Genomic DNA, 230,686 nt, shown 5'->3' on the forward strand with positions numbered 1-230,686 from the left:
GGCAGAAAAAGAATCACAGTCGATTCCCTCGCTTCAAGTCTAAATACTTGAAAAAGCGCCAAAAGATCTGTGCTGAAGTTAGCCCGCAAGGGGAGAGGGCGCAGTCATGAGCACCGCTTGGCCTTTGCACGACCTCGGGCCTGCTCGCAGCACCCTCGTCCACCGCTTATCGGTGCAAAGCTGCCGTCTCTTCCCGCAGGTTGACATCATCCCTGGTCCGCCGATGATGTCCGCCAACAACAAACATCCGGGGAAGACACGCCATGACGCAGCCTGATCTCGTGATCCGCGGCGGAACGATTGCCGATGGCTCGGGCGGCGAGCTGTACGAGGCCGACGTGGCGATCGCGGATGGCCGCATCGTCGCCGTCGGCAAGGTCGCGGCGTCCGGCCGCGAGGAGATCGACGCCAGGGGCAGACTGGTCACGCCCGGCTTCGTCGACGTCCACACCCACTATGACGGCCAGGTGACCTGGAGCCACGACATCTCGCCGTCCTCGCAGAACGGCGTCACCACGGCGATCATGGGCAATTGCGGCGTCGGCTTCGCGCCGTGCCGGCCGGCCGATCATCAGCGGCTGATCCAGTTGATGGAAGGCGTCGAGGATATTCCCGAGCCGGTGCTCGAAGCCGGCATTCCCTGGGAATGGGAAAGCTTTCCCGACTACATGGAGTGGCTGGCCAAGCGTCAGTTCGATCTCGACATCGGCGCCCAGCTGCCGCACGCGGCGCTGCGCGTCTATGTGATGGGCGAGCGTGGTGCGCGCCGCGATCCCGCCACCGCGGACGACAACCGCGCCATGGCCGCGCTGGCGCGCGATGCGGTCAAGGCCGGCGCGCTCGGCTTCTCGACCTCGCGCACGCTCAACCACCGCACCTCGACCGGCGACTACACGCCGACGCTCAAGGCCGGCGAGGACGAGCTGACGACCATCGCGAGCGCCATGCACGGCGCCGGCCGCAGCGTGCTGCAATTCGTGCTCGACATTTCCACCATCCACGAAGATCTGCCGATGATGCTGCGCATCGCCGAGCAGACCAGCTGCCCGATCTCGTTCTCGGTGACGCAGAACGACCGGGCGCCGCAGCGCTGGCGGCAGACGCTGGCCGAGATCAATGCGGCGGCGGCGCGTGGCCTGTCGGTCACGGCGCAGATCGCAGCACGGCCGGTCGGGCTGCTGCTCGGGCTGGAATTGTCGCGTAACCCGCTGCAGACGCATCCGAGCTATCAGGCGATCGCGCATCTGCCGCTCGCCGAGCGCGTCGCGCGGATGCGCGACCCGCAGCTGCGCGCGGCGATCCTGAGCGAGCAGGCCAGCGCGACCGACGATCCGCTGTTCTTCAAGCCGAACTACGACAAGATGTATCTGCTCGGCGATCCGCCCGATTACGAGCAGCCGCCGGAGCAGTCGCTCGGCGCGCAGGCGCGCGCGCGAGGTTGCCGGCCCGAAGAGCTGGCCTATGACGCGATGCTGACGGACGGCGGGCGCGGCATGCTCTACGTCCCGTTCCTCAATTATTCCGACGGCAATCTCGACGCCACCTACGAGATGCTGCGCGATCCGCGCAGCGTGCCCGGCCTCAGCGACGGCGGCGCGCATTGCGGCATCATCTGCGACGCCAGCTTCCCGACCTATCTGCTGACGCACTGGACGCGCGACCGCAAGCGCGGGGACAAGCTCTCCATTCCGTTCGTCGTCGCCGCGCAGTCGCGCAAGACCGCGCTCTCCGTCGGCCTCGACGATCGCGGCCTGATTGCGCCGGGCTACAAGGCGGACGTGAACGTGATCGACTACGATCGCCTCCATCTGCATCCGCCCAAGGTGCATTACGATCTTCCGGTCGGCGGTCGCCGCCTGATGCAGGAGGTCGACGGCTACGAGGCGACGATCGTGTCGGGTGTGGTGACGCGCCGGCACGGCGAGGCCACCGGCGCGCGGCCGGGGCGGCTGGTCAGGGGGGCGCGCGTCGTCTGAGCTGAGCGATCAGCCGGCCACAGCAGCGGCCGTGTCGACAATTCGCGTAAGCTCGGCTTGCGCAGCCGAATACTCGTTGAACCATGGCGGCAGCGAGCGCAGGGCAATCTCGAGCGCCCTGCGGCCTTCGTCCTTGCGGCCGTTCAGCAGGTGCCATTCCCCGACATAGAAATAGGCTTCGGCCTGTTCGGGAGCCGTCGTGGTCGCATGCAGGACCTCCTGCTCCGTCGAACGCGCCATCAGCAAACCGAACACCGGTCCGGTCCACCCCGCCGCCGTCCCGCGCGACGCGAGCGCGGCGAGATCTGGCTTGGCGCGACCGGGCAGCCGGGCGATCGACAGGTAAAGAAACAAGGCCGCATAGGGGTCGAACTGGAGCGCGAGCGACCTTTCCATGTCTGCTGCCGCGGCTTCGAACCTACCGCGACAGAATTGAATATAGCCACGGCCCCGATGCATGACGGGGTCCTTCGGCGCGAGGTCGATCGCTGTCGTGCTTTGGACGATCGCGCGATCCAGATCGCCTTTGATATGATGAAGGAACGCAAGCTCGCCATGAGCCGCGGCGAGCCTGGGATCGAGAGCAAGAGCTCGCGTCTGGTCGTCGACGGCACCGTCAAAGTCGCCAAGGAATTTCCGCGACACGCCGCGGGCGCCGAATGTCTGCGCGTTGGGCTTCAGCTTGAGGACCAGGCCGAAATCATCGATCGAACTTGCGTAGCTTCCCATGCCCTGAAGCGCAACGCCGCGATTGTGGTAAGCGTAATAGTTGCGCGGGTTGAGCTGGATCACCTTGCTGAAGTGGAGGATGGCGCCTGGGAAATCGTCGATCTTCAGGCATCGCGCGCCGCGCCAGAACTGCAGCATATGGGAGAACAGGCGAATCATGCGGGACCTCACGACGAATGCACGCGAGGCCGCCTCCTGATGACCCCGTGCCGCGGTTGTATCACGCAAATTCGGGCGCGACAGCCTGGTGCACCTGCAGGCGGGCGCGTTCGCTGTTCGGCCAGAGTAGCGCCAGACCCAACAGACCGGAGATCCCCATGATCACGGCGTTGATGGTGAACCCGGACATGTAGCCGTCGAGCAGACTGCCCGAGGCCTGGATCATCTTGCCCATCACGACGGGCGCAACGATGCCGGCGAGCGTATACAGCGCACCGTAGATCGCCATGGCCGCGCCGCGCTGGGCGACCGGCGTGAATTCGCCGATCATCGGCGGGCAGACGACGTAGATCGAGCCGCACAATCCCGATCCGACCACGAGCAGCGCGATCTTAGCCGAAGCGCTGTCGACATGCGCCATGCACGCCATCAGGACGCCGCCGATCACCAGCGGCGTTGCGCCGAGCACGCCGCGCGCCATGCGGGTGGACACCCCGCGCGCCATCAGCATTTGCGAGGCAAAGCCGGTGGTCAGCACGACGCACGCGCCGAACACCCAGGGCAGGATCGAGATGAATCCGGCCTGCGCTTGCGAGAAGCCGAGGCCCTTCACCAGGAACGGCGTGAACCAGGTCAGCCCGAGCGACAGCGCCCAATAGGCGCCGAAGGTGGCGGCCACGCAGCCGACGAAGGTGCGGGACGTCAGCAATTGCAGATAGGGCACCCGCTGCTCGCGCAAGTCGGCCGCCTCGAGTTCGGCGAGCGGACCTTCCCGGCCCAGCCACAGCCACGCCGCGCTCCACATCAGACCGACGACGCCGAGCGCGCCGAACGCATAGTGCCAGCCGTGATTCACGATGATCCAGTTCAGTGCCGGCACGGCGAGGATCACACCGAAGGCGGAGCCCTGGGACAGGATCGCCGTCGGCAGCGCCCGCTTCTCGTCGGGGAACCATTTGTAGACGGCGTGAATGGCGACGGACGCGGCCGGCCCTTCGCCCGCACCGAGAATGATGCGGCAGATCAGCAAGGTGGTGAAGCCGACGGTGCCGACCATCGGGAATTGCGCCACCGCCCAGATCAGCGCCAGCACCAGCAGCACCCAGCGCGTCGGCACCTTGTTGACGACGAAGCCGACCACGATCGCCGCGATCGAGAACAGGAAGAAGAAGGAGGAGCCGAGCAGACCGAACTGCTCGGCGCTCAGATTGAGCTCGGTCATGATCGGCACGCCGGCGAGCCCGACCACGATCTTGTCGGCGAAGTTCACCAGCATAAACAGGAACAGCAGGAAGGTGATCTTCCAGGCGCCCTTCGGCGTGGGTGTCGAGCTTGCGCGGGATGTGCCCGTGAGCGTCGTTGGCGCGGCCATCTTCCTTCCCCTCTTTGTTATGATCCGCCCCTGTCGTCCGGGCGTTTCGACGATGCTACCCACGAAGCGGCTCCGCAGGCAACCAGATCGCGAGCTAAGTTGTTGCTGCAACGCGGGAATTCGCCCTTCGAGGCTGCGCAAGGGCGGATCCGCAACCTGCTGACGAGCACGCGGCCGATCACATCACGGCCGCGACGGCGAACGAGCACGTGATGTTCGCGTTGGCCCTTGTTATGTTGTGATGCAACAACCTCGATCATGCTCGTGCTCAACGTCCGTCATCTCACCAAGTCCTATCGATCCGGCGGCGAGCCGATCAACGTCCTGCGTGGCGTGGACCTCGCTGTCGCCTCCGGCGAGCGTGTCGCGCTGACCGGTGAATCCGGCTCGGGCAAGAGCACGCTGCTGCATCTCATCGCCGGGCTCGATGCGGCCGACGGCGGCGAGATCGTGCTCGAGGGAGCATCGGTCGGCGCGCTCGACGATGCCGGCCGCGCGGCAATCCGGCGCGAGCGGCTCGGCCTGGTGTTTCAGCAGTTCAACCTGGTGCCGAGCCTGTCGGTGGCCGACAATCTCAGCTTTCAGGCGCGGCTGGCCGGACGGCATGACCCGGCGTGGCACACCGAGCTGGTCGAGCGACTCGGACTGAAGACATTGCTCAAGCGCTATCCGGAGCAGCTGTCGGGCGGCCAGCAGCAACGCGTCGCGATCGGCCGCGCGCTGGCGATCAAGCCGGCCCTGCTGCTCGCGGACGAGCCGACCGGAAATCTCGACGAGGACACCGCCGACGAGGTGATGGCGCTGACGCGCGACCTCGTCACGCGCACCGGCTGCGGCTTCCTGATGGTAACGCACAGCGCGCGGCTCGCGGCGATGCTCGACCGCCACGTCCATCTGCATGCCGGGCGCGTCGCATGACGCGTGCGCTGTGGATTCTCGCCGTGCTGCTCAGTCACTGGCGGCGGCATCCGATGCAGTTCGCGACCTTGCTGATCGGACTGATCTCGGCCACCGCATTGTGGAGCGGCGTGCAGGCGCTGAACCAGCAGGCGCGCAGCTCCTATGATCGCGCCGCCGCGATCTTCGGCGGCGCGCGCACGCCGATGCTGGTCGCGACCGACGGCAAGATGCTGGCGCAAGGCGTGTTCGCCGAACTGCGCCGCGCCGGCTGGCCGGTGTCGCCGGTGCTGGAAGGCCGCGCACAGATCGATGGCCGCTCGATCCGGCTGCTCGGCATCGAGCCGTTCAGCATCCCCCGCGAGGTCGGCGACGCGCCGATGGTCGGGCGCAGCGAGCTCGAGGCGTTCCTGACGCCGCCGCATCGGACGCTGATCTCGCCGGAGACGCTGGCCGATCTCGGCCTGAAAGAGGGCGCAGCGCCGCGGCTGAGCAACGACGCGCTGTTGCCGCCGCTGATGGCGCAGCAGCAGCTCGCGCCTGGCGTGCTGGTGGTCGACATCGGCGACGCGCAGAGGCTGCTCGGCAGGCCCGGCCAGATCTCGCGCCTGCTGGTCGGCAAGGCGGCGGGGAGACGAGCGCCGTTGCACGAGATCGCAGGCGGCCGGCTGCAACTGGTGCAGCCCGAGGCCGAGACGGATCTGGAGCGGCTGACCGACAGCTTCCATCTCAACCTCACCGCGTTCGGCCTGCTGTCCTTCGTCGTCGGCCTGTTCATCGTCAACTCCGCCATCGGGCTTGCCTTCGAGCAGCGCCTGCCGGTGTTGCGCACCCTGCGCGCCTGCGGCGTGTCGGCGCGCCAGCTCAATGCCGTGCTGATCGGCGAGCTCATCGCCTTCGCCTTGGTGGCAGGCCTCGTCGGGCTGGTGTGCGGCTATGTCATCGCGGCCGCGCTGCTGCCGAACGTGGCCGCGTCGCTGCGCGGCCTGTATGGCGCGCAGGTGCCGGGCGAATTGAGCCTGCAGCCGGAATGGTGGCTCGCCGGCCTCGTGATCAGCATCGCGGGCGCCCTCGCCGCGGCGACGACGAGCCTGATCAAGTCGATGCGGCTGCCGATCCTCGCCACGGCGCAGCCCTACGCCTGGCAGGAGGCGCAGCGGCGCTGGCTGCGGCTGCAGAGCGCCGTCGCGCTTGCCTTCTTCGTTGCGGCGGGACTGCTGCTGTGGCTCGGGCAATCGCTGCTCGCCGGTTTCGGCGTCCTCGCAGCGATGATGCTGGGCGCCGCGCTGCTGCTGCCGGCCATCCTGGAGCTGGTGCTGCGGCTGGGCGAGCGCGGCGCGCGCGCGGCGCTGGCGCAATGGTTCTGGGCGGACAGCCGGCAGCAGATCTCGGGATTGTCGCTGGCGCTCATGGCGCTGCTGCTGGCGCTCGCCGTCAATGTCGGCGTCGCGACCATGGTGGAGACCTTCAACCGCACCTTCCTGGTCTGGCTCGACGGACGGCTCGCTGCCGACATCTACATCAGCGCGGCCGACGAGGCGCAGACACGCGACATCCAGGCCTGGCTGCGGACGCGGCCCGACGCGCAGGCGGTGCTGCCCGGCGGCCGCGCCGAGGCGCAGCTGGCCGGCGCGCCGATCGACGTGCTCGGCCTTCCCGATCACGAGACCTATCGCGACCACTGGCCGCTGCTGCAGGCCGGCGGCGCCGCGTGGACGCAGCTGGTGCGCGGCGATGCCGGCTTCGTCAGCGAGCAGCTGGCGCGGCGGCTCGATCTCGCGGTCGGCGATAGCCTGGATATTGCCGCGCCCACCGGCGACTGGCGCATCACCGTCGCCGGCATCTATGCCGACTACGGCAATCCCAAGGGACAGGTCACCGTCAACGTGGCAGCGCTGACGCGCCGCTTCCCGGCCACGCCCATCACCCGGATGGCGGTGCGCGCGGCGCCCGCCGACGTGGCGGGGCTGATCGCGGCGCTCAACGACAAGTTCGGGCTCGATGGCCGCAACGTCGTTGACCAGGCGACGGTGAAGCAGGAGTCGAAGCAGATCTTCAACCGCACCTTCGCGGTGACCGGGGCGCTCAACACCTTCACGCTCGGTGTCGCCGCGATCGCGCTGCTGACGAGCCTGCTGACGCTGGCCAATTCACGGCTGCCGCAGCTCGCGCCGCTCTGGGCGATCGGACTGACGCGGCGGCGGCTGGCGCAAGTGGAGCTGTTGAAGACGCTGTCGCTGGCCGGGCTCACCGCGCTGCTGGCGCTGCCGCTCGGGCTCGTCGTGGCGTGGTGTCTGATCGCGATCGTCAACGTGAAGGCGTTCGGCTGGCGGCTGCCGTTCGACGTGTTTCCGCTGCAGCTCATCCGGCTGCTCGTCGTCACGCTCGTCGCGGCCCTGATCGCCTCGCTGCTGCCGGTGCTGCGGCTGGCGCGGATGCAGCCGGCACAATTGGTGAGGACCTTCACCATTGAGCGCTAGAACGAGCATGACGCGCCGCGGCCTGATCGGCGGCCTTGGCCTGCTGGCGCTGCCGCGGCTTGCCTATGCGCAGGGTTTTGCGGGCCTCAGCGACAGCGCCGACGGCTTTGCGCCGGTGACCCCGGGCCGGGCGTTTTCCTTCCCGGCCGATCACGGGCCGCATGACGATTTCCGCATCGAATGGTGGTACGTGACCGCCAATCTCAGCGACGCCAGCGGCAAGGCTTACGGCCTGCAATGGACGCTGTTCCGCTCGGCGGCGCGGCCGGGGCCGCAAGGCGAGGGCTTCGACAATCAGCAGCTATGGATGGCGCATGCCGCGGTCACCCGCGCCGACAGCCATCGTTCGACGGAAAAATTTGCGCGCGGCGGCGTCGGGCAGGCCGGCGTCGAGGCCAAGCCATTCCAGGCCTGGATCGACGACTGGCAGCTGCGCGGCACTGACAAGACCGATGGTCAGTCGCTGGCACCGCTCGAGATGACCGCGAGCGCGGCCGACTTTTCCTATGCGCTGCATCTGGAGGCGGACCGTCCGGTGGTGCTGCAGGGCATCGGCGGCTACAGCCGCAAATCGGAGCGCGGCCAGGCGTCCTACTATTACAGCCAGCCGTTCTACCGCGTCCGCGGCCGCATCAGCTTCGACGACAGGCCGCTCGAGGTCACAGGCCAGGCCTGGCTCGACCGCGAATGGAGCAGCCAGCCGCTGGCCTCCGACCAGAGCGGCTGGGACTGGTTCGCGCTGCATTTTTCCGGCGGCGAGAAGCTGATGCTGTACCGGATGCGGCAGGGCAACGGCGACTACACGTCCGGCACCTGGATCACGGCGGACGGCGCTTCGCGCCCGCTTGGGCCCGGCGACATCGCGATGAGACCCACGGACATTGTCGGCATCGGCGAGCGCAAGCTGCCGGTCGGCTGGCGCGTGGAGATCGCCTCGCTCGGCATCGCGATCGACAGCACGCCGCTCAATCCCAACGCCTGGATGGGCACGCGCGTGCCCTATTGGGAGGGACCGATCAGCTTCAAGGGCAGCCACACGGGGGTGGGCTATCTCGAGCTGACGGGATATTGAGAAGCCGTCATCAGGGGGAATTGCGCATGTATCACTTCACCGCACTGGTCACCGTTCTCGCGCTCATGCTGTATTTCTACATCGCGGTCCGCGTCGCGCAGGCGCGCGCCAGGTACGGCGTCAAGGCGCCGGCCGTCACCGGCAACCTCGATTTCGAGCGCACCTATCGGGTGCAGGTGAACACGCTGGAATGGCTGCCGATCTTCCTGCCGGCGCTGTGGCTGTTCGCGGTCTATGTCAGCGACGCGATTGCCGCGCTGATCGGGCTGGTCTGGATCGCCGGCCGCGCGATGTACATGGTGTCCTATGCCAAGGCCGCGGAGAAGCGCGGCCCCGGCTTCGGCGTGCAGGCGCTCGCCGCGTCCACCCTGCTGGTGGGCGCACTGATCGCGATCCTGTGGCGACTCTTGCACGGCTGACCGCTCCGCGCTCCGCCGTCGTCCCGGCCGCCGAGCCGGGACCCATAGCCACCGGCAGGTGTTGGGTGCACAATTGACGCTACGCAGCGTGCCACAAGATGGATCACGCGGTATGGGTCCCGGCGCGAGGCCGGGACGACACCTGTTGTATGGCGCCGTATCGCGCGATCACTTCGTCAGCGGACAGCCGCTCTCCTTGGGCGTGAAGAACGCCTTGTCGCCCGGCACCGTAGCGAGCTGCTTGTAGTAGTCCCACGGCTTCTTCGATTCCGAGGGCTTCTTGACCTCGAACAGATACATGTCGTGGACCATGCGGCCGTTGGCGAGCACCTTGCCTTGCGCGAAAGCGTCGTCGACCGGCAGCTCCTTTAGCTTGGCAGCGACAGCGTCGGAGTCCTTGGTGCCGGCGGCCTTCACCGCCTTCAGATAGGACAGCGTCGCCGAATAGGTGCCGGCGTGGATCATGCTGGGCATGCGCCCGGTGCGCTTCATGAAGCGCTCGCTGAAGGCGCGGGTCTTGTCGTCGTGATCCCAGTAGAACCCCTCGGTCAGCACCAGGCCCTGGGCCGCCTCGAGCCCGAGGCCGTGCACCTCAGACAGGGTCATGAGAAGACCGGCGAGCTTCTGTCCGCCCTTGACGATGCCGAACTCCGCCGCCTGCTTGATCGAGTTGGTGGTGTCGAGGCCGGCATTGGCGAGCCCGATGATCTTGGCCTTCGAGCTCTGCGCCTGCAGCAGGAAGGAGGAGAAATCGGACGAGTTGAGCGGAATGCGCACCGAGCCCAGCACCTTGCCGCCCTTCGATGTCACGATGTCGCTGGTGTCCTTTTCCAGCGCGTAGCCGAAGGCGTAATCGGCGGTCATGAAGAACCAGGTGTCGCCGCCGGATTCCACCAGCGCGCCGCCGGTGCCGACCGCCAGCGCGCGGGTGTCGTAGGCCCAGTGGAAGCCATAGGGCGTGCAGGCATCGCCGGTGATGCGCGAGGTCGCCGCGCCGACGACGATGTCGATCTTCTTCTTTTCCTTCGACAGCTCCTGGATCGCGAGCGCGACCGACGAGGTCGTCAGCTCCGTGATCATGTCGACACCCTCGGTGTCGTACCAGCGCCGCGCGATCGTGGAGGCGAGGTCCGGCTTGTTCTGGTGGTCGGCCGTGACCAGCTCGACCTTCTGTCCCAGCACCTCGCCGCCGAAATCCTCCACCGCCATCTTGGCGGCCTCGACCGAATATTTGCCGCCATAATCGGCATAGACGCCGGACTGGTCGTTGAGGATGCCGATCTTGACCTGTGCCGACGCCGGCGCCGCCGTGAGCAGCGCACCAGCAGCAGCAACAGCCAGCAAGCCCGATTTCATGTGGTCTCTCCCAGAGTTTCTTCGTTGTGACGCGTCATTCGGTTGGAATGCCGGGGTCATGTTATGCCAGAACCCCGGCCGCGCCCATCCCTTCCCGCCTCGGCCAATGGGCTGAGAGGCGTGTTGAGAGCACCGGGTTCCTCCGCTACATTCGCGGTCAAGCAACAAAGAGCCGTCCCGCGGGGACGGCGTGCGTGGCAGGAAGCAGCCTGAGGGCGTGACGCGGCAGCATCCGCGGCGCGTCGTCGTGTCGAGGCGCCATCGTCGGCGCCGCTCCGCCATCGCGCGCCCTGCGGCCGGCGCTCGACGGGGAGGACACATGTACACCGGCAAGCACGCAAGGCTGCGCCCATTGCAGCCCGCCTTCATCATGGCCTCCACCGGCGAGGCCGTGACCTATCGCGAGTTGGAGGCGCGCTCGAACCGGCTGGCGCATCTGTTCCGCCGGCACGGCCTGAAGCGGCTCGACCACTATTCGATCTTCATGGAGAACAACAGCCGCTATCTCGAAGCCTGCGGCGCCGGCGAGCGCTCCGGGCTCTATTTCACCTGCGTGAACTCCTATCTGACGCCGGGCGAGCTCGCCTATATCCTCAACAACAGCCAATCCCGGCTGCTGATCACCTCGGTCGCCAAGCTCGACGTCGCGCGCGAGGCGCTGAAGCAGGCGCCCGGCATCGAGCTCTGCATCGTCGCCGATGGTCCGGGCGAGAACGATCATATCGTCGGCCTCGCCGAGCTGACGGCGGGTCTGCCAGTGACCCCGATCGCCGACGAGAGCGTCGGCACGGCGATGCTGTACTCCTCCGGCACCACGGGCCGGCCGAAGGGCATCCTGCGGCCACTGCCCGAGCAGCCGCCGGTGCAGCAACTGCCGATCTTCGACTTCCTCGAGAAGCTGTGGCGCTATCGCGAGGGCATGATCTATCTGTCGCCGGCGCCGCTCTATCACTCGGCACCGCAGGCCGCCGTCAACCTCACCATCCGGACAGGCGGCACGGCGATCATCATGGAGACGTTCGATCCCGAGCGCTATCTCCAGCTCGTCGAGCAATGGGGTATCACTCACACCCAGCTGGTGCCGACGATGTTCTCGCGCATGCTGAAGCTGCCGGAGGACGTTCGCTCCCGCTACGACCTCTCCTCGCTGGAGGTCGCGATCCATGCCGCCGCGCCTTGCCCGGCACAGGTCAAGGAGGACATGATCAAATGGTGGGGGCCGATCATCCACGAATATTACGGCGCCACCGAAGGGCTCGGCTTCACCGCCTGCGACAGTGAGCAGTGGCTCGCGCATCGCGGCACCGTCGGCAAGGTGCTGTTCGGCGACCTGCACATCCTCGATGAGACCATGCAGCCTTGTCCGACCGGCACCGCCGGCACGGTGTGGTTCAAGACCGGTTCGCCATTCGAGTACTTCAACGATCCCGAGCGCACCAGGGAGGCGCGCTCCGCCGACGGCAGCATGAGCACTGTCGGCGACGTCGGCTACGTCGATGCCGACGGCTATCTCTACCTCACCGACCGCGCCACCTTCATGATCATCTCCGGCGGCGTGAACATCTACCCGCAGGAATGCGAGAACCTGCTGATCACCCATCCCAAGGTCGCCGATGCCGCCGTGTTCGGCGTGCCCAATCCGGATCTCGGCGAGGAGGTGAAGGCCGTGATCCAGCCGATGTCGGGCATCATGCCGGGCCCCGAGCTGGAGGAGGAGCTGATCGCATTCTGCCGCCAGTCGTTGTCACGGCAGAAGGTGCCGCGCTCGATCGACTTCGAGAAGGAGCTGCCGCGGCTGCCGACCGGCAAGCTCTACAAGCGGCTGCTGCGCGATCGCTACTGGGGCAACAAGACCTCGCGCATCGTGTAGGCGCCGGGCGCAGGCGCAAAGCGTTGATCCTGGTCAAGCCCGGGGCGAGCGGCAGAGCTATCCTCTGTCGATTGCGACCGCAGCGATTTCGCGAGACCACGCCATGCGCGCTCATCAAATCATGACACGATCGGTGATCACCGTGACGCCCGGAACTCCAGTGGCCGAGGCGGCGCGGATCATGCTGCGCAACCACATCGGCGGGCTGCCGGTGGTCGACGCCTCCGGTCGGCTCGTCGGCATGGTCACCGACGGCGATTTCCTGCGCCGGGCCGAGCTCGGCACCGAGCGCCGGCAAGGCCGCTGGCTCGACCTCCTGGTGGGCCGCGGCCGCATCGCCGCCGACTTCGTCCATTCCCACGGCCGGACTGTCGGCGACATCATGAGCCGGCCACCAATAACTGTTGGCGCCGATGCCAGCCTGACCGAGATCGCCGGGATCATGGAGAAGCACAACATCAAGCGCCTGCCGGTCGTGAGCGGCGATCGGCTGGCCGGCATGGTGACGCACACGGATTTCGTTCAGACGGTGGCCGATCTGGCGACCGCCGTGCCCGGCCCCACCCCCGACGATGACGGGCTGCGTAGCGCCATCCTCGATTCGCTCGATCAGGCTGCCTGCAAGCATTGCCGCTTCAACGTCGTCGTCCGCAACGGTATCGCGCACCTGACCGGCGCGGTGCGCAACGAGAAGGAGCGGGCCACGGCGATCCTGGCCGCCAAGAGCGTGCAGGGCGTCAGGGACGTCCGCGACCACATGTGGGTCTACCCGCCGCCTGAGGAGGAGTTCGGCGGCGGCGACATCGTCTCGCTGCAGGACCAGCCGTCGACCGACGACGACCAGCCGCTGTGAGGAGTGCAGCATTTGCGCCGTGCCATCGCATTTTCGATGTTGCTGCCGCTGCTGATCGCCGCGCCGGCGGCGGCGGAGGATCTCGCCCACGGGCGCCGGCTCGCTGAGCGCTGGTGCGCCGCCTGCCACATAGTGGCCGCCGAGCCGAGCAAGTTCCGCCGCGCCCGTCCGTTCGTTGCCATTGCAGCCAGGGAGAGCGTGACGAAGGACATGCTGGTCCAGTTCCTCCAGCTTCCCCACGCGACGATGGCGAACAACCCGCTGAGCGCAACCGATGCGGCGGACATTGCTTCCTATATCCTCAGCCTGAGGAAGTAGGTGCGCGGAGCATCGAGCGTCGGATCGGGCCGGGACCTCACCGCCAATTCAGCCGGATCCGTTGGAACAAAACTGTCAGGTTCGCGTTGTGTGTACTCGCCGCCGTGGGCTGGAGCACGTCGCGTGACCACGCATGGTCCGCTGATGGCAGGGCCCCCTGTCCTCGTTGCCGGAAAAACCAACAACAAGCAGCGATCGAGATAGCCCTTGCATTCGTACACAAACAAGTTGGTAATCGGGTGCGCGGCGTCTTCTCTGCCGCCCCGTTAGCAAGGAGCCTGCGACGTGCACGGAATGCCCGGCGCCTCCCCCGCCCTACGCCCGGCCGATGACGACACGGCCTATCTGGCCGCGATCGTCGCGTCCGCGGCCGACGCGATCCTGAGCACGACCCCCGACGGCGTGATCCGCAGCTGGAATGCGGCCTGCGAGCGGATGCTGGGTTTCACCGCAGCCGAAATGATCGGCCGGACGGTCTACGACATCATTCCCCCCGAGCTGGCGGAGGATGAACGCGCCATTCGCGCCCGAGTCAGCCAGGGAGAATCGCTCGAAAGCTTCGAAACGGTCCGGCTGACCAAGCAGGGCCGGCCGATCGAGGTCTCCATCACCTTCTCGCCGATTCGCGGTGCCCAGGATGCGATCATCGGAATCTCGGCCATTATCCGCGACGTCACCGTCACCAAGCAGGCCGAGCGTGGCGCCGCAATGCTCGCCGCCATCGTCGCCTCCTCGTCCGACGGCGTCGTCAGCAAGACGCTGGACGGCACGATCACCAGCTGGAACAAGAGCGCCCAGCGCATCTTCGGCTTTTCTGAAGACGAGATGATCAACCGGTCGATCCGCACCATCATTCCGCCGGAGCGTCAGGTCGAGGAGGACCGGATCCTCGCGACCGTGGTCTCCGGCGAGATCATCGACAATTTCGAGACCGTTCGCCTGCGCAAGGATGGCGCGCTGATCGACGTGTCGGTGACGGTCTCGCCGGTCCGCGATTCCACCGGCCGCATCATCGGCGCCTCCAAGATCGTGCGTGACATCACCGACAAGCGCCAGACGAGGGAGCAGCTGCGCACCCTGCTGGCCGAGGTGAACCACCGCAGCAAGAACCTGCTGTCGCTGGTGCAGGCGATCGCGCGGCAGATGACCAGGCATGGCCGGCAGCTCGACCTCGGCCGCTTCCTGGAGCGCCTGCAGGCGATCGCGAGCAATCAGGATCTGCTGATCCAGAACGACTGGCGCTTCATTCCGCTCGATGGCCTCGTCCGCTCGCAGCTCGGCGCGTTCAGCGACCTGATCGGCGACCGCATCAGGGTCGATGGTCCAGCGATCGAGCTGACGCCCGAGGCGGCGCAGTCCATCGGCATGGCGGTGCACGAGCTCGCCACCAACGCTGCCAAATATGGCGCGCTGTCGAACGACGACGGACGGATCGCCATCCGCTGGACACGCATCGACGACAGCTTCGACATGACCTGGAGCGAACGCGGCGGACCGGAGGTCTCGCCCCCCGAGCACATCGGATTCGGCAGCCGCGTCATCTCCGACATGGTGCGTGCCGGCCTGGATGGAACGGTCGAGATCCAGTTCCTGCCGACCGGACTTTGCTGGCACCTGAGGTGCCCCCTGCAACGTCTCAGCCGCGATCGTACCCATGCACGGCGGTGAACAGACTCACGTCCTGATCGTCGAGGACGATCCGATGATCGGCTTCGATCTCGCGGTCGAGCTGGAGGCCGCAGGCTTCGTCGTCATCGGTGTGGCGCCGACGGTCGACAAGGCGCTGTATCTGTTGGAACGGCACCATTGCGACCTGGCCGTGCTGGACGTCAATCTCGGCCAGGAGACCTCGGCGCCGATCGCCCGCGCCCTCATCGCCGCCGACGTGCCCTTCGTCGCCGTCACCGGCTATTCCGTCGATCAGTGCCCGGAAGAATTCGCCGCCGCACCGCTGCTGTCGAAGCCGTTTCAGACCTCGCGGCTGGTGGCGGCGTTGAAGCGGCAATTGCCGCGGTGAGACACGGGATGATATCGCCGGAGCCGTATCGCACTGCTTCTCGGCAAAAGTTGCCAAACTGATATTGGTAGGAAGCACGCACCTCATCGGCACAGACGCTGCGCTCCCTCTCCCCGTTCTTCACGGGGGAGAGGGTCGGGGTGAGGGGCAGCCGCACGTGAAGTGTATGCGGTAAGACCTGTACCCCCTCACCCGGATTGCATCTGGCGATGCAATCCGACCTCTCCCCGCAAGCGGGGCGAGGTGCACCGAGCGTGCCGCAAGATGTGGGTTTCGCAGTTGTCGCGAAACGGCTGTATCAATTTCGCCGCAGATTCTCCTGCAGCGCTCAGCCCAGCACTGCCCCCGCGATTTCCACCACGATCCGTCCCGTTGTCACCTGGTCGCCCTCGGCGACCTCGATCGCGGCGACCGTCCCGGCAATCCCGGACGTATGAACGTGCTCCATCTTCATCGCTTCGAGCGTCAGCACCGGCTGTCCCGCCGCGACCTCATCGCCCGGCTTGACCAGTACCGCGACCACGCGACCGTTCAACGCCGCGCGGACCTTGCCGTCGCCTCCGGCCGCCGCCGTGGACTGCGGCCGGGCCAGCGTCAGGTCATGGATTTGCAGCGTCTGGCCGCGGTGCTGCACGAACAGCCGATCGCCGTCGCGAGCGAAGCGCGCGCTCTCCAGGATGCCGGCCAGACGAACGCGAACGGTGTCCGCCGCGAGCGAAACAATCTCGCAGCGATGCTCCGCGCCGTCCTGCATCACGCGAAAGGTTCCGTCGCGCTCACGCAGGAGCTCGCACTCCCGGACCTCGCCGCCGATCTCGAAACGGAGCGGCGTTGCAAAGGCTGCCGCCAGCGAGCGGCCGCTGCGGACCGGGTGAGCGAGCGGATGGCTCACGGAAAGCAGCAGAGCGGCGAGCGCCACGGTCGACGATTCGACGCCCGACGCGCGCAACTCGTCGCGATGCGCGGCGATGAAGGCGGTGGTCGCCTTGCCGGCAGCGAAGGCCGGATGGCGCAGACAGGACGTGAGGAAAGACCGGTTGGTCGTCACACCCAGCGCGATGGCCTGCTCCAGTCCGGCGATCAGCCTTGCGCGGGACTCCTCGCGGGTCCTGCCATGGCTGATCAGCTTGGCGATCATCGAATCGTAGTCAGGCGGAATCTCTGCGCCGGATTCCAGCGCATGCTCGACACGGAGCGCTTCCGGCATCTGCCACAGCGCCATTCGTCCCGATTGCGGCATGAAATCGTGGTCGGCATCCTCGGAGCACAGTCGGACTTCGATGGCATGCCCGACGAAGCAGATCTCCTCCTGGCGCAGCGGCAGCGGCTCGCCGGCAGCGACGCGCAATTGCCACTCGACGAGGTCGAGACCGGTGAGCGCCTCGGTCACGGGATGCTCGACCTGCAGCCTGGTGTTCATCTCCATGAAGTAGAACTGGCCGTCGCCGTCGAGCAGGAACTCCAGCGTGCCGGCACCTTCGTAGCCGAGCGCCTTGATCGCCTGAACCGCCACCGCGCCCATGCGCGCGCGCAGCTCCGGACCAACCGCCGGTGACGGCGCCTCCTCGATCAGCTTTTGATGTCGCCGCTGCACCGAGCAGTCGCGCTCGCCGAGATGAACGGCGTTGCCATGGCTGTCGCCGAACACCTGAATCTCGATGTGACGCGGGTTGGCGATCGCCTTCTCCAGGATGACGGTGCCGTCGCCGAACGCCGCAGCGGCCTCCGAGCGCGCACTGCGCAGCAGATCCGGAAACGCCTCCGCATCGCGCACGAGCCGCATGCCGCGGCCACCGCCGCCGGCGACCGCCTTGATCATCACGGGAAAGCCGATGCGCCGGGCCTCGCACAGCATCGCCTCGTCACCCTGGTCCTCGCCCTGATAGCCGGGCACGCAGGGCACGCCGGCGCATTGCATGATCGTCTTGGCGCCGGCCTTGTTGCCCATCGCCTGGATCGCCTCGGGCGATGGTCCGACGAAGACGAGACCGGCCTCCTTGCAGGCCTGCGCGAAATCCTCGTTCTCGGCGAGAAAGCCGTAACCGGGATGCACGGCATCCGCGCCCGTGGCCTTGGCTGCGGCAATGATTGCCGGGATGTTCAGATAGGACTGGGCTGGCGGCGGCGCGCCGATGCGGACGGCCTGATCGGCGAGTCGGACATGCGGCGCGTCAGCGTCGGCGTCGGAATAGACCGCCACCACGCCATGACCCAGCCGGCGCGCCGTGCGCATGACGCGCAACGCGATCTCGCCGCGGTTGGCGATCAGCACCTTGTGGAACGGCCTGCGCGACATCGTCTGCTCCCCGCTCATGGCCGGGCCACCGAGAATTGCATGCGCTGCGGCTCGCGCGCTTCCGCCTCGCGGCAGATCGCCAGCACCTCCGAGAGCACGGCCCGGGTGTCGCGCGGATCGATCACGCCGTCGTCGAGCACGCGCGCCGACGTCGCGAACACGTCCATCTGGCTGTCGAACACGCCGATGATCTGCGCCTTCATGGCCTCCAGCTTCTCCCGCTCCACCGGCTTGCCGCGGCGCGCGGCGGCAGCTTCCGTCACGATCGCCATCGTCTCGGCCGCCTGCTCGCCGCCCATCACGGCCGTCTTGGCATTGGGCCATGAGAAGCAGAAGCGCGGATGGAAGCCGCGGCCGCACATGCCGTAATTGCCGGCGCCGAACGATGCTCCGCAGTAGATCGTGATCTGCGGCACGGTCGCCGAGGTCACGGCCTGGATCATCTTGGAGCCGTGCTTGATCATGCCGGCCTCTTCGTAAGCGCGGCCGACCATGTAGCCGGTGGTGTTGTTGAGATACAGGATCGGCGTGCGGCTCTGGCAGCAGGCCTGGATGAAGTGCGTCGCCTTGTTGGCCCCGGCCGGATCGAGCGGGCCGTTGTTGGTGACGATGCCGATCGCCTGGCCTTCGATGCGGGCATGGCCGCACACCGTCGCGGGGCCGTAGTTCGGCGACATCTCGACGAAGTCGCTGTCGTCGACGATGCGGGCGATGATCTGGCGCATGTCGACGGGGCGCTTGTGGTCGAGCGGCATGATGCCGAGCAGCTCCTCCTGGCCGTAGCGCGGCGGCTTTGCCGTTGACGCGTCGTGCGACGGCCGGTTCCAATTCAGCTTGCCCATGATCTCGCGCGCAATGCGCAAGCCATCGCGATCGTCCTCGGCGAGGTAGTCGCCAAGTCCGGAGATCGAAGTGTGCATCTCGGCGCCGCCGAGCTCCTCCTCGGTCGCGATCTCGCCGGTCGCGGCCTTGAGCAGCGGCGGTCCGGCCAGGAACGCGCGGGTCCGGCCGCGCACCATGACGATGTAGTCGGACAGGCCGGTCTGATAGGCGCCGCCTGCGGTCGAGGAGCCGTGCGTCACGGTGACGACCGGGAGGCCCGCCGCGGACAACCGCGCCAGATTGCGGAAGATGTTGCCGCCGCGGACGAAATCCTCGACGCGATAGCGCAGGAGATTGGCACCGGCGCTCTCGACCAGCTGTACGTAAGGCAGCCTGTTCTCCAACGCCAGTTCCTGCACGCGCAGGGTCTTGTCCAGGCCATAGGGCTGCAGCGCGCCGGCATCGATGGCCGCATCGTTCGCCGAGACCATGCAGCGCACGCCCGCGACGAAGCCGATGCCGGCGATGACGCCGCCGCCCGGCACGCTCTTGGCCGCATCGGGCGTGTCGAACATGTAGCCTGCGAGGGTCGACAGCTCCAGGAACGGCGCGCCGGGATCGAGCACCAGCGCTACGCGCTCGCGCGGCAGCAGCTGGCCGCGCTGGTGGAAGCGATCCTTGGCGGCCGCCGAGGCATTGCGCGTCCGCGCCTCGAGATCGCGCATCCGCGCGATCAGACCCAGCATGCCGTCACGGTTGGCCTGGAAGGCGGCGCCGGTGGGAGAGATGGTGTTGTCGATGATGGCCACGACCGGATTCTCTTTTTGGGCGTCATTCCGGGGCGCGACGCAGTCGCGAGCCCGGAATCCATAACCACGATCGGGAGTATGGATTCCGGGCTCGCGCTCCGCGCGCCCCGGAATGACGGAAAAGGTGATGGAGATGGATCACGCGCTCGTCGCCGCGAAGTGCTCGCCATAGGCCTGGCGCAGCTCGACCTTGCGCAGCTTGCCGGTGGCGGTCATCGGCATCTCCTCGAGCACCCGCACCAGCTTCGGCACCTGGAAGCCGCCGAGCGATTTCCGACAATGCTCCAACAGCTCGCTCTCGCTCGCGTCAGCGCCAGGCTTGAGCTTGACGAACGCCGACACCGCCTCGCCCCATTGCGGGTGCGGCAGGCCGACGACGGCGGCGTTCTGCACCGCCGGATGTGCCAGCAGGGTCTCCTCGATCTTGACCGAGGCGACGTTCTCGCCGCCGGACTTGATCATGTCCTTCTTGCGGTCGAGGAACAGCACCTCGCCCTTGTCGATGACGGCGAGGTCGCCGGTGTGGTGCCAGCCGAACTTGCGCGCATCCTCGGTCGATTTCGGGTCCTTGTAGTAGCCCATCATCACGTTGGGCCCGCGATGCACCAGCTCGCCGATCTCGCCCGGCGGCAGCAGGTTGCCGGAATCGTCCATGATGGCGGTCTCGTTGACGAACAGCGACTCGCCCCAGTAATTGCCGAACCGGTTGAGCTGCACCTCCGGCCGCGACATCGTCGTCGCCGGATACATCTCGGTCTGGCCGCTGGTCAGCACGAAATTCGGGCACAGCTCCCTGATGGCGCGCTCCAGCAGCGGCCGGCTCATCGGCGCCATCGTGTAGAGGCAGGTGCGCAAGTGGGAGAGATCGAACTCCTTGCGCCGGGGATGATCGAGGATCGCCTGGTACATCAGCGGCAGGCCGACGAACACGGTGAGACGATCGCGCACGATCGCCTCCATGCAGGCGACGGGATCGAAGCCCCGCATCAGCGCCATGCGGCCGCCGACCGAGAGATAGCTCAACAGCAGCACATGCCCGGCGCAGTGAAACAGCGGGAACTGCCCGGTGATGCCGTCCTCGCGCGACAACTGCATCTCGATGCAGTTGCTCATCACGGCCATGACCACGGCGAGATGGCAATGCATCGCGCCTTTCGGCCGCGACGTCGTGCCGGAGGTGTAGATGATCATCGCGAGATCGCGATCGTTGATCTCGATCTCCGGTTCGATGTCTGACTGATTCTGGATCAGATCGTTGAAGCTCGCGAGCCCGGCAGCTTTCGCGTTACCGGTGAGATCGACCGCGATCAGCTCGACGCCACGCTGCTCCAGCGCCGCGCGCCGCTCCGGCTGGGCGTGGAGATTATCATCGATGAGCGCGAAGCGGACCTCGGCATGACCGAGGATGTAGTCCATATCGGCCGGGCCGAGCATGGTATTGATCGGCACCCAGACGAGGCCGGCGCGGTGGATGCCGAACAGCGCTTTGACGAACTCGATCGAGTTGTTGCAGACCGTGGAGATTGTCTCGCCGGGCTTGAGCCCCTTGGCGACGAGATAATTCGCGAACCGGTTGGCATCGCGCTCCAGCTCGGTGAAGGTCACCTGCCGGCCGCCATCGGTGATCGCGACGCGATCCGGAAAGCGCCGCGCCGCGCGCTTCAAGAGATCGCCGATCGCGACCCGGCCGATCCGTCCTGGCCCGGCTACGCCGCCGGTGGCGTTGAGGTTGGTCATCTTCATCCTCTTGCTCGTCATTCCGGGGCGCGACGCAGTCGCGAACCCGGAATCCAGAGATTGTCTCGCGAGATTCCGGGTTCGCGCGGACGCGCGCCCCGGAATGACGAAGGCTGAACGTTCAGTTCACTGTCCCAAACATCTGCCGCGCCTCGGCCGGGCTCGCGATCTCGCGGCCCGCACGTCTTGCGCACGCTGCGATGGCTTCGATCAACTGGCCGTTCGAGGTCACCTTGGCGCCGTCGCCGAGATAGAACGTGTCCTCGAGACCCGTGCGCAGATGACCGCCGAGCTCGGCGCAGCGCTGGTGCAGCGGCCAGATCTCGGCGCGGCCGATTCCCGTGACCTGCCAATGCGCCTCGGGCAGCTTCAGCTTCAGCAGGATCGGCAGCAGCTCGGGATCGGCCGGCATGCCGGATGCCACGCCCATTACGAAATTGTATTCGAGCGGACCGGAATACATCCCGGTCTGCCGGTACATGCCGACGCAGCGCACGATGCCGACGTCGAAGCACTCGAACTCCGGGATCGTGCTCACGTCCTTCATGACGGCGAGATAATCCCCGATCTTCTCGACCGAGTTGTCGAACATCATCGGCGGCCAGGCCCAGCTGTTGTCGGCCTTGACTTTCAGGTAGTTCAGCGAGCCGGCATTGCAGGCGGCGATCTCCGGTCGCGTCTCCCGGATGCAATCCAGCGCCCCCTGATAGTTCGGCCCTGAGACGCCCGACGTATGATTGATGATCACACCAGGACACGCCTCGCGGATCGCCTGCTGGATCTCGCGCGAGACGTTCACGTCCCAGGACGGCAGGTGCCCCTTGCCCGGCGCCTGCTGGCGCAGATGGATGTGCATGATCGCAGCGCCGGCGTCGTAGGCGCGGCGCGCCTCGCGCGCCATCTCCTCCGGCGTGACCGGCACGTGGTGCTGCCTGGGATCGGTGAGCACGCCGTTCAGCGCGCAGGTGATGACGGCTTTGTCGCTCATGGCACTCGTTCGGTAGGGCTCGCGCGCAGGCGGCGCTGTGCAGATCTGCGTCACTATGATGACGTCACGGCACAATCTGCTTGCGTTGACTCGCTGGTCGAACCGGCGCACTTCCCTTATTGCTTTGCGTCAAGCCCGCCATCGGCGATCGACGCTAAGCGGTTCCTGTCCGCCCTCCTCACCGAGCGTGCAATGCCAATCGACACACAACCGGCGCCGTTCATTGCAGACGGGCTGAACGCAGCAGAAGCGGCCCGGCGTCTCCAGGCCGAGGGTTTCAACGAGCTGCCACAGACCGGCACACGGTCGATCCTGCGACTGATCGCCGACGTGCTGAAGGAGCCGATGCTGCTTCTGCTGCTGACCGGCGCGGGCATCTATCTCGCGCTCGGCGACACGGCCGAGGCGGTTCTGCTCGGGGTCTTCGCTTCCGCCTCGGTGCTCATCACCATCGTGCAGGAGGCGCGCACCGAGCGCGTGCTGGAATCGCTGCGCGATCTGTCCAGCCCGCGCGCGCTCGTGATCCGCGACGGCGAGCGCGTCCGCATCGCCGGCCGCGAGGTGGTGCGCGGCGACCTGATCGTGCTGGCCGAGGGCGACCGCGTCGCCGCCGACGCAATGCTGCGGCAATGCGACGATCTGCTGACGGATGAATCCTTGCTGACGGGAGAATCCGTGCCTGTGCGCAAGCGGCCGGCCGCGAGCGAGGCCATGGACGCGACGGCCGCGGCCGGCGGCGACGACCTGCCCTTCGTGTTCTCCGGCAGCCTGGTGGTGCGCGGCGGCGGCGTCGCCGAGGTGATGGCGACGGGGCCGCGCACGGCCATCGGCAGGATCGGCCAGTCGGTGAGCACGCTGGAGACGGAGACGCCCCGCCTCCGACAGCAGACGCGACGTCTCGTCATGGCGTCTGCGATCGGCGGCGCCATCGTGGTGGCGATCACGGTCGTGCTCTACGCGCTGTATCGCGGCGGCTGGCTGGAAGGGTTGCTGGCCGGCATTGCGCTGGGCATGTCGATGCTCCCCGAGGAATTCCCGGTCGTGCTGACAGTGTTTCTCGCGATGGGCGCCTGGCGCATCTCGCAGGCGCGCGTGCTGACGCGGCGGGCGGCCGCGATCGAATCGCTCGGCGCCGCCACCGTGCTGTGTACCGACAAGACCGGCACCCTGACGCAGAACCGCATGATGGTGGCGCGGCTGGTGCATCCCGATGGCGCGGTGCTGCGACCTGGGACGGACTCGTCCGATGCGGTGACGGCCGAGTTCCGCGATCTCGTCGCGACCGCCGTGCGGGCCTGCGACCCGCAGTCGCACGACCCGATGGAGAAGGCGCTGCAAGCCCTCGACACGGACGCGACCGCCGGCGCCGCCTTGCAGCGGCGCTACGGGCTGCGGCCCGATCTGCTCGCGATGACCAATGTCTGGTCGCGCGACGGCGTCCCCATGGTCGCGGCCAAGGGCGCGCCGGAAGCGATTGCGGCGCTGTGCGGCCTCGGCGGCACCGAGCTGATCGAGCTGCAGGCGCGTATCGAAACGCTCGCCGCCGAGGGCCTGCGCGTGCTCGGCGTCGCCGAGGCGCGCTGGAGCGGCGGCGCGCTTCCTGAGACGCAGCAGGGCTTCGCCTTCACCTTCTGCGGTCTCGTCGGCTTCGCCGATCCGCTCCGCGCGGAGGTGCCGAGTGCCGTTGCGGAATGCCGCTCGGCCGGCATCCGCGTGCTCATGATCACCGGCGACTATCCGGCGACGGCGGCTGCGATCGCACGGCAGGCGGGGCTTGATCCCGAGCAAATCATCACCGGCGCCGAGCTGTCTCATCTCGACGACGACGCGCTGGCGCGGGCGGCCCGCACGCCGACGGCGTTCGCCCGCATCATGCCGGAGCAGAAGCTCCGCATCGTCTCGGCGCTGAAGGCCGATGGCGAGATCGTCGCGATGACCGGCGACGGCGTCAACGATGCGCCGTCGCTGAAGGCGGCGCATATCGGCATCGCGATGGGCGGCCGCGGCACCGACGTCGCGCGCGAGGCGGCCGCAATCGTGCTGCTCGACGATGATTTCGGCTCGATCGTGAAGGCGATCCGGCTGGGCCGGCGCATCTACGACAATCTGCGCAAGGCGATGAGCTTCATCCTCGCGGTCCACTTCCCGATCGCCGGCCTCGCTTTGCTGCCGCTCGTCACCGGCCTGCCGCTGCTGCTGGGCCCGGTGCACATCGCCTTCCTGGAGATGATCATCGATCCCGTCTGCTCGCTGGTGTTCGAGGCGGAGACCGAGGAGGACGACGTGATGCGGCGGCGACCGCGCGATCCCTTGGAGCCGCTGCTGCCGCGCCCGCTGGTACTGTGGGGCGCGCTGCAGGGCCTTCTCGCGATCATCACCACCGGCGGCGTGCTGCTGCTGGCGCATGGCAACGGCATGCCCGATGACGAATTGCGCGCGCTGGTGTTCTTCACCCTGGTGTCGGTGATCGTCAGCCTGATCTTCGTCAACCGCTCGTTCTCGAGCTCGCTGCGCGACGCGCTGCTGCGGCCGAACCGCGTGCTGCTATCGGTGATCGCGATCGTCGTCGCGGTGCTCGCGACCAGCCTGACCGTGCCGCCGGTCGCGGCGCTGTTCAAGTTCGGGCCGCTGCACGCCGACGATCTCGCGCTGACCGCAGGTGCTGCGATCAGCACGCTGATCGTGCTGGAGCTGTCCAAATTCCCGCTGCGCGCCGCGCTGACACGGCGCCCAGCCGGAGGGACTCAGGTCAACGCCGCCTCGCCGGCGCGATAGATCGCCAGATCGCGCGAACCGGAAAAGATCGCGCGCGGCTTCAGGCCGTAGAAGCGGCGGATCGAATGGCTGAAATGCGTGGAATCGGGATAGCCGATGTCCTGCGCGAGATGCGCCAGGTTGAGATCCTGGTTGGCGTAGTTCAGCAGGTGCCGCGCGCGCTTCCAGGCGCGGAACGAACGGAAGGAGATGTCGGTCTCCTCCTTGAACAGATGCAGGAAGCGCGAGGTCGACAGCCCGACGGCAGCGGCGCAGCTCTCGGCGGTGGCGGGCTCGCCGGAGAAGCGGCTGATCAGGCCGATCGCCTTGACCACCCGCGGATCGAGCGTCCGCTGCGGCAGCACTTCGCCGAAGCAGAGCCGGTCGAACACGGCGCTGGTGACGTCGCCGCTGAGCGGCCGCTGCACCAGCTCCTCATAGGCGGCGCGAATGCGGCAGGCGAAGGCCTCGGCCTCGCGCGTGACCTTGGCCGCGAAGCGATCCAGCGTGCCGATCGGCACGCTCTCCGGCTCCATGGTGACGACGATGACGGTGCGGTAGTCGCTCTCGATCGTGTGCTGCTTGTTCGGCGGCACCACCAGCAGCTCGCCGCACCGCGCCTCGCCGCCCTCGGGCAGCAGCCGCAGGCTCCCGGTCAGCGCGACGTAAATGTGCAGCGCGCCCGAGCAGCGCCGGCGCGGTCGGCCGAGCAGCCCGGCGTAGAACACACGCTCGGGCGTGATCAGCATGAGATGGCCGGAATCCCGGCGGGAAACATCCATGGTCTTCCTCCTGAGGCGCGACTCTGCCGGCCGCTTCTTTGGAGGAGAACCATAGCGCAATTCCCGCCGCTGTCATCGGCGACGACTGCCGATTTTTGTCGCGGTTAATCACGACAGCATAAATGAGTTGTCATTCCGGGATGGTCCGAAGGACCAGACCCGGAATCTCGAGATTCCGGGTTCGATGCTGCGCATCGCCCCGGAATGACGTGCGCAACTCACGGCCTGACGCGCGGCTTGATGCCCTGCTCTTCACCAGCACGCTGCTCGGCCGCGCGTGCCCGCTTGTAGCCGTCGCGCTGCTGCAGACGCGCCCAATAGGCCGCCACATTGGGCCCAAAATCCTTGGCGAGGTGGAGCGTGTCCGCCAGGCGCAACGCGTAGCCGATCACGATGTCCGCCGCGGTGAAACGGCCGCACAGAAACTCGGCATTCCCAGTCGCTGCCTCCACGGCGCGCAGCCGGCCCAGAAACCATTTGGCATAGTCCGTCGCGACCTGGGGTGAGCGCCGTTCCTCAGGCTCGAGCTGCGTGTATCGCAATACCAGCGTCTGCGGGAACGTCAGCGTGGCATCGGAGAAATACATCCAGTTCAGGAACGCGCCGTAATCTTTCTCCTCGGGTCCGACCATCAGCGGCGTCGGGCCGTGCTTGATGCCGAGATAGTGACAGATGCCGGAGGACTCCGTCATCTTGGTCTCGCCATCCACCATGAACGGGATCGTCCCGAGCGGATTGATCGCCAGATATTCCTTCGCCAGCACGCGCGGCGGGAACGGCAGCATCTTCAACTCGTAGTCAGCCCCGAGCTCCTCCAACATCCACAGCGGGCGGAACGAGCGGGCGCCGTCGCAATGATACAGCGTGATCATCAGGCGTTCCCCGCCTTGGTCATGCCCGGCAAGGTGCCCATCATCTTGCACAGGATGGTCAGCATCACCTCGTCGGCGCCGCCGCCGATCGAGCTCAGCCGCGAGTCACGATAGGCGCGGCTGACCGGCGTCTCGTTCATGAAGCCCATGCCGCCCCAATATTGCAGGCAGGCATCGGTGAGCTCGCGCCCCAACCGTCCGGTCTTCAATTTCACCATGGTCGCGAGCCGCGTCACGTCCTCGCCGGCGACCAGCGCCTCGGCGGCCTGATAGGTCAGCGCGCGCAGCAGCTCGACCTCGGTCTGCAGCTCGGCGAGGCGGAAGTGGACGACCTGGTTGTCGAGGATCGAGCGGCCGAACGCCTTGCGATTTCGCGTGTACTCGATGGTGGCGTTGATGATCGCCTCGTGCGCCTTCAGGCAGGCGGCGCCGGCCCACAGTCGCTCCTCCTGGAACTGCATCATCTGATAGGTGAAGCCCATCCCCTCCTCGCCGACGCGGTTGCGCTTGGGCACCCGGACATTGTCGAAGAAGATCTGCGCGGTATCCGACGAGCGCATGCCCATCTTGTCGAGCTTGCGCGCGACCTGCACGCCCTTGCTCTTCATCGGCACGCAGATCAGCGACTTGTTGCGATGAACCGGGCCGTCGCTGGTGTTGGCGAGCAGGCAGATGAAATCCGCCTGCGTGCCGTTGGTGATCCACATCTTGCCGCCATTGATGACGTAGTCGTCGCCATCGGAGCGCGCCTGGGTCTTGATCGAGGCGACGTCGGAGCCAGCGCCGGGCTCGGAGACGCCGATGCAGGCGACGTAGTCGCCGGCAATCGCCGGCGCCAGAAATTCCTTACGCACCTCGTCGGAGCCGAAGCGCGCCAGCGCCGGCGTCGCCATGTCGGTCTGCACGCCGATTGCCATCGGAATGGCGCCGCAATTGATGGCGCCGAGCTCCTCCGCCATCATCAGCGCATAGGAATAGTCCAGCCCCTGGCCGCCGAACTCGACCGGCTTGTTGAGGCCGAGAAAGCCGAGGTCGCCGAGCTTCTTGAACAGCTCATGCGCCGGAAAGATGCCGGCCTCCTCCCACTCGTCGACATGGGGATTGATCTCGGCGGCGATGAACTTCTGCAGGATGCGGCGCGGTTCGTCATGGTCGGCGGTGAAGAGCATGTTTCATTCCCTGTCATTCCGGAGCGGTCGCTTGAGCATCCGACCCGGACGTTCGCTGATGCTTGTTGATTGCGGCACGATCGTCATTCCGGGGCAAGGCCGCAGGCCTTGAACCCGGAATCCCGAGCTTGTCTGGCGCTCGTATCCCACAACCTCGAGATTCCGGGTTCAGCCCTGCGGGCTGCCCCGGAATGACGTGCGCTTGAGAGCGCCCATCACAATCCCATCTGCCGGCTGGCCAGATCCTTCATGATCTCCTCGGTGCCGCCGCCGATGGCATTGACCTTGACCTCGCGATAGATGCGTTCCACGCGCACGCCGCGCATGAAGCCTGCACCGCCAAAGATCTGCACCGCCTCGGAGGCACAATACGCCATGGTCTGCGTCGCCTGGTTCTTCATCATGCAGATCTCGGCCACGGGATTATCGCCCTGTTCGAGCCGCCACGCCAGCATCTCCAGCATCGCCTGGGAGGCCGCGACGCGCTGCGCCATATCGACCAGCTTGTGCCGGATGACCTGGTGCTGCGCCAAGGGCTTGCCGAAGGTCTGGCGCTCCCTGGCATAGGCGATGGCATCGTCGAGGCAGACGCGCGCGAACGCCGTGCAGCTCGCCGCCATGCCCATGCGCTCGCTGTTGAAGTTATGCATGATCAGCTTGAAGCCCTGCCCCTCCTCGCCGATCAGGTTCTCGACCGGCACACGGCAGTTGTCGAAATGCAGGGTCGCAGTATCCGATGCCCACCAGCCCATCTTGTTGAGCTTGGTGCGCGTCAGCCCCGGCGTGTCGCCGGGAATGAGTAGCAGGCTGACACCCGCCGGCCCTGGTCCGCCGGTCCGCACGGCGACGGTGATGTAATCCGCGCGCACGCCCGAGGTGATGAAGGTCTTCTCGCCGCTGATGACGTAATGATCGCCGTCGCGGACGGCCTTGGTGCGGAGATTGGCGACATCGGAGCCGCCGCTCGGCTCGGTGATCGCGAGCGCCGAGATCTTTCGCCCGGAGAGAATCTCGGGCAGCACTCGCGCCTTCACCTCCGGCCGTGCCGCACGGGCGATCGGCGGCGCGCCGATGCTGTGGCTCATCAGGCTGGCGCTGACGCCGCCGGCACCGGCCCGCGCCAGCTCCTGCGACGATACGATCTTCATGAACTGATCGGCCGCCACACCACCGAACTCTTCGGGAAAACCCAGCCCGAGCAGGCCGATGTCGGCCGCCTTCGCATACAGCGCGCGGGGAAACTCGCCGGCCTCGTCCCACGCGCTCGCAAACGGCGCGATCTCCTTGTCGACGAAGCGCCTCACGACGTCGCGGAAGGCCTCGTGCTCGGCCGTGTAGAACGGGCTTTTCGTCATGGCGTACCGCGAGAATCCTGCTTCCTGCGCCGACGAAGATGCGCCCGAAACGACGGTATCAACTTGCGTCGAGTGGCTGGCCGGCGAAATCACATGCAGGCGCCGCGGACGGCGTCCGTTGCTTCCCGGACCAGCGTCTGGACGCAAGACAGTGCATTGCACACATCTGCCCACTCGCACCCAATGCGCGGTCATCCAAGTCCGCCGCTGTCACAGCGCCGAGCAAACGGTCGGGGACAGTTCAAGACAAAACGGCAATCACAAGAATCAAACCAGAGGAAGCCCAGGGAATGTTGCCGATGACGACCAGGACTCTGCTGTCTTTCGCGGCCGCCGCCGCATTCTCCGTTTTGGCGAGCCAGAGCGCGCTTGCCCAAAAGAAATACGACACGGGCGCCAGCGATACCGAGATTCGAATCGGCAATGTCGAGGCCTATAGCGGCCCCGCCTCGGCCTACGGCATCATCGGCAAGACCGAGGAGGCCTATTTCAAGATGATCAACGACCAGGGCGGCGTGAACGGCCGCAAGATCAACTTCATCTCCTATGACGACGGCTACAGCCCGCCCAAGACGGTCGAGCAGGTGCGCAAGCTGATCGAGAGCGACGAGGTGTTCCTGGTGTTCAACGCGCTGGGCACGCCGACCCAGACCGCCGTGCAGAAGTACCACAACGCCAAGAAGGTGCCGCAGCTGTTCCTCGCCACCGGCGCCAGCAAGTGGAACGACCCGAAGGAATTCCCGTGGACGATGGGCTTCCAGCCCAGCTACCGCGTCGAGGCGCGGATCTTCGCCAAGTACATTCTGAAGGAGAAGCCGAACGCCAAGATCGCGATCTTCTATGCCAATGACGATTTCGGCAAGGACTACGTCATCGGCATCAAGGACGTGCTTGGCGACAAGGCCAAGACCATGATTGTCGCCGAGGAGAGCTACGAGACCACCGAGCCGTCGATCGACTCGCATATCGTCAAGCTCAAGGGCACCGGCGCCGACGTGTTCGTCAACATTTCGACGCCGAAATTCGCGGCCCAGGCGATCAAGAAGATCGCCGAGCTGGAATGGAAGCCGATGCATCTGATGACGGACGTCTCGATCTCGATCGGCGCGGTGATGAAGCCGGCCGGGCTCGAGGCGTCCGAGGGCGTGCTGTCCGCCGGCTATCTCAAGGATCCGTCGGACCCGCAGTGGAAGGACGACGAGGGCATGAAGAAGTTCATGGCCTTCATCGACAAGTACATGCCGGGCGCCAACATCTCCGACGCCAACCTCGCCTATGGCTATGCCGCGGCGCAGACCATGGTGCAGACCCTGAAGCAGTGCGGCGACACTCTCACCCGCGAAAACGTCATGAAGCAGGCCGCCAGCCTAAAGGATTTCGCGCCGGATACCCTGATCCCCGGCATCAAGGTCAACACCGGCCCGAACGACTTCGCCCCGATCGAGCAGCTCAAGATGATGCAGTTCAAGGGCGGCAAGTGGGATCTGTTCGGGGACATCATCAGCGCGGATGTCGGGGGGTAGGCGGGAGGCGGCGCAGCGCCGCCTCTCCCGCATCAAGAGGTGGCCTCGCCAGATCATTCCGCGGCGAGGTCATAAGCTCCAGAGACGGTACGCTCCCTCTCCCCGTTCTTCACGGGGAGAGGGTCGGGGTGAGGGGCAGCCGCACGGAAAGTGCTTTCGTCGTTCCTTTGACCTTTCGCCACCAGTTGCCTCCGTCGAACGAATGCCTTGAGAGAGCAAACACACTCGAAGGGCTTTTCCTTTTCGCCGACGGAACCGCCCGTGCGGCTGCCCCTCACCCCAGCCCTCTCCCCGTGAAGAACGGGGAGAGGGAGCAGACCGCCGGCGCGGCGCAGGCTCGGGCGACACCAGCGATTCTGAAAAACAAAATTTTCTATTGCTATTTTCCAGAATTCATGATCATCTCCCCCGCATCCCGCCTCACCGCAGAGGGGCGTTGCGCGCGATCGTCACGACACGCGAGGTGGGGAGGCGATGGCCGCGGTCTGCCGCAGCGTGTCTTCGGACGCGCCGACGAACGGCAGCCTGCGGACGTGAAGTCGCAGCGTCCTGACACCCCGATGCTGGTGTCACCCGCGCAATGCGCAAGCATTGTCGCGGCATGGTGGCCAACAAGCCCGGCGCACCAGGGAGACTGCGTATAAGCGTGAAGACCGTCGCGCAGGGAATGCCGGAATGTCGGCTGCACCTGTGGTACCTGCCGCCTGCATTTTTTTTACGCAGGCGGGCCATGGGTGAGGCCCTCACCCGGCATTCCCTGCGCCCTCTGCACTTGAAGAGGGACGGACTGATTGAAAACCTCGGGCGAGTTTCGCCGCGAGAATGCGATGACATGTCCTTCATCGATAGTCGGCTGATCGATCCGATCTGCTGTTGAGACGTTCGGCTGTTTGAACGTCGTGCTGTTTGATCCCGTGAATCCGCCCCACCCACCGCCGTCGTCCCGGACAAGCCGCGACGCGCGAAGCGCGGCACGACGCCGGTCCGGGACCACGCTGCGGCGGTGACGTGGCGCGAAAAAGCCAATGACCAGCCGGACTCAAACTGCTCCCTGGGGGTATGGGTCCCGGCGTTCGCCGGGACGACACTGCATGTGTAGAAGCACGGCGCCAGCTGCAAACTCCGTCATTGCGAGGGAAGCGAAGCAATCCAGGAGCCGCGTGCGCGACTCTGGATTGCTTCGTCGCGGAGCCTGCCATCGGGCCGCGCTTCGCGCGGACCCGTTGGCTCCTCGCAATGACGGTGGCTATCGCCAAGAATTCAAGGCACGCCCTGCACGAACAGCGCGAACGGCTCCTCCACCGTCTTGCGCAGATGCTCGCGATAAAGCGCATAGTTCGCATCATCCGCCCCGAGCCGGCCAAAGCTCGGCTCCACCACGTTCCGCAACGGCAGCAACGCGATCGGCGCAGCGATGGGCGTCAGCAGCGAGCCGCGGCCCGCCAGCAAGGTCGTGATGATGCCGTACATCTCGCCGGTGATGGTCGGGCGCGACACCGTGATCAGGCGGTGCTGGCCGTGCCGGTTGGTGACGAGGTAGACGAAGCCGGACTGGTTGGGCACGGCGACCTCGCCGAATTGCGAGAAGGCCGCGTCGAGCCGCGCGCCCTCGCGAAACACCAGCGACGAGGCCGCATCGTCCCAGACGATGTCGGTGCGATAGGCGTAGATCGCCTCGCGATCGCCGAACGACGGCCTCAGGGTGACGTAGGTGCCCTCGATCCACTCCACCGCGCGCCGCGAATAGGAGCCGAGGCTGTCCGGCGCGATGCCGCCGCTCGTAGCCGGAGCAGCGGCCGGCGTACTCGGCGCCTTGCGCAGGGAGATGCCGAGCGCCTGCTCGAGCCGGACGATCGTCGCGAGCGTGAACGGGCGGCGGCCGCCGAGCGCCTTCTCCAACGTCGACAGGCTCAGCTTGGCCTGCTCCGCCAGCGTCTGCCGCGACATCCGCCGCCGTGCGATCTCCTCGCGGATGGTCTCGGCCACTTGCCGGCTCTGCTCGTCGGAAAGCTCGTTGTCCGGGTTCGACATCCTGGCCCCATGCTGCGTGCGGATGCTCCTTGTAGCAGACGGACAAATCCGCACAAACCCGGACAGATCAGCCGCCGCCTCGCGCACCACCGGACAAAGCCCGGCGGGCGACGGCCGAACAAGACCGACCATTCCGCTCGCGATGGCAGCGCCGCCCGCTCAATCTCGGCCTGCCCCATTCTGTTCGTTGCGGAGCCTCTGATGAGCGACACGATCGACTATGATATCCGCAGCAGCGCCCATCCGATCCGATCCTGGATCGTGACCATGCTGCTGTTCCTGTTGCTGCAAGCCGGCGCCGTGGCGCTGGTCGCCTTCACCGCATTATTTCTCAGCGTGACGCCCGGTTGGTCGGCCGAGGGTCCGCTGGCGCCGCTGACCAGGCCCGGCGATGCCCGCTCCGGCGCGCTGCTGTTCAAGGCGGATGGCGGCTACGCCGAGGCGCCGCGGCTCGGCATCGACGTCGACATCGTCGTGTCGGGCCCGACCGCGCGGGCGCGCGTGACGCAGCTGTTCAAGAACACCAGTTCGCAGTGGATGGAGGCCGTCTACGTCTATCCGCTGCCGCCGGACAGCGCGGTCGACAGCTTGAAGATGATCGTCGGCGATCGCGTCGTGGTCGGCGACATCAAGCCGCGCCAGGAAGCCAAGGTGATCTATGAGCAGGCCAAGCGCGAGGGCAAGACCGCGGCCCTGACCGAGCAGGAGCGGCCGAACATCTTCACCAACTCGCTCGCCAATATCGGTCCGGGCGAGACCGTGCTGGTGCAGATCGAATATCAGCAGCCGGTGGCGCAGGCGGCCGGCGAATTCTCGCTGCGGGTGCCGCTGGTGGTCGCGCCGCGCTACAATCCCAAGCCGATCGCGCAGAGCGTCGAGCTTCGCCCGGACAGCAATGGTTGGGGCGCGGCGGCCAACGACCCGGTGCCGGACCGCGATCGCATCTCGCCCGAGGTGCTCGATCCTGCGAAGGATGCTCCGGTCAATCCGACCCGGATCACCGTGCGGCTGCAGGCGGGTTTCGCGCTCGGCGAGGTCAAGAGCCACCATCACCCCGTGACGGTCGAGAGCCCCGATGCGAAGACGCGCATCGTCACATTGGCCGAGGGCGTGGTGCCCGCCGATCGCGACTTCGAGCTGACCTGGAAGCCTGCCTCCGCGGCGGTGCCGTCGGTCGGGCTGTTTCACGAGCAGGTCGGCGATGCCGACTACCTGCTCGCCTTCGTGACGCCTCCCGCGGTGGCCGCGACCACGCAACGCCCGCAGCCGCGCGACGTCATCTTCGTGATCGACAATTCCGGCTCGATGGGCGGCACCTCGATCCGCCAGGCCAAGGCCAGCCTGCTCTATGCGCTCGGACGGCTGCAACCCAATGACCGCTTCAACGTCATCCGCTTCGACGACACGATGACGGTGCTGTTTCCGTCCTCGGTGCCGGCCGATGCCGAGCATGTCGGCAGCGCCACCAGCTTCGTGAGCGCGCTGGAGGCGCGCGGCGGCACCGAGATGGTGCCGGCGATGCGCGCGGCGTTGACCGACGACGGCAGCGATAGCGACCGCGTGCGCCAGGTGGTGTTCTTGACCGACGGCGCCATCGGCAACGAGCAGCAGCTGTTCGAGACCATCACCGCGATGCGCGGCCGCTCGCGCATCTTCATGGTCGGCATCGGCTCGGCACCGAACACCTACCTGATGAGCCGCGCCGCCGAGCTCGGCCGCGGCGCCTTCACCCATATCGGCTCGGTCGAGCAGGTCGAGGAGCGCATGCGCGATCTGTTCGCCAAGCTGGAGAATCCGGTGGTGACGGGATTGAGTGCCAGCTTCTCGGAGGCCTCCGCCGATCTCACCCCCGCCGTGCTGCCGGACGTCTACCGCAACGAGCCGCTGGTGCTCGCCGCCAGGATCGATCGCCTCGCCGGATCGCTGCAGCTCAAGGGCCGCATCGGCGACCAGCCCTGGACCATCACGCTGCCGCTCTCCGGCGCCGCCGAAGGCAAGGGCCTTTCGAAGCTCTGGGCGCGGCGCAAGATCGGCGACGCCGAGGTCGCGAAGACGATGCGGCAGATGACGCCGGAGGAAGCCGACGGCGCCATCCTGAAGCTGGCGCTGGAGCATCAGCTGGTGACCCGCCTGACCAGCCTGGTCGCCGTCGACAAGACCCCGCGCCGCCCTGACGGCGAGCCGCTGCGACTTGCCGAGCTGCCGATCAACCTGCCGGCCGGCTGGGATTTCGAAAAGGTGTTCGGCGAGCGTGGACGTCTGCCTGCGATGCAGAAGGACCCCCGTGCCGAGGGCGATGGTGAGGTGCAACTCGCTGCCCTGAAGCGGCCCGTGGTGCCGGCTGGCCCCGCGACGGTCACGCTGCCGAAGACGGCGACTGATGCGGAGCTGAGCATGCTGCTCGGGCTTGGGCTGCTGATGCTGGAATTGATCTGGCTCGTCGCCATCAGGCGGCGAGCTGCCAACTAATGGACTTGTTCATGCGACGACGAGAAAGTCGACGAACCGTTGCTTGCTATGCTCCCCCAGCTCGTCCGGTGCTCACCTCGCCCCGCTTGCGGGGAGAGGTCGGATTGCATCGAAGATGCAATCCGGGTGAGGGGGCTCTCAGCGCAGTCGGTGGTCGTGGCTGCCCCTCACCCCAACCCTCTCCCCGTGAAGGACGGGGAGAGGGAGCGCACCGTCGTCTCGGCTAGTACTTCGTTCCTTAACGCAATGACGAGAGGAGAGAGAATGCCCCGCTTCGTCATCCCGCTCGCCGTCGCGCTTGTCGGTCTCGCCCTGTTCGCTCACGGCGCCTTCATTCACGCCAAGGCGATCGTTGCCCAGGTGCTGCTCGACCGTGCCTTCAGCCAGACCATTGCGACCGGCCAGCCGGTCAAGCCGTGGTCCTGGGCCGACACAGTCCCGGTCGCGCGCATCGAGGTGAAGCGGCTCGGCGTCTCCACCATCGCGCTCGCCGGCTCCAGCGGCCAGGCGCTGGCGTTCGGCGCCGGCCATGTCGAGGGCACCGCCGAGCCGGGCCAGCCCGGCATCGCGGTCTACTCCGCGCATCGCGACACGCATTTCCGCTTCCTGCGCGACGTCAGGGTCGGCGACGAGATCGACGTCGTCAGGCGCGATGGACGAAGCTTTCGCTACCGGGCCGATGCGGCCCGCGTCGTTCGCTTCGACGAGTCCGGCATCGATCCGCAGGCCGACGATGCCGAGCTGGTGCTCTCGACCTGCTGGCCGTTCGACGGGCTGACGCAGGGGCCCGAGCGCTACGTGCTGCATGCCACGCTGATCGGCGATCGATGAGTGGAGCAAGCGTGGCCGACCTTGGGAACCAAGCGCCGAATGCCCATTTGTCACGGTGCCGCCCTGATGGGATGATCCCGCCCGGACGACACGGCTCAACTGCGCAGCGCTTCCGACATGCATTCCCAAGTCCAATATCTGCCAATCACGCCTGCCTTCTTCGCCCTCCTGGTGCTGGCGTTCGGCGTCCTGATCATCCTGATCCAGCTCGGCATCCTGCGCTACGCCTACATGAAGCTCGGCGTCAGCTCGGGCACGGCGATGCTGCTGCTGTTCGGCTCGCTGGTCGGCAGCTATTTCAACATCCCGATCACGATGCTGCCGGGACAGGTCGCCCGCTCCGGCGAGATCATCGACTTCTTCGGCATGCAATATGTCGTGCCGCTGGTGCATCAATGGCCGGGCACGCTGCTGGCGGTAAATGTCGGCGGCGCTGTGATTCCGACGATCATGTCGACCTATCTCGTGCTGCGCTACCAGCTGTGGCTGCGCGCCACGATTGCGGTGCTGGTGATCGCGGTCATCATCCACGCCATGGCAACGCCGGTGCAGGGTGTCGGCATCGCCGTGCCGGTGTTCGCACCGGTGGTCGTCACCGCGATCCTCGCCTTCCTGCTGTCGCGCGAATACGCCGCGCCGCTGGCCTATATCGGCGGCTCGATGGGGACCTTGGTCGGCGCCGACCTGATGAACCTCGACAAGATCGGCAGCCTCGGCGCCCCCGTCGCCTCGATCGGCGGCGCGGGCACTTTCGATGGCGTGTTTCTCACCGGTATCCTGGCGGTGCTGCTGGCCGGCCTTGCCGCCCCCTCCCGCCCAGGCCTCGCGCGCTGAGCTTTCAACCGGCGGCATTAGCGGCTAAAATCGAGCAGAGGCAGCCACGGACCCGGAATGCGCGCGATCAACCTCATTGTCGGAACCCTGACGATCGCGGCCGTGGCGGCCGGGATCAGCGGCGTCCTGATCAAGCAGAAGCGCCGCATCGCCGAGCAGCGCAGCACCATGCGCGTGGTGTTCGACGGCGGTTCGGCGGCGGGCCTGCGCAAGGGCGGCCCGGTGAATTTCGACGGCGTGCAGGCCGGGCAGATCCTGTCGATCAAACTCGAGAGCCCGCGCAAGATCGTCGCCATGATCACGCTCGACAAGTCAGCGCCCATCCGTAAGGACACCACCGCCGGAATCGAGTTCCAGGGCCTGACCGGGATCGCCGCGATCTCGCTGGTCGGCGGCGCGCCGACGGCCCCGCCGGTGCCGCTGGATCACGACGGCGTGCCGGTGCTGACGGCCGATCTCAAGGACCAGGAGACGATGGTCGAGACGGTGCACAACATCGACAAGTACATCGTCAGCAATGCGCCTGCTATCCAGGACGCGCTGCAGACCTTCGAGACCGAGACCGCCTCGCTCCAGGCCAAGACCGCGGCATTCGACTCTGCCGTCGACAAAGCCGAGGACGTCTTCAAGGGCTTCGATACGCTCGTCACCAAGATCGACGGCGCCATTCCCGGCTTTGCGGACGGCAATCCCGGGCAGTTGTTCGATCAGATCAAATCGATGCGCGAGCTCGTCGACGGCTTCAAGCGCAAGTCCGCCAAGGTGATCGACGAGAGCCGCAAGACGCTGGTCGACATCAGCGACAGTGCCAACGCGATGACCGTCAAATTCGGCGGCCAGCCGGGTCCGGGACCGCGCCGCGTGCCTGCGTCACGCTGAGGGGCGGGCGCGCCGCCCCTCGCGTTGGTTCAGTGGCTGATCATCCAGGGGCGCGCGGTCGGAAAGCCCTTGGCGCCGCTCTTGGTCTTGGTCATCAGCCGCGGCGACTTCTTCGGCGAGCAGCAGCCGCAGCCCGGCCCATGCTTCGCCTTGTACTCCGCGAGCGTCTGCGGCGCGTGGCGGCTGCGCTCGTTGGTGGCATGCGCCGTGCGCCGCTCCGCCGGCATGCAGGCGAAGGCGGGCGCGGTGAGGATCACGCGCGGCGCCATGTCCCGGCATTGCGGACAGACCTGCGGATCATCACATTCCGCCATCGGGCGCATGTCCGTGAACGGCCCGCATTCATCACAGAGATATTCATAGACCGGCATTGTCTCGTCTCCTGCGCAACATCGTCTCCAAGGTCCGCGCGGCGGGTGCGGGGCGGCGAAAGACGCTGCCGTCCCGCACCCCGTCGCACAGGGAGGAGAATTACTTGTCCGGCGAGATCGGCATCTGGATGTCGCCCTTGATGTGCTTGATCGGTCCTGCCGCCGACGGCATCACGTCGAAGTCGAAGATCTCGGTCGGAAGCCACAGGGTGGCGCAGGCATTGGGCACGTCGACGACGCCGGAGATGTGGCCCTGCACCGGCGCGGTGCCGAGGATCGAATAGGCCTGGGCGCCGGAGTAGCCGAACTTCTTCAGATACTCGATGGCGTTGAGGCAGGCCTGGCGATAGGCGATGTGGACGTCGAGATAGTGCTGCTTGCCGGCCTCGTCGACCGAGATGCCCTCGAAGATCAGGTAGTCGCGATAGTTCGGCGTGATCGGCGACGGCTTGAAGATCGGGTTCTTGATGCCGTACTTCGCGACGCCGTCCTTGATGACGTCGACCTTGATGTGCAGCCAGCCCGCCATTTCGATGGCGCCGCAGAAGGTGATCTCGCCGTCGCCCTGGCTGAAGTGCAGGTCGCCCATCGAGAGGCCGCCGCCGGGCACGTAGACCGGGAAGTAGATCTTCGAGCCGCGCGACAGGTCCTTGATGTCGCAATTGCCGCCATGCTCGCGCGGCGGCACGGTGCGGGCGCCCTCGGCGCCGATCTTGGCCTTGACGTCGCCCTTGGCCTGGCCGGCATGGGCGGTCGGCGCGAACGGCGGATTGGCCAAGCCCGGCACGCGGGTCGGGTTGGTCGCGATCAGCGCCGTCTCGCGCTCGTTCCAGGTCGCGAGCAGCTTCGGATCGGGCAGACAGCCGATCAGGCCGGGATGGATCAGGCCGGCGAAGTTCACACCCGGGACGTGACGAGACGAGGTGTAGAGGCCCTTGATGTCCCAGATCGACTTCTGCGCCAGCGGGAAGTGGTCGGTCAGGAAGCCGCCGCCATTCTGCTTGGAGAAGAAGCCGTTGAAGCCCCACAGGCTCTCCTTCAGCGGACCGACGTCGAGCAGGTCGACGACCAGGAGGTCGCCGGGCTCCGCACCCTTGACGCCGATCGGGCCGGACAGGAAGTGCACGATCGACAGGTCGATGTCGCGCACGTCGTCGGCGGAGTCGTTGTTCTTGATGAAGCCACCGGTCCAGTCGTAGGTCTCGATGATGAAGTCGTCACCGGGATTGACCCACTCCACCATCGGAATGTCGGGGTGCCAGCGGTTGTGCACCTTGTCGTTTTCGTAGGCCGACTTGGTCAGATCGACCTTGATCAGTGTGTCAGGCATCAAAAGCTCCCCTTTACGTTTGCTTGGACGGAGTGGTTAGACGGACAGATATTTCGAGACCTGCGCGGCATCGACGGACTCGCGCGGATCGTCGCGGACGATCTCGCCGTTCTCGATCACCAGGACGCGGTCGGCGATGTCGAGCGCGAAGCTGAGCACCTGCTCGGAGACGACGATCGACAGCCCCTTCTCGTCGCGGATCCGCTTCAGGGTGCGCGCCATCTCCTTGATGATCGACGGCTGGATGCCTTCGGTCGGTTCGTCGAGCAGCAGCACCTTGGGCTTGGTGGCGAGCGCGCGCGCGATCGCCAGCTGCTGCTGCTGGCCGCCCGAGAGATTGCCGCCGCGACGGCCCTTCATCTCCAGCAGCACCGGAAACAGCTCGTAGATGTCGCCGGGCACCTCGGATTCGCCGGAGACGACGAGGCCGGTCTCGATGTTCTCCTTGACCGTCATGGTCGAGAAGATCATGCGGCCCTGCGGCACGTAAGCGAGACCCTTGGCGACGCGCTCGTAGCTCTTCATGCCGGAGAGTTCAGAGCCGTCCATCGCGATCGAGCCGCTCTTGGCGGGCAGGATGCCCATCAGCGACTTCATCAGCGTGGTCTTGCCCATGCCGTTGCGCCCCATGATCGCGACGATCTCGTTGGGCGCGACCTTGACGTTCAGGCCATGCAGCACCTCGCTCTGGCCATAGGCGACATGGAGATCGGAGATTGCGAGCATCACGCCTGCTCCTTGTTAGTGAGTTCGACGAGCTGTCTGTTCTCCCCTCCCCCTTGCGGGGAGGGGTTGGGGGTGGGGGTCTCAGCAAAGACTGCCCGTGTGGACCCCCACCCCCGACCCCTCCCCGCAAGGGGGAGGGGGGCGCAGCAATTGCGTGGATCGAGCGAGTTTCCAAACATCGGCTCAGTGTCCCAGATAGACTTCGACGACCTTGGGATCGTTCTTGACCTTGTCCATCGTACCTTCGGACAGGATCTGCCCCTGGTGCAGCACGGTGACCTTGTGCGCGATGTCCTCGACGAACTTCATGTCGTGCTCGATCACCAGCACCGAGCGATCCTTGATGATGCGGTTGAGCAGCTCGGCGGTCTTGGCACGCTCGCTGACGCTCATGCCGGCGACGGGCTCGTCGAGCATCAAGAGGTCCGGGTTCTGGATCAGCAGCATTCCAATCTCGAGCCACTGCTTCTGGCCATGGCTGAGCTCGGCCGCCGACGTCGTGAGACGATCCTTCAGAAAGATCATCTCGGCGACCTCCTCGACGCGGTCCTTCACGACCGCATCGCGCTTGAAGGCCAGCGAGCCGAACACCGTGCGACCGCGCGGGAACGAGATCTCGAGGTTCTCGAACACGCTGAGATCCTCGAACACCGACGGCGTCTGGAATTTGCGCCCCACACCCGCCTTGACGATCTCGTTCTCGCGCAGCTTGGTCAGCTCCTTGCCGCGGAACTGGATCGAGCCGGAGGTCGCTTTGGTCTTGCCGCAGATCAGGTCGAGCACCGTGGTCTTGCCGGCGCCGTTCGGGCCGATGATGACGCGGATCTCGTTCTCCTCGACATAGAAGGAGAGATCGTTGACCGCCTTGAAGCCGTCGAAGGAGACGGTGAGCGCTTCGACCGCGAGCAGGAATTCCTTGGGCTGATGACCGATGAGCATCGCTGTCTCCTCACTCTGCAGGGGCGCCGTCGGCGACCAGGCCGCCATTGCCGGATTTCTTGGTGCGGGAGACCAGCAGTCGGTCGATGCGCGGCTGCACGTAGTCGCCCCAGATGCCGGCAAGACCATTCGGGAAGGCGAGGACGACGGCGATGAACAGCGCACCCAGGCCGAACAGCCAGAGCTGCGGGAAAGTCTCCGACAGGCTGGTCTTGGCGAAGTTCACGAGGAGCGAGCCATAGACCGCGCCGAAGATCGACAGCCGTCCACCGACCGCGGTGTAGATCACCATCTCGATCGACGGCACGATGCCGACGAAGGACGGCGACATGAAGCCGACCTCGAGCGTGAACAGCGCGCCACCGACCGCTGCGAAGACAGCAGCCGCGCAGAAGGCAAAGATCTTGAAGTTGGCGACGCTGTAGCCGGAGAAGCGGACGCGGTCCTCCTGCTCGCGCATCGCCACCAGGATGCGGCCGAGCTTGGTCAGGCGGATGAACTGCGCGACCAGGATCGCGGCGAACAGGAAGAACACCTCGACGAAATAGAGGATGTACTTGGCATGATCGGTGCGGATGTCCCAGCCGTGCAGGGTGCGCAGGTCGGTGATGCCGTTGATGCCGCCGGTGTAGCCCTGCTGACCCACGATCAGGATGGTCATGATCGCCGCGATGGCCTGGGTGATGATCGCGAAGTAGACGCCGCCGACACGGCGCTTGAACATCGCGGCGCCGATGATGAAGGCAAAGATCGCGGGCACCAGGATGATCGCGGCGAGCGCGAATGGGAAGCTCTGGAACGGCTTCCAGAAGAACGGCAGCGCGGTCAGCTGATTCCAGTCCATGAAGTCCGGAATGCCCGGGGTCGACTGGATCTTGGTATTGGCGACGCTGGAGGCCTCCAACTTGAGGAACATCGCCATGCAGTAGCCGCCGAGGCCGAAGAACACGCCCTGCCCCAGGCTGAGAATGCCGCCATAGCCCCAGCACAACACCAGGCCGATCGCGACGAAGGAGTACGTCAGATATTTCGCGACCAGGTTGAGGCGGAAGATGTCGAGTGCCAGCGGCAGGATGACGACGAGCAAGAGCAGCAGCGAGACGAAGCCGATGAGCTCCGAGCGATTGAAAAAGCGCGAGTTGATCATGGCCGTGCTTTCTTGTTGGACTGACGAAGCTGGCTCATTTGCGGACCTTGAGGGCGAACAGCCCCTGCGGCCGCAGCATCAGGATGGCGACGATCGCGAGCAGCGTGAGCACCTTGGCCATCGAGCCGGACATGAAGAACTCCATCGTCGACTGCGCCTGGGAGATGGTAAAGGCCGAGGCGATGGTGCCGATCAGGCTGGCGGCGCCGCCGAACACGACGACCAGGAAGGTGTCGACGATGTAGAGCTGGCCGGCGGTCGGACCGGTCGAACCGATCATCGTGAAGGCCGAGCCGGCGACGCCGGCGATGCCGCAGCCGAGGCCGAACGTGTAGCGGTCGACCTTCTCGGTGTTGATGCCGACGGCGCCGGCCATCACGCGGTTCTGCACGACGGCACGAACCTGCTTGCCCCAGCGCGACAGGAACAGCACGTAGGCGACGATGATCGTGATCAGGATGGTCAGGCACATCACGAACATGCCGTTGATGGGGATCTGGATCGCGTCAGTCGCCTGCCACGAGCCCATCATCCACTCCGGCAATTCGACACCGACCTCACGCGCACCGAACACCGACCGATACGCCTGCTGCAGGATCAAGCTAAGGCCCCAGGTCGCCAGCAGCGTATCGAGCGGGCGCTTGTAGAGCCGACTGATCATCGCCCATTCGACCAGCATGCCTAGCGAGCCGGACGCAATGAAGGCGAGCGCCATCGCGACGAAGAAGTAGCCGGGAAACAGCGCCGGCAGGAAACTCTGGAAGGCGTTCGACGTCATCCAGGTGACGTAGGCGCCAAGGATCATGAACTCGCCATGGGCCATGTTGATGACGCCCATCTGGCCGAAGATGATGGCAAGCCCCAGGGCCATCAGCACGTAGACCGAAAACAGGATGAGGCCCGCAAACCCCTGCATCGCAAAGATGGCCCCGAGGTCGCCGATTGAATAGTCGCCGAACATGATCCGTCCTCTTGTGATGCCCTGCTGGAAAATGGATCAGCTCGCGGGCAACGAGCGCCCGCGGCCAAGATCGTCCGCCCGGTTCGGCGGTAGCGGTCGTGAGGACTCAACCCTGCTGGAGTATGCGGACCCCCACCCCCAACCCCTCCCCGCAAGGGGGAGGGGAGTCGCATCGCGATCGCGGCCGCAGCCTCGGCTTAGACGCTGCGATCCGGCCGCTTACTGATAGCCCTTCGGGAACGGATCGGGCTCGACCAGGTCGGCGGTCTCGTAGATCAGCTCGTACTGGCCGTCCGCCTTGGCGCGGCCGACGCGGGTCTTGGACCAGAGATGGTGGTTCTCGTGGATCCGCACATAGCCCTCCGGCGCACCCTTGAACTCGATGCCGGGCGAGGCGGCCGCGACCTTGTCGATGTCGAAGCTGCCGGCCTTCTCGACCGTCAACTTCCATAGCCACGGGCCGAGATAGGCGGCCTGGGTGACGTCACCGATCACGGTCTTCTCGCCCCACATCTTCTTGAAGGCGGAGACGAAGGCCTTGTTGTTGGCATTGTCGAGCGACTGGAAGTACTTCATGCAGGCATAGGCGCCCGCGATGTTCTCACCACCGATGCCGTCGATCTCGTCCTCGGTCACCGAGATGGTCAGCAAGGTCTGCTTCGACATGTCGATGCCGGCCGCCTTGAGCTGCTTGTAGAAGGCGACGTTGGAGCCGCCGACGATGATCGCATAGATCACGTCCGGCTTGGTCAGCTTGATCTTGTTGATGACCGAGTTGAACTGGGTGTGGCCGAGCGGGAAGTATTCCTCGCCGACGACCTTGCAGCCCTGCAGATGGCCTTCGATGTGCTTGCGGGCGATCTTGTTCGAGGTGCGCGGCCAGATGTAGTCGGAGCCGAGCAGGTAGAACGTCTTCGCGCCCTTGGTCTTGTTGACCCAGTCGAGGCCGGCAATGATCTGCTGCGTGGCCTCCTGGCCGGTATAGATGACGTTCTTCGACTGCTCGAGGCCTTCGTAGAAGGTCGGATAATACAGCATGCCGTTGTATTGCTCGAACACCGGCAGCACCGCCTTGCGCGAGGCCGAGGTCCAGCAGCCCATCACGGCGGCGCATTTGTCGTTGACCAGCAGCTTCTTGGCCTTCTCGGCGAAAGTCGGCCAATCCGAGGCACCGTCCTCCTGGATGTACTTGATCTTGCGGCCGAGCACGCCGCCGGCGGCGTTGATCTGCTCGATCGCGAGCTTCTCGGCCTGCACCGAGCCGGTCTCGGAGATCGCCATCGTACCGGTGACCGAGTGCAGGATGCCGACGGTCACTTCGCTATCGGTGACTGCAAGGCCGGTGGTATTGACAGCGGAGGTTGCGGGACCGGCGCCGAAGGACGGCCGCGGCATCATGGCGAGTGCCGGGATGGCGGCCATTCCCATCAGCAATTGGCGCCGAAGTGGCGACTTCAGGCCTTTTTCAGTTTCGTCTGACATGAGCACCCCATTCATTGGTTCGAGGACACGCGTTGGGTCAGGCGAAGGATGGCGCGCTTTGTGCAACGCACGGATACGCAAGATTGCGTATACTGCACCGCAAAAGCGCGACGTAGGCTCTACGCAGGTCTTGCGAGGGGCAGGGCGAGGCGTGCGGACGAACCGCTGCGCGTAAGGAGTTGAAGAGTGGCAGGGCGGCAGCGGATCGACCGCGTCAGGCGCCAGTACAACCAGTGGGTCGCCAACCAGACGTTGGAGGACTATGCGCTCCGCTTCACGGCCAAGAGCGCCCGGCGCTGGTCCGCCGCCCGTGTCGCCAACACCGCGCTGGGCGCGATCTCGTTCCTGGCGCTGGAGGCGATCGGCGGCACCATCACGCTGAACTATGGCGTCACCAACGCCACCGCAGCGATCCTGGTCGCCAGTGTCATCATCTTCTGCTGCGGCCTGCCGATTGCCTATCACGCCGCCAAATGCGGCATCGACATCGACTTGCTGACGCGCGGCGCGGGCTTCGGCTATATCGGCTCGACCGTCACCTCGCTGATCTACGCTTCGTTCACCTTCATCTTCTTCGCGATCGAGGCCGTCATCCTGGCATCCGCGCTGGAGATGTGCTTCGGCATTCCGCGACCGATCGGCTATCTGATCAGCGCCGTCGTCATCATTCCGCTCGTCACCTATGGCATCACGCTGATCAGCCGGTTCCAATTGTGGACGCAACCGCTGTGGGTGGTGCTGCACATCCTGCCCTTCGCAGCGATCGCCTATGCGAGCCCGCATTCCTTCGCGGACTGGCAGCAGTTTCCGGGCGAGCACGGCGATCCCCTGGGGCATCTCGACCTGGCATTGTTCGGCACGGCCGCAGCGGTGGTGTTCTCGCTGGTGGCCCAGATCGGCGAGCAGGTCGACTTCCTGCGCTTCCTGCCGCGCGACCGCCGGACGTCGAAGCTCTCCTGGTGGATCGCGCTGTTGTCCGCGGGGCCCGGCTGGATCGTGCTCGGCGCGCTCAAGCTGCTGGCGGGATCATTCCTCGCCTTCTTCGCCCTGAGCCATGGTGTCTCGGCCGACCACGCGGCCGAGCCCGCGCACATGTATCTGGAGGCGTTCCGCTATGTGTTGGCACGGCCTGACCTGGCGCTTGCGTTGACCGGCACCTTCGTGATCGTCTCTCAGATCAAGATCAACGTCACCAATGCCTATGCCGGGTCGATCGCCTGGTCGAACTTCTTCTCCCGTTTGACGCACAGCCATCCGGGACGGGTCGTATGGCTGGTGTTCAACGTCGTGGTCGCGCTGCTCTTGATGGAGATCGGGGTCTATAAGGCGCTGGAGCAGACGCTGGCGCTGTACTCGAACATCGCGATCTCATGGGTCGGCGCACTGGTCGCGGACCTCGTAATCAACCGCCCACTCGGTCTGCGGCCGCAGCAGATGGAGTTCAAGCGCGCCCATCTCTACGACATCAATCCGGTCGGCGTCGGCGCGATGACGATCGCGACGATCGTCTCGATCAGCGCGTTCTACGGCCTGTTCGGCCCGACAGGCAAGGCGCTGTCGACCTTCGTCGCACTCGGCGTTGCGCTCGTTACCGCGCCGGCCATCGCCTATCTCACCGATGGAAAATACTATCTGGCACGCAAACCCAAGCGGAGCTGGCAGAACATCGAGCAGATCCAATGCTGCATCTGTGAGCATCATTTCGAGCCGGAAGACACCGCCTCCTGCCCGGCCTATGCGGGCCCGATCTGCTCGCTGTGCTGCTCGCTCGACGCACGCTGTCACGATCTGTGCAAGCCGCATGCGCGGGCGCAGGCCCAGGTCTCGGCGGCCCTCAGCGGCATGCTGCCGCAATCCGTGCTGGCGAAGATCAACTCGCAGCTCGGGCATTATGTCGGCGTGTTCCTGACTTCAGCCGGATTGGTCGCGCTGACGCTCGGCATGATCTATCTGGAAACGTCGGCGGCCCTGCCGGGCTTCAAGGGCATCATCTCGGACGTGCTGTGGAAGGTGTTCTTCGCCCTGTCCATCATCATCGGCGTGGTGACCTGGCTGTTCGTTCTCGCGCAGCAGAGCCGCCGCGCCGCCGAGGCCGAGACGCGGCGGCAGACCCAATTGCTGATCCAGGAGATCGAGGCGCACAAGCGCACGGATGCCGAGCTGCAGCGCGCCAAGGAGGTGGCGGAGTCGGCCAATCTCGCCAAGAGCCGCTACGTGGTCGGCCTCAGCCACGAGCTGCGCTCGCCGCTGAACGCGATCTCCGGCTATGCCCAGTTGCTCGAGCAGGATACCAGCCTGACACCCAAGCCGCGTGATCAGGTGCGCGTCGTCCGCCGCAGCGCCGATCATCTGTCCGGTTTGATCGACGGCATTCTCGACATCTCCAAGATCGAGGCGGGACGGCTGTATCTGTCGCGCGACGAGGTGCGGCTGAGCGAATTCCTCGATCAACTCGTCGGAATGTTCCGGTTGCAGGCGGCAGCGAAGGGCGTCGACTTCGTGTTCAAGCGGCCGGCTGTGCTGCCGCTGGTCGTCTATGCCGACGAGAAGCGGCTGCGCCAGATCCTGATCAACCTGCTCTCGAACGCGATCAAGTTCACCCAGGTCGGCAGCGTGCAGTTCGTCGTGCACTACCGCAGCCCGGTGGCGGAGTTCGAGGTCATCGACACCGGTCCGGGAATTCAGCCCGACGATCTCGAGCGGATTTTTGCCCCGTTCGAGCGCGGCGCACTCGGCGTCGCGCAGCCGCAGACCGGCACGGGGCTCGGCCTCACGATCAGCCGTCTGCTCGCCGGCGTCATGGGCGGCGACATCAAGGTCGTGAGCAAGGTCGGCGCGGGCAGCACGTTCAAGGTCAAGATCCTGCTGTCGGAGGTCACCAACCCGACGCGGCATCCACCGGTGAAGGCGCCGGTCGCGGGCTATCTCGGCCCGCGCAAGACGATCCTGGTCACCGATGACGATCCGGTGCACCGCGACCTGCTGCGCGAGGTGCTGACGCCGCTCGGTTTCATCCTGTTGAGCGCGCCGGATGGGCCGGCCTGCCTCGGCCTGGCGCAGCACTGCCAGCCGGATCTCTTCGTTCTGGACATCTCGATGCCGGGCATGGACGGCTGGACCGTCGCCGAGACCCTGCGCAGCACCGGCCATCATCAGGCGCGCATCCTGATGACGTCGGCAAGCGCGCTCGAAGCGCATGGACGGCCACTGGCCCAGCCCTTCCACGACAGCTATCTGATGAAGCCGATCGACATTCCGCGGCTGCTGGAGGCGATCCGCCAATTGCTGAAGCTCGAATGGAGCTACCAGACCGACATGCCCGTGGCTCAGCCGCACTGGCGGCCGGATACCGGATCGCGGCCGCCGCTCAAATATGTCGAGGAGCTGATGGGCCTCGGCCAGATCGGCTATATCCGGGCTATCCAGCTCAAGCTCGACGAAATCGGCAGCGCGCATCCCGAGCATGCCGAGTTCGTCGCCCAGATGCGCGCGCTGATCGACCGCTTCGATCTCGATCAGTACATGGCCACTCTGAAGACCCTGCACGCCTATGAGCATTGACAGCAAGAAGCGCGATGTCGCGCTGGTCGTGGACGACTCTCCCGAGACACTTCGGCTGCTCACCGACGCGCTGGATGGCGCCGGGATGACCGTGATGGTCGCGCTCGACGGCGCAGCTGCGATACGCATCGTCGACCAGATCACGCCGGATATCATCCTGCTCGACGCGGTCATGCCAGGCATGGACGGCTTCGAGACCTGCCGCAAGCTGAAGCGCGAGGCTGGTCTTTCCAACGTGCCGGTGATCTTCATGACCGGTCTGGCCGACACCGAGCACATCGTGCAGGGGCTGGAGGCCGGCGGCGTCGACTACGTCACCAAGCCCATCGCCGTCTCGGAGATGCTGGCGCGCATCCGCGTGCATCTCGCCAATGCCAGGATGACGCAGAGCGCGCGCGCCGCGCTCGACGTCTCCGGACGCTTCCTGCTCGCCGTCAACCGCGAGGGCCGGCTGATGTGGGCGACGCCGCAGGCGCAGAGACTCTTGTCCGACAGTTTCGGCAACGCCGAGGAGCTCGTGCTACCGGACGCGCTGCGACAATGGCTGGATCAGGCGCAGAAGGGCAAGGCTGCGGCCAAATCCGCAGCTTCGATTCCGGATCATCCCGAGCTACGCCTGTATTACCTGGGCGGCGCGGGACCGAATGAGGTGCTGCTGCGGCTGGCCAAGGAGACGTCGGGCGAACTGCCCAAGCAGTTCTCCAGCGAGTTCGGCCTCACCACGCGCGAGGGCGAGGTGCTGTCCTGGCTCTCCAAAGGCAAGACCAACCGCGACATCGCGCAGATCCTTGGCCTGAGCCCGCGCACCGTCGACAAGCACCTGGAGCAGATCTACGCCAAGCTCGGCGTCGAGAACCGGACGGCAGCCGCGGCGATTGCCACCGGCGTGACGCGGAGAGAGAGTTGAGGCGGGCCAACGCGCGCGCCCGGACCGAGCTGTCGTCCCGGGCAAGCCCACTGACGCAAAGCGGCAGTGGGCGCCGACCCGGGACCCATACCGCGTGATCCCTCTCGAGGCGGGCCGCACGTTGAGCCTTGTGCCCAACACGTCCGCCTGTGGTTATGGATCCCCGCCTTCGCGGGGATGACACCGTCTTTGGAGCAGCGGCTCGGCCGGCCGCCGTCAGCACTCACCCATAAACAAACGCCGGATCATCGAGATCGATCGCAGGAATCTCGTCCTTCTCGCTCCAGTAATCCTGGCTGTGTTGCCATTCCGGCTTGTCGCCGCGCTTCGGCAGGAGATGCATGTTGCGCATCATGTAGCCGGGATTGAAATTCTCCGGATCGATCCAGGGCAGCAACGGCATGTTGTGATCTTCCGGACGCAGCGCCGGCATCACCTTCTGCACGCCCTTCGCCTTCATGTGCGCGAGCAGCCGGCAGACGAACTCCGCGACCAGATCCGTGCGCAATGTCCAGCTGGCGCGGAAATAGCCGAACACCCAGGCGAGATTCGGCACGCCCGAGAACATCATGCCCCGATAGGTCACGGTCTCGGCGAAGTCGAGCGGCTTGCCGTCGATCGAGAATGCGATGTCGCCGAGCACGCAGAGGTCGAATCCGGTGGCGGTGATGATGATGTCGGCCTTGAGCTCATCGCCCGACTTCAGCTTGATGCCCGCTTCCGTGAAGCGCTCGATCTCGTCGGTGACGACGGAGGCCTTGCCGCTCTTGATGCCCTCGAACAGATCGGCATCAGGCACGAAGGCAATGCGCTGCCGCCACGGGCGATAGCTCGGGGTGAAATGCCTGGCCGCCTGTTCGGGGCCGATGATGGCGCTGATCTGACCGATCAACTCCTTCTTGACCTGCTCCGGCTCCGTCAAGCAACGCTTGGTGAACCAGTCCTGCTCGAACAGGATCTTGCGCCGGACGATCTCGTGAATCCATTCTTCCTTGACCTGCAGCCGGCGCAGCTCCTCGGCGAGTTCGATGGCGTTGCGGCCGATCCGGAAGTAGGTCGGCGAGCGCTGCAGCATCGTGACATGCGCGCATTTGCCGGCGATCGACGGCAGGATCGTGGCCGCGGTCGCACCGGAGCCGATGACGACGACCTGCTTGCCAGTGAGATCGAGATCCTCGGGCCACACTTGCGGGTGCACGATACGGCCCTTGAAGGTCGCCATGTCCCGCCACTCGGGCGTGTAGCCTTTCGAGTGGCGATAGTAGCCCTGGCACATCCAGAGAAAGTTCGCCGTGATCGTCACCGGCTCCTCCGCCCTGCCCTTGACGGCATGAACGGTCCAGAGATTGGTCACGCTCGACCAGCTCGCAGAGAGGATGCGATGGCCATAACGGATGTGACGGCCGAGATCGTTCTCCTCGATCACGTCGCCCATGTATTTGAGAATCTCGTCGGCGGTCGCGATCGGCGGCCCGACCCACGGCTTGAAGCTGTAGCCGAAGGTATGCAGGTCGCTGTCCGAGCGGATGCCGGGGTAGCGATGCGTGCGCCATGTGCCGCCGAAGCTCTCCTGGCTCTCCAGGATGACGAAGCGCGTGTCCGGCAACTGCTTCGTCAACTGATAGGCGCTGCCGATGCCGGAGATGCCGGCACCGACGATGAGCACGTCGAAATGTTCGGTCGCGTGAGAGGACGCGGCCTCCCGGATGGGCGCGATGACGTTCATGGGAGTCCTTGGGCTTTTGATTTGTCGTTTCCTCGCCCGACAGGCTGAACCCGAACACGAGGATGGTCAACCCGCGACGCGCGGCCACAACCCGGCCCTGAACGATCTCAATTTCCGCCGAGCGGCATGCCCCATTGCCGTGCGGTCTGCACGACCCAGCCGCGGTACAGGGTGAGCGGCGTGACTCCGGTCATTCCGCCGCAGCCGTCCGCCAGATTGGGCCCGGTCGACCATGAGATGACACCGATCAACACCTGCACTTGGGCTTGCGCTTGCGGCTGCGTCTCGAAGGCGGGCCCGCCGGAATCGCCGGTGCAGCCGCCGAGTCCCGGCTTGGCACCTTGCGTCATGGGATCGACCAGCCGGATCTGCAAAGTTCCTGGCTTGCCCGTCGCGACCAGCGACGCGGCGCGCACCACGCCGCCGCTCTTGCCGTCACCCGGCAGCGCGACACCGATGCCGGCGACGGTGAAGGCGTTGCCGGCCGCCAATGGCGGCTGTGGCACACCGAGCGGAGTAGGAACGCGCTCCGTCGCAGGCGCCTCCAACTCCAACAGCGCGACATCGGCCGTGGCGCGATGGGCCTGGATCGATTGGGCGCTGAAACCCGGATGCACGGCCACGCGCCGGACCGTCTTCAGCACGGGCTTTCGTTCGCGATCGTATTCCACGATGCGGTAATCGACGCCCGGCTGCACGCAGTGTCCGGCGGTCAGCACCAGCCTCGGGGCGATCAACGCACCGCTGCAGAAATTGCCGCGCGAGCCGACGATGGTGACCACCGAGCGCCCGATGCCGTCATTCAGCGCGGGCGCGTTGCCGACGATCGCAAGGGCCGGCGACGAAAGCAGCAACAGGGCGGCGGTGATCGCGGGAAGCTTCATTGCCGCAGCAATAGCGGTTGCCGGCGATATCGCCAAGTGCGGCGTCCCGTGTTAGCGATCATCGAGGGTATCGAACGAAGGACGGGGCAGTGATGGTCGAGGCGGTGATCTTTGACTTCGGGGGCGTGATGACCACTTCGCCGTTCGAGGCGTTCGCGCGGTTCGAGCGGGAGCGCGGCTACCCCGTCGACATCATCCGCAACACCAATGCCGCCAACCATCTCGAGAACGCCTGGGCGAAGTTCGAGCGCGCCGAGATCGACCTCGATACGTTCGACCGTCTGTTCGCGCAGGAGTCGCTGGCGCTCGCCGGCGCCGCGGTCAGCGGCCGCGAAGTGCTGCCGCTGCTCGCCGGCGATCTCCGCCCCGACATGGTGGAGGCGCTCCGCCGCATCAAGTCGGAGTGCAAGACCGGCTGCATTACCAACAACCTGCCGGCCAACGCGATCGGCAGCCAGGGCGGACGCTCGTTCTACGTCGCGGAGGTGATGGCCCTGTTCGATCACGTGATCGAATCGGCCAAGATCGGCCTGCGCAAGCCCGATCCGCGGATCTATCGGATGATGACGGACGCGCTCGGCGTCAGCCCCGCGGACTGCGTCTATCTCGACGATCTCGGCGTCAACCTGAAGCCCGCTCGCGGGCTGGGCATGACCACGATCAAGGTGGTCAGCGCATCGCAGGCGATTGCCGAGTTGGAAGCAGCGACCGGGCTTGCCTTGCGCTGACTGTCGTGACGCGGGCTTCGCGATAACGGCTATTAGTTGGTCTGTTTCGCCCGCTCGGGAAACGCGGCCAACAATGCCGCACCATCGGCCTGTAGCACGCCGCGTTCGGTAATCAGTCCGCTCACCAGCCGCGCCGGCGTGACGTCGAATCCATAGTTCGCCACGGGCGATCCCGGCGGCACGACGCGCACGGTCTCGATGCGGCCATCAGCGGTGCGGCCCGTCATCTCCGTGACCTCCTGCGCGCTGCGCTGCTCGATCGGAATCTGCCGCCCGTCGGCGACGGCGAAGTCGATGGTCGGCGACGGCAGCGCGACGTAGAACGGCACGCCGTTGTCGTGCGCCGCCAGCGCCTTCAGATAGGTGCCGATCTTGTTGCAGACGTCGCCATTGGCGGCGACGCGATCCGTGCCGACGATGGCGAGATCGACCATGCCGTGCTGCATCAGATGACCGCCGGTGTTGTCCGGAATGACGGTGTGCGACACGCCGTGATGCCCGAGTTCCCAGGCGGTGAGCGAGGCACCCTGGTTGCGCGGCCGAGTCTCGTCGACCCAGACATGGATCGGAATGCCGCGATCATGCGCCAGATAAATCGGCGCCGTCGCGGTCCCCCAGTCGACGGTCGCAAGCCAGCCCGCGTTGCAATGCGTGAGCACGTTGACCGCCTCGCCCGGCTTCTTATGCGCCGCCGCCGCTTCGATCAACGCGAGGCCATGCGCGGCAATGCCCTGATTGATGGTGACGTCCTCGCCGGCGATGTCCACGGCGCGCGCATAGGCCGCATCGCGCCGCTCCGACGGCGCCAGACGACGCAGCATCGCGCTCATCGTATCGAGCGCCCATTTCAGGTTGATCGCGGTCGGCCGCGTCGCGATCAGCATCTCGTAGGCGCGGTCGATGCCGGGATCGGAGCGGTCGTCGCGCATCGCCAGCGCCATGCCGAACGCAGCCGTGGCGCCGATGAGGGGCGCGCCGCGGACCAGCATGTTGCGGATCGCATCCGCTGCCTCCTCGCAGGTGGTGATCTTCGCCAGGACGAACTCGTGCGGGAGCCGCCGCTGATCGATCGCACAGACCGACCAGCCGTCCGCATCGAGCCAGATGCTGCGATAGTGCTTACCGTCGACCTTCATGTCCGCCCCTCCCTCAGCCGCGCAGGATGCGTCCGGCGACCGCGTCGAGCTTTTTCAGGAGCTCGGGATCGCGCGCCTCCGGCGTGGTGATCAAGGCGGTATCGAGCGCTCGGTCGGAGCCGATCGGACACGGCTCGTGCTCGCGCGGAAATTCACGGGCGAGACGCGCCACCAGCGCCTTCGCCTTGTCGGCATTGGTGGTGAGCACGCGAATGATGTCCTGCACCGTGACCGCGTCATGGTCCGGATGCCAGCAATCGAAGTCGGTCACCATGGCGACGGTCGCGTAGCAGATCTCGGCCTCGCGGGCGAGCTTGGCCTCGGGCATGTTGGTCATGCCGATCACCGAATAGCCTGCGCTCTTGTAGGTCATGCTCTCCGCGTAGGTGGAGAATTGCGGTCCCTCCATGCAGACATAGGTGCCGCCGCGGGCGATCGCGATGTCCTCTGCCTCGGCCGCCGCAGCCAGATGGATGCGCAGCCGCGGCGATACCGGATGGGCCATCGACACATGCGCGACGCATCCCTTGCCGAAGAACGAGCTCTCGCGCTTGTAGGTGCGATCGACGAACTGGTCCACAAGCACGAACGTGCCCGGCGGCAGCTCCTCCTTGAACGAGCCGCAGGCCGACAGCGACACCAGATCGGTGACCCCGGCGCGCTTCAGCACATCGATGTTGGCGCGGTAGTTGATGTCCGACGGCGACAGCCGGTGTCCCTTGTCGTGGCGCGGCAGGAACACGATCGGCAGGCCGGCAATGGTTCCGCGGCGCAGCGGCGCCGACGGCTCACCCCAGGGGCTCGCGATCGCCTCTTCGCGGGCATCTTCCAATCCCGGCAAATCATAGATGCCCGAACCGCCGATAATGCCAAGCACAGCCTTCGTCATGACGTCCCCATCTCCAAGGGAGTCGAGAATGCCAGCTTTGCGCCGGATTGAAAACAGCCGGCCGAAAGACTGCCCCGCGTTGCCTTCGGATCAGGCCGCCTTGGCCGCCGCCAGATGACCGCTCACCAGACGCACCAGCGTCGCGACCGACTGGAAATTTTCCGGCGTGATCAGCTCCTGCGGAATGGTGAAGTCGAACTCCGCTTCGATCCCCAGCATCAGGTTGACCATGTCCATCGAGGTCAACCCGACATCCACCAGCTTCGCATCGGCCGCCACGTCGGCGGATATCGCATTCTGCGCGAGGATGTCGCGCACCAGCGTGACGATCCGGCTGCTCACATCGGCTTCGAAGCTTGGCATGCTCACTCTCTGTTTTTTACAACGCGCGAGGACCTGCGACCTCGCCGCAGATCGTCGGCCTGACATAACGCACGTCTGCCCCCGAAAGCGTTACGTCCAGACCCTGCTGCCAGAATGAATCTGCTTTAACGCTAACGCGGTGGTGAGGATTCTCGCACTCAAAAAAACCAGGAATTAACCCCCACCCGTCGATTGCACAGCGTTTACCCTGAATTTCGTCGACGTATTTGAATCAAATCCATACCCTGCGTTGTAGCCCAGGGAAGGCGCAGGGCATCGGTGCAACGTGACGGGATGCGCGTTGCCGATCTCTCAACAAGGCAAAATCCGGAGCATTGATCGGTCATGACTCTCCAGGGAACCGCGCTTCGCAACCCGACCGCTGACGACAGCGATAGCCTCCTGCTCGATCGCAGCTCGCTCTTTGCCCAGCGCACCAGCGCCGTTGCCGCGCTGGCTGCCGCGGAGGCAGAGGAGGTCGACCGGGACGGCCGCTTCCCCAAGGCGGCGATCGATGCGGCCCGCGAGCACAAGCTGCTCGGCATGCAGATTCCGGTCGAGTTCGGCGGCTTCGGCGCGTCGATACACGACATTGCCGATGTCTGCTACGCGCTCGGCAGCGCCTGCGCTTCCAGCGCCATGATCTTTGCCATGCATCAGACCAAGGTCGCCTGCCTCGTGCGCCACGGACGCGGAAGCCCCTACATGGAATCCCTGATGCGCCGGATCGCGTCCGAGCAGCTGCTGATGGCCTCGTCCACCACCGAGGGCCAGAACGGCGGCAACATCCGCGCCAGCGCTGCGGCGGTCGGCCAAGACGGCAACGGCATCACGCTGCTGCGCGACGCCACCGTGATCTCCTACGGCGCCGAAGCCGATGGTCTCGTCACGATCGCGCGGCGCGCCGACGGCGCAGCGGCGTCGGATCAAGTGCTGCTGGCGCTGACGAAGCACGACTACACGATCAAGCGCACCCAGGGCTGGGAAACGCTCGGCATGCGCGGCACCTGCTCGACGGGCTTCGAGCTCAAGGTCGCTTGTCCGTCGGACCGGATGTTCGCCGAGTCGTATGACCGCATTCACGGCCAGACCATGACGCCGTTCGCCCATCTCTGCTGGTCGTCAGCCTGGGCCGGGATCGCCGCCGCGGCGGTGCAACGGGCGCAGCGCTTCCTGCGCAAGGCGGCACGCGGCGCCGGCGGACAGATGCCGCCGGCTGCTGCCCACTACACCGCGGCGAAGATGGCGCTGGCCCGGCTGCGCGCGATGATCGTCACGAACATGGACGCCTTCGCCGCCCACGAGTTCGACGAGCGCGCGCTGTCATCGCTCGACTTCCAGTCTTCGATCACGCTGCTGAAGGTGCAGGCGTCCGAGCTCGCGGTCGAGACCGTGATGCATGCGATGCGCGCCTGCGGCCTGTCGGGCTACCGCAATGACGGCGACTTCTCGATCGGCCGTCACCTCCGCGACGTGCTGTCGGCGCCCATCATGATCAACAATGATCGCATTCTCACCAACATCGCCACGGCGAACCTCATGAGCGCGGTGCCCTCTTCGCTCTACGAATGATCGTATCTCAGCCATTGCCTCCACCCAGGATTTTGCAGAATGACGATTCCCGTTCTCCCGCAGTCGCCCGAAATTGCCCCGCAGGCGGTCGACGCTCTGGATCATCTCACCGACGCCCTGTTCCATCGCATGGGCGCCGATGGCGTCTATGCCCGCACCGCGCTGTATGAAGGCGTGGTCGATCGGCTGGCTGCGCTGATCAGCCGGCATCGCGAGCCGGGCACCGAGGTGATGCGCTTCCCGCCGGTGATGAGCCGTGCACAGCTGGAGAAATCCGGCTACCTCAAGAGCTTTCCCAACCTGCTCGGCTGCGTCTGCGGCCTGCATGGCACCGAGCGCGACATTCACGACGCTGTTGCGCGCTTCGATAGAGGCGGCGACTGGACCACGTCGCTGTCGCCCGCCGATCTCGTGCTGTCGCCGGCAGCCTGCTATCCGGTCTATCCGATCGCGGCGAGCCGCGGCGCCCTGCCCGTCGGCGGCCTGCGCTTCGACGTCGCGGCCGACTGCTTCCGCCGTGAGCCGTCGCGTCATCTCGACCGGCTGCAGTCCTTCCGGATGCGGGAATATGTCTGCATCGGCACGCCCGACGACGTCTCGGAATTCCGCGACCGCTGGATGGTGAAGGCGCAGGCGATCGCGCGGGATCTCGGCCTGTCATTCCGCGTCGATCACGCCAGCGATCCGTTCTTTGGCCGCGTCGGCCAGATCAAGGCCGTCAGCCAGAAGCAGCAGTCGCTGAAGTTCGAGCTGCTGGTGCCGCTGCGCTCGGAGGAGCAGCCGACCGCCTGCATGAGCTTCAACTATCACCGCGAGCATTTCGGCACCACCTGGGGCATTTCCGATGCCGGCGGCGCACCGGCCCACACCGGTTGCGTGGCCTTCGGCATGGACCGCCTCGCCGTCGCCCTGTTCCACACCCACGGCATCGACCTCGGGCGCTGGCCGTCGCGCGTGCGCGAGGCGCTGCAGCTGGAGCGTCAGCCGGACGTCGTCGGCTGACACCGCGCCCGCCTCGACGGGAGATCGGCAAACAATCCCATGGCCGCGCTCAAGCCGCTGATCCGATGCCGCGAGATCGGGGACTCCGATATCGAGGCGGTCACCGATCTGTTGACGCGCGGCTTCCCACGGCGATCGCGCGACTACTGGGCGCGCGGCCTGCAGCGCCAGGCGGCGCGGACGGTCCCTGAAGGTTACCCCCGCTACGGCTACCTGCTCGAGCATGACGGCGCGGCGGTCGGCGTGCTGCTCCTGGTCTATCACGATCGCGGCACGGCCTCGCAGCCTCGGATCTGGTGCAACCTGTCGAGCTGGTATGTCGAGCCGCCGTTTCGCAACTATGCGACGATGCTGACCAGGATCGCCCAGCGGCGCTCCGAGGTCACCTACGTCAACATCAGCGCCGCGCGCCAGACCTGGCCGATCATCGAGGCACAGGGCTTCCGCTCCTATTGCCGCGGCCTGTACTTTTCGGTTCCGGTGCTTTCGATGGCCGGCCAAGGCACGCGAGTCGATCTGGTCGCGGCGGACGCGCACACCGTGGAGGGCATTTCATCCGACGAAGCGGACCTGCTGATCCGCCACGCGAACTATGGCTGCCTCAGCGTCGTCGTGAGATCGAAGCAGGTCGATATTCCCCTGGTCTTTCAGCAGGTGCGCGCCCGACAGGGGCGTTTCGCATTGCCGGCGATGCAGCTGGTATACTGCCGCGAGATCTCCGACTACGTTGCCTGCGCCGGAGCGATCGGCCGCTTCCTGATGCGGCGCGGGCGGGTGTCGGTGATGATCGATGCCAATGGACCGGTCGCTGGGTTGGTCGGGGTCTACACGGAACGCCGCGGCCGCAAGTATATCAAGGGACCGCAGCCGGCGCGGCTCGGTGATCTCAGCGACACCGAGCTTGCCATTTTTGGCGCCTGACCTAGGCCGCCGCTCTGACCGCATGGGCATAGTCCCAGTACAACCGTCGCGCCCGGCTGAAGACGGGGCCGATCGGCAATGTCCGGTCTTCGATACGAATGACCGGCGCGACCTTGGCGAAATTGCCGGATGAGAAGATCTCGTCGGCAGACAGGAAGTCCTCGTAGCGCAGCGTCGTCTCGACGACGCTGACGCCGTCGCTCCGCAGCAGCTCGATGACGCGCTGGCGGGTGATGCCGTTGAGGAAGGTGCCGTTCGGCACCGGGGTGAAGACGACGCCATCCCTGACCATGAACACGTTGGCATTGCCGAACTCGGCAACGTTGCCCAGCAGATCCAGCATCAGGCAGTTGTTGAAGCCGCGCGAGGCCGCCTCGATCAGCGCACGCGAATTGTTCGGATAGAGACAGGCAGCCTTGGCGTCGACCGGTGCGCATTCTGCGGTCGGTCTGCGGAAGGGCGACAGCGTGATGGCGTTGCCAGTCGGCTGCGGCATCGGTGCCTCGTAGATGCACAGGCACCAATTGGTGGTTTCGGGATCGAACAAGACCCCGCCGCCGGCGCCGTGCTGCGCCCAGTACATCGGGCGGATGTAGAGCTCGGCCCTCGCGCCGAACCGGGCGATACCCTCCCGCGCCAGCCCCAACCAGGTCTCCACGTCGATCACCGGCTTGAGCCGGAAGTTGCTCGCCGACCGGTTGACGCGCTCGCAGTGACGGTCGAGATCGGGCGTCACGCCTTCGAAGGCGCGCGCACCGTCGAACACGGTCGATGCGAGCCACGTCGCGTGCGTGCGCACGCCCATGATCGGCGCATTGCCCTCCCGCCATTCACCCTCGAAGAAGGTCCAGGTCTGCGAGTAGCTGACAGGCTTGACGATGTGGGTCATGGCGACACTCCCGTTCGGCATCGATGATGTCTGCACTTCTGGCGTGAATATTTTAAGGATTTCCCCATGGCGTCCTGCCGCTCATGATCGATTCATGCCTGTCGGGCACAATGGCGGACGCTTGGTTAACTGGAACCCGTCATGCCGCTCGACCCACGCGCCCAGCGTCTGCTTTCGATGGTCGCCGCGGTCGCGCCGAGCCGAGCACGCCCCGGTGCCGAGCAGCGCCGGCAATCGCTCGCGAAGCTGATGCAGTTTTCGCGCAACGATCTCGGGGCGGTCATCACGCAGGACGGTCACCTTCCAGGCGCCGCGGGCCCGGTGCGCTACCGCTCGTACGCACCCGCGTCGGACACCAGCGCCTCGCCCCTCCGCCTCCCCGGCTTCATCTACTTCCATGGCGGCGGCCTCGCGGCCGGCAGCATCGATACGCACGACAAGGTCGCCGCGGCGCTGGCTGCGGCCAGCGGATGCCGGCTGCTCTCGGTCGACTATCGCCTCGCGCCGGAGAATAAATTCCCGGCAGCGGTCGAGGACGCCATCGCGGCAACTGATTTCATCACCCGCCACGCTGCGGCCCTCGGCATCGATGCGAGCCAGATCGTTGTCGGCGGCGATTCCGCCGGCGCGACGCTGGCCGCCGCCGTCTGCCAACAGGCCAAGAGCACGACGGCTCCCGCGATCGCGCTTCAGTGCCTGATCTGTCCTGTGCTCGATTTCTCCCGGCCGTGGCCATCGCGCGAGCAATTCGGAGCCGGATTTCTGATCGACAGGACGACGTGGGAGGCCGATCTCGCCGACTACGTGCCCGAAGGAATCGATGTCAGGACCCCACTCATTTCGCCGTTGTGCAGCCCCGATCTCGCGGGATTGCCACCCGCCGTCATCCACACGGCGGAGTTCGATCCGATGCGCGATGAAGGCAATGCCTATGCCGCACGGCTCGCGGACGCCAGCGTCACGGTCAGCCATGTCTGTCACGACGGCATGGTTCATAATTTCCATGCGCTCGGCGCGCTCCTGCCGCAGGCCAAGTCCGCTCTCGAAATGATCGGACAGCAAATTCGATCGCTCCTCGCGGCTGCGGCTCCAGGTTAATTCGAGGTTTATCCAGCATACATCGTTAGGGTTATTTCGTCGTTCTTGTCGCGAATTATGGACCGCTTTACGCCTGCGCTCCTACAAAGGCACCACTCGCGGAATACGTGCAGCCTGCATCGTCCAACGATACAGGCGTGGAGATCGCCGATGCGCAACGAGACGATTGCAATCCACGCCGGCTACGAGCCGGAGGCGACCACCAAGGCCGTTGCAGTTCCGATCTACCAGACCGCCGCCTATGCATTCGACAGCGCCGATCACGGCGCCGCGCTCTTCAATCTCGAGGCCGAGGGCTACCGCTACAGCCGCATCTCGAACCCGACGACGGCCGTGCTCGAGAAGCGCGTCGCCGAGCTCGAAGGTGGGGTCGGCGGACTTGCGGTCGGCACCGGCCAGGCGGCGCTGCATTTCGCATTCGTCAATCTGGCCGATGGCGGCGGCAACATCGTCTCGGTGCCGCAGCTCTACGGCACCACGCACACGCTGCTCGGCCACATCCTGCCGCGCCAGGGCATCACCGGCCGCTTCGCCGAGAGCGACCGGCCCGATGCGATAGAGCGTCTCATCGACGAGAACACCAAGGCCGTGTTCGCCGAGACCATCGGCAATCCGGCCGGCAATGTCTGCGACATCGAGGCACTGGCAAAGGTCGCGCATCGCAACGGCGTGCCGCTGATCGTCGACAACACCGTCGCAACGCCGATCCTGTTGCGGCCGTTCGACTACGGCGCCGACATCGCCGTCCATTCGCTGACCAAATTCCTCGGCGGCCACGGCACCACGCTCGGCGGCATGCTGGTCGACAGCGGCAACTTCCCCTGGAAGGATCACGCCGACCGCTTCCCCGCCTTCACCCAGCCCGACGCATCCTATCACGGGATGATCTACACCGAGCATTTCGGCCGCAGCGCCTACATCCAGCGCGCCCGCAGCGTCTACCAGCGCACGATGGGCGCCGTGCTGTCGCCGTTCAATGCATTCCTGCTGCTGCAGGGCATCGAGACGGTGGCGCTGCGCATGGAGCGTCACGTCGAGAATGCACGCAAGGTCGCCGAATTCCTCCGTAACGATCCGCGCGTCGCGTGGGTCAACTACGCCGGCTTCGCCGACAGCCCCTATTATCCGCTCGTTCAGAAATATCTCGACGGCCGTGCCTCGTCGCTGTTCACGTTCGGCATCAACGGCGGCATGGAGGCCGGCAAGGCGTTCTACGATGCCCTGAAGCTCGTCACGCGGCTGGTCAATATCGGCGACGCCAAGTCGCTGGCCTGCCACCCGGCCTCGACGACGCATCGGCAGATGCCGCCCGACGACCAGCGCAAGGCCGGCGTGCTGCCGGAGACGATCCGCCTGTCGATCGGCATCGAGCACATCAGCGACATCATCGCGGATCTCGATCAGGCGCTCGCGCAGGCCTGCCCTCAGCCCCGCCGGCTGGACGCAGCGGAGTAGCGACGTCCGCCCATGACCCTGCTGTTCGACAGACATCGCAGGATCACGAGTCCTGCACTGGCGCCGGCCGATTTCGACGGTCGCGCGCGGCGTCCGATCGAGCTCACGATCGGGCTCGTCAACAACATGCCGGACAGCGCGCTGAAGGCGACGGATGTCCAGATCGCCCGCCTGCTGCAGCAATCGGCGCCACGGCACGTTCGCCTCCGCCTGCACTGCTTCTCGCTGCCATCGATCCCGCGCTCCCACGCGGCCAGGAGCCACCTCGCCCAGGCCTACACCGACATCGACCGCATCGATGGACTTGGCATTGATGGACTGATCGTCACAGGCGCGGAGCCGATCGCGGCGCGACTGCGCGAGGAGCCATACTGGTCGGATCTCAGCTCCATCGTCGACTGGGCCAGGACGAACACACGCAGCACGATCTGGTCCTGCCTCGCCGCCCACGCCGCGGTGCTGCATCTCGACGACATCGAGCGCCAGCGCCTCGCCGGCAAATGTTCGGGCGTCTACGAGTGCATCAAGGTGCGGGACGACTGGCTCACCGACGGCATCGAGACGCCGCTCAAGGTGCCGCACTCCCGGCTCAACGCCGTCAACGAGCCGCTGCTGGCGGCGCGCGGCTACGACATCCTGACCCGGTCCGACGAGATCGGCGTCGACATCTTCGCGCGCTCGATGCCGAGCCGCTTCGTGTTCTTCCAGGGGCATCCGGAGTATGACGCGCTGTCCCTGCAACGCGAATACATGCGCGACATTGCACGCTTCCTCGCCGGTCAGCGCGACGATTATCCGCGGCTGCCGAAATCCTATTTCAGCCTCGAGACCGAAGCGGTCCTGAACGCGTTCGAGGCGCGCGCCAAAGTCAGGCGTGACCCGACGCTGGCGGCCGAGCTGCCCGGCCTGACGCTCCGCACCGATCTCGCCTCCGGCAGCGCAGCGCAGGCGCTGTTCCGGAACTGGATCGGCTATCTCGGTCAGGCCGAATAAGATCACGACCGCCATTCTCCCCCGGATGGTTCGCGCATCGGCCCGCCATCTGCTAGATTGGCGCGAGATATCTTTCGCTTCAGGTTCCGATGGCCCGACGCACCGGCAGCGCCGATCTTCCGCTCCATTCCGGGCGCGTCCCAGCCTGGCTCGGCATACGCATGGCCTCGCTCGGCGCCATCATCACCCAGGCGATCGTGCATCATTACGGCCGCGACGAATTCCTCGCGCGCATGTCGCATCCGTTCTGGTTCCAGTCGTTCGGCGCCGTGATGGGGATGGACTGGCACTCGTCGGGGATCACCACCAGCGTGATCGGAGCGCTGAAGCGCGGGCTGAAGCCGCTGTCGGGCGAGCTCGGAATCTACGTCTGCGGCGGCCGCGGCGAGCATTCGCGCAAGACGCCCGACGAGCTGCGCCTGCTCAGCGACCGGCTTGGTCTCGACGGCGAGGATCTGGTACGCACCAGCAAGCTGGTGGCCAAGGTCGACAGCGCCGCCGTGCAGGATGGCTTCGACCTCTATCTGCACGGCTTCTTCGTCACCGCCGATGGCAAATGGACCGTCGTGCAGCAGGGCATGAACGGCGAGGCGCGGCAGGCGCGGCGCTACCACTGGCACTCGCGGGATCTCGCCAGCTTCGTCGACGCCCCGCACAGCGCGATCGATGGTCCGACTCAGGGCGAGATCGTCAACCTCACCGACCGGCGGGCCGCGCCGTCGCGCAACGCCCAGCTCGAGCTCTTGACCGAGCTCGGCCCCGACCGCGTCGTCACCGAGTTCGAGCGGCTGAGCACGCCGGAGCCGGCGCAGGGTCTGCTGCCGCATCTGGTCATGCCGGATCATCACGACGTCCGCCCGAAGGACGTGTTCGCGCGCCGGCTGCACGGCACCCTGGCGGCTGCGGCCGAGCGCGGCCCGGTCGACTTCCCCGAGCTGCTGCTGACGCCGGGCGTCGGCGCCCGCACCGTGCGCTCGCTGGCAATGGTCGCCGAGGTCGTCCACGGCGCGCCGTTTCGCTTCACGGATCCGGCGCGGTTCTCGCTGGCGCATGGCGGCAAGGATCGTCATCCCTATCCGGTGCCGATCAAGGTCTATGACGAGACCATCCGCGTGCTCAAATCGGCCGTCGGCAATGCGAAGCTCGGTCGTGACGAGGCGCTGTCGGCGCTGAAGCGGCTCGACGATCAGGCGCGGCGGCTGGAGCGCAGCGCGACCGGTCCGTCGCTCGACGCCTTCATCGCCACCGAGCGCGCCGCCTCGCCCGAGCTCGACGGCCGGTCGGTGTTCGGCTGGGAGCGCGATCTCATCCAGCGCACCGGCGAGGCGTAGCGGCATGCCGGCGCGCAGCGCGGGCGTGCTCGCCTTTCGCCGCACCGCGCGTGGACTCGAGGTGCTCCTGGTGCATCCGGGCGGGCCGTTCTGGCGCAACAGGGATCTCGGCGCCTGGTCGATTCCGAAGGGCGAGTTCGGTCCAGGCGAGCAGGCCGAGGCGGTGGCGCGGCGCGAATTCGCCGAGGAACTCGGCACCGCGCTGACCGTGCCGCTGCGATCACTCGGCGAGATCAGGCAGCGCGGCGGCAAGATCGTCGAAGCCTTCGCCGCCGAGACCGAGCTCGACGCCGATGCCATCGCCAGCAACGAATTCGAGCTCGAATGGCCGCCGCGCAGCGGCCGCATGCAGCGCTTTCCGGAAGTGGACCGCGCCGCGTGGTTCGAGCTTGCCGAGGCGCGCACGCGGATCAATTCCGCACAGGTCCCGCTGCTCGACCGGCTCGCGGAGATCGGCGGAGGGTGAGCCACCACCATCCGCCCGATGGCCTCACGCCGCGCGGACGTTGCCGAGGAAGCGTCCGGTCTGGGTCTTGAGCTGATCCGACTGGCTGCCGAGCTGAGACGCCGCGCTCAGCACCTGCGCCGCCGCGGCCCCGACCTGCCCCGAGGCTTCGCGGACGCCGACGATGTGCTGCATGACGCCCTGGGTGCCCTGCGCCGCCTGCTGGACGCTGCGCGCGATTTCCTTGGTCGCGGCGCCCTGCTCCTCGACCGCGGCTGCGATCGCATCGGTGATCTCGTTCATCTGGCCGATGGTCGCCCCGATCTCGCGGATCGCATTGACCGTCGAGCCGGTGGCGTCGCGGATGGCTTCGATCTGGCTGGTGATCTCCTCGGTCGCCTTGGCGGTCTGGGCTGACAGCGCCTTGACCTCGTTGGCGACGACCGCAAAGCCCTTGCCGGCCTCGCCGGCTCGCGCCGACTCGATCGTGGCGTTCAACGCCAGCAGATTGGTCTGGCCCGCGATGGTCTGGATCAGCGCCATGACCTCGCCGATCTTCTGCGACGCGTGGACCAGCCTGTCGACCATCGCCTCCGTCCGCGTCGCCTGCCCGACCGCGTTCTGCGCGATCGAGGACGACTGCGTCACCTGCTTGGCGATCTCCTGGATCGACGACGACAGCTGCTCGGCCGAGGCCGACACCGTCTGCACGTTCTTGGCGGTCTGCTCCGCGGCCGCGGCCACCTTCGCGCTCTGGTCGCTGGTGCCGGAGACGATGCTCGACATCGACTGCGCCGAGGTCTGCAACTCGCCGGCCGCGCTCGCAGTGGTCTGGATGACGCCGCCGATCGAGCGCTCGAACTCATCGGCGATCCGCGCCAGCACCGTGCGCCGCTCGTCGGCCGCCTGCTGCTTGGAGTCCTCCTGCTCGGCTCTGATGCGCTCGCTCTCCGCGAGATGGTCCTTGAAGATCTGCAGGCTGCGCGCCATGCGGCCGATCTCGTTGCGGCGGTCGGTGAACGGCACCTCGAAGTCCAGATTGCCCTTGGTCAGCTCGTCCATCACTGCACAGGTCTGGTCCAGCGGAACCACGACGCTGCGTCCGAGCAAGAAGGCGGCGATCGCGGCCACGAGCAGCCCTGCGAGGGCGCCGACGCCGGCCCACAGCGCGCGCTGATAGACGACTGCATCGATGTCGTCGACATAGGCGCCAGCCTGGATCGCCAGCATCTTGTCGCCGCTGCCATAGGCGCCGACATAGGACATCTTCGGCAGCTCGGTGCTTCCGCCGGCCCGCGGCACCTTATATTCGACGAAGCCGCCGCCGGCGCGCGCGGCACGGACGATATCCTGGATCAGCAGCTTGCCGCTGGAATCCTTGAAGTCCCAGCGGTTGACGTTGATGTATTTCGGGTTGGCGTGGACATAGGTGACGCCTGCATCCGAGGATCCGGTTCCGTACACGCCGAGATAGTCGTTGTAGGGCCCCCAGCGCATTGCGCCGATCGCGGCGAAGGCCTGCTGACGCGCCTGATCCGCCGGGAGCTTTCCAGCGGCCGCGGCGGCGTCATAGGAGCTGAGCACCTTGACGGCTGCTTCCACGAGGTTGCGGACCATGGTCTGCCGCTCCTCGATGACGGTTCCACGCAGCATCAGGATCTGCATGGCGGAGACGGCGAACAGTGCGATCGACATCACGGCGATGATCGCCGCCAGACGCTGATAGACAGTCAGGTGTCGCATTTTCTGGATTCTCTTGCATGGACTGTATGCACGATACCAAGCGCACATTAATTGTTTGCTATCCCTGCTCGCAGCCGCGCCGCGAACTAATTAGTCTTTGGAATGAGCACCGGGCCTTTTGCGCGAGCTTTGGCCAGACAACAACCAGCGCGACTCCTCGACGGTCCTGCAAATTAACATGTGACATTTCCGCGACGGTCGGATCCCGGCGATCCGCAGGTTGGGATCAGCACGGCGGCCGCGCCTCCACGTCATCGCGACGCGCCAGCGCCCGAGCTTTGTGCAGCAATGTCCCTCATCGGATCGAGGGCGCAGGGAAGACCAGGCATCGGCTGATTCCTGCGGCCCCCGTGCGAAAGAAATGCACGGGGCAGGAACCACAGGTTCAGCCGAGATGACCCGGCCTTCCCTGCGCAACGGTGTTACGGCTTATACGCGCTCTCCTCGGTGCACCGGGCTTGTTGGCCACCGTGTCGCGACAATGCGCTTGCGCCCATCGCGCTCGATACCAGCGTCGGGGTATCAGGACCACGCGACTTCGCCGTCCATGCCGGTGCCACTCGTCAGTCGGCATCAGCACGTCCATCGCATCCCGCCACAACGCTCCTGACGATGCGCAGCGCCCCTCGTCGATGAGACGGGACAGCGAGAGAGAACCATGACTTCCGATAAAACGAAAGCCCAAAATTTATGCAGCGGGGCGTGACCGCGCCGATGGGCTTGAACTCGCGAATGAACTTCGTTGCTTGGCGCATGGCCGATACAGCCTGTTGCGGCCTCCCGACGCCGCGCGGCGCGTAGGTCCTGCTCCCGCGGAGCCCGACGGGCGGCTGCTATGAGGACGCCGTCGCGCCGGACGGCCGGCGCTGCCGCAGCAGCAACAGCATGGCCACGGCAGCACAGGAGCACACCAGGCTCAGCGCGAGCGGCGCGTTGCTGCCGTAGCGGGTCAGGAGCTCGACCAGGATCGGGGCCGAGACGGCCGACAGCACGTTCATCGGCAGACCGATCTGCGCCGAGGCGCGGGCGAATGCCGCCTTGTCGTAGAACACCAGCGGCATGGTCGCGCGCGCCACGGCGAGTGCGCCGGTGCCGAGACCATAGATCAGCATGAACATGGCGATCGCGGCGTGCGAGCCGTGGCTCAGCATCAGCAGCAGCATGGCCACCGGCAGCGCCAGCCCGGCGACGATGGCGGTGGTGATGCCGTCCCAGCGGCCGCCGCCCATGAAGTCGATCGCGCGGGCGCTGATCTGGATCACGCCCAGCAGCGAGCCGAAGCCGATCGCCTCCGCCGCCGACAGGCCCTCGGATTTGAGCAGCTCGATCAGCACGGCGCCCATGCCGAAGGCGACGAAGGCGTTGAGGCCGGAGGCGCCGACCAGCAGATAGAACGTGCTGCGCGCGGGCTTTGCCGCCGGCGGCGAAGCCGTCACGTCAGATGCGGGCGGCAGATGATCATGGACGCGCCGCGGCAGCAGGAACACGAACAGCGGCAGCGACACCAGCAGCAGCAGGCCGGCATAGACGAGACACGTGCTGCGCCAGCCGATCAGCCCCGACAGCGCCGAGGTCACCGGCCAGAAGATGCTGCTCGACAGCCCCGTCACCAGCATCAGCGCCCCGATGGCGCTGCGCGCGCGCAGGCCCGCGACCTCGTTGAGAACGATGTAGGAGGCGGTCGACAGCGTCGCGCTGCCGGCGATGCCGAGCAGCAGCCACGCCGCGTAATAAGACAGCGGCCCTTGCGCGGCCGACAGCAGCGCATAACCAGGCGCCGCCAGCAGGGTGCCGGCGATCATGACGCGGCGGCCGCCCTGCTTGACGAACGGCCGCGCCAGCAGCGGCGAGCACAGCCCCATCGACATGTACAGCACGGTGGTGCTGGCGAAGATCGCCGTCAGGTCCATCTCCAGATCCGCCGCCATCGCCCGCCCGATCACCGCCGGCAGGCTGAGCGTGCCCCAGGCGATCAGCTGGGTGACGGCGAGCACGATCAGGACGCGCAGAATGGAGGGGTCGGCGATGACGGGGGGCATCTTCGGAGGAGCGAGGGACTTCCAGGGAGGGCGGCACCAGGACGCATCCGCGCGGCACAACGATGCTTGTAAAGCATTCCGGTCCAGGCAGCCCCGCTGTTTCGGAATGCCGCCCCGACGTGAAGGAGGTGCTGCGGAACGCCGAAGCCTTCGCCGCCCTCAACGACAGCTGCTGCGGAATGACCGCGCGCCAGGCACGAGCGGCTCGGTCCGCGGCTGCACTGCCGGAGCATGGCGACCGCCCGCGGCCCTCGCATCACCAGAATTTCGGATCCGAGACCTACAGCCGTATGGATTTCTGGATGTGATGGGCACGCGTCAGCCCACCGCCACGTCGCGCGCAGGCTCCGCCAGCCAGCTCACCTCCGGCAGCGCCATCAGCGCGGGCCTGGCGAAGTAATAGCCTTGGAACAGGTTGATGCCGGCGGAGCGCAGCACCGCGAACTCCGCCTCGTTCTCCACGCCCTCGGCGAGCACCGCAATGTCAAGCTGCCGCGCGATCGCGGCGACGCCCGACACGATCACCTGCTTGGCGGGGTGGCGATGGATGTCGCGCAGCAGCTCCATGTCGATCTTGATCAGGTTCGGCTGCAACCGCGCCAAGAGATTGAGACCGGCATAGCCGGCGCCGAAATCGTCCAGTGCGGTCCAGAAGCCGAGCTCCTTGTAGCTCTTGACGATGCGCTCGACATGATCGGGGCTCGCCATGCGCTCGTTCTCGGTGAACTCGAACATCAGGTTCTGCGCCGGGAAGCTGGCCCGCTTCGCCGCGGCCAGCGACTTCTGGATGCAGGCGCGCGGCTCGTAGACCGCGTTGGGCATGAAGTTGATCGACAGCCGGGCGCAAGGGTCGGTGAACAGCCGCCCGGCGGTCTCGATCGCCAGCACCCGCGCCGACTGATCGAAGCGATAGAGCTGCGCCTCGGTGAGTTGCGACAGCACGCTGTGCGCGCCCTCGCCATTGGGCCCGCGCACCAGCGCCTCGTAGCCCCAGACCCGGTGCGCCCCGACATCGACGATCGGCTGAAACGCCATCTTGAAGGCAAAGGGCGGCTCGATCCCGTCCGCGCAGCCTGCGCAAGCTCCGGCCATGATTCCCTCCCCGGTTGTCTCCGGGAGAGTACGGGTGCGGCCTTAACAAAGGCGGAAGCATTGTGGCCATACCGACATCGGAAGGTATGGACTGGCCGGCGGAGAGAGCGCCCGCAGAGCCAAGCCAGATTCACGTCCAATTATAGATGGTTAGTCTTTCCAGACGCTTGTGCTCCCAGGGCGTCACCCCTGCCCTTTTGGCGGATTGGAGCAAACCGCTCCGGACAATTGCGCCGAACGACCGTCGCGGGCAGCCCTTCGGTCGCGTGACATTGCAGGGGTGACCGAGCGATCGGGCCCCAGCGCTTCCGGCGGCAGTCGGCTACCGGGCGGGTGAAGAGGACGGATCATCCGCCTGAGCTTTTTGCTGGAGAGGGCCGGCCTGCTCGTCAGGCTGCCGGACGGCTCATGGGAGCTCGGCCCCGAAACGCCACGTCTCGGATCGACCCATCAGCAATCGCGCGATCTCGAGCAGCACGTAGTGCCGATACTCGAACATCTTGCCGAAGCGACCGAAGAAGGCGCGCCCCTCTATGTTCGCCGCGGCAACGGACGGCTTTGCCCTTAAAGCGCCGACAGTCCGCATCGTCTCGGACTTCATGTCGTTGCCGGTGAGACAAGGCCCACGGACAAGGGCACGATCGCCGGGTTGCTCCGCAATTGTCAGACGTGGCCGCCACGCCCCGGCTCGGAACCGACCGACCGGCCGGTCTGCACTGCGGGCGCAACGGATCCGCATGTCGGCGCATGATGATGCGGATGCTCGGCGCGGATTCCAGGACGATTGCGGCTGTTCTCCCCACCCGATTCAGGCTCGAAGCGCATTCCTGATCAGCTCCACCACTGATCCATCGTGGGAGAAACCCAGCGCCAATTCGGCTCTGACGTCCAACATCGGATAACGACCGAACATGGCCTCGATACCTTCGTCGGGCTCGAATGTCACGAGCCCGGACCGCTCTGCACCGTAGAGCCGCGCCAAGCCGGCGACGACTTCGGCGATCGAAAGACGAAGCGCCGGAAGCTGCAACGTCCCGCAGCAATCGATCCGACCGGCCAGCATCAGATTGTCGACGGCGGCCTGCGCCGACAGCCACCACGCGGTTGCGGCCGGCGAGACCGGACAGACATAGCGCTCGCCCGACGCGAGCGCGTGCAGCAGCTCGCTCATGAAGGCGGAGCCGAAGCCGCTCACGGGTCGCGGTCGCGCAACGATCCCGGGCAGCCGCAGCGCGATTCCCGACAGGTCTCCGCGCCGCGTGTGATCGGCAAGTGCGATCTCCACCATCCGCTTGTGCGCGCCATAGGTGATCGCGGGCCGCGCCTCCGTCTGCGCACCGACTGGCGCCTCGGAGAGCGCACCGTAGACGGCGACGCTGCTGGCGTAGACCACGCGCGGCCGATTTCGGCTCTGCGCCAGCAACTGGAACAGATCGAGCGATGCATCGAGATTGACGCGCCGGCCGAGCGCAGGCTCGGCCTCGGCGCGGCCGCCGGGAACGCTGGCGAGATGAAACACGAGGTCGAACGCCGCGGCGCCGAGCTGCTCGAGCACCGCCCGGTCGTCGAGGCCGCCTCTGATCCAGGACAGGCGACGACCGGACACCGCGGGCGGCGCATCGCCGAGATCGAGCCCGGTGACGTCGCCACTGTCCACATCACTCAGCAACCGACACAGCAGGGCGCTGCCGATAAAGCCTGCGGCACCCGTCACCAGAATACGCATCGTTCAATCCGGGCGGCCGGGGTGAGGCGCGCGAACCACGCGCTGGACGATGCGTCCAAACGGACCCGGCCGGCCGTCGGCGAAGCTGGCCTGCATCGCCACCTCGTCACCGAAGCGCAGGAACGGCGTCCGTGGCGCGCCGTGTGCGATCATCTCGATCGCCCTGACCTCGGCCAGGCAGCTCGATCCGGCGGCGCGATCGGCATTCGAGACCGTGCCCGAGCCGATGATCGTGCCGGCCGTCAACCGGCGCGTCCGCGCGGCATGGGCGATCAGTTGCGGAAACGAGAATGCCATCTCTCGGCCCGAGGCTGCGCCGATCCGTTCGCCATTGCGCTGGATGTGCAGGGCCATATCGAAACGGCCGTCGCGCCAGGCGTCTCCAAGCTCGTCGGGCGTCACCGCGATCGGCGCGAAGCTCGTCGACGGCTTTGCCTGCAGGAAGCCGAAGCCGGTGCGAACCTCGCGCGCGCCGACCGCGCGCAGGCTCCAGTCGTTGATCTGCACCAGCAGCCGGATATGCCGTGCGGCGTTCTCGGCGGAGACGGTCATCGGCACGTCGTCGACGATCACGCCGAACTCGCCCTCGAAGTCGATGCCATCCGCCTCCGTCACGAACGGGACGTCGGCGTGCGGCCCGAGGAAGTCATCGCTGGCACCCTGGTACATCACCGGGATGGTGTCGAAATCGGGGATCGGCGGCTTGTTGAAGGCAACGTCCATCAGCCGTCCGTGATTGAGGAAGGCCGAGCCGTCCAACCATTGCGGCGCGCGCGGCAGCGGTGCGAGGCATCGCGCCGGATCGAACGCGACGGCGCCGGCGGCGGATCCGTCGTCGAGGCTCTCGGCGAGCCGTCGCAGCGCCGGCTCGGCCTGCGGCCAGTTCCGCAGTGCCGTCAGAAGATCAGGCGCGACGGTGCTCGCGTCGACCGCACGCGCCTGATCCCGGGAGACGATGACGAGGCCGCCATCGGGGCTGCCGTTCTGATAGGTTGCGAGCTTCATCAGCTGTCCCTGGTCGGATTGGCTTCGGGACCGAACTTGCCGTCGATCAGGATGAACAACATCCGGCACGGTCTGTCGCTGCGATTGGCCCAGGCGTGATTGGTGCCGCGCTGGATCACGACATCGCCGGCCTTGAGATCCGCGGTGCCCTTGTCGAGCACCAGCGTGACCTCGCCGGAGATCACGATGCCGTAGTCGATCGTCTCGGTGCGGTGCATCAGCGGATGCGGCGATTCCGTCGTCACCGTCGAGGCGTGCGGGTCGCCGATCTCGCTGAACGCGGCCTTCATTCGCGTCGCGCCGTTGCGGAGAAAATCCTCGGTGTCCGGCGGGATGTCGACGAACCGGATACGGCTGCCATTCGGCGGTGGCGGCAGCCGCAGCGGTCCGATCGTCGGATCTGGACCATTGTCGATGAGCGCCGGCGTCGCCTGAGTGCTCCAGATCTCATGAAAGAAGGTGCCGGGGATGGCCGCCAGCTCGGAGACGGTCGGCAAGGGCCCGTCGGACGAGATGATGGCGGCGCCCTGCTGATCATGTCCGGTGACGACGCGGCGGATCTGCGGAAGGGTCATACGGGAGGTCTCCTGGATCAGGCGATTTCGAGCGAAGCGGCCGGCGCCGCCCTGCGCGCGACGAACACGCGCGAGAACAACAGGACGGCGATAGAGGAGATGATGACGGCACCGAGCCCGAGCGCGGGATAGCCGAACAGCTGCACCAAGGTGCCGCCGAGAATGGGGCCGATCGCGGCGCCGATCATCAGCATCGCCGGCGTGCCGGCAAGCGCCCGCGCGGTGGGGTCGAGGCGCGACAGCAGACCGAACGCAAAGGTGTGGGTGAAGATCATCACCGCGGCAAAGACCGCAGTCGGAGCGGCATAGGCGACGAAGCCGGAGCCGAAGGTGATCGTCACGGCGATCAGCGCCTGGCAGATCGGGCCCGCCAGCAGCACGTGGCGCGCCGGCAGCCGCTGCTCCAGAAAGGCGGCGAGCGGCGCCGGCAGCAGGTTGACGAAGCCGAGCGCGATCAGCACGCCCGTGACCGCCTCCGCGCCGAAGCCGCGGTCAGCGCCGATGCGCTCGATGAAGCTGAACAGCATCGCCTGGGTCAGCGCCATGCAGCTGATGCCGGCGATGCCGAACCAGACGGCGCGCGGCAGATGGCTGACCTCGGCAATGAGGTCCTCGTCACTGCGTACCACGCCGCTCGGAAACGACAGCGCCGCCACCAGCGCCGCGACTGCCATCACGCCGGCGAACACGACGAACAGGGCATGGCCGCCGAATCCTGCCACGAGATTGGGCGTCAGGCCGAGAAAGAGGATGGCAAACACCCCGAGCGCCATTCCGACGATCGCGAACAGCCGATGCGGGTTGGCGCTCCGGGCAATGGTGCCGTGAGTAAAGCTCAGCCCGCAGGCCGCCGTGGCGCCGCCCAGCGCGTGCAGCATCGCGAGCAGCGAGAATTCCGACGTCCGGCTCGCGGCCAGGAACACCAGCGCGGCCGCGGCGTAGCCCACAGCCGCCGCCAGCCGGGCGTTCATCCGGTTGAAGCGCGGTGCAAAGAACAGGCTGCTGAGCACTGCGCCCAGCAGGAACAACGTGGCCAGCAGCCCCGCCTGCTGCGGGCTGAATTTGTAGCGCTCGATCAGCGCGCCCACCCAGACCGGCAGCGCGACGAGATCGACCATCCCGGCGCAATGCGCGACCATCAGCGCGATGCGTCCGCGCCACGTCTCCGTCGTCACCGTCATTGCTTCCTCCCCGTTGATGATGTTGTTCGTTGACGTCGTCGGCTCAGATCGGCTGCGTCAGCCCGACGATCGACTCGCGCATGATCCTGGCGTGCTCGGCCTTGTCGCCGTTCTCCATCTCGATGCGGCAGAGCTGGGCGGAGTTCTCGATCACCATGCGGCAGCGCTCCCAGCGGCGCGCATGAAAGCGGTCGAACGCCTCCTGCAGGGTCGCCGCCCGTTCCAGCTCCTCGGCCAGCACGATGCCGCTCTCGATGCCGATGCCCGCCCCGGAAGCGAGATGCGGCGTCGTCGCGGCCACGGTGTCGCCGATCAGGATGACGCGGCCGCGGTTCCAGGGCGCCGGTACCAGCAAGTTGGCGAGCGGCCGATAGTCGATCGCGGCGTTCGGGGCGTGCAGATGCGGCCGCAGCGCCACGAGGACGGGATCGCTGAATGGTGCCAGCATGTCCGCGACCAGTTGCGGCCATGACGCGCGCGCGGCCTGCAGCTTCTCCGGCCGTGCCTCGGTCACGAACATGTACATGTGGCTCGGCGACACCGGGTTGACGCCGGCCTTGACCGCACCGCCCAGCCACATCCGCGGGCGCACGATGTCGGCTGGCCGCGGCAGCACGGCGCGCCAGACCACTTGGCCGATATATTGCGGCGGCTTGACCTCGGGAAACAGCAACGCTCGCGTCTTCGAGTACACGCCATCGGCGACCACCACGAGATCATAGCGGCCGGTCGTGCCATCGGTGAAGGCGACCTCGACATCGCCGTCCTGCTGCGTGATCTGCGTGTAGGTGCAGCCGACACGCACGCCGACGCCCGAGGCGCGCGTCGCCTCGGCGAGGATGCGGCCGAGTTCGGGCCGCATGATGCCGCCGCCACCGGGCACATCCGATCCTGCAGCCTTCGGTGTCGGGATCTCGCCGATCCGATGCCCCGATGGGGTGAACAGATCGACACCGTCAGCGGTATAGCCGCGCTCCGTGAACGCCGCGAACACGCCGATCGTTTCGAGCGCGCGCAAGGTCGGCCCGCTCACCGTGATGCCGGCGCCCTCCGGCCGCCAGTTCGGATCGACCTCGACGAGATCGACCGCGATGCCCGCCTTGCGCATCTGGATCGACGCCGCCATGCCGGAAAACCCGCCGCCGATCGTCAGCACCCTGCTCACCACAGCCATGGTGCCCTCCTCCTTGTTTCGAACCGCCCTTGCCGGCGTGTTATTTATTCGCGAACAGCTCGCCGTCGGCGTCGACGACGAGCTCGATATCGATCAGCCGCTCGCCGCGGCACGGCCCCTGTACGCACAGCCCGGTGTCGGGCATGAACTCGGCGCCGTGCGCGTGACAGACGATACGCGTGCGCTCGGCGTTGAGATACGCATCCCTGCGCCAGGCCATCGGCGCGCCGCCGATATGCGGACAGGCGTTGCGCCAGCCATGCAGCCGTCCCTGCCATCGCACGACGAACAGGCTGTCCTGCCCCTCATCGTCGGGATCGAAGCCGCGCGACTGCGCCTCGCCGATCTCGTCGGCGCGGCACAGCCGGAGCCATCGCGGCGACCGGGCCTCACGCGTAGTCGCCATTCTCGGGGATTCCAGGGCCGGGGTACCATTTCCTACGCATCTTCATCAGGAAGGTCTGCGAATTATCGGCGGAGGCCGTCGCTTCGCGCGGCTGCCAGCTTGCATCGTGCTGGTCCATGTCGGCATCCATCTCGATGTGGCAGCCGAACGGGCTGTTGAAGTACCAGAACCAATTCGAGCCCAGGATGTGACGGCCGGGTCCCCAGAACGCCTGATAGCCCTTCTCGACGAAGCGATAGCCGTTGGTGATCATTTCGGAAGGACCACCGAAATGGAACGTGAAGTGCTCCACGCCGTGCATGTGCGGCGGCGCGCCGATCAGGAAATGGGTGTGATGGTCGAGCGAGCCGCCCGGCTGCAGGAACGGCCCCGTCCCGGTGAAGCGGTCGGTGCAGCGGAAGCCGAGGCGATTGACGTAGAACGCCTCGGCCTTCGCCACGTCGGGCACGAAATAGACCACATGCGACAGTGATCGCGGACGGATGACGCTGCCCGGCGGCGGCACGCCGAGACTGTTGATCGGCCTGAACACCACGCCGCCCGGCGCATTCGAGATCTCGCCCGGCAGCACGAAAGGCCGGCGTGCCGTCAGCTGAAAGCCGATCACGAATCCGGAATCATCGATCGATTCGATCGAGCCGTCGGGTAGCCGCCGTACCTCGCGGTCGCGCCGCAGCTCGGCGGCGATCGCCCCCAGCGTCGCCTCGTCGGCGACGCCCATCACCGTCTTGCGCAGACGGCAGCCGGGTACGGGCCCCGGCGGCAGCGCCGGATCGTCCTGTCGCGCGATCACCACGGCGGTGCCGTCGATCGCCTCGAAGCGGCCGCTGCGATCGGAGACGTCGACGGGCGTCAACCCGTAATCGACGAGGAAGCGCGCGGCGCCTCTGACGTCGTCGACACCGAATATCAGGCTCTCCAGACCGACAATTTTCATGGCTCTCCTCTCCACCTGCTGCTTCAGGCGACGTGTCCGTTCAACGTCTCTGCGACCCAGTCCGCGATGTAGTGGCCGGCATTGATGCTGTTGTCGAAGCTCGCATGCTGGGCACCGCCTTCACGCGCGGTGAAGATCTTCAGCTCGCGCTTCGGTGAATTGACCAGTTGTTCATAGGTGCGCTCCGCCCAATGCAGCGGGATCTGCGAGTCCTTCTCGCCATGGGTCACCAGGAACGGCACCTTGATGCGATCGAGGATGCCGTCGAGATGAACCCGCTCGGCGATGCGCATGAAGTCGTCCTGGTCGCGCGCGCCCCACACCCAGCGCACATGCGCCCAATAATGCGGGACCGGGAAATCGCCCTCCTTCTGCAGCCGCTTCTTCTGCACGTCGCGCCAGTCGTGATTGGCGCCCCAGGCGACGCCGCAGGCGAAGCGCGGCTCGAAGGCCACGGCGCGCGGGCAGTAGTAGCCACCGAGCGAGACGCCTTCGAGACCGATACGCTTCGGATCGACGTCGCTGCGGGTCTCCAGCCAGTCGACCACACGGGAGGCCCAGTGCTCACTGTCATATCGTGCCGTGAGACCCTGCAGGCGCAGCGCCTCGCCCGATCCCGGTTGGTCGATCACCAGCGACGACACGCCTCGCCTGGCGAGCCACGCGGGCAGGCCGACGCGGTATTTCATCTCCTTGGTCGAATCCAGGCCGTTGACCTGCACCAGCAGCGGCGCCGGCCCGTCACGTCCTTCGGCGCGGACCAGGAGGCCTGCGATGTGAGTGCCTTCATAGGGAATCTCGACGCGCTCGCAGTTCTCCCGCGCCAGCGCGATTCCCTTGGCGAACACGTCGAGGCATTTGCGATACAGCGCCAGCCGTCCCGGCGCCTCGTGCGCCTGCAGGCGTTCGCAGGTGATCAGATAGCTCGCTGCGCGGCCATATTTGTCGCCCGCCGATAGCCGCCGTCCGCTCGCCTCGTCCTCGGCAGCGAGGTCACAGAGCTTGTCCGCCATCCGCGCCCAGGTCTCGCGAAAAGCCTGGGTGCCGCTTGCATCGGGTTGCCGCGCCGCCTCCTGCAGCGGCGCGCACATCTCCTCGATCTCACCGATCCGCGCTCCCATCTCGATCGCGAGATCGACCGAGAGATTCCAGACATAGTTGCTCGGAAAGTACTTGAACATGATTGCACTCGCGACGCGCGGCCCCCGCCACGCGTCTTCCTCGACGTTTCTTCCCTGGGTCTGGCATAGCCCCGTTTGACCATTTCGAAAAATTGATTATCAAGATCAATCGCATTGATCTCCTGAATACCTCGAGCGAGGCCGCCGATGCGCTTCAACAACAAGTTCGACCTCAATCTGCTGGTCGCGCTCGACCATCTGCTGCATCTGCGCAGCGTCAGCGGCGCGGCGGCGCGCATGAACATGACGCAGTCGGCGATGAGCAACGCCTTGCTGCGGCTGCGAACGTATTTCGATGACGAGCTGCTGGTGAAGATCGGCCGCAAGATGGAGCTGACGCCGCGCGCGGAGACGCTGAAGGACTCGATCAGGGACCTGCTGGTGCGGGTCGACTGGACCATCGCCTCGTCTGCCGAGTTCGATCCGGCGCAGTCCGATCGCTGCTTCAAGATCCTGGTATCGGACTACACGCTGGTGACGCTGATCCCGCGGCTGCTGGCGCGCAGCGAGGCCCTTGCGCCCGGGATCCGCTTCGACTTCCTGCAGCAGGTGCAGCGGCCGGAGCGCGCGCTGGAGCGCGGCGACGTCGACCTGTTGATCATCCCGGAGGAATTCAGCTCCAAGCTGCACCCCTCCGAGGTGATCTTCGAGGACGATTTCTGCGTCATCGCGTGGAGCAAGGGAAAGTATGGCAAGGGCAAGCTGTCACGGCAGGACTTCGCGAAGGCGTCCCACGTGGTGATGCGACCGGCGATCGCAGCGCAATCGCTCGAAACCTATTATCTGGAGCAGCGTAACACCAGCCGCAGGGAGGATGTGTCGGTGTACGCGTTCACCGCCATTCCCCATCTCGTCGCCGGAACGAACCGGCTTGCGACCGTGCACCGGCGTCTCGCCATCGCCGCCCAGCGCAGCCTCCCCATCCGCATCATCGAGCTGCCTGTCGCGCTGCCGGTGCTGCGGCAGCGCGTACAATGGCATCGCTATCGCTCGACCGATGCGGGTCTGCTGTGGCTACGCAATCTGATGCGCGAGGTCGTTGCCGAGGTCCCCTGACCGCCGTCGACCAGCACAAGTTGATGGCGAGGGGCCGGCGCGAGCGCCGGCCCCTTTTTGCGCGTGTCAGCGCTTGATCTGTCCGGCTCCGGGCGGCGGTGCGGGCACCCAGAGAGGGAACGCCAGGTTGGCCCACACCGTATCGCCGCGGCTGCCGTTCTCGACGTAGAATGTATGCTGGTAGTTCACGTTGATCTGGAAGCGTCCCGCGTTATAAGTCAGCGACGGGCCTGCATTGATCGAGCGCAACCGGTTGCCGTCCTGCACCCCGGCGAAATTGAAGGCCTTGACGCCGTTGATCTTGTCGTCCTGATACTGATGCGTATAGCCGCCGACGACGCCGAGCTTCCAGTCGCCGATATTGTAGCCCGCGTTGAAGTCGACCACCAGCGCATCGCCACTGCGGTACTGCTGTGTCAGCTGCGTGAAGGCATTGACCGAGTCGGCATTGGCGTTGTTGAGCAGCAGACGCGGCGACACGGCGAATTCAAAGCCCTTTGGATCGGCATAACGATAGGCGAGAACGGGCGAGATCGTCGTGTAGTTCGTGCCGACATTGAGCGGCTGCCGCGCCGAATAGGTGCCGGTGTTCGGCATGATGTCGAGACCGACCGTGAAGGTCTGCACGGGCGACAGCGCCCAGCTCAGGATGATCGGCGAGAAGGTGATGTTGGCAAGACCGTTGGCCTGGAACGATCCGCCGGGATTGGTGCTTTCGAGGTGAACGAAGGGCACCACGAGTTGCGAATAGACGTGAGCTCCGAAGAAGTCGCCCGGATAGCTCGCGAGAAACCGCATCGTCTCCGACACGGCGGAGAGCTTGAAGTTGATCGGCAGCTTGTTGCCCCGCCCGTCATACAGGCCGTTGGCGCTGGTGTAGCTGGTCTGGCTGATCGCGAACAGGCCGGGGATCGGCGGAAACGACGCGATGAACACGCCGGGCGAGCCCGCCGGATAATTTGTCGCTCCGTTCTCGGCAGCCCACGCGCCCTGGATCATCCCGGCTAGAATCAACGCTACGGAAGCGGACCGCTTCAGTCCTCTTGTCATAAATCCCCCCTTGGCGGCGCGTTTTCTTCGAAACGAGCTTGCCCCCCGACCGACCTTCATGGCGACGCGCCCGCGCCCGGCCGATCACGTCATTGATGGGCGATCCCCGAGTATTCGTAAAATTGATCGTTTTGATCTCAGATATTTACAGGGTCGATATATCTGTCTGTCAGGACGTTTGACGGCGCGCTTTTTCATCCACTCAAAGAGCCCGCTGGATCGTGCGGGTGAAGGGGATCATCAACTCGACCGATCCCGACGAATGCGATCTCTGCGGATGTCGGCTCCTCCTGCTGCGCATGCGTTCAAGCTCGCCGATGGCGAGTTTCGTCGCAACGCCGCAGACGACATATGCGGGCCGGCGTTGGCCCAGCGCATCGAACTGCTAACACTCGAGATCTGCCCTGCGAGCAGTCTTCTCGGGAGCCCGTCACGTACTAGAATGTGCCGCCAAGCGAGCGAGCGGGGCGTTCAGGCGCGAATCGACGTGATCTTTATTGCCGAGCGGCCTGTCACGCTTGCCACCCGATGCAGCCGCGAGGCCGTTTCCGGCTTCTTCGACCCTCAACGGCTCGATGATTTTCATGACCAGCGCGGTGTCGATGCCGTGAACCGAGAGCGAATCGATCACCGGGTCGGCAGACGTCTTGAGCATCGCGCTCCATTGCGCCGCGTGCTTGGCGTTGCGCCAGCCGGCGCTGTGAGCCGCGATACTGCTTGGTGCCCCCCTTGAAGGTCAGGGGAGACTCGCGCGCGCGCCCGAGGAGCATCAAACGCTAAAATCGCGGCGGCTTTTTCAAGGGGGCGGCGGACGGCAGCGAACGCTGGGCTGGCGGAGAGAGTGGGATTCGAACCCACGGTACGGTTTCCCGCACACACGCTTTCCAAGCGTGCGCCTTAAGCCACTCGGCCATCTCTCCGGAGGCCCTCTCTTGGCGGGGTCGGCGGCGTTTTGCAAGCCGGGAGGGACCTTTCGGGCCAAATTTCCCCCAAATCACTGATGAAAATCACCAATCTGCTGCGGCGGGGGACCGATTCGGGCGCGTTTGGGTTGCCGGCGGGGGCCGGTGAACCGACCCGCGCGATGCCACGACCACTGATTTGCCGCCCGCAGCGCTGCACCGCCAAAATGGATCCGCCGCCATGCCGTCATCCTCCCCTGCCCGCCTCGCCGTCCTGCTGACCGCGGTGCTCAGTGTTGCCGCAGCCGCGCCCGCGCGCGCGGACCAATGCACCAAGCAGGGTGTCGACGTGACCTGCGACGACGGCCGCAAGGGGATCTGGCAGGGCGACGCGATCCTGTGGCCGGACGGGACCAAGTCCAGCCTGAAGCCGCATCCGTCGGTGATCGTGGGCAACAAGGCCTCGGTGGTGGTCGGACCGGGCGTGTTCGTCGGCCAGGGCAGCGGCATGGTGCCGATGGACAATCCGAGCTCGCCGAACAAGCTGCGCTGCGCCGTGCTGGAGGGCGTCTCGTATTGCCATTGACCGCATGGGGCGCACGAGGCGCCCGCATTGCTGCGACCCGCGTCAGTGGTAACGGGCGCTCGATGAGGCGAGGCGGCTGGTGAGAAAGCCCGCCGGCGCCGCCGGCAGAGGTCCGATCTCGACCGATTCCGCGGCCTCGCTGTCCTGCAAGGAGTCGAGAAAGTCCGCGAACCATTGCTGAATCGAATGGCGGCGCAGCTTGGTCATCAGGATCTCGTAGCGCATCCGGCGCTCATTGAGCGGCATCGCGAGCGCCATCGCAATGGTGCGGGCCATGCCGTCGATGTCGTGCGGATTGACCAGCAGCGCGGCATCGAGCTCGTTGGCAGCGCCGGCGAACTTCGACAGCACGAGCACGCCGGGATCGACCGGACTCTGGGCGGCGACATATTCCTTGGCGACGAGATTCATGCCGTCATGCAGCGGTGTGACGACACCGACCTGCGCGCTGCGGTAGAGGCCGGCCAGCACGCCCTGGCCATAACCCTTGTTGAGATAGCGGATCGGCGTCCAGTCGACCTCGCCATGGCGGCCATTGACCTCGCTGACGAGGCGCGCGACCTCGCTCTGCAGATGGCCATAGGCCTCGATCGATTCGCGCGACGGCGTCGCGATCTGCAGCAGCGACGCGGCGCGCAGCAGGGTCGGATGCATCGTCCACATCCGATCGAACGCGTTGATGCGGTTGACGAGCCCCTTCGAATAATCGAGCCGGTCGACGCCGATCGCGAGCTTCTCGCCATGCAGGCTGCGGCGCAGCCGCGACACGTCGGGATGCGACGCCGCCTTGGCGGCGGATGCAGCGAACTTGTCGGCATCGATCCCGATCGGGAACACCGCCAGCCGCGTATGGCCGTGCCGCGACCTGACCACCCCATCGCGCACTTGCACGCCGAGATCGGCGCGGAGGCAGGCGGTGAAATTGTCGCGATCGTCCTCGGTCTGAAAACCGATGAGGTCATAGGCGAGCATCGCGGTGACGAGCTCGCGGTGATTCGGCACGCTGTCGATGACGCTGCGTGCCGGCCAAGGCGTGTGCAGGAAGAAGCCGATCCGGCTCTTCACCCCGAGCGCGCGCAGCTCCGCACCGAGCGACAGGAAGTGATAGTCCTGAATCCAGAACAACGTGTCGGGCTTCTGGAACCGCAGCAGCGCCCGCGCGACGAACGCATTGACCTCACGATAGGAATGGTAGTCCTCCTGCGAGACGCGGATCAGATCGGTGCGGGAGTGGAGCGCCGGCCATAGCGCCGAATTGGCGAAACCTTCGTAATAGCCGGCATAATGCGCCGCCGGCAGATCCAGCAGCGCCAGCGCGCCTTGGCCGAGCTGCTCGACCTGCGCAATGGGTTCCATCTGCGCACCATCGCGCACACGACCCGAGGAACCGACCCACACTGCCCCAGAATTTTCAACAACGGGCAGCAGAGCTGCCGCAAGTCCGCCGGTCATTGGCTCGTTGGCTTTGCCACGGGCCACCCGATTCGAAACCACGACGAGGTTCACAGCTCCCCTCCTGTTGGTCATGTCGGTTAACAACCGTTCATCAATATGGTTCCGGGCCACCCTTTCAACCAATTGAAACCAAATTCGGGCAAGCCCGCGGTGTAATCACAGCGGGGAGCAAGTCAGAACATTTCTAATCAATGACGATGCATGGAGACGCGAACGCCATGCATGTGGAACTACTCGAGGAACTAACAACGCGACTGACAGTCATCGCGAAGCGAGCGAATTAGTTCCACTCCCTGCGAGCTGGGCGAGGAAGGCGCGCACGTCGTCCGGTGCATCGAAATGTCCGTCGACGCCGAGCGCGCGGCGGCCGACCGAGAACGACAGGCCGGCGAAATCGGGCATGATTGCAAACACGGTTTCATCGGTGACATCGTCACCGATGAAGAACGGCTTGCGGCCCGCGAAGGGCGCGTGCCGCATCAATTCGCGCACGCCGCTCGCCTTGGTGAAGCCGGCGTGCTTGATCTCGCAGACGCATTTGCCGGGCAACACCTCGATCGGCGCACCGGGCAGCTCGGCACGAATGCGCGACACCTCCTCGTAGATCGCCTTCTCCGCCTGCGGCGCGAGACGATAATGCAGCGCCAGCGAATAGCCCTTGTCCTCGAGCAGAATGCCGGGGCTGAGCCGTGCAATTGCTGCCAGCCGGCGCTTGAGCTCCTTGTCGAGCGGCGGCGCCCTGACGGCATCGGCCTCGCTGCCGCCGGCGAGCCGCATCTCCGCGCCATGACCGCCGACGGCGGGATAGACCTCGGGCGCAAAGATCAGGTCGATGTCGTTGAGCGAGCGGCCGGACACCAGCGCCAGTGCCCCGGAGGTTCGCTGCAGCAGGAGGTTCAAGGTCTCGGCCAGCCCCGGCGGCACCCACACCTCGCGCGGCGTCGGCGCGAGATCGAGCAGGGTGCCGTCGATGTCGAGCAGGATCGCGACCTCGCGCAGATGCGGCACCAGGCTCGCGGGCGCCGGAACGATCTCCGGGGGCTCGGACGTGACAGGCACGGTGAGGTCGGAATTCTCGGACATCATCAACTACTCCATCACGGCGAGCGGGCGCGCGACCTGCTCGAGCGATTTGCGCTCCGCTGCGACCGCATATCGCCAGGCGACCAGCGCCGCCACCCCCATCAGCACTGCGCCGAACAGATAGCCGGCAAACACGGCGCCGCGCGCGCCCGAATCAAGCAGCGCGCCGAACAAGGCGGGGCCGGCGACGCCGCCGATCCCGGTGCCGATCGCGTAGAACAGCGCAATCGCGAGCGCCCGCACCTCGAGGGGAAAATTCTCCGACACCGTGAGATAGGCGGCGCTTGCCGCGGGCGATGCGAAGAAGAAGATCACCATCCAGGCGGCGGTCTGCGTCTGCGCGCTCAACACGCCGATCGAGAACAGATAGCCGGTGAGCGCCAGCAGCAGGCCGGAGATGCCATAGGTGAAGGTGATCATGGCACGCCGGCCAAGCGTGTCGAACAGACGGCCGAGCAGCAGCGGGCCGAGCACGTTGCCAGCCGCAAAGGGGAGGATATACCAGCCGACGTGATCGGACTTGATGCCGTAGAAGTCGGTCAGCACCAGCGCGAAGGTGAAGAAGATCGCATTGTAGAAGAACGCCTGGGCGATCATCAGCGTCAGCCCGACGAGCGAGCGCTGGCGGTAGACCGAGAACAGCGTATGCGCGACCTCGCGCAGCGGCGTGTGATCACGCATTCGCAAACGGATCTTCGGCAGGGACTTGGCGCGCTCCTCGCGGTCGTGGCCCGTGACGTCGCGCTCGATCGCGGCGACGATGTCATGCGCCTGCTCGGGATGGCCATGGATCATCAGCCAGCGCGGGCTTTCCGGGATCCACATCCGCATGATCAGCACGAGCAGGCCGAGGCAGGCGCCGATGCCGTAGGCCAGCCGCCAGCCGACATCAGGGCCGGCGAACGCCGGATCGAGCAGCACGATGGCGCCGACCGCGCCGAGCGCGGCACCCAGCCAGAAGCTGCCGTTGATCATGAGGTCGGTCCAGCCGCGGTAGCGGGCCGGCACCAGTTCCTGGATCGTCGAGTTGATCGCGGTGTACTCGCCGCCGATGCCGGCGCCGGTCAGGAAGCGAAACAGCGCGTAGGTCGCGACATTCCACGACAAGGCAGTCGCAGCAGTGGCCGACAGATAGAGCGCCAGCGTGATGAAGAACAGTTTGCGGCGACCGATGCGATCGGTCAGCCAGCCGAAGCCGAGCGCGCCGATGACGGCGCCGGCGAGATAGGCGCTGTTGGCGAGACCGATGTCGAGATTGGAGAAGTGCAGCGCCGGGCTCTGCTTGAGCGCCCCCGACAGCGCGCCGGCGAGCGTGACCTCGAGCCCGTCGAGCACCCAGGTGATGCCGAGCGCCAGCACGACCCGGGTGTGGAACGGGCTCCAGCGCAGGTCGTCGAGCCGCGAGGGAATATTGGTCTCGATGATTCGATCGCGGACCGGCGCTGCGCCGCCGGATTGCGGCGCCGGGGTGACGAGGCGGAGATCGGCTGCGGAGGCCTGTCGGGGTGCCATGGAATCCCACTGCGACGGCGCGGGTCGCACCGCATGCTAGACCGGAGAGGGTGGAGCAAATGCGGCAGCGATCTCCTGCCGCTGCGACCCAACGTCTCGGTGAGCGGGGGGTTCCCGACCGCAGGCGAGGGAACTCGGCCAAGGCGGCGATCGGTCTAAGGTGGGCGCGCGATGTCAGCTGTCGTCCCGGGCAAGCGAGCGCGACCGGGGATCCATACCGCGTGATGTGAGATTGTGCCGCGCGACTAATACCACCCGCCCCACGCCCGGCACGGCGCATGGATCCCGGCGTTCGCCGGGATGACAGCGGAGGGTTTGGCCGCGAGCCCGCAAACGCATGTGCCAGCCGCGTGGAGGACAGCGGCCGAGCCGAGGCGCGGCCTCAAGCCGCCCGGATGTTGGCCATGAAGCGGTTGAGCTCCTCGCGCAGGCGGGCGCTTTCCGAGGACAGCGACTGGGCCGAGCGCAGCACCTCCTCCGAGGCCTCGCCGGTCTGGGTCGCGCCGCGATTGACCTGAGTGATGTCGGTGGCTGCGGCCTGCGTGCCGGCCGCGACGCTCTGCACGTTCCTGGCAATCTCCTGGGTCGCTCCGCCCTGCTGCTCGACGGCGGTGGCGATCGAGGAGGCGATGGTGGAGATCTGGCGGATGGTGCCGCCGATCTGCTTGATCGCGGCAACCGATTCCTGGGTCGCAGCCTGCATGCCGGAGATGTGGTTGGAGATGTCGTCGGTCGCCTTGGCGGTCTGCTCGGCCAGCGACTTCACCTCGGAGGCCACGACGGCGAAGCCACGGCCGGCGTCGCCGGCGCGCGCCGCCTCAATGGTGGCATTGAGCGCAAGCAGGTTGGTCTGCTCGGCGATCGCGGTAATCAGCTTGACGACGTCGCCAATCTCCTGGGCCGCGCGCGACAGCTTGCCGATGCGGCCGTCGGTCTCCTCGGCCTGCATCACCGCGGATTCGGCAATGCGGCTGGACTCGCGCACCTGCCGGCCGATCTCGTTGACCGAGGCGGACAGCTCGTCGGTGGCGCTGGCCACCGAGTGAATCCGGCCGGTCGCCTGATCGGAGGTGCCGCTGACGCGGCTCGCCAGCGACTGAGTCGTTTCGGCAGTGCGGGTCAGGGTCGAGGCGGCGTGCTCCAGCTGTTCGGCCGAGGTCGAGACGTTGGAGACGATCGAGCCGACCGCCGTCTCGAACTCGTTGGCGAAGCGGATCAGCTCCGCCCGGCGGGCCGCACCGGCGGCCTTGTTCTGGGCGTCCTGCGTTGCCGCGTCGCGCTCGGCCTTGGCCACGGCCTGAAGCTTGAACTCCTCGACCGCGGACGCCATCTCGCCGATCTCGTCGGCACGCCCGAGGCCGGGCAGCCTGACGTCGAAATTGCCGGAGGCGAGCTCGCGCATCGCCTTGCACATCGTGATCATCGGCTTGGAGATGCCGTTGCCGAGCATCAGGGCCAGCGCCGCACCGAGCGCCAGACCGCCGATCGCCAGGATCGCGATCAGCCGTTCGATCTCCGTGATGGTGGTATTGGTTGACGCCTCGATGCGCTGCTGGTCGGCCGCCAGTCCGGACCTCAGCCCGCTGGAGAGTGCAAGGATCTCGGTGGCCGCGCCGCCCATGTCCTGCACCAGCTTCGCCAGTGCCTTGGAATTGTCCGAGAACTTGATGAAGGCGGCGCGGTATTGCTTGATGAGTTCGCCGAGCTCGGTGACGCGCTGCGTGATCTTCTCGTCATTGGCATAGATCGTGACCAGCGACGTTTCCAGGAAGCGCGTCCTGGCAATGGCGCCATCAGCGGTCTTCTGATCCGGCTTGGCCAGGAAGCTGCCGACCAGGGCGGAGGCGGTCAGATATTGCCCGGTCAGGTCCTTGGCCGTGGTCTGCACGGAAGGCAGGCCCGCCAGCGCGGCCGTATCGGCGAGATCATCGAATTTGAAGCGGATCTTGTTGCCGACGATTCCGATCTGATCGGTCGCCAGCTTGGCGTTGTCGCGGGTCAGGCCGACGATGTCGGAGAAGATCTTGGCGAAGGTCTGAAACTGCGTCTGCAGCTTGCCGAGCTGCGCCCTGCGCTCCGCCGTGCTGGTCGCTGCCATCGACTTGTCGATCGCAGCCTGCAAGGATTGTTGGGCGGCCGTGGCCGCGGCCTCGTCCTCCGGCTTGCCGGTCAGCGCAAAATAGCGCGCCAGCGCCTGATAGGAGATGAGCTCGCGGTCGATCGTCCTGGCCACATCGGCTTCGGCGACGCTTGCCCGATAGGAGGCGACGGCCGCCGCGACCTGCTCGAACCCGACATAGGCGAAGCCGATGCTGGCGGCGGAGATCGCCAGCACGACCGCAAAGCCGAGAAAGATCTTGGCGCGAAAGCGCAGGGTCAGAAAATTGCCACGCCGCGACCGCGGCGCCAGATGCGCAGACATTCCCACCCCCGAGAGTCCATTCTTAATATGGCCGGAGCCATCCCGCGTGGATGCAGAGCACCCCAGCGTGATCAAAACTACGTCACAATGGCTAAGGGTCAGTAAATGAGCAGCATCGGCATACTGCGCTGGCATCCAGCCTGCCGGGCAGCCGCCACACAGATGCGACCGAATCGCCGAAGCGACGCGCAAGACGTCGCAATGACAGCGCCGACGAAAATTCGAGTTGCAAAGTCCTGAGGGCGCTGTTTCTAATCAGAATAAGAACAATTCATCGGGAGGTTACTCGTGTCGACAGTCAAATTGACGGTGAACGGCAAGGCGGTCTCGGTCGAGGCCGAGGATCGCACCCTGCTGGTGCACCTGTTGCGGGATCATCTGAATCTCACCGGCACCCATGTCGGCTGCGACACCAGCCAATGCGGCGCCTGCGTCGTGCATATCGACGGCCGGGCCGTGAAGTCCTGCACCGTGCTGGCCGGCCAGGCCGCCGGCGCCAACGTCACCACCATCGAAGGCATCGCCAAGGGCGACGAGCTGCATCCGATGCAGGCCGCCTTCCGCGACAATCATGGCCTACAATGCGGCTATTGCACGCCGGGCATGATCATGTCGGCGATCGATATTGTGCACCGCCACGGAGGCCTTCTCGACGAGGCCACGGTGCGCGAGGAGCTGGAAGGCAACATCTGCCGCTGCACCGGCTATCACAACATCGTCAAGGCCGTGCTCGACGCCGCCGGCCGGATGAAGGTCGCCCAGGCCGCCGAATAACAAAGGCAGCCGTCGGCTTCGACGTCTTTCAATCAATACCGAGACCACGACCGCTGCGCGCGTTGGCCGCGGCGGGACAACAAACTCCGGTAGGGGAGAGATTCGCATGGGTATGGAAGGCATTGGCGCAAGCGTCGTCCGCAAGGAGGACAAGCGTTTCATCACCGGCAAGGGCCGGTATGTCGACGACATCAAGCTTCTGGGCATGACCTATGCCCATTTCATCCGCAGCCCGCATGCCCACGCCAAGGTCAAGAGCATCGACTCCTCGGCTGCCGAGGCGATGCCGGGCGTGGTCGCGGTGCTGACCGGCAAGCAGATCGTCGACGACAAGGTCGGCAACCTGATCTGCGGCTGGGCCATCACCTCCAAGGACGGCTCGCCGATGAAGATGGGTGCATGGCCGGCGATGGCGCCGGAGACCGTGCGCTTCGTCGGCCAGGCCGTGGCGGTCGTGATCGCCGACAGCAAGAATCTCGCGCGCGACGCGGCCGAGGCCGTGGTCGTCGAATACGAGGAACTGCCGGCCGTCGCCGACATGCCCTCCGCGCTGAAGCCCGGCGCGCCGCAATTGCACCCCGAGGCGCCCGGCAACGTCGTCTATGACTGGCATATCGGCGACGAGGCCGCCGTTGGCGCCGCGTTCTCCAAGGCCGCTCACGTCGTCAGCCTGGAGCTGACCAACAACCGGCTGGCGCCGAACGCGATGGAACCGCGCGCGGCGATCGCCGACTACGATGCCGCCGAGGAGCACTTCACGCTCTACACCACGTCGCAGAACCCGCACGTCGCCCGCCTCGTGCTGTCGGCGTTCTACAACATCGCCCCGGAGCACAAGCTGCGCGTGATCGCGCCCGACGTCGGCGGCGGCTTCGGCTCCAAGATCTTCATCTATCCGGAAGAGATGGTGGCGCTGTGGGCCTCCAAGAAGGTCGGCCGTCCGGTGAAGTGGACCGGCGATCGCACCGAGGCGTTCCTCACCGACGCGCACGGCCGCGACCACATCTCCAAGGCCGAGATGGCGTTCGACGCCGACCACAAGATGCTCGGCTTGCGGGTCAAGACCCACGCCAATTTCGGCGCCTACATGTCGCTGTTCTCGTCGTCCGTGCCGACCTATCTGTACGCGACCCTGCTGTCGGGCCAGTACAACATCCCGGCGATCTATGCCGAAGTGATGGGCGTCTACACCAACACGACGCCGGTCGATGCCTACAGAGGCGCCGGACGTCCCGAGGCGAGCTATCTGCTGGAGCGGCTGGTCGAGACTGCGGCGCGGCAGTTCAAGATGGACCCGGCCGAGCTGCGGCGGAAGAACTTCATCACCCAGTTCCCGCACCAGACCCCGGTGATCATGGCCTACGACACCGGTGACTTCAACGCCTCGCTCGATGCGGCGATGAAGGCGATCGACTATGCCGGCTTCCCCGCCCGCAAGGCCGCCGCCAAGGCGCAGGGCAAGCTGCGCGGCATCGGCCTGTCCTGCTACATCGAGGCCTGCGGCATCGCACCGTCGAAGGCGGTCGGCAGCCTCGGCGCCGGCGTCGGCCTGTGGGAATCGGCCGAGATCCGCGTCAACCCGGTCGGGACCATCGAGGTCCTCACCGGCTCGCACAGCCACGGCCAGGGCCACGAGACCACCTTCTGCCAGCTGATCGCCGATCGCCTGGGCGTGCCGATCAGCCAGGTCTCGATCGTCCATGGCGACACCGACAAGGTGCAGTTCGGCATGGGCACCTACGGCTCGCGCTCGGCGGCCGTCGGCCTCACCGCGATCCTCAAGGCGATGGAGAAGGTCGAGGCGAAGGCCAAGAAGATCGCGGCGCATGCGCTCGAAGCGTCGGAAGGTGACATCGTCATCGAGAACGGCGAGTTCAAGGTGACCGGCACCGACAAGTCGATCGCGCTGCCGATGGTCGCGCTCGCCGCCTACACCGCGCACAATCTGCCTGACGGGATGGAGCCCGGATTGAAGGAGAGCGCCTTCTACGATCCGACCAACTTCACCTTCCCGGCCGGCACCTATATCTGCGAGCTCGAGGTCGACCAGGCCACCGGTAAGACGTCGTTCGTCAACTTCGTCGCCGCCGACGATTTCGGCCGGCTGATCAACCCGATGATCGTCGAAGGCCAGGTCCATGGCGGTCTCGTCCAGGGCATCGGCCAGGCGCTGCTGGAGCATGCCGTCTATGACGGCAACGGCCAGCCGGTCACCGCGTCCTTCATGGACTACGCGATGCCGCGCGCCGACGACGTGCCGTCGTTCAAACTGAGCCACACCACGACTCTCTGTCCGGGCAACCCGCTCGGCGTGAAGGGCTGCGGCGAGGCCGGCGCGATCGGCGCCTCGGCGGCCGTGATCAACGCGATCACGGATGCGATCGGCAACAACAAGCTGGAAATGCCGGCGACCCCGGACCGCGTCTGGCACGCGATCCACGGCAACGCCTGATCGAACCGGAGGAGCAACCATGTACGAGACGACCTATCATCGCGCCTCCTCGGTCGACGAGGCCGCGGCGCTGTTCTCCAAGGGCAGCGAGGCCAAGTTCCTCGCCGGCGGTCACACCCTGATCCCGGTCATGAAGCAGCGCCTCGCCTCGCCGTCCGATGTCATCGACATCGGCAAGATCAAGGACCTGATCGGCGTGCAGCTCTCGGGCGACACGCTCGTGATCAAGGCGGCGACGACCTACTACGACATCATGACCAATGCCGATGTGAAGAAGGCGATCCCCGCGATCGCCCATCTCACCTCGGTGCTCGGCGATCCCGCGGTGCGCGCCCGCGGCACGATCGGCGGCTCGATCGCCAACAACGATCCGGCAGCCGATTTCCCCGCAGCGCTCGTCTCGCTCGGCGCCACCGTGAAGACCAACAAGCGGTCGATCTCGGCCGATGATTTCTTCAAGGGCCTGTTCACGACGGCGCTGGAAGACGGCGAGATCATCACCGAGGTGTCGTTCCCGGTGCCGGAGAAGGCGGGCTACGCCAAGATGCGCCACCCGGCGTCGCGCTTCGCGCTGACCGGCGTGTTCGTCACCAAGACCAAGGGCGGCGATGTCCGCGTGGCCGCCACCGGCGCCTCGCAGAGCGGCGTGATGCGGGTCTCCGCGATCGAGGCGGCGCTGAAGTCCAACTGGTCGGCCTCCGCGCTCGACGGCGTGAGCGTCTCCGCGAGCGGCCTGCTCAGCGACATCCACGGCTCGGCCGACTACCGCGCCAATCTGGTGAAGGTGATGGCGCAGCGCGCGGTGCAAGCCGCGGGCTAGCGGCCGCGACGCGGATCATTCCGCATCACGGCACGACAAATTCCACACGGCGCGCAGCGATGCGCGCCGTTTTGCTTTGCGGCATACGGCGCGCTTGCGTTGGTGAGAGGCACGCGGGACAATTGCGGATCAGGAAACGCAAGCGACAAGACGCGCGAAGCCAAGGACACAACGACGTGCTCGACAAGACCGCCCCTCACAACCAGACCCGCGCCACCGGCCCGCTCGCAGGATTCCGCATCGTCGAATTCGCCGGCATCGGACCTGGACCGTTCGCTTGCATGCTGCTGGCCGACATGGGCGCGGAGGTGGTGACGCTGGATCGCGTCGGCGCGCGCAAGAATATGAAGTCGGTTGCCGGCCGCGGCCGCAAGGTGATCGAGCTCGATCTCAAGGACAAGGCGGTCATTGCCGACGTGCTCGACCTGCTCGCCGGCGCTGACGCGCTCATCGAAGGTTTCCGCCCCGGCGTGATGGAGCGGCTCGGCCTCGGCCCCGATGTCGTGCTCGCGCGCAATCCGAAGCTGGTCTACGGCCGCATGACCGGCTGGGGCCAGGAGGGCCCGCTCGCGCAGGCCGCCGGCCACGACATCAACTACATCTCGATCACCGGCGCGCTCGCCGCGATCGGACCCAGGGAGCGCCCGGTGCCGCCGCTCAATCTGGTCGGCGATTTCGGCGGCGGTGCGCTCTACCTCGTCGTCGGAGTGCTTGCTGCGCTGTTAGAGGCCTCGAAGTCCGGCAAGGGCCAGGTGGTGGATACCGCGATGTGCGACGGCGCCGCGTCGCTGCTCGCGATGTTCTTCGACCTCACCGCGATGGGCCGCTGGATGGAGGGGCGCGAGCGCAACTTCCTCGATGGCGGCGCGCATTTCTACGGCGTCTACGAATGCGCCTGCGGCAACTTCATCTCGATCGGCTCGATCGAGCCGCAATTCTACGCGCTGCTGCGCCAGCACGCCGACCTCAGCGATCCCGCGTTCGAGGCCCAGATGGATCCGCGCGCCTGGCCGGCGCTGAAGGAGAAGCTGGTCAGCGTGTTCAAGAGCAAGACGCGCGAGGAGTGGTGCGCGATCATGGAAGGCACCGACATCTGCTTCGCCCCGGTGCTGACGATGTCGGAGGCGCCCAAGCACGCCCACATGGCCGCGCGCGGCGTGTTCGTCGAGCGGCACGGCGTCACCCAGCCAGCGCCCGCGCCGCGCTTTTCGCGGACGCCGTCGAATATTCGCGAGCCGGAGGTGGCGGAGATCGGGGCGCTCGTGAGCGCGTGGAAAGCGGGACGGTGAGCTGATAATCGCAGGCGGGCCGACGACGCCCGCCGCGTCAATCGGCATGAGTTGACGACACCCGCGCCTCACCATCAGTGTCATCCCGGCGCACGCCGGGATCCATAACCACCGGCGGTGGTGAGGCGAAGATCGTCTGCCATCGCGGCCTAATGAGACATCACGCGGTATGGGTCCCGGCTCAAGGCCGGGACGACGCTGTTTGTGGCGCGGCAGTGTGCCTCTTGCACCCACCGTCATTGCAAGCGAAGCGACGCAATCCAGGACCAGGGCAGGACTCTGGATTGCTTCGTCGCTTTGCTCCTCGCAATGACGGGCAAACCGACTCGGCCTACTCCGCCGCCTCGACCTTCAGGACGCCGCGGCGGATCTGGTCTTCCTCGATCGATTCGAACAGCGCCTTGAAGTTGCCTTCGCCGAAACCGTCGTCACCCTTGCGCTGGATGAACTCGAAGAAGATCGGGCCGATTGCGTTGGCGGAGAAGATCTGAAGCAGCACCTTGGTGTGGCCGCCCGCAACGACGCCCTCGCCGTCGATCAGGATGCCGTTGCGCTTGAGCCGCGCGACATCCTCGCCGTGCTTGGGCAGGCGCGCCTCGATGCGCTCGAAATAGGTCTCCGGCGGCGACGGCATGAACGGCAGACCTGACGCGCGCAGGCCCTCGACGGTGGCGTAGATGTCGCGAGCGCCGCAGGCGATGTGCTGGATGCCCTCGCCGCGGTAGGTCTTGAGATATTCCTCGATCTGCCCGGAATCGCCGGCATCCTCGTTGATCGGAATCCGGATCTTGCCGTCCGGGCTGGTCAGCGCGCGCGAGAACAGGCCGGAGGCGCGGCCCTCGATATCGAAGAAGCGGATCTGGCGGAAGTTGAACAGTTTTTCGTAGAAGCCCGCCCACACGTTCATGCGGCCGCGGTGCACGTTGTGGGTCAGGTGGTCGATATAGTAGAGGCCCGAGCCCGCAGGGCGCGGATCGCGCGCACCTATCCAGTCGAATTCCAAATCATAGGCCGAGCCCTTGGCGCCGTAGCGATCGACCAGATACAGCAGGCTGCCGCCGATGCCCTTGAGCGCGGGGATGTCGAGCGTCTTCCGGGCCGACGGCAGATCGACGGGCTCCGCGCCGAGGGCGATTGCCCGGGCATAGGCCTTCTTCGCATCGACCACACGGAACGCCATCGACGGCGCGCACGGGCCATGCGCGGCGACGAAGTCGTGGCCGTGGCTGCCGGGCTCTTCATTCACAAGGTAGTTAATGTCGCCCTGGCGATACAGCGTGATCGCCTTGGTCTTGTGCCGTGCGACCGCGGCAAACCCCATCAGCTTGAACAGCGCATGCAGCTCGCCCGCGTCGGGATGGGCATATTCGACGAACTCGAAGCCATCCGTGCCCATCGGGTTGTCGGTGGAGATGGTGGCAGGCGGTGCATCGTGCGGAAACGGACCCATGGGCGGCAGCTCCTTCAGCTTGATCCGGAGATCATCGCCCGGATTCCGCGCATGGAGCGTGCAAACCATTGTCATTTTCGCCTGGATATGCACGATCCGTGCATAGTCAGAGGATATGGCGCATGATTTCGATCGACAGCTTCGATATCAAGATCCTGGCCGCGCTGCAGGACGATGGCCGGCTGACAAACCAGGAGCTCGCCGATCTCGCCGGGCTGTCCGCCTCGCAATGCTCACGGCGGCGGATGCGGCTGGAGGAAGACGGCGTCATCGCCGGCTATCGCGCCCAGCTCGCCAGCCAGGCGCTGGGTTTCGAGCTGATCGCCTTCATCCAGATCACCTTGGCGACGCATTCGCCTGACAACGCCGAGAGGTTTCGCGCGCTGGTCAACCGCGTCGACGACATCCAGGAGGCCTATGCGCTGACCGGCGATTCCGACTATCTGCTGAAGGTGGTGCTGCGCGACCTCAAAAGTCTGTCCGACATCGTCAACAACGTGCTGATGCCGCACCAGAGCGTCGCCCATGTGCGCTCCTCTATCGTGCTCGACCGGCTGAAGGAGAGCGCGAAGCTGCCGCTGGGATCGCTGTCGTCAGGCTGACAGCATGGCGCAAATCGAGGGAACTTCAGCATTCACCTCCGTCACGGCTTTTGCGACAGTCGCAATATTCCCGGCATTGCGAGACGATCATGGCGCTACAGCTTCGTCCTAACTGCGAGTATTGCGACAAGGACCTCCCGCCCTCCGCGACGGACGCGCGGATCTGCTCGTACGAGTGCACCTTCTGCGCCGATTGTGCGGAAACGAAACTGTTCAACGTCTGCCCCAACTGCGGCGGCGGCTTTGCGCCGCGGCCGATCCGGCCGACGCGGGAATGGCGCCCTGGCGTCTGCACGGTGAAACAGGTGCCGTCGGACAAGCGCGTGCATCTGAAGTACGCGACCGAAGACGTCGCAGCATTTGTGGCCGGTGTGAAGGACGTCGTACCTGAGAACCGCTGACCTCTCTCCTCGTCATTCCGGGGCGGCCCGCAGGGCCGAGCCCGGAATCCATAATCACGACCCGACGTATGGATCGAAAGCATAGCCACGAGCAGCTCGCACGACAGGTCCGCCTGTGAGTATGGATTCCGGGCTCGCGCTGCGCGCGCCCCGGAATGACGGCGGTGGGTGGGGTGGCTATTCGGCCGCGACAATCGTGCCTTCAACTTCGCCGAAGCCGACACGATAGCCCTGGCCCTGACACCAGCCGCGCATGATGAGCGAGTCGCCGTCTTCCAAAAACGTGCGCTTCACGCCGCCGGCGAGCTCGACCGGCTCGGTGCCGTTCCAGCTGATCTCGAGCAGGCTGCCGCGCTGGTGCTTGTCGGGGCCGGAAATGGTGCCGCTGCCGAGGAGATCGCCGACGCTCATGGCGCAGCCGCTCGAGGCGTGGTGCATCAGCTGCTGGACGCTCGACCAGTACATGTATTTGAAGTTGGTCTGCGAGATATTTTGAGCGGCATTGCCACCTGACGCACGCAAGGCGACGTCGAGCGCGAGATCGTAGTTCTGCGCGCCCTTCTGCTGCAGGTACGGCAGCGGTGTCGGATCCTGGACCGGCCCGGCGACGCGGAACGGCTCCAGCGCCTCCCGCGTGACGACCCACGGGCTGATCGAGGTCGCGAACGCCTTGGCCTGGAACGGGCCGAGCGGGACGTATTCCCATTGCTGGATGTCGCGCGCGCTCCAATCGTTGAGCAGCACGAAGCCGAAGATCATCGCCTCCGCCTGCGCCTCGCTCAGCATCTCGCCGAGCGGCGAGGACTGGCCGATGACGACGCCCATCTCGAGCTCGAAGTCGAGCCGCTTGCACGGGCCGAAGCTGGGGACCTCGGCGCTCGGCGGCTTGAGCTGGCCACGGGGACGACGCACCCTGGTGCCGGAGACGACCACGGTCGAGGCGCGGCCGTTGTAGCCGATCGGCATGTGCAGCCAGTTCGGCTGCAAGGCGTTGTCCTTCCCGCGGAACATCACGCCGACATTGGTCGCGTGCTCCTTCGACGAATAGAAATCGGTGTAGCCGGCGACGTGGAACGGCAGGTGCAGCGTGACGTCCCGGCGCGGCAGCAGCGCCCGGCTGCGCAGCGGCTTGTCGTCGCGCAAGCGCGGATTGTCATCGCGCAGCAGCGCGCTGATCGCGGCGCGGGTCTTCGACCACACGGCAGGGCCAAGCGCCATGAAGGCGTTGAGCGAGGGCTGCGCGAACACCTCGTAGGCCGGCGAGAGATCGAGCAGGCCTTCGTCCTCGAGCACGGCGAGGTCGAGCACGAACTCGCCGATCGCGACGCCGACGCGGGGCTTCGGTGAGTCGGCGGCGGAGAATACGCCGTACGGCAAGTTCTGGATCGGGAAGTCGGACGACGGATCGACCGGGATGAAGGAGCGGAGCGAGGGGTCGTTGGGGTGTTTCACGTTGTGTTCCTGAATTCGTGCCACGCCTCCCGCTGTCATTCCGGGGCGGCCCGCAGGGCCGAGCCCGGAATCCATAGCCACAGGACGATGTGTGAGGCGAGTTGGTTGTGGCTCAGCTTTCCATCTACACGACCGATCGTGGTTATGGATTCCGGGCTCGCCGCTGTGCGGCGCCCCGGAATGACGGCGAGAGTTGCATCTACGGACGGTTCGGATCGAAGCGCTTCTCCAATCCATTCCAGCAATCGGCATAGTCCGGCTGCAATGTCCCGGACTCCGCGGCATGCTTCGTGATCCGTTGCGGGAAGCGGGTCTCGAACATGAAGGCCATCGTGCCCGTGAGCTTGACCGGCTTCAATTCGCCATTGCTGGCGTGGTCGAAGGCTTCCCGATCCGGGCCATGCGGCAGCATGCAGTTGTGCAGCGACATACCGCCCGGCACGAAGCCTTGCGGCTTGGCGTCGTAGACGCCGTAGATCAGGCCCATGAACTCCGACATGATGTTCATGTGATACCATGGCGGGCGGAAGGTGTTGTCGGCGACCATCCAACGCTCCGGGAAGATCACGAAGTCGATGTTGGCGGTGCCGGCGGTTTCCGACGGCGAGGTCAGCACGGTGAAGATCGACGGGTCGGGATGATCGAAGCCGATGGCGCCGACCGGCGAGAAGGTGCGCAAATCGTATTTGTACGGCGCGTAGTTGCCGTGCCAGGCGACGACATCGATCGGCGAGTGCTTCAGCTCGGTCTTGAACAGCGCGCCGCCCCACTTCACATAGAGCTCGGTCGGGGTGTCCTTGTCCTCGTAGGACGCCACCGGCGTCAGGAAGTCGCGGGCGTTGGCGAGGCAATTGGCGCCGATCGGACCGCGCTCAGGCAAGGTGAAGGCGCCGCCATAATTCTCGCAGAGATAGCCGCGCGCCGGCCCCGCCGGGATCTCGACCCGGAATTTCACGCCGCGCGGGATCACGACGATCTCGCCGGGCTCGGCGTCGATGCGGCCGAACTCGGTGACGAACAGCAGGCGACCCTGCTGCAGCACGAACATCAGCTCGCCGTCGGCATCGTAGAAGTGCTGGTCGACCATCGACTTGGTGATGACGTAGACATGCGTCGCCATGCCGGCCTGCGTCGCGGCATCGCCCGCCGTGGTCATGGTCTGCACGCCCTGCAGGAACGTGACCTCACCCGAGGGCATCGGGGTCGGATCCCAGCGCAGTTGCTGCACCGTGATCTCCTGCTCATGGCAGGGCGCCGTGCGCCACAGCCCCGCATCGACCTTCGCGAAACGCCCCGAGTGTTTCACCGAGGGGCGGATGCGATACAGCCAGGAGCGCTCGTTGGAGCCGCGCGGCGCGGTGAACGGCGAGCCGGACAATTGCTCGGCGTAGAGCCCGTAAGCGCAGCGCTGCGGCGAGTTGCGCCCGATCGGCAGCGCGCCGGGCAGCGCCTCCGTCTCGAACGAATTGCCGAAGCCGGACATGTAGCCCGGCGTGACCTGGCCCGAGGCGCGGTGAAGCTGGTCAGGCGATGTGTTGACGTTCATCATCCCTCTCCTTGCAGGCGAGCCCACATCTCGCGGTCGCGCTCGGCGGTCCAGATCACGGGATCGTCGATGCCGCTGGCTTCGTCATAGGCGCGCGACACGTTGAACGGCAGGCAGTGCTCGTAGATGGCGAAGCTCGAGAATTTCGGGTCCATGACCTCGCGCGTTGCCGCCATCGATTCCTTGAGGCTGCGCCCCTTGGCGACCGACATCTCAGCGGCGCCATACAGCGAGCTGACGAAGTCGCGGGTCATCGCGATCGCCTCGCGTACGGTCGCCTCGCCCTTCAGCGCGTCGCCACGGCCGGGCGCGATCGCCTTCGGATTGAAGTCGCGGATCTCGTTCAGCGTCGACGGCCATTCGCGCAAGTAAGCGTCGCCGCAATAGCAGGCGGAGTGGTACTCGATGAGATCGCCGGAGAACATCACCTCGGCGTCCGGCACCCAGGCGACGATGTCGCCCGAGGTGTGGCCGGCACCGAGCTGGATCAGCTGCACCTCGCGCTTGCCGAGATGAATCGTCATCTCGCCCTCGAAGGTGAGCGTCGGCCAGGTCAGGCCGGGAATGCTCTGCGCGTCCTGGAACAGCCGCGGGAAGCGGCCATATTCCGAATCCCAGTCCTGCTGGCCGCGCTCGACGATCAGCCGGTGCGTCTCCTGGGAGGCGACGATGCCCTGGGCGTGATAGGCCGAGGCGCCGAGCACACGCACGGCGTGGTAGTGCGACAGCACGACATATTTGATCGGCTTGTCGGTGACCGTCTTGACGCGCTCGATCACCTTGCCCGCCATCGCCGGCGTCGCCTGCGCGTCGAACACGATGCAGCCGTCGTCGCCGACGATCACGGCCGAGTTCGGATCGCCCTCCGCCGTGAACGCATAGAGATCGGGGCCGATCTCCGAGAAGGTGACCTTCTTCTCGGCCATATCGGTGGTGGATGCGAAACCTTTCGCCATCAGTTCATTCCCTCGTGTCGGCAGCTATTGCTGCTGTTGTTGCTGTTGCTGGCTGGTGTCGATCATGCGCCGCTTGGCGAGCGTGATCGCCTCGCGCAACACGGTGATGTCGCCGATATGATTGGCGAGAATCAGCACCAGCGCAGCATCGAGATCGGCGCTCTCCTTGTCCGAGAGGCCCCGATGTGCCTCGACGACCGCGCGAAAGGCGTCGTCCGGCCTGACGAAGTTGGAAGCGGTCGAGAGTGCCATGATCAGCTCCTCAGCCCAGGCCGGAGGCACGCGCGACGGCGAGCTCGATCGCGGCACGCGTCGGATGCTGAAACCGCGCCGCGACATAACCGTCGGGACGCAACAGATAGGATGTGCCCGGCTCCGCCCCATAGCGCTTGCCGGCAAGCCCTTCGCAATCAACCAACCCGTCGGCATCGCCGATCCTGATGACGCCGAGATCATCCGGGACGTCGGCTGCTTCGCCATTGGCGAACGACAGCAAGGTGAAGCGGCGGCCCTGTGCATTGAACGCGTCAGTCAGATAAAGGTGCCGACCGTCCGCGGCTCGAAGCGGCGCGTCGAGCATCGAGGTCCCCGGACGTGGCCCGGCCGACCAGGGTTCTGCATCGGCCGTCGACAGTGGGGTCTCATAGATGGACGGCACCGACAGCCGGCCGCCATTGACCATGCGCTTGCCGAACTCGGTCTCCTTGGCGAGCGACAACACCGCCTTGCGCAGCCGCGCCTCCTGCGCGCTGACCGGCGCCATGAAATCGGTGGAGCGCGTCGACTCCCGGATGTTCTCGTCGGCCGCGGCGCTGCGCTCGATGTGATAGGTCTCGAGCAGGTCGGACGGCGAGGTCCCGCGCAGCACGCGGTCAAGCTTCCAGGACAGATTTTCCGCGTCCTCGAGCCCGGAGTTGGCGCCGCGCGCGCCGAACGGCGACACCTGATGCGCGGAATCGCCAGCGAAGATCACGCGGCCATGGATGAAGCGCTCCATGCGCCGGCACTGGAACTTGTACAACGAGATCCATTCGAACTCGAACTTGTCATGACCGAGCATGCGCGCGATCCGCGGGCGCACGTTCTCCGGCTTCTTCTCGACCTGCGGATCGCAATCCGGCGTCAGCTGCAGGTCGATGCGCCAGACGTCGTCGGGCTGGCGATGCAGCAGCGCCGAGCGTCCGGCATGGAATGGCGGATCGAACCAGAACCAGCGCTCGGTCGGAAACTCCGCCGTCATCTTGACGTCGGCGATCAGGAACTGATCCTCGAACACCTTGCCGGAAAAGCCGGCGCCGACCATCTGCCGCAGCGACGAGCGCGCGCCGTCGCAGGCAATCACATATTGCGCCGACAGGAGATAGGGACCATCAGGCGTCTCAATGGTCAGAACAGCCCGGTCATTGCGCTGTTCAAGCGCAATCACCTTGTTGCGCCAGCGCAGCGATATGTCCGGCAATTGGGTGACGCGATCGACGAGATAGGCCTCCGCGTAGAACTGCTGCAGGTTGATGAAGGCCGGTCGCTTGTGCCCCGGCTCGGGCAGCAGATTGAACTGATACAGCTCGGAAGGCCCGTGAAAGATGCGGCCGACATTCCACACCACGCCCTTGTCGACCATGCGGTCGCCGACGCCGAGCCTGTCCCAATAATCCAGCGAGCGCTTGGAGAAGCAGATTGCCCGCGAGCCCTCGCCGATCCGGTCGGCGTCATCGAGCACCACGACCGCATGGCCGCGCTGCGCGAGATCGATGGCAAATGACAGGCCCACGGGACCGGCGCCCACGACGACGACCGGATGCTCGGCCGGCGCGACCTGGTTCTGGTCGCCGTGCCGATGATAGCCGAACTGAACCTTCGCCTGGCTCGCGCCCTGCCCCGGATTGGCCTGCACCATGGCTTGCTCGCCTTGTGGTTTTCTTGAATTGTCGAAGCGACCGACATTTCCTCGGGTCAGACCTCCAGCCGACTTGCCAGATAGTCTCACCTGCAACTATTCTAAAGCTGACGGCCTCGGCCGCGTCAACTCAAAAATCGGAGCGCGATCGTGGCCGATCCATCAGCAGCGACGTCCCGGCGACAGGCAAAGACCGTCGATGGCCGGAATGCCGCAGCGCGACATGACGACGAGCGGCTCGACCTGTTCAAGTTTGCGCCGTTCCGGCTGAATCGCCTCGCCGCCGAGGTCAGCGCGGCGCTCGCCAGCGAATACCGCGAGCGTTACGGGCTCGACATTCCGGAATGGCGCGTGCTGGCGACGCTGGGCTTCCGCCGCGAGGCGTGCAGCGCGCAATATGTCGCAGCGTGCACACGCACGCACAAATCGACGATCAGCCGCGCCGTGACGTCGCTGCTGGAGCGGCGACTGATCGAGCGGGTCGAGAACGCCGACGACCGCCGCGAATTCCGGCTGCGCCTCACGCGAAAGGGCAAGACGCTCTACGAGGAGCTGATCCCCCGCCTGCAGCAGCGCGAGCGCGAGATCATGGCCTGTTTGTCCGCCGACGAGCGCAAGACCTTCGACCGGCTGATCGGCAAGATCGAGGCGAGCCTCGACCTGATCCAGACCAGCGAGGAAGCCGACGCCAAACAGGCCTATTAGTTGCGAAGGTGCAGGGCGGGCAAAGCGCCGCCATAGGCGGGCGCGTGCCCGCCGTCGTGTCAACAAAGGACATAGTGCAGTCGCCCTTGCCTATCCTACGGATCAGGTCGCAGACGAACGCCGCCGCTCTTCCGGGACGTCGAGCCCTTCACTGCCCTCGCCGCGCCAGCGCAGGATCTCCATCGCCAGTACCGGATGGTTGAAGCCCTTGAGATGCAGATCGTCGATCGGCCGGGCATCGACCGACGCCTCGACCACGCCATACACCCGGCGTGAGACGATCACCTGCCCCGCCTTGGCCTCGTCGCACAGCCGCGAGGCGAGATTGGTGACGCTGCCGATCGCGGCGTATTCCAGCCGGTGCTCGAAGCCGACCTGGCCGAGCGTGGCATAGCCGAGCGCGATGCCGACGCCGAATCCCAGGCTGTGGCCGCGATTCTTCCAGCGCTCCGTCAAATGGCCGATCTCGTCACGCATCTCCAGCGCCATCTTCACCGCGCGCGTGGTGTGATCGTCGAACGGGATCGGCGCATTGAACAGGATCATCACGCCGTCGCCGGCGTAGCGGTCGAGCGTGCCCTCATATTTGAAGATCAGCTTGCCCAGCGCGGCGTGATATTCGCGCAGCACGTTCATCGCCTCTTCGGGCTCGGTCGTCTCGGTGAACGACGTGAAGCCGCGCAGATCGCAGAACACGACGGTGACCTCGCGGCGGTGGCTCTCCAGCAGCGCGTCGTGCCCGTCCGACGACGCGATGATCTGCGCCACTTGCGGAGCAAGGAAGCGCTCGAGCCGGCGGATGCGCTCGATCTCCCCGAGCTGCTTCTCGACGCGATCCTCCAGCGATCTGTTCCATTCGCGCAGCTGCTCGGTCTGCTCGGTGAGCTTGGCCGCCTGCTGCTGGACGGTGTCATGCGCCAGCGCCAGCTCGCGGCCCTTCTGATCGACCTCGGTAAACAGTCGCGCATTGCGCATCGCCAGCACCGCCTGGTGGGCAAAGGTGCGCATCAGACCGATCAGGCTCGCCGGAAACGCGCCCGCCGCGCGTCGAAGCACCACGAGCGCGCCGAGCACGCCCTGCTGATCGACCAGCGGCGTGAACAGCACGGCGTGGAAGCCGGCCGCGACGGCGACGTCGCGCAGCGGGTGATCCGGCGCGGCTGCGAGTTCGGCGATCGCGATCGGCTCGCCGCTGCGAACGGAATCGGCCAGCAGGCTCGTTTCCTCGTCGAGCATGTTGTATGCGGCGTCCGGCGCGCGCTCCACACCCTTGGCTTCGACGAGCCTGAAGCGGCGGGTCGGAGCCTCGTAGGAATAGATCAGGACAGCGTCCGCATGGGTGATCTCGAGCGCCCGCGCCGCCACCGTCGGCAGCACGGCATTGAGATCGAGCGAGGACGAGACCGCACGCCCAACCTCCTCCAGCACCTTCAGCTCGTTGATCGACTGCGCGAGATCGCGCGTACGCTCCTCGACCTTGGCTTCGAGCACCGCATAGGATTGCGCGAGCTGGCCGGCCATGCTGTTGAACTGATCGGCCAGTTCCTCAAGCTCGTCGTGCGTCTTGACGTCGATACGCTGGGCGAAGTCACCGGCGCCAAGCTTGCGCGCGCCGGCGCGCAACGCGGTTATCGGAACGAGCATGCGGCGCGCCAGCAGCGAGCCGGCGAGAATCGCAACCGCAAGGCCGAGCGCGATCAGGAGCGCGCCGCGCAACAGCTGATCGCGGATCGGCGCCAGCGCATGCGCGGTCGACTGCTCGAAGAAGACGACCCAGCCGAGCTTGGGCAGCGTCGCGACCGCCGACAGCACGGCATGCCCCTCGCTGTCGGTCCCGGCGGCCAGCGCCTGGCCGTCGGGCGCGAGCATCGCCGCCACCTGCGGCAGCTTGGCGAGGTCCTGGCCGACGGCAGGTCCCTTCGCCGAGCTCGCCAGCACCTGGCCCTTGGGGTCGACGACATAGGCGATCCCGACCTTGCCGACCTGCGCCTCGGTCATGAAGTCGTCGAGAAAGTCGAGATCGATGTCGGCCACGGTCACGCCGGCATTGAAGCCGGAATGCGCGACCGAGATCGACATCGTCGGCTGCGCGCCCTTGAAGGTCACGGCCGAGAAATGGCTGCCATGGGTGACGGTGTCGGTGAAACGCAGGTCGCGCGACAGATCATTGCCCGAGGAGAACGAGATCGAGGTGCGCGAGACCCGGAGCTGCTCGCGGCCCTGGCCGTCGAGCTGATAGAGCTGCCGCACCGCCGGCGCCTGGCTCAGCAGCTGCACGTAGTCGGCGCGGCGCAGCTCCAGCGTATTGGCGCTCGCCCGCGTCACCCAGCTGATCTGGCGCTGCAGATCCGAAACCGCCTGGTCGATGCGCCGGGCGCTCACATCGGCCTTCTCGGCCATCGCGGCGGTCAGGCTCGCCTTGGTCGACTGATAGCTGATCCAGGTTTCGGTCGCGCCGTTCACCGCCAGCACGAACACGACGAGCCCGACCAGCGACACGACATATTTGGCGAACAGGCCCTGCCGCAGCGACCAGCCTCTGTTCTCGACCCCGTTCATCCGGACCCCTCACGCGCGGCATGGCCGAGGTTGAAACCCCGGATCGGCGCGTCCGCTGCCATCCTCGCGACAGCGACACATCACAGACGGGACCGCCCGTGGGCCGAGCCGGTCCGTCACCGGGATGCGTTTAGCACAGAATGAGAGGCAGGACGGCTTCCGATGCAGCCCCTATGGTATCGATGATCGTCGCCGTCGCATCCTCCATGCAGAGGAGCGGACCGCTCGTCGCGGGACGGTTCAGTATTACCTATTGAAGATGCGCTTCAAGACGTCGTTCATCGGCTGGCTGTCCTGCATGCCATCCGGTGTATCGGACGAGCTTCCGGCAGCCGCGGCACCCGAGCCGGAGTCGGTCGGCGGCGGGCTGACTGGCGCCTGCAGCAGCGGCGCCGCGCCTTCGGTCGGATTGAGCGTCCGGCCGCGGCTTCTGACGGGCGGCTGAGTGCCCTGCTGCAATCCCTGCTGGATCAGATTGCCGATGGCGGCGCCGAGCTCGCCTCCGAGCAGACCGGACTGCCCATTTGCCGGCGCCTGCGCATTCGGGGCCGATGGCGCCGCATTGGGGACCGTGCCGCTGCCGGACGTGGAGTTGCCGATCAGGCCGCCGATGCCGCTGATCAGATTGTCGAGCCCGGCGCCGTCCTTGCCGAACAGCCCCTGCCCCATCTGCTTCAGCTTGGCATAGGCGGCGTCGGGATTGTCGAGGATGCCGGCCATGTCGGGATAGAAGCGCGGCTGGCTCCAGGGGCCGTCGATCACCACGGGAATGCCGAGGCCGACCGGATCCGAGGCGCGGCCCTGCCCTTCCGTCGTCATCACGAGCTTGGGCTCGACGCGCATCGCCAGCGCGCGATTGCCGAGATCGATCGTGCCTGCGCCGGTGACCTTCACCAGCGGTCCGACCAGGTTGAGATCGCTCGTCGCCGCCTGGCCGCGTTCGATCTGGAACGAGGCCGAAAGCTGCGTGAGATCGGTGGTGAGCTCCTTGGCATCCTGCCAGCCCGACAGCGGATTGGTCGTCAGCGAGCGGATCATCTGCGCGACGTTGATGCCGCGGATCGCGCCGTCCTGGAACAGCAGGAACGCCGAGCCGCTCAGATTGCTCATGATTGCCTGCTGGCTGGCGCCGTTCGAGCGCAGCGCCAGCTTGCCCTGCATCCGCGCGTCCAGCTTGTCGAAATCAGCGACGTTTTGCAGCAGCGGGAGGGCCCGGACGCCGACGAGATCGCAATGCATCGCGTAGGCCGGATTGCCCGTTGACGCGTCGATCACGACCTCGCCGCTGGTCTGGCCGGTGTAGAGGCCGAGATTGGTGACGGTTGCCTTCAGCACCCCGCCGGCCAGCGACGCTTCCGCGTCCAACGGGCCGAGCCGCGCGCCGGCGATGCCGATGTCCGTCGCGGACAGCTTCACGCGGGCATCGACGTAGTTCAGCCCCCGCAGGTCGATCGCTGCGGTGCTCCACCCAGCCGTGCCGCGAGATGCTGCCGGGCCCGCGATGTCGAGACGGCGCACGTCGAGGTCGACCTTCACCAGCGGCTTGCTCGCGAGGTCGACCGAGGCCCAGCCGTTGAAATCGCCGTCGCCAAGCGCGCCGCTGAGGCCGTTGATCATGACCAATGAACCATTCAGGCGGACATCGGCGCGGCCGGCGAGAACACCGCGGAACGCGCTCTCCATTCCGATCTTGAAGTCGACCGGCAGGGTCTGCCGATCGATCGGCATGGAAGGCGCCGCCGACGTGACCTCGAACGTCACCGGACGGTCGCCGGCCCGCGCCGCTCCCGCAATCCTGATCTTGTCGTCATCGCTCAGCGAGGCGGTGGCACCAATGCCCTCGATACGGTTCTCGACGCGATCCCGGGCGTTGGAGAGGATGACGGCACCGTCCCTGACCGTAACGCGCTCGACCCGGACCGAAGCTGCGGCGTCCGGCTTCGCCGCCGTACGGTTCCGCGGCGCGTTGTCGCGCAACCGTTCGCGCAGCAACGGCAGGTACAGCGTGGGTTTGTCGATGACGACCTCGCCGATATCGGCCCGGCCGGACCACAGGCTCGACAGCGCCATGTCGGCCTGCAGCTTGCCGATCGTCAGCCGATTGTTGCCGTCCCGCTCCTTCGGATCCTGCAGGGTGATGTCGGTCAGCGTGGCATGCAACGACGGCCACAGGCTGACGCGGGCGGAGCCGGCAATGCTCAAGCGGTAGCCGGTGTCGCGTTCGACGCGGTCCTGGATGGCGACCGTGAGGAAGCTCGCCGGAAGTCCAAAGGCAAGCGCCAGGGCGAGCACGACGATGACGACGCCAACCAAACCGCCTGCGATCTTGAATGCTTTCATGTCGATGTCCCAAGCGCGACGCGCGAGCGGTCTCCACCGGTTAGCATGCGGCAACGCCGACCGGGTTCAATTCGAATTTTTCTCAGAACGAGAACCGCCCCGTGAGCGACCAAACTAGGCGCAAGCCCCTGCGCCCTTATGTGACTTATGACACACTTCCGCCCGGGCGGATTCTGTAACTGAGGCGATAAACCCAATGCCGAAGGTATAGTGATGAGCAAGCAGGCCGAATTTGCGGTCATTCTCAAGATGAATCCGATGTTCGCGGACCTTGGTGCCGACGAGCTGCAGCGGATCTCGAACCTCTGCCATACCCAGCATCTCTCCTCCGGCGAGGTCTTGTTCCAGAAGGGCGATCCCGGCAATGCCCTGTTCGGGGTGCGGCGCGGCCAGATCCGAATCGAGACCGGCGCCACCGACGGCAGCCGGCTGACCCTCAACTTCATGGGGGCCGGCGATCTGTTCGGCGAGGTCGCGGTGCTCGACGGACAGGAGCGCACGGCCGACGCCACGGCCGGTGAAGCGACCGAATTGTTCGTGCTCCGGCGCGAGGATTTCCTCAGCTTCCTGGAGCGCGAGCCCAAGGTGGCGATCAGGATCATTCAACTGCTGTGCCAGCGCATCCGCTGGCAGAGCGAGCGCATGGAGGAGTCCGTCCTGCAGCCGCTGCCGGTGCGGCTGGCGCGCCGGCTGTGCGCCCTGGCGGAGGATTTCGGTTCGGAGGTGCACATCTCCCAGGAGCAGCTCGGCGTCTTTGTCGGCGCGGCGCGCGAGAGCGTCAACCGTCAGCTGCAGGCCTGGCGCAAGGACAGCATCCTGGACCTGCAACGCGGCCGCATCCTGCTGCACGACCTGACCAAGCTCAACACGATCGCCCGCAACGAATGAGGATGGAGCCCATCGCGCTCCATCTACAAGGGCGATGGTGATAGCGACGTGACGATCTGCCGGGTCATGATCGGCTGATCCTCGTCGCACCCGCGACGCGCAGCGGACGTCGGGGGCACGCGCCAATTCTGTCCGTTCCAGGCCGAGGCGATGGCGGGAACCGTCCACCGTGCATCGTTTCGTATCGGCCCCGGCCAAACATGATCGCAATTGGGCCATCGCACCTCACAATTTGCGACATGAACCCTTTTTAACAATTCTAACAAGGGGTCGATCCGCCGGCGGCGAGCTCCGTTGGGCTGCGCGCATCGGCGTGTCGGCGAGCGTTGTCGCGTCGGACCAGGTGAGTTGGAAGTGCGGTCATGAGTCTTGCGTTGCCGGCGATTGCGGTCGAGGCGAACGGTTCGGTTGCCCGCTGGCGCAGAGCGCTCAATGTCTGGATCGACGCCGTCGAGGACGGCTGGGCGGTGCCCGCGCTGATCGTGGGGTTCGTCGCGGCCTGGATGGTCTATTTCTCGATCGCCTATGTCGGCGGCGATCTCCACCAGGACGTGATCGAGACCTGGTCGCTCGGGCGCAGCTTCGCGTGGGGCTCGACCAAGCATCCGCCGCTGATGGGCTGGGCCGCGCGGGCCTGGACGCTTGTGTTTCCGCTGACGAACTGGTCCTTCAACCTGCTGGCGCTGACGAACGCGGCGGTCGGATTGTGGGCCGTCGATCTGATTACCCGGCGCTTCGCGCGTGGCGACAAGCGCCTCGTCGTGCTGCTGCTGCTGATGCTGCTGCCGATCTATCAATTCCATGCGCAGCGCTTCAACGCCAATGCCGTGCTGCTGTCGAGCTGGCCGCTGGCGACCTGGTGCTTCCTGCGCTCGTTCGAGACGCGCAAGGCAGGCTGGGCCATCGCGGCCGGGCTGGCCGCCGCGCTCGCCATGCTCGGCAAATACTACTCGATCTTCCTGATCGCCGGCTTTGCCGTGGCCGCGCTGTGCCACCACGACCGGCGCGCCTATTTCACCTCGGCGGCACCCTGGATCGCCGCGCTCTCCGGCCTCGCCGCGCTGGCGCCGCATCTGGTCTGGCTTGCCGCCACCGGTGCGCAGCCGTTCTCGCATGCGATCGCGCATCACGTCGGCAAGACCGGCGCCGCCGCGCTGCTCGAGGGCAGCGGCTTCCTGCTGGCCATGGCCGGCATCGCCGGCATCCCCGGACTGATCTGGCTCGCGATGACACGGCCGCGCTTGGGCCGGGTGCTGAACGATGCGCTCAGCCTCGGCACCGGGCTCCGGCTGCTGGCGATGATCGGTCTCGGCAGCGTGGCCTTCCCTGCCCTGATCTCGGTGATCTTCCGCACCGACATGCCGCCGCTGTGGGGCTTGCAAGGCGTCTTCCTGCTCGTGATCGTCATCGTCTGCGGCGCCAGCTATCAGGCTCCCCGCGATCTGACGGCCAACCTCGCCGCAATCGCCATCGGCATCACCGCCATCGCCGCCACCGTCGTTGCGCCGCTGCACGCGCTGTATCGGAACTACGCTCCGCTGAGCGAGGGCCGCAATTTCTATGTGCCCGCGGTCGCCGAGCTCGATCGCCTCTGGCGGACCGCGGCGAGCACCGGGCTGCCCGCGGTGGGTGGCGATGACGGGCTGGCCTTCGCCGCGGCCTTCTACGGCACCGATCATCCACGCTACGAGTTGAGCCTCGTGCATCCGCGTGAGCTGCAGCTCCCGAGCGAAGCGCTGACCGCACAGGGCTGGGCCGCGCTGTGCTACGACACCGACATCTCCTGCATCTCCGGAATGAGCGCCGTGGCGGCGCGAGCCAAGCATTCGGTGCAGGCGGGCTTCACGCTCCGCACCAACCTGTTCGGCTGGCAGGGCGCCAGCCAGGGCTTCGTCGCACTGGTCGTACCGCCGGAGACGCCGCCGTCGTCGGCGCCTTCGCAAGGTCCCTACGATCTCAGCGCACGCCGGCGTCTGCCGAGGACGACGAACTGACGCCGGCTCCCTTAACTCATTCCGCCGCCGGAGTAACCGCCGGCGGCGGCTTGTGCTGATGCCCGACGTTCGGCGCGTGTTCGGACGGCGCCTCCTCAGTGCCGTCCGACACGATGAGCTTGCGGCCGAGACGCGCGAACAATGCGCCGACGTCGTCCATCACCAGGAACATCGCCGGCACGAACAGCAGCGATAGCACGGTCGAGAACACCAGACCGCCGATCACCGCGAGCGCCATCGGCGAGCGGAATTCGCCGCCCGCGCCGACCGCGAGCGCGCTCGGCATCATGCCGGCGACCATCGCGATCGTGGTCATCACAATCGGGCGCGCCCGCTTCATGCCGGCATCGATGATCGCTTCGTCACGCCTGGTGCCGGCATGGATCGCCTCGACGGCGAACTCGACCAGCATGATCGCGTTCTTGGTGACGATGCCCATCAGCATCATCATGCCGATATAGACGGGGATCGTGAGCTGCTTGCCGGTCAGCATCAGCGCGCCGATGGCGCCGCCGATCGACAGCGGCAGCGAGAACAGGATGGTGATCGGCTGCAGGAAGGTGCCGAACAAGAGCACCAGCACCGCATAGACGATCATCAGGCCCGCCGTGATCGCCGTGATGAAACCGGAGGCAAGCTCGTTCAGGCTCTCGGCATCGTCAGACGGAATCAGCTTAACGCTCGCCGGCATCGTCTTTCTGACCGGCAGCTCGTCGATCAGCTTGGTCGCATCGCCGAGCGCCGCCAGTCCGACGAGATCGGCCGAGACCGTCGCCTGCCGGCCGCGGTCGTAGCGGCTGATGCTGGTCGGGCCCTGGTCGAGCTTGATGTCGGCGACGACCGCCAGCGGCACGCCGCCCTTCTCGCCATATTGGCCGAGCGGCACGCGGAGCTGCTCGAGGATCTTCACGTCGCTGCGCGCCGCATCCTCCAGCTGCACCCGGATCGGAACGAGGCGGCCGCCCACGTCATATTTCGCCAGCGCGGGCCCGACGTCGCCGATGGTGGCGACGCGGATCGTCTGCGACAGGCTTTCGGTCGACACGCCGAGGCGCGCGGCGAGATCGGCGCGCGGCTGCACGCGCAATTCCGGTCGGTCGAGCGAGGTGTCGGACACCACGTTCGAAATGATCGAGATCCGCTTCATCTGCGAGGCGAGCTCGCTCGCGACATTGTCGACCAGCTTGGGATCGGAGCCGGTCAGCACCAGCTTGATCGGGCGCAGGCCGTTCTCGTCGGTGAACCAGAAGCGAATGTCGGGGATGGTCTCGAGATCCTTGGTGATCTCGAGCTCGAGCTCCTTCTGGGTGATCTTGCGCTCGGTCTTCGGCGTATAGTTGACGATCATGCCGGCGCGTCGCACCTCCATCGCACCCTGCAGCCGGCCGCCGTCGACGAACACGCTGCGCACCTCCGGCCGCTTGCGCAGCCGCGCCACGATCTCCTCGGTGACCTTCTCGGTGTAGGCGAGCTGCGCGCCGGGCGGCAGCTCGATGGCGAGCAGCGATCGCGCCGCGTCCTGCGCCGGCAGGAAGCCCTTCGACAGCAGGGTGGTGCTCCAGATCGAGGCCGCGAAGATCCCGACGCCGAGCAGGATCGTGACGTAGTAGTGCTTCACCGACCAGGTCACGATGCGCTGATAGGCGCGCAGGATGAAGCCTGGCGGCGGATCGTCATGGTCGTGGTGCTTGAGGAAATAAGCCGCCAGCATCGGCGTCACGAAGCGCGCGGCCAGCAGCGAGAAGAACACCTGCACCGAGACGGTGATGCCGAACTGCTTGAAGAACTGGCCGGCGATGCCGGACATGAAGCTGGCGGGCGCGAAGATCGCGATGATGGTGAGGCTGATCGCGATCACCGCGAGCCCGATCTCGTCGGCGGCGTCGAGCGCCGCGCGATAGGGCGACTTGCCCATCCGCATGTGGCGCACGATGTTCTCGATCTCGACGATGGCGTCGTCGACGAGGATGCCGGTCGACAGCGTGATCGCCAGGAACGAGACCATGTTCAGCGAGAAGCCGAGGATGTCCATCGCCCAGAACGCCGGGAAGATCGACAGCGGCAGCGAGATCGCGGCAATGATCGTGGCCCTGAGATCGCGCAGGAACAGCAGCACGATGATGACCGCGAGGATCGCGCCCTCGAACAGGGTCGAGATCGCGGCCTCGTAGTTGCCCTTGGTGAACTCGACCGACGTGTCGATCAGCTTCAGCTCGACATCGGGATGCGCGGCCCTGACCTGGTCGATGCGCTTCTGCACGGCCTCGGCGACGACGACGTCGCTGGCGCCCTTGGCGCGCTTGATGCCGAGCGCCACCACCGGCTCGCCGTTGAAGCGCGCGAAAGTGCGGCGGTCGGCGATGGTGTCGGTGACCGTGCCGAGATCGGCAAGCCGGACCTCGCCGCCGCCGAACAGCGGGATCATGGTGTTGGACAGCTCGTTCAGCGTCTTGGCGCCGGCGAGCGTGCGGATCGCCTGGTCGTTCTTGCCGATCTCGGCGCGGCCGCCGGCGACGTCGACATTGGTGCCGCGCAGGCTCTGGCTGACATTGACGGCCGTCAGGCCCATGGCCTGCAGCCGATCGGGATCAAGCGACACCAGGATCTCGCGCTCGACACCGCCGATGCGCTCGACCTGGCTGACGCCGCGGACGCCCTGCAGCTCGCGCTTGACGACGTCGTCGACGAAGAAGGACAGCTGCTCCGGCGTCTTGCCCGGCGAGATCGCGGCGTAGGTGACGATCGGCAGGCCGATCTTGTCTACGCGCGAGATCAGCGGCTCGGTGACGTTCTGCGGGAGATCCGACCGCACCCGCGTCACGGCGTCCTTGACATCGTTGATGGCGCGGTCGGTGTTGGTCTCGAGCGCGAACGTAATCGTCGTCACCGACAGGCCGTCGGTGATCAGCGACTGGATGTGGCGGGCACCCTCGACGCCGGAAACACCGTCCTCGATGATCTTGGTGACCTGGGATTCGAGCTCCGACGGCGCCGCGCCGAACTGCGCCACCGCCACCGAGATCACCGGGATGTCGGCGTTCGGCAGCCGGGTGACCGCGAGCTTGGTGAAGCTCATCCATCCGAGCACCAGCAGGATGATGGAGAAGAGGATCGAGGGCAGCGGGTTCCGGATCGACCATGCCGAGATATTCAGTGCCATCAGCGTACCCGCGTGCGATCGATGTCTTCGGCGAACATGGTCTTGATCTGGTCGCCGTCATGCAGCGAGCTGCCGGCATCGGCCACCACGATCTCTCCCTCGGCCAGACCTTCGAGAATTTCGGTCGAGGTGTCGGATACGAGGCCGACCCGGACCCTCCGGGTCTCGATCGTATCGCCCTTCACGACCTGGATGGTGAGATGATCGATCGCCGTATTGGGAACGGCGACACCGCAGCTCCGCCGCGCGTCGATGTTGGCGCGCGCGAACATGCCGGGCTTGAGCGAGGGATTGCTGGTCAGCGCAATGCGGACATGGCCGAGCTGGGTGGTCCGGTCGACCTGCGGCGCCACCACGCGCAGGCGACCGATGATGTCAGGAAGATTGTCGCGGGTGATGCGCACCGGCGCGCCGGCGCTGAGCTTCAGGAGATGAATGCTCGGCACTTCCGCGTCGAGCTCCAGCTCGTTGTTAACGGCGATGCGGAACATCGGGCCGGCCTGGGGCGAAGCCGGCGCCCCGGCAATCGTGCGCACCTCGGTGACGAGCCCCGCGGCCGGCGCGCGCAGCGACACGGGCCGGCCGGCCGCAGCGGCCGGCGCCCCCGGTTGCGGCGGAGGCGGCGTGAGGCGCGCGAGCTCCTGGTTCTCAGTAACCGTGTCGCCTTCCTTCACCAGAACGTCCGTGACACGCGATCCCTCCTGGTCGGCGCCGACCACCGCCTCGCGGCGTGGCACGACGAAGCCGGTGACGCGCACGAGATCGGAGAAGCAGGCCTTGCCGGCCTTGGTGACGAGCACCTGGGCCTGCATCCGCGGCTCCTCGGCGGCGGGATGCGGACGATGCTCGTACCAATAATAGCCCGCGACCAGGGCCACGAAGACGACCACGCTGGCCGCGGTCTTGAGGGATTTGGGCAGCTTCATCGCAGAGCAGATCCGGTCGGCACGAGATGCGGTTTCACGGTGGGGCGGCTGTTCCGGCTGGGTTGGAGCAGGCCGGCCCGACGAGACGATGCGCCCCGCAACGCTGCGAGACGCATCCGGTCACCTCGATGTGCTGCCACGCGGCCCCCGACGGCGTTATGCAGACGCGCTACTTGGCCGCCGTCTTGCTCTGCATGTTGACGACCTGGACGCGGCGGTTCACTTCGGCCAGCGGCCGGCTCGGATCCTTCAGCTTGCTCTTGCCGTAGCCGACGGTGACGAGGTCGGCGCCGGCGATGCCGAACTTCTCGACCAGATAGCGCTTGATCGCATCGGCGCGACGCTCCGACAGATCCTGATTGTAGCCGTCGGCGCCGGCGGCGTCGGTGTGACCGGCGACCACGAAAGTCGATCCCTTCAGGTCGGGGCTGGTCAGCGCCCGGCCGAGCGCCTGCACCGAGGGCATCGACTTCTGGCTGATGTTGGCGGAATTGTAGTCGAAGGTGATCTCGAGATCGATGTTCGGCTTGGTCTTGGCGACGGCCGCGATCTCCTCGCGCTCGGCGATCGACAGCGAGCGGGTCGAGCGGCCGCGGATGCTCTGCAGGAACTTGTCCTGCTCCGGCGCGACGGCCGGCGCGGCCTCCGACGGCGGCGACATCGACAGCCCGCGGGTCAACGGCTTCTTCGGTCCGGCCAGCGCGCGGACGATCTGATCTTCCGTCACGTCCTCGGCGGCGAAGGCCGGCGTGACGCTCAACGCGGCAGCCGCGCTCACCATCGTGGCGACCAGAAGACCGGCCAGGCTGGCGGCTTTGCTCAGGTTCGTTTTCGGTGCGGTCATTGCCAATCCCTCCTCGCGCGCGACTCACGCGAACTCATGTCCCACCTCATCGCGAACGCCCCGCTCACGATGTCGGCTGTTCGCTCGATATGTCGGTCCGGCGCGCCGCATGGTTCGAGACGGCCGGACGGCGCGCGCAAAAAATCAGCGCACGCCGTAGCCTTCGAACTCGCGGGCGATGTTGGGGTCCATCGCCTTGGCGTTGGCGATGTCGAGCGCGCCCTCCTGCGCGGCGCCGTTGCGCTGCTTGGCCAGACCCCGTCCGTACAAGGACGAGGTCAGCCGCGGATTGATCTTCAGCGCCGCATCGAAATCGGCGATCGCGTTCTTGGCCGCGCCGCTCTTGAGATTGACGAGGCCGCGGCTGTCGAGCGCGTCGACAAAATTCGGCCGCAGCCGCAGCGCCTCGTTGCAGTCGCGCAGCGCGGCCTGCAGCTCGCCGACGACGGTGCGGGCCCAGCAGCGGTTGTTGAGCGCCTCGACGTCCTTCGGATTGATCCGGATCGTATCGTCGAAATCGCGGATCGCCTGCGCATAGGCGCCCTTGCTGGCATAGACCTGACCGCGACGGTACAGCGCGCTGGCGTCCTCGGGATTGGCGGCGATCTTGGCGGTCAGGCTCTTGATGGTCGGGTCCTCGGCGAACGGATCTTGCGCCGGAGCAGCCGGGGCTGCGGGTGCGACCGGAGCTGCGGGTGCGACGTTCGCGACCGGCGGCAGGGGCGCCGGCGTCGGCGCGGGCGGAACCGGCGCGACCGGGGCCGGCGGCGGCGTATCCACCTTCTGAACCGGTGCAGGCTGCGGCGCAGGCGGAGCCGGCGGCAGCGGGGCCGGCACCGGCGGCGCCACGACCACCTGCGTCGGCGTCGGCGCGGGCGTCGGAACCGGCGCGGGCGCCGCGGTGCTCTCGACCGGCGGGGCCGGGCGGGCGCCGCCCGCGCCCGGCACGAACGAGAAGTCCTCCGCCAGCGACGACGAGATCCACGGCACCTGCTCGCTGCGCGAGGCCCGCGTCACGCCGACGCGGGTCCGGTTCAGCGTCTCCTCGGCGGTGAGGTCGGGAACGCGGATCTCCTTCAGCAGCTCCTGCACGAACAGGCTGCGGTCGCGGCCGGTATCCGACACCACGGACGACAGCGCGGCCGAGTACATCACCAAGGTACCGCTCGGCGCGATCACCGGCGCGAGGCCGGCCGACGCCGTGCGGAACCGGCGCTCATAGGGATTGCGCCGGGAGGCGTCGAGCAGCGCGATCTTCACGCCGGCGCCGCGGCTGTTGATCTCCTGCAGCACCTGCTCGAGGCTGATGCCGTCGCGCCGCACATCGGCCTCCTGCCAGATCTGCGCGTCGATCGGGATCATGTAGCTGGTGCGGCTCGACTGGATGCCGAAGCCGGAGAAGAACACCAGCGCCACCGAGCCCGGCTTGATCTTGCCATAGAGCCGCTCGAGCCCGCGGCGCATCGCATCGCCCGTGGCGTTCTCGAGCGTCTCGACGGCGAAGCCGTCGCGCTTCAGCTCGTCGGTGAGATCGCGCGCATCGTTGAGCGGTTCCTTCAACGGCGCTTCGGCATCCGGATATTTCGCGTTGCCGATCACGAGAGCGAAGCGGTCGCCGGCCGCATCAGCGGGGCCGGACCACATGATCGAGAACATCAAACCGAGCAGCAACAGCAGGCGAAGCGTCATCACGATGGCGGTCCAGCAAACAGGCGCCGTCCAGCTTGCGCCGCGGCGACCTTATCCCACGCGTCAGGCATTATCAAATCGCCGTGACGACACGTCAACCGCTTGCAGCGATTGAGGAATCGTCGAGTGCGACAGCCGCCGATGCAAGGGCTCTTGCGAGCCTGCGCTTCCACGACACCGCCCGACCATGCCGCGATACCGGCGTCATGCAATGTGAGATGCCTCACGCTTTGTCTCGGCCGACCGCGGTCCGGTTCGACGTCCACGGCAATTGACCTTCAGCGCCGGCGGTGGCTCGATGCCGGCAGGCGCGATCACCGACGCGCCCAACAACGAGAACGAGAAGGCCCGATGGGGAACGCCACCGAGATCTACGCGCTGCGCTATGCGACGATGTCGCCGCGCACCTTGCACATGAACTTCCTGCAGCCCGATCCGCACGACACCACGGCGCAGGACCTCGACTATTTCGTCTGGCTGATTCGCACCGGCGGCCGCGACATCCTGGTCGACACCGGCTTCAACGCCGCGGAGGCCGAGGTCCGCCACCGCACCCTGACCCGCGACCCGGTCGATGCGCTCGCTTCCTTCGGCGTCGATGCCGCCGGCATCCGCGACATCATCGTCACGCATCTGCATTACGACCACGCCGGCAATCTCGACCGCTTTCCCAATGCGCGCTTCCATCTGCAGGAGCGCGAGATGGCCTATGCCACGGGCCGCTGCATGTGCCTGGGCATGCTGCGCTACCCGTTCACGGTCGAGCACGTCACCACCATGGTGCGGCACGTCTATGGCGAGCGCGTCACCTTCCACAATGGCGACGGCGAGGTCGCGCCCGGCGTGACCGTGCACCGCGTCGGCGGCCATTCCGACGGGCTGCAGGTGGTGCGCGTCGACACCGCGCGCGGCCCCGTCGTGCTCGCCTCCGACGCCGCGCATTACTACGCCAATCTGCAGCGCCGCAGCCCGTTTCCGATCGTCTACAATGTCGGCGACATGGCGCAGGGCTGGGAGACCGTCGAGCGGCTCGCCGGCCATCCGGATCGCTTCATCCCCGGGCATGACCCGCTGGTGACCGAGCTGTATCCGCGTGTCAACGAAGCGGCCGACGCCTATGCGCTGCACGTGGCGCCGTCGCGGTCGTTCGCGACATAGGGGCGAAGAACCTGTTCGTCTGATGTGATTGTCAAACAGCCCACGCGGCTGCAGGTCCGCGCTCTCGCGGCGCGTTTCGCGTCCGAGCTGTGATCGTCGTGAGACCCTCTTCAAGGCAGAGGGCGCAGGGAAGGCCAGGCCTCGGCTGAGGCCTGCGGTCCGCGTGCAGCAAACAAGCACGCGGCAGAACCACAGGTCAGCCGGATGACCCGGCCCTCCCTGCACGACGGCTTTACGATTTATACGCAGTCTCCCCGGTGACCGGCTGGTTTGCCACCGTAGCGACAACGCGCGCATCACGCGCATTGCGCGGACCTCAGCGTCGGGAGGCCAGGACCCTGCGACTTCACCGTCCACGGCATGGCGTACGTCGGCATGCTCTGAGCACGCTGCGCCACGCCGTGGCCATCGCATCCCACCCCAACGCGTCGTGACGTTCGCGAGGCGCCCCTCTTCAATGAGGCGGGACGGGCGGAAATCTCTGCCTGATTTGCCCGACGACACAAGAGATTTCTTTTTTGCCGAAGATCTGGACAAGCCAAATCAGCTTGAATTCACTAGACAAATTCGCCGGACGCGACCAAGGATTGCGGATGCTTTTCTGACGAGTTCATTGAGCCGCGATGGGGGCGTCCAGCAATTTCGACGTTCTCGCCGGCCAGGACGAGCGCCCGGCGCGGCTGGGCCCGCTCGCCGAGCGGCTGGAAGCGGCGATCCTGACCAAGTTCAAGGGCGGGCCGGTGCGCCTTTGCCCACCCTACAAACCGAATGCGCAGCAAGCGGGCCGCCAAATGCAGCGCCCTCGCCCCTTGCGGGGGAAGGCATCTCCGGCCGGTCCGCGCACGCGGTTGGGTGAGGGGTATCTCTCCGCGAACGACACTTGTGGAGAGACCCCCCTCACCCAAGCGAGTTTGTCGGTCCTACGTGCATGCCCTCTCCCGCAAGGGGCGAGGGCACAGTCACGAGCACTGCGCTGTATGCGGCACTGTTAGTAGTTCACCCACCGCCGGCGTCCCGGACAGGCCACGATGTGCGACAGCGCGGCGTGGCGCCGACCGGGGCCATACTCCGCGGCGGGTGTGGTGAGCGGGCTCTAACGACGTACCTGCCTCAAACTCCTCCCTGGGGTTATGGGTCCCGGCTCGAGGCCGGGACGACGGCGGAGGTTGGCGAAGCGGCTTGGCTCCATTGAAGCGGTTCGGCTTCATTGAAGACCGGTGGACATCGCAGCAACATTCGCTGCGCTCACCGCAGCTCCACCGACACCTTCTTCGCGAGGTGCTCACCGAGGAAGCGTACGTCCCAGTTGGTCAGGCGGACGCAGCCGTGGGATTCCGACTTGCCGACCTTGGAGGGCTCGGCGGTGCCATGGATGCCGTAGCCGTTGCCGACCGAGAGGCCGATCCAATAGGCGCCGACCGGACTGTTCGGGCCGGGCTTGATGGTGAACGGCTTGCGCGCCTTGACGCCCTCGAACGCGTAGTCGGGATTGTAGCGGTAGTTGGGATCGGCATCGCGCGAGGTGACCTTGAAGGTGCCCTCCGGCGTCGGCTTCTCCTCGCTGCCGACGGTGGCGGGAAACACTGCGACCAGCTTGCCGTCCTTGGCGAAGGCCTGCACGTGACCGGCATCCTTGTCGATGTCGAGCCTGGTGATCTCCGGCAGCTTCTCGTCCGGCCTGATCACGTTGGCGACGGCGATCTCGCTGCCTTCCTTGTCGAAGGTGCCCTTTGGATTCAACGCCGCGAGCAGCGTCTCGCTCATGTGAAACTTCTCGGCCAGGGCCTCGCGCGGCGAGGTGTAGCCGATCGCCGGCAGATCCTTCATGTCCTCCATCTTCTGCGGCAGCTTTTTCAGGAACGGCCCTTTCACATCGTCGCGGGTGATGGTGTAGCTGACGATGGCGGGCGCCGGGTCGCTGCGCAGCAGCGCATCCCACAGCTCGGGCGTCAGCTTCGCATCGCCGGCGCGGCCCTTGTCGCCCGCAACACCCTTATCGCCGGCGAGCCCCTTGGCCTTGGCGAACGCCGCCAGCGCCTTGCGCGCATTGTCGCCGAACCGGCCGTCGATCTCGCCCGGCGACACATGGGCACGGTCGAGCAGCACCTGGGCGCGGATCGCCACCGGGTCCATCTTCTCCTCGGCCGGCGGCCGCTTGCGCAGCTCGGCGCCGTTGACGGCGTCGGCGGTGAGCTCGGCGGAGATCGCGGGCGTGACGAGGGCGGCGCAGAGCAGAAGCGGTATCCAGAGCCGAAGCATGATCGTGATCCCAGGTGACGGACGGCTGACGTTCGGCAGCGTCAACGTGGCGATGACCGGGAAGTTCGGCGCGATCGGGGCACCGGCTGAACGTCGCAGCCTCCTGGCGCGACTATTGGGGACGCGGGTCGGCTGGCCCGGCGGCGGCGCGTCTGCTATCCCCGGCGACAGCCGTTCGATGATGTGGGTTCGCGAGGATCGGTTTCGCATGGGACATGCCGCAATTGCCGCCACGATGCGCCGGACGCCGCTGCTCGCAGCTCTCGGCCTGCTGGCCCTGATTCAGGCGGCTGCGGCGGCCGAGGATGGCGCGCCGAAGGGCGCCGCGATCAGCGTGCTCAAGGCCACCAAGGCCTGCTTCGACAACACGGTCGAAGTGTCGGGCATGGTGCTGGCCCGCGACGAGACCGCGGTGAGACCCGATCGTCCGGGGCTGAAGGTGGCCGAGGTGATGGTCGATGCCGGCAACACCGTCACCGCCGGGCAGGCCCTGGCGCGACTGACGCCGCCCGAGGGCGGCACGATCACGATCCAGGCGCCGGTTGCCGGCACCGTCCTGTCGTCCAGCGCCACCATCGGCGCCTTCGCCTCGGGCCGCGGCGAGGCGCTGTTCTCGATCCTGGCGCGCAACGAATATGATCTGGTCGGCCTGGTGCCATCGGCACAGCTCGCCAAGCTCGCGGTCAACCAGACGGCCAGGATCCGCATCGTCGGCGCCGGCGAGGTCGACGGCAAGATCCGCCGCGTCGCGCCGACCGTCGAGCCGAACAGCCAGCTCGGCCAGGCCTTCATCGGCATCACCGGCAATGCGAAGCTGCTGGTGAACGCGTTCGGCCGCGCGGTGATCAAGATCGGCCAGAGCTGCGGCGTCGCGGTGCCGCTGACGGCGATCCTCTACGATTCCGACGGCACCGTCGTGCAGGTGGTCCGCGCCCAGCGCATCGAGACCAAGCGGGTCGAGATCGGCCTGATGGCCGGCGGCCAGGTCGAGATCAAGGACGGCCTCGCCGAGGGCGAAATCGTCGTCACCCGCGCCGGCGCCCTGCTGCGCGAAGGCGACCCGGTGCGGCCGGTGATGGCGAGCAATTGAGGGACGAAACAGCCGCGCGGCAAACGCGCTGTTCACCCTCCCCTGGAGGGCAGGGCAGTCGCATATGGAGACACTGGTCTCTCGCGACGACCAATCCCGGCAGTTGGTCAATCCGTCATGCCCGGGCTTGTCCCGGCCATGACGACGTGGAGAGAGACGAACGCATCATTGCGATGTTCGAATGCGATAGCCCTGCCCCTGCAGGGGAGGGTGAAGACCCGATATGGCGAAGCATCTCGGAGGGAGCGGCCTCAGCTGCCGGCGTTGGCGACGTCCGTGCTGAGGCGGATGTCCTCGACCAGCGAGGACGACACCGACGGCACCTGCTCGCCGTCGGAGCTGCGCGCGATGGCGTTGCGGGTCTTGTTGAAGACGGCCTCGGCGCTCGGGCTCTTGCCGAGCTGGTTGAGCAGCTCCGACACCAGCACGCTGTTGGCCTGATCCTTGGGATCGTCCAGCACCTGGCCCGGCGTCGCCGACGACAGGATCAGCGCGTTGGCGGGCGCCGTGATCGGCGCGAGGCCGTGCGAATAGGAACGGAAGCGGCGCTCGTAGGGATTGCGGCGCGAGGCGTCGATCACGACCAGCTTGGCGCGCGCGCCCTGCTCGCGCACGGCATCGAGCACGCGCTCGACGCTGGTGCCCTCGCGGCGCACGTCGGATTCCCGCCAGATCTTGGCGTCGACCGGGATCATGTAGCTCTCGCGGCCCGACTGGATGGCAAAGCCGCCGAAGAACAGCATCACCACCGAATCCGGCTTGATCCTGGACTTGAGGCGCTCGATCGCGCGGCTGATGTCGTCCTTGCGCGCATCCTCGACGATGTCGACGTCGAAACCGTCGCGGCGCAGCGCGCCGGTGAGCGCGCGGGCGTCGTTGATCGGCTGGGCGAGCGGGGCGTTGGCGTCGGGGTAGTGACCATTGCCGATGACCAGCGCGAGGCGCGCGCCGGTTCCGGCCGACATGGCGCCCTGCTCGACGGCGTCCGCCTTGCCGCCGTCGATCGACCGCTTGTTCAGGGCAGCATGCGCGCCGAGCGCGAGCGACACCGTGCACAGCAGCGCCGCGGCGATCACGGCCGACCGGCGAGAGAGAGAAGGCTGCCTTGCGGTCATCACGTCAATCCTGGTCCGAGCCGATCCAGTCGTTCCAAAGGGTCGCACCCTTTGGTCGCGCTGGCGCCTCTGAGGTTTGAGGGGTTGCGAGACGATGTGTCGTCACTTTGCGCGCAAATTGCGGCACCGCAACGAAGAAAGGCTTAACCCGAACCCGCCGATCAGGCAACATCGGAACACCATTGACTTTTCAAGCACTTGGAAATTAAGGCGAATTTAACCATGACGCCGATCTCCAAACGGCCGCGGCCGGACCGCCGGAGGGCCACATTACGGTCAAATCCACAGCCGCCGCAGTGACCCCGCTCACGTTGTCTTTGACCGTCCAGCGTGTCAGTTTGAACCATGTATGCGCGTGACGAGCCGTTGGCCGGGCGCCGTTGCCGTGCATGCCGACCGTCCCGCCCCCGACAACCCGCGAGTCCCGCCGTTGAGTTTGCAATATTTCGCCGGAGCCGCCTGTCGCGCGCTCACGGCCCGGAAGGATGGCCCCTCGCTGTACGAGGTCTGCGATCCCATCCTGCGCCAGCCCGGCAGCGGCGACCCGCATCTGTCGAAATTCTACCGGACCGCGCTCGGCAATCCCGCGCTGCGCACGCTGCTGCGCCGCGCCGGCCTGCCCGAGCTGAACGATTCCGCGCGGCTCAATGCGCTGCGCCAGGCGCTGGTTCTCGCCCGCGACAATCCGACGCCGGACTGGGCGATCGTGGGCGGCCCGATCGCCGAGCTGGTCGACGGCATCAGCTTGCAGCACCCGGCCCCGCCGCGCCGCACCGGAACCGCGGCGATGCCGCCTGCCGCCGAGATCGACCGCGTGATCCGCGCCTGTGGCGCCGATCTGCTCGGCTCCTACGGCCGTAACGGCTTCATCCCGACCTACGCCGCCTTCAACCTGATCGGCGATCCCGACATCAGGGGGCGCGAGGTCCTGATGGCGCTGCAGGGCCTCGACGCCCGCGGCTACAAGAACTCGACCTTGATGTTCAACCTCGCCCGCGTGTTCATCGCCCGCTCGCCCGCGGCGGCCGTGATCAATCCGCCGTGGCGCGGCATCGCCGAGCCGATGTGGGAGCCGGTGCAGATCCGCCACCGCTCGGCCTATTACGACGCGTTCTTCACCGAGGCGCTGCTGAGCTATCTGGAGACAGGCCTTGCCTCGTCCGATCAGACCGGCGCGGCGCGCGCCGCCATCGCCGCCATGGTCGAGTTCTGCCTCGAGACCAGCCGGGAGGAGGTGCGCGGCGCCGACGGCAAGAGCTATCATGTCGTCACCGCGCTGGCGCCGCCGCCGCATCCGCGGTTCTCGCGCTTCTTCACCCAGATCAAGCAGGACCTCGGCTTCGGCGTCTACGTGCCGGATTGCGACACCACGGCATGCTCGTTCTCGGCGGCGACCCAGGCCGGCTCCAACGATCCGATCCTCCACCAGCCGCTGGTCGATTTCTATGCCGGCTATCAGGTGCGCGCCGGCGGCAACGAGCCGCGGGTGACGGTGCCGATCAACGACAACATCGACTATGAGGGCGGCGTCGCCACCTGGATCGACAGCATGGCCGGCGAGCGGCCCTACGGCAACGACCTCGATCCGACCTTGAATCTCGACGTGCTCGAAGTGTCGTTCCGGAATCTGACGCGCTGGCAGATCCTGGAGACCGAGGCGCGACTCGCCTTCATCAGGCGGATCGTGGGCTTCCAGCAGCGGCTGGTCCTGAGCGGCGCCTTCGCCGATCCACGCGCGCACATTTATTATCTGCCGGAGCTGTACTGCGCCTATTTCGGCCGCTGCTATCACGCCTTCATGGCGCTGCCGCCGGCGGCGCGGCAGGCGATCGATCCCGACGGCGCGTTCGAGCTGATCCGGCTGCGTGTTCTCGCCTATGTCGAGGACGAGCTGGTCGGCCGCGAGATGAACCCGTTCGACGCCGCGCTGGCGCTGATCGCGCTCGGCCATCTCGGCGGCAATGCAGCAAGCTTCGCGCCGGCGGTGCATTGCATCGTGACGTCATTCGGCGAAGGCGGCCGGCGGCACCCGTACCGCGCCTATGAGTGGAACAAGATGAAGACCCCGACGCGGATTCTCGTCGGCGGACCGGAGGTGACCTCGGCCTTCGTGCTGATGGGGCTGGCGCTGGCGCGGCGAGTGACGATGCGGTGAGCCGAGCCATCAGCGGCAACGGCGGTCGGCTCCCCTCCCCCTTGCGGGGAGGGGGCGCACCGCCGTCGTGGTTAACGGGCTCGCTTTCTCAACTTATCAGCCCTCACCATCGCGCGAAGTTGAGCAAATCAGGCAATCACCGCGCTGGAACGGCCGGGCGATCCGCCGCACAATCGTGGACATTGCCCATCTCAAGGACGACCCGCGCCCGTTCATGCCGATGAAACCCGCTTTGCTCGCGCTGCTCCTGCTGCTGCCCACCGTCGCATCCGCCGCCGACATCACCGGCACGGCCAAGGTCCGCGAGGCCGACAGCGTGATGGTCGGCAGCACCCGCATCCGGCTCGGCGGCATCGACGCGCCGTCGGTCGACCAATTGTGCCTCAACAAGGACGGCGAGCGCTGGACCTGTGGCGTGGCGGCGCGCGACGAGCTGATCAAGCATGCCGACGGCAGGAGCTGGACTTGTCATCCGCGTTCGATCGACCGCCGCGGCCGCCAGGTGGCGCGCTGCAACGTCGACGGCGAGGACATCCAGAAATGGCTGGTTCGCAGCGGCTGGGCGCTGGCCTATCGCACCCTGTCGCGCGACTACGAGCCCGACGAAGCCGAGGCGCGTGCCGCCAAGGCCGGCATGTGGCAGGGCGCGTTCATCGCCCCGTGGGACTGGCGGGTGCGCAACAAGAAGACCACCATTCTCGGCGCCACCAAGCCGCCCGAGGGTGCGCGCGCCATCCTGCTCGCCTCGGCCTCGGGCCCGGTGGCGCCGTCCCCGGACTGCACCATCAAGGGCAATGTGAACGGCGCCGGCGAGTGCATCTATCACACGCCGCAGAGCCGCTGGTACGCCCAGATCAAGATGCGAGTCGCCAAGGGCACACGCTGGTTCTGCTCGGTCGAGGACGCCGAGGCCGCCGGCTGCCGCGAGACCCGGCGCTAGGACGGAACACGCCGGCCGGGGCATGCCAGCCCCCCGGCTTCTCCGGCTTTTCTTATGCGGCAGCGCCGCGTAAAAAGGCCCCGGCCCGATCGCGTGCGAGGGCCCCGCCATCACCCCAACGCCAATCGCAAGACCACATCGCCAAGGACAATTGCAATGACCGTTCGCGCGGGCCGGGAGTTTCTGGCCATCCCGGGACCCACCACGATGCCCGACGAGGTGCTGCAGGCGATGCACCGCCCGGCGCTCGACATCTACTCGAAGCAGATGGTGGAGCTGACCGACGGCATCATGGCCGATCTCGGCCGCCTGTTCGCCACCAAGGGCAAGACCTACATCTACATCGCCAACGGCCACGGCGCCTGGGAGGCCGTGCTGTCGAACGTGCTGGCGCGCGGCGACAAGGTGCTGGTGCTGGAGAGCGGCCGCTTCGCGATCGGCTGGGGCCATGCGGCGCGCGCGATGGGCGCAGAGGTCGAGGTGCTCAAGGGCGACTGGCGCCGCGCGGTGCGGCCGGCCGAGGTCGAGGCCCGGCTGCGCGCCGACAAGGAGCACACGATCAAGGCGATCGTGGTGGCGCAGATCGATACGGCGTCGGGCGTGGTCAACGACATCGAGGCGATCGGCCGCGCGATCAAGGCGTCGGGCCATCCGGCGCTCTACATGGTCGACACGGTCGCTTCGCTCGGCTGCATGCCGTTCGAAATGGACGCCTGGGGCATCGACGTCGCGATGTCCGGCTCGCAGAAGGGCCTGATGACGCCGCCCGGCCTCGGCTTCGTCGCGGCGAACGCGCGCGCGCTCGAGGCGCACCAGCGCGCCGACATGCGCACGCCGTATTGGGACTGGAGCGAGCGCGAGGGCACCGAGCACTATCGCAAATATGGCGGCACCGCGCCGGTGCATCTGCTGTTCGCGCTGCGCCAGGCGATGGACATGCTGTTCGCAGAAGGCCTGCCGCACGCGTTCCGCCGCCACCAGCTGCTCGGCGAGGCGGTGCGCCGCGCGGTGACGAAATGGAGCGAGGGCCAGGTGATCGGCCTCAACATCGAAGAGCCCGCCGAGCGCTCCAACACGGTGACCACCGTGCTGATCGGCGGCGGCTATGATCCGGCCGTGCTGCAGAATTACTGCAAGGAGCAGTGCGGCGTCGTGCTCGGCACCGGGATCGGCGATCTCAGCGGCAAGGCGTTCCGCATCGCCCATATGGGCCATGTCAACGCCCCGATGGTGCTGGGCACGCTCGGCGTGATCGAAATGGCGCTGGTGGCGTTGAAGATTCCGCACGGCCGCGGCGGCCTCGATGCCGCGATCCAATGGCTCGGCGAGAGCGTGACCCCGTAAAGGACGACATGACCGACTTGAGCACCAAGGCGCCGGCGGCGCCGCGCCGACCCTATACCTTCACCCGTCACGGCATCACCGTGCAGGACGACTATGCCTGGCTGAAGGATGAGCGCTGGCAGGAGGTGCTGCACGATCCGTCGCTGCTGGATGCGGATATCCGCGCCTATCTGGAGGCGGAGAACGGCTATGCCGAGAACGTGCTCGGCCATACCGCGCCGCTGCAGAAAAAGATCGTCGCGGAGATGCGCGGCCGCATCAAGGAGGATGATTCCTCGGTGCCGTCGCCGGACGGCCCCTATGCCTACTTCCGCAAATACCGCGAGGGTGGCCAGCACGAGCTGTTCTGCCGGACGCCGCGCCACGGCGGCGCCGAGACGATCGGGCTCGACGGCGATGCGCTGGCGCGCGGCCACGACTACTTCAAGTTCGGCGGCAGCCGGCATTCGCACGACCACAAGCTCGTGGCGTGGAGCGCCGACACCAAGGGCTCGGAATATTTCACCATCCGCGTCCGCGACTGGGATGGCGGCGATGACCTCGCCGACCTCGTCGAGGAGACCGACGGCGGCGTGGTTTGGTCGCGCGACTGCAAGAGCTTCTTCTACGTCAAGCTCGACGACAATCACCGCCCGATGCAGGTGTGGCGCCACAGGCTCGGCACCAAGCAGGCCGATGACGTGCTGGTGTATGAGGAAAAGGACACCGGCTGGTTCACGCATGTGCACGAATCGACCTCCGGCCGGTTCTGCGTCATCGCCGGCGGCGATCACGAGACCTCCGAGCAGCGGCTGATCGATCTCGATGCGCCCGAGGCACCGCCGCGCCTGGTCGCGGCGCGCGAGACCGGCGTGCAATATTCGATCGCCGATCGCGGCGACGAGCTCTACATCCTCACCAATGCCGATGGCGCCATCGACTTCAAGATCGTCACGGCACCCCTCGCCTCGCCCGAGCGCGCCAACTGGCGCGATCTCATCCCGCATCGCGCCGGCATCTATGTGCTCGACCACGACCTCTATGCCGGCCATCTGGTGCGGCTGGAGCGCGCCAACGCACTGCCGTCGATCGTGATCCGCGATCTCACATCGGGCGAGGAGCATGCGATTGCCTTCGACGAAGGCGCCTATTCGCTCGATGCGATGGGGTCGTATGAATTCGACACGACCAATCTGCGCTTTGCCTATTCGTCGATGACGACGCCGTCCGAAGTCTATGACTACGACATGGTGACGCGCGCGAAAACCTTGCGCAAGCGCCAGGAGATTCCGTCGGGTCACAATCCGGCCGACTACGTCACCACGCGCATCATGGCCAAAGCGGATGACGGCGCCGAGGTCCCGGTGTCGCTGCTGCACCGGCGCGACTTCAAGGCCGACGGCTGCGCGCCGCTGCTGCTCTATGGCTACGGCTCCTACGGCCATGCGATGCCGGCATCGTTTAGCGCCAACCGGCTGTCGCTGGTCGATCGCGGCTTCGTCTATGCCATCGCGCATATCCGCGGCGGCACCGACAAGGGCTGGGGCTGGTACCTCCAAGGCAAGCGCGAGAAGAAGACCAACAGCTTCGACGATTTCGCAGCCTGTGCGCGCGCGCTGATCGCGGCGAACTACACCAGTGCCAAACGCATCGTCGGCCATGGCGGCAGCGCCGGGGGCATGCTGATGGGCGCGGTCGCCAACCGCTCGGGCGAGCTGTTTGCCGGCATCGTCGCCGAGGTGCCGTTCGTCGACGTGCTCAACACGATGCTCGACGATACGCTGCCGCTGACGCCGCCGGAATGGCCCGAATGGGGCAACCCGATCGAGAGCGAGACAGACTTCCGCACCATCCTGTCCTACTCGCCCTACGACAACGTCGCCGCCAAGCCCTATCCCGCGATCCTCGCGATGGCCGGCCTCACCGACCCGCGCGTCACCTATTGGGAGCCGGCGAAATGGATCGCGCGGCTGCGCGCGACGATGACGTCGGGCGGTCCGGTGATGCTGCGCACCAACATGGGCGCGGGTCACGGCGGCGCCTCCGGGCGCTTCAACCGGCTCGACGAAGTCGCGATCGTCTACGCCTTTGCGCTGTGGGCGGTGGGCCTGGCCGGCGAGGCGAGAGGCTGAGGCGCGGCTCCGCGCTACTTCAGTCCGGCGGCCTGCAGCGCGCGGTCGATCACGGCGGCGACGTCGATGACCCGCCGACGCTTCGGCTGGGGTGGCGGGACGACAGCGTCCGGCTTCGGATCGGACGGAGGCCGAGCATCCGCCGGCGTCATGTCGACGGCCTTCCCCACGACCGGCTTCGCCGCGAATGGCTTCACCTCGACCGACGCGTCCGCCGGCGTCGCGGCCTTGACCACCGGGACCATCGGCGCCGCGGCCTGCGGCTCGGATTTCGGCCTTGCAGCTCCGGCGACAGCTGGCCGCGTCCGCTTGGCTCGCACCGGGGCGCGAGACGGCGATGCCTTGGCCGCTGGGGCCTTGGCCTCGGCCGGCTCGACGACGGCTGGCGACACCTCCGGACGGCGCAGCATCTTCGTCAAGGTCGGCAGCGCCGAGATCGGCGACACCTCCGGAATGAGCTTCGTGCTCGGCGAGGTCACCGCCGGCTTCGGCTGACGAATCCAGTCGGTGACGCCGAAGAACTTTGCGATCAGATAGGACGAGGAGATGCCGGCCTCGAGCAGGAACGGCCCCGCTTTGCCATAGCGCTTGTCGTTGGCGGCGACGCCGATCGGTGTGCCATGCGCCATGTTGGTGATGGTGAAGGATTCGACGACGGTCTCGCCGTCGGCATTCCACCATTGCTCATGCGGATAGCCGTTGACCTCTCCCGCAGCCATCGGCGCCAGCGGCAGATGATGCAGGTCGAGCCATTGCTTGACGATCTCGCCGGCATTGTCCGGATGCACGGTGTAGTCGGCGGTGCCGTGCCACACCGAGAGCTTCGGCCATCTGCCGCGATGCTGAGAGGCACGGCGGACGAGATCGCCGAGCTCGCCGGCGGGCCGCGCCGGCGGCATCCGCATCTGCAGGATCGCATCGCGCATGTTGCGCGCGGTGCCGAACGGCAGCCCGGCGATGACGGCGCCGGCGGCGAACAGCTCAGGATGCGCCGACAGCATCGCCATCGTCATCGCGCCGCCCGCCGACAGGCCCGTGACGAAGATGCGCCGCTCGTCGATGGCGCAATCGGCGACCATGCGCGCGATCATCTCGCGGATCGAGGCGACCTCGCCTTGGCCACGCGCGATATCCTCGGATTGAAACCAGTTGAAGCAGCGCTGCGGATTGTTGATGCGCTGCTGCTCCGGAAACAACAGCGCAAAGCCGAAATGCTTGGCAAGCGTCGACCAGCCGGCACCGAGATCATACTCGGCCGCCCCCTGCCCGCAGCCATGCAGCACGACGACGAGCGGCAACAGCGGCTGCCGCTGCGCCGGCACATAAGCGAACATCTTCAGCTTGCCGGGATTGCTGCCGAAGCTCTCGACCTCGACCAGCGGGCATTCCGGGGCGGGCCGCAGCTGGCGGTGAAAATCGCCGAATCCGGTGATGCCATTCAGCTCGCGCAGCCGTCGCAAATACTCAACATTTTCAGCGAGGGACAACGGCAGCTCCTTGGCAGTCACATCTTCACGTCGGCGCGGATCAAACCCACCATCACCCAGATGGTTGCTGCAGCGCAAAAGAAAAAGCCCGCGCGAACGCGGACGTCAGCAATTTGATTGCGAATTTCGGTCTTGCTGCGATCAAAATGCCACGCCGCCGCGGCGCTTCACGCTGCAATCACCGAAACGCGAACCAGGCACGGCCGAAATCGCGGACAGGATGAACGCGGACGATCCCGCAACTGCTTTCAAGCGGTGGCCACAAGTAAGCGCCATCACTTGTCGGTCTGTCGCGAATCGCGATCTCGCGTCGGAGTGTGCGGAGAGATCGCCGATCAGTAAACAACAAATGGCAGGCATGCACGGCTCTCGTATGAGCAGCAAGATGATTGCCTGCCAACGACGCGCCGACTAGCCTGCCCCATAAGCAACAACGACATTCCATTCGGGAGAAAAACACATGGCGCGGCTCAAATTCGGCGCGTTCCTCGCTCCGCATCATCCGATCGGCGAGCATCCGATGCTGCAATTCCGCCGCGACCTCGATCTCGTGTCGCAGCTCGACGAGCTCGGCTATGACGAGTTCTGGTGCGGCGAGCATCATTCGAGCGGGTGGGAGACGATCGCCTCGCCCGAGATGTTTCTGGCCGCCGCCGGCGAGCGCACCAAGCGCATCCGGCTCGGCACCGGCGTGATCTCGCTGCCCTATCATCATCCCTACAACGTCGCGCAGCGGATGGTGCAGCTCGATCACATGACCGGCGGCCGCGCCATCTTCGGCTCGGGCCCTGGCGCGCTCGCCTCCGATGCCCACACGCTCGGCATCGATCCGATGACACAGCGTGACCGTCAGGACGAGGCGATCGCCATCATCCGCCGGCTGTTCAATGGCGAGCGTGTGACCGCGAAGAGCGACTGGTTCACGATGAACGACGCGGCCCTGCAGATCCTGCCGTTGCAGGAGGAGATGCCGTTCGTCGTGGCGTCGCAGATCTCGCCGTCGGGCATGACGCTCGCCGGCAAATACGGCATCGGCATCATCTCGCTCGGCTCGATGTCGACGCAGGGCCTGATGGCGCTGCCGCAGCAATGGGAGTTCGCCGAGGACGCGGCGAAGAAGTACGGCACCACGGTGAGCCGCGCCAATTGGCGCGTGCTGCTGTCCTGGCACATCGCCGAGACGCGCGAGCAGGCGCGCCGCGAGGCCGGCCCCGGGCTGATGCGCTGGCACAACGAGTACACCGTGGGCACGCTGATGCGGCCCGGACTGAAGCCGTTCGCGTCGCCCGATGAGGCCGTCGACAAGACCGCCTTCGTCGAGGGCGCAGCATCGACGATCGGCACGCCCGACGATCTCGTCAAGACGATCAAGAACCTGATGCAGGTGTCCGGCGGCGTCGGCCACATCATCGGCTTCGTGCACGACTGGGCCAATCCGGAGAACACGCGGCGCAGCTGGGACATGGTCGCGCGCTACGTCGTGCCGGAGATCAACGGCTACATCGACGGCCTGCGCCGCTCGCAGACATTCGTTATCGAGAATCGCGCCATCTTCGAGCGCGCAGGGCAAGCCGTGATGGCCAAGATCATGGACAACGACAAGGCGGCCGCCGCCCTGTCGCAGACGGGCCCGGGCCGCGTGGCGATTCCGGCGGTCAACGCGCCGGACCTGCAGCAGGCGGCAACGAAGCAGCGGGGGTGAATCAACATCGGTGCGCAGGGCGGATTAGTACTACTGCGTCGGAAACACTGCCCGCTATCCGTCGTCATTCCGGGGCGCCCGAAGGGCGAGCCCGGAATCCATAGCCACAGACAGATGGTTGGCGGCAAAGTGCCTACAACCAGCCTGCCTTACACTATTGCCTGTGGGTATGGGTTCCGGGCTCGCCCTTCGGGCGCCCCGGAACGACACGCGGAGAGAGCAAAGCCCTTTTCTGACGCAGTAGTACTAGCGCAGCGTAATCCGCCGACCCTCACGAGAGACTTCATCAGGTCGTCGTCGGTATCACGATCGAGCATGGTATATGCTAAGCGGGCAGGTCACTACGCCGTACCCTGACGGCGGCTTACGCTGCGCTACTCCGCCCTACGACCGCCTCACCTCACCGCGGCGACCAGCCTCTCGCAGTCAGCGAGTGTCGCGATCTGCTTCAGCGTCTCACGCAGCGCCGGCAGGTCGACGGGCTTCTGGAATTGCGGATAGACGACCAGCCCGAGCACGGTGGCGAGCCGGACGTGCTCCTCGCGGGTGCCGTCCTCGGCGCCGCTGATGAAGATCACCGGCGTGCGCGATTTCAGCTCGTTGAGCAGCAGCAGGACGTCCGCGCCGCAGCGGTCGCCGAGCGACAGGTCCAGCGTGATGCAGTCGAACGTCCTCTCGCGCAACACCTCGGCGGCGGCCTCGACCGAGCTCACGCAGGTCGCCTCATAGCCGCACTGCGCGGCGATCTTGCGCAGAATCGACAGATGCACCTCGGCATCCTCGATCACCAGCAACTGATTGCTCATGCCATTGCCCTCGCTGCCTGCTGGCCAGACGTCCCGGTCCGGGCGTTCCTAGGCGCCGCCAATGGCCGCGAGGTAAAGATTTGGGTCCGTAGATCTACGGCCGTAACAAGCAAACCTCGCTCGAATCCAGGCTTCGGCCGGGCTGGATGCGGACATGGAGGCGGTTGGAACCGGCTCCCGCGATATCGCAGTGTCGTCTCGGCAACAGCATGAACTTTTTGGCCCGCCCCAGAGCGATGCAATTGCCGCGCTCAATGCAACCGGCAATGGTACCGATTGTGTCGAATCGGTGTCACGCGCTGGGCAGAGCATGGCAAAATCAATGATCAAGCGAATCGGGTCTGCGCTGGCGGGCGTCCTGCTTGCGGGCTCGGCGCTGGCGGCCGACCTCCCCGTCAAGGCGCCCGCACCGGTGGCCGCACCGACCTGGACCGGACTCTATGCCGGCGTGTCGGTCGGCGCCCGCTGGGCCGATCATGATTGGCGAACCAGCGACGTCTCCCCGAACTTCGGTCCCGGCGTGTTCGTGCCAACGGCAGGCACAAGCGGGGCCATGGACAGCGCGGCGGCTCGGATCGGCGGCTACCTCGGCGTCAACTGGCAGTTCGCTCCGTCATGGGTCGCAGGCATCGAAGGCGACTTCGGTTGGGCCGACAACAAGAAGTCGGCCAGTCCTCTGCCGGGAACGGCCGGACTGTTCTTCGGCGGCCCCATGGTCGGCCTTCCCGCCGGCTCGGTGAAGGACACATGGGATGGCAGCGTGCGCGCCCGGCTCGGCTATCTGGTCACGCCATCGACGCTGCTCTATGGCAGCGGCGGCGTCGCGTGGCAGCGCGTTGAGCTCAACGCCAGCTGCGCCGTCGTTCCCGGCAATAGCTTCTGCTTCGGCAATCCGCACAACGAGACCTTCGCCTCGACCCGGGTCGGCTGGACCGTCGGCGGCGGCGTCGAGCACATGATCGGCGGCCATTGGCTGCTGCGCGCCGACTACCGCTATGCTGATTTCGGCACCTGGACCCAGCCGTTCTTCGTCGCCGGCGGCGTGGGCGTCGGCTTCGACGATCGCTTCACTGCGCATGTCACGACGCGAACGCACACGGCAACGGTCGGCCTCGCCTACAAGTTCTGAGACGCAGCTGGTCCTGAGGCGAGTTGTCATAGGCACGGCGGCTGGCGGCCGCGCGGCAGGCATCGACGTTCGGGCATCTCCCCGATTTTTCTTAACTCTGGGCTGCTAGGCTGACCTCAGATCGAGCAAGCCTGCAAGGGACGCTCGCTGTGTGGTGCGTCAAGCAGCCCGCCGTCTCGACCCGGCGGGCTTTTCCGTGGAAAGGTCGCCAATGTCACTCTCCTCCGCCAAGAACTACGCGCTGCGCGCCGAGCGGTCGCAGGATCCCAAGGAGGCCGCCGACCTCCTGGCCAAAGCGATCCTGGAGCTCGCGGCCTCGATCGAAGCCACCGACGCCAAGGTGAAGAAGATCAACAAGTCGGCCGGCTGACGGTCCTGATGTCCGCGTCGGAAGGCATGGCGCCGTCGGGCGCCGCGATTGGCAGGACTGCACGGCGCAATTTCGCGTTTTTGCAAGGGCGCCCTCTGCGTGGAGGAGGGCGGAATATTCCATCCCTCGGACGCAGGACCGCGTCGTGAGATTGCCGACGCGTGCGATGCAGCACAACTACACCGAGACGAAATAACGCAGCGTATTGCATGACGGCCGCAACCGCCCTTGAATGATGCGCCGGCGCGTCGCCGCGCCCCGCTGCCGATCAGCTTCCGGAGCCCCCTCATGTCGATGCAAAGTGTGGCCACGCCCTCGTTCCGCCTGACATCGCCGCGGCGAAACTCGCTGACGCATATACCGGGCGACGAAGGCTGGCCGATCATCGGCAAGACGTTCGAGACCCTCGCCGACCCCAAGGGTCACGTCGAGCGCAACGCCAGGAAGTATGGCCCCGTCTACCGCACCCACATGTTCGGCCACGTCAACGTCGTGCTGCTCGGCCCCGAAGCCAATGAGCTGGTGCTGTTCGACCAGGCCAAGCTGTTCTCATCAGCGCATGGCTGGGGCCACATCCTCAACCTGCTGTTCCCGCGCGGCCTGATGCTGCTCGATTTCGACGAGCACCGCATGCACCGCAAGGCGCTGTCGGTGGCCTTCAAGGCCGGGCCGATGAAGTCCTATCTCGCCGGCCTCGACCGCGGCATCGCCGCGCGCATCGCGCAGTGGAAGCAGTCCCCCGGCGAGATGCTGTTCTATCCCGCGATCAAGCAGCTCACGCTCGACCTCGCCGCGACGTCCTTCCTGGGCACGGAGATCGGACCGGAGGTCGATGCCATCAACCGCGCCTTCGTCGACATGGTCGCCGCCTCCGTCGCGCCGATCCGAAAGCCGCTGCCCGGCACGCAGATGGCGCGCGGCGTCAAGGGCCGCCGGCGTATCGTCGCGTATTTCTCGGAGCAGATCCCGCTGCGCCGCGCTCGGAGCGACGGCGACGATCTGTTCTCGCATCTGTGCCGCGCGACCGACGACCAGGGCGCGCTGCTGTCGACGCAGGACATCGTCGATCACATGAGCTTCCTGATGATGGCGGCACACGACACGCTGACCTCGTCGCTGACCTCCTTCATCGCCCAGCTCGCCGCACATCCGCAGTGGCAGCAGCAGCTGCGCGAAGAGGTCGCGAGCCTCGGCCTTGCCCATGGCGATCCGATGAGCTCGGAGCATCTGGACAAGATGAAGCTGACCGAGATGGCGTTTCAGGAGACGTTGCGGCTGATGCCGCCGGTGCCGTCGCTGCCGCGCCGTCCGGTCCGCGACTTCACCTTCAAGGGATTTGCCATCCCCGCCGGCACCGGCGTCGGCATCAACCCGATGTACACCCACCACATGCCCGAGATCTGGCCGGAGCCGGAGCGGTTCGACCCGATGCGCTTCACCGACGAGGCGCAGCGCGGCCGTCACCGCTTTGCCTGGGTGCCGTTCGGCGGCGGCGCCCACATGTGCCTCGGCCTGCACTTCGCCTACATGCAGGTGAAGTGCTTCGCGCGGCATTTCCTGTCGAACATCGAGGTCTCGTTTGCGCCGGGCTATCAGCCGAACTGGCAGGTCTGGCCGATCCCGAAGCCGCGCGACGGGCTGAAGGTGGTGTTGAAGGCGGTGTAACCCGGAAGTCGCGCGGTCGGCGAGGCCACATGAGGCGGCTGACAGATCATCGCCACGCCGACGACCGTCAATTAGTTACTCGTCATGCCCGGGCTTGGCCCGGGCATCCACGTCTTTCTCAGGATGCCGAACGACGTGGATGGCCGGGACAGGCCCGGCCATGACGGTGTGGAGAGAGCGACGTTACAGTCAACAAGCAGACGATGCTCGAAGCGGCAGCGCCCTACTCCACCGCATCTCCCAGCAGCTTGCGCATCGCTGCATAGCCTTGCTGCTGCTGGCTCCAGTTTCGGCCGCCGGTGATGGCGCCGTCGATGACGAGGTCGTGGCCGTTGATGAAGCTGGACTCGTCGCTGGCGAGAAACACCGCGGCATGAGCAATGTCGTCGGGCAGGCCGGCGCGCGGGATCGGCTGGGCGGTCGCATAGGCGTTGCGGATCGTCTCGGGCGTCTTCTCGGCGGCCTCGGTCGACAGGCCCAGCGCCTTGCCGAAGATCCCGGTGGCGATCAGGCCCGGCGAGATCGAGTTGACGCGCACCCCGGATTCGCCGAGCTCCATCGCCACGCATTTGGTGAGATGGATCACCGCGGCCTTCGCCGTGCTGTAGACCAGCGAGGTGGAGAAGCCGGCGAGCCGGCCGGCGATCGAGCCGTTGTTGATGATGCTGCCGGCGCCCTGCTTCTTCATGTGAGGCGCGGCGTATTTCATGCCCAACATCACGCTGCGCACCAGCACCGCCATGGCCTGGTCGAAGCGTTCCGCATCGAGGCCTTCGATGCCGCCGGTCTGCGCCGGACCACCGGCATTGTTGAACAGGCAGTCGAGCCGGCCGAAGCGCTCGACGGCGACATCGATCAGCGCGCGCATCTGCGCGTCGACGGCGACATCCGTCTGGCGGAAAATGCAGTTGGCACCAAGCCGGCTTGCCAGCGCCTCACCCTCGGCGCTGCGACGTCCCGCGGCGATCACCTTCGCGCCTTCGGCGACGAAGATCTCCGCGGTGCGCAAGCCGATGCCACTGGTCGCGCCAGTGATCACCGCCACCTTGCCATCCAGTCGTCCCATCCCGTGATCCTCTTGTTGATTGCTTGCAGATGTTGATTGCTTGCGGATCCATCCCGCAACCGGGAACAGCCCGTTCCCGTCACGGAACCATCATCTTGTCTCCGGAATTACAACACAAGCAAAGCTCCCTCCATCGCCTGGACAAATTACCGCCACGTCGGCCTTAATTTGGTTGCGCGTTTGAGGCTCATGAAAGTCCATGACGCGACTCATCGACGACATCAAGCGGGTCTGGCGGGGCGAGCAGCAGCCGTCGCTGACATGGAGCTGCCTGTTTGCAGCGGTGTGCCTGATCGCGGCCACCGCGGTCCGCTATGGCATGGCGCATTTGCGGCCGGACGTGTTCTTCACGCCCTACATGCCCGCGGTGTTCTTTGCGACCGCCATGGGCGGATCGGGCGTCGGCCTCGCCACCGCGATCATCGGCGCGGCGCTTGGCCTCATGCTCGACTTTGGCGGCGGCCCGGCCGATGGGGCACGGCTGGCCCTGATGGCGATGTACCTGACCGTTGCCGCTCTGGTGATCTGGGGCGTCAACCACTATCGCAGCCTCGCCGCCAAGCAGCGCGAGATTGCACGGCGCCTGACCGAGGAGGAGCAGTATCGCAAGCTGCTGGTCGACGAGCTGCATCACCGGCTCAAGAACAAGACCTCGACCATTCACGCCGTGCTGCATCAGGTGCTGCACGACCAGCCGCAGGTCTGGGGCCGGATCGACCAGCGCATCCGCGCGCTGGCGACCGCCGACGACCTGATCGCGCGGGCGGATGCTCAGGGCTGCGACCTGAAGGACCTCTTGATGTCGGAGCTCGGGCCGTATGGCCATGTCCGCTTCGAGCTCAACGGCGATCCGTTGTTCTTGCCCGCCAAGCTCGCGGTCAGCCTTGCGCTGATCTTTCACGAGCTCGCCACCAATGCCGGCAAATACGGCGCCTTCGCCTCGCCGCGCGGCTTCCTGCAGGTGTCGTGGACGATGCAGGACGACCGGCTCAAGCTGACCTGGGACGAGGCCGAGGGCCCGCCGATCAACCAGGTCGGCAAGCCCGGCTTCGGCACCAAGCTGCTCAAGGCCGCCCTGTCGTCGTTCGACGGCAAGACCGAGACCACCTTCCTGGCAACGGGTATTCACTGCACCATGCAGTGTCGCGTTCCGCCCAGCTAAGGGGCCCGCGGGCGGCCAATCCTGCCTACGACTTTCGCAGCATGCGCGCAGCCGGTCCTCGGGGCGAAATTGAGGATCCATTAATGACGCTGCGGCACAAAGCGCCGATCTTTCCAGGACTTGGCTCAGGCGTTCCGTGTTTCTACGTAGCGCTTAACTAAAATGAAGCGGGAACTTCGCACAATCGGCGCATGTATAGCAGCGACCGTTTCAACTTTTCCCCCGATGCACCCAACGGGCAGGACGCGACCGAGGCCGAGCTGCGCTTCCTGCGCAGCATCCTCAGCCAGCTGCCGTCGGGCGTCACGGTTCAGGACGAGCACGGCCGCTTTCTCCTCGTTAACGATACCGCCGCCGTCCAGCTCGGCGCCGCCGCCAACAGCGCCGACGGCGTCTCGGCGCCGCATCTCAACGGCAGGCGTTCGGCCTGCCGCGAGATCATCGGCCGGGGTCGCACCGTGATCGCCGAGGAAAAGATCGCCGGCGAGCGCGGCGCGCAGACGCTGCTCACGGCGCATCGGCCGCTCCGCATCGGCGACCAGAACGTGCTGATCTCGAGCTCGGCCGACATCACCGAGCAGAAGGAGTTCGAGGATCAGCTGTTTCGCGCCGCTTATTATGATGAGCTGACCGGCCTGCCGATGCGGCGCGTGGTCGAGCACCGCGCCGACCATCTGGTCCGCCGCGGCCGCGTCGACGGACGCTTCGCGCTCGCCTTTCTCGACCTCGACAATTTCAAATACATCAACGACTATTACGGTCACGCCACCGGCGACGCGCTGCTGGTCGAATTCGCCAAGCGCATCAGCCGCGATCTGCGCGAGTCGGACCTGCTGTCGCGCATCAGCGGCGACGAGTTCCTGCTGCTGCTCAATCCGATCGAGCGCGCCGAGGAGGTCGCCGAATTCCTCCAGGCTCTGCTGGACCGCCTGAGCGCGCCGTTCTTCATCGACGGTGCGGAGGTGTTCGCCTCCGCGTCGGTCGGCGTCAGCCTGTTTCCCGAGCACGGCGCCAGCTACGACGTGCTGCGTCAGAACGCCGACCTGGCGATGTATCGCGTCAAGAACAGCGACAAGGGCACGCTGGCCTTCTTCTCGAGCGCGATGGAGCACGAGGCGCTGGCGCGCATGAAGGTCGAGCAGTCGCTGCGGCTCGCCATCCTCGAGAAGCGCTTCTGCTGCGCCTTCCAGGCCAAGGTCGACATCCGCACCGAGGAGATCAAGGGCATCGAGGCGCTGGTGCGCCTGCGGGACAATGAAGGCGTGATCCAGGCCCCCGGCTCCTTCATCAACCTCGCCGTCGAGCTCGGCCTCATCGACGAGCTCGCCCATCTCGTGCTGGACGAGATCGTCAAGTCGATCGACCTGATCAACGACACGTTCGGACCCGAGGCGACGATCAGCATCAACGTCGCGGCCAAGCAGGCATCGAACCCGGACTTCATGCAGCCCTTCGCGCGAGCCATCGCGGCGACCGGCTTTCCCAAGCGGTTCATGATCGAGGTCACCGAGGATGCGTTCGTGACCCGCAGCCATTTTCAGGACGAGATCGTGCCGCTGCTGCGCGAGATCGGCGTCGGCATCTCCATCGACGATTTCGGCATCGGCTATTCGTCGCTGTCGGCGCTCGCCGACATCACCGCCGACGAGATCAAGATCGACCGCTCCTTCATCACCGACATCCATAAGCGGCCGCGCAGCCAGGGCATTCTGCGCGCGATCGAATCCCTGAGCGAAGCCCTCGGCATGACCGTGATCGCTGAAGGCATCGAGTCGTTCGAGGAGCTCGCTTATCTGCAGGCTGCGACCAAGATCCGCTATGCGCAGGGCTACTACTTCTCGCGTCCGATCTTTCTCGAGGAATTGAAGCCTGCCACCCCCCTTGCAAGCGAAGCGCGCATGAGCCTCGCCAGTCGCCCTGTGCAGGAAAATCGCCAGGCTTACGCGCGCAGCAGCCGCTATCGGCGCTGATTGCTGACAGAGCAAGGAGAGGCACCTGGATCAGCACAAAGTATGAGCGATTCCGCGCTGCCTTCGAAAGCGCCTTGACCCAGGCTCAGGCTGCACACTATCAGTTGCAGACAACAGCCGCCGTAGCTGGGAGGAAGGCTCGTGAGAACGTCACATATTTGCAAAGCCATTGTTTCATCACTGACTGCAGCCCTGCTGGCCACCGCCGCCCAGGCCGACGATCTGAAAATCGCTCTCATCTATGGCAAGACCGGCCCGCTCGAGGCCTATGCCAAGCAGACCGAAGCCGGCCTGCGCCTCGGCTTCGAATATGCCACCAAGGGCACCAACATGATCGACGGTCGCAAGATCGTCATCATCACCAAGGACGACCAGGGCAAGCCCGACCTGTCGAAGGCCGCGCTGTCGGAGGCGTATCAGGATGACGGCGCCGACATTGCGATCGGCACCACGTCCTCGGCCGCGGCACTCGCCGACCTGCCGGTCGCCGAGGAGAACAAGAAGATTCTGATCGTCGAGCCGGCGGTGGCCGACCAGATCACCGGCGAGAAGTGGAATCGCTACATCTTCCGCACCGGCCGCAATTCCTCGCAGGACGCGATCTCCAACGCGGTCGCGATCGGCAAGCCCGGCGTCACGGTCGCCACGCTGGCGCAGGACTACGCCTTCGGCCGCGACGGCGTCGCCGCGTTCAAGGAAGCACTGGCCAAGACCGGCGCCACGCTCGGCGCCGAGGAATATGTGCCCACCAACACCACCGACTTCACCGCCGTCGGTCAGCGCCTGTTCGACGCGCTGAAGGACAAGCCGGGCAAGAAGATCATCTGGGTGATCTGGGCCGGCGCCGGCGATCCGCTCACCAAGCTGCAGGACATGGATCCGAAGCGCTACGGCATCGAGCTGTCGACCGGCGGCAACATCCTGCCGGCGCTGGCCGCCTACAAGCGGTTGCCGGGCATGGAAGGCGCCACCTACTACTATTACGACATTCCCAAGAACCCCGTGAACGACTGGCTGGTGGCCGAGCACCAGAAGCGCTTCAACGCGCCGCCGGACTTCTTCACCGCCGGCGGCTTCTCGGCCGCGATGGCCGTCGTCACCGCCGTCACCAAGGCGAAGTCGACCGACACCGAGAAGCTGATCGCGGCGATGGAGGGCATGGAGTTCGATACGCCGAAGGGCAAGATGATCTTCCGGAAAGAGGATCACCAGGCGCTGCAAAGCATGTATCACTTCCGCGTCAAGGTCGATCCGAACCTCGCCTGGGCCGTCAACGAGCCGGTGCGCGAGATCAAGATCGACGAGATGAGCGTCCCGATCCGCAACAAGCGCTGACGATGAAATCCGTGCCCGGCCTTCGCGCCGGGCACGTCCACTTTGGAAGCCACGCTGGCGACAATGACCCTCACTCTCGAAACCCGCGACCTCACCATCCGCTTCGGCGGCCATGTCGCAGTCAACAGCGTCAGCTGCAGCTTCCGCCCCGGTGAGCTGACCGCAATCGTCGGCCCCAACGGCGCCGGCAAGACCACCTACTTCAACCTGATCTCCGGCCAGCTCTCCGCCTCCTCCGGCACCATTTGGTTCGATGGCCGTGACATCACCAACCTCTCGGCGCCGCTGCGCACGCGCGCAGGATTGGGCCGCGCGTTCCAGCTCACCAACCTGTTTCCCAACCTGAGCGTCGAGGAGAATGTACGCCTCGCTGTCCAGGCGCGTAGCGGCGTACATTACGATCTGCTCCGCCCGTGGATGGCGCGACGCGATCTGATCGCGCGCGCGGATGCGATCCTCGATCAGGTTGCGCTCGGCAGTCGCCGCGAGATCAGCGCGACGACGCTGTCCCATGGCGACCAGCGCAAGCTCGAGGTCGCGCTGATGATGGCGCTCGAGCCGAAGGTGTTCATGTTCGATGAGCCGACTGCCGGCATGAGCATCGACGAGGTGCCGGTCGTGCTCGACCTGATCGGTCGGCTCAAGCAGGACAAGACCAAGATCATCCTGCTGGTCGAGCACAAGATGGACGTGGTCCGCTCGCTCGCCGACCGCATCATCGTCCTGCACAACGGGCAACTCGTCGCGGACGGCAAGCCTGCCGAGGTGATCGCCTCGCCGATCGTGCAGGAAGCCTATCTCGGCGTCACGCCGCGGAGCGCGGCATGAGCGCATTGCTGAAGCTCACGGGCGTCGAAACCTATATCGGGCGCTATCACATCCTGCAGGGCGTCGACTTCGAGGTTCCGGAAGGCCAGACCACGATGCTGCTCGGGCGCAACGGCGCCGGCAAGACCACGACCTTGCGCACCATCATGGGGCTGTGGCAGGCGAAGAACGGCAGCATCACGCTCGCCGGCGAGCCGATCGAGAAGCTCGCGACGCCCGACATCGCCCAGCGCGGCGTCGGCTACGTACCCGAAAGCATGGCGGTGTTCTCCGACCTCACGGTCAAGGAGAATCTGGTGCTGGCGGCACGCAACGGCCCGCTGGACGATGCCCAGCTCGCCTGGATCTTCGGCTTCTTCCCGGCGCTGAAGAAGTTCTGGCTGTCGCGAGCCGGCAGCCTGTCCGGCGGGCAGAAGCAGATGCTGTCGATCGCCCGCGCCATCGTCGAGCCGCGCAAGCTGCTCCTGATCGACGAGCCGACCAAGGGGCTTGCGCCGGCGATCGTGATGTCGCTGATCGAGTGCCTGAAGGAGATCAAGCGCCGTGGCGCCACGATCCTGCTGGTCGAGCAGAACTTCCACGCCGCGCGCGAGCTCGGCGACCACGTGCTGGTGATGGACAACGGCACCATCGTCCATCGCGGCGAGATGGCCGCACTCGCGGCCGACGTGCCGCTGCAGGAGCGCCTGCTCGGCCTCAGCCTGGAGGCGCATCAATGAGCGAGATCGCGGCAACCGACGCGCTGCCGAAGCCGAAGCGCGACATCGCGCCGCTGCTGCTGCCGGTCGTGCTGGCCATCGTGATGATCCCGCTGGTGGGATCGGCGAGCTCATGGGTGACGCTGACGGTGGCGAGCCTTGCGATGGGCATGATGATCTTCATCATGGCGTCCGGCCTGACCTTGGTATTCGGCCTGATGGACGTGCTCAATTTCGGCCACGGCGCCTTCATCGCGGTGGGCGCCTACGTCGCAACCCTGGTGCTGCTGCCGCTCGCGAGCTGGGCCCAGGCCGATTCGCTGCTGGCCAATCTCGCGGTGCTCGTCCCGGCGGCGCTGCTGTCGATGGGCGTGACCGGGGCGCTCGGCCTCGTCGTCGAGCGCGTGCTGGTGCTGCCGGTCTATGGCCAGCACCTCAAGCAGATCCTCATGACCACCGGCGGCCTGATCGTCGCCGAGCAGACGCTGTATGCGCTGTTCGGACCACAGATCATTCCGATGCCGCTGCCGACGGCGTTGCGCGGCTCATTCATCCTCGGCGACGTCGTGATCTCGAAATACCGGCTGCTGGCGATGCTGCTCGGCTTCGCGATCTTCGTCGCCATCGAGCTGGTGCTGAACCGGACCAAGATCGGGCTGCTGATCCGGGCCGGCGTCGAAAATCGCGAGATGGTGGAGGCGCTCGGCTATCGCATCCGCCGCTTGTTCCTCGGCGTGTTCATGACCGGATCGGCGCTGGCCGGCCTCGGCGGCGTGATGTGGGGTCTCTATCGCGAGCAGGTGCATGCCTCGATCGGCGACGAGCTTACGGTTCTGGTCTTCATCGTCGTCATCATCGGCGGCCTCGGCTCGATCACCGGCTGCTTCATCGGCGCCATCCTGGTCGCGATGGTCGCCAATTACGGCGGCTTCCTGGTGCCGAAGCTCGCCCTCGTCTCCAACATCCTGCTGATGGTCGCCGTGCTGATGTGGCGGCCGCGCGGCCTCTATGCGGTGACCAGCCGATGATGATCCTGTCCGGCGATCCGCCCCGCAGCCGCGCGCTGTCGATCCTGCTCGTCGTCATCATGCTGGCGCTGCTGGCGACGCCCTTCGTCTTCCCAGGCGCCAAGGCGCTCAACGTCGCCGCCAAGATCTGCATCTTCGCGGCGCTGGTCGCGTCCTACGATCTGCTGCTCGGCTACACCGGCTCGGTGTCGTTCGCGCACACGATGTTCTACGGCATCGGCTCCTACGCGATCGCGATCGCGCTCTATGGCCTTGGCCCGAATTGGACCTCAGTGGCCGTCGCCGTCGCCGCGGGACTGCCGCTCGCGCTGCTGCTCGCGCTCGCCATCGGCCTGTTCTCGCTGCGCGTCGAGGCCATCTTCTTTGCCATGATCACGCTCGCGGTCGCCTCCGCCTTCCTGGTGCTGGCCTCGCAATTGTCGTGGCTCACCGGCGGCGAGGACGGCCGCAGCTTCCAGCTGCCCGAACTCTTGCGCCCCGGCACGGTCTTTGTCGGCAAGGAATGGTTCGGCTTCCCGATCAACGGCCGCATCCTGACCTACTATTTGGTCCTGACGGCCTGCGCGGCGATGATCCTGGCGCTGCTGCGCGTCGTCAACTCGCCGTTCGGCCGCGTGCTGCAGGCGATCCGCGAGAACCGCTTCCGCGCGGAGGCGCTCGGCTACCGCACCGTCTTTCATCTCACTTACGCCAACTGCATCGCAGCTGCCGTCGCGGCCTGCGCGGGCATGCTGAATGCGCTATGGCTGCGCTACGCCGGACCCGACACGTCGCTTGCATTCTCGATCATGCTCGACATCCTGCTGATGGTCGTGATCGGCGGCATGGGCACGATCTATGGCGCGATCATCGGCGCTGCGATCTTCATCCTGGCGCAGAACTATCTGCAGGCCCTGATGGGCATCGCCTCGACGGCTGCGACCGACGCCGGCCTGCCGCTATTGCCGGGCCTCCTGCACCCCGACCGCTGGCTGCTGTGGCTGGGCCTGCTGTTCATCGCCAGCGTCTATTTCTTCCCGACCGGCGTGGTCGGCCGGCTCCGCAACAAGCCTCCCGCCGCTCGTTGAGCTGCGGATACGCTTAAATTTCTACGCAGCTGCGCCGCGAGAGCTGCGGCGGCGCGGTACCCCCATGCTGAAATGATTGTTTTCCACGAAGTTTCGCCGTTGGCTTAAGCCGCGGATAACCGCGTTTCCTAACCGCTCCGGTACCAGTGCCTTGCTATCAATCCTGATTGCAACACGTCGTTTCCTCCCGGGTCGATCAGGGCATGCAAGGCGCAGCAGACACGTCAGAGGCCGGCCGCACCGGGCCGGAGCGGATCGGCACGTCCCGTTGGCGCGGTCCGGTGCCGTGGCTGATCGCATGCGGCGCGCTGCTGATCGCCGCCATCGTCGTCGGCACGATCGTCATGGCCAGCGACTTCCGGTCCCGCACGATCGACAACAACGAGCGTGAGCTCGAGAATACCGTGCTGCTGCTGAGCCGGCATTTCGCGCAGCAATTCGAGGACGCCGAGACTGCGGTCTCGCACGCCATCCGCCGCATGTCGCTGGGATCGATCTCTTCGCCGGACGACTTTCGGGCGCGGATGTCGCAGCCCGATATCCGCGAGATGCTGCAGTCGCAGGTCAGCGGCCTGTCCTACATGGGCGACCTCACGGTCGTTGGAGCCGACGGCAGCTTCGTCAACTGGTCCTCGAACGACCCGCTGCCGGCGATCAACGTCGCCGACCGCGCCTACTTCAAGGATCTTCGATCGGCATCGCAGCCGAATGCCTTTGTCATCACGCCGGTCGTCAGCCGCGTGACCAGCGGATGGGCGACGATCGTCGCCCATCGCCTGAGCGCAGCGAATGGTGAATTCCTCGGCCTGCTGACCCGCCGGGTCGATCCGCACACCTATGAGAAATTCCTGGAGTCGATGGCGCTCGGCAAGGGCTCGTCGATCACGCTGTTCCATACCGACGGCGCCATGCTGGCGCGCTACCCTCATGTCGAAGCCCTGATGGGCGCCAGGCTCGGCAATGCCGACTTGCTGAAGGAGATCCCCGGCGATGGCGTGGGGACGAGCCGGATCACCAGCCCCGTCGACGATTCGGAGAAGATCGCGGCCGGCGCCAGGGTGGGACGCTTTCCGCTGATCATCGCGGCGAACAGGACGGTCGATGATGCGCTGGCCGATTGGCGATCGCAGATGGTGCTGCTGGTCGCCGCCGCCACGCTCGCCGTCCTCGTCATTGCGGTCACGTTCAGCCTGATGATCCGGCAGATCGTGCGGCAGAACCGGATTGCGAGGCACCAGCTCGAGGACGAGAAGCAGCGCGTCGAGACGGCGCTCGACAACATGACTCAAGGCCTGATCTCGTTCGACGCGGACGCCTGCGTCGTGATGTTCAATCACCGTTTCATCGATCTGCTCGGCCTGTCCCCCGACGTGATCAAGCCTGGCGTGCACCTCACCGACGTCGTCGCGCATTGCAAGGCGCGAGGCGCCTTCAGCGGCGACGTGGCGGAGTTCTGCGCCGACGTCATCGACAGGGCCGCGCTGGGCGGCACGTCGCAGATGGTCGCCGAGGGAGGCTCTGGCCGCTTCTTCAACGTCATCGACAAGCCGCTGGCGTCCGGCGGGTGGGTAACCACGATCGAGGACATCAGCGCGCAGCGCAGGCTGGAGCAGGAGCGCGACCGGAACCATGCGTTCCTGCGCGAGATCATCGATCACATCCCCTCACACATCATGGTCAAGGACGTCCGCGACCGCCGCTACGTGCTGGTCAACCGGTCCACCGAGCAGGGCTTCGGGCTGCCGCGCGAGAGCATCGTCGGAAAGACGGCGTTCGACCTGCTGCCGAGATCCACGGCCGAAAAGGTCACCGCCGACGACGACCGCGCCCTGGAGCACGCCGACGGACTTTTCCTCGGCGAGCATCCCTGGCAGACACCGGCGCTCGGCCTGCGCTACATCACCTCGCGCCGCATCACCGTCGAGGACGAATCGCATCGGCCGCGCTACCTGATCAACGTGATCGAGGACATCACCGAGCGGCGGCTGGCCGACGAGAAGATCGCTCATCTCGCCCATTTCGACGCGCTGACCGAGCTGCCGAACCGCGTGCTGTTCCGCGAGCGCATCGACGAGGAGCTGGAGCGCGCGCGTCACGGCACGTTCTTCGCCCTGCTCTACATCGACGTCGACGAATTCAAGGGCATCAACGATTCCCTCGGCCACCATGTCGGCGACGAGCTGCTGAAAACCATCGCGCGCCGGATCGAAAGCTGTCTCGGGCCCGAGGACATGGTCGCCCGCCTCGGCGGCGACGAGTTCGCGGTGCTGCTGACCACCGTCGCGGACAGAGACGAGGTGATCGTCGCGGCGCGTGAGATCCTCGAGACCATCCGCAAGCCCTATCGGTGCCTCGGCCACCAGCTGTCGACCGATGCCAGCATCGGCATCGCGCTGGCGCCGCAGGACGGCATCGAGCGCGATCTGCTGACCAAGAATGCAGACCTTGCGATGTACGCCGCCAAGGCCAGCGGGCGCCGCACCTTCCGCTTCTTCGAGCCGTCGATGGACGAGACTGCGCGCGCGAGGCTGCAATTGCAGCAGGATCTGCGTCGCGCGGTCACCGAGGGACAGTTCGAGCTGCACTATCAGCCGCTGCTCGGCTTCACCGAGAACGTCATGACCGGATGCGAGGCGCTGCTGCGCTGGCGCCATCCGGAGCGCGGCATGGTGCCGCCGCTCGACTTCATTCCGCTCGCCGAGGACACCGGCCTGATCAACGAGATCGGCGACTGGGTGATGCGCACCGCCTGCCTCGAGGCCGCGAGCTGGCCGGCCGACATCCGCATCGCCGTGAACGTGTCACCGGTGCAGCTGAAATCCGCGACCCTGGCGCTGCGGATCGCCAACGCGCTGTCGGCGTCGGGCCTCGCCCCCGAGCGGCTGGAGATCGAGATCACCGAGGCGGTGCTGATCAGCGACGACGACGTCGCGCTCGGCATCCTGCATCAGCTGCACGACATGGGCGTGCGCATCGCGCTCGACGATTTCGGCACCGGCTATTCCTCGCTCAGCTATCTGAAGCGGTTCCCGTTCGACAAGATCAAGATCGACCGCTGCTTCGTCAACGACCTCGGCGCGAGCGGCTCGTCGGCAATCATCCAGGCGGTGGTGAGCATCGCGGCGGCCAGCAACATGACGACCACGGCCGAGGGCGTCGAGACCGGAGCGCAGCAATCGGCGCTGCGCCAGCTCGGTTGCACCGAGATGCAGGGCTATCTGTTCAGCGCCCCGAAGCCGGCCGCCGAGCTGCGCAAGCTGTTCGCGTCGGAGGCCGCCACCGCGCAGGACCTGCAGGCCGCCGGCTGACGTCGGTCGGCCGCCGCTGGATGCGTGACCATCGGCCGCGCGGTGCGGCCTGCGCGAAGCGGGCGGTAGCGGCCGTGCGCCGCTCGCGACCACGACGATCTCACCGGCGACCTTGCAGCAATCGTCCCCCCGGCAACGTCCTGCGACGTTGTGGTGCGCCGCCTTTGGCCCCGGCCGATGACCACCTATATGAGCGTCGTCGGAACCAGGAAGGTGGCCCATGCAACCCGTCTCTTTGCTCCTCAACGTTCTCTGGATCGTGCTCGGCGGCGCCTATATGGCGTTCGGCTGGCTGGTGGCGGCTGTCGTCATGGCGATCACCATCGTCGGCCTGCCCTGGGCCCGCGCCGCGTTCAACATCGCCGCCTATACGCTGCTGCCGTTCGGCTCGCGCGCCGTCCGCCGCGACGAGGTGACGGGCATGGAGGACATCGGCACCGGCCCGCTCGGCCTGCTCGGCAACATCATCTGGTTCGTGCTGGCCGGCTGGTGGCTCGCGCTCGGTCACCTCGTCACCGCGATCGCCCTGGCCGTGACCATCATCGGCCTGCCCTTCGCCTGGGCCCACCTCAAGCTCGCCGGCCTGGCGCTGTGGCCGATCGGCAAGACCATCGTGCCCGCGTAAGGGCCGCCCGGCCGGCCCCCCCCCGAGCAGCCCGACCCGCGTCGGCAACCGGTCAAGGCCGTTGCCGACCACGAGCCAATCGGTTAAACGGTTGGCCGTACGCACCCGTAGCTCAGCTGGATAGAGCGTTGCCCTCCGAAGGCAAAGGTCACACGTTCGAATCGTGTCGGGTGCGCCAGGACTAAGTCCTTCACAGGACGTCAGTTTCGGTCCGGCGCTCTCAGCTTCTGACATCTCCCGAAGCCTCGTCCGTCACAGTTGGACGGAACATCATGCCTTCAATCCAAGGGAGGCGCCACTTGGCAAGTCCAAGTGCGTCGCGCGGCTATTCCGCGTCGGCCAAGTCGTTCTCGACGCCAGGGCAGGTGTCGATAGCCAACGTTGCGATCGATGCCGCGCGACGAATCGATAATCGCCGCCAAATCACAACGTAAAAGGGACTTCATTCCTTTTACCGTTCGTCGACATGGTCCATGCTATTGCTCGCACGATGGCCATTCACAGACTTTACGGCGAGCTTGCCGCCTCGCTCGTGCGCGCCACCACGGAGCGCTGTGAGCCGGAAGAGCCGCGCACCCGCGTTGGCGCCAAGCTCGACGGTGCGGGCGGCCTGTCTGCCTACGAAGGCGCGTTGCTCATCCTCCACAAGCTGGGGCTGGCGACTCCTGACCACAAACTGGCGATCGACGGTGACCGGGTCGCACAATTCATCACGAAGCGATCGCGGGACGGACAGGTGAAATTGCCGCCGATCGACGACGTCCTTGAACCGTGGCTCTCGGTTGCGGACCAGCAGGGTCATCTGTCGCTCAAGCGCCTGCCCTTTGTCCCGCATGACGAGATCAGGCCCGTGATGGATGCACTTGTGGCCCTGGACTACGCCGGGCCGGCCGGCAATGCCTTCATATGGACGGACAAGATCGGCCGCGCGATGCAGATGGCCGGCGACTGGGACGAGAACAATTTGTCGCGTCAGGAGCTCGAGGAGCGGAACGTCGATCTGGAGATGCGCAAGGCGCTGGCTTGCATTCCCGAGGACGTCAGGCTTGTGGCGCTCAGGGGTAGCAGAATAGACGTGGTCAAGGCGCTGGCCGCGCGTTGGGTCGACGGTGTGTGGCTGCCCGATACGGCCGACGAGGCCCCATGGTGGCGTCTCACCGCCGTCGGTGCTGAAGCGGCGCGATTGGTCGAGCTGGTCCAGGGACCTGGCCACCTACTGACGCGCGAGGTCAACTAGCGATGGCCGCACCAAGCGCTCAACCGGATGACATGCTCGTGCGGCGCCTCAAGCCGGGCTCACTGCTGAGCTGGATTGTCATAGCTCGCTTGAACCGCTTTACCTTTCACAACCCGCCTACGCATTTCAAGATCGAGAATCGCTGGCGCTGGCTGTTCAATCCGATTCGTGATGCAAGGGGGCGCGGACTTCTGAAATACTACCGGTATTGGCAGAGCTTCAAAGTCAATGACCGGTTCTACACCGCCGTCGGAGCCGGATTTTGTACCTTCATGTTCAACCGGCGTGACGCCACTGCGGAGGAAAGAGCGCAGTTGGACGAGAGCGTGGAGGCCGCGCGCGCACATTACGAAGCCGATCCCGCGTTCCAGGCCGCGGTGGACAGATTGAACGGCATCGACATTCCCCGCGAATTTGCCTCGCAGCAAGAAGATCAGGGCGCCTACGTAGCGTTGCTGCTGCAAGGCTCTGTGGCCAGTCTGGCGTGGTTGGAGGCGCTGGCCGCAGACGATGCTGGCTATCGCTCCGCGGCCGAACGTGCGGCAGCTGCTGAGCGCTTCCGGATCTTTCTTTTGCGAAATCATCTTTGCAACTCCAAAGATTATCGCGAACGCTATGCCGACGTCGGTGGCTCGCCCTATGACGATCCCACGAATTGGCCGAGGCAGACCTAACTGATCAGGCATGACCGAGATGACGGAATGAACGATCAGCCATCAGGAGGACCGCCGATCATCAGGCTCTGCGGAAGATCACATTCCGTCGCTGGCTCTGCGGCCGGAGGACTTGCTCAGTCGCGCCGTGCTCGGCTTTGCCGCCTGCGCGCTGCTCGTACCGTGCGCTACGGCTCATGCGCGCTGTTTTGGCCGGCGGGATGCACCTTTCCGAGAAAGGAACCAGCGAGGTGACGAGCACCCCTTTGGTCTTGCCTGACGACCCGGAGCAACGCTCCTTTCTGATCGTCATCGGTCGCCTCGATCTCGGGCTCCGTTCCGAAGGGACGTTCTTGGAGCCGGCCCGCGGCCACATTCACGACATCGGCTTCTGCGTCGGCCCGGATCGGGCCCTCACGCATCGCCCGCCGCGCCCTGAGCGGGTTCCCTACGATCGCCAGTGCACGGATCGCTTCCTCTATCTTCGGCCCGACGAAAGCTGCGATCGGCTCGGGCGCGTCGAGGTGACAGAGTGGCTCGTCTATGACAACACCGTGCGCGGGGACATCGACTTCACCGGAATCATGGTGAGGATCACGCTGCGAGAGCAGGCGTATCGCACGTTTGAGAGCCATGTCGGCCTGATGCCCTGGCCTGAGCTGGGCGACCACACGTCATGGGACGGCGGGATTCTCTTCCGCATCCCCTCGCCTCCCTTCCCGTTTCCGATGCCGCGCGGCAACTCCGATCCGTGGACGAGCCGGAAACGGGTGGTCGGCGAATTGCAGCCGATCACGCGCTTCGATGTCGACGAGATCGAAATCCAGCCACTGCGTGACACGCAAGGCCGACGCGTCCGCCGGGGCGAGGCGGCGTGCGACGGCGATCCGGCGTGGGAGCCGCCGTTGCGGCTCCGGGCCTGACGCACCGCTCGCCTCAGCCGCGCACCACGCCCGCCCGCGACTTCAGGAACTCGCGCGCGACGATCAGCTTCTGCACTTCCGTCGCGCCCTCGTAGATGCGCAGGGCGCGGATCTCGCGGTACAGGCTCTCGACGATCTCGCCCTTGCGGACGCCGCGGCCGCCGAACATCTGCAGGGCGCGGTCGATGACGCGCTGCGCGGTCTCGGTGGCGGTGAGCTTGGCCATGGCCGCCTCGCGGGTGGTCGGCAGCTTCTGGACGTCACGGCGCCAGGCGGCGCGGTAGGTCAGCAGCGCGGCGGCATCGGTGTCGGTGGCCATCTCGCCGAACGCGGCCTGGGTCATCTGCAGGTCGGCCAGCGCGCCGCCGAACATCTGTCGGCCCTGCGCATGCGCCTGCGCCTCGTCGAGGGCGCGGCGGCCGAAGCCGAGGGCGGCGGCCGCGACCGAGGCGCGGAAGATGTCCAGCGTCTGCATGGCCAGCTTGAAGCCGCCGCCGGGCGCGCCGAGCCGCCGGCTCGCCGGGATGCGGCAGTTCTGCAGCCGCAAGGTCGCCAGCGGATGCGGCGCGATCACCTCGATGCGCTCGGCGACCGAGAATCCGGGATCGTCGGGGAACACGACGAAGGCGGAGATGCCGCGCGCGCCGGGCGCCTCGCCGGTGCGGGCGAACAGCGTGTAGACGTCGGCGATGCCGCCGTTGGAGATCCAGGTCTTCTCGCCGTCGAGCACGTAGGCGTCGCCGTCCAGCCGCGCCGCGCAGGCCATCGCGGCGACGTCGGAGCCCGCCTCCTTCTCGGACAACGCGAAAGCGGCGAGCCATTCGCCGGCGCGTACCTTGGGCAGCACACTGGCGCGCAGCTCGGGCGAGCCGCCGAGCGCGATGGCACCGGAGCCCAGTCCCTGCATGGCGAAGGCGAAGTCGGCAAGGCCGTCGGCATAAGCGAGTGTTTCACGCGACAGGCAGATCGCGCGCGAGTCGATCGCGCCGGCATCGGCGTCGGGCGCCACGACGGCACTGTCGAGCAAGCCCGCCGAACCGAGCGCACGCACGATCTTGCGGCAGGCCTTGTCGACATCGCCATGATCGACGTCGTCGAGAACGCCCGAGCCGACGAAACGGTCGAGCCGTTCGCACAGCGCGCGATGCTTCGGCTCGAAGAACGGCCAGTCGAGCCAGTCGCGCGGGATCACCTTCGCCGTTGCACTCATGATGGACCTGTCCGCCAATTATTTTAAGTATAAAATAATTGGCGGACGATCGCCGTGTCAAGCTGCAGGTCGTCCCACAAGAGCAGGGTCCTTGCATCGCGCAAGGGCCTCTCCGCACAGCTGGTGCGTGCGGCGGCCCCTCACCCCAACCCTCTCCCCGTGAAGAACGGGAAGAGGGAGCACACCGACATCGCCGCGCCGACGTTCGTCCAAATCTGCACCAGCAACATGCTCTTGCTATGTGCAGCGTCGACCTGCGCCGCTCACTCCGCCGCCTTGGCGATCTTGCCGAACACGCGGGTCGGGGCCGGGAAGCCGCAGGAGGTGCCGTCGGTGACCTTGACCTGATCCTCCCATGGCAGCCGGTAGGTGCCGGCGACCATGTCGTGCATGAAGGTGTACGGACAATCCATCGCGCCGCCCTTCACCGCGACGTAGCCGCGATGCCAGAGCTGATAGATGTTGTTCTCGACGCCCCAATTGATGCGTGCCTCGCGCACGAGGTCGGGACGCACCTCGGCGGTGATGATCTCGTCGGGGCGGCCGGTGGTGCCGTGGGCGAGAATGCTGCCGTCGAAATTGACGATCATGCCCTCGCCCATCGAATCGAACGAGCCGTCGGAGCCGCACATGCAGACATTGGCCGTCACCATCAGGTTCTGGAATGCATTGGCCTGGTTGGTGAAGCGCCAGCTGTCGCGGATCGGCGCGGTGTAGCCGGCGGTGCGGATCATGATCTCGGCGCCCTTGTAGGCGCATTCTCGCGCCATCTCCGGGAACATGCCGTCATGGCAGATGATGAGCGCGATCTTGGCGCCGCGCGGTCCCTCGATGACGGGAATGCCGACGTCGCCCGGCTCCCACGGCTCGACCGGAATCCACGGATGCAGCTTGCGATAATACAGCTTGATATCGCCGTTGTTGTCGATGATCAGGCCGGAATTGTAGGGGTTGCCGTCCGGATTGAACTCCATGATGGAGAAGCAGCCCCAGATCCTGTTGTCGATGCAGGCCTGCTTGAAGGCGGCGACCTCCGGCCCGTCGAGCCGGCACATGATCTCGGGATTGGTGTCCATCGACAGCCCGTGCAGCGAATATTCCGGGAACACCACGAGGTCCATGGTGCCGAGATTGCGCCGGGCCTTGCCGACCATCCAGACGATCTTCTCGGTCTGCCGCGCGAGGTCGTCCTTGGTGACGACGACGGGAAGCTGGAGCTGCACCAGCCCGATGACCACGCCGTGGTCGGACTTGTTGAGACCGCCTAACCCATTCATGCCGGACCTCCCTGGGAGTCGCCGCTGCTTTTGGCCAAGACAATCATGATTTCACACGGGCCGCGCGCCGATATTTCAGCCCGCCCGCTGCCGCTTGCGCAGGCAACCGGGACGACCGGCTTCGTCAGATCGCAGGCGGCTGCTGCAGGCGCCGCCGGAACCGGGCCAGCGCGCGGCCGAACACGGCCTCGTCCTGGGTCGCGCGCGCCAGCACCAACGCCCCCTGGATGCCGAGCACCACCTCCTCGGCAGCGTCCCCGGCCGCGCCGGCATCCCAGCCGTCGCGCAGCAGCGCGTCACGCAAGGCGGCGATCCAGCGGATGAAGTAGTCGGCGATGGCGGCGGCGAAACGATCGCGCGTCCCGTCGAGCGCGAAGGCGCCAACGAGGCAGACGCGACGGCCGGAGCGGAAGTAGTCGTCGACGCCATGCCACATCCGCGCAATCGAGGGCTCCGGCGCGCCATCGCGCAGCGGCGCATAGATCTCGCGCTCGAACCAGGCATCGACATGCGCGAGCACGGCGCGCGCCATCTCCTCCTTCCCGCCCGGGAAGAAGTGATACAGGCTGCCCTTGCCGAGCCCGGTCTTCTCGGTGATGCGGCTGAGCGATGTCCCCTCGAAGCCGAACTCGCGGAACACCTCGGCGATCAGCGGGATGACATCGGCGCGCTCGTTGAGCGTCCGCATGGCGCGCCCTGCTTCACAGTCCCAGATCGCTCAGCCCCGGATGATCGTCCGGGCGCCGGCCCAGCGGCCAGTGAAACTTGCGCTCGCTCTCCTTGATCGGCAGGTCGTTGATGCAGGCATAGCGACGCTGCATCAGGCCCTGCGAGTCGAACTCCCAGTTCTCGTTCCCGTACGACCGAAACCAGTTGCCGCTGTCGTCATGCCACTCATAGGCGAAGCGCACCGCAATCCGGTCGTCGGTGAACGCCCAGATCTCCTTGATCAGGCGATAGTCGAGCTCCTTGGCCCATTTGCGGGTGAGGAAGGCGACGATCTCGGCCCGGCCGGTGACAAACTCCGCCCGGTTCCGCCAGCGGCTGTCGGGCGTGTAGACCAGCGATACCCGCTCCGGGTTACGGCTGTTCCAGCCATCTTCCGCAAGGCGCACCTTCTGAATGGCGGTCTGCAGGGTGAAGGGCGGGGCGAGAACGGACATCGCAAAGTCTCCTTATGTACCACTTTGACTACTCTGTACCTATCGGTACACTAACCGGTACACGGAGTCAAGTTGCGCAGCTTGGAATGCGGTTCCGGTACGCGGCCCCGGCGCCTGGCCATGATGATCCAGCCGGACTATGCAGCACGGTGCAGCACTACCAATCTGCAGCTCGCGAGTGTCAGCACCCTTGTGTGCTCAACGGAAATTCGATGATCTGCTAAGGGAACCAACCGGGGCCGCGGGGGCGACACGGTCCGTGGTCGGCGATACGTTGTGGGGATTTTCGGACATGTCGATGCTCACGCCGCATGGCGAGTGCCTGCTGTGGACGCCTGAACTGATCTGGGTGAACGCGGTCTCCGACGTCCTCATCTCCTTCGCGTTCTTCGCCATCGCCTTCGTGCTCGCCTACATCGTCTACCGCCGCCGCGACTTTCAGTTCAGCTACATTTTCTGGGCGTTCGCGCTGTGGGTCTCGGTCTGCGGGTTGACGCGGCTGATCGAGGTTCTCACGATCTGGGTGCCCGCCTACAGCCTCGAGGCCGCCACCAAGGGCTTGCTCGCCTTCATGTCGGTCGGCATCGCGTCGGCGCTGCTGCTGATGCTGCCGCGGGTGCTGACCATGCCGTCCCGCGCCGAGCTCCGGAACGCCTATGCGCAGCTCGAGGAGGAGACGCGGCAGCGCCGCACCGCGGAAGCCATGGTCAGGCGTTTCCAGGAGATCGAGGCCACCGAGGCGCAGGTGCGGCAGGCGCAGAAGATGGAGGCGATCGGCCAGCTCACCGGCGGCGTGGCGCATGACTTCAACAACATCCTGACCGTGATCACCGGCACGATCGAGATCCTGGCCGAGGCGGTGAAGGACCGTCCGCAGCTGGTGCAGATCACCAGCCTGATCAACTCGGCTGCGGCGCGCGGCGCCGACCTGACGAAGCACCTCCTCGCCTTCGCCCGGCGCCAGCCGCTGCAGCCGCGCAGCGTCGACATCAACGGCATGGTGGTCGACACCGCCCGCCTGCTGCGGCGAACGCTGGGCGAGCAGATCGAGATCGAATCCATGCTGGCCCACGATTCCGCGCCGGCGATGATCGACCCCAGCCAGCTGTCGACCGCGATCCTCAATCTCGCCTTGAACGCGCGCGATGCGATGCCCGAGGGCGGCAAGCTGACGCTGGAAACCAAGAACGTGCTGCTCGACGAGGCCTACGCGCGCATGAATCCGGAGGTGATCCCGGGCAACTACGTCATGATCGCGGTCAGCGACACCGGCGAGGGCATTCCCGCCAACCTGCTCGACAAGGTGTTCGAGCCGTTCTTCACCACCAAGGACGTCGGCAAGGGCGTCGGCCTCGGGCTGAGCATGGTCTACGGCTTCGTCAAGCAATCCAACGGGCATATCAAGATTTACAGCGAGCCGGGGCACGGCACCTCGGTCAAGCTGTATCTGCCGCAGGCCAATGCCGATGCCGACGCCGCGCTCTCGGCCATGAGCACGGCCGGGATGGAGCGCGGCGACGAATCGATCCTGATCGTGGAGGACGATTCCCTGGTGCGCGAATACGTCATCGCCCAGATCAAGCGGCTCGGCTACACTACCCTGGCCGCCAGCAAGGCCGACGAGGCGCTGGCGCTGATCGACAGCCCCGCGCGGATCGATCTGCTGTTCACCGACATCATCATGCCCGGCGGCATGAACGGCCGCCAGCTTGCGATCGAGGCCCTGAAGCGGCGCCCGAACCTGAAGGTGCTGTACACGTCCGGCTATACGGAGAACGCCATCGTCCATCACGGCCGGCTCGACGCCGGCGTGCTGCTGCTGACCAAGCCGTACCAGAGCGCCGATCTCGCCCGCATGATCCGGACCGCGCTGAACGCGTGACCCGCAATGCGCAGCGCATGATCCGGTCTGCAGGTGCGCACGTTTCAGACCGGAGACGACGCGGTGGAATGAGTGAGGCAGTGAATGCAGAGGACGCTCGGATGTTGGATGGCCGCCGTCCAGGCCTATGCCTCGGCCGATGATCCGCAGTCCGACATCGCCGCCAAGGTGGCGGTGGTCATCGTCTCCAACCAGCCGTTCTACCCGCTCTACCTCCATGCCATCGCCGGCGCAGCGGCGTGGCCGGCGTGGCTGACCCTGCTCACCACGCCTTTCTTCGCCGCCGTTCCGGTTCTGGCGCGGCGCAATCCGTTCGCCGGCCGTGCCCTGATGGTGCTGACGGGGACGGCCAACACGGTGTTCTCAGTCAAGCTGTTCGGCATGCAGAGCGGCGTCGAGCTGTTCCTGCTGCCCTGCACGCTGCTCGCGGCGCTGCTGTTTCGTCCCGACGAGCGCATCCGGTCTTTGCCGCTGCTGGCGCTGCCGTTCGTGTCCTATCTGCTGATCGATTCCCGGCTTGGTGCGCCGGTGATGAGAGTCGCAGACTCCCAATATGCTTCGCTGGTCGCGATCAATGCGACCAGTGTCGGCGCGCTGACAGCCTTGATCGGCATTCTCGCAGCACGCATGACGGCGCGTTGAGCGCAGCGCACCGCCTCCGCTGCGTCAGCCCCTCCGGTCTCGCTCACGACCTGGACGCCCAGATCGGACCTGCCGCAACGCCGCTGCGGCAGCGCTGCCACATCTGATCGTAGAGGTCCTGCAGCGATCGGGCATAGCCGGCGGCGTCGAACAACGGAGCGACCAGCCGGTTGCGCTGAAGCTTGGCCTTGGCCGCCCGCAGCAGGTCGGGCTCGGCCGCCAGCGTCAGCGCGACCGCGAGATAATCGGCTTCGTCGGCGGCAATCAGTTCGGGCAGTCCCACCGCGTGCAACAGGCTGCCGGCGACCCGGGAGGCAAACGTCTCCCCGGCGCAGCTGACGACCGGCACGCCGGCCCAGAGCGCATCGCTGGCCGTGGTGTGAGCGCCATAGGGAGCCGTGTCCAGCACGAGATCGGCGAGCTGGAGCCGCCGGAGATGCTCGCTCTGAGTCATTTCGGGCGCGAACACCAGGCGGCCCGGCGTCACGCCCCGGCGCAAGGCCTCGCCACGCAGATTGCCCTCAGCCTGGTCGGATGCCAGCAGCCACAAGACGCTGTCCGGTATCGCATCGAGCAGACGGCACCACAGATCGAACACCGCCGGCGTCAGCTTGTAGGCCTGATTGAAGCAGCAGAACACGAAGGCGCCGTCCGGCAGGCCGGCCTCGGCGCGGCTGGGCGGCGGACCGAGCGTCGCCCGGCCATGCGGCTGGTAGGAGTGCGGCATGTAGGCGAAGCTTTCCGAATAATCGGCTGCCGCCGCCGGCGGCGTCATGAACGGATCGGTGATGATGTAGTCGCAGATGCCGCCGCCCAGCGTTCCCGGATAACCGAGAAAGTTCACCTGAACGGGCGCAGGACGCAGCATCAGAATGCCGGTCCGGGCACCGCGCGTGTAACCCTTGAGATCGACGAGAATGTCGATCTGCGCAGCATGAACCGCAGACGCGGCGGCGCTGTCGCTGAGCGCTGTGACGTCGTGGAAGCCGTCGAAAGCGTCATTGAGCCGGCCCCGCATGAGCCCGTGGTCGTCGGCACCGAACGAGAAGGCATGCAGCTCGCACCGCGCACGGTCATTCGCCTCGAGCGTTTCGATGAGCAGATGCGCGGTGGCGTGGTCGTGGAAGTCGTTTGAAAGGTATCCGACACGAAGCTTGTCGCGGATTGTCAGGTCGAAGCGAAAATCCAGCCGCGTCCTTTCCGCGCGGCTCGCGGCGACGCGATCGCGGGTCCAAAGCTCCGAACAGACGCGATGCTCGCCCGCGCTCAGTCCGGGGACGGACAGCAGCAGAAATGGCGGAATCTGACCCGATCGGGCCTGCTCCAGCGACAGTCGGGCGTCGATCGACGCCTGGGCGAAATCATCCCAGGCGCACATGCTGCGGTCACGGCCGAGCGCTCTCATTCACGTCCATCCATGCCGGAGGCTGCCATCGGGCACAGCAAGTCCCGCGCCAGACTGCGAACGACAGCCGATGTGGAGCGGCGCTGGCGCCCCCCTCGCTGGCCAGCACGACCGTCGCGGAGTGAGTCGCCCGTCGGGCGGGCGCGGGCATCGTCCCAGCCGCAGCGATGGCCGTAACGTGCACGGAATCGCATGCGCCGGAATGCCGATTTCGGACGCCGGTTCAAGCCGATGACCTCTGTCCAGATGGCGACGCGGAAATAATTCGCTTTCGCTTTTACAGAATTTGATGTCTCCTGCGCCCATACCGCCTCGGGCAGAGGGCGTATCGCGGTCGTCACGACACGCGAGGCGGGGAGCGATGGCCGCGACGGGTCGCAGCATGTCCCTTGGACGTGCCGACGAACGGCTCGTTGCGGACGGTGAAGTCGTGTGGTCCTGACACCCCGAAGCTGGTGTCCCGCGCAATGCGCGAAAGCGCGTCGTCGCGATACGGTGGCCAGAAAGCCCGGTGCACCGAGGAGAGCACGTATAAGCCGTAGCCCATCGCGCGGGGAAGGCCGGGATTGCCGGCCGAACCTGTGGTTCCTGCCCCGTGCATTCTTCACGCACGGGGGCCACGGGCACCGGTCGGTGCCTGGTCTTCCCTGCCCCTCTCGCTCGCAGAGGGTCCAGTGTGAACACAACTCGGACGCAGATCGCGCCGCGGGACCGAATGGCCGTTGTCCGGCTAACTACGCGGCGGCCATCTGCCAGGATGACGGCGTATAGGAGGGAACGTGATAGTTCATGTTGGCCGGCGCCTGCGAAGGGGCCTGGCGCGCGACGAAATAGGCTTCCAGCTCGGCGACGGCGCGGCTCTCCCACTCCGCCGCCTGCGCCAGCAGCGACTCGCGCTGGTGCGGACGAAATGCCGCAGTCTGCCGGTACAAGGAGGCGACGGTACGATAGCGCCGCACGTTCTCGAGAACCGCTTCCCCATTCATCGTCATGATTGCTCTCCCCTCTCCGTCCCCCTCAGGACACGCTGAAAGTGCACGCGCGCGCTTTGCCAAATCGTTAGCGCGCGAGGCGGCGCATCGGGATGGTTGGCGAATGGTTGACTAATGAGGTGCGTCGAATTGTCCAGATCTCGTGCGCAGGACGGTATCAGTCGACCACCCCCTTGCGGGTCCCTGCGAATTTACAAGCACTTAAGGTTAAGCGCACAACCGCTGGAAAGTGACGTGGTCACAGATACTTACGATCGCGAGTGTTGTAGTTGAACTACAGCCGGGCGGCCCAAGATGTGAGAAGAGTATGTCCGAACGTTGCTGATTTTCATTGAGGATTGTGACCATGAAGACGCTTGCCTCCGCCGCCGCTCTGCTCGTCGCGAGCTCGCTCAGTGCCTTCGCCGCCGACATGCCCGCCCGCTACACCAAGGCGCCGCCTCCGGCCGCTATCTACAATTGGACCGGCGGCTATTTCGGCGGCAATATCGGTTACGGCTGGGGCCGCTCGAACCTCGGCACGACGCTGGACCAGACCAGCAGCTGGGCCGTCGAAGGTGCGGCTTTCCAGAATCAGTTCGTGAGCATCAGCAACAACCGTCTCAATCCGGCTGGCGTGATCGGCGGCCTGCAGGCCGGCTATAACTGGCAGACCGGCCCCAGCGTGTTCGGCATCGAGGCCGATTTCAACGGCTCGGGCATGAGCAAGCGGACGATCTATACGGCCGCCAATCCGCCGACGACGCGCACGTTCAACGAGAGCATCCGCAACGACTGGTTCATGACCCTGCGCGGCCGCGCCGGCTACGCGATCGATACCACCCTGCTCTACGTCACCGGCGGTCTCGCCGTCGGCAACGTCAAGGGCAGCTGGGACCTGACCTCGGGGAACGGCTACGCCAAGACCGCCTCGGTCGACCAGACCCGCGTCGGCTGGACGATCGGCGCCGGCGTCGAGCATGCCTTCGCTCCGAACTGGACGGTCAAGTTCGAGTATCTCTACACCGATCTCGGCAGCGTCAACTACACCTCCGCCTATGTCCCGGGCAGCACCTTCGCTCCCCCCGGCTCCAACTACGTCGAGCGCCTGTCGCAGGACTTCACGTTCCACACCGCCCGCGTCGGCGTGAACTACAAGTTCGGCAGCCCGGTCGCCGCCCGCTACTGATCGCGATCGAGATCCATCGCAAAAGCCTCAGCTTCGCTGAGGCTTTTTTGCTTTCGGCGCATGGAGGCCGCGTCCTACGCCCCGGTGGCGCCAACCGCGGCGCGGAAGCGCCACAAGGTCAGCGCCAGGAACAGGGCGCCGATGCCGGCAACGGCGGCGAATTGCGGCCACACTACGTCGATGCCGGCGCCGCGATACAGAATGGCCTGCGCGAACGAGACGAAATGCGTCGACGGCGAGGCCTTCATGATCGTCGAGAGCCACACCGGCTGGCTCTCCACCGGCGTCGCGCCGCCGGAGAGCAGGTTCATCGGCACGGCCACCAGGATGTAGAGGAGGCCGAGCTGCGGCATCGATCGCGCGATCGTACCGAGGAAGAGGCCGACCGCGGTGGCGAAGAACAAATAGAGCACGACCCCTCCCATGAACAGCGGAATCGAGCCCGTGATCGGAACGCGGAGAAATCCCTGCACGACCGCGTAGAGCGCCACCGCGACGGTGACGGCGATGACGAGCGCATTGGCCCAGATCTTCGACATCGCGATCTCGAACGGCGACAGCGGCATCACCAGCAGATGATCCATGGTGCCATGCTCGCGCTCGCGGACCAGCGCTGCGCCGGCCAGGATGATGGCCAGCATCGTCACGTTGTTGATGATGCCCATCACGCTCTCGAACCACGCCGTCGTGATGTTCGGATTGAACGCGATGCGCGTGACCAGCTCGACCGGGGAGGTCTCCGAGGGGTTGGACCGCGCCAGATAGCCCACCACCTCGGTGTTGATGATCTGCAGCGCATAGCCGGCCCCGAGGCCGGCCTGGATCATCGCCGTGGCATCGACGTTGACCTGCAGCGCCGGCCGGTGCCCCGCCAGCACGTCGCGCTGGAAGTTCGGCGGAATGTCGAGCACGAACGTGAAGCGGCCGCTGTTCATCAAAGGCTCGATCTGGCTTTCCTTGATGTACACGGGGGTCTGAAAATACGGCAGCATGAACGCGCTGATGATCCGGCGCGACAGCTCGGAATGGTCCTCGTCGACCACGCCGAGCGAGGCGTGATGGAGCTCCTGCGAGTTGCTCTGGGCCTCGCTGACCACGGCCACCGTGAACGAATAGATGACGAGGCCGATCAGCACGACGTCGCCGAACAGGCTGCGCAGCTCCTTGGTGCCGAGCCAGAAGATGTTGGAGAGCGAATGCCGCATGGCTCAGCTGTCCTGCTTGGGCAGCAGCACGAGGCTGAGCCCGATCAAAGCCGGAATGAAGACGACCAGCGTCAGGATGTCGGCGCCGAGATCGGCAAAGCCGAGGCCCTTGGTGAAGGTGCCGACGCTGATCGGACGGAAGTAGGTCATGGGAAATCCCATCCCGATGATCCGGCCGACGCCGGACAGCGACGAGACCGGCACCAGCATCCCGGAGAACTGCGTCGCCGGCAGCACGGTGAGGATCGCGGTGCCGAACAGAGCGGCGATCTGGGTCCGGCAGAAGGTCGAGATCAACATGCCGTAGGCCGTCGTCGTAAAGACGTAGATGATCGTGCCCGTCAGCAGCGGCAGAATCGCTCCCCTGAGCGGGACGTTGAACAGCAGGGTGGCCATGCCGAACATCACGGCGAAGTTCACCAGCGCCACGCCGACATAAGGCAGCTGCTTGCCGAGCAGAAACTCCAGGCGCGTCACCGGCGTCACGTAGAGATTGGTGATCGAGCCGAGCTCCTTCTCGCGGACGACCGCGAGCGCCATCAGGATCGCCGGAAACAGCGCCAGCAGCAGCGCGATCGTGGTCGGGACCATCGCATAGATGCTGTTGAACGCCTGGTTGTACTTGAAGCGAATCTCGGTGTTGACCGGCGACGCGGCGGCGGGCCGGGTGGTCTTGACCGCGGGATCGCCCAGATAGAGCTGATGGGTGCCCTCGAGATAGCCGCGGATGGTCTCGGCGCGGAACGGCATCGAGCCATCGATCCAGGCCGACACGAAGGCAGTCCGGCCGCGCTTGATGTCGAGGCCGAAATTCGGCGGGATCTCGATCGAGGCCATGATGTCGCCGGCCTTCATCCGACGCTCCAGATCGGCATAGTCGATGAGCGGCCGCCTCTCGACGAAATAGGGCGAGCCCCTGAGTTCGGCGAGATAGGCGCGGCTCTCCGGCGTCTGGTCGCGATCGAGCGCTGCAAAGGTGAGGTCGTTGACATCGGTGGAAATGCCGACGCCGAACACGATCATCAGGAAGGCGGTGCCGAACAGCGCGAACATCAGCCGGATCGGATCACGCACCAGCTCGAGGCCCTCGCGGATCGTGTAGGCGAACAGCCGGCGCAGGCTGAACCGCGCGGGCTCGCCGCTGATCCTGCGCTCGGGCGCGGGCGGAGAGCTCGTGTCGATCAGCATCGTCGGTGGCGCGTCGAGGCCGGCGTCCTGCTCGAGGAACGCGACGAAGGCCTCCTCCAGCGTCTGCGCGCCCTTCGCTTGGATCAGCCCGTCCGGCGTGTCGGTCGCCAGCACGCGCCCGTCATGCATCAGCGACAGCCGGTCGCAGCGCGCCGCCTCGTTCATGAAATGCGTGGAGACGAAGATCGTCATGTCGTCGTTGCGCGACAGCTCGATGAGCAGCCGCCAGAACTGGTTGCGCGCCACGGGATCGACGCCCGAGGTCGGCTCGTCGAGGATCAGCAGATCCGGCGCGTGGACGATCGCCACCGCGAGCGACAGCCGCTGGCGGATGCCGAGCGGCAGCTCGGCGGCGAGACCATCGACATGCTCCGTCAGGTCGCAGCGATCGATCAGTTCGGCGATCCGCTTCTCGGCGAAATCGTGCGGCAGATGGAACAGCCGCGCATGCAGCACCAGGTTCTGCCGCACGGTGAGCTCGCCATAGAGCGAGAACGCCTGCGACATGTAGCCGACACGGCGGCGCGATTCGTGATTGCCGGCCTCCATGGAGCGGCCGAAGATCAGCGCCTCGCCGGCGGTCGGCGGCAGCAACCCGGTCAGCATCTTCATGGTGGTGGTCTTGCCGCAACCATTGGAGCCGACGAAGCCGAAGATCTCGCCCTTGCGGATCTGGAAGTTCACGCGATCGACGGCCGTGAAGTCGCCGAAACGGCAGGTCAGGTCGCGCGCAGCGATGACCGTCTCGTGATCGGGGTCGAGCTCGGCCTTGACCGGCATCTCCGCCTGATGCCGCAACCCGTCCGGCGGCAGCAGCGCAATGAACGCATCCTCGATCGTCTGCGCCGCGGTCTGCGCCTTGAGCTCCGCTGGCGTTCCGGTCGCGAGAATGCGGCCGTCATTCATCGCGATCAGCCAATCGAAACGCTCGGCCTCCTCCATGTAGGCGGTCGCCACCACCACGCTCATGGCCGTGGCGCTACGCGCCCGCAGGCGGTCGATCAGATCCCAGAACTGGCGGCGCGACAGCGGATCGACGCCCGTCGTCGGCTCGTCGAGGATGAGGAGGTCGGGATCGTGGATCAGCGAGCAGCACAGGCCGAGCTTCTGCTTCATGCCGCCGGACAGCTTTTTCGCCGGCCGGTCGGCAAAGTCGGACAGCGCGGTCGCCTCCATCAGCTCGGCGATGCGCCAATCGCGCTCGGCGCGAGACTGGCCGAACAGGCGCGCGAAGAATGCGATGTTTTCGCGCACGCTGAGATCGGGATAGAGATTCTTGCCGAGGCCTTGCGGCATGTAGGCGATGCGGGGGCAGGCTCGCTCGCGCGCACGCCGGTCGGCCATGTCGGCGCCGAGCACGACGGCCTCTCCGCGCTGGATCGCGCGCGCGCCGGCCAGGATCGACAGCAGCGAGGATTTTCCGACGCCGTCGGGCCCGATCAGTCCGATCACGCATCCCGACGGAAGCGCGATCGAGACGTCGTCGAGCGCGGTGACGTCACGATAGTGCTGCGACAGATGCCTCACCACCGCGACCGGAGGCGCGGCGATGCTCATGGCGCGGCTTGCAGGCGCGCGGGCCAGGCGACGTCCGGATTCCACCGCACATAAGCGACGCCCGGCAGCCCGCTTCTGACGGCGTCGGCATGCGCCGCCAACCTGTCCGGATCGACGCGTACGCGGATGCGGAACATCAGCTTGTCGCGCTCGCTGCGGGTCTCCACCGTCTTCGGCGTAAACTGCGCCTGGCTCGCGACAAACGCCACCTTCGCAGGAATGGGACGATCAGGATAGGCGTCGAGCACGATGCGGGCGTCGCTCCCGACCTTGATCTTGCCGACCTCCTCGGTCGGCAGGAACACGTCGATATAGACGTAGCCGATGTCGAGCATCGTGAAGACCTTGCCGCCGGCGCCCAGGACCTCGCCCACATTGGCGAGCCGGTATTGAATGCGGCCGGCCTTCGGCGCGATCAGCGAGTTGTCGGCAATCTGGACGGTGTAGAGCGCAACGTCGTGACGCGCCGCTTCCAGGCCGCGCTCGGCTTCCGAGATTCGCGCCTGTGCGCCGGCGACGCCGGCGATGGCGGCGTCGAGCGCCTGCTGCCGCTGGTCAGCCAGCTCGCGCGTCGTCCAGCCGTTCTGCAGCAGGCTGCGCGTGCGCTCCATCTCCTGTTCGGCCAGCGTCTTCTGAGCCCGCAGTTGCGCGAGACTGGCGCGGGCCTGATCGATGACATGCTGGGCCTGCTCGGCCTGAGCCGTGGCCTTGGACAGCGACTGCTGCAGCTCCTTGCTGTCCATGCGCGCCACGATCTGCCCGGCCTCGACGAGATCGCCGATATCGGCGCGGAGCTCGGCGACGCGGCCGGCATATTTGGTCGCGATATCGATCTCGTCGGCCTCGATCCTGCCATTGCTGACGCTGATGCCGAGCGGCAGCGGGGGATGCAGGCGCTGCCACCAGACGTAGCCACCGCCTCCCGCAGCCCCGGCGAGAAGGACAAGCAGCACAAGAAATGGCCACATGCGTCGCTTCGGCGGCAGCTCATGCGCCACGGCCATCGGCAGCGCCGGCGCGGGAACGAGAGCGACGGCTTCCGCACGCACGTGCTGAACGGGCCGTTCGTCATCCGCGAGCCGAGTGTCCTGTGGATCCATTCCGAGAGGCCTTCTTCGCTGAAGCAGGCGCCTCGTTTGCCACAGGCCCTCGGGAATCCGTTGACACAGCTCAATTGGCGCCGCGTGCTCTGCCGACGCTGGAGATCACGTTTGGTTTACGGCGCGGAATCGGATGTCGCGATCGCATGGATCAGCAGCAGGCTGCTGAAGATGACGAACAAGGCGAATGCCTGGAATTCGCGCAGCGACATGTCGAGCAGGGCAAGCATCCACTCGATCGGCAGACCGGCGATGACCAGCAGGAGAAAGCCGGTGGCCGCGATGAAGATGCCATCGAGAATGCTCAGCGCGATCATCTTGGATGTCATGGCCGCCTCCCGTTCAGGACATGCGTCCGATCGGCAACGCACGGCTGCCGCCGCAATCGCCCCGGACCTCCCGCGGTGTCAGTCCATACTGGCGGCGGAACGAGCGGTTGAAGTGCGAGAGATCGCCGAAGCCGACGTCGTAGGCGATGCTGGCGATCGCCAGCGGGCCATGGGCGGGATCACACAGCATGCGATGCGCATGTGCCAGTCGCACACCCGACAGGAACGCGGAGAAGGTGGTGCCGTCGATCTCGAACAGGCGCTGCACGTAACGCGGCGTGACGTTCAGCTTGGCCGCGACCACCGCCACCGACAGGTCGCGGCGCCGGCTGTTGGCGACGAGGAACGATTTGGCGAGCCTCAACCGTGCTGCACGCAATCCTCGCGCGCGCATCGTCTCGGCCAGATCGGCTGCCGGCCCGATCGAGAGCGCGAGCAGATCCATGACGTGACGCACCGACAGATTGAGCAGCTGTCCATCGATCGCGGCGCCGCTCGCCATCAGCCAGCTCGCATAGTGGTCGAGCAATCGCAGCGCGCCCCGATCGACCGGCATCTGCCGCATCACTGCGTCCTCGACGCTGACGTCGGCTGCCTCGATCATGACTCGCGGCATGAGCAGGGTGAACGACCGACCGTTGCTCGCACGATGAAACGCGCATGCATCGGCGCCGCTGAGGATGGCCGCCTCCCCCTCAGGCAGCTCGCGCGTCTGCCCTGCAGCCTCGACGAAGGCGGTGCCCTGGCGGTTGATCGCGAGGATGACGTTGTCGGCGCCGTCGGCGAGATAGCGGCCGGACCGGGAGATCCGCGCCGGAGTAGCCCAGGCATCGAGTAGCTGCAGGCCCGGCAAGGTCAGCGCCCGATTTCGCGCGTTGAATGCGACATCCGGCGCGGGCTCGAAATCGACGCGGAGCATGACCTGACCGTAGTGCTCGCGCCAGAACGCAGCGCGCTCCCCTTCGGGGATGTGGTCGGTCGAGAATTCAACGATGCGAGGGTTGAAGTCTGACATGCGATCACTCGGAACCTTTGAAACTGAGACCTGGGATGACGCTTCGATGCCGAGTCGATAGCGCCATCACCGCGAAGGCGGCGTCCTCTCATCAGGGGATGTGGCGCAGCGCAGGATTGCCGAATGTGAACTGGATCACGCGTGGTCGTGTCAGCCTTGGCGATCGTCGCGGACGGCCAAGACGCCAAGGTCGAGGAGTGATGCCGTCCGCTGGGACCTACAACCAACGAGGACGATGATGACACTTGCTGGACGATGTTTTTGCGGAGCGGTTGAAGTCGAGGTATCTGGAGCACCGGAAGCGATGGGCTATTGTCACTGCCGCTCCTGCCGGTCGTGGTCGGGCGGGCCCGTGAATGCTTTCAGCTTGTGGAAGCCGGACGCGGTCAGGATCACATCAGGCAGCGAGCACGTGGCGATGTTTGCGAAGACGCCGCTGAGCCAGCGGCAGTACTGCGCGAAATGCGGCGGTCATCTGATGACCAATCATCCGCCGCTCGGGCTCGTCGACGTATTCGCAGCGACGCTTCCGGATCTCGACTTCAAGCCGGCCGTGCACGTGAACTATGCCGAAACCGTGCTGCCGATGCGCGACGGCCTGCCGAAGCTGAAGGACTTTCCGCGCGAGTTCGGCGGCTCGGGCGAAGCCGTCGCGGAGTAGCTCGACGCTGCCGAGCCCTGTAGCTCCCGGGCTTCAGGGCCTCGGCGCGCCACCCGTCGCATGGTCGGGTGTCATCGACAGCCGTCACAGCACGACGGGCCCCGGCCCCTCATCACTCGTCTGCAGCGATACGAAGCCTCCCCTGTGCAGCATCTCGCGTCTGATAGTCCTGGCGCGCCCGCCAAACGCGCGGTTTCGCGCCGAAGCTGCGCGATGAACCTCGCGCGCTGGGCGGCGACCCATGAACGGGAATATCGTCCGCGCGTCAGGGTTGACAAGTCAGGCCGGCGCACCTTCTCCCGGTCATGGCAGCGAGGTCATCGTGCAGAGCGAGCTCTATTCACGGGCGCTGGACGCCATCTATCAAGGCTTCGCGGAACCCGACGGCATCGGCGGTGCGCTGAATTGCGTCCGGGAGCTGACAGGCGCCGAAAGCGCCACCTTCGAGGTCATAGACCCTATCGTCCGGCAGCCGGTGACGTTCCGCAGCAGTGGCGTCGCTCCGGCCGAGGGCGACGACTACCTCGCCCATTTCGCGCCACGCAATCCGCGCCTGCCCACGGCGTTGAAGCAGCAACAAGGCGAGCTGTCCTGGGACTATCAGGTCATGGACGAGAGCGCCATGGACCGGGATCCGTTCTATGCAGAGTTTCTGCCGCGTGCCGGCTTGCGCTACTTTCTCTCGGCGGTGCTGGAGCGGTCGCCGCAGCGTATGGTCGCCTTGACGCTGCAACGAACGCCGCGGCACGGACATGTCACCAAGGCAGACATTGCGCTGATGCAGCGCCTCACGCCGCATTTGCAGCGCGCGCATAGAATGCGAGGCAGCCTCGTCACGGCGTATGGTCACGACATCGGCACGCGCGCGCTCGATGTATTGAAGGACGGCGTCGCGCTGCTCGATCCGAAGGGCGAGATCGTCTACCTCAATCCGAGCCTGCAAGCGATCTCGGCGGGCAGCGGGCTGTTCCGGATCGACAGTCGCGGCATTCTCTTCGGCTCGGCGGACCTGCGCAATCGCTTCGCCCGCGCATTCAGCGCGGCGGTGGGCGCCGACGGCCTGACCGACGCAGATGCCGCGCGTGACTTCCTGGCTCCTCGTCCGGACGGCCTGCCGCCGTGCACGATATCGCTGCGCGCCTTGCGCCATTCCGGGCGCCGGACGGATTGTCCGGCTGCCGCAGTGATGATGCTGGTACGTGATCCGATGCGGGACGGCCCGGCGACGCACCTGCTTCAGGATCTCCATGGTCTGACCAAGGCGGAAGCGCAGCTGGCCTGGGCACTCAGCGCCGGCATGACGGCGGTCGAATATGCCGCGCATCGCGGCATCAAGGTCACGACGGTGTATACGCATCTGAAGCGCACACGGGAAAAGACGGGATGGCGCAGCGTCGCCGAGCTGACGCGGCGCATCCATGAGATATCGGTCGGGCTACTGAATGCCGATCCCTAGCTAGATCGCCGAGAAGGCGGCGACCTGTTGCGCCAACGCGTCGTGGACGCGCGCGACCACCGTCTCGTAGTCGCGGCGTTCGTCCTGACGAAACAGCCGCACGCTCGGATACCAGGGACTGTCGGCGCGACCGAGCAGCCAGCGATAGTCCGGCGTGTAGGGGAGCATGACCCAGGTCGGCTTGCCGAGCGCGCCGGCGAGATGCGCGACGCTGGTGTCGACCGTCACGACCAGGTCCAATCTGTCGATCAGCGCCGCTGTATCGACGAAGTCGCGGATGTCAGCGGTGAGATCGAGAATGTCGCGTCGGTCGGCGAGCATGGCCTTGTCCGCCGGCCGCGGGTCCTTCTGCAGGCTGACGAACTGCGCATCCAGGGCGAGCAGCGGCGCGAGCCTCGCCAACGCCATCGAGCGGTTGTGGTCGTTGAGATGCATCGGGTTGCCGGACCAGACCAGCCCGACGCGCATCCGATCGTGCGGCCCGAGCCGCTGCTCCCACAGCGCGCAGCGCTCCGCCGGTGGGCGCGGCAGGTAGGACGGCGCAGCAGGGATGGTGTCGAGGCGGGTCGCGAAGGCGAGGGGCAGGCTCGACAGCGGACAGTGATATTCGATGACCGGCAGCGCATCGATGCCGCGGGCCAGACATTGCGCGACACCCTTGATGCCGGACATCAGGGGCTGCAGCACGCCGTCGACCTCGAGCACCACACGCGCGCCCTCGGCCGCGACCATCGTGGCGTAGCGGGCGAACTGAATCGTGTCGCCCAGTCCCTCGTCGCTGTGGAGCAGGATCGTCTTGCCCGCGAGCGGCGCGTCGGCGAGCCACATCGGCACGTCGAAGCTGCGCTCCACGAAGCCGACGGCGCGACATTTGCGCCCCCATTCACGCGCCGCCCAGCCCCGCGCAAAGTCGCCGGTCAGCAACCGGAATAGCGCCGCGTTCCAATGCGCGTCGGCAAGGTCCGGCTTCAGCGCGACGGCGCGCTCGAAGCTGGCGAAGGCCTCGTCGAAGCGGTGCAATTCAGCCAGCGACGTGCCGCGATGATTGTGAAAGTCCGCGACCTGCGGCCGGATCGCGATCGCCTTGTCGAATGCGGCGACGGCCTGGTCGTGACGGCCGAGATTCTGCAGGATGCAGCCATAGCTGTTGGCAATGTCGGGATCGGCCGGCGACAATGCGTGCGCGCGCTGGCCGCTCGCATGCGCTTCGTCATAGCGGCGCAGCCGTCGCAGCGAGATGCCCTTGAGGCAGAGAGCGCCAGGCTGATCGGGCCGCGCGGCAAGCGACTGATCGAAACGCGCGATCGCCTCGCCGTAGCGTCCTGCATCGAAATGGACGGCGCCGGCTCTGTTCGCCGCATCGACATGATCGGGTGTCAGCTCGAGCACCTTCTCGAACGCCAGCGCCGCCTCGTCGCGGCGGCCCTGGGCTTCCAGCACTTCGCCGAGGCGGAACCACGTCGCGACGCGATCAGGCGCGAGCTGCAGCAGGCGATCACAGGCCAGCGCCGCCTCGGCATGGCGGCCCGTCAGCTGCAGCAGCTCGCCGAGGGCGTCCCAGCTCTCGATTGCATCTGGCTGCAGCTGCAGGGCGCGATCATAGGCCTTGATGGCTTCGTCGAGGCGGCCGCCGAGCCGCAGCGCCTGCGCGAGGCCAACGAACGAAGGCGACGCGGAGATGTTCTGCCGGATCGCACGGGCGAACCACGCGATGGCGTCATCGGCACGCTTGAGCGCGAGGCAGACCTGTCCCATCGCATGAAGCGCATCGATCGAAGCCGCATCCAATGTCAGCGCGCGGCGGCAGGCGTCCTCGGCCTGCGTCAGCTGGCCTGCCCGCAGCAGCCGCAACGCCGCGGCACACAGCGCATCGGCGGTATCGCCATGGCGCGACGATCCGGGTTTGCCCGGAGATGTGCCGGCGGGCCGGCGCGGCTTGTGCTTCATCGCGGGATCTCTGCGCTCGTGCTGCCAGCGGTAGATGATTCCCCGATGCGCGGAAAGATTGTGCGGGCCTCAGGAAACCGGTGCGGGCGCCAGCGGCACCGCGTCAAGGCCGCCGAAGCGGCGCTCCCGGCCGCGGAACGAGGCCAGCGCCTGCGCGAGGTCGCCGGCATCGAAGTCGGGCCACATGCGCTGCGTGAAATGCAGCTCGGCATAGGCGCCCTCCCAGAGCAGGAAGTCGGACAGCCGCTGCTCGCCGGAGGTGCGGATGATCAGGTCGACGTCGCGCAGGCCCGCCTCTCCCGTCACGAGGTCGGAGAACGCTTCGCGCGTGAGCCCGCCGGCGTCGCGCGCCTTGGCCGCGGCATTGAGGATCGCATCACGGGCGGAGTAGTCGACGGCGATGCGCAGATGCAGAGTCCGACCGCTCTGCGTTGCCGCTTCGGCGCGGCCGATCGCATCGGCGATGCCGCCCGGGAGGCGGTCGCGGCGGCCGATCACGGTGAGACGGACGCCATTGCGAGCGAGTGAGTCCACCTCGCTGGCGAGATAGACCCGCAGCAGCGCCATCAAGGCGGCGACCTCGGCGCGGGGGCGCCGCCAGTTGTCGCTGGAAAAGGCATACAGCGTCAGCGTGCCGACCCCCTGGTCGGGGGCGGCCTCGACCACGCGGCGGATCGCCTCGACGCCCGCCTCATGGCCGCGCAGCCGCGACAGGCCCTGGCGTGTCGCCCAGCGGCCGTTGCCATCCATGATGATGCCGACATGCAGACCGTCCACCGGAGCAGGCGATGTAGGTTGCAGACTACTTTGCATTGCAAAGCTCCAGGTCAAAAAAATGCAGTGAGATGTTCAGGCGCGGCCCGGCATGAAGCCGACCGAGGATGGCGCGTGCTCCTTGCCGGCCGCCGCGGCTGCGTCGCGGACCAGACGTTCGAGCACGGCGAGATAGTCCAGGAACCGGCGGCGTCCGGCCTTGGTCAGCCGGCAGGTGGTGTGCGGCCGATTGCCCTCGTAGCCCTTGCTGACCTCCACCAGGCCGGCCTCCTGCAGCACCTGCAGATGACGCGAGAGATTGCCGTCGGTCAGGCCGCAGAGTTGTTTGAGGTCGGCAAAGGCGAGGCCTTTTGGATGCGCCATCAGCGAGGTGAGCAGGCCGAGTCGCGCCTTCTCGTGGATGACACGGTCGAGCCCGTCATAGGAAAACGGCGCACTGCCGTCAGTCTTCGACATCGGAGTCTCCGGTGGCAAAATACAGAATGCCTGCCATCAGCGCCTGACCGACCGCGAAGGGCAGGCCCATGGTCCAAGGCGACAACGAATGAGTGACGCTGCCGAGCAGCAGCACCGCGAACCCGGCCAGGAAGTAGAACGCACCAGCCAGCGCGACCGTCCGGGGCAGCGAGCGCACCGAGGCGAACACGCCGAGCGACGTCAGGATCTGCCACAGGCCGGGGAGCATCCACAGCGCTTCCGGCGCGAACTTCCACAGCAGCACCGCCAGCAGTACGCCGGCGATTCCCGCGGGGAGAAACTGCTCGACCGCCTGATGGATCATCGCGTCGGCGAGACCGGAATGATGCCGGCGCGAGCGCGCCCGCATCTCGATCCAGATCATCGTCAGCGACACGCAGGCCGCGGCCGCCCAGCCGAGCAGGAAGGCCAGCGGCTCCGCCGTGGGGTCGCGCAGCACGATCTGCTGGATCGAGGCGGTCGCAAGCGCGACCGCGGCGGTCGCGGCCATCGTCGCCGGACCATAGCCGCGAAAAGCCGTGCCAGCCGCGAGCTGGCTGCGGATCGCGATGATGTCGGCGAGCGCCTTGTCGAGGTCGCGCATGTCTCACCCGGCGCCGCATGAGGCGCGTTAACTTTGCGATACAAAGTATACACGCTCGCAAAGTCAGCGCAAGCCTCACGCGGCTGAGGGATGCCTCGCGGCCGCAGACGAGGGAGTTTCAGCCACGCTCAGTAGGGATTGTAGCGGTGCACCCGCCGCGGCGGCGGCATGTCGACATAGACGGAGGGCCCGCGACGATCCGAATTGAACGCCACGCGGGGGTTGATGCCGCAACCGGCGTTGCGCCCGGAGGCGCTGGCCCGGCATTGCTCGAAGGTCTGATAGGAGCAGTCGCCGGGGTAGCCGACGCCCCTGCCCTGCACACACCAGGGATAGTCGTAGCCTCCGGCCGCGGCGGGCGTGACGTCGCCGCCGACGACGAATGCGACGCCGACGAGGCCGGCCGCCATCATCATCACCTTGCGCATGATCTGTTCCTCTTCTGGCGGGAAGATTGCATCACACTGACATGGTTAAATAACGACGAACTGGCGGAGTGGATCACCAAGCTTGGCGATGACGTGTCGCAGCCAAGGCACGTCATCACCGTTGGGAACAGCCGCAGCCGCGGGTCAATCCAGCTTCAGGCCGGCGAACTCGACGACCTTCTTCCACTTGTCGGTCTCGGCAGCCACCTGGGCGCCGAACTGCTCCGGCGTCTGGATCAACGGATCGCCGCCGAGATCGACCAGGCGCTTCTTGATGTCGGGCTCGGCAAGGATCACGTTGATCTGCTTGTTCAGCTTCTCGACGATCTCCTTCGGCGTGTTCTTCGGCGCTCCGACGCCGAACAGCGCGCTCGCCTCATAGCCCGGCACGGTGTCGGCGATGGCCTGCACGTCGGGCAAGAGCGCCGAGCGCTCCTGGGTGGTGACGCCGAGCGCGCGCAGCGAGCCCGAGCGGATGTGCTGAATGATCGAGGGCATATTGTCGAAGATGACCTGGACCTGGCCGCCCAGCATGTCGGTGATGGCGGGGGCAGCGCCGCGATACGGCACATGCTGCATCTTGGTGCCGGTCATGGCCATGAACATCTCGCCCGACAGATGCACCGAGGTGCCGTTGCCGGACGAGGCCATGTTCACCTTGCCCGGATTTTCCTTCAGATAGGCGATGAACTCGGCCACGTTCTTGGCCTTGATGTCGCTGTTGACGGTCATCACGTTCGGCACGCGATTGAACGAGGCGACCGGCGCGATGTCGCGCACGAAGGTGAACTTGAGGTTGGTATAGAGACTGGCATTGATGTAGTTCGCCGGGTTGACCAGCAGCAGCGTGTAGCCGTCGGCGGTTGCATTCACGACCGACTCGGTTGCGATGTTGTTGCCGGCGCCCGGCTTGTTCTCGACCACGAACTGCTGTCCGAACGTCTCGGACAGACGCTGACCGATCAGCCGCGCCAGGATGTCGGTTGCACCGCCCGGAGGATAGCCCACCACGAAACGGACTGGGCGGGCCGGGTAGTCCGCCGCAGATGCAGAACGAATGGCGGCGATGGACGGAACGGCGGAGGCGAGAAGACCAAGCGCGGCACGGCGTGAAATCATACGTTTCCTCGGATATTGTCGTTGAGCGTTCGTTAACGAACCGCCGACCCGGATCATAGCAGAATGCCGCGGTTGCGGCGAGTTCGACGTTTCATCGGACACTCTACCAGGAAAGGAAGAGCCCATGCCGGTCAAGATCGATGCGCTCGATCATCTCGTCATCAATGTCGCCGACGTGGAGCGCACGACCGCCTGGTACCAGAAAGTCCTGGGCATGACGTTGCAGGTGTCGGACCCCGGCATGGGACGAACGAAGCGAACGTCTCTGCTGTTCGGGAACCAGAAGATCAACGTGCGACCGAAGGACGCGGACAAGGTCGACTGGTTCACGGCCGACCATGTGATGGCGGGAAGCGACGACCTCTGCTTCCTGACCACGAGCAGCCCGGACGAGGTCGTGGCGCATCTGCAGGCGCTCGGCGTCGCGATCGAGGAAGGCCCGGTCGCCAAGCAGGGAGCCCGCGGCACCCTGCGCTCGGTGTATTGCCGCGACCCGGACGGCAGCCTGATCGAGATCTCGTCGTACCAGGACTGAGCCCCCGCGAACGACGGTGGCTATTTCGCGAGCGTCTCGCCGCTCCGTGCCATCTTCTCGACGATGTCGCCGCGCGGCCAGCCGGTGAGGGACGCGACATTGTCGGCCTCCTTGGCGAAGCGCGCGGTGAGCCCGTCCCGGTAGGCGTTGGCCGCCTCGCACGTCGCCTCGCCGCGCCAGGGATGGTGCTGCACATAGCGGCCCTGGAAATTGGCGCGGTCCTTGGTCTCGACGAAGACGATATCCTCGGGAAAGGACTTGGCGTCATAGCGTACGTGCAGCCGGGTGACGTAAGCGTCAGAGCCGCCGCCGCGCCGGTTCGCACGGAACGCAACGTCGCCGTCGCCTCCGATCCAGCGCGCGCCGAGCTCGACCACTTCCTTGTTGCTCATCGGATCGGCGGCGCAGGGATCGCACCAGGCCAGGTCCCAGGCATATTCGACGAACACCGCCTGCATGTTCTCGCGCGCCACGGCGCGCTCGAACAGCGCCTTGTAGAACGGACCGAACTCGTTCTTCACATACAGCGGCACGTCGATGTCGGAGGGGATCTTCACGGTGCGATAGTTGGTGGCCTCGATGCGGCCGCTCCTGGTCAGCGCGAAGATGATCAGGTCCTGCGGTCCCCGGGCGTTGACCGTGCCGAGCCGCAGCGGGACCATGAACTTGGCGCTCTGATAGCGCACCTGCAGCGGCCGCAGCTGTCCGTTGCCCAGCCCCTTCATGCGCTCGACATTGACCTTGGCGACGAAGAACCGCATGCCCTGCTTGATGTAGCTGCCGAGCACGGCTTCCGCACCTTGCGGAATGCGATAGTGGTTGTCGGTCAGCCAGCGCGTCAGGCCGTCGCTCTCCTGCGCCGACAGGATCAGCACGTCGTATTCGGCGACGTCGTAGCTGGCCTCGATGGTGACGCCGTAATCCCGCCGGGCCATCTCTTGGACCGCTCCCGCCATCATCGGCGCCGTCGGCATCGCCCGCGCCGCAACCATGACCGGCGCGCACGGATCCGCATCGTGATACTCCACCAGCCGCGGCGCGGTGTATTTGTCGAGATGGTCGATCGTCTTCGGCTCGACCACGCCGATCTGCTTGCGCTCGATAAAGGTCGGCACGGGAACGACGACCGCGAACTCCTTCACGTCGCCCTCGAAATCGCTGGCCATGGTGATCGCGGTCTGCTGGCCGTCACGCGCCAGCACCACCTTCGAGGATTGGTTGAACAGCTTGGCGTCGGCCTGCGCGACATAGAAGCCGCAGAACGCATGGGCCGGCGCGGTCGCCGCATGGGCGAGGATCGCAGCAGCTGCCACGCTGGTGCGGAAGAGTTTGCTGGTACGCAGGGTCATGTCGACACTCCCTTGGGAACAGACGGACGCCAGGAAAAGCGGGCAGCGGGAATCAGCCGGTCGAGCACCAGCGTCAGCGGCGACAGCGCGATCAAGGCGACATAGAGCGCGGGCCGCATCTGCAGGACGAAGGCGAGGTAATGCGCGGTTACCGCGACCGCCGCCGCGAACAGCAGCCGTCCGGCGTGGGAATCAGGCGTCGTGCGCGGGTCGGATATCATGAAAAACGTGAAGATGAGCAGCGAGCCGCTCTGCAGCTGATGCAGCGGAATGACCAGGGGATCGCCGAGCCAAGTCGCTCGCAACAGCAGCAGCGCGGCATGCGACGCCAGAAAGTAGATCGCGATATCCACCCGGTGGGAAGCACTGAGAACGAGAACGGCAAACAGGCCGGCGAGGCTCGCGAACCAGATCTCGGTGCCCCATTGGCCGGGCGAGATCCACACGCCGCTGGAGCTGAACAGCAGCACCACGATCGCAAGGCCCGCCGGATTGAAGACGTGCTTGCCGTCGATGCGCAGCACGAATTTCGAGCCGATGGCGATGACGGCCGCGGCCGCATGCAGCCACAGCGCATCCGCGCGCAACAGCAGGCTGAGCGACAGGCCGGTGATCAAAGGCGACTTCAGGTCGAGCGGCAGACCGGAGAGACGACAGCCGATCAGCTGCGTCAGCAGCGCAGTCGCGATCGCGATGACGCTGGCCGCAGGTCGCGCGCCGAAATCGATCAATGCGAAATTGATCACCAGCAGCGTGGTCAATGCCGCGATCTGGAAATAGCGGGCATCGGGCAGCCGCCGTGGTCGTGCCAGGGCCTGCATGCGAACCTCCGGACAAGTTTTGCCGCGCCATTGGTCGCGCCCGGACGGAGAGCGGTTCAATCCGGATTTGATCGCGACGCCGCCGGATGGCAAAAGGTGGAGCAACATCGGGAGAAAGCGGCCGGGACGGGCCGCGGACAAGAACAGCGGAGCCAAGATGAACGCAATGACGATCGCACCCGGCACTGTGACGCCCTTCGACGGCATGGACGTGCCCTGGCTCTTGAAGCTGCGCAGCGAAACCCGTCGCGATCATCCCTTCCTGATCTGGGCTCCGTTCGATGCGCCCGCGCGTCGCTGGACCTATGGCGAATTCCACGACCGGGTCGGCGCGCTCGCCGCAGGCCTCGTCAGGCGCGGCATCAAGCCGGGCGACGCAGTGCTGATCCATCTCGACAATTGCGTCGAGGCCATGCTGGGCTGGTTCGCCTGCGTCGAGCTCGGCGCGCTGGCGGTCACCACCAACACGCGCTCGGCTGCGGCCGAGATGAACTACTTCGCCGGGCACTGCCGCGCGTTGGCCGCGATCACCCAGCCGTCTTATGCCGAGATGATCGCAGCGCATTGCCGCGACATCCGCTGGCTTGCGGTGATCTCGCATGATCCGGGACAGGCTGAGGCGGCACCGGTCGGCGTCGGCGAGCGCTTCGAGGCGCTGTTTGCCGACAGCGCCGACCGGCCACGGCGTGCGATCGATCCGCTCGCGCCGTGCAGCGTGCAATACACGTCGGGCACGACGTCGCGGCCGAAGGCGGTGCTATGGACGCACGCCAATGCGCTGTGGGGCGCCAAGGTCAATGCGGTTCACGAGGACCTGCATCAGAGCGACGTCCATCAGACCTATCTGCCGCTGTTCCACACCAACGCGCTGGCCTATTCGATGCTCGCGAGCCTGTGGGTCGGCGCCACCTGTGTGATCCAGCCGCGCTTCTCGGCCAGCCGCTTCTGGCCGGTGGCGCTGGAGCATGGCTGCACCTGGACCTCGACCATTCCGTTCTGCATGAAGGCGCTGCTCGAGCAGGAGGTACCGAAGGATCACAAGTTCCGGCTGTGGGGCACCGCCGCATCGGAGCCACCCGTCTTCGCCAAATTCGGCATCAAGATCATCGGCTGGTGGGGCATGACGGAAACCATCACCCACGGCATCGTCGGCGAGATCGATCAGCCGAACACGCCGATGTCGATCGGCCGCGCCGCGCCGGAATACATCATCCGCATCACCGACGACGACGGCCGGCCGACCGGGGTCGGCGACACCGGCAATCTCGCCATCAAGGGCGTGCCCGGCCTGTCGCTGTTCGCCGAATATCTCTACAACGAGGAGGCAACGCGGACGAGCTTCGATGCCGATGGCTTCTTCCTCACCGGCGACCGCGTCACGCGCCTTGCCAACGGCTTCATCAAGTTCGGCGACCGCACCAAGGACATGCTCAAGGTCGGCGGCGAGAACGTCGCGGCGTCCGAGATCGAGCAGGTGATCATCACCGTCCCCGGCGTGCGCGAGACCGCCGTCGTCGCCAAGAAGCACCCGATGCTCGACGAGGTCCCGGTGGCGTTCGTGATCCCGCAGGCTGGCGCGCCGCGCGAGCAATTGCCTGAGAAGGTGCTGGCGGCCTGCCGCGCCGGCCTGGCCGACTTCAAGGTGCCGCGCGAGGTGAAGCTGGTCGACGAGATGCCGCGCTCGACCTTGGAAAAGGTCGCGAAGGCCGAGCTGCGCAAGCTGCTGGATTGAACCGGGGTTGCGGTGCGCGTCCTAATGCGCGCCCATGGCGACCGGGCGGAACGCCTGCAACAGCTGCTGGTCGAGCTTCGGCCCCATGTTCTCCATGATCTGGAACGCGCGCGCATGGGTGAAGGCCGGCCGGTAGGCGCGGTTCTCGATCAGAGCGGCATAGATGTCGACGATCGTCGTCAGCCGCACGATGTCGCTGATCTGCTCGTTATGCAGCGCGTCGGGATAGCCGGAGCCGTCGAGGAACTCGTGGTGGTGCAGGATCACGTCGAGCATCTCCGGCGGGAAGCCGCCCTGCCGCCACAGCGCCTCATAGCCGCGGCGCGGGTGCTGGCGCAGCAGCGCGATCTCCTCGGCGGTCAGCTTGCCCTGCTTGTCGAGGATCGCGACCGGAATGAACGCCTTGCCGACATCGTGCAGCAGCGCAGCACGGACCAGCCGGCGCTGGTCGTCGTCGCGCATGCCGAGATGGATCGAGAAGCCGACGGCGAGGCCGGTCACGAACAGGCAATGCCGATAGGTGTCGTTGTGATGGCAGCCGACCACCGTCATCCACTCGCGCAGCGAAGAGTGCTTGATCGCCTTCAGGATCTTGTTCTCGGCCGCGACGATGTCCTCCATCGTCAGATGGGCACCCGTGGGCAGCTTCTCGAAGATCTTGACCATGACGGCCTGGGCCGCCTCGATGCCACGATTGAGCAGCTTGCCGCGATCGGTCTCGTCATAGCCGTCGTCGGCGGGAAGCGCCGAGCGGATGCGCTGAAGCACGTCCGCCGGGCTGAACGGACGCGCGATCGTGTCGGTGGCGCCGAGCGCCCACGCCTGCATGGTGGCGTGGTGCAACGCCTCGGCGAGCACGAACAGGCGAGGCACCTCGCTATAGGCGCGCGATGACAGCTTCTTGCGCACCCGCTGCACGCTCTCCGGCGAGCGCAGGTTGATGTCGACGATGACGCCGGAGAAGCGGTTGCCGGGGTTCTCGGGAATTTCGGTGGTCGGCATCAGGTCGACGTCGCCGACCGAGCGCAGGATGCGCGCCAGCTCGCTGCTCTGATCGCCGCGATCGGACGCGAGCAGGAGATGGCGCCTGGTCGCGGTCTGGGTCACGGTCTGCTTGGCTGTCGCGCTCATACGTGCTCGCCCCTGCGGTTTGCTGCCCTTGCAAGTTACCGGGATACGGGTTCGTCGCGGCTTAAGCCGATCATTCAAGCTGTATCGTTTCAGGTGTGCGAAGCGTTAAGAGGAACGCTCAAATTGTGCCGCGCCGCGCCCGATCGCATCGCCAAAAAAGAACCGCCGGAGACGTGCCCCGGCGGTTTCCAGATACTGCGACCGGTCCGGCGACGACGCTACGCCTTCATCGCCGCCTTGACCGCTGCGGCGGTGATCGGCAGCGCGCGCAGCCGCGCGCCGCAGGCGTTGTAGATGGCGTTGCCGAGCGCCGGCGCGACCACCGTCACCGCGGGCTCGCCGACGCCGGTCGCCTTCTCGCCATTGGCGATGACTGCGATCGCGACCTCCGGCACCTGGCTCATCCGCAGCGGCGTGTAGCTGTCGAAGTTGGTCTGCTCGATGCCGCCATCCTTCAACGTCGCCTTCTCGTACATCGCCAGCGACAGGCCCCACAGCGCCGCGCCCTCGACCTGGGCACGGATGTTGTCGGGATGCACTTGCGTGCCGACGTCGGTCGCCACGGTGAGCTTCTTCACCGTGACCGCGCCATTGTCGGCGACGGCGACATGGGCGACGCAGGCCGTCCAGCTCGCGGTCGCCCGCTCCTGTGACGACACGCAGGCCACGCCCATGCCCTCGCCCTTCGGCAGCTTCTTCGCGCCGTAGCCGGACAGACCCATCGCCGCCAGCAGCGTGTTGCGCAGCCGCTGCGCGCCGCCGTCGTTCTTGCCCTTGCCGTCGAGCATGGAGATGCGGAACTGCGCCGGATCCTGACCGGCCGCCGCCGCGATCTCGTCGATCATGCTCTCGACCGCCCAGAACGTCCAACCCGGCGCCACCGAGCGCAGCTGCCCGGACGGCGTCGCATTGTGCGCGAGCTCGTTCTTGATCGCGCGCACATGGTGGTTGGGCACGGTGTAGAAGAAGTCGGCACCGTTGACCGTGAAGGAGTCGAGCGGGCCCTTCTTGTCGACCGAGGGCGACAGGAAGTCGGGAATGCCCCAGCGCGCCGTCGGCCAGGCCGAGACGACGTCATGGCTCAGCGCGATGAGCTTGCCATTGCTGTCGAGCCCCGCCTTGACCTTCTGGTAGGTGAGCGGCCGCGAGTAGTCCATCGTCATGTCGTTCTCGCGGGAGTAGATCACCTTGACCGGCTTGCCGACCGCCTTCGCCGCCTGCACCGCCGGCACCATCATGTCGGCATCGAGCCTGCGGCCGAAGCCGCCGCCGAGCCAGGCCTGGTGCATCACGACGTATTTCGGATCGATCCCGGCGGCGCCCGCCGCGATCGCGCCGGAGCGGGTCGCGAACTGATTGCCGGAGTAGATGTGCAGGATGTCGCCCTTGAACTCGGCGGTCGCGTTCATCGGCTCCATCGGCGCGTGGATGTTGATGCTGGTAGTGTACTCCGCCTCCAGCACTTTCGCTGCACCCGACAGCGCCGCGACGGGATCGCCGTCCTTGACGAAGAACTGCCCGGAATCGTCCTGCGCCTGCAGCCGCATCGCCTCGGTGAGGATGGTGTCGGTGCTGACATTGGCGTAGGGGCCCTTGTCATAGCTGATCTTGAGCGCATCCGCCGCCTTCTTGGCGTTGGCGAAGGTCGAGGCGACCGCGACCACCCAGCCCGAGGTCGAGCCGGTCTTGTCGTCGAGCACGACCGCCTTGATGAAGCCCGGGACCTTCTTCGCCTCGGAGTCGTCGACCGACTTGACGGTGGCGCCGAAGCGCACCGGCGGGGTCACCACCTTGCCGTAGACCATGCCCGGCAGCATCGTATCGATGCCGTATTTCGCCGTGCCGTTGGTCTTCGACGGAATGTCGAGCTGCGGCACCGACACACCGATCATGGTGTACTGATCGGGCGTCTTCAGCGTGATCGCCTTCAACTCGTCCGGCGTGAAGCTCTTGGTGATCTTGCCGCTCTTGACGATCTCGGCATAGCTCATCTGCTTCTTCGACTTCGAATGCATCACGACGCCGTCGCGCACGACGAGCTCCTTCGCCGGCACGCCCATCACTGACGCAGCGGCCTCGGTGAGCGCGATGCGCCCCGCGGCGCCGGCGCGGCTCATGGCGTCGAAGTTCATCATCGTGCTCCAGCTGCCGCCGGTGATCTGCGCGCCGAGCACGGGATCGTTGAACTTCGGATCGTTGGAGGCGAGCTGGACGCGCATGTCCTTCCAGGCCGCACCGAGCTCCTCGCACACGATCTGCGCCATCGTGGACGCAATGTGCTGCCCCATGTCGGCCTTGCCGCAGGTCACGGTGACCACGCCGTCCGGCGCGATGGAGTACCACACGCTCGGCTCGAAGCTCGCCGGCGCCGTCGCGGCGAGCGCGGCATCGGGAAGGCCCGCATAGCCGAGCACGAGGCCGGTGGCGGCGGTGCCGACCAGGAAGGAACGGCGGCTGAGATCGGTGACCATCTCTGGGGCCATGGTGGGCGCTGCTTTCACGTGCTGGTTCATGTCGCCCTCCGGTCGCTGCCGTTCGACGCGGTGCGCATCTCGGATGCGGCGCGCTGGATCGCCTTCTGGATTCGCGAATAGGTCATGCAGCGGCAGAGATTGCCGTCCATATGCGCCGTGATCTCCTCCTTGGTCGGGCTCGTCGTCTTGGCGAGCAGCGAGGCCGCCTGCATGATCTGGCCGGACTGGCAGTAGCCGCATTGCGGCACCTGTTCGGCGATCCAGGCCTTCTGCAACGGATGATCGCCCTTCTGCGACAGGCCCTCGATGGTGGTGATCTTCTTCCCCGCGACGTCGCCGACCATGGTCTGGCACGAGCGCACCGCCTCGCCGTTGACGTGCACGGTGCAGGCGCCGCACAGCCCCGCGCCGCAGCCGAACTTGGTGCCGGTCATCTGCAACTGCTCGCGGATGACCCATAGCAGCGGCGTGTCGTTCGCCGCGTCGACGGACATGGTCCGCCCGTTGATGGTGAGATTGGGCATTGGTTTCTTCCCCGCCCGGCATGTCGACTTCGCTTACGGCGAAGTTCGGATTTATCGATTCGCTGGGACCCACCGGTGAGATGCCAGCCATCATAAGAATGATCGCGTTGCCACGGTGACGCAACGGGATTTGAACATCGGCTTGCGAAATGAAACGGCAATTTGCATTGTGCAGCGCGAACGATGCTGGGCTCGCGACGCCGGGCAAGCTAAGACGGAGACGCCGCCGACGCGGTCTGGCGACAAGCGGTTGGCGACGAGGAGAGTTCAGGCCATGAGAGCATCCGCACGAATGACGTTGTGCGTGGCCGCCGCTGTGCTGGCGAGTGTGGCGACCGTGGACCGGGCCGCCGCCGGGCAGACGCCCGATGTCGTCCGCCGGCCTTTCACAGCGACGTTATCCAACGTGTCGCCGCTTGCCTTCGGCATGGATGTCGGTGAGACATCGCGCGTGCTGGAGCAGCCGCTGATCTATCTGAACGGCTCGCCCGGCAACGAGACCTATCTCGCCTTCCGCAATCTCGGCGGCAGCGGACTGGTCCCGCATCATCATCGCCTGTTCCTCAAGTTCCGCAAAGGACGATTGACGGGATGGAAGGAAGACTACGGCACCAACTGGATGTGGCGGTAGCTCCGCGCATCGCGACATCATGAAGGACAGAACGTGGGACAGGACATCAAGCTGACGGCATCGGACGGTTTTCAGCTCGGCGCCTACCGAGCCGATCCGGCGGCAGCGGCCAAGGGCGCGCTGGTCGTGATCCAGGAGATTTTCGGCGTCAACCATCACATCCGCAACGTCTGCGACCGTCTCGCTGCGGAAGGCTACGTCGCGATCGCTCCCGCGATCTTCGACCGCGTCGAGCCCAATTTCACCTCCGGCTACTCGCCTGATGAAATCGCCGTGGCGCGCAAATTCGTTGCCAATCCGGATTGGCAGGGTTTCCTGCGCGACACCCAGGCTGCGATCGACGCGGTGAAGGATGCGGGGCCGGTCGGCATCATCGGCTTCTGCCTCGGCGGCAGCATCGCCTATGCAGCCGCAACCAAGCTCACCGGACTGAAGGCGGCGGTCGGCTATTATGGCGGCGCCATCGTGCGCTTCGCCGACGACAAGCCGACCGTGCCGACCCAGCTGCATTTCGGCGAGAAGGATGCCGGCATCCCCCTTGCCGATGTCGAGACCATCGAGGCCAAGCGCCCCGACGTCGAGATCTTCGTCTATCCCGGCGCGCAGCACGGCTTCGGCTGCGACGAGCGCGCCAGCTACGACAAGCCGAGTTCCGACCTCGCTTGGACGCGCAGCCTGGATTTCTTCAGGCAGCATCTGAGCTAAGAAAGGCCGTCATTGCGAGGAGCGCAGCGACGAAGCAATCCAAGGCGTCACGCGCGACCCTGGATTGCCCCGCTGCGCTCGCAATGATGGAGGATGGAGCGTTGCCTTGTTGCGCAGCGATCTCTCTGAGCAGCCGGAAGATCAGAACCAGCGCTCGCCGACCTGGATGGTGTCACCGGGTTTCAGCGACGTGCCGAGCGGCACCTCGTAGCGGGCAGCACCCGAGGGATCGGTGTGCGTCAAGGTGACGATGTCGCGCCTCGCGCGCGGCGAGAAGCCGCCGGCGATGGCGATGGCGCTCTCCACCGTCATGTTGGGCACGTAGGGATATTGGCCGGGCGCCTGCACCTCGCCGAGGATGAAGAACGGACGATAGGCCTCGATCTCGACCGCCACCGACGGCTCGCGGATATAGCCGTTGCGCAGCTTGGCGGTGATCTCCGCGGCAAGACCGGCGGTGGTGCGGCCACGCGCCGGCACGCTGCCGATCAGCGGCATCGTGATCGATCCGGCCGCATCGATCGCGTAGGTGTTGGTGAGCCCCTCCTGGCCGTAAACGACGACGCGCAGCTTGTCGCCGGCGTCGAGATGATAGGCCATGTCGGTCCGCGCCGGCGCGTAGCCGGCGGGCACCACATGAGCGCCGACGCGCGGAGCGGCAGCGAACGCGTTGCGCAGCGCCGGGATCGCTCCGCCCTGCCCGGTGGCGGCAACCGGGCCGGTCGAAGGTGTCCCATAGGCCATGGCATCGAGATCGCTCTGCGGCTGGCCGACGGCGACGGGGGACGCCGTGTGCATGCAGCCCGACAGCAGGACCGTGGAGAAGATGGCAATGACCGGAAGGAAAAACGCGCGCACTCGAACAATCCCTGAAAGAGGATGCACCCTAGTCATGCGCGGTTAAGGTTAACAAACCGTTGGCGCGTGTGGCGCGCGCGGTACGCAAGTGCGCCGCCTGCAGCGCCCACGGCGCAGAAAAAAACCCTCCCCCACCAAGTGGGAGAGGGAGCCGAGCTCGTCGCCGCCGCGCCGGCGGCAAACGCCAGCGTTGCGCCTATGCGTTGACGCCGACACCGATCGGACAGGCGACGCCGGTGCCGCCGAGACCGCAATAGCCGGCCGGGTTCTTGGCCAGATACTGCTGGTGATAGTCCTCCGCGAAGTAGAACGGTCCCGCCGCACCGATCTCGGTGGTGATGGCACCGAGCCCCTTGGCGCGCAGCGCCGCCTCATAGGCCGCCTTCGACGCCTCCGCCGTCTCGCGCTGCGCATCGCTGAACGTGTAGATCGCCGAGCGATATTGCGTGCCGACGTCGTTGCCCTGGCGCATGCCCTGGGTCGGGTCGTGGCTCTCCCAGAACGTCTTCAGCAGACGCTCGTAAGACATGGCCTTTGGATCGAACACGACCAGCACGACCTCGGTATGCGCGGTCAACCCCGAGCACACCTCCTCATAGGTCGGGTTCGGCGTATGACCGCCGGCATAGCCGACGGCGGTGACGTGGATGCCGTCGCCGAGCTGCCAGAACTTGCGCTCCGCCCCCCAGAAGCAGCCGAGGCCGAACACGGCCTGCTCGAGACCTGCGGGATAGGGCGGCAGCAAAGCACGGCCATTGACGAAGTGCTTGGTGGCGGTGGGGATCGGCTGGGCGCGGCCGGGCAGCGCCTCGGCGGCGCTCGGCACGGCAGTCGGTTTGCGCATGAAGAACATCGGGTGTCTCCGGGCATGGCATTCGCCCGCCGGAACGGTCCGGCGGCGCGATGACCTTCGGTCTGTGGGTTATATAGGCTCTACGCCGGAGATCGCAGCGATGTTACGCCGCGCCGGGGCCGGCGCTCAGTCGCGCCCGTAGCCGATCAGCGGTCGGCGCGGCCGGAACAGCAGCATCAGGAGAATTCCGAGCACGCCGAGCACGGCAAACACCGGCTGGTCCAGGAACACCCTGACGATCCACTCCCACAGGAACGGCGCCTTGGCCTCGACCCAGGCCTTGAAGGCCGCCTGGCTCGCCTGGTGGACATCGTTCCAGAGCTGGCCGAACCGGGTGAATTGCAGGGTCTGATCGGCCACCCAGCGCGCGCCGTCATATACCAGGAAGATGAAGCTTCCGGCCAGAAGCAACAGTCCCACCAGGCGGAAAAAACCGCGGATCATGCCTCACCTGCTCTCTCTCGCTCGCCCCGACCGGCAGCAAGGCCATAGCGGGGCCCCCTTAGAAATTCAACCTCGTCAGGGGCTTAGAAGCGGCTTTTGGCCGGTTCCGGCGATCCCTGCGGCTTCCGAGACCGTTGACGCTCGAACCGCCTGCCCCTATAAGGTCGCCATTGGCGGTGGGCGCAATCCCGCCGCCGCTGTTCTTTGAGCGGCGCCGATCCACCGAGCCCACACGCTCCGGTCATGGCATTCTCAGAGAGGCGTCCGAACAACCCATCGCGTCGATCGGGCCGCAATCGAGCGGACCGCGCGCGTACCCGCTGATTGCGGCGAACGCTCGCCGCCGAAGGATAGTTGAGAGCATGGCCAACACGACCTCCGCGAAGAAGGCGACGCGCAAGATTGCCCGCCGCACCATCGTCAACAAGTCGCGCCGCACCCAGATGCGCGGCGCCGTTCGCTCCGTCGAGGACGCGATCAAGAAGGGCGACCGCGACGCCGCCTTGAAGGCGATGGCCAATGCCGAGCCGCAGCTGATGCGTGCCGCGCAGCGCAACATCATTCACAAGAACAACGCCAGCCGCAAAGTGTCGCGCCTCACGCATCAGATCGCCAAGCTCGCGAAGTGACGCGATCGCGGGACTGACGAACTATCAAGATGCAACAGCCCGGCTCGCGCCGGGCTTTTCTTTTGCGCTTGGCCCGCCGACTGCGCTTGGCCGGCCGTCGCGACTCGTCCCTGCCGCCTCTTCTCTTCCGTCTCTGCCGTTGCGCCGATTTCTCCGCGCATTTTCGCTCTGCGCATTGCACGCGTGACGCGCTCACACTTCTATTTCATGGCGACATCGAAGCAGCGCTGCGATCTTCGCGCGTGTTGGAACAGTTGCGATGTCGTGCCAACCTGACACGCTCCGTACTCCTACGTGGCGTTCCGTAATTTTACGCGGTGACAATTTTGTCTCACCGGAAACAGCAGCGAATCTGCGCGACGCGCTTGCGCATCGATGTCAAGACCGCTCGATGCGCCGCTCACTTCACGCACTGCGCATCGCGGGAGTTACCCGCTTGAAGTAATCGCGAAAAACATCGGCTCGAAAATGACTTAAGCGCATAGCGCAGCCAAGTGTTTGGAAAAGCGGCCACGCTCGGCCGGAACGTAAAAAAATTATGAAGAAATTTTGGGCAGACGATGTTGTTTGTCACATCCGAGATTCCTCGCGATGATTCAAAACCTTGCTTTCTTAACGCGCAACATGGCGTGGCAAGCGGTGCGATGACTCGCGATGCGTGCTCCGATCAAATGGATTGCGAGTCCCAACGCATCGTGTATTTCTTAAATCCACTCGCGGCGCCCACGATCTTGAGACCAGCGCGGTTTTAGAAACGGGGCGGACGTGCAAATCGGCGGCGGTGTGCGCGTTGGCGACGCTTTCAAAAGCGATGGCCGGAACGGTCTCCATAGCAGTATGGGGAACGACCGAACTTTGTCGAAATTTCTCGGGCACAACATCATCGTTGCGCCGTTTTGAACAAGAGAAATACGACAACGCTCGAACCGGCTGGAGCTTGCGACTGCTTCGCTCAGTGAGTGGACAATGGACGGGATATGGCGTTGCGGCTGAATCTTGGGGTTCGGACGCGGATGCCTATGGGACATGTGCGAGATGACAACTTGCCGTGAGCAATTGCGGTGAGGCGGGGAGGTTGCATGCTTTACGGACACATCGCTGCGAGACATCAAGAGCTGGTTCCGGATCACGCACCCTTAGCGGTCAACACCATCAGCACGGCCATCGGACCTCCCCTCCTCGCGCATCCGAGTATGCGCTGACCTCGCGGAGAACTCCCCTCGACCAGCATTGATCTGCCCAACGGCGTGCGCGCCGGACGGCGAAGCCATGGCTGGCGTTGGTCCTCCGCTCGAGGTCTCGCCCGGCAGACCAGTCCCTCGACGGGACATCTGCCCCAGCGATCACTCGACACCACCACTCAATTCGAAAAGTTGCGACTGACATGACAAATTCGGAACAGGAACGCTGGTCTCGCGTGAAGGGTCGGCTGCGCTCGACCGTCGGCGAGGACGTCTATACGAGCTGGTTCGCGCGCATGGACCTCGAGGCCGTCCAGGACGAGAGCGTCCATCTGTCGGTGCCGACGCGTTTCCTGAAGAGCTGGATCCAGGCCCATTATGCCGAGCGCGTGCTGTCGTGCTGGCAGGCCGAGATGCCCGAGGTTCACCGGATCGATCTTTCCGTTCGCACCGCGATGCGTTGTGCGACGCCGGCCAAGGAGGCGCCCGTTGCCGTGGAAGCCCGCCGCGCCGAGCGCAGCGATGCCAAGCCCGTCAGCAACGAGGTGCGCACGTCCGCCGCGGCGTCGCTGGCCACGAGTCATGACGCGCTCGGCGGCTCGCCGCTCGACCCCAGGCTGACCTTCGCCAGCTTCGTCGTCGGCCGGGCCAACACGCTCGCTCATGCGGCGGCGCGCCAGGTCGCCGACGGCCGCCGCGGCGATCCCGTGATGTTCAATCCGCTCTACATCCATGCCGGCGTCGGCCTCGGCAAGACGCATCTGCTGCAGGCCGTGACCTGGGCCGGCAATGCCGGCGGCGAGCGCAAGGTGCTGTATCTGACCGCCGAGAAGTTCATGTACGGCTTCGTCGCGGCGCTGAAATCGCAGACCGCGCTGGCCTTCAAGGAGGCGCTGCGCGGCATCGACGTGCTGGTGATCGACGACCTGCAGTTCCTGCAGGGCAAGTCGACCCAGGCGGAGTTCTGCCACACGTTGAACGCCCTGATCGATGCCGGAAGGCAGGTGGTGATCGCCGCCGACCGGCCGCCGTCCGATCTCGAAAGCCTGGATGATCGCGTCCGCTCGCGGCTCGCCGGCGGGCTCGTCGTCGAGATGGCAACGCTCGGCGAGGACCTGCGTCTCGGCATTCTCAAGTCGCGCGTCGCGGCAGCCCGTGCCCATCATGCGAGCTTCGACGTGCCGGAGCCGGTGCTCGATTATCTCGCCCGCTCGATCACCCATAACGGCCGCGATCTCGAAGGCGCCATCAACCGCCTGCTGGCGCATTCCAAGCTCAACAACCAGCCGGTCACGCTCGACATGGCCGAGCGCGAGGTCCGCGACCTGGTCCGGCCGCAGGAGCCGAAGCGGATCAAGATCGAGGACATCCAGCGCGTGGTGGCCCGGCAGTACAACGTCAGCCGCTCCGACCTGCTGTCCTCCCGCCGCACCGCAAACGTGGTGCGCCCGCGTCAGGTGGCGATGTATCTTGCCAAGACGCTGACCCTGCGCTCCCTGCCCGAGATCGGCCGCCGCTTCGGCGGACGTGACCACACCACCGTGCTGCACGCCGTGCGCAAGATCGAGGCGCTGGTCGGCAAGGACATCACGCTGAACGACGAGGTCGAGTCCCTGAAGCGCCAGCTGCAGGACTAGGCGGCTCGCACGGCCACGGGGGTTTGGACAGAACGTCCGGCCCCAGCCGGCCATCCTCCGCGCCCCTCCAAGCCAGCTTGGGACATCGTGCTCGGGACCGCGCCTCCGGGTCACGGAAGAGCCTGCCGAAACATGGGAAATCGGCGCCGCATCCCTTGCGCTTGAGCCTCATCCGCGCCACTTTACGCCTCCCCCTCACGCTCCTGGACGCTGGCAAAGCGCCGTTCGGGCGCGAGGTGCCATCGGCCGCGGCGCTGCCATAGCCCGCCGGCATTCCAGGACGAGATCAGTTGGGAACGGGCGGGTAAGTGCAATGAAGGTGACCGTCGAACGCGCGCAGTTGCTGAAGTCGCTGGGCCACGTCCATCGCGTGGTCGAGCGCCGCAACACCATCCCGATCCTGGGCAACGTGCTGGTGCGCGCCGAGAATGCCCGGCTGTCGCTGCGCGCGACGGACCTCGATCTCGAGGTCACGGAAACCCTGGCCGCCGAGACCGCCACCGCGGGCTCCACCACGGTTCCCGCGCATATGTTCTACGACATCGTGCGCAAGCTGCCGGACGGCTCGCAGATCGTGCTGGAGAGCGACGGCGAGCGCGCGGTGCTCGCGATCCGCGCCGGGCGCTCCAAGTTCACCCTGCAGACGCTGCCGGAGAGCGACTTCCCGGATCTCGCGGCGGGCGAAATGACGCATGCCTTCGGCGTTCCCGCCAAGGACATCAAGAGCCTGATCGACCGCACCCAGTTCGCGATCTCCACCGAGGAGACGCGGTATTATCTCAACGGCATCTATCTGCACGCCGGCGGCAATGCCAAGCAGCCGACCTTGCGCGCGGTCGCCACCGACGGCCACCGCCTCGCCCAGGTCGATCTGCCGCAGCCGGCCGGGGCTGCCGAGATGCCCGGCGTCATCGTGCCGCGCAAGACCGTGGGCGAGGTGCAGCGGCTGATCGAGGACAATGACAGCGAGATCAGGATCGAGCTGTCGCAGGGCAAGATCCGCTTCACCTTGGGACAGGTGGTGCTGACCTCGAAGCTGATCGACGGCACCTTCCCGGACTATGGTCGCGTCATTCCGCAGAACAACGACAAGGAGCTGGTCGTCGACAAGGCCGATTTCGCCGCCGCCGTCGACCGCGTCTCCACCATCTCCTCGGAGCGCGGCCGCGCCGTGAAGCTGGCGCTGGCGCCGGGCAAGCTGGTGCTGTCGGTGACCAATCCGGATTCCGGCAGCGCGACCGAAGAACTCGAGGTCGAATACGCCGCCGACGCACTCGATATCGGCTTCAACTCGCGCTATCTGCTCGACATCGCCGCCCAGATCGAGGGTGAGGTCGCGGTGCTGCGATTGGCCGATCCCGGCTCGCCGACGCTGATCCAGGACCGCGACAACAGGAACGCGCTGTACGTGCTGATGCCGATGCGGGTGTGACCCAACGCCCGTTGCGAGCTTTGAAGTTCACTCGTCATGGCCGGGCTTGACCCGGCCATCCATCTCAACAAATGGCCTACTGGGTGTACATCCTCGCCAGCAAGCCCGGCGGCACGCTCTATATCGGCGTGACCAACGATCTCATTCGGCGCGTGTATGAGCATCGCGAAGGCCTCGCAGAGAGCTTCACCAGACGCTACGGCATCAAGCGGCTCGTCTATTTCGAGGCGCATGAAACGATCGCGGCAGCATTGCAGCGTGAGAAGAACGTCAAACACTGGTCACGCGAATGGAAGATCGACCTGATCGTGGCGAGCAATCCGGATTGGCGCGATCTCTACGATGAAATAGTCCGCTGACGCGGACGATGGATTGCCGGGTCAAGCCCGGCAATGACAGAGCTAGGGCTTCCAGCTACATCCCGATGACCCCCTCCCGCATCAACCGCCTGTCGCTGACGCATTTTCGCAGCTATCGCGCTGCGAGCGTGAGCGTGCAGGCGGACATGGTGGCGCTGGTCGGGGCCAATGGCGCCGGCAAGACCAATTGCCTGGAGGCGATCTCGTTCTTCGCGCCGGGCCGCGGCCTGCGCCGGGCCACGCTGGAGGACGTCGCCGACAACCAGGGCGACGGCTCCTGGGCGGTCTCGGCGGAGGTCGAGGGCGCGCTGGGGCTGACGACGTTCGGCACCGGCATCGAGCCTCCGCGCAGCGATGCGAGCACCACCCGCCGCTGCCGCATCGATCGCGAGCCGGTCGGCTCGGCCGCGGCGTTCGGCGATCACATCCGCATGGTGTGGCTGACGCCGGCGATGGACGGCCTGTTCATGGGCTCGGCGTCCGAGCGTCGGCGCTTCTTCGACCGTCTGGTGCTCGCGATCGACAGCGAGCATTCGAGCCGCGTCTCGGCGCTCGAGCGCAGCTTGCGCTCGCGCAACCGGCTGCTCGAGGTGCGCAATTTCGACGATCATTGGTGCGACGCGATCGAGCGCGAGACCGCGGAGCTCGCGGTCGCCGTGGCTGCGAGCCGCGGCCAGACCGCCGTGAAGCTCGCCGCGATGCTGCGCCAGCGCGGCGCCGCCTCCGCCTTTCCCTCGGCCGAGATTGCGCTCGACGGCTGGATGGAGAACGCGCTGCTCACCGAGCCCGCGCTGGCGGTGGAGGACCGCTACCGCGCGATGCTGCGCGACAATCGGGCGCGCGATGCCGCCGCCGGCCGCACGCTCGATGGCCCGCACCTCACCGATCTGCACGTCATCTACGCGCCGAAGAACATGCCGGCGCGCGATGCCTCGACCGGTGAGCAGAAGGCGCTCTTGATCGGCCTCATCCTGGCGCATGCGACGCTCGTCGCCGAGACGACAGGCATCGTGCCGATGTTGCTGCTCGACGAGATCGTCGCGCATCTCGATCCCGGCCGGCGCAGCGCGCTGTTTGCCGAGCTCGGCACGCTCGGTGCCCAGGTATGGCTGACCGGCGCCGATCCCGCCGCGTTTGCCGAACTACGCGAACTCGGCGAGATCTTCGATGTCGAGGGTGGCCGGATCACCGCGCGGCGGTAACGCATTCCGCCGTTGAACCTATCAGTTCCCAGATTCGACTAGCTGTCGTTGGATCGACGACGAGGTCCTCCGACATCCCGCAGGCCCACGCGCCGCAATCGAAATCCTGGAGATCTGTGATGTCAGAGCTTTGGCCGCAGGCCATCGCCGCGCCGCGGCTGCGGCTGTTTGCCTGCTGCGTTTTGCTGCTCGCGAGCTGCGCCGTCCCTGCGCGCGCCGACGACGCCATCGTCGACGTGCATGCGCTACCGCGCGTCGAGGGTGCTGTCGAAGACACCTCCCGCCCCGATCGCTATCGCGTCGTCTACCGTCTGCCGATGCCGGTCGCCGCGACCAATGCCGCGACGCAGCAGGCGCTGAGCGCGGACGGCTGGGTGCGCTACATCCGGCCGCTGGAAGAGCGCAATCCAACGCTCAACTACAAGAAGGGCAAGCAGGGACTGACCGTGTCCTTCACCGGCAGCGGCGGCCGTGCCGACCAGTCGGACGTGACCTATTCGCCGCAGCGGATCTACGCGAACCTGCCGTTCCCCGAGGGTGCGACCGACATCGTGTTCGACGAGACGCGCCCCTATCTGTCCTGCGTCGCGCCGATGCCGGTGGATGCGGCGCGGGCCTACTTCGCCAAGGAGATGACGTCCCTCGGCTGGCAGCCGTTGACCGCCGAGACCGCCGCGCGCTGGCCCAATGCCGATCTCAGCGAGACCGCGCCGAATGGCGTGCGCGCCTTCTTCGGCCACGACGACAGCGACGGTTATCGCCGGCAGAGTCCGGTCATGGTGAGTCTGACTCGCCGCGATGACGGCAAGACGAATGTCGAGATCCGGATCGCGCCTTTCGCGCTGCCGGCTCAGATCGAGGCCGGCGACGACCGCGCCGGCCTGCCGATGCCGAAGCCGACCAAGTGGTCGCAGAGCCTGGGCAGCGCGACCTCGCCGAGCCGCCAGGCCAAAGGCGCCGTGATCGCCGAGCTGCCCGCGGTGCTCGCCTTCTACACCGGCGAGCTGCCGGCGCGCGGCTGGCGGATCGAGGCGGCCGGTGCGGGCACGCCGGACGAGGCCACGTTCAAGGTCGCCTCCGCGGAAGAGACCGGGACCCTGAAGCTGTCCCGCAAATACGATCTCACCATGGTCGAGCTGTCGGTGCGCGCCACGGAAGCTGCGCTGGCCGCACGCGCCAAGGCGAAGAAGGACGCCGACGACCGGTTCATGGCCGACGCAGCGGCGATGGCCAAGCAGGTGATCGCCGCCGACGAGGTCCGCCGCGCAGCCCAAGCCGCAACGCTGTCGGATGCGCCGCTCAAGACGCTTGCCGACAATCCGGCGCCGATCCCGCTGCCCGAGACCGCCGAGGCGGTGCAATTCGACGGCAGCCAGGGCCGGCTGGAGTTCAAATCCGCCTCGACGGTGAAGGCGCTCACCGGCTTCTATCGCGCGGCCTTGAAGCCTGCCGGCTGGCAGGAGGCACCCACCGTGATCGACAATCCGACCATGGCGCGCCTGCAATTCTCCGCCAGGGGCAAGTCGGTCGCGTTCACGATCATGCAGATGGGGCCCAAGGTGAACGTGACGGCGGACGGCACCGGCCTGCTCGCCGCGGCCAAGCCCGCGGCCGGCGCAAAGGCCGTGGCTCAGCCGGCGGCGGACGCGGCGCCGCTCGAGGCCGATCCGAACTCCGCGCTGCCGGTGCCGAAGCAGCGCAGCGCAAGCTCGACGTCGAAATCCAGGGCGCCCGGCATCGACACGCCGCTGCGGCTCGAGCTGGAGGCCAGCGTGCCGGCCGAGCTGAGTGCCGTGATGGCGTTCTACCGCACCGAGCTCACCAAGCTCGGCTGGCGGGAGACATCCGACGGCGCGCAGCAGGGACCCGAGCGGGCCCGGCTCGCCTTCGCGTCTCCGCAAGGACCTGCCGTGCTGACGCTCGGCCGCGCCAAGGGCGAGACCTCGGTCCATCTGGTGCAGAAGAACGCGGAGGCCGCGGCCAAGGCGGACATCCTGCCGAAGCCCGGCCAGGCCAAGCTCATGCTCGGCAATGTCGGCGAGACCGACGCCGTGGTGACGATCAACAGGCAGTCGATCAGGATCGCGGCCGGCACAGGCAGTCCCAAGACGCCCAAGGGCCCGCTGCTCGATCTGCCGCCCGGCAAGTACCGCTACGAGGTCAAGATCGCCAGCCGCGCTCCGGTCACCGAAACCATTGAGCTCGGCGCCGGCGACGTCTGGGGCCTGATGCTGGGCCCGACCGGCCAGGCCCTGCCGTTGCCGCTGTATTGACCGCCGCAAGCGCCGCTGCACGCCGTTCGCGGATCTCCAACGCGACAATCTCAGGCGGCCCCAAGGGGCGGCCTGATGCCGTTGGAACGCGGCCTTGACCATGCTTTTCAGGCGCCATCCGAACCGCCGCCGAAGAGCCCCCGAATCGCGCCTTCGCAGGCCCCGAAAGAGGCGCTCATACGGCTTGAAAAACGGTTAAAAAAACCCATCTCTTCAATATCTTAAGAGGCTCCACTTTGCGCTATGCGCGCACCGTCTTTCATGGCACAAATGGCGCTCTCAGCACCCTAGCGCGACATCGCCCTTCGGGACCCCTTCAAAGGCCTCACATGACCGAACCCGCCCGGCAAACCATCGCCGAAAACGAGCCTGCAACCGCGAACGAGTACGGCGCAGAATCGATCCGGGTGTTGAAGGGCCTGGATGCCGTGCGCAAGCGCCCGGGCATGTATATCGGCGACACCGATGACGGCTCCGGCCTGCACCACATGGTCTACGAAGTCGTCGACAACGCCATCGACGAGGCGCTCGCCGGTCACGCCACCGCGGTCGAGGTCGTTCTCAATCCCGACAACTCGGTCACCGTGCGCGACGACGGCCGCGGCATTCCCGTCGACATCCACAAGGGCGAAGGCGTGTCGGCCGCCGAGGTCATCATGACCCAGCTGCATGCCGGCGGAAAGTTCGACCAGAACTCCTACAAGGTGTCGGGGGGGCTGCACGGCGTCGGCGTCTCCGTGGTCAACGCGCTGTCGAGCAAGCTGCTGCTGCGGGTCTGGCGCGACGACAAGGAGCATCTCATCGAGTTCGCCCATGGCGACGCGGTTGCGCCGCTGAAGGTGGTCGGCGAGGCCAAGGGCAAGCGCGGCACCGAGGTGACGTTCCTGGCCTCGACGGAAACCTTCAAGAACGTCGAATATGACTACGCGACGCTCGAGCATCGTCTGCGCGAGCTTGCCTTCCTCAACTCCGGCGTCAACATCGTGCTCTCCGACATGCGCCATGCGGTCGAGAAGCGCGAGGAGATGCATTACGACGGCGGCGTCGAGGAGTTCGTCAAATATCTCGACCGCAACAAGAAGGCGATCGTTCCGGCGCCGATCATGGTGCGCTCGGAGGCCAACGGCATCACGGTGGAAGCTGCGCTGTGGTGGAATGACAGCTATCATGAGAACGTGCTGTGCTTCACCAACAACATCCCGCAGCGTGACGGCGGCACCCATCTCGCCGGCTTCCGCGGCGCGCTGACGCGCCAGGTCAACGGCTATGCCGAGGCCAATGCGAAGAAGGAAAAGATCGCGCTGACCGGCGACGACTGCCGCGAGGGCCTTACCGCGGTGCTCTCGGTGAAGGTGCCGGATCCGAAGTTCTCGTCGCAGACCAAGGACAAGCTGGTGTCCTCGGAAGTGCGCCCCGTGGTCGAGAACGTGCTCAACGAGGCGCTCGCCGCCTGGTTCGAGGAGCATCCGGGCGAGGCCAAGGTGATCGTCGGCAAGGTGATCCAGGCGGCCGCCGCCCGCGAGGCGGCGCGCAAGGCGCGCGAATTGACGCGCAAGAATCCGCTCAGCGTCTCGTCGCTGCCGGGCAAGCTCGCCGACTGCCAGGAGAAGGATCCGGCCAAGTCCGAGCTGTTCATCGTCGAGGGTGACTCGGCCGGCGGCAGCGCCAAGCAGGGCCGCAACCGCGAGTTCCAGGCGGTGCTGCCGCTGCGCGGCAAGATCCTCAACGTCGAGCGCGTGCGCCCCGACAAGATGCTGTCGAGCGAGCAGATCGGCACCCTGATCACCGCGCTCGGCACCGGCATCAGCGACGACTTCTCGATCGACAAGCTGCGCTATCACAAGATCATCGTGATGACCGACGCCGACGTCGACGGCGCCCACATCCGCACGCTGCTATTGACCTTCTTCTACCGGCAGATGCGCGAGATCATCGACCGCGGCCACCTCTACATCGCGCAGCCGCCGCTCTACAAAGTCATGCGCGGCAAGTCCGAGCAGTATCTGAAGGACGAACGGGCGCTGGAGGATTATCTGATCGGCACCGGGCTCGACGATTGTGTGTTCAAGACCGCCGAGGGCGAGGAGCGCAAGGGCCGCGACCTGCTGGCGCTGGTCGAGGAGGCACGCCTGGTCCGCAACATCCTGCGCAACCTGCACAGCCGCTACGACCGCAAGGTCGTCGAGCAGGCCGCGATCGCCGGCGTGCTGCGGCCGGACATCACCCGTGACATCGCCACCGCGGACGCCGCGGCGGAGTACATCGCCAAACGGCTCGACGTGCTCGCCGACGAGGTCGAGCGCGGCTGGATCGGCCATTTCGTCGAGGGCCAGGGTTTCACGTTCGAGCGCACCGTGCGCGGCGTCAAGGATGTCGCCGTGATCGACGACGCGCTGCTCGCCTCCGTCGATGCCCGCAAGCTGGACGACTACGCAGCCCGCCTGCAGGAGGCCTATGCCAAGCCCGGCGTCCTGCGCCGCGGCGACACCCAGACGGTGATTCACGGCCCGATCGATCTTTTCGAATCCGTCGTCGACGCCGGCCGCAAGGGCGTCACCCAGCAGCGCTACAAGGGTCTCGGCGAGATGAACCCGGAGCAGCTCTGGGAAACCACGCTCGACACCGAGGCGCGCACGCTGCTGCAGGTCAGGGTCAAGGAGGTCGACGAGGCCGACGACATCTTCACCAAGCTGATGGGCGACGTCGTCGAGCCGCGCCGCGAGTTCATCCAGGACAACTCGCTGTCGGCGAATGTCGACGTGTAAGGACGGGTGGTGCTGGTCTAGACCGGCCCGCTGGGCTCGGCTTTGCCGGCAGGGTCCACGGCATTCTTGAATTGCGCGACCGCGTCGCGGATCCTACCGAGAACGTGGCTCGCAGCTTCGACCGAGGGGCCGGCCTTCGACGCATCGAAGTCGCCGTAAACGGCGTTTCTCGCCCGGTGACGCATCCTCATCAGTTCGAGCAGATCGAGGCGAAGCGCAGCGTCGAACATCGCCGGCCGTCCTCTGTCGCCTTGCATCGGTCTTGAGACGCGATCGATGAGATCCTTGTGCCACGCATCTCCGGATGGGCTGGTCTCGCCGAGGATATCGAGAACGCGTGTGATCGCCTTCTCCAGCAGGGTGTATCCCGTCTCCATCCCGTGCAGGAACGCATTGGACCGCTCCCATGCGAGATCCGGATCATTGGAATCGAAGCCGCCCCGCTCGAAAGTTCGCAGCGCCATCCCGAGTTGGGTTACGGCAGCGTCCAGATCAGCCTCGACGTCGCTCCAGCGGTCATCGCTCATGAAAGGATCACCGCATGATCAGCGATCCGCGCGAGAAGCCTTTCACTGGCCAGCGATTTGAGATGGATGTCGGCTGGCAATTCATGGTGACGACAGAGGTCCTCGACCAGTTCGACGGCCTCGACCTGATGCGCGGACGGAACATCGACGATGACGTCGAAATCGCTGTCGAACGACAGCCGCTGCTGCGCAACCGACCCGAACACAATGAAGCGGCCGCCGCACCGTTGCGCGAAGGTTTTCAGCTCGGCCATGACAGCGGCCGCCGCCAGCCGCCGCCGTGCGGTCTCGCGCGCCTTGCGTTCCGATATTGTGACGACACCGGTCATGGCAGCTCCTGAGCCGCAATATCAGCATTCCTGCGGCCCAACACAATGCCTCATCGGACCGGAGCCGCACCGGACAAAACCCGGGATCCGTGACTTGACCGCGCCTTCCATGTTATTGGCGTTTGCGATCCAGGCCCACTGTGGCGGGTCGCCCCCTGGCAAACGGTCATCTGAGGACGGGTTTTCGCGCATGGCGCCCATTCAATACATCGTCGAGGGTGGTCACCGGCTCAAGGGCGCGATCGAGCCGTCCGGCAACAAGAACGCCGCGCTGCCGATCATTGCCGCGGCGCTGCTGACCGACCATCCGGTGACGCTCGACAACGTGCCGCGCATCCGCGACACCGAGACCCTGGTCGAGCTGGTGCGCTCGGTCGGTGCCTCCGCCGAATGGCGCGGCCGCAACCGGCTCGCGATCCATGCCAAGGAGATCCGCGCCGCCGATCTCGATCCGGACCTCTGCGCGCGCATCCGTGCGTCGATCCTGCTCGCCGGTCCCCTGCTCGCCCGCTGCGGCGAAGTGGCGCTGCCGCCGCCGGGCGGCGACGTCATCGGCCGCCGCCGCCTCGATACCCATTTTCTCGCCTTCGAGCAGCTCGGCGCCACCGTCACCGCGACCGACAAGATCGAGCTGCGCGCCAGCGGCCTGAAGGGTGCCGACGTCTTCCTCGACGAGCCCAGCGTCACCGCGACCGAGAACGCGCTCGTCGCCGCCGTCGCCGCGCACGGCACGACTTACTTGCGCAATGCCGCCTCCGAGCCGCATGTCCAGGACCTCGCGCATTTCCTGGTGGCGCTGGGCGCCAACATCGAAGGCATCGGCACCAACACCATGGTGATCCATGGCGCCAGCACGCTCGGCCAGGCCTCCTACGCGATCCAGCCGGACCACATCGAGGTCGGCTCGCTGATCGGTCTCGCCGCGGTGACGCGCTCGCCACTGCGCATCGTGCGCGCTGGCACCGAGCATCTGCGCTCGATCCGCATGGGGTTCGAGCGGCTCGGCATCGTCTGCGAGGTCGCCGGCGACGACCTCATCGTGCCCTCCGACCAGACCATGAAGATCAAGGATGATTTCGGCGGCCACGTGCCAAAGCTGGAGGACCAGCCCTGGCCGGCCTTCCCCGCCGATCTGATGTCGATCGCGATCGTCACCGCCACGCAATGCGAGGGCGTGATCCTGATGTTCGAGAAGATGTTCGAGTCGCGGATGTTCTTCGTCGACAAGCTGATCTCGATGGGCGCCCGCATCGTGCTGTGCGACCCGCACCGTGCCATCGTCGCCGGCCCCAGCCAGCTGCGCGGCGCCCGCGTCGTCTCCCCCGACATCCGCGCCGGCATGGCCATGCTGCTCGCCGCGCTCTGCGCCGAGGGCACGTCATACATCGACAACGCCGACCAGATCGAACGCGGCTACGAACGCATCGACGAGCGCCTGAACGCGCTGGGCGCGAAGATTACGCGGGTGCCGGAGCGCGTACGGTAGACAGGTTCACGCGGACCGATCCGTCTGCACGCCCGCAAGCACCTGATCTCGTCATAAGATGTCGATCCGCATCGCAAAGGCCAATACAGCGCCCTCTCCCCTTGTGGGCCCCTTGTGGGAGAGGGCATCAGCGGCCCATCTACGCACTCACTCGGGTGAGGGGTCTCTCTCCGCTAGCGACTCTTGTGGAGAGAGACCCCTCACCCGACCGAGCCTGCCAAGCCGGCATACATGCCCTCTCCCGCAAGGGGGCACATTCACGCGCAACGCGGCTCCGCTCGATCTGATTGTCGAGCCCGCGAGGAGCGCCGCGTACGCCCACTCCCATCGTCGTCGTCAGCAGTCAATAGTCATGCATTGTCTCACCAGATGTGTGGTGCCGACGAGTACAATTCATTGTAACGTTCTGACCTCGTCCTCCGTCCAGTCACGCCTTGCCTCTCGTCTCGATGTCGCTCACACACGAATCGATCTGCGCCCCTCTGACACGCGATGATACCGAGTCGCTGACCTTGTTGCGCGACGCGGCGGCGTCGGCCGACCAGTTCATTCGTCGAACCGCCGTCGAAGTCATCGGCCGGCATGTCAGCGGCCGAAACCTCAGCGACCTGATCTTGTGTGCCTTGGCCGATCGATCCGAGTATGTCGTACGCGCAGGCTGCCAGGTTATCGAAGATTGGAAATGGGACGCTGCTCACGGCGCCATCTCGAACCTGATCAAGAGCCCGTCCGGATCCACGCGACAGGTGTCTATCCGCACCTTGGGCGCGATTTGGCGGCAGTCGGATTTTCAGCCGGTCTTTCAAATCTACAAGACGGACGCGGAGACCGAGGTTCGGCGCGAGGCCGCGTGGACCCTTCGAAACAACGTCTCCGGCGCGGATTGGCGGCGCTTGTTCGACGCCTTCCGCACCGACGCGTTACCTCGACATCGTCGATGGGCGTGTGATCTCGCCAGCGCGTTCGGACAACCGGACGTCGTCCGCTTCCTCAAGGCGCTCTGCACCGATCGCGATGGCCATGTGCGAAAGGCGGCTGCGAAGGCCATGGCTGCTTTAGACGCGCACACACTTCCCGTGGTCGAGACGGTCGACGTCGACGTTTAGGCGCTCCATGGACGACATCTCCCGTCTTCTCCCACGCAGCAAGAACGACATCGACGGTGCACGGGCCGTCGTGCAAGCTGGTTATCCTGCAGTCGCCCCGATACTCGGCGAACTGACGGTTTGGCTGAAGGATTACAACTGGCCCATTGCCCACCTTATCGCGCCATTCCTGTCGTCGATCGGTACCCCGATGGTGCCGCACATCTGGCATGTCTTGAAATCCGACGATCACGTCTGGAAATACTGGATCATCGAGTTGCTGCTTCTCGGCCTTCCTCAAGATACCGCGCTAGAATTTCGTCCGGAGCTCGAGCGCCTCTGCTACACTCCAAGCGATGCCGAGCGTCGCGAGGAGCTCGATCAGCAGGCACGCCAAGTCCTCGCTCACTTCGGTTGGGTATAATGTAAAAAGCGAGCCCAGACGCGCCACCCGCCATACAGGAACGACCAACCCCCGAGGCTCACGCGTGACGATCAGCGAGATCGTTCCCGATGTCGACCGTGACCGATGGCTCGCCGGTGCTGACTTCGCCGATGCCTTCCGCATCTCCATCGACGGCGCGGCCCTCGATGCCCGCACTGCGGCCGAGCGCATGCTCGGTCATGCGCCCTGGTGGATGGCCGCGCTCCTGCAGCTCCGCAATGGGCTGGTGCGGCCGTTCGGTCTCAAGACCTCCGGCGCCGACGCTCGCCGTCCGGGTCCCATGATCGGGATGTTTCCGGTGATCGATGAAACGCCAACGCAACTGGTGCTCGGCTTCGACGACAAGCACCTAGACTTCCGCGTTCTCGTCGATGTTGCGATGATCGGCGCGACCTCGCAAGTGACCGCGACCACGCTGGTGCAGACCCACAACGCGCTCGGCCGCATCTATCTCGCCGTCATCACGCCGTTTCATCGCCTCGTGGTCAAGGCCATGCTCCGGCAGGTTGCCGCGCCTGCTTGATAGGCCGCCGCCCATTTTTTCATTTTCCAGAATTTTCCGCTTGCGCTATTTCCGTAAATCAGAAACAATGCCGCCATCCCGTCCTCGTTGAGAGGGACGCTTCGCGATCGTCACGAACGTTGAGGGTGGGATGCGATGGATGCGGCGGCTTTCAGCGCGCGCTCGGGGCAACTCGAGTCGGTGCGTGGACGAAGGAGCGGTCGCATACGGCGAAATCGTATGGTCCTGGCCTCCCGACGCTGAGGTCAAGCCGGCGAACGATCTGTCGGTGACGGTGGCCAACAAGCCCGGCGCACCGGGGAGAGTACGTATAAGCCGTTCCAACCATTGCGCAGGGAAGGCCGGTTGTGCGGCCCACCTGTGGTGACTGCCGCCTGCTACTTCTTTTGCAGGCGGGCCATGGGTGTGGTCAAGCACCCGGCCTTCCCTGCGCCCTCTCACTTCCGAGGGGCACTGGTCGAGCAAAGCTCGGGCGCGAAACGTGCCGCGAGATCGCGAAGGCACGCATGCGGCGACAAAGACAAATCAGTGCCGAAGCGCGCCATGCCGCGCCATGACATCGATGGGGGTCGTCCCGACGATCCGAGCGCCCGCGCCGCACCGTCCCGCCGCCGAACATGCCGCTGTGATGTGCATGACGCCACGGGGCCTGCTATAGCGCCGTTCATGACCTCGACAACAGGAACCGACCACGCGCCATCAGCGCTGACGCCGCCTCTCGCGCTCGAACTGTGGGACACCATCCGTCTTGCCGCGCCGATGGCGCTGACGCAGCTCTCCCAGATCGCGATGATGTCGACCGACCTCGCCTTCATCGGCCGGCTCGGCGGCGACCCGGTCGCAGCCGCTGCGCTGGCCGGCACGGTCTATTTCGTCGGGTCCACGTTCGGAATGGGCTTGATGTCGGCCGTCGCGCCGCTCGCCGCGCAGGCGTTCGGCGCTGCAGACGCAGGCCTCGTCCGGCGCGCGCTGCGCGTCGGCCTGTGGGCCGGCCTGCTCGTCGCGCTGCCGATCATGCTGATCGCGCTGAACGGCGAAACCATCCTGCTCGCGCTCGGGCAGGCGCCCGGCGTGGCGCGCCTTGCCCAACACTATCTCGCCGGCCTCGCCTGGGGCATCGCGCCGATGCTGTGGTTCATGGCGCTGCGCAGCTTCATGGGCGCGGTCAATCGCCCGGAGCCGGTGCTCTGGATCACGCTGACCGCGATCCCGCTCAATGCCCTGCTGGTCTATCCGCTGCTGTACGGCCATTGGGGTTTTCCGCAGCTCGGCCTGACCGGCGTCGGCCTTGCGACCTCGCTGGTCAATACGGGCACCTTCCTCGCAGGGCTGTGGTTCGCGACGTTCCGTCCGCCGTTTCGCGACTATCGCGTGCTCGCGCAGCTGGGGCGGATCGACTGGCGGCTGATGCGGCAGCTCCTCGTCATCGGAGCGCCGATCTCGTTGTCGTTCCTGCTCGAATACGGCCTGTTTTCCGCTGCGGCCATCCTGATGGGGCTGATCAGCACGCCCGCGCTCGCTGCGCATCAGATCGCACTGCAGATCACCGCGATCCTGTTCATGGTCCCGTTCGGCATCAGCATGGCCGCGACCGTGCGGGTCGGCCATGCCGTCGGCCGCAACGACGCGCATGGCGTGCGTCGTGCCGGCCTGATGGCGATGCTGCTCGGCCTCGTCCTGGCCGTGCTGTTCACGCTCGGCATCGTCGTCGCGCGGTTCGAGATCGTGCGGCTGTTCCTGGGCGCGGGCATCGTCGACGCCGATGCCACCGTGGCGCTGGCGGCGACCCTGCTGCTCGTCGGCACCACCTTCTTCATCACCGACGCGCTGCAGAGCATCGCGGTGGGCGCGCTGCGCGGCATCAAGGATACGCGCGTGCCGCTGCTGCTCGCCGTGCTCGGCTATTGGCTGGTCGGCTTTCCCGCGTCGTATGCGCTGGGATTCCACACCCCGCTCGGCGCCGTCGGGATCTGGATCGGGCTGTCGGCCGGCACCACGCTCTATGCGGCGCTTCTGGTGCTGCGCTTCCTGCAGCTGTCGCGATGAGCAAGCTATGCACCGGCCGTGTCGGACGTCTCCTCCGGCTCCGCCCGGTGCGGCTTTCCGCTCGATGCCCCCGCCCATTCGGCGACGACGCGCTCGAGGTCGATCAGGTTCTGGCGCATCTGGTCGAGCGAGAAGCCGAGCGCGAAAAAGCGTTCGGCGGCATCGCCCGGCAGGCCGCGCGTGAGACCATCGCTGCGGACGGCGGCGACCGCCTCGGCATAGGCCTTGACCGCAACATGGACCGGCCAGATCGCCGGCGGGCCGGAGCCGTTGCGAATGGCGGCGGCGCAGCCGCGCAGGTAGCCGGCAATGGCGTCGCTGACGCGAGTGACCGGACCCGACAAGCGCGCCTGCAGCTCCGACGGCAGCGGCACCACGCTGGCGCGGCCGATCATCACGACGTCGTGCCGCAGCCGCAGGATGGTCCGCAACAGCGGGCCGGTGTCGGCGCCGGAGGACAGCCGCGCCGAGCGCTCGCGCTCGGCCTCGGCGCCGGTCGCGTTCAATTCGCTCAACGCCGTGCCGATGCCGTCCTGGATCCGGTGCAGCGCGTCGTTGTCGCGGCCGCGCGACAGGCCGGCGAGCAATTCGGTCATCGCCGCGGCGATCAGCTCGAGCAGCCGCCCCGCTGCGCTGCGCATCTGCACATGGGCGCGCGAGGGCAGCACGATGAACGAGACGACGAGTCCCGTCAGCGCGCCGACGGCGACCTCGAACACGCGGTCGACGGCCGAGCCGAGCCCATCGAGCTTGCCCATGGTCGGCACCAGCAGCACGATCACGGACGTCACCGTCGCAGCGTTCAGGCTCGGATTGATCGCAGCGATGAAGGCGAGCGGCGTCACCGCCAGGATCAGCATGCCCAACAATTGCAGCTCGCCGGAATGCGGAATGAACACGGTGATGGCGCCGCCATAGATCGCGCCGCCGATGGTGCCGAACATGTAGTCCCGCGTCGCCTTCAGCGAGCGCCCGACGCTGCCTTGCGTGACGATCAGCGACGTCAGAACCGCCCACAGCGGCAGCTTGAGCTGGAAGGCGGTGGCGATGGCGAAGGCGAGCGTCGCCGCCACCGTGCCGCGGACGGCCAGCGCCATATGTGGCTTGCGGGCGCGCACCCGGCCGAGCAGCTCCTTGAACGACGCCATCAGTCAATCACCTCGAAAAGCACCGGCGCGATCCGGACATGGCAGCTTCCCACCGGGCCCGACCCGCTTGAAAGGCGGAATCAGTCTGCCTACGCTGGCCGGCAATAAGAGCGAGGAAACACGATGGCCCAGGAAACTGCAACGCTCGCCGCCTATGTCGCCGAGCTGAAATATGACGATATTCCGCCCGAGGTGCTCGATCGCGCCAAGGTGCTGACGCTCGATTTTCTCGGCAGCGCCATCCGCGCCCGGCGCGAGGCGGAATCGACGCCGTCGGTGGTCAACATGCTGGCGGCCTTGAAGCTGGATGCGGCGGGCGAGGCCACCGTCTTCGGAGATGGCCGGACCTGGACTCCCGCGGTGGCGGCGCTGCTCAACGGTACGATGGGCCATTCGCTCGACTTCGACGACACCCACGCCGATTCGTCGCTGCATCCGAGCGCGCCGGTCGTTCCCGCGGCCTTCGCGGTCGGCGAAATGGTCGGTGCGTCCGGCCGCGAGGTGCTGACCGCCATCGTCGCCGGCTACGAGGTGTGCTGCCGGCTCGGCAACGCGCTCGACCCGACCTCGCATTATGCACGCGGCTTCCATCCGACCGCGACCGCGGGCACCTATGGCGCCGCCGCTGCCGCCGGCAAGCTGTTCGGCCTGTCCGAGCAACAGCTGGTCTACGCCTTCGGCGTCTCCGGCAGCCAGGCGGCGGGCTCACTGCAGTTCCTGGTCAACGGCGCCTGGAACAAGCGCTATCAGGTCGGGGCATCGGCGATGAACGGCGTGATCGCGGCGACCTTGGCCAAGAACGATTTCGTCGGCGCAGTCGAATCCGTCGAGGGCAAGCATGGCCTGCTGGTCGGCTACACCGACGCGCCGCATCACGAAAAGGCGGTGGCAGGGCTCGGCACCACCTATGAGACGATGAAGATCGGCGTGAAGCCGTATCCGAGCTGCCGCTATACCCATGCGGCGATCGACGCCATCGTCGCGCTGCGCCGCGAGCACAATCTGACGCCGGACCAGGTCAAGCGCGTCGAGATCGGCCTGCATCGCAACGGCATCACCTTGACCGGCGATGCCACGACCAAGCGGCACCCGACCTCGATCGTCGGCGGCCAGTTCTCGATGTTCTTCACCGGCGCGCTGGCGCTCGACCAGGGCCGCTTCGGCTGGGACGACTACACCAGGCTCGGCGACACGGCGATCAATGCGCTCGCCGACAAGTTCGATGTCGTTCAGGACGACAGGCTCGAGGTCGGCCGCAGCCATCCGTTCGGCGCGCGCGTCACCATCACCACGGAAGACGGCGTGCACGAGCGGCTGCACGACGATCCCTCGGGCGAGCCGACCTCGTTTCCCTCGGCGCAGGCGATGAGCGACAAGTTCATCACGCTGGCGCGGCCGGTGCTGAGCAGCCGCGCGCAGGACTTTGCCGACGCGATCCTGTCGCTGGAGCGTTTCGACCGCGTCGCGCAGGCGACGGCGCTGGGGAGGGCCTGATCCACGCGTCACTCCCCCCGCGTCGCCGCGATCACGTCGCTCACGAGCTGCGCCACGCCGTCGACTTCCGGCGGCCAGTTCACGGTGCGGCCGAAGCGCGCGATGACGAGGCGCTCGGAGGGGATGACGATGACGTACTGGCCGAGCGTGCCCTTGGCGAAGAAGGCATCGCGCGGCCAGCCATGAGAGATGCGATAGTTGGCGCCGAAGCTGTCACCGCGGTTGGTCCAGAAGCCGGCGCCGATGCCGACGAAGGCGTTGGGCGTCGGCGTGCTGACATGATCGACCCAGCCCTTTGGCAGGATGCGGCGGCCGCCGACCAGGCCGTCGTCGAGATACAGCTGGCCAAGCCGCGTCCAGTCGCGCGCCGAAGCCAGCATCTGGCTCGATCCGTCGGGGGTGCCGGCCGAATCGAATTCGAGCGTGACGCTGGTCATGCCGAGCGGACCGGTCAGCTCGCGATGGACAAAACGCAACACGTCCGCAGCGCTGCCGCCCGCGGCGTCGCGGATGAGATGAGAGAGGATGACGGTGTTGCCGTCGTGATAGTTGAACGTTGCGCCAGGGGGCGTTTCGAGGGGCATGGATTCGGCGAACGCCGCCCGGTCCGGCTCGACGAACTTCATGCGGTTCACGGGCTCCAGCGCCGACAACAAGGAAGCCTGCAGCGAGCTGCCGAGCGCGAGCCCGGCGGTGTGGCGCAGCAGATGATCGACGGTGATGGCATGGCGCGGATCGCTCTCGCTTGTCCACGCCGCGACCGGCGCGGGCCGATGCAGCGCGAGCTTGCCCTGGCGGACGAGGATGCCGATCAGGGTTGCGGTCATGGATTTGGTCGCGGAGAAGCCGAGCAGCGGCGTATCCAGCGAGACGCCCGGCGCGTAGCGCTCGGCAATGACCTTGCCGTCCTTCAACACCACGACCGCATGCGTGCGCCGGAACGGCGGCGCCTCCGGCTCGGCAAAGGCGCGATCGAGCGCGGCAGCGAGGGCCGGGTTGGCCGGCGTCACGACACGCGGCGGGGCGATGTCGGACAGCAGCGCGGGCTGCTGCGGGGAGGTCGGCGCGGATGGCCACTCCCGCGCGTCCCCATGATCCATATGGCAGCCGTACCCGTCGCGATACACGGCATGGCTGCGGCCGAGCCCGAGCAGCGTGACGGTGACATCCTTGGCCTTGCGATCGACGCGGATGTCCATCGCCCAGCTCAGCAGGCCGGCGCCGGGCATGGCGGCCTGGGTCTCGGACAGCACACCGTCCGGATCGAGGCCGGAGACGAACGTCTCCGAGCACAGCACGCCGGCGATGAATCCGGTCGCGACCTGGGGCACGTCGCGGGCCCGGGCAACGCCGATGGCCAGGGTGGTCAGGGTGACGGTCGAAACGAACACGAGCAGCAGGCGGCGGCGGGTCATGGGAAGCTCCGGCAGATGGACCTGCCGGACCCCACCGCAGCGGCGGCCGGAGCGCTCGCCGATTTCGAAACAGGCGCCAGCCGGAACTGCCAGGGACCTCGCCGATTTCGAAATTCATTCGTGATTTCAACGCCGCAATCGTCACGCCGCGGACAGCCTCGTACGCCGGTACTCCGTGGGCGTCACGCCTGTCTCGGCCTTGAAGGCGCGGTTGAACGGCCCGAGCGACTGGAACCCGGCGTCCATCGCGATGGTGATGACGGGCACCTCGGCCTGGGCCGGGTCGGCGAGCGCGGCCTTCGCCTCCTCGATACGGTGGTTGTTCAGGAAGGTGTTGAAGTTGCGATAGCCGAGCTCGCCATTGATCAGCCGCCGCAGCCGGTATTCGGGGATCGACAGCCGGCTTGCCAACATGCCGATGGTGACGTTCTCCTGGCGGTAGATCCGCTCGTCCGCCATCAGCCGCATCAGCCGGTCGACCAGTCTGCGGCTGATCGCCGCCTCGGCCGCGCTGGCAACGGCGGGCCCCGCTGCCACCCCCGGCATCTCGACAGGGGTCGCCTCCGGGGCGAACACGTCGCCCGCACCGACCTTGAGCAGCATCAGCGTGACGGCCGCGACCACGGCCGCGAGCATCGCCGCGTTGATCACATTGCCCAGCTCGGACGGACCGCCACCGGCGGACGCGATCTGCAGCAGCGCGTTGACGCCGCCATAGGCCATCGCCGCGATGACGACGAAGGCCCGGACGCGCCGCCGTCCCTCGACGAGATCCGCAGACCACGAGCGGACAGTCTGCGCCAGGGTCAGCCCGAGGAAGCCGATGGCCAGCGCATTGTTGGCGATGACGACGAGCCGGCCGTGACCCGCAGGCCCGAGCATGAGGCAACTCGCCAGGCTGAAGCCGAACACCGCGAGCCAGATGAGGCCGTGGCGCCAGCGCAACACGAAGCCGTCATCGAACAGCGCGCGGCAGAACAGCCAGAGCACGACGATGTCGGCCGTCGCGAGCGCGATCAGCGGCGCGAAGGCGAGCGACGGCGCCGCCGTGCCGCCAATGTTGAACGTCGTCGCATGCGCGGCCGAGCCGAGCGCCAGCGCGATCGCCAGCCGCCCAGTCAACCGCTGGCCGAGGTCGCGCCACATCGACACCGCCAGCACGGCGAGCAGCGCGATGGCGGCAGCGCGGAGCGCGAGGTCGAGACTTTCGAGCGGCATCAGGGCGGATCCATCATCGGCTGCGGAACTCTAGGCCCGTTCAAATCTCCCCGCAAACGCCGCGACCTCATGCCCTGCCCTCGCCTTCGCGAAACTGCTAAGCTCGCTCCTCCACATCGCAGGAGCGTCCCATGAGCTGGCAGCCATCGATCGATCCCGAATTCGGTGATCCCACCTCCTGCGATGCGCTGGAGCATGTCATCGTGCCGCGCACCCGCGACCTCGGCGACGGCTTTGCCGTGCGCCGCGCACTGCCGCATGGCCGGCGCCAGATGGTCGGCCCGTTCATCTTCTTCGATCATTTCGGCCCGGTGCAGTTCGTCTCCGGCAAGGGCATGGACGTGCGGCCGCATCCGCATATCGGCCTCGCCACCGTCACCTATCTGTTCGACGGCGCCATCATGCATCGCGACAGCGAAGGCAACGTGCAGGAGATCCAACCCGGCGCGATGAACCTGATGACGGCCGGGCGCGGCATCGCGCATTCCGAGCGCACGCCGGATTTGCAGCGGCAGAACGGGCAGCAGATGCTGGGACTGCAGAGCTGGATCGCACTGCCGGTGGAATCGGAAGAGATCGCCCCGAGCTTCCAGCATTATGCCGCGAACGCGCTGCCGACCGTCAGCGACACCGGCTTCTCCGCGCGCGTGATTGCCGGCAAGGCGTTCGGAAAGTCCTCTCCGGTGACGATGGTCTCGCCGTGGTTCTATGTCGAGGTGACGGCGCAGGCCGGCACGGTCGTGCCGCTCGATCCCGACCACGAGGAGCGCGCGATCTACATCGTCGACGGCGAGATCGAGATTGCGCGCGAGCGCCACGAGGGGCCGCGGCTGCTGATCTTCCGACCCGGCGACGCCATCAGCGTGCGCACCGTCAAGCCGACCCGGATGATGTTCCTCGGCGGCGACGCGCTGGAGGGGCCACGCCATGTCTGGTGGAATTTCGTCTCCTCCAGCAAGGAGCGCATCGAGCAGGCCAAGCAGGACTGGAAAACCGGCCGCTTCGCCGCCGTTCCCCAGGAGCACGAGTTCATTCCGCTGCCGGAATAGGCTATTGGGGACACAACGCTCCCGTTTCGAAAGCCCTATACGATGACCACGCTTCTCGCCAGCAATCTGCCGCTTCCGAAGATCGGCCGCGGCAAGGTCCGCGACATCTATGCCGTCGGCGACGACCGCGTGCTGCTGCTGACCACCGACCGCATCTCCGCCTTCGACGTCGTGATGAACGAGACCATCCCGATGAAAGGCGCGGTTCTGACGCAGATCTCGGCCTACTGGTTCAACGCGCTCGAAGGCGTCGTGCACCATCACATGATCTCGGCCGACACCGACGAGATCATCAGCGCCGTGCCCGAGTTGAAGCCGCATCGCCAGGAGATCCTGGGTCGCGCGATGCTGTGCAAGCGGACCACCGTGTTTCCGATCGAATGCGTGATCCGTGGCTACCTCTCCGGCTCGGCCTGGAAGGAATATGCCGCCAGCGGCACACTGGCTGGCGAGCAACTGCCCGCCGGCCTGGTCGAGAGCCAGAAGCTCGAGCCCGCGATCTTCAGCCCGGCGACCAAGGCCGAGAGCGGCCATGACGAGAACATCACCATCGCCAGGATGCGCGAGGTGGTCGGTGATGAGACGGCGTACACGCTGGAGAGCATGACGCGTGCCGTCTATACGCTCGGCGAGACGCTGGCGCGCGAGCAGGGCATCATCATCGCCGACACCAAGTTCGAGTTCGGCCGCGACAAGGATGGCCACATCATCCTGATCGACGAGGTAATGACGCCGGACTCGTCGCGGTTCTGGGCCGTCGACGCCTATCAACCGGGCCAGCCGCAGCCGAGCTTCGACAAGCAGCCGCTGCGCGACTATCTCGACGCCGAGCGCCGTGCCGGCCGCTGGAACGGCGACGCCCCGCCACCGCCGCTGCCGCAGAGCGTAGTGGATGCCACCAGCCAGCGCTATCTCGAGGCGTTCAGGCGCGTCACCGGGCATGAGCTGAGGATCTGACGACATCAGGGCCGAAGCTGAACTGATCACAGCCGAGCTCGCCCTTCCTCGCATCCGTCCCCGGCTCGATATCGGACGCAGGCTCTCGTTCTCGCAGCATCGTTTGCCCGAGCTTTGCGGATCGAGCTCGCCCTGGAAAATGCCGAGGGCGCAGGGAAGGCCGGGAGCTGGCTGCTCCCATGGCCCGCGTGCGAAAAAGAATGCACGCGGCGGTCACCACAGGTTCAGCCGAGACATCCCGGCCCTCCCTGCGCGATGGGTTTAACGTCTGCTCCGTGCTCTCCCCGGGGACCGGGCTTTGTTGCCCCCGTCACCAGCGCGACACGTCCTGTCAAGGATCACGTCACACCGACTTGGCGCCAGCATCGGGGCGCCAGGACCACACGGCTTGAACGTCCGCGAGCTGTCCATCGTCCAGCGCATCAGCACCTGACAGACCCGCGGCCACCGCTCCCCGCCTCTACGTATCGTGACGACGCGTACGTCCCTCTGCATGAGGACGGGATGCCGCGGAGTAGAGCATGATTTCTGAAAAATAGCAATAGCAATGCTCCAAAAATCCGGCGATACCTCGCCTGTTTCGAAAGTGACTGCTCCAAAGCTGATCGTTGCACCTCGTGGCGGGTCCGGTGATTGCAGGCCAAACCGCGTCCGATCAGGGAGATAGGCCCGCGGACGTCGAAAGCCGATCACCTTCACTCGCAGTGCGATCGATTGGACCGTGCTACATGGAAGCGATGAGCCGAGCTACGAACACCGCCATCATCCTGCTGCCCGGCATGGACGGAACGGGAGAGCTGCTCAAGCCCCTCGCGGAACGTCTGTCGGCGCGTCGCCCGACGCACATCGTCGCCTACCCTGGCGATCGGCACCTCGACTACGACCAGCTGGCACAATTCGTCGGCGAGCGCGTGCCTCGGCATCGCTTCGTCATTCTGGGCGAGTCATTCTCCGGACCGATCGCGATCGAGATCGCAGCGACGAACCCGCGGGTCGCCGGGCTCATTCTTGCGTCGAGCTTTGCATGCCATCCGCTGCCACGGTGGATGTCGCCGCTCACCTGCCTCCTCGATGCGCGATGGATGCCGTCGAAGCTCATGGCGGCGGCCATCATGGGATCGGCGGCAACGCCAGAGCTCGAGCGACGGCTGCGAGACGTCCTGCGTTCGGTGCCGCCGGCGGTGCTTCGCGCGCGGGCCAAAGACGCGCTCCGCGTCGACAGGCGCGATCGATTGCATGAGACCACCTGCCCGATGCTGTGCCTGCACGGCAGCGCGGACCTGCTCATCGGTCGGAGAGACATCTCGGACATCCTTGCGGCTCGGCCCGATTGCGAGTTGCGCGAGCTCGATGCGCCCCACATGCTGCTGGCGACCCATTCCGACGCATCGGCCATCGTCATCGATGCATTCTGCGAGCGCGTTGCGCCCGGCTCTTGATAGAACCCCGAAGGGTGGGCAAAGGCGGGAGCGAGCTCTATCCCGAGACGAGATAGCGGTGGCGCCGTGCGCACCGTCTCGCGGCGCATGCGCTGAATGACGGTGGGCACGCTGCCGCCTTCGGCGGCTGCTTTACCCACCCTACGCGGCCGCCCGCACTACTCCTCGAATCCCACGAACACCGTCGCGTCCTTCACCGACTTGCGCTCGGAAACCACGGCATTGGCCGGGAAATCATGATCGGGCCAGCCGAGCGCGATGCTCTTCATGATGACCTGGTCCTCGGCGATGCCGGCGTGCTCGCGGACCACGGGGGATTGCATGATGCCCTGGCTGTTGATGACGGCGCCGAGGCCGCGCGACCACGCGGCGTTGACCAGCGCCGTGGTCACGGCGCCGCAGTCGAACGGCGTGTCGTCGCTGCCGTCGAGCACGCGGTCATAGGTGACGATGATGCAGACCGGGGCGTCGAACTGGCGGAAGCCGCGCAGCACCCAGTCCTGGCGCTTGTCCTTGTCGTCGCGCGCGATGCCCATCGCGGAGAACAATTGCTTGGCGACGCCGATCTGGCGCTCGCGGTGCGCACCGTCGAACGGCTGGCCGATGCGAAATTCGCGCGACTGCGGCACGCCGGCGAGCATGCGCTCGGTGTTGCCGGCGCGGATGCGGTCGAGCGGCTCGCCGGTGATGACGTAGAAATTCCACGGCTGGGTGTTCATCGACGATGGCGCGCGCATCGCCAGCGTGAGGATTTCCTCGATCAGCGCCCGCGGCACCGGATCCGGCTTGTAGCCACGGATGCTGCGGCGGCCGAGGATGACGTCGTCGAATTGCATGCGGTATTCCTGCCCTGAGATTATTTATCCGCGATTGTCGCGGCTTTTGGGTTCCCGCGCAAGATTGACGACCGCCGACCGCACCTCGCCGCGGGCTATCGCGTCACCACCGACGCAATCGCGCGCGCCAGATCAAAGGGACTTTCCACGAGGCGGTCTGCACCGGCGGTTTCGAGTTCATCGCGGCTGCCATAGCCCCAGAGCACACCGAGGCTGCGCATTCCCACCGCATGCGCGCCGGCAATGTCGTGGCGGCGATCACCGATCATGAGACTGTTGCGCGCAGCGATATTCCGCTCGATGAGAAGATGCGCGAGCAGCTCGGGCTTGTGGTCGAGCGCACCCGAGGGCACCGAGCCATGGATGGCGGTGAACAACGACGCCAGCTCGAGATGCTCCAGGATGCGGCGCGCGAACAGCTCGCGCTTGGAGGCCGCGAGATAGAGCCGCAGTCCAGCGCCGTGCATCTCCTGCAGCGCCTCACGGATGCCTGGATAGAGCGCGCAGTCGAACAGGCCGATCTCGCCGTAATGCTGGCGATAGGCCAGGACGGCGTCGTCCACGCGATCGTCGCCATGAGCCTGCAGCAGCACGCGCAGCATGTCCTGCAAGGGCGGACCGATCATCGCGGTCACGTCGAGCGTGTCGTCAGGCGCATGCCCGAGCGAGCGCAACGCCGCCCGCGTGCTCGCGGCAATGCCGGGACGCGAGTCGATCAGAGTGCCGTCGAGATCGAGCAGGACGGAGTGAACAGGAGACATGGCCGAGCATAGGCCTGGCCCGTCGCGCCGTAAACGCCGACGTGTGCGATCGCGGCATCAACGCATGCAGGGCGCTTCAGGGCGCGGCCTCATGGCCTGTCGAACACCCATTCGAGCGCGGCATTCTGCGCGTGCAGCAGAAACGCCTTGGCCTGCACCACGCAACAGGCACGATGCCGCATGGCGTCGGCCGAGACCTCCTGCCCCCGCGTCACCGGCGGGCAGGGCAGGAACTCCAGTTCCGGCCGGAGGCCATCCAGCAGCGCTGCGGTGATTTGATAGTCCTGCAAGACACCGGCTTCTTCGTCTCTCGGCCAGCAATCCGTGATGACCACGTCGGCATCCTGCAAGGCGTCGAGATCGGTCGTGACGTGAAAGCGCGGTGACTCTCCCGGCGCGTGCCAGCGCGCCGGATAGACCTGCACGACGTCGATGGGAAGCACCTGCGCGACCTCGATCCAGGAGCCGAGGATGTTAGCGGCCGGCGACACCACGGCGATCTTCAAGCCTTCGATCGTGCCGCGGCGGTGCCACAGGAAGGCAAGGTCGCCGAGCGTCTCGCAGGGATGATTCTGCCGCGTGCGCGCATTGATCACGGGCGCCTGCGCCCAGTGAGATAGTGCATAGAGCATCTCGAGCTCGGGCGTACGGCAGACCACCGCATCGAACCAGTTGTCGAGATAAGCGGCGAGATCCTCGACCGCCTCGGTCCCGTTGAGACGGATCGGCGCGTGCACGCAGAGGCCGCCCATCGATTGCACGCCGAGATCGAAGGCGGTCGTATTGCGCCAGCCGCCGTCGTCGACCACGAGAGCGACGCGCCGGCCCGCAAGCGTCTGCGGCATCTCGCGCGCCTGCCAGCAGGCCGCAAGTTCCTGCGCTCGTGCCAGCACGCCTAGGATATCGGAGCCATCGAGGTCACCGAGGGACAGGATGTCACGATCGCCCGTCATGCCCTCTCACCACGTCCCACCATCCGCCGTCCGCAATTGCCCTCGCCACAGCAGCAGCATAACCTTCGGCAAAAATCCAGGGAAGGAACCGCGCCATGGCACAGATCGCCGCGATCGAGACCGGCCTCTACCGCATCCCGCTCGGCGTCACGCTGACCGACAGCACGCATGGCGAGATGACGGCGTTCGAGCTGATCACCTGCCGCGTGCGCGATGCCGATGGCGCCGAGGGCACAGGCTACACCTACACGGTGGGCCGCAACGGCTATGCCGTTGCCGACATCTGCAGGCGCGAGATCCCTGATCTCGTCGTTGGTCACGAGGCCGACGCCACCGAGGCGATCTGGCACCGCGTGTGGTGGGGCCTGCACTATGGCGGGCGCGGCGGACCGGTCGTGCTGGCGCTGTCGGCGCTCGACATCGCGCTATGGGACCTGAAGGCGCGGCGGGCCGGCCTGCCGCTGTTCCGCCTGCTCGGCGGCTTCGACAGCCGCGTGCCCTGTTATGCCGGTGGCATCGACCTCGATCTCACCGTGGACGCGCTGCTGAAGCAGACCGACGACAATCTCACACGCGGCTTTCGCGCCATCAAGATGAAGGTCGGGCGGCCCAATCTCGGCGCCGACGTCGCGCGCGTCAAGGCGATGCGTGAGCATCTCGGCAACGGCTTTCCGCTGATGGCGGATGCCAACATGAAGTGGACGGTCGAGGAGGCGATCCGCGCCGCCCGCGCGCTTGTGACGTACGATCTGACCTGGCTGGAGGAGCCGACCATTCCCGACGACATCGCCGGCCATGCCCGCATCCTGGCCGCCGGCGGCGTGCCGATCGCGGCCGGCGAGAATCTGCGCTCGCTGTGGGATTTCAAGAACTACATCGCGGCCGGCGCGGTGTCCTATCCCGAGCCTGACGTGACCAATTGCGGCGGCGTCAGTGCGTTCATGAAGATCGCGCGGCTGGCGGAAGCGTTCAACCTGCCGGTGACCAGCCACGGAGCGCACGACATCACCGTGCACCTGCTCGCGGCGTGTCCCAACCGCTCCTTCCTCGAAGCGCACGGCTTTGGGCTCGACCGCTACATCGAGCATCCGCTGGTGCTGGAGAACGGCATGGCGTTGGCGCCGACGCGGCCGGGCCACGGCATCACGTTCGATTGGGAGGGGCTGGCCAAGCTCGCGGCGTGAGGTGAGCCATCAGCGATCGCCGCCCTGCCAGCTCACGCCCTTGCGCTCGGGCGGCTCGACACCTCACCGTACCATCGCTTCAGATGACGGAGGTGATCCGGCGGATCGAGCTTTGCGCGAGACGCGAAGTCGACCGTCACCATGGCGCTGATGTCGGCGATGGTGAAGCCGGCTCCGGCGACGTAGGCATGATCGGCCAGTCGCGCGTCGAGCCATGCGAAGAAATGCGTGGCGCGCCGGCGGCCCCGCTCGGCGAGTGCCGGAATCTGGTCGAGCGGCAGCGGTCCGGGCAGCGCGCGATGCTCCAGCCCTGGCGCGCTGTTGCGAAACGCTTCCTGGATCGCAACGATGCCATCCCACTCGATCCGCCGCACCCAGCATTCGATCAACGCCCGCTCTTCCGCGTCTCGACCCATCAGGGACGGCGCGGGATGCAGCTCCTCGATGTAGCGGCAGATGGCGATGACGTCGGTGATCCCTGCGCCGCTGTCGAGCTGCAGAACCGGGACGGTGCATTGCGGATTGAGCGCGCGAAATTCCGGTTGAAACTGCTCGCCGGCACGCAGGTCGAGCTGAACGGTGGGAATTTTGACGCCCTTCTCGCTGAGGAAGATGCGCACGCGGCGCGGGCTTGGCGCAGTCGCGGAATCGTACAGCTTCATCGGCAATCTCTTTGCATGATCTGGCTGGGAGGTGCGCAACAGGGGCGGGACGGCGCGACTACTCCGCGCCGAAAATGTCGTCCTGATCCATCCGCACCGCGCGCAGAGCGCGCGTCCGGCGCCACTCCTCCTGCTGGACCGAGGTGGCGTAGGTGATCAGCAGCGAGCGGCGGCGCGCGCCGCTGCCGTTGCGGGTCGCACCGTGCAGCACGTTGACGTCGAACAGCAGGATGTCGCCGGCCTCGCCTGTCGTGACGAACGGGGCAGCCTGCGCATCATCCGTGTCTTGGCGATGCGTGCCCGGCGCCACCTGCGTCGCGCCATTGTCGGGGCCGAACGGATCGAGAAAGGCCAGCGCCGAGACCGCGTCGGTGCGCGTGCGCTCGATGCTGTCGCGATGCAGCGGCTGCTGGCCGCCATCGTGCAGCGGCTCGCGGCCTTCGACCTGGCCGAGAAAGAACGGCGCCTTCAGGATGTGATGCACGGCCGCGAGCATCACCGGCAGGCGGCAGACGCGCTGCACGGTCGCATCGAGATCGACCATGGCGTGGCGCCAGTCGCGACCGCGCGGCACCGGCCATTGCTCGGATGGCAGCGTGCCGGCCTCGAACGCATCGCGCAGCGGCGCAAGCCAGTCCGCCGGGATGGCACCGCGCAACAGCAGATAGCCGTCCGCATCGAGGCGGCGTGCCTCCGCATCCGGAAGCTGGCCGACGCCGACACGCGTGAGGGCTGCAGACATGGTGAGCTCGCACATTGAGGGGTCGTGGTTCGCCGCGTCATGGTCGACGATCCGGCGCGCCTCGGCAAGCTCGCTTGCGCCCGTCGGTGGCGCTTCGCGCCGTCGCATTCATCCGGCCGTGACGTCCATCGCTGCAGACGACGCTGAGGCGATGGGCCGCACTGCGGAACGGCCGGATCGCCGACGCCGGTTCACCGTTCGTTAACCCTCTCGACCTACCTCTCGTTAGCAACACTCTGCAACGATCCGACAAACGGGGTAAACGAGCGATCCGAGCTCCTTGGAAGCACACATGGTAGCCATCCAAAGCACCAACCAGATCTCGCCCGCCAATGAGCGCGTCTATCGCCAGAGCAACCTGCTGGGCGAGTGGAAGGGCAGTTGGACCGCCAACGGCCAGGCCGTGAGCTTCAAGGTCGTCAACATCAGAGGCGCCGCCGCCACGGTGGAGTACACCCACAACGGCCGCACCGAGCGCGGCATCGGCGAGGTCAACGGCTCGACCATCGACTTCGGCGCGGTCACGCTCGGCACCAAGAACGGCAAGAACGCGGTGCTGCTGTTCTCGGCCGGCGGCGGCAAGGCCACGGCGATGCTCGAAAAGCAGGCCCCGCCCGCCAATGAGAGCAATCTCGTCGGCAGCTGGGCCGGCTACAACGGCGAAAACGGCCAGAGCGCGAGCTTTCGCGTGCTCTCCGTCAACGGCAAGGAGGCCCAGGTCAGCGTGACGACCAACGGCGTCACGCGCCAGGGCACCGGGATCGTCTACAACAACGTCATCATGTTCGGTCAGTCGCAGATCTCGACGACCGACGGCAAGAGCGGCAAGGTCATCTTTCAGGTCGGCAACAAGTCCTACCTGGTGCCGGTCGACAAGCTGCCCAAAACGGCCTGAGCTCGGCCTGAGCTCAGACGCTCGAAGTTCAGGCTCCCGAAGTCTCGACGTTCAGACGCCTGCCATCATCACGTATTTGATCTCGAGATATTCCTCGATGCCGTGATGTGAGCCCTCGCGCCCGAGACCGCTTTCCTTGACGCCGCCGAACGGTGCGACCTCGGTGGTGATCAGGCCGGTGTTGACGCCGACCATGCCGGATTCCAGCGCCTCCGCGACGCGCCAGACGCGGCCGAGGTCGCGGGCGTAGAAGTAGGATGCCAGACCGAACGGCGAGGCGTTGCACATCGCGATGACGTCGGCCTCGTCCTTGAAACGAATGACGGGAGCCAGCGGACCGAACGTCTCCTCATGCGCCACCAGCGCGTCGGCCCTCACGTCCCGCAGCACGGTCGGCTCGAAGAAGGTGCGGCCGAGCGCATGACGCTTGCCGCCGGTGACGATCGTCGCACCGCCCTTGACCGCATCAGCGATGTGGCGCTCGACCTTCTCGACCGCCTCCGCATTGATCAGCGGGCCCTGGGTGACGCCGGCTTCCGTGCCCTCGCCGATCTTCATGGCCGCGACCTTGGCGGCGAGCTTCTCGACGAAGGCGTCGTAGATGCCATCCTGCGCATAGAGGCGATTGGCGCAGACGCAGGTCTGGCCCATGTTGCGATATTTGGAGACGATCGCGCCCTCGACGGCGGCATCGACGTCGGCATCGTCGAACACCACGAAGGGCGCGTTGCCGCCGAGCTCGAGGCCGAGCTTCTTCACCGTGCCGGCGGATTGGCGATACAGGATCTTGCCGACCTCGGTCGAGCCGGTGAAGCCCACGAAGCGCACCGCCGGATGCTCGCACAGCACTTTTCCAATCGGCGGCGCATCGCCGGTGACGATGTTGAGCGCGCCCTTCGGGATGCCGGCGCGCTCGGCCAGCACGGCGAGCGCCAGCGCCGACAACGGCGTCTCGTTGGCCGGCTTCAGCACCACGGTGCAGCCGGCGGCAAGCGCCGGCGATACCTTGCGAGTGATCATCGAGTTCGGGAAATTCCACGGCGTGATCGCGCCGCAGACGCCGATCGGCTGCTTCAGCGCCAGCAGGCGCGCATCGGGCTTCTGCGTCGGGATGGTCTCGCCATAGACGCGGCGCGCTTCCTCGGCGAAGAACTCGATATAGGCGGCGCCGATGTCGACCTCGCCCAGCGCTTCCGCCAGTGGCTTGCCCTGCTCGGAGGTCAGGATCAGCGCGAGATCCTCGCGGTTCGCAATGATCAGCTCGAACCATCTGCGCAGGATGTTCGAGCGCTGCTTGGCGGTCAGCTTGGCCCACAGCGGAAAGGCGCGTGCGGCGGCCTCGACGGCGTGCGTGGTCTCGGCAGCACCGAGCTGCGCAACCTTCGCAATCTCCACGCCGGTGGCGGGATTGACGACCGGGAACTCCGGCTTTCCGACCCAGCCGCCATCGATATAGCTCTGCTCGCGCAGCAGCGACGGATCCTTCAGGCGGTCGCGCAGGCTGAGGGTAGCGTCGGACGCGCGAGCGGCGGCGGGCGGTGTCATTGGGCATCTCCTCGAAGCGGTCGGTATCTTGCTCCGAATATAGCCCCCACACGGCGCAGGCGCACGGTGTGTGCGCCTCACGAACGGTACATTCGACCGGGCCAACCGTGCCTTGACAGCACCAAATGCGGTGCCGGGACCCGTGCCCGCTGAGCGCGGTCTCAGGCTGCGCCGCTCATATAGGTCTCGCGACGGCCGATCATGCGTTCGGCCGCGGCCTTGGCGTCGGCCTTGGTCGAGGTCGCGCACGTCCTGTATTCGAGGTCCGGCAAGGTGGCGGGATCGCGGCGCCCGAACCAGGATTTCTGCCCGACCGGCAGCAGCGCCAGCGCCTGCGCCACATTGTCGACCGCACCGAACGCATACAGCGCCCCCGTGGCGGCGACGCGCACTTCATAGATCCCCGGGGTGATCGGTGCCTCGATATTGTCACCACGACCCGGGCGGGGATACCGCTTCCACTCGCTCCACTTCGAAATCATATCGCCCCCACTGGCGGAATTTGCCGCCATAGCCATACCGTCGGCTCGAAAAAGCCGGTTGTTGAACCCTTTAATGCAAAAATGGTTGCAACTCACAACAGTCCGAGGCCCGTGGTGGGAACATGGCGCCCATGTGACGGACTCGCGGCTCGATGGAACTAATCATGATTCTCTGAGGATTTTGAAGGGCTGTGGCGTCGCCGCCCCGGTTCTCCCGCCTTGTCTTCGTTCGCGCCGCATCATCACGAGATCGCGACCAGCTGCGTCGGCGAGGGTTCTTGCCGCCCCGATCGGGGCAGGGAACAATCCCGTACCGTCAACAAGAACGGAACGGAGGAGACCATGCAGAACAAGACCGACATCGATGGCGTGCTACGACAGAAGGCGGACGCCAAGGAGATTCCGGGCGTCGTCGCCATCGCAGCTGACAGCAACGGCATCATCTACGAAGGCGCCTTCGGCAAGCGCGATCTCGGCCGCGACGATCCGATGACCACCGACAGCGTGTTCTGGATCGCCTCGATGACCAAGGCGATCACCTGCGCCGCCGGCATGCAGCTGGTCGAGCAGGGCCGGCTGTCGCTGGATGCGCCGATCGGGCAGGTGCTGCCGGACCTCGCGGCGCCCAAGGTGCTCGACGGCTTCGACGCCAATGGCGAGCCGATCCTGCGACCGGCGAAGGCCGCGATCACGCTCCGCCATCTCATGACCCACACCGCGGGCTTCTGCTACGACATGTGGAACGGCGACATGGCGACCTACGTGCAGAAGGCCGGCACGCCGGGCATCATCACCTGCAAGAACGACGCGCTGAAATTGCCGCTCGCGTCCGATCCCGGCACGCGCTGGGAATATGGCATCAACATCGATTTCGTCGGCAAGGCGGTGGAGGCCGCGAGCGGCCAGACGCTCGATGCATATTTGCGCGACCATCTGTTCGCACCGCTCGGCATGGACGATACCGGCTTCAGGCTCGGGCCGTCGCAGCGCGAACGCCTGGTCGGCATGCATGCGCGCGGCGACGACGGCTCGCTGGCGCCGATCCCGTTCGAGATCGAGCAGGAGCCGGAATTCCACATGGGTGGCGGCGGCCTCTACGGAACCGCGGGCGACTACATCCGCTTCACCCGGATGATCCTCAACAACGGCCGGGGCAACGGCAACCAGGTGCTCAAGCCCGAGACCGTCGCGGCGATGCGCGACAATCACATCGGCGAGCTGGAGATGACGAAGATGGCCGCGGCCGTGCCCGGCGTGACCAACGATGTCGATCTCTATCCCGACATCGTCAAGAAATGGGGCCTCAGCTTCATGATCACGACGGCGCAGACAGCGGAGGGCCGCAGCGCCGGCAGCCTCGCCTGGGCGGGCCTTGCCAACACCTACTACTGGATCGATCCGGCGCGCGACGTCACTGGCGTGATCCTGATGCAGCTGCTGCCGTTCGCAGACCGGCTGTGCCTGGAGACGTTCGCGGGCTTCGAGCGCGGGGTGTATGCCGGGCTTGATGCTGCCGGCGGCAAGAAGGCGGCGTGATGGAGTGAGGGCATGCGGAGGCGGGCTGACCTACAGATCAATCCGCCCCCGAAGTGGCCAACTAATAAGTGAGCTGCGTCGGATCAGAGCGCACGATCCTCAGATGTTGGATCTGACCCGTTGCGGCACGAACAGTGCGCTCCCTCTCCCCGTTCTTACGGGGAGAGGGTTGGGGTGAGGGGCAGCCGCGCGGGAGGTGTTCGTGGAAGGACCTGTGCCCCCTCACCCGGATTGCATCTTCGATGCAATCCGACCTCTCCCCACAAGCGGGGCGAGGTCAAGTGGCACCGAACGAGCCGCCTCAGCGACCCGTCCTAGCAGCTAGACCTTCAGCCCGGTCTGCGCCGCCAGCTCCTTCAGCGACACCTGCGGCCGGGCGCCGATGTGCTGGATCACCTCGGCGGCGGCGAGGCCGCCGAGCTTGCCGGCCATCTCGTAGCCGGACTTGCGCACCAGCCCGAACAGGAAGCCGGCGGCAAACAGGTCGCCGGCGCCGGTCGTATCCACCAGCGTCTCGATCGGGTGCGCCGGCACCGCGATCACGCCGTCGTTCGACACCACGACGCAGCCCTTGTCGCTGCGGGTGACGATGCCGAGCGTGGCATCCTCGCGCAGCTGCTTCAGCGCGCCGTCGAAATCTGAGGTCTGGTACAACGAATGCAACTCAGCCTCGTTGGCGAACACCAGATCGACGGTGCCGCCGCGCATCAGCTCGAGGAATTCGTCGCGATAGCGGTCGACGCAGAACGAATCCGACAGGGTCAGCGCGACCTCGCGGCCGGCATCATGCGCGATCGCCGCGGCCTTCACGAACGCGTCCTTGGCGTCCTTCGGGTCCCACAGATAGCCTTCGAGATAGACGATGCGGGCGGCCGCAATCTGGGCGGGATCGATGTCGGCCGCCGTGAGGTTCTGCGCGGCACCGAGATAGGTGTTCATGGTGCGCTCGCCGTCCGGCGTCACCAGGATGTAGGAGCAGCCGGTGGCCGGCCCGTCGGCCGCGGCCGCCGTGTCGAAGGCGACGCCGGCGGCGCGGATGTCGTGCGAATACATCCGGCCGATCTGGTCGTCCTTGATCTTGCCCACATAAGCCGCGCGCGCGCCGAGGCTGGCCAGACCGACGATGGTGTTGGCGGCCGAGCCGCCCGACATCTCGGTCGCCGGTCCCATGTCACGGTAAATCGCCGCCGCGCGGGCCTCGTCGATCAAGGCCATGCCGCCCTTGGTCATGCCGTGCCTGGCGAGAAAGGCTTCATCGGCCTGCACCAACACGTCGAAAATCGCGTTGCCGATGCCGAGAACATCGTATTTCGCGTCAGTCATCCACTGGCCCCGTTTACGGCGTTTGCAAACGCTGCGGCCTATCACAAGCGGCGCTGCTATAGAAGCCTCATGATCCGATCATTCGTGACCGTGTTGTCAGGAACACTCACCTCACGCCTGCTCGGCTTCGGCAGGGACGCGCTGATGGCCGCGCTGCTGGGGGCCGGACCGGTTGCGGACGCGTTTCTCGCGGCGTTTCAGCTCGTCAACGTCGCCAGGCGATTGCTCACGGAAGGCGCACTCAACGCCGCGCTGGTGCCGGCGTGGTTGCGAATATACCAGCAGGCGGGATCGACGCAGGCGGCAGCTTTTGCCGGCCGCGTGCTCGGCACCGTCAGCGCCTGCCTGCTCGCGGCCACGATCGCGCTGGCTCTTCTGATGCCGATCGCGATGATGGTGCTCGCGCCGGGCTTTGCCGGTGACGAGACGCTCACCCTTGCAGTGAACGACGCCCGGCTGATGCTGCCCTATCTCGCCTTCGCCGGCCCCTCAACGGTGCTGCTCGCGCTTTCCAGTGCACGCGGCCGCTTCGCGCTGGCCGCGTTTGCGCCGCTGCTGTTCAACGTTGCGCTGATCACCGTGACGATCGTGCTGCTGACGCAACACGCGGATCCCTCCCGGGCCGCGCTGCTGCTCGCCGCCACGATCGGCATCGCCGGTCTGCTGCAGCTCGCGATGCTGGCGCAGCGCGGCGACAGGAGCAACGTCGCCTCGCCCGTGCGCGTCTCGCTCGATGCGGAGATGCGCGGCTTCTTCGCCAAGGCGCTGCCCGGCATGGTGGCGAGCGCAGCGCCGCAGCTGCTGGTGATCGGCGGCGCGATCATCGCGTCGACCACGCCCTCGGCCGTGTCATGGCTCTATTTCGCCAACCGCCTGATCGAGCTGCCGCTCGGCCTGGTCGGCGTGGCGATGGGCACGGTGCTGGTGCCGGAGCTGACGCGCGCGCTGCACGCCGGCAACAAGGAGGCGCTGTCGCGCGTGCAGTCGCGCGGCGTGGAGCTGACGATGGGCCTCGCGCTGCCCGCGACGCTCGGACTGATGATCCTGAACGAGCCGATCGTTCGTTTGCTGTTCGAACACGGCGCGTTCGGCTCGCAGGATGCCGCCGCGACCGCGCGGGTCTTGACCTGGCTCGCGGCGGCGCTGCCGGCGCAGGTGCTGACCAAGGCGCTGCAGCCGGCCTTCTTCGCACGCGAGGACACACAGACGCCGCTGCGCGCGACGTTGATCGGATGCGGCACGGCGATCGCGCTGGCGTTCCTGCTCGGCCAGATCTTTGCGGTCAGCGGCATCGCTGCCGGACTCGCGCTCGGCGCCTGGGCCAACGCCGCCGTGCTGCTCCGGCGCGGCAGCACGCGCTTCGGCTTCGATCTCCAGCCGGCATCACGGCGCCGGCTGCCGCGGATCGCACTCGCCGCGGCCATCATGGCCGCAGTGCTCTGGATCGCGGCGACCCGTGCCGGCGAGGCAGACGGTGGCCATCATCTTGGAGCCGCGCTCCTGCTCACCGCCTTGATCGGCGGCGCGGTCATCCTGTACGCGGCGCTCCTGGCCGGGCTCGGCGTCGTCAGCTTGCGCGAGACGATGCTCGCGATCCGGCAGCGGCCCGCCCGCGACCTGCCCGCTGGCGACTTGCACCTTTGAGGCGCCCGTGCCAAACGACGCAGCAAATCCATCATCTGGAACAGCGACCATGGCCTTCGTGGAACGGGTTTTCTCGGGCGTCCAGCCGACCGGCAACCTGCATCTCGGCAACTATCTCGGCGCGATCGTCAACTTCGTGAAGATGCAGGAGACGCACAACTGCATCTATTGCGTGGTCGACATGCACGCCATCACGATGCCGATCGACGTCTGGGGCGGTCCGGCGGAGCTCGCGCGCAACACCCGCGAGGTCACCGCTGCCTTCATCGCAGCCGGAATCGATCCGAAGAAGCACATCGTGTTCAACCAGAGCCAGGTCTCGGGCCATGCCGAGCTCGCCTGGATCTTCAACTGCGTTGCGCGCATCGGCTGGCTGAACCGCATGACGCAGTTCAAGGAGAAAGCCGGCAAGGATCGTGAAAATGCGTCGGTCGGTCTGTACGACTATCCGGTGCTGATGGCTGCCGACATCCTGCTCTATCGCGCCACCCATGTTCCGGTCGGCGAGGACCAGAAGCAGCATCTCGAGCTCTCGCGTGACATCGCGCAGAAGTTCAACAATGATTTCGGCGACGCGATCCGGGCCCAGGGTTTTGGCGACGGCCTGTTCTTCCCGCTGCCGGAACCGTTCATCACCGGGCCCGCGACGCGCGTGATGTCTTTGCGCGACGGCACGAAGAAGATGTCGAAATCCGATGCCTCGGACTACTCGCGCATCAACCTGACCGACGATGCCGATACGATCGCGCAGAAGGTCCGCAAGGCCAAGACCGATCCGGAGCCGCTGCCGACCGAGGAGAAGGGACTGGACACCCGCCCCGAGGCCGACAATCTCGTCGGCATCTACGCGGCGCTGTCGGACCGCAGCAAGGCCGACGTGCTCAGGGATTTCGGCGGCGGCCAGTTCTCCAGCTTCAAGAACGCGCTGGTCGAGCTGTGCGTCACCAAGCTCGGTCCGATCGCCGCCGAGATGAAGCGGCTGACGGCGGACCCGGGCTATGTGGATTCCGTGCTCGTCGACGGCGGCGAGAGGGCCCAGACCATCGCGGCCGAGACGATGAAGACCGCCAAGGACATCGTTGGATTCATCCGCAAGCCCTGAACGGAGCTGCACGCCGCAAATCCCGCCGCTACGGAACCGACGCCCCTCTCCCCAACGGAGACGGGCTGTGGCAGCATCGCGGCCGGATCGACTCGCAGCAGCAGGCGGGAACGAGGATGGCGGCGCAGCGGCAGAGCTACCAGACCGGCCATGCGCCGAAATGCCTGGTCGTCGTCGACGACAGCGCGGAATGGGACCGCGCCATCCGCTATGCGGGGCGTTGGGCGATGCGCGCCGGCGGCCGGATCGTGACCCTGCACATCATCGAGACCGAGGACCAGAACCAGCAATGGCTGGGGGTCGCCGACCTGATGCGGGCCGAAGCGCAGGACGAGGCCAATGCCGCGCTCGACCAGGCGGCCGCGCTGCTGTCCGCCATCGGCGCGGCCGCGCCGGAACGGGTGATCCGCGAGGGCGAGCCGACGGCGCAGATTCTGGCCACCATCGAGCACGACAGCGACATCGCGCTGCTGGTGCTGGCAGCCAACTCCGGCGTCGATGGCCCTGGACCGCTGGTCACCCATGTCACCAAGACCATCGGCGCCTTCCCGATCCCCCTGGTGATCGTGCCCGGCGACCTCAAGGACGCCGATATCGACGCGCTTTCATAGGCTTAAGGACGAAATCCACGTACCGTCCCCTTGATCGTGCGCGTCTCCTTGCCATCTGCTATGACAACGTTACAGGCCGGCCTTGAACCGGCGCTGCCGGAGAAAACCATGTTCATCCAGACTGAAGCCACTCCCAATCCCGCCACCTTGAAGTTCATCCCGGGCCGCGTCGTGCTGCCGGCCGGAACGATGGAGTTTTCGAGCCGGGACGCCGCCGCCCGCTCTCCGCTCGCCGAGCGCCTGTTCGGCGTCGACGGTGTCACCGGCGTGTTCTACGGCGCCGATTTCATCACGGTGACCAAGAGCGACGGCGAATGGCAGCATTTGAAGCCTGCCATTCTCGGCGCGATCATGGAGCACTACATGTCCGGCGGGCCGCTGCTCGCCGACGGCAGCGCCGCCAATGACGAATCCGCCGACGAGGACGACGAGTTCTATGACGAGGCCGACACCGAGACCGTCGGCATGATCAAGGACCTGATCGAGAGCCGCGTCCGCCCCGCCGTCGCCAATGATGGCGGCGACATCACCTTCCGCGGCTTCAAGGACGGCATCGTCTATCTCAACATGAAGGGTGCCTGCTCCGGCTGCCCGTCATCCACGGCGACTTTGCAGCACGGCATCCAGAACCTCTTGAAGCACTTCGTGCCCGAGGTCGTCGAAGTCCGTCCGATGTAAGACGAGGCGAGAGGCGAGTGGCGAGCAGATTCAATCGCTGCTCACCATTCGCCATCCTAGCTGCCCTGCTCCTATCTGCCCTGCCAATGGAAGCGGACGCCTGTGGCGCATGCGCTCCGACATCTCGACGCTCTGCTCGCCGACCGCATGCGCCGTCGATGACACATCCTAATTCTCATTGACTCATTCTCATCGACGCTCTGTATCGCCTCGTTGATCGTATCGACCTGAGCCATCGCATCCCGCGATGCCGCGCCGGCTCGCCAGAACGACATTGGGACGCCCTCTGCTCCTGACGGTGGGATCAGCGCGGGCGGCCTGGGCCCCGGCGCAACGGCCGCGAAATGCGGGGGACAATTCCCACGGGCCCGGAAAGATTTGCTCAAATAGCTGCTAGTTCAGTAGTTTAGCTTTTCGTTGGTTGAGCCTTGATGCGTTTTTTCTTGTCAGGATGTAAGAAGGCGTCAACCGACTTTATCAAAGTACCACAATCGGTATTGGGCGCCCCTTTCAAACGCGAATCTGACGGATGCTGATCCTCGCCATCGATACCGCCCTCGACCATTGCGCCGCCGCCGTCCTGGACACTGATTCGGCCGCGATGCGCGCCCAGGAGACGCTGCCCATGAAACGCGGCCACGCGGAGGCGCTGATGCCGCTGCTGGCGCGCGTCATGCAGCAATCGGGGGTCGGCTTTTCCGATCTCGACCGGATTGCCGTGACGACCGGCCCCGGGAGTTTCACGGGACTGCGCGTCGGACTCTCCGCTGCGCGCGGGATTGCTCTGGCAGCCCACAAGCCGGTGGTCGGCGTCACCACGCTCTCTGCCTACGCAGCGCCCGTTGTCAGCGGGGACCGCGCAAGCCCGGTGATCTCCGCGATCGATGCCCGGCACGACCATGTCTACTATCAAGTCGTGAGCGGCAGCGGCGAAGAGCTGGTCGCGCCGCAAGTGGCGGTGATCGACGACGTGCTGGCCGCTGCACGCTTCGGTGCCCCTCATCTCGTCGGCAACGCCGCGGCGATCCTGGCCGGACGGTGGCCCGGCAATGAGGCGGCGCCCGTCGCGGTCGACACCGAGGCCGGCCCCGACATCACGTGGGTCGCCTGGCTCGGGGCGGCGGCAGACCCCGCTTACGCACCGGCGCGGCCGTTCTACCTGCGCGCGCCCGACGTCAAGCCGCCCGCAAGCGCGCCGCTCGAACCGGTGCGGACGGCCGCTTCGCAATGAACATGTTCTTCCGGTGGCTTGGCCGCACCAAACCCTCCATCGACACCGCCTCGCTGCGCGACGCCCCCCGTCTGGCCCAGATTCACGCCGCCTCGTTTCATCGCGGCTGGGGCGAAGGCGAATTCGAGACGATGCTGGCCGAGCGCAACACGATGATCCATCGCCTGCGGCTCGGCCGGAAGCTGATCGGCTTCATCGTCTCGCGGATCGGCGCAGACGAGGCAGAAATTTTATCGGTCGCCCTTGACCCAAATCAGCGCGGACGAGGGCTTTCTCGTGATCTGCTGCTGCAGCATCTCGGGCATCTTGCAGGCCGCGGGGTCCGGACGGTGTTTCTCGAGGTCGAGGAAAACAACCAGCCGGCCCGCCGACTCTACGAACGCGCCGGATTTGCGACCGTCGGTCGACGGGAACGTTATTACCTTCAGCCCGGCGGGGAACAGCTGAATGCGCTTCTGATGCGCCGGGACTTGTCGTAACCTGCGCTTGGTGGCAGAAAGCGCATCCTTGAGGCGAGACACGATGACCTCCTTGAAACCAACGCCAGCGCTCAACTCCACCGGCATCGAGGCCCGTTGCGCCGCCACCGGCATGCGGATGAC

193 protein-coding genes and 2 tRNA genes (1 of these 195 cut by a window edge) are annotated in these 230,686 nt (G+C 66.2%); 96 read left to right on the forward strand and 99 right to left on the reverse strand.

Features of this window, described 5'->3' with window-relative positions:
- The first annotated feature begins 263 nt into the window (after positions 1–263).
- Positions 264–1,976, forward strand: a complete 1,713-nt coding sequence (locus QX108_RS16350; RefSeq protein ID WP_315780595.1) for an N-acyl-D-amino-acid deacylase family protein — start codon at positions 264–266, stop codon at positions 1,974–1,976.
- 9 nt (positions 1,977–1,985) lie between these two features.
- On the opposite strand, the gene QX108_RS16355 is transcribed toward QX108_RS16350, so the two are convergent.
- Together QX108_RS16355 and QX108_RS16360 are read right to left on the reverse strand one after the other, a co-directional pair.
- A complete protein-coding gene (locus QX108_RS16355) occupies positions 1,986–2,864 on the reverse strand; it encodes a tetratricopeptide repeat protein (RefSeq protein WP_315780597.1) in 879 nt (292 codons plus the stop codon).
- A 61-nt stretch (positions 2,865–2,925) separates the two neighbouring features.
- The gene (locus QX108_RS16360) at positions 2,926–4,236 is read right to left on the reverse strand and encodes an MFS transporter (RefSeq protein ID WP_315722614.1); all 1,311 of its coding nucleotides are present in this window, start codon (positions 4,234–4,236) and stop codon (positions 2,926–2,928) included.
- A 258-nt stretch (positions 4,237–4,494) separates the two neighbouring features.
- On the opposite strand from QX108_RS16360, the gene QX108_RS16365 reads away from it, so the two are divergent.
- The 4 genes from QX108_RS16365 to QX108_RS16380 are packed head-to-tail and all read left to right on the forward strand — an operon-like array spanning position 4,495 to position 9,104.
- Positions 4,495–5,154, forward strand: a complete 660-nt coding sequence (locus QX108_RS16365; RefSeq protein WP_315722616.1) for an ABC transporter ATP-binding protein — start codon at positions 4,495–4,497, stop codon at positions 5,152–5,154.
- Positions 5,151–7,613: an ABC transporter permease gene (locus tag QX108_RS16370; protein WP_315780600.1), complete on the forward strand. Its 2,463-nt coding sequence runs from the start codon at positions 5,151–5,153 to the stop codon at positions 7,611–7,613. The genes QX108_RS16365 and QX108_RS16370 overlap by 4 nt, the downstream gene beginning before the upstream one ends.
- The gene (locus QX108_RS16375; RefSeq protein ID WP_315780602.1) at positions 7,603–8,685 is read left to right on the forward strand and encodes a lipocalin-like domain-containing protein; all 1,083 of its coding nucleotides are present in this window, start codon (positions 7,603–7,605) and stop codon (positions 8,683–8,685) included. Before QX108_RS16370 ends, QX108_RS16375 begins: the two co-directional genes overlap by 11 nt.
- A 26-nt stretch (positions 8,686–8,711) precedes the next feature.
- Positions 8,712–9,104, forward strand: coding sequence for an MAPEG family protein (locus QX108_RS16380; RefSeq protein WP_315722622.1), 393 nt, complete (start codon positions 8,712–8,714; stop codon positions 9,102–9,104).
- A 168-nt stretch (positions 9,105–9,272) separates the two neighbouring features.
- Here QX108_RS16380 and QX108_RS16385 read toward each other — a convergent pair whose 3' ends face one another.
- Positions 9,273–10,460: an ABC transporter substrate-binding protein gene (locus QX108_RS16385; protein WP_315780604.1), complete on the reverse strand. Its 1,188-nt coding sequence runs from the start codon at positions 10,458–10,460 to the stop codon at positions 9,273–9,275.
- Between the two features lie 319 nt (positions 10,461–10,779).
- On the opposite strand from QX108_RS16385, the gene QX108_RS16390 reads away from it, so the two are divergent.
- The 5 genes from QX108_RS16390 (at position 10,780) to QX108_RS16410 (ending at position 15,518) form a co-directional block, all read left to right on the forward strand.
- Positions 10,780–12,330: an AMP-binding protein gene (locus tag QX108_RS16390; RefSeq protein ID WP_315722627.1), complete on the forward strand. Its 1,551-nt coding sequence runs from the start codon at positions 10,780–10,782 to the stop codon at positions 12,328–12,330.
- A gap of 103 nt (positions 12,331–12,433) precedes the next feature.
- A complete protein-coding gene (locus QX108_RS16395) occupies positions 12,434–13,183 on the forward strand; it encodes a CBS domain-containing protein (protein ID WP_315722629.1) in 750 nt (249 codons plus the stop codon).
- Between the two features lie 12 nt (positions 13,184–13,195).
- Complete coding sequence (locus QX108_RS16400) at positions 13,196–13,501, forward strand: cytochrome c (RefSeq protein WP_315722631.1); 306 nt, start codon at positions 13,196–13,198, stop codon at positions 13,499–13,501.
- 285 nt (positions 13,502–13,786) lie between these two features.
- Complete coding sequence (locus QX108_RS16405) at positions 13,787–15,169, forward strand: PAS domain S-box protein (RefSeq protein ID WP_315780607.1); 1,383 nt, start codon at positions 13,787–13,789, stop codon at positions 15,167–15,169.
- Entirely contained in the window at positions 15,156–15,518 is a 363-nt protein-coding gene (locus tag QX108_RS16410; protein WP_315722635.1) for a response regulator, read from the forward strand. The genes QX108_RS16405 and QX108_RS16410 overlap by 14 nt, the downstream gene beginning before the upstream one ends.
- A gap of 328 nt (positions 15,519–15,846) precedes the next feature.
- On the opposite strand, the gene QX108_RS16415 is transcribed toward QX108_RS16410, so the two are convergent.
- The 4 genes from QX108_RS16415 to QX108_RS16430 all read right to left on the reverse strand — a co-directional run bounded on the left by QX108_RS16415 (position 15,847) and on the right by QX108_RS16430 (position 22,170).
- Complete coding sequence (locus tag QX108_RS16415) at positions 15,847–17,814, reverse strand: acetyl-CoA carboxylase biotin carboxylase subunit (RefSeq protein ID WP_315780610.1); 1,968 nt, start codon at positions 17,812–17,814, stop codon at positions 15,847–15,849.
- A 14-nt stretch (positions 17,815–17,828) separates the two neighbouring features.
- A complete protein-coding gene (locus QX108_RS16420) occupies positions 17,829–19,445 on the reverse strand; it encodes an acyl-CoA carboxylase subunit beta (protein ID WP_315780612.1) in 1,617 nt (538 codons plus the stop codon).
- Between the two features lie 138 nt (positions 19,446–19,583).
- A complete protein-coding gene (locus tag QX108_RS16425; protein WP_315781349.1) occupies positions 19,584–21,182 on the reverse strand; it encodes an AMP-binding protein in 1,599 nt (532 codons plus the stop codon).
- A 121-nt stretch (positions 21,183–21,303) separates the two neighbouring features.
- Positions 21,304–22,170: a 3-keto-5-aminohexanoate cleavage protein gene (locus QX108_RS16430; RefSeq protein ID WP_315780614.1), complete on the reverse strand. Its 867-nt coding sequence runs from the start codon at positions 22,168–22,170 to the stop codon at positions 21,304–21,306.
- A 192-nt stretch (positions 22,171–22,362) separates the two neighbouring features.
- Between QX108_RS16430 and QX108_RS16435 the strand changes: the two genes are divergently transcribed.
- Entirely contained in the window at positions 22,363–24,945 is a 2,583-nt protein-coding gene (locus QX108_RS16435; RefSeq protein WP_315780616.1) for a cation-translocating P-type ATPase, read from the forward strand.
- Here QX108_RS16435 and QX108_RS16440 read toward each other — a convergent pair.
- The 4 genes from QX108_RS16440 to QX108_RS16455 all read right to left on the reverse strand — a co-directional run bounded on the left by QX108_RS16440 (position 24,915) and on the right by QX108_RS16455 (position 29,102).
- Entirely contained in the window at positions 24,915–25,706 is a 792-nt protein-coding gene (locus tag QX108_RS16440; protein WP_315780618.1) for a helix-turn-helix domain-containing protein, read from the reverse strand. The two genes, QX108_RS16435 and QX108_RS16440, sit on opposite strands and share 31 nt — an antisense overlap.
- Before the next feature lie 218 nt (positions 25,707–25,924).
- Positions 25,925–26,578, reverse strand: coding sequence for a glutathione S-transferase family protein (locus QX108_RS16445; RefSeq protein ID WP_315780620.1), 654 nt, complete (start codon positions 26,576–26,578; stop codon positions 25,925–25,927).
- Complete coding sequence (locus QX108_RS16450) at positions 26,578–27,747, reverse strand: acyl-CoA dehydrogenase family protein (protein ID WP_315722650.1); 1,170 nt, start codon at positions 27,745–27,747, stop codon at positions 26,578–26,580. Before QX108_RS16450 ends, QX108_RS16445 begins: the two co-directional genes overlap by 1 nt.
- A 215-nt stretch (positions 27,748–27,962) precedes the next feature.
- Complete coding sequence (locus QX108_RS16455; protein ID WP_315780624.1) at positions 27,963–29,102, reverse strand: acyl-CoA dehydrogenase family protein; 1,140 nt, start codon at positions 29,100–29,102, stop codon at positions 27,963–27,965.
- Between the two features lie 290 nt (positions 29,103–29,392).
- Between QX108_RS16455 and QX108_RS16460 the strand changes: the two genes are divergently transcribed.
- Positions 29,393–30,625 carry an ABC transporter substrate-binding protein gene (locus QX108_RS16460; RefSeq protein ID WP_315780626.1) on the forward strand — a complete coding sequence of 411 codons (1,233 nt, stop codon included), beginning with the start codon at positions 29,393–29,395 and terminating at the stop codon, positions 30,623–30,625.
- 1,260 nt (positions 30,626–31,885) lie between these two features.
- Here the strand turns inward: QX108_RS16460 and QX108_RS16465 are convergent.
- Positions 31,886–32,656 carry a helix-turn-helix transcriptional regulator gene (locus QX108_RS16465; protein WP_315780628.1) on the reverse strand — a complete coding sequence of 257 codons (771 nt, stop codon included), beginning with the start codon at positions 32,654–32,656 and terminating at the stop codon, positions 31,886–31,888.
- 201 nt (positions 32,657–32,857) lie between these two features.
- On the opposite strand from QX108_RS16465, the gene QX108_RS16470 reads away from it, so the two are divergent.
- The 4 genes from QX108_RS16470 (at position 32,858) to QX108_RS16485 (ending at position 37,669) form a co-directional block, all read left to right on the forward strand.
- Positions 32,858–35,125, forward strand: coding sequence for a marine proteobacterial sortase target protein (locus QX108_RS16470; RefSeq protein WP_315780631.1), 2,268 nt, complete (start codon positions 32,858–32,860; stop codon positions 35,123–35,125).
- A 264-nt stretch (positions 35,126–35,389) separates the two neighbouring features.
- Positions 35,390–35,956, forward strand: coding sequence for a class GN sortase (locus tag QX108_RS16475; protein WP_315780633.1), 567 nt, complete (start codon positions 35,390–35,392; stop codon positions 35,954–35,956).
- 117 nt (positions 35,957–36,073) lie between these two features.
- Positions 36,074–36,790 (forward strand): DUF1614 domain-containing protein, encoded by a 717-nt coding sequence (locus tag QX108_RS16480; protein WP_315780635.1) that lies wholly within the window; start codon positions 36,074–36,076, stop codon positions 36,788–36,790.
- 57 nt (positions 36,791–36,847) lie between these two features.
- Entirely contained in the window at positions 36,848–37,669 is an 822-nt protein-coding gene (locus QX108_RS16485; RefSeq protein ID WP_315780637.1) for an MlaD family protein, read from the forward strand.
- Between the two features lie 29 nt (positions 37,670–37,698).
- On the opposite strand, the gene QX108_RS16490 is transcribed toward QX108_RS16485, so the two are convergent.
- From QX108_RS16490 to urtA, 7 genes are all read right to left on the reverse strand, one after another.
- Positions 37,699–38,040 carry a zinc ribbon domain-containing protein gene (locus QX108_RS16490; protein WP_315722667.1) on the reverse strand — a complete coding sequence of 114 codons (342 nt, stop codon included), beginning with the start codon at positions 38,038–38,040 and terminating at the stop codon, positions 37,699–37,701.
- A gap of 100 nt (positions 38,041–38,140) precedes the next feature.
- A complete protein-coding gene (gene fmdA / locus QX108_RS16495) occupies positions 38,141–39,370 on the reverse strand; it encodes a formamidase (RefSeq protein ID WP_009031409.1) in 1,230 nt (409 codons plus the stop codon).
- A 36-nt stretch (positions 39,371–39,406) separates the two neighbouring features.
- On the reverse strand, positions 39,407–40,096 hold the full coding sequence (gene urtE, locus QX108_RS16500; protein ID WP_006614904.1) for an urea ABC transporter ATP-binding subunit UrtE: 690 nt from the start codon (positions 40,094–40,096) through the stop codon (positions 39,407–39,409).
- 183 nt (positions 40,097–40,279) lie between these two features.
- Complete coding sequence (gene urtD / locus QX108_RS16505; RefSeq protein WP_257169512.1) at positions 40,280–41,035, reverse strand: urea ABC transporter ATP-binding protein UrtD; 756 nt, start codon at positions 41,033–41,035, stop codon at positions 40,280–40,282.
- Between the two features lie 10 nt (positions 41,036–41,045).
- On the reverse strand, positions 41,046–42,182 hold the full coding sequence (urtC, locus tag QX108_RS16510; RefSeq protein ID WP_315780642.1) for an urea ABC transporter permease subunit UrtC: 1,137 nt from the start codon (positions 42,180–42,182) through the stop codon (positions 41,046–41,048).
- A gap of 34 nt (positions 42,183–42,216) precedes the next feature.
- Positions 42,217–43,143 (reverse strand): urea ABC transporter permease subunit UrtB, encoded by a 927-nt coding sequence (gene urtB / locus QX108_RS16515; protein WP_315722676.1) that lies wholly within the window; start codon positions 43,141–43,143, stop codon positions 42,217–42,219.
- 219 nt (positions 43,144–43,362) lie between these two features.
- The gene (urtA, locus tag QX108_RS16520; protein WP_035659303.1) at positions 43,363–44,625 is read right to left on the reverse strand and encodes an urea ABC transporter substrate-binding protein; all 1,263 of its coding nucleotides are present in this window, start codon (positions 44,623–44,625) and stop codon (positions 43,363–43,365) included.
- Positions 44,626–44,811: 186 nt separating this feature from the next.
- On the opposite strand from urtA, the gene QX108_RS16525 reads away from it, so the two are divergent.
- Positions 44,812–48,186 carry an ATP-binding protein gene (locus QX108_RS16525; RefSeq protein WP_315780647.1) on the forward strand — a complete coding sequence of 1,125 codons (3,375 nt, stop codon included), beginning with the start codon at positions 44,812–44,814 and terminating at the stop codon, positions 48,184–48,186.
- A complete protein-coding gene (locus QX108_RS16530) occupies positions 48,176–49,093 on the forward strand; it encodes a response regulator transcription factor (protein WP_315780648.1) in 918 nt (305 codons plus the stop codon). Before QX108_RS16525 ends, QX108_RS16530 begins: the two co-directional genes overlap by 11 nt.
- A 223-nt stretch (positions 49,094–49,316) precedes the next feature.
- Here QX108_RS16530 and QX108_RS16535 read toward each other — a convergent pair whose 3' ends face one another.
- Both QX108_RS16535 and QX108_RS16540 read right to left on the reverse strand, forming a co-directional pair.
- A complete protein-coding gene (locus QX108_RS16535) occupies positions 49,317–50,819 on the reverse strand; it encodes an NAD(P)/FAD-dependent oxidoreductase (RefSeq protein WP_315780649.1) in 1,503 nt (500 codons plus the stop codon).
- Positions 50,820–50,926: 107 nt separating this feature from the next.
- Positions 50,927–51,703 (reverse strand): S1 family peptidase, encoded by a 777-nt coding sequence (locus QX108_RS16540; RefSeq protein WP_315780650.1) that lies wholly within the window; start codon positions 51,701–51,703, stop codon positions 50,927–50,929.
- A gap of 92 nt (positions 51,704–51,795) precedes the next feature.
- Between QX108_RS16540 and QX108_RS16545 the strand changes: the two genes are divergently transcribed.
- On the forward strand, positions 51,796–52,431 hold the full coding sequence (locus QX108_RS16545) for an HAD-IA family hydrolase (RefSeq protein ID WP_315780651.1): 636 nt from the start codon (positions 51,796–51,798) through the stop codon (positions 52,429–52,431).
- Positions 52,432–52,463: 32 nt separating this feature from the next.
- On the opposite strand, the gene mtnA is transcribed toward QX108_RS16545, so the two are convergent.
- From mtnA to QX108_RS16560, 3 genes are all read right to left on the reverse strand, one after another.
- Entirely contained in the window at positions 52,464–53,567 is a 1,104-nt protein-coding gene (gene mtnA, locus QX108_RS16550; RefSeq protein WP_315780652.1) for an S-methyl-5-thioribose-1-phosphate isomerase, read from the reverse strand.
- A 13-nt stretch (positions 53,568–53,580) separates the two neighbouring features.
- The gene (locus QX108_RS16555; protein WP_315780654.1) at positions 53,581–54,456 is read right to left on the reverse strand and encodes an S-methyl-5'-thioadenosine phosphorylase; all 876 of its coding nucleotides are present in this window, start codon (positions 54,454–54,456) and stop codon (positions 53,581–53,583) included.
- A 90-nt stretch (positions 54,457–54,546) separates the two neighbouring features.
- On the reverse strand, positions 54,547–54,819 hold the full coding sequence (locus tag QX108_RS16560) for a phosphopantetheine-binding protein (protein ID WP_172110394.1): 273 nt from the start codon (positions 54,817–54,819) through the stop codon (positions 54,547–54,549).
- 345 nt (positions 54,820–55,164) lie between these two features.
- Here QX108_RS16560 and QX108_RS16565 point away from each other — a divergent pair, with 345 nt between their 5' ends.
- The 3 genes from QX108_RS16565 to QX108_RS16575 are packed head-to-tail and all read left to right on the forward strand — an operon-like array spanning position 55,165 to position 58,314.
- Positions 55,165–56,391: an acyl-CoA dehydrogenase family protein gene (locus QX108_RS16565; protein WP_315780656.1), complete on the forward strand. Its 1,227-nt coding sequence runs from the start codon at positions 55,165–55,167 to the stop codon at positions 56,389–56,391.
- Between the two features lie 39 nt (positions 56,392–56,430).
- A complete protein-coding gene (locus tag QX108_RS16570; RefSeq protein ID WP_315780657.1) occupies positions 56,431–57,393 on the forward strand; it encodes an amino acid--[acyl-carrier-protein] ligase in 963 nt (320 codons plus the stop codon).
- A 39-nt stretch (positions 57,394–57,432) separates the two neighbouring features.
- On the forward strand, positions 57,433–58,314 hold the full coding sequence (locus QX108_RS16575) for an acyl-CoA acyltransferase (protein WP_315780659.1): 882 nt from the start codon (positions 57,433–57,435) through the stop codon (positions 58,312–58,314).
- Position 58,315: 1 nt separating this feature from the next.
- Here the strand turns inward: QX108_RS16575 and QX108_RS16580 are convergent, their stop codons facing one another.
- The gene (locus QX108_RS16580) at positions 58,316–59,203 is read right to left on the reverse strand and encodes a branched-chain amino acid aminotransferase (RefSeq protein WP_315780661.1); all 888 of its coding nucleotides are present in this window, start codon (positions 59,201–59,203) and stop codon (positions 58,316–58,318) included.
- 141 nt (positions 59,204–59,344) lie between these two features.
- Here QX108_RS16580 and QX108_RS16585 point away from each other — a divergent pair, with 141 nt between their 5' ends.
- The 5 genes from QX108_RS16585 (at position 59,345) to QX108_RS16605 (ending at position 64,546) form a co-directional block, all read left to right on the forward strand.
- Positions 59,345–60,301, forward strand: coding sequence for an alpha/beta hydrolase (locus QX108_RS16585; protein WP_315780663.1), 957 nt, complete (start codon positions 59,345–59,347; stop codon positions 60,299–60,301).
- A 150-nt stretch (positions 60,302–60,451) separates the two neighbouring features.
- The gene (locus QX108_RS16590) at positions 60,452–61,756 is read left to right on the forward strand and encodes an O-acetylhomoserine aminocarboxypropyltransferase/cysteine synthase family protein (protein ID WP_315780665.1); all 1,305 of its coding nucleotides are present in this window, start codon (positions 60,452–60,454) and stop codon (positions 61,754–61,756) included.
- Between the two features lie 12 nt (positions 61,757–61,768).
- Positions 61,769–62,749 carry a homoserine O-succinyltransferase gene (locus tag QX108_RS16595; RefSeq protein ID WP_315780667.1) on the forward strand — a complete coding sequence of 327 codons (981 nt, stop codon included), beginning with the start codon at positions 61,769–61,771 and terminating at the stop codon, positions 62,747–62,749.
- A gap of 89 nt (positions 62,750–62,838) precedes the next feature.
- A complete protein-coding gene (locus tag QX108_RS16600; RefSeq protein ID WP_315780669.1) occupies positions 62,839–64,080 on the forward strand; it encodes a DUF763 domain-containing protein in 1,242 nt (413 codons plus the stop codon).
- A 4-nt stretch (positions 64,081–64,084) separates the two neighbouring features.
- The gene (locus tag QX108_RS16605) at positions 64,085–64,546 is read left to right on the forward strand and encodes an NUDIX domain-containing protein (protein WP_315780671.1); all 462 of its coding nucleotides are present in this window, start codon (positions 64,085–64,087) and stop codon (positions 64,544–64,546) included.
- A 24-nt stretch (positions 64,547–64,570) separates the two neighbouring features.
- Here QX108_RS16605 and QX108_RS16610 read toward each other — a convergent pair whose 3' ends face one another.
- The 12 genes from QX108_RS16610 to QX108_RS16665 form a co-directional block, all read right to left on the reverse strand.
- Positions 64,571–66,268: a methyl-accepting chemotaxis protein gene (locus QX108_RS16610; protein ID WP_315780673.1), complete on the reverse strand. Its 1,698-nt coding sequence runs from the start codon at positions 66,266–66,268 to the stop codon at positions 64,571–64,573.
- Positions 66,269–67,101: 833 nt separating this feature from the next.
- Positions 67,102–68,307 (reverse strand): MFS transporter, encoded by a 1,206-nt coding sequence (locus QX108_RS16615; protein WP_315722717.1) that lies wholly within the window; start codon positions 68,305–68,307, stop codon positions 67,102–67,104.
- 318 nt (positions 68,308–68,625) lie between these two features.
- Entirely contained in the window at positions 68,626–69,399 is a 774-nt protein-coding gene (locus QX108_RS16620; protein WP_315722719.1) for an EAL domain-containing protein, read from the reverse strand.
- A 406-nt stretch (positions 69,400–69,805) separates the two neighbouring features.
- Positions 69,806–70,000, reverse strand: coding sequence for a hypothetical protein (locus QX108_RS16625; protein ID WP_315780676.1), 195 nt, complete (start codon positions 69,998–70,000; stop codon positions 69,806–69,808).
- A gap of 207 nt (positions 70,001–70,207) precedes the next feature.
- Positions 70,208–71,125: an NAD-dependent epimerase/dehydratase family protein gene (locus tag QX108_RS16630; protein ID WP_315780678.1), complete on the reverse strand. Its 918-nt coding sequence runs from the start codon at positions 71,123–71,125 to the stop codon at positions 70,208–70,210.
- A 3-nt stretch (positions 71,126–71,128) separates the two neighbouring features.
- Entirely contained in the window at positions 71,129–72,130 is a 1,002-nt protein-coding gene (locus QX108_RS16635; protein ID WP_315780680.1) for a fumarylacetoacetate hydrolase family protein, read from the reverse strand.
- On the reverse strand, positions 72,130–72,705 hold the full coding sequence (locus QX108_RS16640) for a cupin domain-containing protein (RefSeq protein WP_315780682.1): 576 nt from the start codon (positions 72,703–72,705) through the stop codon (positions 72,130–72,132). Before QX108_RS16640 ends, QX108_RS16635 begins: the two co-directional genes overlap by 1 nt.
- Positions 72,706–72,722: 17 nt before the next feature.
- Positions 72,723–73,880, reverse strand: coding sequence for an MFS transporter (locus QX108_RS16645; protein WP_315781351.1), 1,158 nt, complete (start codon positions 73,878–73,880; stop codon positions 72,723–72,725).
- Between the two features lie 49 nt (positions 73,881–73,929).
- Positions 73,930–75,060, reverse strand: coding sequence for an FAD-dependent oxidoreductase (locus tag QX108_RS16650; protein ID WP_315780684.1), 1,131 nt, complete (start codon positions 75,058–75,060; stop codon positions 73,930–73,932).
- A 40-nt stretch (positions 75,061–75,100) separates the two neighbouring features.
- Positions 75,101–75,466, reverse strand: a complete 366-nt coding sequence (locus QX108_RS16655) for a Rieske (2Fe-2S) protein (protein WP_315780686.1) — start codon at positions 75,464–75,466, stop codon at positions 75,101–75,103.
- Positions 75,450–76,403 (reverse strand): VOC family protein, encoded by a 954-nt coding sequence (locus QX108_RS16660; protein WP_315722734.1) that lies wholly within the window; start codon positions 76,401–76,403, stop codon positions 75,450–75,452. The genes QX108_RS16655 and QX108_RS16660 overlap by 17 nt, the downstream gene beginning before the upstream one ends.
- 23 nt (positions 76,404–76,426) lie before the next feature.
- Positions 76,427–77,584, reverse strand: a complete 1,158-nt coding sequence (locus QX108_RS16665) for an alpha/beta hydrolase family protein (RefSeq protein WP_315780688.1) — start codon at positions 77,582–77,584, stop codon at positions 76,427–76,429.
- 147 nt (positions 77,585–77,731) lie between these two features.
- On the opposite strand from QX108_RS16665, the gene QX108_RS16670 reads away from it, so the two are divergent.
- Positions 77,732–78,640 (forward strand): LysR family transcriptional regulator, encoded by a 909-nt coding sequence (locus tag QX108_RS16670; protein WP_315722736.1) that lies wholly within the window; start codon positions 77,732–77,734, stop codon positions 78,638–78,640.
- A 66-nt stretch (positions 78,641–78,706) separates the two neighbouring features.
- Here QX108_RS16670 and QX108_RS16675 read toward each other — a convergent pair whose 3' ends face one another.
- The 3 genes from QX108_RS16675 to QX108_RS16685 all read right to left on the reverse strand — a co-directional run bounded on the left by QX108_RS16675 (position 78,707) and on the right by QX108_RS16685 (position 80,610).
- Complete coding sequence (locus QX108_RS16675; protein WP_315722738.1) at positions 78,707–79,690, reverse strand: transporter; 984 nt, start codon at positions 79,688–79,690, stop codon at positions 78,707–78,709.
- Positions 79,691–80,120: 430 nt separating this feature from the next.
- Positions 80,121–80,345, reverse strand: a complete 225-nt coding sequence (locus tag QX108_RS16680) for a hypothetical protein (RefSeq protein ID WP_315780691.1) — start codon at positions 80,343–80,345, stop codon at positions 80,121–80,123.
- A 175-nt stretch (positions 80,346–80,520) separates the two neighbouring features.
- A tRNA-Ser gene (locus QX108_RS16685) sits at positions 80,521–80,610 on the reverse strand.
- 223 nt (positions 80,611–80,833) lie between these two features.
- Here QX108_RS16685 and QX108_RS16690 point away from each other — a divergent pair.
- Positions 80,834–81,178, forward strand: a complete 345-nt coding sequence (locus tag QX108_RS16690; RefSeq protein WP_315722779.1) for a hypothetical protein — start codon at positions 80,834–80,836, stop codon at positions 81,176–81,178.
- Positions 81,179–81,220: 42 nt separating this feature from the next.
- On the opposite strand, the gene QX108_RS16695 is transcribed toward QX108_RS16690, so the two are convergent.
- The 4 genes from QX108_RS16695 to QX108_RS16710 form a co-directional block, all read right to left on the reverse strand.
- Positions 81,221–82,684 (reverse strand): trehalose-6-phosphate synthase, encoded by a 1,464-nt coding sequence (locus QX108_RS16695; RefSeq protein WP_315722781.1) that lies wholly within the window; start codon positions 82,682–82,684, stop codon positions 81,221–81,223.
- Positions 82,685–82,894: 210 nt separating this feature from the next.
- Positions 82,895–83,719 carry a trehalose-phosphatase gene (otsB, locus tag QX108_RS16700; protein ID WP_315780694.1) on the reverse strand — a complete coding sequence of 275 codons (825 nt, stop codon included), beginning with the start codon at positions 83,717–83,719 and terminating at the stop codon, positions 82,895–82,897.
- A 3-nt stretch (positions 83,720–83,722) separates the two neighbouring features.
- Entirely contained in the window at positions 83,723–85,228 is a 1,506-nt protein-coding gene (locus tag QX108_RS16705) for an MFS transporter (RefSeq protein ID WP_315780695.1), read from the reverse strand.
- Positions 85,229–85,610: 382 nt separating this feature from the next.
- A complete protein-coding gene (locus tag QX108_RS16710) occupies positions 85,611–87,650 on the reverse strand; it encodes a HAMP domain-containing methyl-accepting chemotaxis protein (RefSeq protein WP_315780697.1) in 2,040 nt (679 codons plus the stop codon).
- Between the two features lie 288 nt (positions 87,651–87,938).
- On the opposite strand from QX108_RS16710, the gene QX108_RS16715 reads away from it, so the two are divergent.
- From QX108_RS16715 to QX108_RS16730, 4 genes are all read left to right on the forward strand, one after another.
- Complete coding sequence (locus QX108_RS16715) at positions 87,939–88,424, forward strand: (2Fe-2S)-binding protein (protein WP_315780699.1); 486 nt, start codon at positions 87,939–87,941, stop codon at positions 88,422–88,424.
- A gap of 106 nt (positions 88,425–88,530) precedes the next feature.
- Positions 88,531–90,876, forward strand: coding sequence for a xanthine dehydrogenase family protein molybdopterin-binding subunit (locus QX108_RS16720; RefSeq protein WP_315722793.1), 2,346 nt, complete (start codon positions 88,531–88,533; stop codon positions 90,874–90,876).
- Between the two features lie 19 nt (positions 90,877–90,895).
- Positions 90,896–91,696 (forward strand): xanthine dehydrogenase family protein subunit M, encoded by an 801-nt coding sequence (locus tag QX108_RS16725; protein ID WP_315722795.1) that lies wholly within the window; start codon positions 90,896–90,898, stop codon positions 91,694–91,696.
- A gap of 176 nt (positions 91,697–91,872) precedes the next feature.
- The gene (locus tag QX108_RS16730; RefSeq protein ID WP_315780701.1) at positions 91,873–92,985 is read left to right on the forward strand and encodes a CaiB/BaiF CoA-transferase family protein; all 1,113 of its coding nucleotides are present in this window, start codon (positions 91,873–91,875) and stop codon (positions 92,983–92,985) included.
- A 331-nt stretch (positions 92,986–93,316) separates the two neighbouring features.
- Here QX108_RS16730 and hppD read toward each other — a convergent pair whose 3' ends face one another.
- Positions 93,317–94,435, reverse strand: coding sequence for a 4-hydroxyphenylpyruvate dioxygenase (gene hppD / locus QX108_RS16735; protein WP_315780703.1), 1,119 nt, complete (start codon positions 94,433–94,435; stop codon positions 93,317–93,319).
- 122 nt (positions 94,436–94,557) lie between these two features.
- Here hppD and QX108_RS16740 point away from each other — a divergent pair, with 122 nt between their 5' ends.
- Both QX108_RS16740 and QX108_RS16745 read left to right on the forward strand, forming a co-directional pair.
- Entirely contained in the window at positions 94,558–95,037 is a 480-nt protein-coding gene (locus tag QX108_RS16740) for an Lrp/AsnC family transcriptional regulator (RefSeq protein ID WP_315722799.1), read from the forward strand.
- A gap of 89 nt (positions 95,038–95,126) precedes the next feature.
- A complete protein-coding gene (locus tag QX108_RS16745) occupies positions 95,127–95,438 on the forward strand; it encodes a DUF1272 domain-containing protein (RefSeq protein WP_315780706.1) in 312 nt (103 codons plus the stop codon).
- Between the two features lie 177 nt (positions 95,439–95,615).
- Here the strand turns inward: QX108_RS16745 and fahA are convergent, their stop codons facing one another.
- The 5 genes from fahA to QX108_RS16770 form a co-directional block, all read right to left on the reverse strand.
- Complete coding sequence (gene fahA / locus QX108_RS16750) at positions 95,616–96,890, reverse strand: fumarylacetoacetase (protein ID WP_315780708.1); 1,275 nt, start codon at positions 96,888–96,890, stop codon at positions 95,616–95,618.
- Positions 96,891–97,089: 199 nt separating this feature from the next.
- Positions 97,090–98,436, reverse strand: a complete 1,347-nt coding sequence (gene hmgA, locus QX108_RS16755) for a homogentisate 1,2-dioxygenase (protein ID WP_315780710.1) — start codon at positions 98,434–98,436, stop codon at positions 97,090–97,092.
- Positions 98,436–99,392 carry an MBL fold metallo-hydrolase gene (locus QX108_RS16760; RefSeq protein WP_315722807.1) on the reverse strand — a complete coding sequence of 319 codons (957 nt, stop codon included), beginning with the start codon at positions 99,390–99,392 and terminating at the stop codon, positions 98,436–98,438. The genes hmgA and QX108_RS16760 overlap by 1 nt, the downstream gene beginning before the upstream one ends.
- Before the next feature lie 24 nt (positions 99,393–99,416).
- The gene (locus QX108_RS16765; protein ID WP_315780712.1) at positions 99,417–99,644 is read right to left on the reverse strand and encodes a DUF2783 domain-containing protein; all 228 of its coding nucleotides are present in this window, start codon (positions 99,642–99,644) and stop codon (positions 99,417–99,419) included.
- A gap of 10 nt (positions 99,645–99,654) precedes the next feature.
- Positions 99,655–101,289 carry an FAD-dependent oxidoreductase gene (locus QX108_RS16770; protein ID WP_315780714.1) on the reverse strand — a complete coding sequence of 545 codons (1,635 nt, stop codon included), beginning with the start codon at positions 101,287–101,289 and terminating at the stop codon, positions 99,655–99,657.
- Positions 101,290–101,439: 150 nt separating this feature from the next.
- On the opposite strand from QX108_RS16770, the gene QX108_RS16775 reads away from it, so the two are divergent.
- The gene (locus QX108_RS16775; RefSeq protein ID WP_315780716.1) at positions 101,440–101,994 is read left to right on the forward strand and encodes a MarR family winged helix-turn-helix transcriptional regulator; all 555 of its coding nucleotides are present in this window, start codon (positions 101,440–101,442) and stop codon (positions 101,992–101,994) included.
- 102 nt (positions 101,995–102,096) lie between these two features.
- Here QX108_RS16775 and QX108_RS16780 read toward each other — a convergent pair whose 3' ends face one another.
- Complete coding sequence (locus QX108_RS16780) at positions 102,097–104,553, reverse strand: adenylate/guanylate cyclase domain-containing protein (RefSeq protein ID WP_315780717.1); 2,457 nt, start codon at positions 104,551–104,553, stop codon at positions 102,097–102,099.
- Positions 104,554–104,799: 246 nt separating this feature from the next.
- Entirely contained in the window at positions 104,800–106,893 is a 2,094-nt protein-coding gene (locus QX108_RS16785) for an AsmA family protein (protein WP_315780719.1), read from the reverse strand.
- A gap of 213 nt (positions 106,894–107,106) precedes the next feature.
- Between QX108_RS16785 and QX108_RS16790 the strand changes: the two genes are divergently transcribed.
- Together QX108_RS16790 and QX108_RS16795 are read left to right on the forward strand one after the other, a co-directional pair.
- Positions 107,107–107,781, forward strand: a complete 675-nt coding sequence (locus QX108_RS16790; RefSeq protein ID WP_315722819.1) for a Crp/Fnr family transcriptional regulator — start codon at positions 107,107–107,109, stop codon at positions 107,779–107,781.
- A gap of 362 nt (positions 107,782–108,143) precedes the next feature.
- A complete protein-coding gene (locus QX108_RS16795; protein ID WP_315780721.1) occupies positions 108,144–109,775 on the forward strand; it encodes a glycosyltransferase family 39 protein in 1,632 nt (543 codons plus the stop codon).
- 16 nt (positions 109,776–109,791) lie between these two features.
- Here the strand turns inward: QX108_RS16795 and QX108_RS16800 are convergent, their stop codons facing one another.
- From QX108_RS16800 to QX108_RS16815, 4 genes are all read right to left on the reverse strand, one after another.
- A complete protein-coding gene (locus tag QX108_RS16800) occupies positions 109,792–112,935 on the reverse strand; it encodes an efflux RND transporter permease subunit (RefSeq protein WP_315780723.1) in 3,144 nt (1,047 codons plus the stop codon).
- On the reverse strand, positions 112,935–113,861 hold the full coding sequence (locus QX108_RS16805) for an efflux RND transporter periplasmic adaptor subunit (RefSeq protein ID WP_315780725.1): 927 nt from the start codon (positions 113,859–113,861) through the stop codon (positions 112,935–112,937). Before QX108_RS16805 ends, QX108_RS16800 begins: the two co-directional genes overlap by 1 nt.
- Positions 113,862–114,030: 169 nt before the next feature.
- Positions 114,031–114,705: an OmpA family protein gene (locus QX108_RS16810; protein ID WP_315722828.1), complete on the reverse strand. Its 675-nt coding sequence runs from the start codon at positions 114,703–114,705 to the stop codon at positions 114,031–114,033.
- A 144-nt stretch (positions 114,706–114,849) separates the two neighbouring features.
- Entirely contained in the window at positions 114,850–116,394 is a 1,545-nt protein-coding gene (locus QX108_RS16815; protein ID WP_315780727.1) for a caspase family protein, read from the reverse strand.
- Between the two features lie 351 nt (positions 116,395–116,745).
- Between QX108_RS16815 and QX108_RS16820 the strand changes: the two genes are divergently transcribed.
- On the forward strand, positions 116,746–117,552 hold the full coding sequence (locus QX108_RS16820; protein WP_315722830.1) for an N-acyl homoserine lactonase family protein: 807 nt from the start codon (positions 116,746–116,748) through the stop codon (positions 117,550–117,552).
- Positions 117,553–118,797: 1,245 nt separating this feature from the next.
- Here the strand turns inward: QX108_RS16820 and QX108_RS16825 are convergent.
- The gene (locus tag QX108_RS16825; protein ID WP_315780730.1) at positions 118,798–119,811 is read right to left on the reverse strand and encodes a L,D-transpeptidase; all 1,014 of its coding nucleotides are present in this window, start codon (positions 119,809–119,811) and stop codon (positions 118,798–118,800) included.
- Between the two features lie 235 nt (positions 119,812–120,046).
- On the opposite strand from QX108_RS16825, the gene QX108_RS16830 reads away from it, so the two are divergent.
- Positions 120,047–120,901, forward strand: coding sequence for an efflux RND transporter periplasmic adaptor subunit (locus tag QX108_RS16830; protein ID WP_315781353.1), 855 nt, complete (start codon positions 120,047–120,049; stop codon positions 120,899–120,901).
- A 251-nt stretch (positions 120,902–121,152) separates the two neighbouring features.
- On the opposite strand, the gene QX108_RS16835 is transcribed toward QX108_RS16830, so the two are convergent.
- Positions 121,153–122,016 carry a caspase domain-containing protein gene (locus QX108_RS16835; protein ID WP_172110449.1) on the reverse strand — a complete coding sequence of 288 codons (864 nt, stop codon included), beginning with the start codon at positions 122,014–122,016 and terminating at the stop codon, positions 121,153–121,155.
- 430 nt (positions 122,017–122,446) lie between these two features.
- Between QX108_RS16835 and QX108_RS16840 the strand changes: the two genes are divergently transcribed.
- The 4 genes from QX108_RS16840 to QX108_RS16855 all read left to right on the forward strand — a co-directional run bounded on the left by QX108_RS16840 (position 122,447) and on the right by QX108_RS16855 (position 128,566).
- Entirely contained in the window at positions 122,447–124,171 is a 1,725-nt protein-coding gene (locus tag QX108_RS16840; RefSeq protein ID WP_315780732.1) for a hypothetical protein, read from the forward strand.
- Positions 124,172–124,385: 214 nt separating this feature from the next.
- Positions 124,386–125,111, forward strand: a complete 726-nt coding sequence (locus tag QX108_RS16845; protein ID WP_315780734.1) for a thermonuclease family protein — start codon at positions 124,386–124,388, stop codon at positions 125,109–125,111.
- A gap of 156 nt (positions 125,112–125,267) precedes the next feature.
- Positions 125,268–126,455 carry a pyridoxal-phosphate-dependent aminotransferase family protein gene (locus tag QX108_RS16850; RefSeq protein ID WP_315780736.1) on the forward strand — a complete coding sequence of 396 codons (1,188 nt, stop codon included), beginning with the start codon at positions 125,268–125,270 and terminating at the stop codon, positions 126,453–126,455.
- 8 nt (positions 126,456–126,463) lie between these two features.
- Positions 126,464–128,566 carry a S9 family peptidase gene (locus QX108_RS16855; protein WP_315780739.1) on the forward strand — a complete coding sequence of 701 codons (2,103 nt, stop codon included), beginning with the start codon at positions 126,464–126,466 and terminating at the stop codon, positions 128,564–128,566.
- A gap of 14 nt (positions 128,567–128,580) precedes the next feature.
- Here QX108_RS16855 and QX108_RS16860 read toward each other — a convergent pair whose 3' ends face one another.
- Positions 128,581–130,053: a PHB depolymerase family esterase gene (locus QX108_RS16860; RefSeq protein WP_315780741.1), complete on the reverse strand. Its 1,473-nt coding sequence runs from the start codon at positions 130,051–130,053 to the stop codon at positions 128,581–128,583.
- A gap of 460 nt (positions 130,054–130,513) precedes the next feature.
- On the opposite strand from QX108_RS16860, the gene QX108_RS16865 reads away from it, so the two are divergent.
- Entirely contained in the window at positions 130,514–131,755 is a 1,242-nt protein-coding gene (locus QX108_RS16865) for an LLM class flavin-dependent oxidoreductase (protein WP_315780743.1), read from the forward strand.
- A gap of 395 nt (positions 131,756–132,150) precedes the next feature.
- Here QX108_RS16865 and QX108_RS16870 read toward each other — a convergent pair whose 3' ends face one another.
- Positions 132,151–132,561, reverse strand: a complete 411-nt coding sequence (locus QX108_RS16870) for a response regulator (RefSeq protein ID WP_172132441.1) — start codon at positions 132,559–132,561, stop codon at positions 132,151–132,153.
- Positions 132,562–132,883: 322 nt separating this feature from the next.
- Between QX108_RS16870 and QX108_RS16875 the strand changes: the two genes are divergently transcribed.
- From QX108_RS16875 to QX108_RS16885, 3 genes are all read left to right on the forward strand, one after another.
- On the forward strand, positions 132,884–133,690 hold the full coding sequence (locus tag QX108_RS16875; RefSeq protein ID WP_315780745.1) for an outer membrane protein: 807 nt from the start codon (positions 132,884–132,886) through the stop codon (positions 133,688–133,690).
- A 211-nt stretch (positions 133,691–133,901) separates the two neighbouring features.
- Positions 133,902–134,060, forward strand: a complete 159-nt coding sequence (locus QX108_RS16880; protein WP_011923716.1) for a hypothetical protein — start codon at positions 133,902–133,904, stop codon at positions 134,058–134,060.
- A 288-nt stretch (positions 134,061–134,348) separates the two neighbouring features.
- Positions 134,349–135,725, forward strand: a complete 1,377-nt coding sequence (locus tag QX108_RS16885; protein ID WP_315780747.1) for a cytochrome P450 — start codon at positions 134,349–134,351, stop codon at positions 135,723–135,725.
- Between the two features lie 223 nt (positions 135,726–135,948).
- Here QX108_RS16885 and QX108_RS16890 read toward each other — a convergent pair whose 3' ends face one another.
- Entirely contained in the window at positions 135,949–136,791 is an 843-nt protein-coding gene (locus tag QX108_RS16890) for an SDR family NAD(P)-dependent oxidoreductase (protein ID WP_172182081.1), read from the reverse strand.
- 199 nt (positions 136,792–136,990) lie between these two features.
- Here QX108_RS16890 and QX108_RS16895 point away from each other — a divergent pair, with 199 nt between their 5' ends.
- The 13 genes from QX108_RS16895 (at position 136,991) to QX108_RS16955 (ending at position 151,625) form a co-directional block, all read left to right on the forward strand.
- A complete protein-coding gene (locus QX108_RS16895; RefSeq protein ID WP_172132443.1) occupies positions 136,991–137,953 on the forward strand; it encodes a sensor histidine kinase in 963 nt (320 codons plus the stop codon).
- A gap of 191 nt (positions 137,954–138,144) precedes the next feature.
- Positions 138,145–139,923, forward strand: a complete 1,779-nt coding sequence (locus QX108_RS16900; RefSeq protein ID WP_172132444.1) for a putative bifunctional diguanylate cyclase/phosphodiesterase — start codon at positions 138,145–138,147, stop codon at positions 139,921–139,923.
- Positions 139,924–140,064: 141 nt separating this feature from the next.
- Entirely contained in the window at positions 140,065–141,258 is a 1,194-nt protein-coding gene (locus QX108_RS16905) for a substrate-binding domain-containing protein (protein ID WP_172132445.1), read from the forward strand.
- Positions 141,259–141,321: 63 nt separating this feature from the next.
- Positions 141,322–142,086: an ABC transporter ATP-binding protein gene (locus tag QX108_RS16910; protein WP_172132446.1), complete on the forward strand. Its 765-nt coding sequence runs from the start codon at positions 141,322–141,324 to the stop codon at positions 142,084–142,086.
- Entirely contained in the window at positions 142,083–142,805 is a 723-nt protein-coding gene (locus QX108_RS16915) for an ABC transporter ATP-binding protein (RefSeq protein WP_172132447.1), read from the forward strand. Before QX108_RS16910 ends, QX108_RS16915 begins: the two co-directional genes overlap by 4 nt.
- Positions 142,802–143,812 (forward strand): branched-chain amino acid ABC transporter permease, encoded by a 1,011-nt coding sequence (locus QX108_RS16920; protein WP_172132448.1) that lies wholly within the window; start codon positions 142,802–142,804, stop codon positions 143,810–143,812. Before QX108_RS16915 ends, QX108_RS16920 begins: the two co-directional genes overlap by 4 nt.
- The gene (locus QX108_RS16925; RefSeq protein WP_315780752.1) at positions 143,809–144,879 is read left to right on the forward strand and encodes a branched-chain amino acid ABC transporter permease; all 1,071 of its coding nucleotides are present in this window, start codon (positions 143,809–143,811) and stop codon (positions 144,877–144,879) included. The genes QX108_RS16920 and QX108_RS16925 overlap by 4 nt, the downstream gene beginning before the upstream one ends.
- 203 nt (positions 144,880–145,082) lie before the next feature.
- Complete coding sequence (locus QX108_RS16930) at positions 145,083–148,187, forward strand: EAL domain-containing protein (RefSeq protein WP_315780754.1); 3,105 nt, start codon at positions 145,083–145,085, stop codon at positions 148,185–148,187.
- Between the two features lie 220 nt (positions 148,188–148,407).
- Entirely contained in the window at positions 148,408–148,812 is a 405-nt protein-coding gene (locus tag QX108_RS16935; protein WP_172182070.1) for a YccF domain-containing protein, read from the forward strand.
- A gap of 101 nt (positions 148,813–148,913) precedes the next feature.
- Positions 148,914–148,990 (forward strand) — tRNA-Arg (locus QX108_RS16940).
- Positions 148,991–149,302: 312 nt separating this feature from the next.
- The gene (locus QX108_RS16945; RefSeq protein WP_315780756.1) at positions 149,303–150,049 is read left to right on the forward strand and encodes a hypothetical protein; all 747 of its coding nucleotides are present in this window, start codon (positions 149,303–149,305) and stop codon (positions 150,047–150,049) included.
- A gap of 2 nt (positions 150,050–150,051) precedes the next feature.
- Positions 150,052–150,723, forward strand: coding sequence for a hypothetical protein (locus QX108_RS16950; RefSeq protein WP_315780758.1), 672 nt, complete (start codon positions 150,052–150,054; stop codon positions 150,721–150,723).
- Between the two features lie 176 nt (positions 150,724–150,899).
- The gene (locus QX108_RS16955; RefSeq protein ID WP_315780760.1) at positions 150,900–151,625 is read left to right on the forward strand and encodes a hypothetical protein; all 726 of its coding nucleotides are present in this window, start codon (positions 150,900–150,902) and stop codon (positions 151,623–151,625) included.
- A gap of 13 nt (positions 151,626–151,638) precedes the next feature.
- Here QX108_RS16955 and QX108_RS16960 read toward each other — a convergent pair whose 3' ends face one another.
- From QX108_RS16960 to QX108_RS16975, 4 genes are all read right to left on the reverse strand, one after another.
- The gene (locus tag QX108_RS16960; RefSeq protein ID WP_315780762.1) at positions 151,639–152,835 is read right to left on the reverse strand and encodes an acyl-CoA dehydrogenase family protein; all 1,197 of its coding nucleotides are present in this window, start codon (positions 152,833–152,835) and stop codon (positions 151,639–151,641) included.
- Between the two features lie 263 nt (positions 152,836–153,098).
- Entirely contained in the window at positions 153,099–154,112 is a 1,014-nt protein-coding gene (locus tag QX108_RS16965; protein ID WP_315780764.1) for a formamidase, read from the reverse strand.
- A gap of 124 nt (positions 154,113–154,236) precedes the next feature.
- Positions 154,237–154,800, reverse strand: coding sequence for a TetR/AcrR family transcriptional regulator (locus tag QX108_RS16970; RefSeq protein WP_315780766.1), 564 nt, complete (start codon positions 154,798–154,800; stop codon positions 154,237–154,239).
- Between the two features lie 13 nt (positions 154,801–154,813).
- Complete coding sequence (locus QX108_RS16975; protein ID WP_315780768.1) at positions 154,814–155,275, reverse strand: nuclear transport factor 2 family protein; 462 nt, start codon at positions 155,273–155,275, stop codon at positions 154,814–154,816.
- A 292-nt stretch (positions 155,276–155,567) separates the two neighbouring features.
- On the opposite strand from QX108_RS16975, the gene QX108_RS16980 reads away from it, so the two are divergent.
- A complete protein-coding gene (locus tag QX108_RS16980; protein WP_172110493.1) occupies positions 155,568–157,157 on the forward strand; it encodes an ATP-binding protein in 1,590 nt (529 codons plus the stop codon).
- 84 nt (positions 157,158–157,241) lie between these two features.
- The gene (locus QX108_RS16985; protein WP_315722885.1) at positions 157,242–157,799 is read left to right on the forward strand and encodes a hypothetical protein; all 558 of its coding nucleotides are present in this window, start codon (positions 157,242–157,244) and stop codon (positions 157,797–157,799) included.
- A 43-nt stretch (positions 157,800–157,842) separates the two neighbouring features.
- Here the strand turns inward: QX108_RS16985 and QX108_RS16990 are convergent, their stop codons facing one another.
- On the reverse strand, positions 157,843–159,204 hold the full coding sequence (locus tag QX108_RS16990) for a UDP-N-acetylglucosamine-peptide N-acetylglucosaminyltransferase (RefSeq protein WP_315780770.1): 1,362 nt from the start codon (positions 159,202–159,204) through the stop codon (positions 157,843–157,845).
- 734 nt (positions 159,205–159,938) lie between these two features.
- On the reverse strand, positions 159,939–160,196 hold the full coding sequence (locus tag QX108_RS16995) for a hypothetical protein (protein WP_172110496.1): 258 nt from the start codon (positions 160,194–160,196) through the stop codon (positions 159,939–159,941).
- Between the two features lie 346 nt (positions 160,197–160,542).
- Here QX108_RS16995 and QX108_RS17000 point away from each other — a divergent pair, with 346 nt between their 5' ends.
- A complete protein-coding gene (locus QX108_RS17000) occupies positions 160,543–161,364 on the forward strand; it encodes a porin family protein (RefSeq protein WP_315722891.1) in 822 nt (273 codons plus the stop codon).
- A gap of 74 nt (positions 161,365–161,438) precedes the next feature.
- Here QX108_RS17000 and QX108_RS17005 read toward each other — a convergent pair whose 3' ends face one another.
- The 5 genes from QX108_RS17005 to QX108_RS17025 all read right to left on the reverse strand — a co-directional run bounded on the left by QX108_RS17005 (position 161,439) and on the right by QX108_RS17025 (position 167,758).
- Positions 161,439–162,569, reverse strand: a complete 1,131-nt coding sequence (locus tag QX108_RS17005) for an ABC transporter permease (RefSeq protein ID WP_315780775.1) — start codon at positions 162,567–162,569, stop codon at positions 161,439–161,441.
- Between the two features lie 3 nt (positions 162,570–162,572).
- Positions 162,573–165,314: a ribosome-associated ATPase/putative transporter RbbA gene (rbbA, locus tag QX108_RS17010; protein ID WP_315780778.1), complete on the reverse strand. Its 2,742-nt coding sequence runs from the start codon at positions 165,312–165,314 to the stop codon at positions 162,573–162,575.
- Complete coding sequence (locus QX108_RS17015) at positions 165,311–166,414, reverse strand: HlyD family secretion protein (RefSeq protein ID WP_315780779.1); 1,104 nt, start codon at positions 166,412–166,414, stop codon at positions 165,311–165,313. Before QX108_RS17015 ends, rbbA begins: the two co-directional genes overlap by 4 nt.
- A gap of 116 nt (positions 166,415–166,530) precedes the next feature.
- Positions 166,531–166,743 (reverse strand): hypothetical protein, encoded by a 213-nt coding sequence (locus tag QX108_RS17020; protein ID WP_315780781.1) that lies wholly within the window; start codon positions 166,741–166,743, stop codon positions 166,531–166,533.
- A 13-nt stretch (positions 166,744–166,756) separates the two neighbouring features.
- Positions 166,757–167,758: an AraC family transcriptional regulator gene (locus QX108_RS17025; protein ID WP_315780783.1), complete on the reverse strand. Its 1,002-nt coding sequence runs from the start codon at positions 167,756–167,758 to the stop codon at positions 166,757–166,759.
- A gap of 238 nt (positions 167,759–167,996) precedes the next feature.
- Here QX108_RS17025 and QX108_RS17030 point away from each other — a divergent pair, with 238 nt between their 5' ends.
- Entirely contained in the window at positions 167,997–168,419 is a 423-nt protein-coding gene (locus QX108_RS17030; RefSeq protein ID WP_315780785.1) for a GFA family protein, read from the forward strand.
- 322 nt (positions 168,420–168,741) lie between these two features.
- Positions 168,742–169,875, forward strand: a complete 1,134-nt coding sequence (locus tag QX108_RS17035) for a LuxR family transcriptional regulator (protein ID WP_315780787.1) — start codon at positions 168,742–168,744, stop codon at positions 169,873–169,875.
- Here the strand turns inward: QX108_RS17035 and QX108_RS17040 are convergent, their stop codons facing one another.
- The 6 genes from QX108_RS17040 to QX108_RS17065 form a co-directional block, all read right to left on the reverse strand.
- A complete protein-coding gene (locus QX108_RS17040; RefSeq protein ID WP_315780790.1) occupies positions 169,876–171,822 on the reverse strand; it encodes a tetratricopeptide repeat protein in 1,947 nt (648 codons plus the stop codon). It lies immediately after the preceding gene.
- A 69-nt stretch (positions 171,823–171,891) separates the two neighbouring features.
- Complete coding sequence (locus QX108_RS17045) at positions 171,892–172,635, reverse strand: di-trans,poly-cis-decaprenylcistransferase (protein ID WP_315722909.1); 744 nt, start codon at positions 172,633–172,635, stop codon at positions 171,892–171,894.
- Positions 172,636–172,671: 36 nt separating this feature from the next.
- Positions 172,672–173,052, reverse strand: coding sequence for a winged helix-turn-helix domain-containing protein (locus tag QX108_RS17050; RefSeq protein WP_172110506.1), 381 nt, complete (start codon positions 173,050–173,052; stop codon positions 172,672–172,674).
- Positions 173,039–173,656: a hypothetical protein gene (locus QX108_RS17055; RefSeq protein ID WP_315722912.1), complete on the reverse strand. Its 618-nt coding sequence runs from the start codon at positions 173,654–173,656 to the stop codon at positions 173,039–173,041. The genes QX108_RS17050 and QX108_RS17055 overlap by 14 nt, the downstream gene beginning before the upstream one ends.
- 128 nt (positions 173,657–173,784) lie before the next feature.
- Entirely contained in the window at positions 173,785–174,084 is a 300-nt protein-coding gene (locus tag QX108_RS17060; protein ID WP_315780793.1) for a DUF3551 domain-containing protein, read from the reverse strand.
- A gap of 144 nt (positions 174,085–174,228) precedes the next feature.
- A complete protein-coding gene (locus tag QX108_RS17065; RefSeq protein WP_315780795.1) occupies positions 174,229–175,203 on the reverse strand; it encodes a tripartite tricarboxylate transporter substrate binding protein in 975 nt (324 codons plus the stop codon).
- A gap of 124 nt (positions 175,204–175,327) precedes the next feature.
- Here QX108_RS17065 and QX108_RS17070 point away from each other — a divergent pair, with 124 nt between their 5' ends.
- The gene (locus QX108_RS17070) at positions 175,328–175,738 is read left to right on the forward strand and encodes a VOC family protein (RefSeq protein ID WP_315722918.1); all 411 of its coding nucleotides are present in this window, start codon (positions 175,328–175,330) and stop codon (positions 175,736–175,738) included.
- A 20-nt stretch (positions 175,739–175,758) separates the two neighbouring features.
- Here the strand turns inward: QX108_RS17070 and QX108_RS17075 are convergent, their stop codons facing one another.
- Both QX108_RS17075 and QX108_RS17080 read right to left on the reverse strand, forming a co-directional pair.
- Complete coding sequence (locus QX108_RS17075; RefSeq protein WP_315780797.1) at positions 175,759–177,087, reverse strand: DUF2330 domain-containing protein; 1,329 nt, start codon at positions 177,085–177,087, stop codon at positions 175,759–175,761.
- Positions 177,084–177,908, reverse strand: coding sequence for an RnfABCDGE type electron transport complex subunit D (locus QX108_RS17080; RefSeq protein ID WP_315780800.1), 825 nt, complete (start codon positions 177,906–177,908; stop codon positions 177,084–177,086). Before QX108_RS17080 ends, QX108_RS17075 begins: the two co-directional genes overlap by 4 nt.
- Before the next feature lie 157 nt (positions 177,909–178,065).
- Here QX108_RS17080 and QX108_RS17085 point away from each other — a divergent pair, with 157 nt between their 5' ends.
- Positions 178,066–179,640 carry an AMP-binding protein gene (locus QX108_RS17085; RefSeq protein WP_315780802.1) on the forward strand — a complete coding sequence of 525 codons (1,575 nt, stop codon included), beginning with the start codon at positions 178,066–178,068 and terminating at the stop codon, positions 179,638–179,640.
- Between the two features lie 21 nt (positions 179,641–179,661).
- On the opposite strand, the gene QX108_RS17090 is transcribed toward QX108_RS17085, so the two are convergent.
- The 3 genes from QX108_RS17090 to QX108_RS17100 form a co-directional block, all read right to left on the reverse strand.
- Positions 179,662–180,771, reverse strand: a complete 1,110-nt coding sequence (locus QX108_RS17090) for an HD-GYP domain-containing protein (RefSeq protein WP_315722926.1) — start codon at positions 180,769–180,771, stop codon at positions 179,662–179,664.
- 218 nt (positions 180,772–180,989) lie between these two features.
- Entirely contained in the window at positions 180,990–183,284 is a 2,295-nt protein-coding gene (locus tag QX108_RS17095) for a xanthine dehydrogenase family protein molybdopterin-binding subunit (protein WP_315780805.1), read from the reverse strand.
- Positions 183,281–183,769, reverse strand: coding sequence for a (2Fe-2S)-binding protein (locus QX108_RS17100; RefSeq protein ID WP_315722930.1), 489 nt, complete (start codon positions 183,767–183,769; stop codon positions 183,281–183,283). The genes QX108_RS17095 and QX108_RS17100 overlap by 4 nt, the downstream gene beginning before the upstream one ends.
- A 274-nt stretch (positions 183,770–184,043) precedes the next feature.
- Here QX108_RS17100 and QX108_RS17105 point away from each other — a divergent pair, with 274 nt between their 5' ends.
- Both QX108_RS17105 and QX108_RS17110 read left to right on the forward strand, forming a co-directional pair.
- Positions 184,044–184,400, forward strand: a complete 357-nt coding sequence (locus tag QX108_RS17105; RefSeq protein ID WP_315780807.1) for a hypothetical protein — start codon at positions 184,044–184,046, stop codon at positions 184,398–184,400.
- A gap of 33 nt (positions 184,401–184,433) precedes the next feature.
- Positions 184,434–185,105: a dienelactone hydrolase family protein gene (locus QX108_RS17110; protein WP_315722935.1), complete on the forward strand. Its 672-nt coding sequence runs from the start codon at positions 184,434–184,436 to the stop codon at positions 185,103–185,105.
- A 141-nt stretch (positions 185,106–185,246) separates the two neighbouring features.
- Here QX108_RS17110 and QX108_RS17115 read toward each other — a convergent pair whose 3' ends face one another.
- The 3 genes from QX108_RS17115 to QX108_RS17125 form a co-directional block, all read right to left on the reverse strand.
- Complete coding sequence (locus tag QX108_RS17115) at positions 185,247–185,963, reverse strand: polysaccharide biosynthesis/export family protein (RefSeq protein ID WP_315722937.1); 717 nt, start codon at positions 185,961–185,963, stop codon at positions 185,247–185,249.
- 196 nt (positions 185,964–186,159) lie between these two features.
- Positions 186,160–186,816, reverse strand: a complete 657-nt coding sequence (gene msrA / locus QX108_RS17120) for a peptide-methionine (S)-S-oxide reductase MsrA (RefSeq protein WP_172110520.1) — start codon at positions 186,814–186,816, stop codon at positions 186,160–186,162.
- 126 nt (positions 186,817–186,942) lie between these two features.
- Positions 186,943–187,260, reverse strand: coding sequence for a hypothetical protein (locus tag QX108_RS17125; RefSeq protein ID WP_315722940.1), 318 nt, complete (start codon positions 187,258–187,260; stop codon positions 186,943–186,945).
- 362 nt (positions 187,261–187,622) lie between these two features.
- Between QX108_RS17125 and rpsT the strand changes: the two genes are divergently transcribed.
- The 7 genes from rpsT (at position 187,623) to gyrB (ending at position 198,738) form a co-directional block, all read left to right on the forward strand.
- Complete coding sequence (gene rpsT / locus QX108_RS17130) at positions 187,623–187,889, forward strand: 30S ribosomal protein S20 (protein ID WP_015670320.1); 267 nt, start codon at positions 187,623–187,625, stop codon at positions 187,887–187,889.
- Between the two features lie 1,384 nt (positions 187,890–189,273).
- The gene (dnaA, locus tag QX108_RS17135; protein WP_172110522.1) at positions 189,274–190,707 is read left to right on the forward strand and encodes a chromosomal replication initiator protein DnaA; all 1,434 of its coding nucleotides are present in this window, start codon (positions 189,274–189,276) and stop codon (positions 190,705–190,707) included.
- A gap of 313 nt (positions 190,708–191,020) precedes the next feature.
- Positions 191,021–192,139, forward strand: coding sequence for a DNA polymerase III subunit beta (gene dnaN, locus QX108_RS17140; protein WP_042338453.1), 1,119 nt, complete (start codon positions 191,021–191,023; stop codon positions 192,137–192,139).
- A 71-nt stretch (positions 192,140–192,210) separates the two neighbouring features.
- Positions 192,211–192,498 carry a GIY-YIG nuclease family protein gene (locus QX108_RS17145; RefSeq protein WP_172110524.1) on the forward strand — a complete coding sequence of 96 codons (288 nt, stop codon included), beginning with the start codon at positions 192,211–192,213 and terminating at the stop codon, positions 192,496–192,498.
- A 65-nt stretch (positions 192,499–192,563) separates the two neighbouring features.
- Entirely contained in the window at positions 192,564–193,700 is a 1,137-nt protein-coding gene (recF, locus tag QX108_RS17150; RefSeq protein WP_315780812.1) for a DNA replication/repair protein RecF, read from the forward strand.
- Between the two features lie 119 nt (positions 193,701–193,819).
- The gene (locus tag QX108_RS17155) at positions 193,820–195,973 is read left to right on the forward strand and encodes a hypothetical protein (protein ID WP_315780814.1); all 2,154 of its coding nucleotides are present in this window, start codon (positions 193,820–193,822) and stop codon (positions 195,971–195,973) included.
- A gap of 329 nt (positions 195,974–196,302) precedes the next feature.
- The gene (gene gyrB / locus QX108_RS17160; RefSeq protein WP_315780816.1) at positions 196,303–198,738 is read left to right on the forward strand and encodes a DNA topoisomerase (ATP-hydrolyzing) subunit B; all 2,436 of its coding nucleotides are present in this window, start codon (positions 196,303–196,305) and stop codon (positions 198,736–198,738) included.
- A gap of 17 nt (positions 198,739–198,755) precedes the next feature.
- Here gyrB and QX108_RS17165 read toward each other — a convergent pair whose 3' ends face one another.
- Both QX108_RS17165 and QX108_RS17170 read right to left on the reverse strand, forming a co-directional pair.
- Positions 198,756–199,265, reverse strand: coding sequence for a hypothetical protein (locus QX108_RS17165; protein ID WP_172110528.1), 510 nt, complete (start codon positions 199,263–199,265; stop codon positions 198,756–198,758).
- A complete protein-coding gene (locus QX108_RS17170; RefSeq protein WP_315722959.1) occupies positions 199,262–199,594 on the reverse strand; it encodes a nucleotidyltransferase domain-containing protein in 333 nt (110 codons plus the stop codon). The genes QX108_RS17165 and QX108_RS17170 overlap by 4 nt, the downstream gene beginning before the upstream one ends.
- Before the next feature lie 190 nt (positions 199,595–199,784).
- On the opposite strand from QX108_RS17170, the gene murA reads away from it, so the two are divergent.
- From murA to QX108_RS17195, 5 genes are all read left to right on the forward strand, one after another.
- The gene (gene murA, locus QX108_RS17175; protein ID WP_315780818.1) at positions 199,785–201,080 is read left to right on the forward strand and encodes a UDP-N-acetylglucosamine 1-carboxyvinyltransferase; all 1,296 of its coding nucleotides are present in this window, start codon (positions 199,785–199,787) and stop codon (positions 201,078–201,080) included.
- Positions 201,081–201,529: 449 nt separating this feature from the next.
- Positions 201,530–202,186 carry a HEAT repeat domain-containing protein gene (locus tag QX108_RS17180; protein WP_315799596.1) on the forward strand — a complete coding sequence of 219 codons (657 nt, stop codon included), beginning with the start codon at positions 201,530–201,532 and terminating at the stop codon, positions 202,184–202,186.
- Positions 202,187–202,193: 7 nt separating this feature from the next.
- Positions 202,194–202,589, forward strand: a complete 396-nt coding sequence (locus QX108_RS17185) for a DUF5071 domain-containing protein (RefSeq protein WP_315780822.1) — start codon at positions 202,194–202,196, stop codon at positions 202,587–202,589.
- Between the two features lie 64 nt (positions 202,590–202,653).
- Positions 202,654–203,133: a DUF2867 domain-containing protein gene (locus QX108_RS17190; RefSeq protein WP_315780824.1), complete on the forward strand. Its 480-nt coding sequence runs from the start codon at positions 202,654–202,656 to the stop codon at positions 203,131–203,133.
- 666 nt (positions 203,134–203,799) lie between these two features.
- Positions 203,800–205,179, forward strand: coding sequence for an MATE family efflux transporter (locus QX108_RS17195; protein ID WP_315780826.1), 1,380 nt, complete (start codon positions 203,800–203,802; stop codon positions 205,177–205,179).
- Between the two features lie 5 nt (positions 205,180–205,184).
- On the opposite strand, the gene QX108_RS17200 is transcribed toward QX108_RS17195, so the two are convergent.
- Positions 205,185–206,327, reverse strand: a complete 1,143-nt coding sequence (locus QX108_RS17200; protein ID WP_172110535.1) for an FUSC family protein — start codon at positions 206,325–206,327, stop codon at positions 205,185–205,187.
- 123 nt (positions 206,328–206,450) lie between these two features.
- On the opposite strand from QX108_RS17200, the gene QX108_RS17205 reads away from it, so the two are divergent.
- Positions 206,451–207,821, forward strand: coding sequence for an MmgE/PrpD family protein (locus QX108_RS17205; RefSeq protein ID WP_315780829.1), 1,371 nt, complete (start codon positions 206,451–206,453; stop codon positions 207,819–207,821).
- Between the two features lie 8 nt (positions 207,822–207,829).
- Here the strand turns inward: QX108_RS17205 and QX108_RS17210 are convergent, their stop codons facing one another.
- Entirely contained in the window at positions 207,830–209,236 is a 1,407-nt protein-coding gene (locus QX108_RS17210) for a serine hydrolase (protein WP_315780831.1), read from the reverse strand.
- A 141-nt stretch (positions 209,237–209,377) separates the two neighbouring features.
- Positions 209,378–210,454: a helix-turn-helix domain-containing protein gene (locus QX108_RS17215; protein WP_315780833.1), complete on the reverse strand. Its 1,077-nt coding sequence runs from the start codon at positions 210,452–210,454 to the stop codon at positions 209,378–209,380.
- A gap of 131 nt (positions 210,455–210,585) precedes the next feature.
- Between QX108_RS17215 and QX108_RS17220 the strand changes: the two genes are divergently transcribed.
- The 3 genes from QX108_RS17220 to QX108_RS17230 all read left to right on the forward strand — a co-directional run bounded on the left by QX108_RS17220 (position 210,586) and on the right by QX108_RS17230 (position 213,899).
- Positions 210,586–211,503 carry a pirin family protein gene (locus tag QX108_RS17220; RefSeq protein WP_315722977.1) on the forward strand — a complete coding sequence of 306 codons (918 nt, stop codon included), beginning with the start codon at positions 210,586–210,588 and terminating at the stop codon, positions 211,501–211,503.
- A 42-nt stretch (positions 211,504–211,545) separates the two neighbouring features.
- A complete protein-coding gene (locus tag QX108_RS17225) occupies positions 211,546–212,460 on the forward strand; it encodes a phosphoribosylaminoimidazolesuccinocarboxamide synthase (protein WP_315780835.1) in 915 nt (304 codons plus the stop codon).
- A gap of 737 nt (positions 212,461–213,197) precedes the next feature.
- On the forward strand, positions 213,198–213,899 hold the full coding sequence (locus QX108_RS17230) for an alpha/beta fold hydrolase (protein ID WP_315780837.1): 702 nt from the start codon (positions 213,198–213,200) through the stop codon (positions 213,897–213,899).
- Positions 213,900–214,057: 158 nt separating this feature from the next.
- Here QX108_RS17230 and QX108_RS17235 read toward each other — a convergent pair whose 3' ends face one another.
- From QX108_RS17235 to QX108_RS17245, 3 genes are all read right to left on the reverse strand, one after another.
- The gene (locus QX108_RS17235) at positions 214,058–214,735 is read right to left on the reverse strand and encodes a nitroreductase (RefSeq protein WP_315780839.1); all 678 of its coding nucleotides are present in this window, start codon (positions 214,733–214,735) and stop codon (positions 214,058–214,060) included.
- Positions 214,736–214,830: 95 nt separating this feature from the next.
- Complete coding sequence (locus tag QX108_RS17240; protein WP_315780841.1) at positions 214,831–215,496, reverse strand: HAD hydrolase-like protein; 666 nt, start codon at positions 215,494–215,496, stop codon at positions 214,831–214,833.
- Positions 215,497–215,585: 89 nt separating this feature from the next.
- Complete coding sequence (locus QX108_RS17245; protein ID WP_315780843.1) at positions 215,586–216,449, reverse strand: ornithine carbamoyltransferase; 864 nt, start codon at positions 216,447–216,449, stop codon at positions 215,586–215,588.
- A gap of 95 nt (positions 216,450–216,544) precedes the next feature.
- On the opposite strand from QX108_RS17245, the gene QX108_RS17250 reads away from it, so the two are divergent.
- Complete coding sequence (locus QX108_RS17250) at positions 216,545–217,633, forward strand: mandelate racemase/muconate lactonizing enzyme family protein (RefSeq protein ID WP_315780845.1); 1,089 nt, start codon at positions 216,545–216,547, stop codon at positions 217,631–217,633.
- A 32-nt stretch (positions 217,634–217,665) separates the two neighbouring features.
- On the opposite strand, the gene QX108_RS17255 is transcribed toward QX108_RS17250, so the two are convergent.
- Together QX108_RS17255 and QX108_RS17260 are read right to left on the reverse strand one after the other, a co-directional pair.
- On the reverse strand, positions 217,666–218,295 hold the full coding sequence (locus tag QX108_RS17255) for a glutathione S-transferase (protein WP_315780847.1): 630 nt from the start codon (positions 218,293–218,295) through the stop codon (positions 217,666–217,668).
- Between the two features lie 58 nt (positions 218,296–218,353).
- Complete coding sequence (locus tag QX108_RS17260) at positions 218,354–219,037, reverse strand: phytanoyl-CoA dioxygenase family protein (protein WP_315780849.1); 684 nt, start codon at positions 219,035–219,037, stop codon at positions 218,354–218,356.
- Between the two features lie 292 nt (positions 219,038–219,329).
- Between QX108_RS17260 and QX108_RS17265 the strand changes: the two genes are divergently transcribed.
- The gene (locus QX108_RS17265) at positions 219,330–219,932 is read left to right on the forward strand and encodes a hypothetical protein (protein ID WP_172113515.1); all 603 of its coding nucleotides are present in this window, start codon (positions 219,330–219,332) and stop codon (positions 219,930–219,932) included.
- Positions 219,933–219,983: 51 nt separating this feature from the next.
- On the opposite strand, the gene QX108_RS17270 is transcribed toward QX108_RS17265, so the two are convergent.
- Both QX108_RS17270 and QX108_RS17275 read right to left on the reverse strand, forming a co-directional pair.
- Entirely contained in the window at positions 219,984–221,477 is a 1,494-nt protein-coding gene (locus tag QX108_RS17270; protein WP_315780851.1) for an NAD-dependent succinate-semialdehyde dehydrogenase, read from the reverse strand.
- 161 nt (positions 221,478–221,638) lie between these two features.
- Positions 221,639–221,959 carry a hypothetical protein gene (locus QX108_RS17275; protein WP_172113517.1) on the reverse strand — a complete coding sequence of 107 codons (321 nt, stop codon included), beginning with the start codon at positions 221,957–221,959 and terminating at the stop codon, positions 221,639–221,641.
- Between the two features lie 342 nt (positions 221,960–222,301).
- On the opposite strand from QX108_RS17275, the gene QX108_RS17280 reads away from it, so the two are divergent.
- Complete coding sequence (locus tag QX108_RS17280) at positions 222,302–223,495, forward strand: serine hydrolase domain-containing protein (protein WP_315780854.1); 1,194 nt, start codon at positions 222,302–222,304, stop codon at positions 223,493–223,495.
- Positions 223,496–223,816: 321 nt separating this feature from the next.
- Here QX108_RS17280 and QX108_RS17285 read toward each other — a convergent pair whose 3' ends face one another.
- Positions 223,817–224,818 carry an adenosine kinase gene (locus tag QX108_RS17285; RefSeq protein ID WP_315780856.1) on the reverse strand — a complete coding sequence of 334 codons (1,002 nt, stop codon included), beginning with the start codon at positions 224,816–224,818 and terminating at the stop codon, positions 223,817–223,819.
- 69 nt (positions 224,819–224,887) lie between these two features.
- Here QX108_RS17285 and murJ point away from each other — a divergent pair, with 69 nt between their 5' ends.
- The 7 genes from murJ to QX108_RS17320 all read left to right on the forward strand — a co-directional run.
- A complete protein-coding gene (gene murJ, locus QX108_RS17290; protein ID WP_315780858.1) occupies positions 224,888–226,462 on the forward strand; it encodes a murein biosynthesis integral membrane protein MurJ in 1,575 nt (524 codons plus the stop codon).
- Positions 226,463–226,511: 49 nt separating this feature from the next.
- Positions 226,512–227,564 carry a tryptophan--tRNA ligase gene (gene trpS / locus QX108_RS17295; protein WP_315780860.1) on the forward strand — a complete coding sequence of 351 codons (1,053 nt, stop codon included), beginning with the start codon at positions 226,512–226,514 and terminating at the stop codon, positions 227,562–227,564.
- Positions 227,565–227,680: 116 nt separating this feature from the next.
- A complete protein-coding gene (locus QX108_RS17300) occupies positions 227,681–228,175 on the forward strand; it encodes a universal stress protein (RefSeq protein ID WP_172113522.1) in 495 nt (164 codons plus the stop codon).
- Between the two features lie 108 nt (positions 228,176–228,283).
- Complete coding sequence (locus tag QX108_RS17305; protein ID WP_315780862.1) at positions 228,284–228,853, forward strand: NifU family protein; 570 nt, start codon at positions 228,284–228,286, stop codon at positions 228,851–228,853.
- A gap of 529 nt (positions 228,854–229,382) precedes the next feature.
- A complete protein-coding gene (gene tsaB, locus QX108_RS17310) occupies positions 229,383–230,084 on the forward strand; it encodes a tRNA (adenosine(37)-N6)-threonylcarbamoyltransferase complex dimerization subunit type 1 TsaB (RefSeq protein ID WP_315780864.1) in 702 nt (233 codons plus the stop codon).
- Positions 230,081–230,563, forward strand: a complete 483-nt coding sequence (rimI, locus tag QX108_RS17315; RefSeq protein ID WP_315723012.1) for a ribosomal protein S18-alanine N-acetyltransferase — start codon at positions 230,081–230,083, stop codon at positions 230,561–230,563. The genes tsaB and rimI overlap by 4 nt, the downstream gene beginning before the upstream one ends.
- Positions 230,564–230,606: 43 nt before the next feature.
- Positions 230,607–230,686, forward strand: the start of a protein-coding gene (locus QX108_RS17320; RefSeq protein ID WP_172113526.1) for a Fur family transcriptional regulator. 373 nt of this gene lie beyond the right edge of the window; only the first 80 of its 453 coding nucleotides appear in the window; its start codon is at positions 230,607–230,609; the stop codon falls past the right edge of the window.

This window comes from Bradyrhizobium sp. SZCCHNR1002 (assembly GCF_032381435.1).
GTDB lineage: Bacteria > Pseudomonadota > Alphaproteobacteria > Rhizobiales > Xanthobacteraceae > Bradyrhizobium > Bradyrhizobium aeschynomenes.

Coding starts and splice junctions, on each gene's coding strand:
- QX108_RS16350 (WP_315780595.1), top strand. CDS start 264: ATGACGCAGCCTGATCTCGTGATCCGCGGCGGAACGATTGCCGATGGC.
- QX108_RS16355 (WP_315780597.1), bottom strand. CDS start 2,864: ATGATTCGCCTGTTCTCCCATATGCTGCAGTTCTGGCGCGGCGCGCGA.
- QX108_RS16360 (WP_315722614.1), bottom strand. CDS start 4,236: ATGGCCGCGCCAACGACGCTCACGGGCACATCCCGCGCAAGCTCGACA.
- QX108_RS16365 (WP_315722616.1), top strand. CDS start 4,495: ATGCTCGTGCTCAACGTCCGTCATCTCACCAAGTCCTATCGATCCGGC.
- QX108_RS16370 (WP_315780600.1), top strand. CDS start 5,151: ATGACGCGTGCGCTGTGGATTCTCGCCGTGCTGCTCAGTCACTGGCGG.
- QX108_RS16380 (WP_315722622.1), top strand. CDS start 8,712: ATGTATCACTTCACCGCACTGGTCACCGTTCTCGCGCTCATGCTGTAT.
- QX108_RS16385 (WP_315780604.1), bottom strand. CDS start 10,460: ATGAAATCGGGCTTGCTGGCTGTTGCTGCTGCTGGTGCGCTGCTCACG.
- QX108_RS16390 (WP_315722627.1), top strand. CDS start 10,780: ATGTACACCGGCAAGCACGCAAGGCTGCGCCCATTGCAGCCCGCCTTC.
- QX108_RS16395 (WP_315722629.1), top strand. CDS start 12,434: ATGCGCGCTCATCAAATCATGACACGATCGGTGATCACCGTGACGCCC.
- QX108_RS16410 (WP_315722635.1), top strand. CDS start 15,156: ATGCACGGCGGTGAACAGACTCACGTCCTGATCGTCGAGGACGATCCG.
- QX108_RS16415 (WP_315780610.1), bottom strand. CDS start 17,814: ATGTCGCGCAGGCCGTTCCACAAGGTGCTGATCGCCAACCGCGGCGAG.
- QX108_RS16425 (WP_315781349.1), bottom strand. CDS start 21,182: ATGACCAACCTCAACGCCACCGGCGGCGTAGCCGGGCCAGGACGGATC.
- QX108_RS16430 (WP_315780614.1), bottom strand. CDS start 22,170: ATGAGCGACAAAGCCGTCATCACCTGCGCGCTGAACGGCGTGCTCACC.
- QX108_RS16435 (WP_315780616.1), top strand. CDS start 22,363: ATGCCAATCGACACACAACCGGCGCCGTTCATTGCAGACGGGCTGAAC.
- QX108_RS16440 (WP_315780618.1), bottom strand. CDS start 25,706: ATGGATGTTTCCCGCCGGGATTCCGGCCATCTCATGCTGATCACGCCC.
- QX108_RS16445 (WP_315780620.1), bottom strand. CDS start 26,578: ATGATCACGCTGTATCATTGCGACGGCGCCCGCTCGTTCCGCCCGCTG.
- QX108_RS16450 (WP_315722650.1), bottom strand. CDS start 27,747: ATGCTCTTCACCGCCGACCATGACGAACCGCGCCGCATCCTGCAGAAG.
- QX108_RS16455 (WP_315780624.1), bottom strand. CDS start 29,102: ATGACGAAAAGCCCGTTCTACACGGCCGAGCACGAGGCCTTCCGCGAC.
- QX108_RS16460 (WP_315780626.1), top strand. CDS start 29,393: ATGTTGCCGATGACGACCAGGACTCTGCTGTCTTTCGCGGCCGCCGCC.
- QX108_RS16465 (WP_315780628.1), bottom strand. CDS start 32,656: ATGTCGAACCCGGACAACGAGCTTTCCGACGAGCAGAGCCGGCAAGTG.
- QX108_RS16470 (WP_315780631.1), top strand. CDS start 32,858: ATGAGCGACACGATCGACTATGATATCCGCAGCAGCGCCCATCCGATC.
- QX108_RS16475 (WP_315780633.1), top strand. CDS start 35,390: ATGCCCCGCTTCGTCATCCCGCTCGCCGTCGCGCTTGTCGGTCTCGCC.
- QX108_RS16480 (WP_315780635.1), top strand. CDS start 36,074: ATGCATTCCCAAGTCCAATATCTGCCAATCACGCCTGCCTTCTTCGCC.
- QX108_RS16485 (WP_315780637.1), top strand. CDS start 36,848: ATGCGCGCGATCAACCTCATTGTCGGAACCCTGACGATCGCGGCCGTG.
- QX108_RS16490 (WP_315722667.1), bottom strand. CDS start 38,040: ATGCCGGTCTATGAATATCTCTGTGATGAATGCGGGCCGTTCACGGAC.
- fmdA (WP_009031409.1), bottom strand. CDS start 39,370: ATGCCTGACACACTGATCAAGGTCGATCTGACCAAGTCGGCCTACGAA.
- urtE (WP_006614904.1), bottom strand. CDS start 40,096: ATGCTCGCAATCTCCGATCTCCATGTCGCCTATGGCCAGAGCGAGGTG.
- urtD (WP_257169512.1), bottom strand. CDS start 41,035: ATGCTCATCGGTCATCAGCCCAAGGAATTCCTGCTCGCGGTCGAAGCG.
- urtC (WP_315780642.1), bottom strand. CDS start 42,182: ATGATCAACTCGCGCTTTTTCAATCGCTCGGAGCTCATCGGCTTCGTC.
- urtB (WP_315722676.1), bottom strand. CDS start 43,143: ATGTTCGGCGACTATTCAATCGGCGACCTCGGGGCCATCTTTGCGATG.
- urtA (WP_035659303.1), bottom strand. CDS start 44,625: ATGTCAGACGAAACTGAAAAAGGCCTGAAGTCGCCACTTCGGCGCCAA.
- QX108_RS16530 (WP_315780648.1), top strand. CDS start 48,176: ATGAGCATTGACAGCAAGAAGCGCGATGTCGCGCTGGTCGTGGACGAC.
- QX108_RS16535 (WP_315780649.1), bottom strand. CDS start 50,819: ATGAACGTCATCGCGCCCATCCGGGAGGCCGCGTCCTCTCACGCGACC.
- QX108_RS16540 (WP_315780650.1), bottom strand. CDS start 51,703: ATGAAGCTTCCCGCGATCACCGCCGCCCTGTTGCTGCTTTCGTCGCCG.
- QX108_RS16545 (WP_315780651.1), top strand. CDS start 51,796: ATGGTCGAGGCGGTGATCTTTGACTTCGGGGGCGTGATGACCACTTCG.
- mtnA (WP_315780652.1), bottom strand. CDS start 53,567: ATGAAGGTCGACGGTAAGCACTATCGCAGCATCTGGCTCGATGCGGAC.
- QX108_RS16555 (WP_315780654.1), bottom strand. CDS start 54,456: ATGACGAAGGCTGTGCTTGGCATTATCGGCGGTTCGGGCATCTATGAT.
- QX108_RS16560 (WP_172110394.1), bottom strand. CDS start 54,819: ATGCCAAGCTTCGAAGCCGATGTGAGCAGCCGGATCGTCACGCTGGTG.
- QX108_RS16565 (WP_315780656.1), top strand. CDS start 55,165: ATGACTCTCCAGGGAACCGCGCTTCGCAACCCGACCGCTGACGACAGC.
- QX108_RS16570 (WP_315780657.1), top strand. CDS start 56,431: ATGACGATTCCCGTTCTCCCGCAGTCGCCCGAAATTGCCCCGCAGGCG.
- QX108_RS16575 (WP_315780659.1), top strand. CDS start 57,433: ATGGCCGCGCTCAAGCCGCTGATCCGATGCCGCGAGATCGGGGACTCC.
- QX108_RS16580 (WP_315780661.1), bottom strand. CDS start 59,203: ATGACCCACATCGTCAAGCCTGTCAGCTACTCGCAGACCTGGACCTTC.
- QX108_RS16585 (WP_315780663.1), top strand. CDS start 59,345: ATGCCGCTCGACCCACGCGCCCAGCGTCTGCTTTCGATGGTCGCCGCG.
- QX108_RS16590 (WP_315780665.1), top strand. CDS start 60,452: ATGCGCAACGAGACGATTGCAATCCACGCCGGCTACGAGCCGGAGGCG.
- QX108_RS16595 (WP_315780667.1), top strand. CDS start 61,769: ATGACCCTGCTGTTCGACAGACATCGCAGGATCACGAGTCCTGCACTG.
- QX108_RS16600 (WP_315780669.1), top strand. CDS start 62,839: ATGGCCCGACGCACCGGCAGCGCCGATCTTCCGCTCCATTCCGGGCGC.
- QX108_RS16605 (WP_315780671.1), top strand. CDS start 64,085: ATGCCGGCGCGCAGCGCGGGCGTGCTCGCCTTTCGCCGCACCGCGCGT.
- QX108_RS16610 (WP_315780673.1), bottom strand. CDS start 66,268: ATGCGACACCTGACTGTCTATCAGCGTCTGGCGGCGATCATCGCCGTG.
- QX108_RS16615 (WP_315722717.1), bottom strand. CDS start 68,307: ATGCCCCCCGTCATCGCCGACCCCTCCATTCTGCGCGTCCTGATCGTG.
- QX108_RS16620 (WP_315722719.1), bottom strand. CDS start 69,399: ATGGCCGGAGCTTGCGCAGGCTGCGCGGACGGGATCGAGCCGCCCTTT.
- QX108_RS16625 (WP_315780676.1), bottom strand. CDS start 70,000: ATGAAGTCCGAGACGATGCGGACTGTCGGCGCTTTAAGGGCAAAGCCG.
- QX108_RS16630 (WP_315780678.1), bottom strand. CDS start 71,125: ATGCGTATTCTGGTGACGGGTGCCGCAGGCTTTATCGGCAGCGCCCTG.
- QX108_RS16635 (WP_315780680.1), bottom strand. CDS start 72,130: ATGAAGCTCGCAACCTATCAGAACGGCAGCCCCGATGGCGGCCTCGTC.
- QX108_RS16640 (WP_315780682.1), bottom strand. CDS start 72,705: ATGACCCTTCCGCAGATCCGCCGCGTCGTCACCGGACATGATCAGCAG.
- QX108_RS16650 (WP_315780684.1), bottom strand. CDS start 75,060: ATGGCTGTGGTGAGCAGGGTGCTGACGATCGGCGGCGGGTTTTCCGGC.
- QX108_RS16655 (WP_315780686.1), bottom strand. CDS start 75,466: ATGGCGACTACGCGTGAGGCCCGGTCGCCGCGATGGCTCCGGCTGTGC.
- QX108_RS16660 (WP_315722734.1), bottom strand. CDS start 76,403: ATGAAAATTGTCGGTCTGGAGAGCCTGATATTCGGTGTCGACGACGTC.
- QX108_RS16665 (WP_315780688.1), bottom strand. CDS start 77,584: ATGTTCAAGTACTTTCCGAGCAACTATGTCTGGAATCTCTCGGTCGAT.
- QX108_RS16670 (WP_315722736.1), top strand. CDS start 77,732: ATGCGCTTCAACAACAAGTTCGACCTCAATCTGCTGGTCGCGCTCGAC.
- QX108_RS16675 (WP_315722738.1), bottom strand. CDS start 79,690: ATGACAAGAGGACTGAAGCGGTCCGCTTCCGTAGCGTTGATTCTAGCC.
- QX108_RS16680 (WP_315780691.1), bottom strand. CDS start 80,345: ATGCTCAAGACGTCTGCCGACCCGGTGATCGATTCGCTCTCGGTTCAC.
- QX108_RS16690 (WP_315722779.1), top strand. CDS start 80,834: ATGCCGTCATCCTCCCCTGCCCGCCTCGCCGTCCTGCTGACCGCGGTG.
- otsB (WP_315780694.1), bottom strand. CDS start 83,719: ATGATGTCCGAGAATTCCGACCTCACCGTGCCTGTCACGTCCGAGCCC.
- QX108_RS16705 (WP_315780695.1), bottom strand. CDS start 85,228: ATGGCACCCCGACAGGCCTCCGCAGCCGATCTCCGCCTCGTCACCCCG.
- QX108_RS16710 (WP_315780697.1), bottom strand. CDS start 87,650: ATGTCTGCGCATCTGGCGCCGCGGTCGCGGCGTGGCAATTTTCTGACC.
- QX108_RS16720 (WP_315722793.1), top strand. CDS start 88,531: ATGGGTATGGAAGGCATTGGCGCAAGCGTCGTCCGCAAGGAGGACAAG.
- QX108_RS16725 (WP_315722795.1), top strand. CDS start 90,896: ATGTACGAGACGACCTATCATCGCGCCTCCTCGGTCGACGAGGCCGCG.
- hppD (WP_315780703.1), bottom strand. CDS start 94,435: ATGGGTCCGTTTCCGCACGATGCACCGCCTGCCACCATCTCCACCGAC.
- QX108_RS16740 (WP_315722799.1), top strand. CDS start 94,558: ATGATTTCGATCGACAGCTTCGATATCAAGATCCTGGCCGCGCTGCAG.
- QX108_RS16745 (WP_315780706.1), top strand. CDS start 95,127: ATGGCGCTACAGCTTCGTCCTAACTGCGAGTATTGCGACAAGGACCTC.
- hmgA (WP_315780710.1), bottom strand. CDS start 98,436: ATGAACGTCAACACATCGCCTGACCAGCTTCACCGCGCCTCGGGCCAG.
- QX108_RS16760 (WP_315722807.1), bottom strand. CDS start 99,392: ATGGCGAAAGGTTTCGCATCCACCACCGATATGGCCGAGAAGAAGGTC.
- QX108_RS16765 (WP_315780712.1), bottom strand. CDS start 99,644: ATGGCACTCTCGACCGCTTCCAACTTCGTCAGGCCGGACGACGCCTTT.
- QX108_RS16770 (WP_315780714.1), bottom strand. CDS start 101,289: ATGGTGCAGGCCAATCCGGGGCAGGGCGCGAGCCAGGCGAAGGTTCAG.
- QX108_RS16780 (WP_315780717.1), bottom strand. CDS start 104,553: ATGAACGGGGTCGAGAACAGAGGCTGGTCGCTGCGGCAGGGCCTGTTC.
- QX108_RS16785 (WP_315780719.1), bottom strand. CDS start 106,893: ATGAAAGCATTCAAGATCGCAGGCGGTTTGGTTGGCGTCGTCATCGTC.
- QX108_RS16790 (WP_315722819.1), top strand. CDS start 107,107: ATGAGCAAGCAGGCCGAATTTGCGGTCATTCTCAAGATGAATCCGATG.
- QX108_RS16795 (WP_315780721.1), top strand. CDS start 108,144: ATGAGTCTTGCGTTGCCGGCGATTGCGGTCGAGGCGAACGGTTCGGTT.
- QX108_RS16800 (WP_315780723.1), bottom strand. CDS start 112,935: ATGGCACTGAATATCTCGGCATGGTCGATCCGGAACCCGCTGCCCTCG.
- QX108_RS16805 (WP_315780725.1), bottom strand. CDS start 113,861: ATGAAGCTGCCCAAATCCCTCAAGACCGCGGCCAGCGTGGTCGTCTTC.
- QX108_RS16810 (WP_315722828.1), bottom strand. CDS start 114,705: ATGACCGCACCGAAAACGAACCTGAGCAAAGCCGCCAGCCTGGCCGGT.
- QX108_RS16815 (WP_315780727.1), bottom strand. CDS start 116,394: ATGACGCTTCGCCTGCTGTTGCTGCTCGGTTTGATGTTCTCGATCATG.
- QX108_RS16820 (WP_315722830.1), top strand. CDS start 116,746: ATGGGGAACGCCACCGAGATCTACGCGCTGCGCTATGCGACGATGTCG.
- QX108_RS16825 (WP_315780730.1), bottom strand. CDS start 119,811: ATGCTTCGGCTCTGGATACCGCTTCTGCTCTGCGCCGCCCTCGTCACG.
- QX108_RS16830 (WP_315781353.1), top strand. CDS start 120,047: ATGCGCCGGACGCCGCTGCTCGCAGCTCTCGGCCTGCTGGCCCTGATT.
- QX108_RS16835 (WP_172110449.1), bottom strand. CDS start 122,016: ATGACCGCAAGGCAGCCTTCTCTCTCTCGCCGGTCGGCCGTGATCGCC.
- QX108_RS16845 (WP_315780734.1), top strand. CDS start 124,386: ATGCCGATGAAACCCGCTTTGCTCGCGCTGCTCCTGCTGCTGCCCACC.
- QX108_RS16850 (WP_315780736.1), top strand. CDS start 125,268: ATGACCGTTCGCGCGGGCCGGGAGTTTCTGGCCATCCCGGGACCCACC.
- QX108_RS16855 (WP_315780739.1), top strand. CDS start 126,464: ATGACCGACTTGAGCACCAAGGCGCCGGCGGCGCCGCGCCGACCCTAT.
- QX108_RS16865 (WP_315780743.1), top strand. CDS start 130,514: ATGGCGCGGCTCAAATTCGGCGCGTTCCTCGCTCCGCATCATCCGATC.
- QX108_RS16870 (WP_172132441.1), bottom strand. CDS start 132,561: ATGAGCAATCAGTTGCTGGTGATCGAGGATGCCGAGGTGCATCTGTCG.
- QX108_RS16875 (WP_315780745.1), top strand. CDS start 132,884: ATGATCAAGCGAATCGGGTCTGCGCTGGCGGGCGTCCTGCTTGCGGGC.
- QX108_RS16880 (WP_011923716.1), top strand. CDS start 133,902: ATGTCACTCTCCTCCGCCAAGAACTACGCGCTGCGCGCCGAGCGGTCG.
- QX108_RS16885 (WP_315780747.1), top strand. CDS start 134,349: ATGTCGATGCAAAGTGTGGCCACGCCCTCGTTCCGCCTGACATCGCCG.
- QX108_RS16890 (WP_172182081.1), bottom strand. CDS start 136,791: ATGGGACGACTGGATGGCAAGGTGGCGGTGATCACTGGCGCGACCAGT.
- QX108_RS16895 (WP_172132443.1), top strand. CDS start 136,991: ATGACGCGACTCATCGACGACATCAAGCGGGTCTGGCGGGGCGAGCAG.
- QX108_RS16900 (WP_172132444.1), top strand. CDS start 138,145: ATGTATAGCAGCGACCGTTTCAACTTTTCCCCCGATGCACCCAACGGG.
- QX108_RS16910 (WP_172132446.1), top strand. CDS start 141,322: ATGACCCTCACTCTCGAAACCCGCGACCTCACCATCCGCTTCGGCGGC.
- QX108_RS16915 (WP_172132447.1), top strand. CDS start 142,083: ATGAGCGCATTGCTGAAGCTCACGGGCGTCGAAACCTATATCGGGCGC.
- QX108_RS16920 (WP_172132448.1), top strand. CDS start 142,802: ATGAGCGAGATCGCGGCAACCGACGCGCTGCCGAAGCCGAAGCGCGAC.
- QX108_RS16925 (WP_315780752.1), top strand. CDS start 143,809: ATGATGATCCTGTCCGGCGATCCGCCCCGCAGCCGCGCGCTGTCGATC.
- QX108_RS16930 (WP_315780754.1), top strand. CDS start 145,083: ATGCAAGGCGCAGCAGACACGTCAGAGGCCGGCCGCACCGGGCCGGAG.
- QX108_RS16935 (WP_172182070.1), top strand. CDS start 148,408: ATGCAACCCGTCTCTTTGCTCCTCAACGTTCTCTGGATCGTGCTCGGC.
- QX108_RS16945 (WP_315780756.1), top strand. CDS start 149,303: ATGGCCATTCACAGACTTTACGGCGAGCTTGCCGCCTCGCTCGTGCGC.
- QX108_RS16950 (WP_315780758.1), top strand. CDS start 150,052: ATGGCCGCACCAAGCGCTCAACCGGATGACATGCTCGTGCGGCGCCTC.
- QX108_RS16955 (WP_315780760.1), top strand. CDS start 150,900: ATGCGCGCTGTTTTGGCCGGCGGGATGCACCTTTCCGAGAAAGGAACC.
- QX108_RS16960 (WP_315780762.1), bottom strand. CDS start 152,835: ATGAGTGCAACGGCGAAGGTGATCCCGCGCGACTGGCTCGACTGGCCG.
- QX108_RS16965 (WP_315780764.1), bottom strand. CDS start 154,112: ATGAATGGGTTAGGCGGTCTCAACAAGTCCGACCACGGCGTGGTCATC.
- QX108_RS16970 (WP_315780766.1), bottom strand. CDS start 154,800: ATGCGGACGCTCAACGAGCGCGCCGATGTCATCCCGCTGATCGCCGAG.
- QX108_RS16975 (WP_315780768.1), bottom strand. CDS start 155,275: ATGTCCGTTCTCGCCCCGCCCTTCACCCTGCAGACCGCCATTCAGAAG.
- QX108_RS16980 (WP_172110493.1), top strand. CDS start 155,568: ATGTCGATGCTCACGCCGCATGGCGAGTGCCTGCTGTGGACGCCTGAA.
- QX108_RS16985 (WP_315722885.1), top strand. CDS start 157,242: ATGCAGAGGACGCTCGGATGTTGGATGGCCGCCGTCCAGGCCTATGCC.
- QX108_RS16990 (WP_315780770.1), bottom strand. CDS start 159,204: ATGAGAGCGCTCGGCCGTGACCGCAGCATGTGCGCCTGGGATGATTTC.
- QX108_RS16995 (WP_172110496.1), bottom strand. CDS start 160,196: ATGACGATGAATGGGGAAGCGGTTCTCGAGAACGTGCGGCGCTATCGT.
- QX108_RS17000 (WP_315722891.1), top strand. CDS start 160,543: ATGAAGACGCTTGCCTCCGCCGCCGCTCTGCTCGTCGCGAGCTCGCTC.
- QX108_RS17005 (WP_315780775.1), bottom strand. CDS start 162,569: ATGCGGCATTCGCTCTCCAACATCTTCTGGCTCGGCACCAAGGAGCTG.
- rbbA (WP_315780778.1), bottom strand. CDS start 165,314: ATGAGCATCGCCGCGCCTCCGGTCGCGGTGGTGAGGCATCTGTCGCAG.
- QX108_RS17015 (WP_315780779.1), bottom strand. CDS start 166,414: ATGGATCCACAGGACACTCGGCTCGCGGATGACGAACGGCCCGTTCAG.
- QX108_RS17020 (WP_315780781.1), bottom strand. CDS start 166,743: ATGACATCCAAGATGATCGCGCTGAGCATTCTCGATGGCATCTTCATC.
- QX108_RS17025 (WP_315780783.1), bottom strand. CDS start 167,758: ATGTCAGACTTCAACCCTCGCATCGTTGAATTCTCGACCGACCACATC.
- QX108_RS17030 (WP_315780785.1), top strand. CDS start 167,997: ATGACACTTGCTGGACGATGTTTTTGCGGAGCGGTTGAAGTCGAGGTA.
- QX108_RS17040 (WP_315780790.1), bottom strand. CDS start 171,822: ATGAAGCACAAGCCGCGCCGGCCCGCCGGCACATCTCCGGGCAAACCC.
- QX108_RS17045 (WP_315722909.1), bottom strand. CDS start 172,635: ATGCAAAGTAGTCTGCAACCTACATCGCCTGCTCCGGTGGACGGTCTG.
- QX108_RS17050 (WP_172110506.1), bottom strand. CDS start 173,052: ATGTCGAAGACTGACGGCAGTGCGCCGTTTTCCTATGACGGGCTCGAC.
- QX108_RS17055 (WP_315722912.1), bottom strand. CDS start 173,656: ATGCGCGACCTCGACAAGGCGCTCGCCGACATCATCGCGATCCGCAGC.
- QX108_RS17060 (WP_315780793.1), bottom strand. CDS start 174,084: ATGCGCAAGGTGATGATGATGGCGGCCGGCCTCGTCGGCGTCGCATTC.
- QX108_RS17065 (WP_315780795.1), bottom strand. CDS start 175,203: ATGATTTCACGCCGTGCCGCGCTTGGTCTTCTCGCCTCCGCCGTTCCG.
- QX108_RS17070 (WP_315722918.1), top strand. CDS start 175,328: ATGCCGGTCAAGATCGATGCGCTCGATCATCTCGTCATCAATGTCGCC.
- QX108_RS17075 (WP_315780797.1), bottom strand. CDS start 177,087: ATGACCCTGCGTACCAGCAAACTCTTCCGCACCAGCGTGGCAGCTGCT.
- QX108_RS17080 (WP_315780800.1), bottom strand. CDS start 177,908: ATGCAGGCCCTGGCACGACCACGGCGGCTGCCCGATGCCCGCTATTTC.
- QX108_RS17085 (WP_315780802.1), top strand. CDS start 178,066: ATGAACGCAATGACGATCGCACCCGGCACTGTGACGCCCTTCGACGGC.
- QX108_RS17090 (WP_315722926.1), bottom strand. CDS start 180,771: ATGAGCGCGACAGCCAAGCAGACCGTGACCCAGACCGCGACCAGGCGC.
- QX108_RS17095 (WP_315780805.1), bottom strand. CDS start 183,284: ATGAACCAGCACGTGAAAGCAGCGCCCACCATGGCCCCAGAGATGGTC.
- QX108_RS17100 (WP_315722930.1), bottom strand. CDS start 183,769: ATGCCCAATCTCACCATCAACGGGCGGACCATGTCCGTCGACGCGGCG.
- QX108_RS17105 (WP_315780807.1), top strand. CDS start 184,044: ATGAGAGCATCCGCACGAATGACGTTGTGCGTGGCCGCCGCTGTGCTG.
- msrA (WP_172110520.1), bottom strand. CDS start 186,816: ATGTTCTTCATGCGCAAACCGACTGCCGTGCCGAGCGCCGCCGAGGCG.
- QX108_RS17125 (WP_315722940.1), bottom strand. CDS start 187,260: ATGATCCGCGGTTTTTTCCGCCTGGTGGGACTGTTGCTTCTGGCCGGA.
- rpsT (WP_015670320.1), top strand. CDS start 187,623: ATGGCCAACACGACCTCCGCGAAGAAGGCGACGCGCAAGATTGCCCGC.
- dnaA (WP_172110522.1), top strand. CDS start 189,274: ATGACAAATTCGGAACAGGAACGCTGGTCTCGCGTGAAGGGTCGGCTG.
- dnaN (WP_042338453.1), top strand. CDS start 191,021: ATGAAGGTGACCGTCGAACGCGCGCAGTTGCTGAAGTCGCTGGGCCAC.
- QX108_RS17145 (WP_172110524.1), top strand. CDS start 192,211: ATGGCCTACTGGGTGTACATCCTCGCCAGCAAGCCCGGCGGCACGCTC.
- recF (WP_315780812.1), top strand. CDS start 192,564: ATGACCCCCTCCCGCATCAACCGCCTGTCGCTGACGCATTTTCGCAGC.
- QX108_RS17155 (WP_315780814.1), top strand. CDS start 193,820: ATGTCAGAGCTTTGGCCGCAGGCCATCGCCGCGCCGCGGCTGCGGCTG.
- gyrB (WP_315780816.1), top strand. CDS start 196,303: ATGACCGAACCCGCCCGGCAAACCATCGCCGAAAACGAGCCTGCAACC.
- QX108_RS17165 (WP_172110528.1), bottom strand. CDS start 199,265: ATGAGCGATGACCGCTGGAGCGACGTCGAGGCTGATCTGGACGCTGCC.
- QX108_RS17170 (WP_315722959.1), bottom strand. CDS start 199,594: ATGACCGGTGTCGTCACAATATCGGAACGCAAGGCGCGCGAGACCGCA.
- murA (WP_315780818.1), top strand. CDS start 199,785: ATGGCGCCCATTCAATACATCGTCGAGGGTGGTCACCGGCTCAAGGGC.
- QX108_RS17180 (WP_315799596.1), top strand. CDS start 201,530: ATGTCGCTCACACACGAATCGATCTGCGCCCCTCTGACACGCGATGAT.
- QX108_RS17185 (WP_315780822.1), top strand. CDS start 202,194: ATGGACGACATCTCCCGTCTTCTCCCACGCAGCAAGAACGACATCGAC.
- QX108_RS17195 (WP_315780826.1), top strand. CDS start 203,800: ATGACCTCGACAACAGGAACCGACCACGCGCCATCAGCGCTGACGCCG.
- QX108_RS17200 (WP_172110535.1), bottom strand. CDS start 206,327: ATGGCGTCGTTCAAGGAGCTGCTCGGCCGGGTGCGCGCCCGCAAGCCA.
- QX108_RS17205 (WP_315780829.1), top strand. CDS start 206,451: ATGGCCCAGGAAACTGCAACGCTCGCCGCCTATGTCGCCGAGCTGAAA.
- QX108_RS17210 (WP_315780831.1), bottom strand. CDS start 209,236: ATGACCCGCCGCCGCCTGCTGCTCGTGTTCGTTTCGACCGTCACCCTG.
- QX108_RS17215 (WP_315780833.1), bottom strand. CDS start 210,454: ATGCCGCTCGAAAGTCTCGACCTCGCGCTCCGCGCTGCCGCCATCGCG.
- QX108_RS17220 (WP_315722977.1), top strand. CDS start 210,586: ATGAGCTGGCAGCCATCGATCGATCCCGAATTCGGTGATCCCACCTCC.
- QX108_RS17225 (WP_315780835.1), top strand. CDS start 211,546: ATGACCACGCTTCTCGCCAGCAATCTGCCGCTTCCGAAGATCGGCCGC.
- QX108_RS17230 (WP_315780837.1), top strand. CDS start 213,198: ATGAGCCGAGCTACGAACACCGCCATCATCCTGCTGCCCGGCATGGAC.
- QX108_RS17235 (WP_315780839.1), bottom strand. CDS start 214,735: ATGCAATTCGACGACGTCATCCTCGGCCGCCGCAGCATCCGTGGCTAC.
- QX108_RS17240 (WP_315780841.1), bottom strand. CDS start 215,496: ATGTCTCCTGTTCACTCCGTCCTGCTCGATCTCGACGGCACTCTGATC.
- QX108_RS17245 (WP_315780843.1), bottom strand. CDS start 216,449: ATGACGGGCGATCGTGACATCCTGTCCCTCGGTGACCTCGATGGCTCC.
- QX108_RS17250 (WP_315780845.1), top strand. CDS start 216,545: ATGGCACAGATCGCCGCGATCGAGACCGGCCTCTACCGCATCCCGCTC.
- QX108_RS17255 (WP_315780847.1), bottom strand. CDS start 218,295: ATGAAGCTGTACGATTCCGCGACTGCGCCAAGCCCGCGCCGCGTGCGC.
- QX108_RS17260 (WP_315780849.1), bottom strand. CDS start 219,037: ATGTCTGCAGCCCTCACGCGTGTCGGCGTCGGCCAGCTTCCGGATGCG.
- QX108_RS17265 (WP_172113515.1), top strand. CDS start 219,330: ATGGTAGCCATCCAAAGCACCAACCAGATCTCGCCCGCCAATGAGCGC.
- QX108_RS17270 (WP_315780851.1), bottom strand. CDS start 221,477: ATGACACCGCCCGCCGCCGCTCGCGCGTCCGACGCTACCCTCAGCCTG.
- QX108_RS17275 (WP_172113517.1), bottom strand. CDS start 221,959: ATGATTTCGAAGTGGAGCGAGTGGAAGCGGTATCCCCGCCCGGGTCGT.
- QX108_RS17280 (WP_315780854.1), top strand. CDS start 222,302: ATGCAGAACAAGACCGACATCGATGGCGTGCTACGACAGAAGGCGGAC.
- QX108_RS17285 (WP_315780856.1), bottom strand. CDS start 224,818: ATGACTGACGCGAAATACGATGTTCTCGGCATCGGCAACGCGATTTTC.
- murJ (WP_315780858.1), top strand. CDS start 224,888: ATGATCCGATCATTCGTGACCGTGTTGTCAGGAACACTCACCTCACGC.
- trpS (WP_315780860.1), top strand. CDS start 226,512: ATGGCCTTCGTGGAACGGGTTTTCTCGGGCGTCCAGCCGACCGGCAAC.
- QX108_RS17300 (WP_172113522.1), top strand. CDS start 227,681: ATGGCGGCGCAGCGGCAGAGCTACCAGACCGGCCATGCGCCGAAATGC.
- QX108_RS17305 (WP_315780862.1), top strand. CDS start 228,284: ATGTTCATCCAGACTGAAGCCACTCCCAATCCCGCCACCTTGAAGTTC.
- tsaB (WP_315780864.1), top strand. CDS start 229,383: ATGCTGATCCTCGCCATCGATACCGCCCTCGACCATTGCGCCGCCGCC.
- rimI (WP_315723012.1), top strand. CDS start 230,081: ATGAACATGTTCTTCCGGTGGCTTGGCCGCACCAAACCCTCCATCGAC.